Raw genomic sequence first — 225734 nt, 5'->3', positions numbered from 1 at the left:
TCCGGTCGAGGTCGTCGACCGTCCACCCGTCCGTGCGCGGCATCACCGTCATGACGCTCATGGTCCTCCACCTCCGCCGTCGTGTCACTGCCCGTCATGCCACGAGCGTGGCCCGGCGGCCGAGGGTGCGTCCGTGCGCGTCCACAGGTCGCGCGGCAGGGTGGGCCGGCACGGGCCTGTGGGCACAATGGCGTCCGGCCCGCCCCGGGTCCTGCGGGGCCCGGACCGGGAGGAGCTGCGGCGTCGTCGTGCCGAGGGAGGGAGAGCCGGTGTTCGTCAAGATCTGCGGGATGCGCACGGTCGAGGACGTGCGGGAGGCCCGCGGCGCCGGCGCCGACGCGGTCGGCATCGTCGTCAGCTCGACGAGCGTCCGCGCCGTGCCGCCCGAGGACATCCCCGGGCTCGTCCGCGCAGCGGGGGGCACGACCACCGTTCTCGTCGTCCACGACCTGCCGGTCGACGACGCCGTGGCTCTCGCGCGGGACGTCGGCGTCGACGTCCTCCAGCTCCACGGGTACGGCGAGGCCGACAACCTGCGCGGTGCCGCGACCTTCCCGCGCGTGTGGCGGGCCACCTCCGGGGCCGACGGACCGACCGAGGTCCGGGCGCACGACGAGGAGGTCCTCCTCCTGGACTCGGCGACCCCGGGATCCGGGGACACGTGGGACGTCGAGGAGCTGACCTCCCCGCACGGCCGGTGGATGCTCGCCGGCGGGCTCACGCCGGACAACGTGGCCGAGATGATCTCCCGTGTCCACCCGTGGGGCGTCGACGTCTCCAGCGGCGTCGAGGTCACTCGCGGCGTCAAGGACCCCGCGCTCATCCACCGGTTCGTCGCCGCCGCGCGCAGCGTGCACGACCGGTAGTCCCCCCCCACGGCGTCGGGCCGGATCGACCGGGGTGACGATCCGGGCCCCGGCCGATCGTCATCACTGTGCGCGACCATCCTGGTTGCGTGAGACTGACGACGACGGACGGAGACGATCATGCGATTCGCACTGCTGCTGCACAACGGAGAGCCGGACCCGGGGCAGGTGTCGGACGAGGACATGGCGGACATGCAGCGCCTGTTCGGCGAGTACGCCGACGCGCTGACGCGGGCCGGCGTGCTCGTCGGCGCCGACATCCTCACCGCGCCCGGGGACGCGCGCACCGTCACGCGGCGGACGGGGGAGACACAGGTCCAGGACGGGCCGTTCGCCGAGACGAAGGAGGCGCTCGCCGGCGTGTTCGTCGTCGACGTGCCCGACGCGGACGCCGCACTGGCGTGGGCCGAGCGCTGCCCCGCCAGCTCCTACGGGACGATCGAGGTCCGCCCGGCCGCGACGTCGATCGTCGACGGGACATGGACCGCCTGAGCGCCGGCACCACCCAGGACGCGCGCGAGGTCGCGCACGACGCCGCGGCGCGCGCGGCCCGGGACGCCTACGGTCGGGTGGTCGCTCTGCTCGCCGCCGCCGACGGGGACCTCCAGGCCGCCCAGGACGCCGTCGGCGACGCCCTCGAGCGTGCCCTGCGCGCGTGGCCCGAGGGCGGGGTCCCGGACGACCCGGCAGCCTGGCTGCTCACCGTGGCCCGGAACCGGGCGCGCGACCGTTGGCGATCGGCCGAGACCCGCCTGACCGGCCCCCTCGACGACGACGTGGCGCGCCGCCTCGGCGTCGTCGAGGAGGTCGACCCCGACGCGGTCGGCGACCGGCGCCTGGAGCTCATGCTCGCGTGCGCGCACCCGGACATCGACCGGGCGGTTCGCACCCCCCTCATGCTCGACGTCGTCCTGGGGTTCACCGCCGCCCAGGTGGGCCGGGCGTTCGTGGTCCCGGGCCGGACCATGGCCACGCGGCTGACGCGGGCGAAGCGACGGCTCAAGGCCGCCGGCGTCCCGTTCGAGGTCCCCGACCGGCACGCCCTGCCCGAACGGATGGCCGCCGTGCTCGAGGCCGTGTACGGCGCCTACGTCATCGAGTGGTCCACCGGCGAGGAGCCGAGCAGGCTGCCGCCGGAGGCCCGGTACCTCGCCGAGATCGTCGCCGAGCTGGCCCCGACCGATCCCGAGGCGCGCGGGCTCGCCGCTCTCGTCCTGCTCTCCGCCGCGCGCGCGGGAGCGGGCAGCGGACCGGACGGTGAGTACGTCCCCCTCGAGCAGCAGGACCCCGGGCGTTGGGACCGTTCGCTCATCGAGCGCGCGCACGAGCACCTGCGGGCCGCCCACGCACGCGGCGTCGTCGGACGGTTCCAGCTCGAGGCGGCGATCCAGGCGGTCCACTGCGCGCGCACACCGGGCGCGGCGACCGACTGGCCGACGCTCCGACGTCTGCACCGCGCGCTCGACGAGGTCGCACCGTCGCTCGGCGCGACGACGGCGTACGCCGCCGTGCTCGGCACGACGGACGGACCGGACGTGGGACTCGCCGTGCTCGAGCGGATCGCCGACCGGGCCGGCGGGTACCAGCCCGCCTGGGTCGTGCGTGCCCACCTGCTCCGGCTGGCCGGCCGCACCGACGAGGCCGTGGTCGCGTACGAGCGGGCGATCGCGCTCACGCACGCGCCCGCGGAACGCCGCCACCTCCAGCGCCGCCTCGCCACGGCGACAACCTCGGACTGATCCCCTCCCTTCGCCGAGATCGCGTGCGACCTCGTGCGACAGACGGCGGGACTCCTCAGGTGCTCCCTGGGGGCAGGTCCGGGGACACCTGCCCCCCATCCGCTCCGGCCGTCCGTACCCGACGGCAGCTAGCGTGTCGGCCCCGGCCGCCGAGCATCGGCGGCCCGACGGGGGAGGAGATCGAACGTGCGAGTGGAGCTGCAGCCGCGACATCGGTGGATCGGCATGATCGTCTTCGGGGTGATCTTCACGCTCCTGGGTCTGGTCGCGGCCGTCGCGGCGCTGGTGGTGATGAGCGAGACGAGTGATCGGCTCGCCGTCGGATTCATCGCCGTGCTGTTCCTCGTCGTGGGCGTGACCGCACTCGCCTTCGCGCCGCGCGCCAGGCGCGAGATGGGGGCCAAGGGTGCCGGCGACCTCAGGCCGGCGGCCCCGGACCCGGTCGTCCAGGAGCCCGACACGCCGTGGCCGCTCGCCGCGGTCGCTGCCGCGCTGGCCCACGAGCTGCGGGACACCCCGTACGTCGTCGCCCACAACGACGAGGTGATCCACGTGCGCTGGGACCTGCAGGACCGGTCCTGGTGGGTGCTCGCCCAGCGGAACGGGACGAACCGCGTCTTCGAGACCCGCCTGGTCATGGCCGGTCCTGGCAAGGTCACGCGTTCCGACCACTACTACGCCCTCGACTGGCAGGCGGGCGCGCCGGTCGTCGGCGCGCTCAGGGGCAGCAGCGGCGGCGGCCGGGTCTGGCGCTTCGAGAAGCGTGTCGAGCTCGGGACGAGCACCGACGGCGCGCCGACGCCCGTGGACTACACGTTGAACACCGCCGACCTCAACACCCCGCTGCAGGCGGTCCTCGACCGCGCAGGATGGACCAAGCCGAAGCTGGGTGCCGAGGCCAAGGGTGCACTCATCGTCGGCCTGATCGGCGCCTCCGCCGTCGTCATCGTGCCGATCGTGTTCCTCGTCCAGTGGTTGACGGGTCGGTAACCACCTCTGGCCGGTTCGGCGAGCGAGCGGTTCCGCGCCGTCGGGCCCACGCCTGCGGGCACGGCACGGCCGCCGGGCCCGCCCCGGTGGTGTGGATCCCCACCGGGGCTGGCCCGACGCCGTGCGCCGCGCTCGGACGCGAGGGCTGTCGGGTCAGACCTGCCCGAGCCTCCGCATCAGCAGCCCGACGACGATGAGCGCACCGGCGAGCCCGGTCAGCAGGAGCGTCGCTCCGGCGCCGGTCTCCGGCAGCTCGTGCACCGGCGCACCGGCGTCCGTAGGTCCAGGAGCCCCGGCGGGGGCGGGAGCCTGCGGCGCACCGAGCTCGACGACGACGGGCGTGGTGCCGTCGACACCCGGGTCAGTGCCCGGGTCCGTGCCCGGAACCGTCGGGTCCACCGGGTCGGTCGGGTCCACCGGGTCAGTGGGGTCCACCGGGTCAGTGGGGTCCACCGGGTCGGTCGGGTCCACCGGGTCGGTCGGGTCCACCGGCTCAGGCGTCGTGCCCTCGTCGACGATCTCGGTGTCGCCGATGATCGTCACGGTCGGGTCGCCGAGGTCGATCGGCACAGTGACCGGCAGCGTGATGACGTTCCCGGCCAGGATGTCCTCGAGCAGCGATCCGGTGGAGCCCTGCTCGGACGGCGTGGTCACGTCCACCTCGGAGACCGGGGCGGCCGGCGCAGCCGGGGCCTCGGTCCTATCGACGGTCGTGTCACCGATCAGCGTCAGCGTGATGTCGCCGACGTCGACGGGGATGGTCACCGGTGCGGTGACCGTGTTGTCCGCGGCCACGTCCTCGGCGACGCCGTCGCCGAGGAGGTCGCCCAGGAGGCCACCGTCGAGCAGTCCGTCCGAGCCGTCCGTCGGGGCGGTACCGGTCGCTGCGTCGGCCGTGTTCACCGTGGTGGTCGAGGTGGGTGCCTCGGTGGGTGCGGCGTCCTGGGTGGAGTCGATCGTCGTGTCGCCGAGGACGCTGGCGGTGATGTCGCCGACGTCGACGGGGATGGTCACCGGTGCGGTGACCGTGTTGTCCGCGACGACGTCCGTGACGGCCGCGTCGTCGGTCGAGCCCTGCCCGCCCGGGGCGTCCACGGTGGTGGTCGAGGTGGGTGCCTCGGTGGGTGCGGCGTCCTGGGTGGAGTCGATCGTCGTGTCGCCGAGGACGCTGGCGGTGATGTCGCCGACGTCGACGGGGATGGTCACCGGTGCGGTGACCGAGTTGTCCGCCGCCACGTCCTCGGCGACGCCGTCGCCGAGGAGCTCGTCGCCGACGATCTCCTCGACGATCCCGTCGTCACCGGTCGGCTCCTCGGGCGACGGAGCAGTGTCCTCGGCAACCGGGGCCGGGGACTCGGCGGGGGCGGACACCGAGGTCTGCGACGTCGGTGCCGCGACGGCCGTCTCGACGGCCATCGCCTCGTCGACATCGGTCGAGCCGCCGGCCGTGACTGTCGGGTCGCCGGCGGTGACCGGCGCCGTGATCGGCAGCGTGGCTGTGTTGTCCGCGACGACGTCGAGTGCGAGCGGCTCGTCCGGGTCGGCCGGCGGCGGCGAGGGATCGTCCGCGGGCGCCGGCGCAGTCGTGACGTCGACCGTCGAGGTCGGGGCCGGCTCGGGCGCCGGCACCTCCTGCGAGTCGACGTCCGTGTCGCCGAGGACGCTGGCGGTGATGTCGCCGACGTCGACGGGGATGGTCACCGGTGCGGTGACCGTGTTGTCGGCGACGACGTCCTCGACGAGGCCGTCGAGCGAGAGGTCGTCCGTCCGGCTGTCGTCGGCCTGGGCCGCTGCGGCCCCTGCGACGAGCAGCCCGCCCGAGAGCACCGTGGCTCTCAGCGCATGGCGAAGCAATGCATGCATGATGAGTCTCCTTGGGATCTGCCTGGGGTGCGCGGATGCGCGGGATGCGTCTGCCGGCACGCGTGTGCCGACCGGGCACCCCTCAGGCAGGGGAGACCGGGACCTCGTGGTCGACGTCGAGGAGGGCCCGATCGGCAGAGTCGCCGACGGCCCAGGTCAGGGCTGCGGTGTCGAGTACGAAGCGGCCCGCCGGCGCCGCGTCGGCGCCGCCGGCGCGGACCGGAGAGTCGGTGCCCTGCGTGAGGACCGCGAACGAGTGTCCGCCAGAGGCGGCGGCGTCGAGGAGGTGCGGGAGCTCCACCGTCTCCGTGGGCGACTCGTGGGTGTCCCGGTCGGCCGCGGCCCGCTCGGGGGTGATCTCGGTCGCGGTGACGGGAGCGTCCGAACGGGCGGGCTGGGGCGCGTCCGCGATGTCGGGGACGAGCGTGGCGGCCGCGGCGGCGGGCGCGTGGTGGTCGGCGCGGCTGGTCGTACCGACGCCAGGCTCGGCGGCCGGCTCCGCGGTGTCGGCCCCGGACGATCCGGGCTCCGCCGGCGCAGGTGGCACGACCGGTGGCGTGCCGGGCGGGTCGACGGCGGGTTCGTCGACCGTCGGAGCCGTCGGGCCCTCGAGGGAGGGAGCGAGCTCGCCGAGGTCGACGACCTCCTGGACGTCGACGGCAGGACGCACGGTCGACAGGACCTCGTCCACGGTCGGTGCGAGCGGCTCGAGGACAGGGTCGAGGGCCTGGGTGACCGGCGCGGCGACGTCGAGCACCGGCTCCACGACGTCGAGGACCGGTGCGGCGGCCCCGGTCACAGGCTGCACCACGTGGCCGACCGGCTCGAGGACGGGACGCAGCGAGTCGGTGAGCGGACCGGTGGTCTCGAGGACGGGGGTCACGACCTCGTCGACGACGGGGGGCAGGACCGCGTCCGTCACGGGGGTCACGGGCTCGACGACCTGTCCGACCACCTGGCCGAGGGGGGCGGTGAGCTCCTCGAGCGGAGCGGTCGCCTCCTCGAGCACGGCCGCCAGCGGGTCCGTCAGCAGGGCGAGCGGATCGGTGGTCCGGGTGGGGGACTCCGACGGCGGCTGCTCGGCCGGTGCCGGTGCGTCCGTGGCACCGGGCGCGTCGGCCGGGGGCGAGTCGGCCGGAGTCGGTGCCGGTGCCGGGGACTCGCTCGGTTCGGGTGCCTCGGTGGGGATGACCCCGTCGGTGGGCACGGAGTTCTCGGTCGGCACCGGTGCGTCGGTGGGGATGACCCCGTCGGCCGGTGCCGGATCCTCCGTGGTGGCGGGCGCTGCGGTCGGAACCTGTGCCTCGTCGGCCGACACGTCGGTCGCCGGAGGGATGACCGCCGGGTCCTCCGTCAGGACGGGCACCTCTGCGGTGCCCACGTCGTCGCCCGGCGCCCCCTCCTCGGTGCGCGCGGCGTCGTCGGCAGGTACGTCCTCGTCGTCCGGAGCGGCTCGGTCCGCATCCTCGACGTCCGGAGGCGTCGAGACGATCGGCTCGACCACGTGCTCGACGACCGGGTCGACGACGTGCTCGCCGAGACCGTCCAGCACGGATCCGAGGATCGAGTGCTGGTCGTCGACGGGCGTCGACGTGCCGTCCGCCGCAGCGGGCGAGGCCAGCGCGAAACCGAGCACGGCGAGCGCGCCGGTGCCGCCGATCGTCGTCAGGCCACGGGCTGCCCAGCGCGGCAGGCGTCCGCGCCTGCTCTGCACCTGGCCGTCGCCCGGTCCCATGGGCTCGCTCCCGTCGAGAACTATCGCCTGCGTCACAACCTATCGAGGTGTGTCGATCCTGCAACCCGAGCGCGCCCGGGACGGCCCGGTGAGGAGGCCGCGGCCCCTGGTTCGCCGACCGTCCCCGACGCCCACGTCGCGCGCCCCACCGCGGGGCCGGGTCCGTCGGCGCGGTCGGGCCTCGACCGTGGCGTCGCGTGACATCCTCGTGGCCGCACCGCCCACCGCACGAGGAGACCCATGGACCGGATCCCGCGGCTCGCGAGCGAGCTGTTCCGCGTCAACGTGGCGTCCGCCGTCGCGCTGGCCGTCACGATGGTGGCGTTCCTCCCGAGCATGTCGTCCCTGGTGAGGCGGCTCGACGAGTACGAGAGCGCGCGGGAATGGCTGCGGGTCTACTTCGGCGAGCTCACCGTGCCGATCGTCCTGGTGTTCTGGGTGATCTTCGCGATCGTCCACATCGTCCTCACCCACCGGGCGTTCTCCCGCATGACGCCGATCGACCTGCGGCGGGTCGCCGCCGTGCAGGTGCGCTCGCGCGGCCGGTGGTGGCGAGCCATGGTCGGTGACGTGAGCGCGGAGTCCTGGACGGTGCAGGGCGCCCTCGTCGCTGCGGTCGGCGTCCTCGCGATCGCGCAGACCGACCAGTTCCGCTCCTCGACCTGGATGCTGCTGCTCGGGCTCGCCTCGGTCGCCGGCTCCTGGGCGCTCATGATCTACGCGTACGCCACCCGGTACATGCGCCTCGACGTCGGTCGCAGGGTCCTCGAGTTCGACCTGCTCTCGGAGCCCCGTTACCGCGACTACCTCACCCTGTCGGTGCTCACCTCGACGATGCAGGGTGCCGGCGTGCGCTGCCGCACGAGCGAGTCCTGGTCGGTCATGCGGACCCACTCGATGCTCGCGTTCGCGTTCAACACGGTCATCGTCGCCATGACCGTCAGCCTGCTCGTCGGCGGCCTCGGCAGTATCGGGATCTGACGGCGACCGTCCCGCGGGAACCGTCGGCCCCGACCGCCGTGAACATGGCGGTCACGGCCCGCCCGGTGTGCTCATCCGACCGGGAGGGTGGCGGTGATCGCGAATCCGCCCTCCGGCGTCGGACCGATCTCGACGGTCCCGCCGAGCGCGCGGGTGCGGTCCCGGATCCCCGCGAGCCCCAGGCCGGCCCCCGGCCCGGACGGCGTCGCCTCCTCCGCGGCCGGCCCGTTGACGACCGCGACGCCGACCTCGTCCGAGCCGACGGCCACGGTGACGGCCACCTCGGCCCCCGGCGCGTGGCGCAGTGCGTTGCTCAGCCCCTCCTGGACGATCCGGTAGGCCGTCAGCCCGGTGGCCGGCGGCACGGAGGCGGGATCCTCGCCCTGGTGGTCGAACGTGATGGTCGCGCCCGAGCTGCGTGCCCCGTCGACGAGCTCGGGCACGTCGACGAGGGCGGGCTGCGGGGCCAGGTCGGCGTCCTCACGCCCGCGCAGCACGCTGAGCAGCCCGCGCATCTCCGTGAGCGCGGCGCGTGACGACGACGCGATCGACGCGAACTCCGCATCCACCTCGTGCGACGTCCCGTCGAGGCGGAACGGTGCGGTCGTCGCCTGGACGGAGATCACGGACATGGAGTGCGCGACGACGTCGTGCATCTCCTGCGCGATCCGGTTGCGCTCCTGGAGCTCGGTGCGCCGCTCGGACTCCGCGGCCCGGGCCTGCTGCTCGGCCTCCAGGGCGTGCCGGCTGCGCAGGAGGAGCCCCATGCCGCTGCCGGCCGCGAGGAGTCCGGCACCGATGCCCGCGCACACGATCGCGTTGGCGACCGCACCGCCGGTGTCCGGCCGGACCAGGATCGCGACGATCGAGACGAGCGCGCCGCCCGCCCACAGGCCCGAGGCCCATCGCCACCCGTGCTGGAGCGCGAGGACGAGCAGCGTGAGGAGGAACGCGATCATCGTCGGGACCGGCCACGGCCACGGGGCCGCGGTCGAGGCCGCCGCCGCGGTGCCCGCGGCCGTCACGAGGGCGAGCGCGATCGCGACGGCCGGCCACCGCACGGCGAGGACGAGTGCCGTCGAGGTGGCGAACGCGAGGACCATGGCGATCGCGACCTGCACGCCGTGGACGTTTGCGAGGACGGGCCACCCGACGGCGACGAGGATGACGCCCGCGTAGATGCTGCCCAGCCAGGCCCAGCCGGTGCGCGGCGAACGGAGCGCGAGGAGGTCGGCCACGGGGTCGGTGGTGCCGGTGCTCGTCATCGCTGCTGCCCCCCGGTGGCCGTGGTCGCCGGCGGGGCCGCGAGCGCGACGGTGGTCGCGCCCGCGTCCATCAGCGCCATGAGACGCACCACCCACGGCGTGGTGAGGAGGAAGACCAGGCCGGCGAGCCCGGTGAGGATCGCGTCCGCGGCGAAGCTCTCCGCGAACGACTGCGAGACCCATCCGTCGGGCAGCTGGAGCAGCAGCCACTCGACGCCGGTCATTGCGTCGTCCTCGGGGAGGAACAGGCCCCAGAACCAGTAGGTGAGCCCGCCGAGGGCGGTGACCGGCCAGATGATGGCCACGAGCCCGGTGAACAGTCGCAGGGGGAAGGCGAGGAGTCCCTCGTAGAGCAGGTCGAGCCAGCGTCGCGGGTCGGCGAGCAGCCGGAACCAGCCGCCGAGCCCGCCGCGGTGCTCGCGGTAGCGCGGCGTGGTGACGTCGGCGCCCCAGACCCGCAGCCGCGCCCGGGAGATCTGCGCGAACCCGGTCGCGACGACGAGACAGAGCGGGAGGATCACCGCGCCGATCCAGACGACGAACGTGGCGACCCCGGTGACGAACAGCGCGAGCAGGACGGCGAACGCGACGATCGCGAGCACCGTGCCGGGCACGAGGTAGCCGAGGTCCCGGCCGAGCGTGCGCACGGCACGGCCGGCGCGGGAGGTGCGTGGTCCGGCGGCGGAGGCGGTGGTCATGTGGTCACGTCCGTATCTGGTGGGTGGGGACAGTGTGTCGGAGCGGTGGGGGACCGCGGCGGTCGTGTGCATGACAGGGACTGTCGTCCGGTGGTCGGTGCTCCCGCGTCACCCGTGGGTGTGAACCGGGCCCCTACGGCAGAGGGAGCCCCGGGACGGCAGGAGGTCGACCGACGTCGGGGAGGGCCGCCCGACTACGGTGTCCCGGTGAGCATCTCGCCGGGCACCTCGGTCGTGCGCGTGGCAGTCGTCGACGACCAGGCCATGGTGCGCCAGGGCTTCGGCGCGCTGCTGGACGCCCAGGAGGACATGACGGTCGTCGGCAGCGCGTCGGACGGCTCCGAGGTCGTCGACCTCGTGCGCCGCACCCGCCCCGACGTCGTCCTCATGGACATCCGCATGCCGAAGGTCAACGGGCTCGACGCCACGCGGGCCGTGTTCGCCATGCCGGGCGACGAGCACCCGCGGGTCGTCATGCTCACCACCTTCGACGTCGACGAGTACGTCTTCGCCGCGCTGCAGGCCGGTGCGAGCGGCTTCCTGCTCAAGGACGCCACGGCCGACGAGCTCGCCGGCGCCGTCCGCGTGGTGGCGGCCGGGGAGGCGCTCCTCTCGCCGTCGATCACCCGCAAGGTGATCACGGACTACGCGGCCCGTCCCTCGGGACGACCCGACCCCACGGTGCTCTCCCCGCTGACCGAGCGCGAGCTCGAGGTCATGCGCCTCGTCGCCACCGGGCGGTCGAACGGCGAGATCGCCGGCGATCTCTTCCTCGGCGAGCAGACGGTGAAGACCCACGTCTCCCGGATCCTCACCAAGCTCGGCCTGCGCGACCGCACGCAGATCGTCGTGACGGCCTACGAGTCGGGGCTCGTCGCCGTCGGTAGGTGACCGGTGGGCCGGCCGGCCGGCTGGTCGGCCGTCCGGCCGGTCGGTGCGCCGGGCGCGAGGTGCTCGCGGAGCGTTCCGCCCCGGTAGTCGCGACGCAGGCGCCCGCGGCGCTGGAGCTCGGGGACGACCCCGTCGACGAACTCCGTCAGCGAGGACGGGTACAGCGCCGACATGACGACGAAACCGTCGGCGGCCTCGGCGTCGACGATCGCGCACAGCTCGTCCGCGACCGTCGCCGGGGAGCCGGTGGGCTGGGGCTTGAGCTGGCTGATCGCCTGCCGCTGCGCGAGCTCGCGCACGGTGAGGTCCTCCGCCCGGCTCGCGCGCAGCAGCATGTCCTCGAACCCCTCGCTCCCGGTCGCGCCCCGGTGGGCGGTGAGGAGGTCCGCCGCGCGGGCGTGCGGGTCGAGGTCGTCCGCGTGCAGCAGACGTCCGAGCATCGTGAGGATCGCGCGCTCGTCGAGCAGCGCGGCCATCTCCTCCAGGCGGGCACGGGCGGCGTCGTCGGTCGCGGCCACCACGGGCTGGACCGCGGCCAGCACCCGCAGGTCGTCCGGGTCCCGGCCCCACGCGGCGGCGCGGGCGCGCAGGTCGGTGCGCAGCGCGCGCATCGCGACCGCGTCCTCGGCGACGACGAACACCACCTCGGCCCATCGGGCGGCGAAGGTCCGGCCCCGCTCCGAGGCGCCCGCCTGCATGAGCACCGGTCGTCCCTGCGGGCTGCGCGGCAGCGTGACCGGTCCTCGGCTCACGGCGTCCGCGTCCGTACCTGCGCCTGCGCCCGCATCCGGGACCCGGTGCACGTGCGCCGGGTCCGCGAACATCCGGCGTTCCCGGTCGAGCACGAGGGCGTCCGGCCCCCACGAGTCCCACAGGTCCAGGACCGTGCGCACCACGCGGTCGGCCCGGTCGTAGCGGGCCGCCTTGTCGGGCATCGCGGACAGGCCCATGTTGCGGGCCTCGGCGTCGGTGGTCGAGGTGACGATGTTCCACGCCGTCCGACCGCCGGAGAGGTGGTCGAGGCTGAGCATCGTGCGAGCGATGGCGTAGGGCGGCAGGAAGGTGGTCGACATCGTCGCGCCCACGCCCAGGTGCGTCGTGGCCGACGCCGCCACCGTGGCCAGGGTGACGGGGTCGAGGTAGATCGCCCCCTTGCCGCCAGTGCGGACGGTGGTCGCGTAGTCGCCGGCCGCGTCCTCCGGGACGGCGAGGGCGTCCGGGAAGAAGATCATGTCGAACCGGCCGCGCTCGAGCGTGCGGGCGAGGTCGGCGTAGAACGGCGCGCTCAGCCAGTCCCCACGCGAGAGCGGGTGACGCCACGACTCCGCGTACTGGCTGGTGGGGGCGTTGACCAGGGCGACGAGGTGCATGGATCTCTCCGTCGGTGGTGGTGGTTCGTCGGTGGGTGCGGTCGTCCGGCTATCCGAAGAGGGCACCGGGGCCCCGCAGCGTCCCGGCGAGGTGGCTGACGACGAGGACGGCGGTCAGCACCGCGAGCACACCGGCCAGCAGCGCCCAGTCCGCGCCGCGCACCGGGGTGGGCCGCCACGTGGTGCGGGGCGCGAGACCCAGCCCCCGGGACTCCAGGGCCTGAGCCATCCGTTCGCCCTTGCGCAGCGACACCACGAGCAGGGTGAACACCACCCCGGCCAGGTGGCGCGCCCCTCGTGGGGGCCGGCCCCGCACGCCGGGGGAGCGCGCCGCGTGGGCGTGCCGGATCGTCGACCACTCGCGCGGCATCTCCTGCAGCATCCGGTACCCGGCGAGGACGGCGTAGGTCATCCGCGCGCCGAGCCGGGCGTTGTGGTGCAGGCTCGTCATCAGTGCCACGCCGTCGGTGGACAGCAGGAACCCGACGACGCACACCCCGATGACCAGCGAGCGGACGCCGAGCGCGGCGCCCACCTCGGACCCCTCGGCCGTCACGCGCAGCACGCCCCACTGCCACAGCACCTCCCCGGGACGGGTGAGGACGTTGACCGACAGCACCCCCAGGCCGAACACGAGGAACGGGAGCTGCGCCAGCGCCAGCGTGCGCGGCGCGGCCCGGGTGCCCACGGCCACGGCGGCCAGGGCCAGCACGTAGAGCACGAGCGGCGTGAGCGGGTCGAGCACGAACACGACCGCGAGCGAGACCGCGGTGAGCGAGGCGAGCTTGACCGTGGGGTTGCGGCGGCTCAGCGGGGCGTCGTCGAGCGGTGCCCGGGTGAGCGCGGTCATCGGCGCACCCGCTCGTCGAGCCTGCGCAGCACGTGCGCGACCGACGTGCCGGGCACGTGCGCGAGCAGCCAGGACACGAGCGGGGGCAGGCTGAGCCCCGCGCGCCGCACGAGGGCCGCGTCGCCCAGCACCTCGTGCGTCGGACCGTCGGCGATCATCTCGCCCTCGGTGAGCAGGACCACCCGGGTGGCGAGCGTGGCGACCGTGCGCAGGTCGTGGCTGGAGAGCACGATCGCACGTCCCGCGGCCGACTCCGCGCGCAGCGTCTCCATCGTCGCGACCGCGTCGCGCCGGTCGAGCCCGAGGGTGGGCTCGTCCGCGAGGAGGACGGGAGCGTCGTGGGCGAGGACGGCCGCGAGGCTGAGCCGGCGCTTCTCCCCGCCGGAGAGCCGGAACGGGTTCTGCCCGGACAGGTGCTCGAGCCGGTGACGCCGCAGGCGGTCCGCCACCGCGGCCTCGCCCGCCGCGCCGGTGAGCCCGTGCCCGATCTCGGCGGTCACGGTGTGCGTGAGGAACTGGTGCTCGGCGTTCTGGAACACCATGCCCGGAGCTGCCCCCGTGACGGTGCCGGCGAGCGGCGGCAGGAGTCCGGCGAGCGTGAGCAGCAGCGTGGACTTGCCGACCCCGTTGGGGCCGAGGACTGCCACGACCTCCCCGGCTCGGACCGTGAGGTCGATCCCGGTGAGCACCGGGTGGTCCTCGGGGGCCGGGCCGGCCCCCCGTCCGTCGTCCCGCCCACCGCGACGCCCCGCGCGCCGACGTCCGCCGCGCCAGGCCGCACGGCCGGCGCTCAGCCCGCGCGCGGACAGGAGGGGCGGTCCGGCAGTGGTCGGCGCCGACTCGGGCGCCGACACAGGCTCGGGCCCCGGTCCTGGATCGGTCTCCGGCTCGGTCCCCGGGCCCGACCCCGGTGCCACCTCGGCGGCGAGCCCGCGCAGGTAGTCGGTGCAGCGGGCAGACGACAGCCCGCCCGGTCCACCGCAGGCCGCCGCGAGCTCCGCCTCGAGCGGCAGCCAGCAGCCGGCCGCCACGAGCTGTTCGGCGTGCGCGAGCAGGATCTCGACGGTGTCGCCCGCGGCGAGCAGCGTGCCGTCGGGGCCGAGCACAACGGCGCGGGAGGGCAGCCCGGCGATGCCGGCCGGGCCCGCCCACTCGTCGAGCCGGTGCTCGACGAGCACGACCGTCGGGTGGTGGCGCCGCACCGCCGTGCCCAGTGCGTCGCGCACGGCGGCGATGCCGGCCGGGTCGAGCATCGAGGTGGGCTCGTCGAGGACGAGCACCTCCGGCTCCGTGACGAGCGCGGCCGCGAGCGCCACCCGCTGCGACTCGCCGCCGGAGAGGTCGGCGGAGGACCGGTCGCGCAGCGCGCCCGCGCCGACGGCGTCGAGCGCGGTGTCGATGCGGTCGTCGATCGCGGCCGGGTCGGTGCCGTGGTTCTCGAGCGGGAGCGCGAGCTCCTGCTCGACCACCGGCAGGCACACCGCGGCGCCCGGGTCCTGTGCGAGGGCGCCGATGCGGCGGGAGCGCTCGACCACGGGCGTGCCGAGGTCGTGCGCCCCGGCCACCGTCACCTCCCCCGTGACCCGTGCCGTCACCGTGTGGGGCACGACCCCGGTGATCACCTGCAGCACCGTCGACTTGCCCGAGCCCGAGGGCCCCAGGACCACCACGTGCTCGCCGGGCGCGACGCCGAGCGTGACACCGCTCAGCGCCGGCTCCGGCCGGCGCGGGAAGTGCACCGACACGTCGGTCAGCGCGACGGCCGACGCCGCCGCCGTGCCCACGGCCGGACGGTCGTGCCCGGTGGCGGCCCTGTCGTCGGGGGAGGTCCGGGCCGGCCGTGCCGACAGGCCCGTCATGCCTGACCGGCCCGGCCGATGGCGAAGTTGTCCACGACCCCGGTGCGCGCGAGCGCGTCGACGACCACCTTGGCGAGGAGCCCGCCCAGGACGACGCCGGACAGCGCCTGGATCGCCAGGCGCAGCGCGAAGATGTCCTGCCCGTACCAGCCCGAGCGGAACGCGGAGTAGAAGAACACCAGCGTTGCGCCGAGGAGCCCGGCCAGGGCGAAGATGCCCCACCCGAACCTCCGGTAGCGGGTGAGGAAGAACGGGAGCTCGCAGCCGACGCCCTGGAGCAGGGCCGCCACGAGGAGCAGCGGGCCGACCGGTGAACCGAGGAACGCGAACTCGATGGTCGCGGCGAGGACCTCGGCGAGCACGCCGGCGCCGGGACGCCGCACGATGGCCACCGCGATCGGGGCGACGATCAGCCAACCACCGAAGAGGACGTGCTCGGAGAGGTCGCCCGCGGGGCCCATGAGGACGCGCAGCCCGCTCCAGCCCTGGACGAGAGCCCAGTAGGCGAACCCGAAGACCGCGCCGAGCACCACCACGATCACGAGGTCCTTCAGCGCCCACGGGCCGTACCCGTGGCTCTGGTCCGCGCCGCTCATGACGCCACCTGCTCGCTCGGCGAACCCACCGAGACCGTGAGATGGGTGACGACGTGCGGGACGCTCGCGCCGACCCGCGCCCACGCGTCCGTCGCCGTGGCCAGGACCTCGGCGAGGTCGCCGGTGAGCATGGTCGCGTAGTGCGCGGCCTCGCTCGCCACGCCCCGCTCCCGCGCCTCGGCGATGGCCGCCATGATCGGCTCCATGTGCTCGCCGGCGCCGGACGAGCCGTCGAGCAGCGGGTAGAGCGACCACTGCGCTCGCGCGGCGATCCCGGTCGGTGCGAGCTCGACCGGCTCGCCGCCGCCGACGACGGCGCCCGGCTCGCAGGTCACCTCGCCGGGGCAGCCGCGGGAGAGCAGGATGTGGGCGACGACGTGGCCGCCGTCGGTGCGGCGCGAGGCCGCCTCGACCAGCCCGGCCGCGTAGGCGGCCAGGCGCTGCTCGGCCGGGGCACGGCGGGCGCCGACGTACGTGCTGACGGCGTCGGACTCGACGACCAGGCCGTCGAGCAGGCCGCGGTCGGCGACGTCGGCGAGCGAGCCGAGGATGACGTCGACGAAGTCGCTCGTGTGCGGGTGGATGCTCACGCGCATGCCGATCCCGCGCTGCTCGGTGGCGTCGGTCGAGACGGTGTCGGTGGCGATGCTCGTGCCGGTCGAGCGGGTGCCCGGGTCCGTCCGGGTGGTGTCGTGCTGGGTCACGGTGCCTTCCTCGGCCCGCGGGTACATCGAGACCTCCCGGCACGGCGGCCGACAGGCTCCCTGCTTCCTACGCCGGTACGAACCGGATCAGGTCGGCGGGTCTGCGGTCGTTCCGCACTCTCAGCGCCTGCAGGCGCTCCCCGGGGGTTGCCGGCACGCTACCCGGACGGGCCTGAAGCTGTCGAGGCCTGCCCGCAGGGTGGCGACCCAGGTCAGGCGCGCGACCCGAGGGCCGCGATGTGCTCCGGGAGCCGTTCGTGGCTGCCGTACATGAAGTGGTTCTCCATGCGCTCGGAGAACCGGCTCGCCTCCGTGGTCCGCCCGACCGCCTCGGCGACCTCGCGGATGTGGATCGGCGCCGCGCCGCAGCACACGCCCAGGTAGTTCACGCCGAGGTCGAGGGCCTCGCGGGCGAACGCGCCGATCTCGTAGCGGTTGGCGTACAGCGGGTCCAGCGCGGTCGGGAACGTCCGGCCGTGCGGCGCGGGGACGGAGGCGGCGACGTCGGAGAGGTTGAAGAACGTGGGCTCGGCCTCCGTCGTCCGGTAGGGGATCGGCAGGGCGCCCACGTGGCAGGAGACGGCGGCGCGGATCTCGCGCAGCCACGGCAGCATCGTGTCCGGGCCCCGGAAACAGTTGAGCCCGACGACGTCGGCCCCGCCCTGCTCGAGGCGCTGTGCGGTCTCGACGATCCCGAGTCCGTCGGCCATCTCCTGGAAGGCCATCGGCGCGAGGGTGAGCACCACCGGCAGGCCCGAGCCCTTGGCGATCTCGAGGGCGGCCAGCGCCTCTCCCGCGTAGTAGAAGGTCTCCCCGACGATGAGGTCGGCGCCCTCCTCGACGGCCCAGCCGACCATCTCCTCGAACATCGCACGCACCTCGTCCTGGCGCGCGGTGTCGGACGGGTCCCAGATGTTGGAGTTCGAGATGTTGCCGGCCACGAGGTTGCCGGGTACGCGGTCGGCGACCTCGCGCGCGATGCGCAGCGCGGAGCGGTTGAGCGGCTCGAGCAGATCCTCCTTGCCGATCACCCGCATCTTCTCGCGGTGGCCGTTGTACGTGAACGCCTCCACGATGTCCGACCCGGCTCGCTGGAAGTCGACGTGGAGCGCCGTGAGGGCCTCGGGGTGCTCGAGCGCGACCTCGGGCACGAACTCGCCGGCGGTGAGGTAGCCGCGCCGCTCGAGCTCGAAGAGGAATCCCTCGGCGCAGATCACCGGGCCGGCGTCGAGCCGTGCGGTGAAGGTCTGGTGGTCGGTCACGTGCTGCTCCTCGGGGTCGACGAGATGTCCGGCGTAGTGAACCGTGCCGGCCTGGGGTCGTGCGGCGCGGAACCGGCTGAGCCCACCAGGTGGGACGGCGGGGACTCCAGACATGAGCAGGTATGCACATGCTACGGTCTGCGCATGTCATTGCTCGAGCGGCGGCTCCAGGTCCTCGTCGACGCGCAGAGGTACGAGCGGTTGGAGTCCGAGGCGCGTGCCACGGGGCGCTCCGTCGGCGCCCTCGTGCGCTCGGCGATCGACGCCCACTTCGACGACGCGGCAGCGACCTCAGCAGCTGGAGCGGCCGCACGGCGCGTGCTTGAGGCCACCGCCGAACCCGGTGCCGCCGAGCCCGACTGGGCCGACTCGAAGGCGAGCCTTCTTGCGGGCCGCGATCCCGGTCCGGTCCTCGACGCCACGTCCACAGGCGCGGAGTGAGGGAGCGGATCTTCGTCGACACCGCGGTGCTGGCGCTCGCCGTGGGTGGCCACCATCCGCTGCGTGAGCCCTGCCGGGCACTGCTCCACGCCGCCGCGGCCGGTGACGTCGAGCTCAACATCAGCACCGAGGCGATCCAGGAGCTCCTGTTCCATCGCATGCGGCGGGGGGATCGGGGCGTGGCAGTCTCGCTCGTGCGAGACGTGCGGACCATGTGCCGCGTCCACGCGTTCGACGACACGATCGTCTCCCGCATGCTGGATCTCGTCGCCGCCGGCGGCGTGGGCGGTCGCGACGCCGTGCACGCAGCGACCGCACTCGAGCAGGGGTTCGACGCGATCGTCTCGCCGGACCGGGACCTCGACGGCGTACCGGGACTGCGCCGCCTGGACCCCGGCGCTGCTCCCTGACGAGGGCCGATCAGACGGCCGACCCCAACACCCCCGAGGTCCCGCGCCGGTGGCTACCCACCAGGTGCGTGTCGACGATCCCGACGGCCTCCATCAGGGCGAACATCGTCGTCGGGCCGACGTGGCGGAAGCCGGCGGTCTTGAGCGCCCGCGCCAGGGCCACGGACTCCGGCGACGAGCTCGGGACCTCGTCCACCGACCGCGGGGCAGGTGTGGCATCCGGCCGGTGGGACCACACGAGGTCCACCAGCCCGCCGGCCTCGCGCAGGGCCACGGTCGCCCGCGCGTTGTCGATCGTCGAGTCGATCTTGCGTCGGTTGCGGACGATCGCCGCATCCGCCATCAGCCGTTCGACGTCCGTCGCGTCGAACGCCGCCACCGCGTCCGGGTCGAACTGCGCGAACGCGGACCGGAACGCCGCCCGCTTGCGCAGGATCGTCACCCACGCGAGCCCGGACTGGAACACCTCGAGGCTGATCCGCTCGAACAGCCCCCGCTCGTCGGTGACCGGCATGCCCCACTCCGAGTCGTAGTACTCGCGCAGCAGCGGGTCGGTCGCCGCCCATCCCGGCCGGGCGAGACCGTCCTCCCCGACGACGAGGCCGTCCCCGGGTTCGGTCGCGGCGTCGCTGCTCGTCTGCGTCATAGGTGCATCGTGACGTCTCTCGGGCCGGCGGCGCACGCTGCGGCCGACCCGCTGTGGATGGCGAGGTCGCCGCGACACCTGTGGAGACGTCACCCGCACGTGGGTGCACCCGCACCCGCATCCGCGCCGGCGCCACCACCGCACCCTGCGGCACCCCACCCCGGCGGCTACGGTCGAGGACATGGCCGACCAGCATCCCCCGGTGCCCTCCGACGAGGCCCACGTCCCGGGCGTCGTCGCGCGCCTGCGGCGCACGTTCGAGGCCGGGGCCACCCTCCCGCGCGAGTCCCGGCGTGCCCACCTCGCGGACCTGCGGCGCCTCCTGACCGAGGGTGGCGACGAGCTTGGCGACGCCCTGGCCGCCGACCTCGGCCGGCACCCGACCGAGAGCTGGCTCGTCGAGATCGCCTTCACCGTCGGCGAGCTCGACCATGTCGCCCGGAACCTCAGGCGGTGGACCAGCAACCGCCGCGTGCCGGTGCCGGCGACACTCCTGCCGGCGTCGGCGACCGTCGTGCGCGAGCCGCTCGGCGTCGTCGGTGTCATCGCGCCGTGGAACTACCCGGTCCAGCTGGTCCTCGCACCGCTGGTGGGGGCGCTCGCCGCCGGGAACACCGTGGTCCTCAAGCCGAGCGAGGTCGCGCCCGCCACCTCGCGCGCGCTGGCGGGCCTCGCGGCCCGGCACCTCGACCCGGACGTCGTCGGCATCGTGCAGGGCGGGGCGGGGACGACGACCGCGCTGCTGGAGGAGCGCCTCGACCACATCTTCTACACCGGCGGCAGCCGGGTCGCCCGCATCGTCGCGACCGCCGCGGCGCAGAACCTCACCCCGGTCACGCTCGAGCTGGGCGGCTGCAGCCCCGTGTGGGTCGACCCGCGCCAGGACCTGAAGGCGGTCGCCGGTCGGATCGCCTGGGCGAAGTGGCTCAACGCGGGCCAGACCTGCGTGGCCCCCAACCACGTCCTCACCACGCCCGACGCCGCCGGCCCGCTCGCCGACCACCTCGCCGACGCCGTGCGCGCCATGTACGGGGCGGACCCGTCCGCGAGCCCCGACTACGGATGCCTGGTCAGCGAGCAGCACCACGCCCGCGTCGCGGCGCTGCTCGACGACTCCGTCGCCGCCGGAGCCCACCTCCACCACGGGGGACGTCGCGACACCGCCGCCCGCTACCTCGAGCCGACGATCCTCACGGGCGTCCGCCCCCACCACCGGGTGATGAGCGAGGAGATCTTCGGCCCCGTCCTGCCGATCGTCGAGGTCGACTCCCTCGGCTCGGCGATCGACCAGATCCGCGCCGGCGAGCACCCGCTCGCCGCCTACGCCTTTCCCGACGACGACGCCGACCGTCGGCGCCTCGTGCGCGAGGTCCGCGCGGGCGGCATGGCGTTCGGCGCGCCCATGCTCCAGCTCTCCACCCCCGGTCTGCCCTTCGGGGGCGTGGGGGAGTCGGGGACCGGTGCCTACCACGGCGAGGCGTCGGTGCGGCTCTTCAGCCACGAGAAGTCGGTGTTCAGCAAGCCCCTGCGGCCCGACACGCTCGCGCTCGTGCGCGCCCCCTACGGTCGGCGCACCCGCGGCATGGTCCGGGCGATGTTCGGCATCGGCCCCCGGCGCTGAGGCCGCGCAACCGGGTCCGTGCCGGTCAGCCGCCCCAGACCCGCAGCTCCCACGCGGCCTCGGTGAGGTTCCACGCGGTCCACGCGGGGTAGTACCAGGCCGAGACGGCGATCACGGAGACGAGCACGACGCCCAGGGCGATCCACCCCGTGCGCCCCATCGAGGTCGAGGCGTCCTCCGAGACCGCGAGCGCGAGGAGCCCCGGGCGCGCGGCGGGCGGCCGGTCACCGGGGGTCCCGCGTTCGCCGTCGGGCCGGCGTCCGTCGTCGGGCACGTCGCTCCCGGTCCCGGGCCCGGCGGGCACCGCGCCGGAAACGTCCGGCACGGCGGGCCGCTGCGCGAACGGCACGACCCGGGCGAAGTGGCCGCGGAGCCACCGCCACCGCGCGACCTCGCTCTCGCGCGGCTCGCCGCGGGGGACCGGTGCGTCGGTCGGTGGCCGGAGGATCCCCAGCACCCAGCCGAGCGCGTAGGTCAGCGCGAGGACGACGAACGCCACGAACGCGATCGAGTAGAACTGGAAGATCGTGCGGTGCGAGTACAGCACCACCCACGGCAGCCACATCGACAGGTAGCCGGACAGGACCACCCACGCGCGCCAGTCCCGCAGCCGGAACGCCGCGTACAGGACGACCCCCAGGCCGACGACGGCGAGCCACCAGATCAGCGGGTTCCCCATCGAGGTCACGCCGGCGATGCACTGCTCGTCGCCGCACATCCCCAGCGTGGTCCGCTCCTCGCCGCCGGCCCGGTAGAACAGGGTGGGGCGCAGCTGGAGCAGCCACACCAGCGGGTGCCCCTGGGACTCGTGCGGGTTCACCAGCCCGGTGTGGAACTCCATCATCATCGCGTGGTAGTCCCACCAGGACACGAAGGAGTCCGGGAGCCACGACGGGTAACCCGTCGGGATGCCCGCCGCCCGCTGGTCGGCCGCCCACGTCCGGTGGAACGCCGACGACGAGGCGAACCACGACGCCCAGCTGGCCACGTACGCGAGCGCCGCCGTCGGGACGAGCGCGAAGAACGCGGGCGCCCCGCCGCGCCAGACCCCGTCGGAGAGCCAGGCGCGCGCACCCACGGCGCGCCTCGCAGCCGTGTCCCAGACGAAGATCATCAGGCCGAGCACCGCGACGGCGTAGGCGCCGGACCACTTGACCCCGCACGCGGCGCCGAGCACGACGCCGGCGGCCACCAGCCACCACCGCATGCCCACCGACGGGGCGCCGGAGCGGGGGAGCAGCCCCGTGCCGGAGCGGGCGATCGCCTCCGCGGAGCGACGGGCGAGGATCGCGCGCGTCGACTCGCGGTCCTTGACCACGAGCATCGTGCCGACGAGCACGAGGAGGGCGAGGAAGATGTCGAGCAGGCCGATGCGGCTGGCCGTGATACCGACGCCGTCGAGGGCGAGGAGCAGGCCGGCGACGCCGCCGAGCAGCGGCGAGCGGAACAGCCGGGCGCCCAGCCGGGCGACGAGGACGACCATGACGATCCCCGCGAGAGCCGAGGCGATCCGCCAGCTCTCCGGGTTCTCCGGGCCGAGGAGCCGCATCCCGAGGGCGATGATCCACTTCCCCAGCGGGGGGTGCACGACGTAGTCGGGATCGGAGGTCAGCGCGGAGAAGTCGGCGTCCGCGAACAGCGGGTTCGCGTCGTCCCCGACCCAGTCGCCCTCGTACCCGAGGGTGAGCAAGGAGTAGGCCTCCTTGACGTAGTAGGTCTCGTCGAACGCCAGCCGCTCGGGGATGCCGAGCCGGGGCAGGCGGATCACCGCGGCGACGAGCCCCACGAGCAGCGGGACCACCCAGCCGAGGACCCGGGCGCGGGGGTCGAGGACCTCGCCGAGGGGGCGCAGGCCGAGGCGGGCGCGCAGCGTGTGCTCGACCTCGTCGGCGCTCCCGTGCAGCGGACGGGGCGAGTCGTCCCGACGTCGGAGCAGCCCCGTGCGCCGGGACGGCCGCCCGTGCCGGGACGCGCCGGGGCCCGGGGTCGAGGAGGAGGACGAGATCGTCGCTGGGTCCGGTCCGGTCGGCGCGGGTGCGGCGGGGGAGGCCTCGGGGCGCTCGTCCGCGGGGTCGCTCGACGTCACCCGGAGAGTCTAGGTCGGTGCTCCCCGGCAGGCGGGCCGGCCGCCGGTAGCCGCGTTCACGCCTCGTCGGTCAGGGGCAGGCTGGAGCTCGCCGCGAGCCCCTTGGCCGCGGCGGCGACGCGGACCGCGTCGATGACGAGCTCGAGCGACGGGCGCAGCGGCGAGCCCGCCCGGGAGACGATCGAGACGGTGCGCATGACCGGTTCGTCGAGCGCGATGATGTCGACCCCGTCGGGCAGGAGGGTGAGCCCGAGGTCGGAGACGAGGGTGACGCCGAGCCCGCCGGCGACCATGGCCAACGCCGTGGACTGCTCCTCGACCGTGTGGACGATCCGCGGCTCGAACCCGTGCCGCTGACAGGCGATGCGCACGGCCCGGCCGAAGTGCGAGCGGGAGCCCGCCAGGATCCACGGCGAGTCGGCGAGCTGCGCGAGGGAGAGGGTGCCGCCGGGGAGCACGCCCGCCGGCGCGGCCACGTGCAGCCGCTCGACCGCGATCACCGTGCGGACGAGATTGCCCTCCCACGGCATCGGGTAGTCGGAGTAGTCGATGACGAACGAGAAGTCGAGCACGCCGTCGAGCACCGCCTCGGCCGTCGCCTCGGGCGGCAGCTCGGTGGTGCGGACCTCGATGCCCGGGTGGTCCACGGCGAGCCGGGCGAGGGCGGACGGGACGAGCCCGGTGGCCACCGACGCCCACACCCCGCCCGTGAGCCGTGCGCTGATGCCCTCCTGGGCGCCCTCGAGCGCGGCGGTCGCGCGCTCCACCGACGCGAGGATCTCGTCGGCGTGCTCGGAGAGCAGCACGCCGAGCTCGGTGAGCTGCACGCGGCGGCCGTGCCGCTCGACGAGCGGCATGCCGACCTCCCGCTCGAGCTGGACGAGCTGCTGGGAGACGCCGGACGGGCTGTAGTGCAGGGCGGCGGCGACCGCGGTCACGGTGCCGCGCCGATGGAGCTCGCGCAGCATGCGAAGTCGACGTAGCGACAGCTCCATGCGGTCAGCGTAGGGGCGGGACAGCACGCGCGGCCGGGGGCGAGCCGCGCCGCGCCGGTCGCTCGCTGTGCAGGAAACGTGCAGAGCACCGTGCACGAACTGTTGCTGGACGCCGTCATGGAGCCGCTCGCACGCTGGCGGGACACGAAGCATCGACGGAGGTGGTCCCCGTGACGATCATGCACGACCCGCACACCCGCACGACTCTCGCGCCGCCGGAGCACCTCCCGGCCTCCGCGGAGCCGGTGGACGCCCACCGCCTGGAGTGGACCGACCCGGTCACCGGCGTGCGCGGCTTCCTCGTGGTGCACAACCTCGTGGGCGGCCTGGCCACGGGCGGCACGCGGATGCGGGCGGGCTGCACGATCGACGAGGTCGCGGACCTCGCCCGCGGCATGTCGCTCAAGACCGCCGCGTTCGGGCTCCCGGTCGGGGGTGCCAAGGGCGGCATCGACCTCGACCCGCACGACCCGCGTGCGACCGACGTGCTCGAGCGGTTCTGCACGGCGATGCTCCCGTGGCTCGACGAGCACTGGGTGACCGCCGAGGACCTCGGTGTCACCCAGGCGACGATCGACGAGGCCTTCGCCCGCCTCGGGCTCGAGCAGTCCTACCACGCCGCCATCGGGCGCTCCGCTGCGCCGGACCGCGCGCTGCGCCGCGTCCAGGCCGGGCTCGCCGCCCGCACGCCCGACGGCCTGCTGCTCGGGGAGATCATCGGCGGCTACGGCGTGGCCCAGGCCTGCCTCGCGGCGCTGACCGCGGCAGGCACGGAGCCGACCGCAGCCACGGTCGCGGTCCAGGGCGTCGGCACGATGGGCGGCGGCGCCGCCTGGTACCTGCACCTCGCGGGCGCACGCGTCGTGGCCATGGCCGACGCCGCGGGCACGCTCTACCGCGCCGACGGCCTCGACGTCCCCGCCCTGCTCGACCTGCGCGACGACTACGGGGAGATCGACCGGTCGCGGATCCCCGACGACGTCCTGCAGCTCGACCGCGACGTCGTGCTCGACGTGGCCGCCGACGTCCTCGTCCCCGCGGCCGTGTCCTACGCGATCCGCGCCGACAACGCCGACCGGGTCGCGGCCCGCGTGGTGGTGGAGGCCGCCAACGCGGGCCTCACGCCGGACGCCGAGGCGACGCTCACCGCCCGCGGGATCCCGGTGGTGCCCGACTTCGTGGCGAACGCCGGCGCCGCCGCGTGGGCGTGGTGGCTGCTGCAGGGCCAGGTCGGCACCGACCCCGCGGACTCCTTCGACCGCCTCGGCACGGAGATGCGGGCCAAGGTCGGCCAGCTGCTCGAGGAGTGGTTCGGTTCGGGCGTGCCGCCGAGGCGGACGGCCCTGGGGATCGCGGCCGCGAACCGGACGGCGCTCGCCGAGGTCCGGATGGTCATCCCCTAGCGGGACCGCGACGGTGCCGGCTGCTCGTCCCCGCGCTTGGTGACGAGGCGCGCGACGGCGTCGTCGAGGTGGGCGACGAGCAGCGCCTTGACGCTGTCGCCCGGCTGGTCGCGGATCGCCTCGCACAGCTCCTCGTGCTCCCGGACCTGGCCGCCCAGGTCCGGGTAGGTGGTCCCCAGCTCGCCCAGGCACATGCGGGTCTCGACGACGAGGGTCCGCATCGCCCGGATGAGCCGCGGACTGCCGGAGCAGGCGACGAGCACCTCGTGGAACTCCTGGTCCGCGTCCGCCACCGCGTCGGCGTCGTCGCGCGCCGCGGCCGTCCGCATCGCCCGCACGCTGCGCCCCAGCGCGCGGTGCGCCTTCTCGCGCCGCCCGTCCAGCACGATCTCGACGGCCCCGCGCTCGATGACCGACCGGGTGCGGTAGACGTCGATCATCTCGTCCAGCGACAGCTCGTGGACGAACACGCCGCGGTTGACGACGGCGTCGAGGATCCCCTCGGACACCAGGCGCTGCATGGCTTCCCGGAGCGGGCCCCGGGAGACCTCGAACCGCTCGGCGAGCTCCACCTCGCCGAGCTGCGTGCCCGGCGTGAGCCGGCCCGACATGACGGCGGCGCGCAGCTCCTCGGCCACGTGCTCGACCGTGGAGCGGCGCCGCGCGGGCCGGAGCTCATCGATGGTCACGATCCTGCCTCCTGGGTGAACAGCTGTCCGAGATCCGTGGCCGTGGTGCGGGCCCCCGCGAGGCGCAGACCCTGCCAGACGGTCACCTGGTTGGCCGTGAGCACGGGCCGGCCGAGCAGCGACTCGAGCTCGGGCACGAGCGCGATCGTCCGCAGCGCGGTGTCCGGCACGAGGACCGCCCCGGCGTCGGAGCGCTCGTGGGCCAGGACGAGCTCGCGCACCCGGTCCGGCGCGAGCGTGCCCACCTCGGCCGCGGTGGTGATCCCCGCGCTGCGGGCGGCGACGATCTCGATCCCGGCGTCGCCGAGGAGGCCGGCGAACATCGCCGCGACGTCGTCCGGGTAGGTGGCCGCCACCGCGACCCGCGAGACGCCGAGGACCTCGAGCGCGGCGACGAACGCGAGGCTCGTGCTCGACGCCGGCACGCCCGCCGCCCGGGACAGCCGCTCGACCTGTCGCCGTGCGCCCTCGGGACCCCGGACGAAGCCGCCGGAGGTGCACCCCCACATCACCGACCCCGGCCGGTGGGGCGCGAGGCGTTGTGCTCCCTCGGCGAGGCGCTCCGGCGCCCCGAGGTCGAGCAGCTCGTCGGCCGCGTGCAGGTCGGTGCCGTAGACGTGGGCGAGCGGGAGCTGCGCGCCGAGGATCCCGGCGGCCAGGGCGTAGTCGTCCTCCGCCGCGTGCCCGGGGTAGATGATGCCGACGGTCGGTGCGTGCGCGCTCATGTGGCCTCCTCGACGGCGGTGCCGGCGGCGGTCGTGATGCCGGCGTCGTCGAACACGCCGCGCAGCCGGCGCCCCGGACCCACCATCGGCAGGCCCATACGTCCCAGGCAGGCCCAGACGGTGAGCTGGTTGGCCGTGAGGACCGGCTTCCCGAGCCGGTCCTCGAGCGGCGTGATGATGTCGTAGGTCGGCAGGTTCGTGCACGAGACGAACACGGCCTGCGAGCGCGAGTCGTCCGCCGCGAGGACGAGCTCGGCCACCGTGCGGTAGTTGACCTTCCAGATGCCGCCGCCGAGCCCGAGGTGGAGCGAGCGCACCACCTCCACGCCCAGCTCCGCGAGGAACGCGACCAGCCGGTCGGTGAGCGGCTCGTCGTAGGGCGTCATCACCGAGACACGTTCCAGGCCGAGCTCCCTGACCGCCTCGGCCAGGGCTCCGGACGTGGTCACCGCCGCGGGCGCTCCGGCGGTGAGGATCGCGGCGCGCAGCTTCTCCTCGTGGGCGAGGCCGTGGATGAAGCTGCCCGAGCTGCACAGGTAGGCCACGACCTCAGGCTCCACCCCGAGCACGTCCCGCGTGGCCGTGCGCAGGTGCTCGTGCCGGGAGACCAGCTCGGCCATCTCCAGGCTCACCGGCACCGGCTCGTAGGGGGTGCGTGCCAGGTGGAAGCTGACGTCCAGCGGCGCCCAGCGCCACAGCTCCCGCTCGAGGGCGAGGTCGAAGGGCGCGATGACGCCGATGCCGCGCTGGGTCGGCGGGCCGTCGAACTCGGCGCCCGTCAGAGCCATGGCCCCACCTCCGCGCCGCGCCAGATTGCCATATTGTTGACAATCTAGGAACGCCGCTCATACGTTGTCAACGTGCCCGAGAAGCCCGTCGTCGTCGTCCTCCACGACGGCCTCGTCCCGCCCGAGGACGCCCTGCGCCCCGTCGCCGAGCACGCCGAGATCCGTCTCGCCGAGGAGGGCGGCCTGGCCGACGCCCTGCGGGGCGCGGACGTGCTCTTCGCGTACGACTTCCTCTCCGGCGCCGTCCCCGGCGCATGGCACGCCGCCGACCGGCTCGGCTGGCTGCACGTGGCGGCGGCCGGCGTCAACAAGGTGATGACGCCCGAGGTGCGGGGGAGCGACGTGGTCGTCACCAACTCCCGCGGCCTGTACGAGGAGCCGATCGCGGAGTACGTCCTCACCCAGATCCTCTCCTTCGCCAAGGACGTCCCCGGCTCCCTGCGGCTGCAGCGGGACCACCGGTGGGTGCACCGCGAGTCCGAGCGCATCGCCGGGACGCGGGCGCTCGTCGTCGGCACGGGACCGATCGGACGGGCCACCGCCCGGCTGCTGCGGGCGGTCGGGATCGAGGTGACCGTCTCCGGGCGTCGCGCGCGCACGGGGGACCCCGACCTCGGCGACGTCACCGGACCGGACGAGCTGCACGCCGCCCTCGCGCGGGCGGACTGGGTCGTGGCGGTGGCGCCGCTGACCGACCAGACCCACGGCATGTTCGACGCCGCCGCGTTCGACGCGATGCCGGCCCACGCGCGGCTCGTCAACGTCGGCCGCGGCGAGCTCGTCCGCACGGACGACCTCGTGGCCGCGCTGCGCGCCGGGAGCATCGCGGGCGCCGCGCTCGACGTCGTCGACCCCGAGCCGCTGCCGCCGGGCCACGAGCTGTGGGACCTGGAGGGCGTGGTCGTCACCCCCCACAACGCCGGCGACTTCCACGGCTGGCGGGAGGCCCTCACCGACCTGTTCGTCGACAACTACCGGCGGTGGACGTCGGGCGCGGAGCTGCGCAACGTCGTCGACCAGGAGCTGGGATACGTGCCGAGTCCAGGGAGCGAGTCATGAACCCCGTCGAGATGTCCGCGGCCGAGCTCGTGGCGGCCTACGCCTCCGGCGATCTCTCCCCGGTCGAGGTCACCACCGCGGTGCTCGACCGCATCGAGGAGGTCGACGGCGAGCTCGGCGCGTTCTGCCTGCTCGACCGCGAGGCCGCGCTTACGCAGGCGAGGGCGTCCGAGGAGCGGTGGCTCGGCGGCCACGCCGCCGGCCTGCTCGACGGCGTCCCGATCTCCATCAAGGACATCTTCCTCACCAAGGGCTGGCCCACGCTGCGCGGCTCCCGCTCGGTGGACCCGGACCAGGCCTGGGACGTCGACTCGCCGGTCGCGGCGCGGCTGCGGGCCGACGGGATGGTGTTCGTCGGCAAGACCACCACGCCCGAGATCGCCTGGAAGGCGGTGACCGACAGTCCGCTGACCGGCGTCACCCGCAACCCCGTCGACCCCTCGCTCACCGCCGGCGGCTCCTCGGGCGGGGCGTCCGCCGCCGTCGCGGGCGGGATGGCGCCGGTCGCCGTCGGGACCGACGGCGGCGGGAGCATCCGCATCCCCGCCTCCTTCTGCGGGATCGTCGGCCTCAAGCCCACCCACGGGCGCGTCCCGATGTACCCGGCCAGCCCGTTCGGGCCCCTCGCGCACGCCGGCCCCATGACCCGCACCGTCGAGGATGCCGCGCTGCTCATGGACATCCTCGCCCTGCCCGACCACCGCGACCCCACCCAGATGCCGCCCCCGGCCCGGACGTTCCGCGGCGAGCTGGGCCGCAACGTCGAAGGCCTGCACGTCGCCTACTCCCGCGACCTCGGCTACGCCCGGGTCGACCCCGAGGTCGCCCGCGTGGTCGACGCCGCCGTCGCCCGCATCGACGCCGCAGGCCTGCACGTCGACGCCGCCGACCCCGGCTTCACGGACCCGATCGAGGCCTTCGAGCTGCTGTGGGCGAGCGGGGCCGCGACCCTGCTGCGCACCATGCCGGGCGCCCGCGACACGATCGACCCCGGCCTCGGCCGGGTCTGGGACCGCGGCGAGACCTTCTCCGCCGTCGAGTACCTCCAGGCCCGCGCGGTCGCGGCCCAGGTCGGCATCACGATGGGGACCTTCCACGAGCGCCACAACCTGCTGCTCACCCCCGCCGTGGCGGTCCCGCCCTTCGAGGCCGGCCACGAGGTGCCGCCGGGCTCCGGGCTGGAGCGGTGGCCGCAGTGGGCCACCTTCAGCTTCCCGTTCAACCTGTCCCAGCAGCCGGCGATCAGCGTCCCCGTGGGCACCACCGCCGCGGGGCTGCCCGTGGGGCTGCAGATCGTGGGGCCGCGGCACTCCGACGACCTCGTGCTCGCCGTCGCCCGGTTCGTCGAGCAGCTGCAGGACTGAGCGGGCCGCGCCTGCCACCCGGCGGGCCCGGTCGCCCCGGTCCGCGCGGGCGGACGCACGGCGCAGGTCGGCCGTCTCGTCGGCGGGGGCGCGCCCGTCAGTCCGCGCGGGCGAACGCGAGCCGTTCGCCCGCGAACCCGGTGCGCCACACGTCGTTGCACGCCTCGGCCATCTCGGCCAGGCCCTCGACCACCGTGCCGAACACGCTGCCGGGCACCCAGCCGACGTCGCCGTTGACGAGCAGGTTGTTCCGGCCGTAGAAGATCGCCAGGTCCGTCGCCCCGCCGGCCGCGTGGGCGGCCGAGCCCGGCTCGTAGCCGAAGGCGGGGTTGCCGATCTCCCACGGCTCGAAGTCGAACAGGCACAGGTCGCCCGGGATCGGCGTCACCGTCGGGTTCTCGCGCCGCGGCGCATCCGTGATGCGGGGGAGCAGCGTGTAGACCTCGTTGCGCGCGAACTTCGCGTGCATCGCGGCGCCGGACAGGGGCAGCGCCCGCCATACCGCCTCGCTCGTCAGGGGGGCCTCGTCGTCGAGCAGGCGCGCTCGGCACGTGACCCCGCGGGACACGAGCGTGACGGTGAGGTGGCGGGCCACGGTGTCCCTCCCCGGTCCTGCGTCCCCGGCCGCGGTCAGACCGCGGCGAGGACCTCTTCCCAGATGGCCAGGCCGTCGTCGATCTCCTCGGCGGTGACGACGAGCGGCGGGATCATGCGCACCACGTTCATGTGCGCGCCGCAGGTCAGCATGAGCAGGCCGCGGCGCGCGGCCTCCTTCTGCGCGGCCTGGGCGCGGGCGTTGTCCGGCTCGCCGTCCGGGCCGGTGAACTCGCTGCCGACCATGAGGCCCAGCCCGCGGACGTCGCCGACCGCCTCGGTGGCGAGCCGGCGGGCACCGTCGAGGAGCTGCGTGCCGCGCTCGGCCGCGTTGGCGACGAGCCCCTCCTCCTCGATGACGCCGAGCGTGGCGACCGCCGCCGCGCAGGCCACCGCGTTGCCGCCGTAGGTCCCGCCCTGCGAGCCGGGCCAGGCCTTGCCCATGAGCTCGGTGGACGCGGCGATCCCGGAGAGCGGGAACCCCGAGGCGATGCCCTTGGCGATGGTGACGACGTCGGGCCGCACGTCGAAGTGCTCGTGGCCGAACATCCGTCCCGTGCGCCCGAAACCGGTCTGGATCTCGTCCATCACGAGCAGGATGCCGTGGCGGTCGGCGCGCTCGCGCAGGCCCTGGAAGAACCGGGTGTTGCCGGGGACGTACCCGCCCTCGCCGAGCACCGGCTCGACGACGAACGCGGCGACCTCCGCCGGCGAGCAGATCGTGGCGAAGAGGTAGTCCAGCTCGCGCAGCGCGAAGTCGGTCGCCTCCTCCTCGGACCACCCGTACCGGTAGGCCGTGGGGAACGGCGCCACGTGGACGCCGCTCATCAGCGGGCTGAAGCCCGCGGAGAACCGGGTGCCCGACGTCGTCATCGACGCCGCCGCGACCGTGCGGCCGTGGAACCCGCCGTGGAAGACGAGCACGTTCGGCCGGCCGGTCGCCTGGCGCACGAGCCGCAGGGCCGCCTCGACGGCCTCGCTGCCGGAGTTGGCGTAGAACACCGAGTCCAGCCCGGCGGGCAGCACGTCCGTGAGGCGCTCGGTGAGCTCGAGCAGGGGGCCGTGCATGACGGTCGTGTACTGGCCGTGGATCAGCTTCCCGACCTGCTCCTGGGCCGCGGCCACGACCTTGGGGTGGCAGTGCCCCGTGCTCACCACGCCGATGCCGGCGGTGAAGTCGAGGTACCGGCGCCCGTCGACGTCGAACACGTGGCTGCCGCGCGCGTGGTCGACCGTGACCGGCGTCGCCTGCAGGAGTCTGGGGGACAGCGTCGTCATGGAGACCTCCTCGAGTGGTTGTCTGATTGTCGACAATACTTCTACGATGGTCGGGACGGCAAGGGAGGCGGACATGCAGGAGAAGGAAGCGATCGCGACGGTCCCGTCGGGGCTGTTCATCGGCGGACGGTGGACGCCCGCGGCGAGGACGATGCCGGTGGAGGACCCGTCCACCGGCGAGGTGCTGTGCGAGGTGGCCGACGCGGACCCCGCGGAGGCCATGACCGCGCTCGACGCGGCGGCGGCGGCCCAGCCCGCGTGGGCGGCCACGCCGCCGCGCGAGCGCAGCGAGATCCTCACCCGTGCGCACGGCCTGCTCGTCGAGGAGACCGAGCGGCTGGCGCTGATCATGACCCTGGAGATGGGCAAGCCGCTCGCGGAGTCCCGCGGCGAGATCGCCTACGCGGCGGAGTTCTTCCGCTGGTTCGCCGAGGAGGCCGTCCGCATCGACGGCGGCTACATGACCGCCCCCGCGGGCGGCTCGCGGTTCCTCGTCAGCCGCCAGCCGGTGGGACCGAGCATCCTCATCACGCCGTGGAACTTCCCGATGGCGATGGGCACCCGCAAGATCGGACCGGCCATCGCCGCCGGGTGCACCTCGGTCATCAAGCCGGCCGCGCAGACCCCGCTGTCCACGCTCGCGCTCGCGGACATCCTCGTGCGGGCGGGCCTGCCCGACGGCGTCGTCAACGTCGTCACCACCAGCAGGTCCGGCGACGCGATGACGCCGCTCATCCTCGACCCACGCTCCCGCAAGCTCTCCTTCACCGGCTCCACCCCGGTGGGCAAGCACCTGCTCGAGCAGGCCGCGCAGACCGTCATGCGCACGTCCATGGAGCTCGGCGGCAACGCGCCGTTCCTCGTCTTCGACGACGCCGACCTCGACGCCGCCGTGGACGGGGCCATGCAGGCCAAGATGCGCAACATCGGCCAGGCCTGCACCGCGGCGAACCGCATCCTCGTCCACCGACCGCTCGCCGAGGAGTTCGCCGACCGGCTCGCGCGGCGGATGGGCGAGCTCGCGATGGGACGCGGCGTCGAGGACGGCGTCGTCGTCGGCCCGCTCGTCAACCAGGGCGCGGTGGACAAGGTCGACGAGCTCGTCACCGACGCCGTCGGGCGCGGCGCCCGGGCCCGGATCGGTGGGGATCCGGCGGACCGGCCCGGCTACTTCTACCCGGCGACCGTGCTCACCGACGTCCCGGCCGACGCCGAGATCTCCCGCACCGAGATCTTCGGCCCCGTCGCGGCGATCACGGCCTTCGACACCGAGGACGAGGCGGTGACGATGGCCAACGACACCCCGTTCGGCCTCATCTCCTACGTCTACACCCGCGACCTCACCCGGGCGCTGCGCGTGAGCGAGGCGCTCGAGGCCGGGATGGTGGGCCTCAACCAGGGCGTCATCTCCAACCCCGCGGCGCCGTTCGGCGGGATCAAGGAGTCGGGGCTCGGCCGCGAGGGCGGGCTGAGCGGCATCGACGAGTTCCTCGAGACCAAGTACGTCGGGATCTCGATGAAGGGCTGAGCGCGCACGGGGCCTCGCCACGAGCACGGCCCGACGACGGGGGAGACTGGGCGCATGAGCGAGCAGTCCGGCGTCGTCCTCCTGGCCGCCACCCCCATCGGGAACGCCGGGGACGCCTCCCCGCGGCTGCGCGAGGCGCTCGCCTCCGCCGAGATCGTCGCCGCGGAGGACACCCGCCGGCTGCGCGACCTCGCCCGCCGCCTCGAGGTCACCGTGACCGGCCGCGTCGTCAGCCTCTACGAGCACAACGAGGACAGCCGGTCTGCCGAGCTGCTCGCCGCCGTCGAGGAGGGGGCCACCGTCCTCGTGGTGACCGACGCCGGCATGCCCGCCGTCTCCGACCCCGGGTACCGCCTCGTGCGCCACGCGATCGACGCCGGCGCACGCGTCTCCGCGCTGCCCGGCCCGTCGGCCGTCCTCACGGCGCTCGCCCTGTCCGGGCTGCCCACCGACCGCTTCGCGTTCGAGGGCTTCCTCCCCCGCAAGGCGGGTGATCGGGCGCGGGCCCTGGCCGGGGTCGCCGACGAGGCGCGCACGCTCGTGTTCTTCGAGGCGCCCCACCGCCTGCTCGAGACCCTGGGCGCGATGGCGGAGGCGTTCGGCGCGGACCGGCCGGCGGCCGTCGCCCGCGAGCTGACGAAGACCTACGAGGAGGTCCGCCGCGGCACGCTCGCCGAGCTCGCCGCCTGGGAGGGCGAGGTACGAGGCGAGATCTGCGTCGTCGTCGGGGGTGCGCCGCCGACGGTGGCGACGGTGGCCGACCACGTGGACGAGGTGCTCGCCCTCGCCGCGGACGGCTTGCGCCTCAAGGACGCCGCCGGCGAGGTCGCGACTGCCACGGGCCTGAGGAAGAACGACCTCTACGCGGCGGCGCTGGAGGCCCGGTCGGCGCGGTAGCTGCACCCGCAGCGGCCGGTAGTGGGCCCGGGGCCGACCGGCAGCACGGCCCGGCGCAGCTGCGCGCCGTGGTTCTCGAAAGTGCTGGTCAGGGCGCCACGGTCCGATCGGCGACTCCACTGTCGTCCCAGGTAGCCGGATCGCAGGATCTACCTGAGCAGCACCAGGTTGCTCGGAAGCCTCGCCACGCGGAGGATCCGCCGCTAATGTCCGTGCATGACGCCCAGCGCCGAGCTGGCAGCACCCCTGTCCCGGACCATCAACCGGGTCAAGCGCCAGATCCTCACGCAGTTTCCTCCCGCACGGTGGGCCGCAGACGGGAGGCACGAGGAGCGTCGCCGTCACTGGGCGCCGTACCTGCCCGTGCTCGATGCGCAGCAGGCCGCCCTGGTGTCCACCCTGAACCGTGACGCCATCCGGATCGGTCTGCTCGACGATCTCGCGATCCCCCGGACGGCCGAGCTGAAGAACGCACTCGACGCCCTGGTCGGCCGGCTGGCGGCGCAGTCGGCGGACGGCGCCAGCACGCTCCGCCCCTCGCTGGACGAGCTGCTGGACGACATGTCCCTCTGGCACTGGGGGCTCGAGCCCCGGCTGCTGGACGTCGTCGAGAACTACCTCGGGGTCCCGGCCCGGTACTACGGCGCGGACGTCCGCCGCGAGGTGGGCAACGGCCAGGTCGAGGGCGTGCGGCAGTGGCACCTCGATGTCGAGGACCGCAGGACCGTCAAGATCCTCGTCTGGCTCAACGACGTCGACGAACAGGGTGGCCCGTTCGCCTACCTACCCGTGGCGGAGTCCCTCCGGGCCGTCGGCCGGCTTCATTACGTGTCCGGGTTCGTGGCCGACGACCGGTTGGACAGCTTCGTGCCCGCGGACGCGGCCCGGACGGCCACGGGGCCGACCTGGACCACGATCGTGGCGGACAACTGCCGGCTGCTGCACCGCGCGACGCCCCCGGTCGCCCGGGACCGGTACTCCGTCACCTTCACCTGGTCCTCCCGGACGCCGATCAAGACCCAGCCCGCACCCGACTACTCCACCGCCCACCTCGAGCGGATCCGGACGGGTCTGTCAGCACGCCAGCTGGAGTGCCTGCCGCCCAGCATGGCCGGCTGACCTCCCGGGGGAGGCGTTCGGTCTCTCGGGAAGGCGTTCGGCCCGGGCCGCCCGGTCGCTGCACCCGCAGCGTCCGGTGGCGGTACCCGGGCCGCTGTCTCAGCGGACCGCCAGCGCCACCCGCTCGGACTCCACCAGCTCGACCCCGGCGGCCGTGAGCACCTCGTGGGCCATCTCGCCCAGCTCGGGCGAGACCGGAGCCGTCAGGTCGGTGAGCACGCGGACCGGCAGCCCGAGCCGGCGTGCGTCCAGCGCGGTGGCCTTGACGCAGTGCGACTCCGCGAGCCCCACGATGTCGACGCTGCCGATGCACAGCTGGTCGAGGATCTCGGCGAGGGTGCGCCCCTCGGCATCGATCCCGTCGAAGCCCGAGTACGCGGCCTCGTAGGCGCCCTTCTTCACGGCGGCGTCGGTCTCGAGGTCCGTCAGGGCGGGGTGCAGCTCGGCCTCGTCGGTGCCGGCCACGCCGTGCGGCGGCCAGCTGTCGATGAAGTCCGGGGTGTCGGAGAAGTGGTCCCCGGGGTCCACGTGCCAGTCCTGGGTGGTGACGACCGCGGCGTAGTCGTCGCTGTGGGACCCGGCGTAGGCGGCGATCCGACGCGCGATCTCGTTGCCGCCGGGGACCGGAAGTGCACCTCCCTCGCAGAAGGTGGGTTGAACATCGACCACCAGCAGTGCGCGCCGGTTCCGGCGCCTGCGGTCGCCCATCATCACGTTGCTCCGTTCGACTGACCGGTTTCGGGTAAACCCGGTGCCGCGCCATCCTGCCACCGGAAGGTGGCCGTGGCGCAAGGGGAGGTGAGACCTCCGGCACGCGTGGGCGCAACTACCCTGGGCGGTATGACCCACATCCTCTCCGCCGTGGCGTGGCCGTACGCGAACGGCCCCCGGCACATCGGGCACGTCGCCGGCTTCGGCGTGCCCTCCGACGTCTTCAGCAGGTACGCCCGGATGGCGGGTCACGACGTCCTCATGGTGTCCGGCTCCGACGAGCACGGCACGCCGATCCTCATCGCCGCCGACGAGGCCGGCGTGTCCGCCCAGGAGCTCGCCGACACGAACCACCGGCTCATCGCCGAGGACCTCGTCGCGCTCGGGCTGACCTACGACCTCTACACGCGTACGACGGCGGGCAACCACCACAAGGTGGTCCAGGAGATGTTCGAGGGCGTCCACGCCAACGGCTACTTCATCGAGCAGACCACGCACGGCGCGGTGTCGCCGTCGACCGGACGCACCCTGCCGGACCGGTACATCGAGGGCACGTGCCCGATCTGCGGCGCGGGCGGCGCGCGCGGCGACCAGTGCGACACGTGCGGCAACCAGCTCGACCCGGCCGACCTCATCGACCCCGTCTCCCGCATCAACGGCGAGACGCCGGAGTTCGTCGAGACCCAGCACTTCTTCCTCGACCTGCCGGCCCTCGCCGAGGAGCTCGGCCGCTGGCTGGACGAGCGCGAGGCCGCCGGCACGTGGCGGCCCAACGTCATCCGGTTCAGCCAGAACATCCTGGGGGACATCCGGCCGCGCGCGATGACCCGGGACATCGACTGGGGCATCTCCGTCCCGCTCGACGGCTGGCGCGAGAACCCCACGAAGAAGCTCTACGTCTGGTTCGACGCCGTCATCGGCTACCTCTCGGCGTCGGTGGAGTGGGCCCGCCGGTCCGGCGACCCGGACGCGTGGCGCGCCTGGTGGAACGACCCCGAGGCCCTGTCCTTCTACTTCATGGGCAAGGACAACATCACGTTCCACTCCCAGATCTGGCCCGCCGAGCTCCTCGCCTACTCGGGGCGCGGCGCCAGGGGCGGGACCGCCGGGCACCTGGGCGAGCTCAACCTGCCCACCGAGGTCGTCAGCTCGGAGTTCCTCACCATGGAGGGCCGCAAGCTCTCCAGCTCCAAGCGCGTCGTCATCTACGTGCGGGACATGCTTCAGCGGTACCAGGTCGACGCCTTCCGCTACTTCGTCGCGTCCGCCGGTCCCGAGGCCCACGACGTCGACTTCACCTGGGCGGAGTTCGTGCGCCGGACCAACGGCGAGCTCGTGGCCGGCTGGGGCAACCTCGTCAACCGCACGGCGTCGATGATCGCCAAGAACGTCGGCGAGGTGCCGGCGCCCGTCGAGGCCGAGATCACCGACCTCGAGCGCGAGCTGAGCGCCGCGGTGGCGGGCGGCTTCACGACCGTCGGTCAGCTCGTCGGCGCCCACCGCCAGCGCGCGGCGATCGCCGAGGCGATGCGTCTGGTGGGCGTCGCCAACACCTACGTCACGCAGACCGAGCCGTTCCGCCTCAAGAGCGAGGAGCAGCGGCCGCGCCTGCTCACGGTCCTGCACACGCTCGCGCAGGCCGTCTCGGACCTCAACGTCATGCTCTCGCCGTTCCTCCCGCACTCGAGCAACGCCGTCGACGCCGCGATCGGCGGGACGGGCGACATCCAGCCGATGCCCCGGCTCGAGGAGGTCGACGACCTGGAGAACGACCGCCGGTACCCGATCATCACCGGCGACTACTCCGACCCCACGCCGTGGGCCGCACGCCCCGTGCGCGTCGGTGCCCCGGTCGGGAAGCCGTCCCCGATCTTCACCAAGCTCGACGACTCGATCGTCACCGAGGAGCTCGGCCGGCTCGGCGTCGACGGAGCGCCCCCCGCGGCGTCCGCGGGCAGCGACTCGTGAGCGGCGGGAACGGGAAGAAGAAGGAGCGAGGTTTCCCGCCTACCGACGACGCGCTCCCGGGCGCCGTCGTCGACAACCACACCCACCTGCCGCTCCTGCGGGCGGACGGTTCACCGGTCGACCCGCGCGACGCCGGGCTGCCCGGCGGCGTCGACCCCCTCACCACCGAGGAGCAGCTCGCGCGCGCCCGGGAGGTCGGCGTCGTCGGCCTGCTCAGCGTGGCCTGCGACGTCCCCAGCCTGGCCGGCACGGTCGAGCTCGCCCGCTCCGAGCCGTCGATCGGTGCGGCCGTGGGCATCCATCCCAACGAGTCGGCGCTGCACGCCCGCGTGCACGACGTCGCCCCGGACGGCCTCGACCCGGCCGTGCGCGACCACCACGAGCTGACCTACGCGCAGGCCTTCGAGCGCGTCGTGGAGCTCGCGGGCGACGACCGGGTCGTCGCGGTGGGGGAGACCGGCCTCGACTTCTTCCGCACCGCCGCCGGGCGGGGCCACGACGCCCAGGTCGCCGCGTTCCGCGACCACCTCGCGCTCGCCCGCGAGCTCGGCAAGCCGGTCCAGATCCACGACCGCGAGGCCCACGACGAGGTCGCCGAGATCCTCCTGCGCGACGGCGCCCCCGAGCGGACGGTCTTCCACTGCTTCTCCGGCGGCGAGCGGCTCGCCCGCCTGTGCGCCGAGCACGGCTGGTACGTGTCCGTGGCCGGCCCGGTGACCTTCCGGAGCAACGACCAGCTGCGCGAGGCGGTCGCTCTCGTGCCGGACGACCTGCTGCTCGTGGAGACCGACGCGCCCTACCTCACGCCGGTGCCGTTCCGGGGCCGGCCCAACGCGAGCTACGTGCTCACGCGCACCGTGCGGGCGCTCGCCGAGCAGCGCGGGGTCGGCCTGGAGCGGCTGTGCGAGCGGCTCACCGCCACGACCCGCGAGGTCTACGGGGAGTTCTGGTCCGCCTCCGCGTGACCGGGAGGCCCGCGCCGGGTGACTGGTGAGGCTTGCTCCGCGTGACCGGTGGGGCTCGTGCCGCGTGATCGGCGACGGTCCTGGGTCACGGGACGGTCACGTCCCCAGGTCACGGTGCCGCGCGGAGGCCCGGCCGGCCGGGAGGAGACCCGGCGTCGGGAGGGTGCTTGTTAGCACAGGTTGTGGGCCAGGTCGCAGCGCCGTGCGCGCAGGCGTGTCGTGACCTTGACCTCACGCCCGGTCGCAGCCTTGTCGCTAGGTCACAGAACGGTTACGTTCATTGCCGCCCCCCGGACACCTGATGAATGGAACGACGTCCCCGTGACCGACACAGCCACGACCTCCCGCCGCGCCGACCGGTTCCGCCGGCACCAGCGCGCCGTCCTGGCGTCCGTGCTGGCCGGCGGCGCACTCGTCGTCACCGGTGGCGTGATCGCCGCCGACGCCGGCCTCGGTGCCGACTCCGGCACCGCCGCGAGCGCCGCCCTGGTGGAGCCCGTCGACCGCGGCGACGCCGCCGGCCGTTCCACCGCCGAGCGCATCGCCCTCGACACCGCCGAGGTCACCACGAGCTTCACGGTCACCGTCGACGGCGAGACCCTCGACTTCACCACCGCGGCGCAGACCCTCGACGAGGCCCTGCACGAGGCCGGTATCCAGATCGGCGCCGACGACCGCGTGTCCGCCCCGCTCGCCGGGCCCGTCACCGACGTCGAGATCGTCCGCGTGACCTCGGACTCGGTCACCGAGGAGGTCATCGACGAGCACGGCACGTCCGAGGTCGAGACCGACGAGCTCGAGGTCGGCCAGACCCAGGTCCGGACCGAGGGCGTCGACGGCCGCGTCGTCAACACCTACCGCGTGACCTCCGCCGAGGGCGAGGAGGACGAGCGCGAGCTCGTCGCCAGCGTCACGGTGGACGAGCGCGTCGACGAGGTCGTCCTCGTCGGCACGCGCGAGCCGGAGCCGGTCCAGGCCGCCCCCGAGCCGGAGCCCACCGAGGAGGCGCCCGCGGCCGCGCAGGAGTCCGCGCCCGCCGAGGAGGCCGCCCCGGCCGCGGAGACGCCCGCCTACAGCGGCGGTGACCCCCGGGCGATCGCCCAGAGCATGGCCGCCTCGCGCGGCTGGGGCGCCGACCAGTTCTCCTGCCTCAACTCCCTGTGGGAGCGCGAGTCCGGCTGGAACCCGACCGCGCAGAACCCGTCGTCCGGCGCCTACGGCATCCCGCAGTCGCTGCCCGGCTCCAAGATGGCCGCTGCCGGCGCCGACTGGCGCACGAACCCCGCGACGCAGATCGCCTGGGGCCTGGACTACATCGCCGGGCGCTACGGCACCCCGTGCGGCGCGTGGGGCCACTCGGAGAGCGTCGGCTGGTACTGATCCACGCCGCAGGGTCAACGGTTCCTCGCTGACCGCACACGTCTGCGCCGAAACCACCCTTCCGCGCCGAACCCACAGACCGCACGCCGAGCCGGACCACGCCGTGGTCCGGCTCGGCGTCTTCCCTGTGCGCCCGGTGGGATCGTGTGGGGCGGGCGCCGGTACCTCCCGCGTCACGCACGTAGGCTGTCCCCTTGTGAACGAACCGTCCGACGTCTCGCTGCTGGGCGCCTCGGACGTCCGCGCGCTGGCGGACCGGCTCGGCGTGCGGCCCACCAAGATGCTCGGCCAGAACTTCGTCCACGACGCCGGGACGGTCCGCCGCATCGTCCGTGCCGCCGGCGTCCGCCCCGGTGAGCGGGTCCTCGAGATCGGCCCCGGGCTCGGCTCCCTCACGCTCGCGCTGCTCGAGGCCGGGGCCGACGTCGTCGCCGTCGAGATCGACCCCGTCCTCGCCGCCGCCCTGCCGGCCACGGTCGCGGAGCGCGCACCGGCCGCCGCCGACCGGCTCCAGGTCGTGACCGCGGACGCCATGCGGCTCGCCGAGCCGGACCTCCTGCCCGGGACCCCGCCCGCCCGGCTCGTCGCCAACCTCCCGTACAACGTGGCCGTGCCCGTGCTGCTCACCGCGCTCGAGCACCTGCCCTCGGTCACCGACGTCCTCGTCATGGTGCAGGCCGAGGTGGCCGACCGCCTCGCGGCCCCGCCCGGATCGCGGACGTACGGCGTCCCCTCCGCCAAGGCCGCGTGGTGGACGCGGGCGGAGCGGGCCGGGACCATCGGGCGGCAGGTGTTCTGGCCGGTGCCCAACGTCGACTCGGCCCTCGTGCGCCTCGTGCGGCGCACCGAACCGGTCGTGGACGCGGACCGGCGCGAGGTCTTCGCCGTCGTCGACGCCGCGTTCGCCCAGCGGCGCAAGACCCTGCGGTCGGCGCTGGCGGGATGGGCGGGATCGCCCGCCGCCGCCGAGCGGGCCCTGCGCGGTGCCGGCGTCGACCCGTCCGCCCGAGGGGAGACGCTGACGATCACGCAGCTGGCCGCGATCGCCGCCGCCCGCGCCGCCCGCAGTCCCACCCACGACCCGGAGGAGTCCCGATGACGACCGGTCCCACCGCCGCCCCCGTCACCGTCCGGGCGCCCGGCAAGGTCAACCTCTCGCTGCGTGTCGGGCCGCCGCGCGAGGACGGCTTCCACCCGCTGGTCACCGTCTTCCAGGCGCTCGAGCTCGGCGAGCACGTCACCGCCGCCCCGGCACCGCGCGGCAGCACGACGGTCCGGCTCGCCCAGCACGTCGACGGCGTCCCGCTCGGCGCCTCCAACCTCGCCGCCCGCGCGGCCGAGGCGCTGCGCGCGGCGTCCGGCGTCGACGCCGGGGTCGAGCTGACCATCCACAAGAGCGTGCCCGCGGCCAGCGGCATGGCCGGCGGCAGCGCCGACGCGGCGGCCGCCCTGCTCGCGTGCGACGCCCTGTGGGGCACCGACCTCGGCGCCTTCGACCTGCACGCCCTCGCGGCCAACCTCGGGTCCGACGTCTCCTTCCCGCTGTTCGGCGGGAGCGCGCTGGGCACCGGCCGCGGGGAGCGGCTCGTCGTGATGCCGGACGTCGGCGAGTGGCACTGGGTGCTGGCCACCCAGGCCACGGGACTCTCGACGCCCGCCGTGTTCGGGGTCTACGACTCGATGCACGGCCATCCGCGCGGCGGCCCGCCGTCGGTGCCGAGCATGCTGCACGAGCCCTCCGCCCCTGGGACGCCGCATCCCGGCGACGGGAGGCCGACCACCGTGGGGCCGGGCACCGCAGGGCCGGGCAGCGGCGGGCTCGCCCCGGGCGCCCACGAGGCCGCGATCGGCGACGCCCTCGCCGACGGCGATCCCGATGCCCTCGGCCGCCTCCTGCTCAACGACCTGACCGAGCCTGCGCTCGAGCTGCGCCCCGAGCTCGGCGACGTCCTTGCCGCGTTCGAGCGTGCCGGCGCCCTGGGTGCCGTGCTCTCCGGCTCCGGGCCGACCGTGGCCGCCCTCGCGCTGGACGCCCGGCACGCGGCGTCCGTCGCCGCCGTCGTGAGGGGCGCCGAGGTCGCCGACCGGGTCCTCACGACGACGGCACCGGCCCGGGGTGCCCACGTGGTCGAGGCTGCGCCGGAGACCCCGGCGAACCACGGCGCCGGTGGAGCCGCCTGATGGCCCACCTCCTCGGCGCGGAGAACCTCCGACTCATGGCCGGCCCGCGGGTGCTGCTCGACGGCGTCGGGCTCGGTGTGGACGACGGGATGCGCATCGGCGTGCTCGGCCGCAACGGTGCCGGCAAGTCGAGCTTGCTGGCCGCGCTGGCAGGACGGCGCCCGCTCGACGGCGGCCGCGTCACCTCGCCGTCGGGCACGCGGATCGCCGTGCTCGACCAGCAGGACACCCTCCCCCCGGGCGCCCCGATCCTCGACGCGGTCCACGGCGGCCTCGCCGAGCACGAGTGGGCCGGCGACCGCACCGTCCGTGAGCTCCACGAGGGGCTGATCGCCGAGCTCGACCTGGACGCCGACGTCGACACGCTCTCCGGCGGTCAGCGTCGGCGCGTCGCCCTGGCGGCCGTCCTCGCGGCCCCGGCGGAGGTCCTCGTCCTCGACGAGCCGACGAACCACCTCGACGTCGAGGGCGTCGCCTTCCTCGCCGCCCACCTCACGGAGCGCTTCGCGTCCGGCAAGGGTGCGCTCCTCGTCGTCACCCACGACCGCTGGTTCCTCGACGCGGTGTGCACGCGGGTCTGGGACGTGGTCCCCGGGCACGACGGCGCGGGCGGGCGGTCCCCGGTGCCGGGCCACGTCGAGACCTACGACGGCGGGTACGCCGCCTACGTCCTCGCGCGCGCCGAGCGCGAGCGCAGCGCCGCCGTCGCCGCCCAGAAGCGCAACAACCTCCTGCGCAAGGAGCTGGCGTGGCTGCGCCGCGGTGCCCCCGCGCGCACGTCCAAGCCCAAGTTCCGGCTCGACGCCGCCGCCGCGCTCATCGCCGACGAGCCGCCGCCGCGCGACACGCTCGCGCTGACCGACGCCGCCGGCGCACGACTCGGCAAGGACGTCCTCGACCTCGAGGCCGTCACCGTGCAGTACGACGCACCGCCCCCGATCCTCGACGACGTCACCTGGCGGCTCGCGCCGGGCGAGCGCGTGGGGATCGTGGGGGCGAACGGCGCGGGGAAGTCGACCGCCCTGCGGCTGCTGGCCGGCCTGCAGGAACCGACGAGCGGCCGCGTCAAGCGGGGAAAGACGGTCGAGCTCGCGGTGCTCACGCAGGACACCGGCGAGCTCGACGACATCCCGCAGCTGCGGGTCGTCGAGGCCGTCGCCGACGTCGCCGAGCACGTGAGCGTGGGCGGGACGGACCTGTCGGCGAGCCAGCTCGTCGAGCGCCTCGGGTTCGCCCGCGAGCGCGCCTGGACGCGAGTGTCCGAGCTCTCCGGCGGCGAGCGGCGGCGCCTGCAGCTGCTCCGTCTCCTGGTCGCCGGCCCGAACGTGCTGCTCCTGGACGAGCCGACCAACGACCTCGACACCGACACCCTCGCCGCCGTGGAGGACCTGCTCGACTCGTGGCCCGGGACGCTGGTCGTGGTCAGCCACGACCGCTACCTGCTCGAGCGCGTCACCGACCACCAGGTCGCCGTCATCGGCGGCGACATCCGGGACCTGCCCGGCGGCGTCGAGGAGTACCTCGAGCTGCGCCGTGCCCAGCGCGAGTCCGCAGGTGGCGGGCGGACCCCGCTGGCCGCGGCCGGCCCGACTCCGGAGCCCGGCACGGACGGCGCGGTCACCACGGACCCGGCCGGGGGAGGGGCCGGCGCGTCCGGTACCGCGAGGACCCCGGATGCCGCGCGCGAGCGGGAGGCTCGCAAGAATCTTTCTCGCATCGAGCGGCGGATGACGAAGCTGAGCGGCCAGATCGAGCGGCTCGACGCGCAGATGGCCGAGGCGGCCGAGCAGCAGGACGTCGGGCGGATCACGTCGCTCGCCGCGCAGTCGGACCAGCTGCGCGCCGAGTCCGACGAGCTCGAGGAGGAGTGGCTGCACACCGCCGAGGAGCTCGAGGGCTGATCGCTCCGGCACCCCCGGGTGTTCATCGGACGGGTGCGCGCGCGTCGCGCCGGGGTCATCGCAGGTTCATACGCCCCTGCTTGGGTGACCGGCGTCGATCCCACGCACCCACGAGGAGCCCATCAGATGCGCCTGCCACGCCCCGGACGGGCGGCCGCCGCCGCCGTCACGGCGACCCTGCTCGCCACCCTTGCCCCCGCCGCGGCGGTCGCCGACGACGACGAGCGCACCAACGTCATCCTGCTCATCGCCGACGGCATGGGCTACAACCACATCGATGCCGCCAGCCTCTACGAGCACGGCACCGCGGCCTACCAGGACCAGGGCGACAACCCCTACCTCGCGGCGCACGGCTCGGACAGCGTGACGTCGGAGGAGTACCAGGAGTTCGAGACGCGGCTCTCGATGGACACGGGTTATGTCTTCAGCCCGGCCTACTCGACCATCGAGGCGTGGGGGCACCCGCAGAACGCCACCCGCGACCAGCGCGACGGCTCCTGGCTCAACGTCACCGACTCCGGGGCCGCGGCGACCGCCCTGTCGACCGGCGTGCGCACGCGGGGCGGCTACCTGGGCTGGGACCGCGACGAGGAGCCGCTGACCGACATGGTCGACGTCGCGAGCGAGGCTGGCCTGGCGACCGGGGTCGTCACGAGCGGCCAGTTCTGGGGGGACACGCCGGCCGGGTTCGCCGTCCACGCCGACGACGGCGACGAGGACCTCATCATCGACCAGCTGCTGCGCCACGAGGACCTCGACGTCGTCATGGGCGGCGGCCACCCCGCGTTCAGCAACAACGGCGAGCCGCAGGCGCCGGGCTACCACAACATCCCGCGCGCGGACTGGGAGGCGATCGCGGCCGGTGACACGAGCACCGGGCTGGCGCCGTGGACCCTCGTCGAGGAGCGTGCCGACTTCCAGGCGCTCGCCACCGGCGAGACGCCGGACCGCGTGCTCGGCCTGGCCCAGACGAGCGGGGCCCTCACGCACGACCGGCCCGGCGACCGCGAGACCCCGTTCGCCGCGCCGATCGCGGACAACGTGGCCCGCCTCCCGGAGATGGCCGCGGCGACCCTCAACGTGCTCTCGAACGCCAGCGACGAGGGTTTCTTCACCGTGATCGAGCAGGCCAACGTGGACGGCGCCGGCCACCACGGTGAGCTCGGCCGCACGATCGAGAACATGATCGACTTCAACGCCACCGTCGACGCGGTGATCGAGTGGGTCGACTCGGAGTCCAGCTGGGACGAGACCACGGTCATCGTCACCTCCGACCACGAGACGGGGAACCTGTGGGGCTCGGGCACCGTCGTCGACGGCGGGGTCGAGTTCACCGGTGACTTCACGCCCCTGACCGGTAGCGCGGGCGAGCTGCCCGCGGCGGAGTTCACCGACTTCACCGATCTCAAGGAGAACGAGATCGAGGACACCCCGCACTACCACACGCACCAGATCGTGCCGTTCTTCGCCCGCGGCGCCGCCGCGTCCGACTTCGACGCGGTCGCCGACGAGAGTGACCCGGTGCGCGGGGACTACATCGAGAACACCGACGTCGCCGACGTGCTCCACGCGCACATCCGCGACCGCGCGACCGAACCGGAGCCCGAGCCCGAGCCGGAGCCGGAGCCCGAGCCGGGGCCGCCGGCGCACCAGGAGCACGGCTTCTTCCTGAGCAACGACTGGCAGGGCACCACCCACCACGCCTTCCAGTACGGACGGCACGCCGACGAGGTGCTGATCGGGGACTGGGACGGCGACGGGACGGACTCCATCGCGGTCCGCCGCGACAACCTCTACCTCGTCTCCAACGCCCCGCGCGGCGGCAACGCCGACCACGTCCTGTCCTACGGCCGTGCGGGCGACGTGGTGCTGGTCGGCGACTGGGACGGCGACGGTACCGACACCCTCGCCGTCCGCCGAGGGAACCGGTACTTCGTGGCGAACTCTCTGGACGGCGGCAACGCCGACCACGAGCTGAGCTACGGCCGTGCGGGCGACGAGGTGCTGGTCGGCGACTGGGACGGCGACGGCACCGACACCCTGGCCGTCCGCCGCGGTAACGCGTACTTCGTGGCGAACAGCCTCAGCGGGGGCAACGCGGACCGGGCGTTCGAGTACGGGCGCAGCGGTGACGCCGTGCTGGCCGGCGACTGGGACGGCGACGGGATCGACACGTTCGCGGTGCGCCGCGGCAACGCCTACTACGTGAAGAACTCCCTGGCCGGTGGCAACGAGGACGTCCTCGTGCACTTCGGACGAGCAGGTGACGAGGTGCTGGTCGGCGACTGGGACGGCGACGGCACCGACACCCTCGGGGTGCGGCGCACGCCCTGACGGCGCCGCGACGTCCGAACGCCCCGGCGGCCGAGGTGGTGCTGGTCCACCTCCTCGGCCGCCGGGGGTTCACCCCGTCCGCGGACATGCCCGGGACCACGCCCGGGTGGCAAGGGTGACAAACCTGGCTCGGAGGCGTGATCCGCGCGGGCCGGCGTCCAGATGACGCTCGCGCGGTCCGCACATATCTTCGTTAGAGCATCCCGTGCGCCCCGACGCGGTCGGGAGCGGACCCGAGCGGTGCGTGTGTGCCCCGATCGGTCGGGGACACGGCGCGAGGCGACGCCGCGCATGGACGCGCCGATGAGGACCGGGCGCTTCCGCCGGTGCTCGACGCCACCTCGACGCTGCCTGGACAGGTCGTCCGCGCCCACTCGGCGTCCCCCCTCGGCGGCCGGGTCCGGAGCGGACGGATGTCCGCGTCCGGAGACCCTCGGGCGTCGTCCCGGGTTAACGGACGCCGTCGGTGGTCACCGACGGTCAATGTCGCGTTGACACCGGTGGGTCTCGGAGGTTTCCTGTCGATGGCACCTCCGGCTGGTCGGAGTGGTCCGAGGACGATCGTCAGGCTGTCGACGACGACGCTCCCGGCGCCCGCCGTCCCGACGGACGGCGGAGCGACCGGGCGCCCGGCGGGAGCCCCCGGACCGCGAGCTTCCGACCCGTCGGAGGGCAGGATCGTCGGGTTCGGCGGTGGGCGTCCCTCGGGGGCTCGCACCGACCGGTCGTGCCGATGCTGCCGGCCGCGGACTCCCCCACCGCGGGTGCGTGCCTCCCCTCGGAGACGCAAGGAGCACATCGACATGAAGCTTTCATTCCTCCTCGCCCCTGACGTGCCGCCTCTGTCGCAGACCCTGCGGCGGATCGCGAGCCTGACACGTCGGCCGAGAGGCGAGGAGTCATGCCGCTCGCACATGCATGGCTGAATCCTGACTCGGACGGCATCTGGAGCGACGACCCGCGATCCGCGGTGGACGAGGTCCTGCGCGCGGTGCAGGTCGAGCGCGTCGGCGCGGTGCTCGTCGGCACGCCGGAGGACCGTCGGGCGGTGACGCAGGCGGCCGTCGACGAGCTGCGCGCCGAGCGCCCGGTCCATCACCTGCACGGCAGCGCGTTCGTCGCCGACCTGCCGTACGGGGCGCTGTCGATCCTCCAGGCGCGCTCGGGCGTGGGTCCGGAACCGACCTGGTACCGCATGGCCAAGGTGCTCGGCGAGTACCTGGCACCGGTCGGCGAGGAGCCGGCCGTGGTCATCCTCTCCCAGCCCCGCGAGATGGACCCGAGCTCCGTGACGGTGCTCGCTCAGCTGGCGCACCAGCGTCGGGTGGTCCTCCTGGTGCAGTGCGACCGGATGATCGACGTGCCGCCCGACCTCGCGGTCCTCGCGCGCTCGGGCGACCTCGCTCAGGTCGCCGTGCGTCCGCTCACGCCCGCCGGGACGCGGGCGCTGCTCGTGGACCACCTCGGCGGGGAGGTCTCGCGCGTGGCGGCGACCGTGCTGTGGCGCTACGGCGGGGGACATCTCGGCCGGCTGCGCAGCATCGCCGACGACTGCGTCGGGTCCGGCAGGCTCCGGGAGGTCGACGGTCGCTGGGTGCTGACCGACGGTCCGCTCCACGGCGGACGGGGCGTGCCCGGCGAGGACGTCGTCCTCAGGCGGATGCCCGACGAGCGCCGTGCGCTGCTGGAGCTGCTGGCGACGCGCGGCCCGGTCGAGACCGGCGAGCTCATCAGGAACGGTCACGGCTCTGACCTGGACTCGCTGCAGGCGCAGGGCATCGTCACGGTCCGGCGCACGCCCGCCGGGACGGTGGCGGCGGTCGAGCCCGTGTGGCGCGACCGTGTCGTCTCCGCACTGGACCCGGAGAGCAGGTCCCGGCTCGAGCGCGAGGCGTCGGAGCAGGACGGGCCGGCCCGGCTGCTCGAACGGGCCGAGGACCGGCTGGCCTCGGCCGACGCGGCGGGTGCCCTGCGCCTGCTGGACCGGGCACGGGTGCCGGGCCGCCCGCCGGGAGGGGCCGGCACGCCGGAGGGCGCCGGCACGCCGGGGGGAGCCCGCACGCCGGGGTCCGCCGCTGCGGCCGGGCCCGACGACGTGCACGGACACCTGGTCTGGGCCCGGGCGCGGGCGCTCCTGGCCCTCGGGGAGGTCGGCCGCGCGCAGGACGAGGTCGACGCCGCCGCGGACGACGACTCGCCGTGCCTGCTCGTCCTGTCCGCGACGATCGCGGCGCTGGTCGGGGACCGCTCGAGGACCGAGGACCGACTGCGGCGGACCGCGGACCCGCACCCCGGGGTCCGCCTCGATCCCGGTCGCCCGGGCCGCAACCAGGAGTCCGTGCGACTGCGTGGCGAGGCGACCCGCGCCGAGATCCTCTCGCTCACGGACGACCAGGACGGTGCGCGGGCGGCCGCGGCACGGGTCCACGCGGAGCTGTCCACCTACCGTCGCCGCGGGGTCCTCGACAGCGTGATGGGTCCCTACGACCGGGCGGCGATCGCCGCGTCGCTGCTCGAGACCGCGCTGAGGTGCGGCGACCTCGCGACCGCCCGGGGCCTGGCCGACGCGATCCTTCTCGCCCGGCACGGCAACCCCCAGGCGGTCCTCGACGCCGAGCTCGGGCTCGTGGTCCTCGACCTGCTCTCCGGCCGTCCGGACGAGGCCGAGGCGTCGGCCACCGGTCTCGTCGAGCAGGCAGCCGCGGTCCACGACCCGCAGGGCCGGGCGGTGGCCCAGGCCCTGGTCGACTGCTGCCGTTCACTCAACCCGCGCGCGGACCAGGGTCCCGCGCCTCGCCGGCCGGCCGGCCGCGCGACCGAGCCGCCGGACACGCACCGGGCGGTGCCGCTCACCTGGGGCCGGTTCGGCTGGTTCGCCGAGCTCGCGCGCGCGGTGGCGGGTACGCCTGCCCCGGGCGACGACGCCGCGCCCTCCCGTGTCGACGACGTCGCGTCCGCCCGGGTCGACGACGCGCCCGCGCGGCTGGGCCGGCTCGCCGACCGGGCGGGCCACGAGGGTCTCGCCGTGGTCGAGATGTACGCCCTGCTCTCCTCCGCGCTGCTCGGGGACGCCACGGTGGCCGGACGGCTGGGGAGCGCCGTCGCCCGCACCCGGGCGGTGGTGTCCGGTCCCGGCGCCGAGCTCGCCGTGGGGGTCCGCGAGAACGATCCGGGGCGCACCCGCGCCGCCCTGACCGCGATGGCCGCCATCGGGTACCTCGCCTGGAGCTACGGCGCGCCGACGTCGGTGGTCGCCACCCTGCCGGCGGCCGACGCCCGGCGGCTCGCCGAGGTCGTCGCCAGGACCCGCCCGTTTGGCGCCGAGCGCGGCGGGTCCGACGAGCCCGGATGGCTGCGGTCCCTCACGCCGCGCGAGCGCGAGATCGCCGTCATGGTCGTCGACGGGCTGTCGAACGCCTCGATCGCCCGACACCACCGCATCTCGGTCCGGACCGTCGAGGGGCACCTCGGTCAGGTCTACGCCAAGCTGCACGTCCGCGGCCGATGGGGCCTGAGCCGGCTCGCGACGGACCGGCCGGTCCTCGAGGAGGCCGGGGCACAGCGGACATGACGGCACTCGACCACACGCTGTGGGACGCCCACATCGGCGTGCTGCACGAACGGCTGAACGACGTCGACCGGGCCGGCGTCGTCGTCGTCGGCGCGCCCGGGTCCGGGACGACGTCCCTGGTGCAGGTGCTCCTGCGGGACGGGGGCGGACCGACCGCGCTGACCGTGCAGTGCGGTCCCGCGCTCGTGGACGTCCCCTACGGCGCGCTGTCCCCGTACCTCACCGACCTCGAGGTCGTGCAGGGACCGGTCGACGTGCTGGCGGCCGTGCAGCGGCACCTGGACGGGATCGCGTCCCCCGCGCAGGACGGGAGCCGGCTCCGACCCGTCATCGTCGTGGAGGACTGCCAGTTCCTGGACGCGGCCAGCGCGTTCGTCCTCGCGCTCCTGGCCCAGAACCGCGAGGCCGTCCTGCTCGCCACCAGCGTGGGCCTGCGCGGGGAGTCCGGCCTGGGCGCGCTGGTGGACACGGGCCTGCTCGCCGCCGTGACGATGCCCGCCCTGGGGCTCGCGGAGACCAGCGCGCTGTGTGCGTCCGTCGTCGGGGCCCGCCCCACCGGCGGCGCGGCCGCGACGATCCTCGGCATGACGGGCGGGATGCCCGGGTTCGTCGTCGCGTTCCTGGCGTCGGCGGACGAGCAGGGCATCCTCGTGGGTGCCGACGGCGAGACCTGGACGAACGGGGGCCCGGACCGGTGGACGCTGCTCCGACCGGCCCCCTCGGTCGACGAACGGCTCGTCGGCGTCGTCGAGGGGATGCAGTCCGAGCTCACCGACCAGCAGCAGACGGCGGTGACCATGCTGGCGCTCGTCGGACGCATGCCGGCCGCCGAGCTGCGCGCGGCGGTGGGGGACCAGGTCCAGGACCTGTGGGACACGCACGTGGTCCGCGGCACCCCCGAGGGGGACGTGGAGCTGAGCGCGGAGCTGTACGGCGAGGTCATGCGCTCGATCACGCCGCCCGGACGGGGTGCCGAGCTCATGGCGCGGCGGCCGGCCTCGGTCGCGGGGCCCCCGCGACGGCAGCCCGCGCGATCCGTGGCCCGGGCCGTCGAGAGCGGGCTGCCCGTGCCCGACGAGGACCGCGTCGCGGCCGGCTACGAGCTCCTCGCGAGCCGGGACCTCGCCACCGCCTGGTTCCTGGCCGCGCGGCCGGCGGACGCCGCGCACGAGGAGAGCGTGGTGCTGCGTGCGGAGGTCATGCTCGCCGCCGGCCGAGCGATGTCCGGTCGGACCGACCTCGTCGAGGTGGCCGACCGCACGCAGGACGTGCACGTGTTGTCCGAGGTGCTGGCCGCGCTGGCGATGGACCGGGCCCAGGAGGGGGCGTCGACGACCCCGTGGGCCGCGCTGAGCGAGGTCTGGCTCGAGCGGCAGGACCGCGCGCTCCGGGCCGGGCGCACGGCGCCCGCCGCGACCGGCTCGCTCGCGGCGTGGTGGTCGGCGCTGGACCGCGTCGACGTCGCCGACGAGTCGGCCCGGCTTCTCGACCTGAGCTCCGCGGTCGCCACGGACCCTGAGGCCCCGACGGTGATGCGTTGCGTCGCGCACTGGGTACGAGGATGCCTGCTCACGCGGGCGGGGCGCCTCGTCGACGCCGCGGACGACGCCGCGCAGGCCGACGCGCTGGTGGCGGGGGACGCACGGGTGTCGGCGCTCCTGGGCGTGCACGCGGTCGTGCACCTGGTGGAGGCGCTGCTGCTCGTCGGGGACGTCGACGGTGCCGCCCGGGTCGTGGCCGACCGGCGCGGCGGGTCGGCGTACCGGAGCCACGCCTGGGCCGGCACCCTGCAGTCCCTCGACGGGTTCGTCGAGCTCGCTCGCGGCCGCGTGCGGCCGGGTGGCCACGTGCTCCGCGACGCGGCGTCGGACCTCGACCAGTGGGACCCGGTCCGCCTCCGGCCCCTGGTCACCGCCCTCGAGGGAGCCTCCGCCGCCCCGCCCGTCGGCGCACCCGCGGGCGGCACGTCGCTCGTGGACCGCGTCCGGGACGCGGGGCCCCACGGTCGGACCGAGCGCCGGCTGCTCGCGTCCGGCGTCGCCGAGGTCGTCGACGACGCCGGGCGGGAGCACGCGCCCGGGAAACCCCCGGCGTGGGCGCGGATCGTCGCTGACGCGGAGGTCGCCGCGCACCCCGCCGTCGCGCTGGAGATCCTGCTCGTCGCGTCCGCCGTCCGGGACCCCGACACCGCGGACGACGAGCTGGTCGCGGCCATCCACCGGGCGGGCCTCCTGCTCGACGGGCCACGGGCCGACCTCGTCGTGCGTGCCCACGACCCGGCGATCGCCGGGGACCCCGTGCGCCTGTCCCAGGTGGCTGAGCAGGCCATGACCGAGGGCTTCCCGGTGGTCGCGGCGGACGCGTGGGCACGCGTGGTCCGGCTCCACGACCGGGCGAACGACCTGCGGCGGCGCGGCGAGGCGTTGCGGCACCTGCACGGGGTCGTCGGAGAGCTCGGCGGGGTGCCCGGCCGGTACGTGCGGTCGGCGCTGGACCTGGGGGCGCTGACGCCCCGGGAGCTCGAGATCGTCCGGCTCACGCTCGAGGGACGTCGGAGCGGCGAGATCGCCAGGACCCTCGTGGTCTCGCCCCGGACCGTGGAGGGGCACCTCTACCGGGCCTTCGCCAAGCTGGGCATCAGCGACCGCACCGAGCTCCGGGACGTCTGGCCCTGACCCGTCCAGGTGGTCGGTGCGCATCGACCACGTGGTTCCACGTGGTCCCCGGGGGGGCGAGCGAGTACCGCCCACCGATGTACGGGCGACCGGCCGTTCCTAGCGTCGAGGACGGACCGACGGACCCGCCGTCGGAGACCCGGCGCAGCGCCCCCCACGCGCGCCGGTGCTGCCACCCCCCGGAGGCCCCCGTGCACTCGCAGTCGACGACGACCCACGACCGACCGAGGTCGGCGCGCACCGGGACGCTCGGCGCCCTCGGCGCCCGCGTCCTCGAGGTACCCACGCCCGCCACCGTCCCGCACACGGACGCGGGACCCGCGCCCGAGGTCCTGAGCCCGGCCCCTGCGGCCATGAGCCCCCTGCGGCCCGACGTCGCACCGGACCCGCCCGACGTCCACCGCCGCGTCGACTGGTCGCGGCGCTACCGACGACGGGTGCACGCCACCGACCTCGGCGTCATCCTCCTGGCCGTCGCCTGGGGGACGTGGGCATCGGGCGACGTCGCCGCCGGGGCCACGGTCGCCCTCGGAGTCGGGCTCGTCCTGGTCTGGAGCCTGGCCCTGCAGCTGTTCCGCACGCGGTCCCCGCGCCGGATGGCGGTCGGGGCCGAGGAGTACAAGCGCGTCGTCGGTGCGACCGCCGCCACGGCCGGCATCGCCTGCTCGGTCACGGTCCTGCTCGGCGCGGACCTCTCCGCGCACGCGCGCCCGCACCTGACGCTCAGCCTGCCCGTCGGGCTGGCCGCCCTCGTGGTGGGCCGCTGGGTGTGGCGGACGTGGCTGCACCGGCTGCGCCTGCGCGGCGTCGCGCTGTCGGACGTCGTCGTCGTCGGTCAGCCGGCCGACGTGGCGTACGTGACCCGTCAGATCGCCCGCCGCTCCGCCGTCTGCTACCGCGTGGTCGGCGTCGTCCTCGACGTCCCCACCGACCCGCCGGCGGGGCCGGCACCCGAGGACGCCGGGACCGGCGACCCCGACCGGGACGGCCCGCCGGCGCCCCCGACCTTCTACGGCGTCGAGCGCGTCCCGCAGGCGGTGACCGAGCTGGGGGCCGACTCGGTGGTCGTCGCCGGCCCGCTGCGTGCAGGCACGAGCGCCATCCGCACGCTCGGCTGGTCCCTGGAGCGGACCCGGACCGAGCTCGTCCTCGTGTCCTCCCTGGTCAACGTCGCCGGTCCGCGCATCACCATGCGCCCCGTCGAGGGCCTGCCGCTCCTGCACGTGGACCAGCCCCGGTTCGAGGGCGGCCGCCACGTGGTCAAGCGGGGGCTCGACATCCTTGGTGCGGGCGCGGGCCTGCTGATCGCCTCGCCGCTGCTCCTCGCCGTCGCCCTGATGGTCAGGTGGGACTCGCCCGGCGGAGCGTTCTTCTCCCAGACGCGGACCGGCCGGTACGGGCGGCCGTTCCGGATGGGCAAGTTCCGCACCATGGTCGCCACCGCCGAGCAGGACAAGGCGGCGCTCGCGGCCCGGAACGAGGGCGCCGGCCCGCTGTTCAAGCTGAAGGACGACCCCCGGGTCACCCGCGTGGGTGCCGTGCTGCGCCGGCACTCGCTCGACGAGCTCCCGCAGCTGTGGAACGTCCTGCGCGGCGACATGTCGCTCGTCGGCCCCCGCCCCCCGCTGCCGGAGGAGGTGGCCACCTACGAGGGCCACACCGGCCGTCGGCTCTACATCAAGCCGGGCCTCACGGGGCTCTGGCAGATCAACGGCCGGTCGAACCTCGACTGGGAGGAGAGCGTCCGCCTGGACCTTTACTACGTCGAGAACTGGTCGGTCACCGGCGATCTCATGATCATGTGGCGCACCGTCAAGGTCATGGTCAGACCCGACGGCGCGTACTGATGAGCATCTCGGCAGACGGCGTCGGCGGCGACCGTCGGCGCACAGCACAGGGGGAGGGGTTCCGATGGAACAGACGGCGACGACGGTGGACCGGATCGGCGTGACCCGGCCGTGGCTGGGTGCTGAGGAGGTCGCGGCCGTCACCGACGTCCTGGCCTCCGGGTGGCTCGCCCAGGGGCCGCGGACGGCCGACTTCGAGGGCGCGTTCAGCCGGGCGCAGCGCGTGCCGCACGCGGTCGCGACGTCGTCGGGCACCGCGGCCCTGCACCTCGCCCTCACGGTGGCGGACGTGGGACACGGCGACGACGTCGTCGTCCCGTCGTTGTCGTTCATCGCCACCGCGAACGCCCCGACCTACGTGGGGGCCCGGCCGGTCTTCGCCGACGTCGACCCGACGACCGGCAACGTCACCGCGCGGACCGTGGAGGCGGCGCTGACCCCGGCGACGACCGCGGTGATCGTCGCCGACCAGGGCGGCGTCCCGGTCGACCTCGGCCCGCTGCGCGAGCTGTGCGACCGATACTCCCTCGTGCTGGTGGAGGACGCGGCCTGCGGGGCCGGCTCGACCTACGCCGGTGCGCCGGTGGGTGTCGGGGCCGACGTCACCACCTGGTCCTTCCACTCGCGAACGCTCGTCACGACCGGTGAGGGCGGGATGCTCACCACGTCCCATCCCGAGTGGGCGGCGCGGGCGCGCAGGCTGCGCGAGCACGCCATGGACGTCTCGGCCGCCGACCGGCACGCCGGCCGCCGACGCGAGCTATGCCGAGGTCGGCTTCAACTACCGCATGACGGACCTGCAGGCCGCCGTCGGTCTCGTCCAGCTCGAGCGCCTGCCGGAGATGGTGCGACGACGCCGGTCCCTGGCGGCCGACTACCGCAGCGTCCTCGACAGCCTGCCGGACCTGCGCTGCGTGGCCGACCCCCCGTACGGGACCACGAACTACCAGTCCTTCTGGGTCGAGGTGCTGCCCGGCTTCCCGATGGGGCGCGACGACCTGCTGGCATGGCTGGCCGCCGACGGCATCTCGGCCCGGCGCGGTGTCATGGCGACGCACCGCGAGCCGGCGTACGCGAGGCGCACGGTCCCCGCGCCCCCTCTGCCGGTCACGGAGCGGCTGACGGACTCGACCGTGGTCCTGCCGATGTTCCACACCATGACCGCGGGCGAGCTCGGGCGGGTGCTCGACAGCGTGGTGGCGGCGGCCAGGTCGGCGGGCCGGTCGTGGTCACCGGACGACCGGACGAACGGCGCGCTCTGATGTTCCGCGTCACGCGGGTCCGGGCCCTGCTCAGGCCGTGCGACCCTCGTTGGAACCCGATGCGGGGCCGGCGCCCGGGGCCGAGGAGGGGCCGGGTGCGGATCTCGAGTCGGCCGGGTACGACCCGGTGTAGGTCGCCGGTACTCCCGACCACAGGGCCGACCAGCGATAGGCCAGGATGTCGTCGAAGGCGGCTCGGTCGAAGGTTCCTGACGTGCTCGCCCGTCGGTAGCTGACCATGGCCACCCGGAGCGCCAGCAGGCTCCGCCGAATTTCGTCGTCCAGCCGGTTCTGCGCAGTGCCGCCGGGGGCGAGCGCGTGAAGATCGTCGTCCAGGTCTCCGGCGAGGAACCGGTCCAGCACGTGTCCTCTCGCCATGACCACCACCCCGACCGGGTAGTAGAAGACCGGGTCCAGGCGGATCCTGCCCAGGTCGATGAGTACGGGGGTCCGGTCGGACCGGATGATCAGGTTCTTCACGTTGGCATCGGTGGCGGAGGGGACGAGCGGCCAGGCGCGCGACCACGCCTCGATCCTGGATGAGGAGAGCAGCTCGGCCACCTCGCCCGGCGGGCTGCCCCGCGCGACGGCGGCCCGCGTCGTCGCGACGGGGTCACGCGAGTCGCCCTCTCCCTCGTGCGTGCCCAGCTCGGCGTACCGGCGCACCAGGTCGCGGACCACCCCGAGCTGATGGTCGGGCTCGAGATCGAGGAAGTGGTCGCCGTGGACGAACTCCTCGACGAGCAGACGGCCGCCGTCCCGCACCTCGAATGCGGGCGTCACCACGTGCGTCTCGAAGCGGCGTCGGAGGCTGACGTAGTCGTCGTCGATCCGGCGCGACCCGTAGGTGCGCGCGACCCGACCGTGCTCGGGCGCCAGGAGCACCAGGCCCCCGTCGTCGGCCGACACGACGATCGAGAAGCTCCCCCCGCGGCCCCGCCCCACCCGGAGGACAAGGGGCGGGAGGAGGCGGTGGGCCGCGTTGACGATCAGCGCGCGCGGCGTGCCGGAGCGTGCGTCGAGCTTGCTCTGTCGCAGGTGACGAGGCAGGACGGCGCGCCAGTGACGCCAGATGCTCTCACCCGCGCGGAGGTAGAGCCCGGGCCGCAGCAGGTGCTCCGCGGTCCGGGCCAGCTCACGGGTCCGTCGCCGCGCGCCGCGCGTACGAGAGAGCCGTTCCATCCTCGTGGCCCAGCCGGCACGCAGCATCATGGGGGACCCCTTCCTGCGTCTTTGCCCGACGATGGGCAGAGTCTGGCAGCATGGTGACATGAAGGGCCACACCGTCCCGGCCGCCTCGGTGATCGTCCCTGCTCACGACGAGGAACGGTCGATCGGGCGTCTGCTGACCGGGCTGACCGCGTCGGCTGACGGGCGCCGGCTCGAGGTCGTCGTGGTCTGCAACGGGTGCACCGACGCGACGGCGGAGCGGGCGGCTGACTTCCCGGGCGTGACGGTCGTCGAGATCCCGCAGCCGTCGAAGCACCTCGCGATGCGTGCGGGCAGCGAGGTCGCCTCGGTCTACCCCCGCGTCTACGTGGACGCCGACGTCGAGATCGGGGCCGACGCCGTGCTGCGGCTCGCCGACGCGGTACGCACGGGACCGCTCCTGGCGCGCGCCCCCGGGCGGCGCGTCCCTCTCGACGGCGTCGGCCTGCTGGCGCGCTCGTACTACGAGGTCTGGCAGGAGCTGCCCCAGGTACGGGAGGGGCTCTTCGGACGCGGCGTCATCGCGCTGTCCGAGGAGGGGCACCGGCGATATGCGGAGCTCCCGCCCGCGATGTCGGACGACCTCGTCATCTCCGACCTCTTCGCCCCGCACGAGCGTGGGGTGGACGAGTCCGTGACGGTCGTCGTCCGACCGCCCCGGACGTTCCGGGACCTGCTGCGCCGCCGCACCCGGGTGCGCACGGGCAACGCGCAGGCCGACGCCGGTCAGCTCCGACGCACCGACTCACGCACGCGCCCGGCCGAGCTCCTGCGCCTGGTCCGGCGCAGGCCGGCGCTCGCACCCAGGGTGCCGGTCTTCGTGGCCGTCACCGGGCTCGCCGCGTGGCGGGCGCGGGCCGCAGTCCGGCGGGGCGACTTCAGCACCTGGTTGCGGGACGAGAGTAGCCGTGCCTAGCGACTCCCGGTCGGGGAGGACATCGCTGCCCGGAACCGCTCCGCGGGCATGGGCAACGTGTGGCCGCTCTCCACACCGTGGCGCCAGATCGCCCCGGCGACGCCCGTGAGCACGAACGTCATGACCGTCACCTGCTCGAAGCTGAACAGGTCGAAGAACGTGCCGGAGATGGCGATCGCGACGATCGACGCCAGCACGGCCTGGCCCCGCGAGGAGTACTCCGGGTGGGATGCGCGCCGTACGGCGCCCCGCGCACTCGCCATCGCGAGCAGGAAGAAGCCGATGGTGGCGGCCAGCAGGGGGACGCCCCCCTCGACGAGCGCCATCAGGTACTGGTTGTCGAGGAAGAAGTACTCCTCGGGCCGGAAGGTGCCCAGACCGTGGCCGAGGACGGGTTGCTCCCTCCACAGCTCGTTGACGAGGGCGTAGTCCTCTGTCCGGCCGGTGATGCTGTCGTCGGTGGACGCGCCCCCGAAGATCGCCACCACCGTTCCGAGCAGACCGGGCACGGCGGCTCGGAAGACAGCGAGCCCCGCGAGCGCCAGGACGAGCACGGTGAGCCGCTGCCGGGCGTCGAGGCTGACCGCGTAGATCCCGACCGCGAGGATCGCCACGAGTACTCCCGAGCGCGAGACGGACAGCGGGATGCTGATGACGAGCACGGCGACGGCGATCGCCGCGAGCACCCGGGCCTGACGGGTCGCCGCGAACCTGGCCATGTGCATGCCCAGCGGCAGGGCGGCCCCGCTGATGACCCCGAGCTCGATCGCGTGGCCGGCGGCACCGCTGATCCGCGTGAACCCCCCTCGTGATCCGCCGCCGCTGGGATCGTCGCTCTGCAGCGGAGGTACCTGCAGCAGCCCGGCCCAGTCGAAGGGCACCACGAACTGGGCGATCGCGATGAGGCCGCCGATGGTCGCCCCCACCAGGAGCCCGACCAGGAGGAGGTCGGCCCGGCGCGAGTCCGCCAGCGTCGAGATGCCCACGGCGAGGATGGCGAGGGGGAACAGCACCAGCGCGAAGCGCAGCGCCCCGGCCGCCTCCAGCTCGGTCAGGTCCCGGACGAACGCGCCGCCGAGCCCGGCGAGCAGACCGATGATCAGCACCCAGGCGCCGGCCTCGGCGGGTGCGACCCGCCCGGGTGCCAGGGGGCTCCGACGGGGGCGCCGCGCGATCCAGCCGAGGATGACCATGCTCGCGATCCAGAAGACGAGCAGACGAGCCGGCCACCCGTTGGACCTGAGCGGTCCGGCCAGGACGAGCGAGCCCGGGATCACCAGCGCGACGACGGGAAGGGCCAGCAGGGCACCCCACGGTCCTTGTGGGCGCCTCTCACGAGACGACCGCCGGGCGGAGGTCGGCGGCTCCTGGTGGACCGCCACGGTCAGTCCTTGGCGGTGGCGCGTCCCTTGCCGGAGCGCGGCCGCCGCCGAGCTCCGGCCCGGGCGCGGCCGGTGCGCGCTGCGGTGCGCGCTGCGGTGGGCGCTCCGGACCGGGCTCCGGTCCGGGCGCGGCCGGTGCGCGTCTGCTCGTGCGCGTCGTCGTCCCGCAGGTGGTCGCCACCGTCCGGCGCGCCGTCGTTCTCGCCCTGCTCCGTCGCGGCCCGGCGCCGCCGGAGCCGGGCCGCCAGGAGGGCGTCGAGTCCGACGACGACGACGGCGGTGAGCCCGCCCCCGAGGGCGGCGATGGCCCCTGCGCCTCGCAGTCGGCTCGGGGTGACGTCCTCGACCGGGCCCGCCGGCACCGCCGGGGCGATGCGGTACCGGGTGACCTCGGGTGCGCCGGCCTCGGCCTGGAACTCGTCCAGCACGACGGATGCTTCGGCGACGACCGTCTCCAGGAGGTCGTGGACGGCCTCCTCGCTGGGGGCGGTGGCCTCGATGTGGATCATCGGCTGCTCGCTCGAGCTGTTGGCCTCGAACTCCTGCTCCAGGCTCTCGTCCAGGCCGAGGCGCTCCTCGAAGGCGGAGCTGTTGATGTTGCGGGCCAGGACGGCCACGGCGAAGCGTGAGCCGCCCTGTCCGGAGTACGGGTTGTCGGGCTCCGACGGGTCCTCGGTCTCGTCGACCGGCGACCCCACCTCCGGTTCCTCCGGCAGGCTCGGCAGCACCACGACTGACCGGGTGGACATGTAGAGGGGTTCGACCGCCGCGTAGGACCGATAGGCGAAGAAGGCGACGAGGAGCAGCAACGGGATCGTGAGGTACCAGCGTCGGATCATCGCCCCGGCGATCGAGAACAGGTCCATACGAGCGATGCTCCTAAGATGGGTGACTCCGCCGACGGAGGCTCGGTCCCCACACGAGGGGGAGACGGGTGACTCCGCCGGTGGAGCCTCGATCTCCCTACGAGAGGGCCGGGCCGATGCGATCAGACGTCGATGTGCTGATGATTACCTACAATAGCCCGGAGCATGTTCGGCGGACCCTGCCCCATCTGCTCGATACGTGCGACGAGAGTACCCGCGTGTGGCTCTGGCACAACGGGGACCACGAGGAGACGCTCGAGGTGGTGCGGTCGTTCGCCGCCGACCCGCGGGTCCACCGTTTCCACCACAGCCGCGAGAACGTCCGGCTCCGCCCGCCGACCAACTGGCTGTGGCAGGAGAGCGACGGAGCCTTCGTCTCGAAGGTCGACGACGACTGCATGCCCGAGCCGGGGTGGATCCAGCAGCTGCGGGACGCCCATCGTGCCGACCCGCAGTTCGGGGCGATCGGCTGCTGGCGCTTCCGGGACGAGGACTTCGTGCCGGAGCTGGCCGAGCGCAAGATCCAGACGTTCGCTTCAGGTGTCAGCCTGCTGCGCAACCACTGGGTCCAGGGCAGCGGCTACCTGCTGCCCCGTGCGCTCGTCGAGCGGCACGGTCCGATCAGGGACGGCCAGTCCTTCACCCGTTACTGCATCGAGCTCGCGAGGCACGGCGCCGTCAACGGCTGGCTCTACCCCTTCGTCCGGGAGGAGAACCTGGACGACCCCCGCTCGCCGCACACCCTCTTCCCCGACGACGAGAGCTTCCGCCGTCGCATGCCACTGACCGCGCAGGCGCTCGGCATCTCCACGGTGGCGGAGTGGGCCCAGCAGGAGCACGAGTCGGCTGTCGCTGTCCAGGCCGCGTCGCTGGACTTGCGGGAGTACTCGGGGTGGCGGTTCAGGCGGCGCAACCTCGTCAAGCGGGTGCAACGACGGCTGCGGGGCCGGGGGTCGTGGTGACCGGCCAGGCGTAGCCGCGGGGGTGGGCGGCCGCGCCCGTCCGGGCCGGTCGGCTCCGCCGCGGGGCCCGGTCAGCTCTGCCGACCGCCCGACAGCCGGGTCACCTCCTGGTAGAAGGCGCTGCTGGACGCCAGGACCGAGGGCGCGTCCATGCTCTGCAACCGGCCGTCGACGAGGACCATCACCCGGTCGCACATCGACAGTGCCGAGGGGCGGTGGCTGACCAGGATGATCGTCACCGACCCGCGCAGCTGGCTCAGCGAGTCGTTGACCAGGGCCTCGGACCGCACGTCCAGCGCGCTGGTCGCCTCGTCCAGGATCAGCACCTCGGGCGATCCGGCCAGGGCGCGGGCCAGGCACAGCCGCTGACGCTGACCGCCGGAGACGGCGGAGGCGCGCTGGCCCACCACGGTGTCGTAGCCCTGCGGCCAGGACATGATCTCCTCGTGGATGTTGGCCCGTGCGGCGGCCGCCTCGACGTCCTCGGTGGTCAGGTGCGGGCGGAAGAAGCGGATGTTGTCCGCGACCGTCCCCCAGACGAGCTGGGGGGCCTGGGGCACGTAGGCCACCCGCTGCCGCCACTGGTCGCGCCGGAAGTCGCGCACGTCGGTCCCGTTGACCTCGACCCGACCGCCGGTGGGCTCGCGCAGCCGCAGCAGGAGCTGCACGACGGTCGACTTCCCGGCCCCGGAGGGTCCGGCGACGCCGATGGCCTCGCCGCGGCCCGCGGTGAAGCTGAGGTCGGTCAGCGTGGGCCGGTCGGACCGGTAGCTGTGGTGCACCTGGTCGAACCCGATCGTGCGGATCTCGGGCAGGTCGTTCTCGCCGTCCTGCTGGGGGTTCGCCTCGTACCTGTGCAGCGCCCGGGCGAGCCGCTCCATGAAGGGGATGCGTTCGTCGAGGCTGGTGACCGCGGTCTGGACCTGCTGCGCGTAGGTGAGCGTGCGGAACAGGATGAGCACGACGGCCCCGAGGGTGGCGATCTGCCCCACCCCGGTCAGGGAGACGGCGAAAAGCGCCAGGATGAGCAGGAGCAGGGCCGCGCTCTGGAAGACCGCGGGCACCGCCGCGGACAGGAACCGGGTGCGCAGCAGGGGCCGGCGCACGTTGTCGATCGTCTCGTAGACCCCGGACCGGTAGGTGTCCGAGGCGCCGAAGACCTCGGTCTCCTCGGCCACGAGGACGATCTCCTGGACGCCCTTCGAGTACTCGATGTTCTCCCCGCTGAGCGCCTTGGCGTGCCGCCTCAGCCGGCGCGCCAGCGGGCGCAGGGCGAGGAAGAGGACCAGGGAGCTCGCACTGAGGGCGAGGGCCGCGGTCAGGTTGAGGACCAGGGCGGAGACCAGCATCGTGCCGAAGGTGAACAGCGCCGAGAAGCCGTTGCCGATGTTGACGATGGCCAGGCTGGTCGAGGTGATGTGGGCGTTCATCAACGACTGGAAGTGCCCGTCACGCTCCGACGCCTTGATCGGCCAGGCAGCCTGGGTGAACGCGTCGAACAGCCGGCGTCGCAGGTCGGCGGTCGCGTTGGCCCCGAGCCGGGCGGGGATGTAGGCCAGCAGCAGCTGCAGCCCGGCGCGCACCAGCGCCAGCCCCACGCCGGCGAGCAACGTGACCTCGACGCCCGACGAGAGCGTGATCGGCCCGAGGCCGAGCGTGACCTCGGACTCGCCGGTGGACAGCGCCGCCGCCACCGCGGCGATGAGAGCGAGGAGGCCCGCCTCGCTGAGCCCGGCCAGCACCGACACGGCGACCAGGGCCGTGAGCAGGAGCCCGGACCCACGGAAGAAGGGCGACAGCTCACGCCACGCACGTCGGGCGCGCCGCGCCACGACGAGCCGCCCGCCGCCGCCCCGGTCCGAGGGCTGCGCAGGTTGTGGGGGAGAGCTCGTCACGGGGTGCCTCCTGGGGGGACGGAACGCCCATCGGAAGGTGAGCGTAGCCCTCCCGCCACCTCCGGGCGGCCGTCCCGGCCGGACGCTCCCGCCTGACGCCGCGTGAACGCCGCAAGGGCCTCTCGAGGGTGGTCGGCTGTCGTAGAGTGCGTCCGTGACGCTCGAGCGGCTCGTGACGCCGGCGTCCCGGGTGCTGGACGTCGGGGTCCATGACGAAGGAGTCGCGGACGCCCTCGCCGCCGTCGGGGCGCATCGCTACCTCGGACTGGTGCTGCCGCAGGACCAGGCCTTCCTCGACGACGTCCCCGACCGGTACGCCGGTCGCTTCCATCGTGTCGTCGCGCCGGAGCAGGCCTTCCGCCACGACACCGACCTGCTGATCCTGCGGGCACCCGTCGCCCGTGCGGTGTGGGGCCTGAGGGACCTCTCCCACGTGGGTCGGATCGCCGTCGAGCTGACCTCGCCGTCGGCCCGGGTGGAGACCTGGGGTGCGCTCGCCGTTTCGCGGCTCCTGCGCCGGGTGCGCCTGCTGGGGGTCCGCACGTGCGGGGAGAGCCGGTTCCTGGTCTACGAGGCCCAGCCGGTCCGACGGCCCCGACCACGGCACTACCTCTCCGAGGCCGTCGGCGTGCCCGGGCTCATCCGGCGGCTTCAGCAGGAGGGGCTGGACTATGTCGTCCTGCGCTGGTTCGACCAGCTGCCGGACCTGGCCCCGGGCGAGGACCTCGACCTGATGGTCGCGGACCGGCACCTGCACCGGCTGCACGAGATCCTCGCCGAGGAGCCCGGCACCATCCCGGTCGACATCTACAGCGAGACCGGCCTGGAGGGGGCCGACTACCGGGGGATGGCCTACTACCCGCCCCGGCTGGCCACGCGGATGCTGGAACGGGCGGACACGCACGTCAGCGGGGCGAGGGTGCCGTCCGCGGAGGATCACCTCCACTCGCTGGCCTACCACGCGGTCTACCACAAGGGCCCCGCCTCGGGCCTGGCCTCCGCGCTCGTCGCCCAGGAGCCGCGGCCCGACCACGACTACGCGGCGACGCTCGCAGAGGTCGCGGCCTCCCTCGGCCGGGACTTCCCCACGGGGCTGGAGGACGTGGACGCGGTGCTCGAGGAGCAGGGTTGGCGGCCACCGCTGGACACGCTGCGCAGGCTCGCCGAGGACAATCCCTGGGTCCGGCGGCGGTTCTTCCCCACGGCCGACCAGCAGCCGGCGGAGCTGCCGGAGCCGACGGTGTTCTTCGTCCGTGAGCGCACGCTCTCGGTCCTGGACGAGGCCGAGGTGCTCGGTGTGATCGAGTCCCTGGAGTTCGAGATCCTCGCGGTGCGCGAGCTGTCCGGGGCGGCCCGTCAGGCCTCGGTGGAGCTGGTGCGCGGGGGGAACTGGGGGCGCGGGCCCTACCCCCTCAGCGGCGGGGACCCGGTCCTCGTCGTCGTCGCCGTGCACTACGGCCCCCGACCGCCGAACAGCTCGCTGCTGGCGCGGTACCCACGGCTGACCAACGGCGACGTGCTGCAGGTCAAGGTCGACATGCGGGAGCTGGTGGAGGCGCGCGTCGGTGCCGCGCAGTCGTTCAACCCCGTGCACTCCTCGGACGACGAGTTCGAGACCTGGGAGTACCTCTCCCTCGCCCTGCCCGAGGAGACGGCCGAGCTCAGGGCGCAGGTGGCCCGCCGCCGCGACGACTACCGGACTGGCGTGCCGGTGGTGGATGTGCTGCGTCGAGGGCGCCGCGCGAAGGTGGAGGTGGTCGAGCGTGAGGACGGCCGGCGGGTGCTGCGCAAGACCTTCGCCCCGCACGGAGCGCGACACCTGGAGCGCGAGGTCGCGACCATGCGCGAGCTGGGCCCGGTGGTCGCCGCCGTCCCCACCCTGCTGGACGTCGGCCCCAACTGGTTCGAGACCGAGCTGTTCGACAACGGCCTCGCCGACCTGCCGGACCGTCCGGACGGCCGGCTCGTGCCGCTGCGGGTCGCCCACGACATGATGCGGGTGCTCCGCGAGGTCCACGCGCGCGGCTTCGACCTGATCGATGCGAAGCCGCAGAACTTCCTCCTCGAACCCGGCGGCGAGCTGCGGCTCGTCGACTACGAGTTCAGCCACCGCTACGACGGGCAGGCTCCCGACTTCGACCAGATCTACGGCTTCGTCGGACCGCCGCAGGACTTCACCGGTGACGTGCCCGTCGGCGAGATGTCCTACGAAGCCGGCTGGCAGCCGTTCCTCGGCCTGCCCCGGGCCTCCCTGCTGGGCGACCCGACCTGGCGCCAGCACCTGCACCGTGCCACCTTCCGTGCCCGACGTCTGACCCGGCTGCCGGTCAGGGTGGCGTCCACCGGGCTGCGTCGGGGGCGGTCGTGGCTGGGGGCCGGGCGGGCCCGGGCCGGGGCCTCCTACCGCCGGTGGGCCCGCGAGCGGGCCAGGGGCGCGCTGTGAGCGCCCGGCTCGACGTCGTCATCGTCACCTACCGCAGCGCGGACGACATCCGTACCTGCCTGGCGTCGGTCGAGCCCGCCCTGGAGAGGTTCCCGGACGCCCGCATCATCGTCGTGGACAACGGGTCCGACGACGACGTCGCGGACGCCGTCTCCGGGATCTCGGACCGGCTGACCCTGATCCTGCGGGACGACAACGACGGCTTCGCCGTGGGCTGCCACGCCGGGGCCGAGGCGTCGACGGCGTCCGCCCTGCTCTTCCTCAACCCCGACGCGGTCGTGGACGCTTCCGCGATCGACACCCTGGTCCGGACGTCCGACAGCCATCCGGGGGCCGGCATCGTCGGGGGGAGGTCCGTGCTGCCGGACGGCGGGACGGACCACCAGTCCTGGATGGGACGGCCGACGATGTGGTCGGCTCTGTGCTTCGCCTCCGGTGCGTCGAGCGTCTTTCCCGGCTCCCGTGTCCTCGACCCCGAGTCCGGCCGCGACTGGCTGGAGACCTCTCGGGCGGTCCCCGTCGTCAGCGGCGGGATGATGCTCGTGGAGCGCGAGGTGTGGGACGCGCTGGACGGCTTCGACCGGAGCTACTTCCTCTACGGCGAGGACGTCGACCTCTGCCTGCGGGCCCGCCGGGCGGGCTGGTCGCCCCGGGTCACGCGGGAGGCGATCTACAGCCACGAGGTCGGTTCCTCCTCGGCCGGCTCCAACCGCCTCCCCCTCGTCCTGCGCGGACGGGCGACCACCTACCGCCGGCACTACCCCCGCCCCCTCGGGGCGCTGGCCGCACAGCTGCTGGTCGCCGGCACCGGCCTGCGCGCCGTGGGGGCGAGGTTCCGTCCCGCCGGTGGTCGGCGAGCTCATCCCGCGCAGCACTGGCAGGAGAGCTGGCGACGTCGTCGAGAATGGCGAGAGGGCTGGTGAGCATGAGTACGCACCCGACCGTGAGCGTGGTCGTTCCCGTCTACAACGACGTCCCGGCCCTGCGTCGCTGCCTGGCGGCGCTGCAGCGTCAGGACTACCCCGCCGACCGCGTCCAGGTGCTGGTGGTCGACAACGCCTCGAGCGAGGACGTGTCCGCCGCCGTGCCGGAGGACCCCCGGTTCCGGCTGCTCCACGAGGCCCGCCGTGGCTCCTACGCCGCGCGCAACACCGGGGTGCTCGAGGCGACCGGCGAGGTCCTCGCCTTCACCGACAGCGACTGCGTGCCCCGCCCCGACTGGCTGCGTCTCGGCGTCGCAGCGCTGCACGCCGATCCCCGCCCCGACGCGATCGGAGGCGCCATCGAGATCTTCTTCCCGCACGGGCCGCACCGGCGCACCGGTCCGGAGCACTTCGAGGCCCACAACGAGTTCCAGCAGCGCAGGTACGTCGAGGAGTGGTCGTTCGCCGCGACCGCCAACGTGTTCGTCACCCGGGAGGTCTTCGACCGGGTGGGACCCTTCGATGCCGGACTGAAGTCGGGAGGGGACACCGACTGGGGGACCCGCCTGGTCGGCAGCGGTGGCCGCCTGGTGTTCGCACCGCAGGTGGTGGTGGACCATCCTGCCCGGAGCACCTGGCGGGAGCTGGGGCGCAAGTCGGTACGGGTCGCGAACGGCATCGCCGACCGGACCCAGCACCTCGGTCGCGGGGCGCTGGCGCGCCGGGCCTGGCGGGAGGCGCGGGGCGGGATGTCGATCTGGCTGCGCGTCTGGGGCGGGTCCCGACCGGCCCCGACCGACGCCCCGGGCCGGGTGCGGTACGCCGCCGCGTTCAGCTACGTGCGGGCGTTGCGCGTGGGCGTGCACCTGCGGAGGATGGCGCGCCGGCCCGGGCCACCGGCTCAGAGGTAGGGCGCGGATCAGAGGTAGAGCACGCGGTGCCGGACGCTGCCGTCGACCCGACCCGCGGCGCCGGCGGCCTGCTCCACCCACCACCAGCGCAGCCGGGGGGAGAACGGGACCCCGGGGAGCGCGACGGCCAGGCGGGCCCAGCGACCGGCCACCCCGACCAGGCGGGGTTGCGGCATGCCCTGCGGGCCGTAGTCACGGAACAGGCGCCCGCGGGACTGGTTGGCCTTGAAGGCCTTCACCGCCACCGACCGGAGCGTGGAGCGGTGCCGGTAGTGGACCACGGCGTCGGGGGCGTAGCCGAGGCTGAACCCCGCCAGCTGCAGCCGCCAGCAGAACTCGGTGTCGTCCGAGCCGTACGTGTAGTCCTCGGCGAAACCGCCGACCGCCTCGAAGGCGGAGCGACGGACTGCCAGGTTCGCGCTGATCGACCTCGGGAGGAACCCGGCGACGACCGGGAGACGGTCGGGATGCCGGGGCATGTAGCCGGGCCGCTCGCCGTTGAGCAGGTCGTTCTCGATGCCGCCGCCGACCGCGTCGTGCTGGTCCAGGGCGGCGATCATGGCGCTCACCCACCCCGGGGACACCTGGTCGTCCGCGTCGCAGAACAGGAGCAGGTCGGCCGAGGCCTCGGCGGCCCCCCGGTTCCGCGCCGCGCTCGTGCCGGGGCGCTCGGCCGTGACGACCCTCAGCGGGAGGGTGGCGGCGAAGGACTCACAGACCTCGACGGTCTGGTCGGTGGAGCCGTTGTCGACGACGACGACCTCCCAGTCGGCGTCGATCTCCTGGCGGGCGAGCGCACCGAGCTGCGTGCCGATCGTCCCGGCCTCGTTCAGTGCCGGGATGATCACACTGGCCACAGGGTCCACGACGGCGAACGTAGCAGCCTCCGGTCGGCGGACCGTTGACCCCGGACTTGCGGCACGCTTGACTAGGTGGTAGGCCCAGCGCGTCCGGGCCGACCGAGGTCCGACCCCAGGGAGCCGACATGGCTGCTTCGCATCGACGAACGGGTGGGCTTCTGGCCGTCACCACCGCCCTGTTCCTGGCCGCGTGCTCGTCGTCCGACGCGCCGGTGGAGCCGCAGGCCGTGCCCGACTCCGCAGAGGACGTCGCTGTCGACGCCGAGCCGGAGATCCCGCCGCCGACGCGGGCCGACTTCCCCGACGAGACGACGACCGGTGTGCCCGAGGGGATCGAGCTGGAGGAGTCCGGATCACTCACGATCGACGAGGACGGAGCGGTCGTCGAGGGCCTGGAGATCACGGGGACGGTGACGGTCGAGGCCGACGACGTGACGATCCGCAACACCCGGATCCTCAACACCGGACACTTCCCGATCCGGGTCTCCGGCGGCAGCAATCTCGTGGTCGAGGACTCCGAGATCGACGGCCAGGGTCGCGCTGATGCCGCCGTCGCGTTCAGCAGCTACACCCTGCGCCGGGTGCACATCCACAACGTCGCCGAGGGGCCGCGCATCGCCGGCAGCAACGTGACCATCGAGGACTCGCTCATCCACCAGCTGGTCCAGGTCGGCGACAACCATACCGACGTGATTCAGGTCGTCTCCGGTAGCGGCATCGTCATCCGGGGCAATGCGCTCGAGGTCTACAACCCGGAGCAGGACGTGCTCGGCAACGCGGCCTTCATGTACGGGGAGGACGACGGACCGGTGACCGACTGCCTCGTCGAGGGCAACTACCTCAACGGCGGCAACTACACCGTCAACGGGGGAGGGGGCGGGACCGACGGCGCGGCGTGCACCTTCCGCGACAACGTGCTCGGACCGGACCACAACTACGGAGCCGTCGCCAACCTGGGGCCCCAGAGCGACTGGGACGACTCGAACCTCTGGATCGACACCCACGATCCTGTGCGCGGCGGCTGAAGGGCTGCCGCCGGCCGCCCCGGTGCGTCACAATTCCGTATGGGAGTTCACGAGGCGAAGAAGCGCGTGCTCATCATCGTCCAGAACCTGCCGGTCCCGCTGGACCGCAGGGTGTGGCTCGAGTGCCAGGCGCTGCGCGACCACGGCTACACCGTGAGCGTCATCTGCCCGAAGGGGCCGGGGGACCCGGCACGGCACGACGTGGACGGCGTGGCGCTGTACAAGTACCGGCCGGCGCCCGAGGCGAAGGGGGCCGCGGGGTTCGCGTACGAGTTCGCCTACTCCTGGCTCCGGACGGCCTGGCTGAGCCTGCGGGTCCGTCGCGAGCGCGGCTTCGACGTCCTGCAGGCGTGCAACCCGCCGGACACCTACTGGTTGCTCGCCCACCTGTGGAAGATGCGCGGGGTCCGGTTCGTCTTCGACCACCACGACCTGAACCCGGAGCTGTTCCTCTCGCGGTTCGGCAGCCCGAGGTCGGTGGCTGGTCGGATGCAGCTCGCCGCGCTCAGGTGGCTCGAGCGCAGGACGTTCCGCACGGCCGACCACGTGATCTCGACCAACGAGTCCTACGCGGAGATAGCCCGACGTCGCGGCGACGTGCCGCAGGACCGGGTGAGCGTCGTGCGCAGCGGTCCCGACACGACGCGGATGCGGCCGACCGCTCCGACGGTCGACGTGCGCCGCGGCGCGGACCACCTGCTCGTCTACCTCGGGATCATGGGGCCGCAGGACGACGTCGACGTCGTCCTGCACCTCATGGACGAGCTGGTCCACCGCCGAGGTCGGACGACGGTGCGGGCCGCGCTCCTCGGCTTCGGGGACAGCCTCGACGACCTCCGCCGGCTCAGTACGGAGCTCAACCTGGATCCGTACGTGGAGTTCACCGGGCGGGTGGGGCCCGAGGAGATCGGGCAGTACCTCAGCCAGGCCGACGTCGGGATCGGGCCGGACGGGGCGACCCCGCTCAACGAGCTGTCCACGATGAACAAGACGATGGAGTACATGGCCTTCGCCCTGCCCTCGGTCGCCTTCGACCTCAAGGAGACCCGGGTCAGCGGTGCCGACGCGGTGCTCTACGTCCCGGACGGCGACCTCCCTGCGATGGCGGACGCGGTGGAGCGGCTGCTCGACGACGATCGGCTCAGGTCGGAGATGGGCGCGCGTGGCCGCGAGCGGGCCGTCGCGGTGCTGGACTGGCGGCCGCAGCGGGAGTCCTACCTGCGTGCCATCGACCGGGTCGCCGGCCGGGAGCCCTCGACGGTGCCGACCGCCTAGGAGGCTGCCGACCCAGGTGCTGCCCGGGTGAGGGGCGTGGGCACCGCTCGTCACGACCGCCACCCGCTCAGGGGCGGTGCTCCCACGGGTCGACCTGCCCAGCGAGCGAAGGCCGGCCGTCCCCGTCCCACGCCCGGACTGCGGCCCTCGAGATCTCCTCGTCGGTGAGCCAGCGGGCTCCCCTCTCGTCCAGGTGGTAGCCGAGGAACAGGTGCCGTGCCCGCCACGGACGCGCCGCACAGCCGTCGTCGTTCGCCATGACCTCCCGGGGGTCCGAGGCTGCGCTGCCCCAGACCTGCAGGACGGTCGCGCCCGGCTCGAGCAGACCCTCGAGCTGGTCCAGGACGGCCTGCCGGTGGGGCGAGTGCACCCAGACGATCGCGCCCAGGATCGCGCCGGACGCGACGCCTCGGCCGAGCAGCTCGGTACGGATCGCGTCGCCGAGCGCCTCGGGCCGGCGCCAGTCCGCCTCGACGGGAACGTACTCACCGGGGCCGTCCCCGACCGGAGCCCCGCGCGCGGGGCGGCGTGCCACCGCCAGCACCCCGTGCCCGCGCCCGATCAGCTCGTGGCCCGCCCGGCGGAGCATCCCGGTGCCCCCGACGACCAGGACGTACCGGCCGTCCGGGCCGCGTCCGTTCAGCATCTGCTGTCCTCCTCGTCCCCGGTGAGCTCGACCGTAACCGTGGGGCAGGAGCCCTCCGGCCGGGCCGCAGCCTTCCCGCAACCCTGAGACAACCCTCCGTGGCCAGGGTCGATGTCGACCGAGACACCCGAACCAGGAGGAGGCGCTCCATGGCTGTCCAGCTCGACCACGATCAGCACTCCCGCACCCGATCCGCGACGGCGGCGCACACCGATACGACCACGCAGGTCGCCGTCGTCGTCGGCAGCGTCCGCACCGACCGCTTCTGCACGGTGCCTGCCGGCTGGATCACGGAGCACGTACGCAGGCGGGAGGGGCTCGAGGTCGACCTCATCGACCTGGCCGACCACGACCTGCCCGTCGACGTCGGCTCGACGGCCCCGGAGGTGCCCGAGACCGTGGGCCGCCTCGGAGAGAGGCTGGCGCTCGCCGACGCGTTCATCGTCGTGACGCCGGTGTACAACCGCTCCTACCCCGCGTCGCTGAAGAACGCCATCGACCGCTTCTACACCGAGTGGCAGCTCAAGCCCGTCGGCTTCGTCTCGTACGGAGGAATCACGGGCGGCCTGCAGGCCGTCGACGCGCTGCGCGGGGTGTTCACCGAGTTCCATGCCGTGACCCTGCGGGACTCGATCGCCTTCGCGAACTTCTGGGAGGCGTTCGATCACGACGGCTTGCCGCTCGACGCCGCGGGGACCGACCGGCTCGCCGCAGGCCTCCTCGACCAGCTCGCCTGGTGGGCCACCACGCTGCGCGAGGCGCGGACGGCCCGCCCCTACCCGTTCGATACCGCGTGAGGTCGGCACCGGCGGGCACCACGTGGCGGCACTGGGCCGCGCTCGTCATGCTCGGCCTGCCGGTGGTCATGATGGCCACCGACTTCACCGCCCTCTTCCTCGCGCTGCCGGCGGTGAGCGCGGACCTGGCGCCGAGCTCGACGCAGTCGCTGTGGCTGGTGCACATCGGCGAGCTGGTCGCGGCGGGCACGCTCGTCACCATGGGCTGGCTCACCGGCCGCCTCGGCCCCCGCGTGCTCGTGCTGATGGCACTCGGGCTCTACGGCGCGGCGTCGGCGCTGGCCGCCTACGCCCCGACCGTGGAGGTGCTGCTCGTCGCCCGGGCCCTCATCGGGGTGGCGACGGCGGCGACGACCCCCGCGGTGTTCGCCATGGTGCGCTCGATGTTCACCAGCGCCGAGCATCGTGGCATCGCCTTCGCCGTCGTGATGGGCGCCTTCCCCGTGGGCGGAGCACTCGGGCCACCGTTCACCGGCGCGCTCCTGGAGTACTTCTCGTGGGGCTCGGTGTTCCTCGTCAACGTCCCGGTGGCCGTCGTCGCTCTGGTCGGCGGGCTGTGGCTCTTCCCCGGCGGCCACGAGCGGACCACCGACCGGATCGACATCACCAGCGTCGTGATGTCCATGGCTGCAGTCATGCTGGTCGTCTACGGCCTGCAGGAGATCGCCGACCGGGGCGTCACCGCCACCCACGCCGCGGCCGTCGGCGGGGGACTGGTCCTCGGTGCGCTCTTCGTCCGGAGGCAGCGGCGCCTGACCGACCCGCTGCTCGACCTCGGTCTGTTCGCGGTTCGGCTGCTGCGTCGGTTGGCGATCGCCTTCCTGCTCATCCAGGTGGCGTTCTTGACGATCGATCTCGTGCTGGTGCAGCACCTGCAGATCGTGCTCGGGATACCGACCGGCACGCTCGGGCTGATGCTCGCGGCCCCGGGGGTCGCGGCGATCGTCGCGACGGCCGTGACGCCGTTGCTCACCCGCAGGTTCACGCCGTCGGCGGTGATGGTCGCCGGTATCGGCACCGGCCTTGTGGGGCTGGGGTTCATCCTGGTCGCCCTGACCGTGGTTCCGTCGCCCGCGGCGTTCACCGCGGCGCTGTCGATCGTCGCCTTCGGCTCGAGTCCGCCCATGGTGCTGGGGGCACAGCTGATGGTCACGTCCGTGCCGATGCGGAAGTCCGGTCCGGCCGCCGCGCTCCAGGACGTCAGCGCGAGCCTGGGCGCCGCGACCGGGATCGGGGCCCTGGGCAGTCTGGCGCTCGGCATCTTCGGTCGCAGCCTGAGATCCGGGGCGCCCGAGGGCCTGTCCCCGGCGCACCTGGACGCGGCGACCGAGGGCCCCGGTGTTGCGGTCGCCGTCGCCGACGGGATCGGTGGCGCGCTCGGCGGCGACCTGCACGCGGTGACCGAGGACGCCTGGGCCCACGGCACGACGGGGTCGGTGGTGGCGGCACTCGTCGTGGCCGCCGTCCTGCTGGTGCTGGTCGCGCGGGGACTGCGCGGGGTGCGCCTCCCTGCGGAGGACGAGCCCGACGGCCTGCCGGTGGCGCCACCGAGCGAGCGCGGCGATGCCCCGCCGCCGGCCGCGCCGGCCGTCCGATCACCGGTGGCCACGGACGACACGGGTGGCGACTGACGGCGAGGCGGCGCGTCGGCGGGGCGTGGCTGGCTCGGCTCGCCGTCCGCCGGGCACCGTTCGTCGTCCGCCGGGGACCGTTCGTCGTCCGCCGGGCACCGTTCGTCGGGCGTCAGGTCACGTCAGAAGATCGCCGTGAGCTGCCGGCCGGTGTCGATGGTCCGCCCCCGTGCGGCGGCGGCCTCCACCTGGTCCGCGGGAATCTGTTCGACGAGGCGTGCGTGTGTCCGAGACAGGTCCCGCGTCGCCGGCGCGGAGAGGGGTACGCCGCTCCGGTCCCGATGGGCGGCGGCCGTGCCGAGAAGCTCGGCGGCGAACGCGGCGTCGCCGCTCTCGGCGCGCACGGCGGCCGCCAGCTCCAGGACGCCGGCCACCACCGGGACGTCGGTCGAGGGTGGCAGCAGGTCACGCACGGTCGCGAGGTCCTGCTCGGCACGAGCGAGGTCCGCCTGCTGCACCGCGAGGAAGCCGCTCTCGAGATGCGAGCCGACGGCGTGCGTGATGTCGACGCCGCCCCGGGACAGCCAGCGCTCCAACGCGGTACGGGCAGCCGGCAGGTCCCCCTCGTAGCGAGCGAGCATCGCGGCGGCGCCGTCCGCGAAGAGGGAACCGCGCTGGTACACCGTGTCGGCGGCGAACGTCCTGGCCCGGGCGAGGTGTGCGTGTGCCGTGGTCACGTCCCCGGAGCGCAGGGCGGCCGTCGCCGTGGCGCTGAAGTACTCGGACGCCTGGCCCCAGAGTCCGTGGTCGAGGGAGAGGCGCAGCGCCTCGCGGGCGGCCTCACCGGCCCGGACGTGGTCGCCGCGAGCCTCTGCTGCACGGTGGTCGAGGGCCACGACCTGCGACAGCCCGTACCCGTCGCCGAGCTCACGCAGCACGGCCCCGGCATCGCGCCCGTCGGGCAGGCCGCGTGGCTCGTCGAACGAGCTGGCGACGAGGAACCAGTCGCGCTGGCTCGCGGCGACTGCCATGTCCCACTCCTCGCCGGCGTCGGCGAGGACGCCGATGGCCTCGTCGACGTGCCGCTCGCCGTCTGCGCGCAGGCCCAGGGACAGCAGGGTGATGCCGGCGAACCACTGCGCTCGCGCCCGGGCCGGCCCGTGGCCGGAGAAGAGCTCGAGCGCCTCGGCCACCATGCGGGCCTCCTCGCCGGGGTGGCGGCTCAACTGCATGGAGGTCGCGTAGGACATGGCGGCGGCGTAGCCGTCGTCCCGTGGTCCGGGCAGGTCGACGGCCCTGAGCAGGTCGTCGCGCAGGCGGGTGTGACGCCCGGCGAGCCAGTGGTGCCAGAACGTCGCCACGCCGATGGCCACGGCGCTGGCACCGTCGCGACGTCGCGTGGCCTCGTCGAAGGCATGGCGCAGCTGTGTCCTGTCGGCGTCGATCAGGGCGAGCCAGCGCTGCTGGTCCGGGCCCCGGAGCCGGCGGTCGACCTCGCACGCGAGCGTCAGGTAGTGGTCCAGATGGCGACGGGCGACGCCGTCGCGCTCGCCGGCCTCGTCGAGCTTCTCTCCCGCGAAGGCCGAGATGGACTCCAGCAGCCCGTACCGCATGCCCGTGGGTGTCGGCGTCGCTCTGACCATGCTGGAGTCGACCAGGCCGATCAGGACGTCGACGACCTGCGCGACGTCGCCCGACCGGCCGGCCGCCGGGCCGGCGGTCCCGGGGGCGGCACCTCCGCAGATCGACTCGGCCGCCTCGAGCGTGACCGTTCCGGGATGGACGGCGAGCCGGCGCAGCACCGTCCGCTCCGCGTCGTCGAGGAGGGACCAGCTCCAGCCGATCGTCCCGCGCAGCGTCTGCTGCCGCCGGGGCACGCCTCCGCCGGGACGACGCAGGAGCTGGAGCCGGTCGCTGAGCCTCTCGAGCAGCTCGTGCACGGTGATTCCCCGGATCCGGCTCGCGGCCAGCTCCAGCGCGAGCGGGAGGCCGTCGAGGCGACGGCACAGCTCGGTGATGACGACCCCCGCATCCTCGTCCACCACGAGGCCCGGGTCGCCGGCCCGGGCGCGTGCGACGAAGAACCGCGCCGCGTCGCTCAGCACCTCGCCGTCGCCCGGCTCGGTGCTCAGGGTCGCGACGTCGTACCGCCGCTCCGCGGGAAGACCGAGGGGCCGCCGGCTGGTGGTGAGGACCTGCACCTGCGGGGCGCGCGCCAGGATCTCGCCGGCGAATGCGGCGGCCTCGTCCACGACGTGCTCGCAGTTGTCGAGCACCAGCAGCCCGGAGCGCGCCCCGAGTGCGGCCACGACGAGATCGATGGCGCCGCCGCCGGCCTCGCGCCCGGACAGGTCGAGCACGGTCGCTGCCAGCATGGCGAGCCGCTCTCCCGTGGGCGGCTCCCCGTCGCCGGAGCGGGACAGCTCGGTGAGGTCGACGAACCAGGCGTCGCCGTCGGTGTGCGCCTGGTGTCTGCGCGCCCCGTGCAGCGCGAGGCGGGTCTTGCCCACGCCGCCGATCCCGGTCAGGGTGACCAGACGGGCGGTGGCCAGCAGCGAGGCGATCCGACGGGTCTCCTCGCGCCGACCGATGAGAGGCTCCGTCTCGGCGGGCAGGTGCGAACGGGATGCCCGTGGGGCGGCTGCCGCCGGCGACGTCGCCAGCGAAGGGTCGTGGCGCAGGATGCGCTGGTGCAGCGTGCGGATCTGCGGCCCCGGATCCAGGCCGAGCTCGACGCTGAGGTGGTGGCGCAGCGCCTCGAAGGCACCGAGCGCCTCCTCCTGCCTCCCTGCCTGGTACAGCGCGCGCATCAGCGCGGCGACCAGGCGCTCCCGCGCGGGGTGGGTCGCCACGGTGCTCGTCGCCACGTCGATGCCCTGCTCGGGCGTACCGGTCTCGGTCAGCGCCTCCACGAGCAGCTCGACGGCGTCCGCGCGGGTGCTCGAGAGCTCGGCCACCACGGGCGCCAGCCAGAGGTCGTCGGCGAGATCTCCGTACGGTTCGCCGCGCCACAGCGCCAGGGCCTCGCGGACCTCGGCCACCTGACGGCGGGACGGACCCAGGTGGCGGGCGCGCTCGATCGCGCGACGGAACCTGCCGGCGTCGACCGCGTCGGGGTCGAGGTCGAGGACGTAGCCCGCCGGGGTGTGCCGCAGGCGACGGCGGCCGTCGGTCTCGGCCCGGTCCAGTGCGGTACGGAGGCGGGAGAGCTTGGATCGCAGGGCCTTGGGCGGGGCGGCCGGGAGGCGGTCACCCCAGAGCCGGTCGATCAGCGTGTCGGCGGTGATCGGTCGCCCCTCGGAGGCGACCAGCGCCGCGAGGACGGTCCGCAGCTGGCGCTCGGTCAGCTCGACGGCCCGGCCGGCATCGGTGCGGAGCCGAATCGGGCCCAGCACGTCGACCTGCATGTGGCGACTCTACGGGCCCTCAGGCCCTGTGCCGGGCTCAGTGCCAGCCGTCGAGAAGGAAGTAGCAGCCGACGGTCGTCACGACGAAGAAGGCGAACATGACAATGGTCAACCAGGCGTTGACCTCGGGGACGTCGTCCGGGTCGTCGTCGAGATGCTCGAGGTCGTCGAGGTCCGGGTGGTCGACGTCCTCGCGCCGCTCGAGGTCGTCCGGTCGGTCGGGGTCGTCGCGCGGGTCACGGCCGGGCGCCCCGTCGCCGATCTCCTCGGACGTCACGGGGACGGCGTCGTGCCGCCGGCCCGCCTCGCGCCGCGCGCTCATGCCGACACCAGGTGCGAGACGTCGGCGACCAGCCCGACCGCCAGGACGAGGAACACGACGGCGATGAACCACGTGTACATCCACCGCCCCTTGTGGTCCGTCGCCCAGAACCTGCGCAGCGCGGCGATGCCGGAGACGACCGCCACCGCGCACAACGCGATGCCGACCGGTGCCGCGAGGACGCCGGCGATGCTCAGCAGGGGGACGAGCACCGGGATGAGCACGTAGGTGACGACGCAGCGGATCGCCGACACGAACAGTGACAGCCGCAGGCGCCGGTGCGCCGCCGCGTCGAGGTTGCGGTTCGTGCGTCGCACGCGGAGCAGGCGGCGCATGAAGCGGTCCGCCGCGGTCTCGCGGGAGTCCACGGGGTACGCGGGCGTGGTTCCCGACGGCGCAGCGCCCGCGGGCGTGGCCACCGGCGATGACGACGCCGCTCGCGAAGGTCCGACTCCCGACGACGCCGCTCGCGCGGGCCTGGGCAACGGGGCGGTCGCCTGGACGTCCGGCGCGACGGCGGGGGCACCCGTGGCGGTGCCCGCCTCGATCCCGGTGCTCACGCGCTGTCCCCTCTCGACGTCTCGGTGCTGCCCGCCAGCGTACCGCCCGCTCGGGGACCGGTCGGGCGGCGGTGGCCACGGTCGTCCACGCACGTTCGTCCGCCGTCCGCCGTCCGCCGTCCGCCGTCGGTCAGCCGGCCAGGGGCGCGCACCGGCTCGCGAGCCCCCGGCGCAGGTGCTCGACGGCGGCGCGCACGCGCGCCGGTGCACGGCCACCGGCGGCGTGCAGCGCGACGACGTTCGCCTCCGGCGTCGGGACGTCTGCCAGCACCTGGATCAGGGCCCCGCTGCGCACGTGCTCAGCGACGTCCCAGGTGGACCGCATGGCCAACCCGGCGCCGTCGAGGCACCACTGCGTGACGGCGAGCCCGTCGGTGCAGGTGAGCGGCCCGCTCACCGGGACGACCACCTCGCGCCCGTCGAGCTCGAACTCCCAGCCGTCGCGCTCGCCCTCGTGGACCACGAGGCACGCGTGACGGGCGAGGTCGTCGACCGTGGCCGGGGTGCCGTGCGCAGCCAGGTAGTCGGGGGAGGCGACGACGATGCGCCGGTTCGGCAGAAGCGGCGCCAGCTCGAGCGTGGAGTCCGGGACGCGGCCGACCCGGACAGCGAGATCGAAGCCCGGCAGCGAGGCTCCCAGGGGCAGGCTGGACAGCTCGAGGCGGATCTCCAGCCCCGGGTGGAGCGTGTGGAGCTCGCGCAGCAGCGGAGCGAGGTGCGCGCGACCGAGCCCCACGGTGCTGATGACGCGCAGCGGTCCCGCGAGCGTGGCCGTGTCCGGGTGCAGCGACTCCTCGAGGTCGCGGACGGCCTGCAGGAGCTCGGCGCCGCGCTCGGCGTAGCGCCGCCCCTCGGCAGTGGGCTCCAGGCCGCGTGCGCGCCGGTGCGCCAGCGGCGTACCGAGCCGCTCCTCGAGCCCGCGGAGTCGCCGGCTCACGGCCGAGACGGACATGCCCCAGTGGCGGGCCGCCGCGGTCATCGTCCCGGCCGAGGCCAGGACGGCGAAGAACTCGAGATCGTCGACGTCCGCCGCCACGTCCGACCCCTTTGCCTCGTGCGCAAGCACCGTGTGCGGAGACCGCGCTGTCGTATCGCTGGAGGCAACCCTAACCTCGAGGTTGCGGGCGGTGCCCGTGCCGAGTCCACGAGCGAAGGAGCCCCGCGGTGTTCGCCGACTTCTCACCCCTGGACCTCACCCGGGCCCCGACCACGCGGCGTACAGCAATGGGGAGATGGCGCGCGACGCCGTCGAGCTGATGTCCGCGCTCGGGCACAAGCGCTTCGCGGTAGCCGGTCACGACCGCGGCGCACCCGTGGCCGCCCGGCTCGTCGTGGACCACCGGGGACGGGTGAGCGCTGCGATGCTGCTCGACGTCGCGCCTACGCTCGACATGTACGAGGCCACCGACCGCGACCTCGCGAGCGCGTACCGGCACTGGTTCTTCCTCATCCAGCCCGCCCCGATGCCGGAGGCGCTGGTCGGCGCCAACCCCCGCGGCTACGTCGAGGGTGTGATGGGCGCCCGGCACGCCGGCCTCGGGCCGTTCCCGCCGGAGGTCCTCGACGAGTACGTCGCGTGCCTCGACGGCGAGAGCAACGCGTCCGGGCCCGCCAACGACTCCCGCGCGGCGAACGGCATCGACCTCGAGCACGACCGCGCGGACCGGAAGGCCGGGCGCCGGACCTCCGTGCCGCTACGGGTGCTGTGGGCGAGGCACGGGGTCGTCGGGCGGCTCTTCGGCCCGCTCGCCCTGTGGGACCAGGTCGCCGAGTCGATCTCGGGCCGCGCCGTCGACTGCGGGCACTACCTGCCCGAGGTGGCACCGGTGCAGGTCCTCGCCGAGATGCTGGACTTCTTCGGCCGGACCTGACCAGCTGCAGGAGGTCGCCGAGCTGGACCTCAGCACGGTCGAGCTCGAAGCGGCGCGGTCCAGCTCGGCGCCGGTAGTGCCTGCCGGGTCAGCCCTGCGCGACGCGCTCCGCGATCGCTGAGCCGAGCTGCGCGGTCGTGGCCGTGCCTCCGAGGTCCGGGGTGAGTGTCTCCGCCTCGGCGATGACCCCCTCGAACGCCTCGACCACCGCTGTGCCCGCCTCGGTCTCGCCGAGGTGGTCGAGCATCATCGCGGCGCACCAGATCTGTCCGATGGGGTTGGCGAGGCCCTTCCCGGCGATGTCCGGGGCCGATCCGTGGACCGGTTCGAACAGGGACGGGAACGTGCGCTCGGGGTTGATGTTGGCGCTCGGGGCGATGCCGATGGTGCCGGTCGTGGCGGGGCCGAGGTCGGAGAGGATGTCGCCGAACAGGTTCGACGCGACGACGACGTCGAACCAGTCCGGGTGCAGCACCACCTGGGCGGTGAGGATGTCGATGTGGAACTTGTCGACGTCGACGTCGGGGTAGGACCTCGCCATCTCCGCGACCCGCTCGTCCCAGTACGGCATGGTGATGGAGATGCCGTTGGACTTCGTGGCCGATGTGAGGTGCTTCTTCCGCTGCTGCGACAGCTCGAACGCGTAGCGCAGGATCCGGTCGACGCCGGTACGCGTCATCACGGTCTCCTGGACCACGGTCTCGCGGTCGGTGCCCTCGAACATCTTCCCGCCGATCGACGAGTACTCGCCCTCGGTGTTCTCCCGGACCACGAGGTAGTCGACGTCGCCGGGCGCGCGGCCCGCCAGCGGCGAGGGGATGCCCTCGAGCAGCTTGACGGGGCGGAGGCTGACGTACTGGTCGAAGTGCCGGCGGAACTGGAGCAGCGAGCCCCACAGCGAGACGTGGTCGGGGACGATCTCCGGCCAGCCGACGGCGCCGAAGAAGATCGCGTCGAACGTGCGCAGGGTCTCGAACCAGTCGTCCGGGAGCATCTGTCCGTGCTCCTGGTAGTAGGCGGCGCTGGCGAAGCCGAAGTCCTCGAGCTCGAGCGTGAGGCCGAAGCGCTGGGCCGCCGCGCGCAGGACCTTGACGCCCTCGGGGACGACCTCGGTGCCGATGCCGTCGCCGGGGACGACTGCGATCCGGTAGGTGCTCATGGGGTCCTCGTCGCTGCCGGTCCGGCGGGGCCGGGTGCCGCGCCGCTGTGCCGCCCACGGTAGGGGGACGGCGGCGCCGGCGTCGTGACGCGGGAGGAAAGGCCGGGTTGCGCGCGGCGCAATCGCGCGCACGCGGGCCTCTCGTCAGTGCCGCTCGGTCCGGTCGGGCTCGAACTGGGCGGTGAGGGAGCGCAGGAGGTCGGCCAGCGCCTCCGCGTCCCCCGGGGAGGTCTGGGCGAGGAGCCCGCGCTCGGCGTCGAGCAGGTCGGTCATCGTCCGGTCGACGCGGGCCAGTCCCTCCTCGGTGAGGCGGACGTGGACGACCCGCTTGTCGGCGTCGTCCTGGGTGCGCTCGACGAGCCCGGCCGCGACCATCTTGTCGATGCGGTGCGTCATCGTCCCGGACGACACGAGCGTCTCGGCCACGAGCCGCGTGGGCGTGAGCCGGTAGGGGGCGCCGGCGCGGCGCAGCGCGGACAGGACGTCGAACTGCCAGATCTCGAGGTCGGGGCCGGCGAGCGCACGCCGTCGGGCGAGGTCGAGGTGGCGGGCGAGCCGGGTGACGCGGGAGAAGACCTCCAGCGGCGCGACGTCGAGGTCCGGCCGCTCCCGACGCCAGGCCGCCACGATGCGGTCGACCTCGTCGGTGCCCCGTTCCTCCATGGCGAGAGATTACTCGACGTCGAGACAACCCCGCCGTCCCACGGGCGAGCGAGCGCTGTCCGGTCGGACGATGCCGGCGGGGCAGACGCGTTGGGCCGCGCTGTGCTGCGTCGTCGCCGAGTCAATCAGCAATCCACCGAGGCAGTCCCCCGGGTCGACTGACTCGAGAGTTACCCGGCTGACTCGCCGACAGGGACCGGCAAGGGGACGACGAAGGGGGGGGCGGACGAGGGGGCGACGGCGACGGCGGACCAGACGCGGGAACGACGACGGCGGGGGCGGCCGCATCCGCGCCCGCCCCCGCCGTCCTGGGTGCCGTCGGCCCCTCGGGCAGCCCCCAGCCCCTCGGCCGCCCCTCCGTCAGCCCTTGAGGGCCTCGCTCAGCTTGAGTCGCCCACCGGTGTGCAGGATGCCGCGACGGTAGACGCGGCCGGCGATCCAGATGAGGAACGGGATCGTCGCTGCAGCGATCGCCACGGCGATCAGCGCCTCGACCGTGCTGGCTCCGAACCCCTGGCGCATCGGCATGATGAACGGCGAGAGGAACGGGATGTAGCCGAGGATCTGCGTGAGCAGCGAGTCCGGCTGGTTCGGGACCAGGTACATGGCCACGTAGAACGGGACGAACTGGGCGAACATCAGCGGCGTCGTCACGGAGCCGATCTCCTCCTGGCGCGAGACCAGCGCGGCGAAGCCGCCGAAGACCACGGTCCAGATCCCGAACCCGACGAGGAACCACACGAACGCCCACACGGTGACGGTGCCGATCGGGATGCTCAGCGAGGGCAGGAGCCCGGCGATCGCCAGGGCGCCGATCATGCCGCCCACGATCACCACCATGTAGACGAGCGTGTACAGGCCGATGCCGAGCACCTTGCCGGTGAGCAGCTGGGTGGGCTTGATCGTCGCGAGCAGGACCTCCACCACGCGGGAGGTCTTCTCCTCGACGACGCCGGTCGCCACCGTGGCCCCCGCCGTGAGGATGGCGAAGAGCATGAGGGAGATCGTCGCGATCCCGGCGGCGTAGGCCTGCCCGTCGAAGTCGGGACTGTTGAACCCGGTGGCCGCGCCCTCGAGGATCTCCACCTGCGGGGCGCTCGCGGCGATCGCACCCTGCACCTCGGCGGGGTCGCCGCCGAGCTCGGTGATCTGCGTGCTCAGCGCCTCGGTCTGCGCTGCGCCGGCGACGGTCCCGAGGAGCTGCTGGTCGGGGTCGGTGCGGGCGTGGACGGTCAGCGCGTCGCCGTCGCGCGAGACGACGATCTCGGCAGGGTCCTCGTCCCGCTCGAGCTCCTCGGCGAAGGTGCCGTCGGCGGTCTCCTGGATGTCGAGGGGGACGTCCTGCGTGCTCGACGTCGTCTGCAGGTAGGGCACCAGCGAGGCGGCGGACTCCTCGACGGCCACGACCGTGCCCGTGTCCTCGCCCTGGCTCGAGTCCCAGATCTTGTAGCCGACGCCCGCGGCGAGGATGACGACGAGCATGACGATCATCGAGATGATCGACGACTTGGCGAGCAGCCGCGTGCGGAGCTCCCGCTTGATGACCAGACCGACCGCGCTCATCGACGCGCCTCCTTCGTCTTCTTCCTGCCCGAGCCTGCGTCCTCGTGCCCGTCGCGCCCGGCGCTGCCGTCCTTCTCCGCGGCGGAGCTGTCGGAGACCACGTCGCGGAAGAGGTCGGCGAGCGCGGGGCGCACCGGACCGAACTCGACCACGGGGCCGTGGCGCACCGCCTCGGTGATCAGTGCCTGCTCGGCCCCGGCCGATCCCTCGGGGAGCATGACCTGCGCGGCGGACTTGCCGGCCCCCACCTCGATGTTCTCGGCGACGGCGCCGGGGACCGAGCCGGCGATCGGGGCGAGGTCCAGACCCTCGGCGTCGACGACGACCCGCCAGACCGGCTGGCCCACCGTGCGGAGCTCGTCGATCGTGCCGAGCGCGACCATCTTGCCCGCGGCGATGATCCCGACCCGGTGGCACAGGCGCTCGACGAGGTCGAGCTGGTGCGAGGAGAAGATGACGGGGACGCCCGCGGCGGCGCGCTCCTTGAGGACGTCGCTCATCACGTCGACCGCGACGGGGTCGAGGCCGGAGAACGGCTCGTCGAGGACCAGCACCTCGGGCTCGTGGACCAGGGCGGCGGCGAGCTGCACGCGCTGCTGGTTGCCCAGGGAGAGCTTCTCGACGTCGTCGCCCCGCCGGTGGGCCACGCCGAGGCGCTCGGTCCACCTCTCCATCGCGGAGGTCGCCTCCTGCTTCGACATGCCGTGCAGCCGGGCGAGGAAGACGAGCTGCTCGCCGACCTTCATCTTCGGGTAGAGGCCGCGCTCCTCCGGCATGTAGCCGACCCGACGCCGGGCGTCGAGGTCGAGGACGCTGCCGTCGTGCCGGACCTCGCCGGAGTCCGCGGCGAGGACGCCGAGGATGATCCGCATCGCGGTGGTCTTGCCCGCGCCGTTCGATCCGACGAAGCCGAAGATCTCCCCGGCCCGCACGGTGAACGACAGGTCGGTCAGCGCCCGGACGTTGCCGTACGCCTTGCTGAGCCCGTTGAGCTCGAGGTCGCCCACGTGTCCCCCTTCGTCCGCTCTGGCCGACGTCAAGGGGTGCATGTCCCTGCCGGCTGTGGTCGGGGTCAACCGTACGGGGTGTGACCTCGGTGACCGCCTGACGTCCGTCACGAGTCGTCCGTGAGGTTCGTCCTCGCAGCCGCGGGTCCGGCCCGGCCATGCGTGGGGGCGGACCACGGACAGGCGGTCCGTGGAGAGGCGGTCCGTGGCGGCACTCAGCGCCCGGCGTCGTGGATGCGCGGCTCGCGCCGCAACCCCTCGAGGCCGTGCCACGCGAGGTTGACCACGTGCGCGGCGACGTCCTGCTTGCCCGGCGACCGGTTGTCGAGCCACCACTGGCCGGTCAGCGCGATGAGGCCGACCAGCATCTGCGCGTACAGCGGCGCCGCGCTCGTGTCGAAGCCGCGCGCCTTGAACTGCGCGGCGAGCAGGTGCTCGACGTGCGTGGCGACGTCGCCGATGAGCGAGGAGAACGTGCCGGTCGCCTGGGCGACGGGGGAGTCCCGCACGAGGATCCGGAACCCGTCGGTGTGCTCCTCGATGTAGTCCAGCAGCGCGAGCGTGGTGCGCTCGACGATGGTGCGGGGGTGCCCGCCGTCGCGGATGGAGCCGATGAGGACGCTCTCGAGGAGCTGGACCTCGCGGTCGACCACGACGGCGTAGATCCCCTCCTTGCCACCGAAGTGCTCGTAGACCACCGGGCGGGAGACCGCGGCGCGCTGCGCGATCTCCTCGACCGATGTCGAGTCGAAGCCCTTCTCGGCGAACAGGGTGCGGGCGACGGCGACGAGCTGCTCGCGCCGTTGTCCGGCCGTCATCCGGGTGCGCTGCCGTCTCGTCTCGTTCGCCACGCCCGCCATTGTGCCCGCGCGGTCCCGGTCGCCCCGGGCTTTGGCAGGATGGGACAGCGCTCCGACCACCCCGCGGTGGTCGGTGGCGGTCCGCCCTGGTGTAACGGCAGCACGCAGGCCTTTGGTGCCTTGAGGTCCGGGTTCGAGTCCTGGGGGCGGAGCCTCGGCGGTACAGTGGCCGCGCCCCGCGGCGAGTCGCGGCGGCACCCCAAGGACGTCGTACCCGAGGAGAACCCGCGTGACTTCCACCCGTCCGGCTGCCGTCGTCGTGCTCGCTGCCGGGGCGGGGACCAGGATGCGCTCGTCGACCCCGAAGGTCCTGCACGCCGTCGGCGGTCGCACGCTGCTCGGTCACGCGCTCGCGGCCGCCCGCGCGGTCGACCCGGAGCGTCTCGCCGTCGTCGTGCGTCACGAGCGCGAGCGTGTCGCCGCGTTCGTCGGCGAGTCCGACCCGGCCGCCCTCCTCGTCGACCAGGACGAGATCCCCGGCACCGGTCGCGCTGTCCAGTGCGCACTCGAGGCCCTCGACCGGGCCGCTGCGTCGGACGGACCGCTCCTCGTCATGGCGGGGGACACCCCCCTGCTCGACGGCGAGACCCTCGCCGCTCTCCTCGACGCGCACACCGGCGCTGGCAACGCGATCACGGTCCTCACCGCGCGGATCGACGACCCGTTCGGCTACGGCCGGATCCTGCGGGAGGGCGACCGGGTGGTCGGCGTCGTCGAGGAGCGCGACGCGACCGACGCGCAGCGTGAGATCACCGAGATCAACACCTCGACCTACGTCTTCGAGGCGTCCGTGCTGCGCGAGGCGCTCGCCGGCCTCGGCTCCGACAACGACCAGGGCGAGGTCTATCTCACGGACGTCGTCGCGGCCGCCCACGGCCGCGGCCTTCCGGTGCGGGCGCTCACGGTGGACGACCCGGCCACGGTCGAGGGCGTCAACGACCGCGTCCAGCTCGCTGCCATCGCCGCCCGGCTCAACGACCGCCTGCTGGCGCGCTGGATGCGCGCCGGGGTGACGATCGTCGACCCGGGAACCACGTGGATCGACGTCGACGTCGACCTCGGCCGCGACGTGACGATCCTGCCCGGCACGCAGCTGCACGGGACCACGGTGGTCGCTGAGGGCGCGACCGTCGGCCCCGAGACCACCCTCACCGACTGCGAGATCGGTGCGGGCGCGACGGTCGTGCGCACGCACGCCGAGCTTGCGGTGGTCCGCGACGGCGCGAGCGTGGGGCCGTTCGCCTACCTGCGGCCCGGCACGGTCGTCGGCGAGGAGGCGAAGGTCGGCACGTTCGTCGAGCTGAAGAACTCCACGCTCGGGCGCGGAGCGAAGGTCCCGCACCTGAGCTACGTCGGGGACGCGGACATCGGCGAGGGCACGAACATCGGGGCCGCCTCGGTCTTCGTCAACTACGACGGCGTGCACAAGCACCGCTCGCGCATCGGGGCGCACGCTCGCACCGGCGCGGACAACATGTTCGTCGCGCCGGTCAGCGTGGGCGACGGTGCGTACACCGGCGCGGGCACGATCGTCCGCCACGACGTCCCCGCCGGCGCGCTCGCGCTCAACGACTTCGGCCAGAAGGTCCGCGAGGGCTGGGTCGAGGAGCGTCGGCCGGGCACGAAGGCCGCCGAGGCCGCCGCCGCGGCGCGCGCGGGCGCGAGCGGTACCGCCGGTGGCGGGGCGAGCGGTGAGGGCCCGCGCGGTGAGAGCATCGGTGCGGGACCGGAGACCACCGGGACCCAGGACGGCGCATCGGCGCCCGGCGAAGGGAGCGCGCGATGACCGGCATCCACGCGAGCGGTGAGAAGCGACTGGTGTTCGTGGGGGGCCGCGCGCACCCCGAGCTCGCCGACCACGTCGCCCGGGAGCTCGGCATCGACCCGTTGCCGACGACCGCCTACGACTTCGCGAACGGCGAGATCTACGTGCGGTTCGACGAGTCCGTGCGCGGCACCGACGCCTTCGTCCTGCAGTCCCACACCACGCCGATCAACCAGTGGCTCATGGAGCAGCTGATCATGGTCGACACGCTCAAGCGGGCCTCGGCCAAGCGCATCACGGTGGTCGCGCCGTTCTACCCCTACGCCCGGCAGGACAAGAAGCACCGCGGGCGGGAGCCGATCTCGGCGCGTCTGGTCGCCGACCTGTACAAGACCGCCGGCGCCGACCGGCTGATGAGCGTGGACCTGCACGCGTCGCAGACGCAGGGCTTCTTCGACGGACCGGTCGACCACCTCTTCGCCATGCCGATCCTCGTGGACTACGTGCGCGGGCGGATCGACCTCTCCAGCGCCGCCGTCGTGTCGCCGGACGCCGGTCGCATCCGGGTCGCCGAGCAGTGGGCGGAGAAGCTCGGCGGCGTGCCGCTGGCGTTCGTCCACAAGACCCGTGACATCACACGGCCGAACCAGGCCGTGGCGAACCGGGTGGTCGGCGACATCGAGGGGCGCACGGCCGTGCTCGTCGACGACCTCATCGACACGGGCGGCACGATCGCCGAGGCCGTCAAGGTCTGCCTCGCCTCGGGGGCGAAGGACGTCATCGTCGCCGCCACGCACGGTGTGCTGTCCGACCCGGCGACGCAGCGGCTGTCCGACTGCGGCGCGCGCGAGATCGTCGTCACCGACACCCTGCCGATCGCCAAGGACTTCCCGCAGCTCACTGTGCTCCCGATCGCCCCGCTGCTGGCCCGGGCGATCCGTGAGGTGTTCGACGACGGGTCGGTCACCTCGCTGTTCGAGGGACGCTCCTAGGTCGGATCTGCACGTGCGGCTTCCCTGCCGCCCGACCTCGCGGCACACTCCTCGCCGAGCTCGACTGTTGTGGTCCGAGCATGACCTCTGCGCGGTCGATCTGGACCCGTTCCGGTCCAGCTCGACGGGCTGCCGGGGCGGTGCCGCTGGTAGTCCCGGTCAGCTCCGCCCGGCAGCCAAGGTCCCGGCGAGCCAGTCCGTCGTCGTCGCCCACGCGTCGGCCGACGCCCGCGCGTGGTGGAACTCCGGGAGCGGGTTGTCGAACGCGTGCCCGGCGCCGGGATGCCGCACGAGCCGGACGCCGTCGCGCGCCACGGCGGCCTCGATGAGGTCGACCTGCTCCACCGGGATGAAGGTGTCCTCGGTGCCCCAGTGGTGCAAGGACGGCGCGGTGACCTCCGGCGCGCGGTCGAGCAGCGCCGGCAGCGCCGAGCCGTAGTACGCCACGAGGGCGTCGACGGCGTCGACCTCCCGCGACGCGGCGTCGAACGCGACCCCGCCGCCCCAGCAGAACCCGAGCAGCCCGACGGACCCGTCCCCCACGAGCCCGCGCAGGTGCGCGAGCGCCTCCCGGGTGTCCGACACGGCGCCCGCCCAGTCCGTGGCGCCCGCCAGCTCCATCGCCCGCGCCAGCTCGGCCTGCCCGCCGCCCTCGACGACCTCGTCGCCCGAGCGCCAGAACAGGTGCGGCACAAGCACCGTGTAGCCCAGCGCGGCGAGGTCGGCGGCCCGGTCGAGCACGTACCCGGTCACCCCGAAGATCTCCTGCACGACGACGATGCCCGCCCGCGCAGGTCCCGCACCGGGGGAGGGGCGCGACCCGGCGTCGGCCCCGCCCGACCCGGCGTCGGGCCGCAGCAGGTCGGCGGGCATCGGCCCTGCGTCGGTGGTCACGTGCACGCGCTCCGTCGTCGTCATGTCTCCTCCTCGGTACGCCGGGACCCCCGCGGGACCGGGGTGCCCGTGCGCCGGCGCGCCGGGACCCCCGCGGCGCCGACAGGGCCCAGTGTGCCGCAGGCCGCAGCGCGGGGGCCTGTCGCCCGCCCGACGAGCCGCTAGACTCCTGTGGTTGCCTCGGCGAGGGACGACGGACGGGCTGGTGCCCGCATCCGGACCGCTGGTCCGGTCGTCCGTGATTCGACGCGGCGGAGCCACGCGCGTCCGTCCGCCGTCCCGCGCCGAGGCCCGCCGCCCCGTCCCGCCACGAACCCCCTTTGGAGCACGCATGGCCGACAAGACCGTCATCACCGCCGCCGTCCGGACCGAGTTCGGCAAGGGCGCGGCCCGCCGCACCCGCCGCGAGGGCCGCATCCCCGTCGTCCTGTACGGCCACGGCACCGAGCCGCAGCACCTCTCGCTGCCGGCGCACGACACGTTCCTCGCGCTGCGCGGCAACGCCAACGCCCTGCTCACCCTCGACATCGAGGGCAGCGAGCAGCTCGCGCTGACCAAGGACGTCCAGGTGGACCCGGTCAAGCGCTCCATCGAGCACGTCGACCTCCTCATCGTCCGCAAGGGCGAGAAGGTCACCGTCGACATCGCCGTGCACACCGAGGGCGAGACCTTCCCCGGCACGATCCACACCGTCGAGAGCCAGACGCTCACCGTCACGGCCGACGCGACCGCCATCCCGGAGAGCGTCGTCGTCGACATCGAGGGTCTCGAGGACGGGCACACCGTCCGCGTGGAGGACCTCCCGGCGATCCCCGGCGCCACGTTCGAGGACGACCCGGAGACCCCGGTCGTCGTCGTCACGGTGCCGCGCGTCGACGAGTCCGACCTCGAGACCCCGGCCGCCGAGGGCGACGAGGAGACCGAGGGCGAGCAGACCGAGGGCGGCTCCGACGAGTCCGCCGAGGGCGAGTCCTCCTCCGACGGCGAGGACTGACCCCTTTCCGCCCCGGCCCACGCGGGCCGGGGCGGCCCTATCCGTGGGCCGGCGCGCGCCGGCCCCTGCGCAAGGAGATGAGCGCGCGTGGCTGACAGCGACCTGTGGCTCGTCGTCGGGCTCGGCAATCCCGGTCCGCGCTACGCGGGCAACCGGCACAACGTGGGCCAGATGATCGTCGAGCTCCTCGCGCGCCGCGCCGGCGCCGAGCTCACCACCCACAGGTCCCGGGCGAGCGTCGCCGACACGAGGCTGGGTACCGGCCCCGGTGGCGTCCCGGGCCCGCGCGTGATCCTCGCCCGGCCGGGCACGTACATGAACGTCTCGGGCCCGCCGGTCGCCGCGCTCGCGCAGTTCTACTCGATCGAGCCGGGCCGGATCCTCGTGGCGCACGACGAGCTCGACCTCGCCCCCGACTCGCTCCGCCTCAAGGTCGGCGGCGGCGAGGGTGGCCACAACGGCCTGCGCTCGATCACCCGGGCGCTGGGCACCAAGGACTACGCCCGGCTGCGCGTGGGTATCGGCCGCCCCCCGGGCCGGATGGACGCGGCCGACTACGTGCTGCAGAACTTCTCCGCCGCGGAGCGCGGCGAGCTCGGAGTCACGCTGGAGATCGCCGGCGACACGGTCGCCGACGTCGTCGCCGAGGGTCTGCAGAGGACCCAGATGCGGCTGCACACGGCGGACTGACGACGCCGCCGCCCGTCGGCGGTCGCGGGCCCGGACCCCCGGGCGGCCGACGCGGTGCCGGTCGTAGACTGCCTCCCGCTCCCCACTTCCTCGACCGGAGGACACGTGTCCCTCACCGGACTGCTTCCCCTGCTGCGCGAGGACCCGGCGATCGCCGCGCTCGTCGCGGCCGCCTCGGCCCCCGTCCTCGAGCCGCACCGCGCGACCACCGCACCCGTCGGTATCCGCCCCGCGCTGGCGGCGGAGCTCGCCGCCACCGGTCGCCCGGTCGTGCTCGTCACCGCCACCGGCCGCGACGCCGACGACCTCGCCGCCGGTGTGCGCGAGTTCCTCCCCGCCGACGACGTCGCGACCTTCCCGGCCTGGGAGACGCTCCCGCACGAGCGGCTCTCACCGCGCTCGGACACCGTGGCCCGGCGCCTGGCCACGCTGCGCCGACTCGTCCATCCCGGCCCCGAGCCGCGCACCGCCCGGCCCAGCGTGGTCACCGTGCCGGTGCGCGCCCTGCTGCAGCCCGTCGTGCGCGGGCTCGCCGACCTCGAGCCCGTGCGGGTGCAGGTCGGGGACACGGTCGGCCTGGACGACCTCGTGCGCGCCCTCGAGGCCGCCGCCTACACGCGCACCGACATGGTCGAGCGGCGCGGGGAGTACGCCGTGCGCGGCGGCATCGTCGACGTCTTCCCCCCGACCGACCCACACCCGCTGCGCCTCGAGCTCTTCGGCGACGACGTCGAGGAGATCCGCCGCTTCTCGGTGGCGGACCAGCGCAGCCTCGAGGTCGCGGAGGAGGGGCTGTGGGCGCCGCCCTGCCGCGAGCTGCTGCTCACGCCCGAGGTCCGCGAGCGTGCCCGGTCCCTCGTCGCCACCGTCCCGTCGGCCGCGCCGATGCTCGAGCGCATCGCCGAGGGCGTCGCCGTCGAGGGCATGGAGGCGCTGAGCCCGGTGCTCGCGGACGGTCTCGAGCCCCTCCTCGACCTCCTGCCGGAGCGGGCGCTGGTCGTCCTCGTCGACCCCGAGCGGATCCGTCGCCGGGCCGCCGACCTCGCCGCCACCACCGAGGAGTTCCTCGCCGCGGCCTGGACCTCGGCCGCGTCCGGCGCCGAGGTGCCGCTCGACCTGCGGGCCGCGGCGTTCGCGGAGCTCGCCGAGGCCCGCGCGCTCGCCCTGACGAGGGGGCAGGGCTGGTGGAGCGTCAGCTCGCTGCCCACCGACGACGCGCTCGACGACGAGACCCTCGCCGCGCCGGTGCGCCCCGCCGAGGAGACCACCGGCGGCGCTACGGGCTCCGGCGCGGCGACCGTCGCTGACGCCACGGCCGGCCCCGACGACGACACCCGCAGCGTCGCCGCGCGCGAGACCCGGCGCTACCGCGGTGACGTCGCCGGCGCGCTGCAGGACCTCGCCGCGCTCGTCCACGACGAGTGGCGCATCCTGCTGACCACCCAGGGCGCCGGCCCGGCCCGGCGCCTGCGCGACTCGCTCGCCGAGGCCGACGTCCCCGCGCGTCTGGTCGGCGACCTGCCCGAGGCCCCCGAGCCGGGGCTCGTGACGATCACCCACCCGGGACTCGACCGTGGTTTCGTCGTCGAGGCCCGGCGGCTCGCCGTCCTCACCGAGTCCGACCTCACCGGCCGGCCCGGCAGCTCGACGCGCGAGATGCGCAAGATGCCGGCCCGCCGCCGCACCGCGGTCGACCCGCTGTCGCTGCGTCCGGGCGACCTCGTCGTGCACTCCCAGCACGGGGTGGGCCGCTTCGTCGAGCTCGTCTCCCGCACCGTCGGCAAGGGCGAGACCGCGACCACGCGCGAGTACCTCGTCATCGAGTACGCGCCGTCGAAGCGGGGTCAGCCCGGCGACCGGCTCTTCGCCCCGACCGACTCCCTCGACCAGGTCTCCCGGTACGTCGGGGGAGAGGCGCCCGCGCTCAACAAGATGGGCGGCTCGGACTGGGCGGCGGCCAAGCGCAAGGCCCGCAAGGCCGTCCGCGAGATCGCCGGCGAGCTCGTGCGCCTCTACGCCGCGCGGCAGGCGACGGTCGGCCACACCTTCGGTCCGGACACCCCGTGGCAGCGCGAGCTCGAGGACGCCTTCCCGTACACGGAGACCCCCGACCAGCTCGGCGCGATCGACGACGTCAAGGCCGACATGGAGAAGGCCATGCCGATGGACCGCCTCATCTCCGGCGACGTCGGCTACGGCAAGACGGAGATCGCCGTGCGCGCCGCCTTCAAGGCCGTCCAGGACGGCAAGCAGGTGGCGGTCCTCGTCCCCACGACGCTGCTCGTCAACCAGCATCTCGACACGTTCTCCGAGCGGTACGCGGGCTTCCCGGTGCGGGTCGCGGCCCTGTCGCGGTTCCAGAGCGCGGCCGAGGCCAAGGAGGTCCGCGACGGGCTGCTGGCCGGGTCGATCGACGTCGTCATCGGGACCCACACCCTGCTCACCGGCCAGGTGCGGTTCAAGGAGCTCGGACTGGTGGTCATCGACGAGGAGCAGCGCTTCGGCGTCGAGCACAAGGAGACGCTCACCCAGCTGCGGACGAACGTCGACGTGCTGGCGATGTCCGCCACGCCGATCCCGCGCACCCTCGAGATGGCGGTCACCGGCATCCGGGAGATGTCGACCCTCGCCACCCCGCCCGAGGAGCGGCACCCGATCCTCACCTACGTCGGGCCGCAGGAGGACAAGCAGGTCGGCGCCGCGATCCGCCGCGAGCTCCTGCGCGAGGGCCAGGTGTTCTACGTCCACAACAAGGTCCGCTCGATCAACGCGACCGCGCAGCACCTCGCCGAGCTCGTCCCGGAGGCGCGGATCGGGGTCGCGCACGGCCAGATGAACGAGCACCAGCTCGAGGCCGTCATCCAGGACTTCTGGGAGCGGTCCATCGACGTCCTGGTCTGCACGACGATCATCGAGACCGGCCTGGACATCGCCAACGCGAACACCCTGATCGTCGAGCGCGCCGACACGTTCGGCCTCTCCCAGCTCCACCAGCTGCGCGGCCGCGTGGGTCGCGGGCGGGAGCGCGCCTACGGGTACTTCCTCTACGACCCGGACAAGCCGCTGACCGAGACCGCCCACGACCGCCTCGCCACCATCGCCTCGCACACCGAGCTGGGCGCCGGCATCCAGGTGGCGATGAAGGACCTGGAGATCCGCGGGGCCGGGAACCTGCTCGGCTCCGACCAGTCCGGGCACATCGAGGGCGTCGGCTTCGACATGTACGTCCGGATGATCTCGGAGGCCGTGGCCGCCTGGCGCGACGGGAAGGTCGAGCCCGAGCGGGTCGACGTCCGCGTCGAGCTGCCCGTCGACGCCCACGTGCCCACGGACTACGTCGACACCGAGCGCCTGCGACTCGAGGTCTACGCGAAGATCGCCGCCGCCGACGACGACGAGACCCTGGACTCGGTCCGCGCCGAGCTCGTCGACCGGTACGGGCCCGTGCCGCCGAGCGTCGAGCGGCTGTTCGCCGTCGCACGGCTCCGCGCGCACGCCCGCGCGGCCGGCGTGCAGGAGATCACCGCCCAGGGGAAGAACGTGCGGTTCTTCCCGGTCGAGCTCGCCGAGTCGCAGTCCCTGCGGCTCACCCGCGTCCATCGCGGGACCGTCCTCAAGCCTGCCGTGCGCACCGCGCTCGTGCCGTGGCCGCTCACGCAGCCCGTGGGTGGTCGGCCGCTCAGCGACGTCGACCTCCTCGAGTGGGTCGAGCAGGTCGTCGCGCTCATCGGCACGCCGGTCCAGGCCGCCGCCGCAGGAGCATGACCGCCGGACGGTGCGATGCTGGGTCCGTGCGGACCTCCCGTGAGTGCGCCGGTCGCCCGGCTCTCGTCCCGCCCCTGGGCGCCGCCCTGCTGACCGCCGTCCTGCTGGTCGCCGCACCGGCGGGCGACGACGCGGCCGGTGCGGCGCACGCCGCCGGGGCGGGTCCGGTCGCCGCCTCCCCTGCCGCCACCGCGACGAGCGAGCCCGACGGGTCCGGATCGACGAGCGAGCCCGACGAAGCAGCCTCCGACGACGCCGGTTCCGGCGGGTCGGCGCCGGCCGAGGCGGGCAGCGGCGGGCTGCTCGACGGCTCCGCCGCGTCGGACGGCTCGTCGAAGCCGCCCTTCGAGGTCGTCAGCGCCGCCGAGCTGCCGCTGGGCCTGCAACCCTGGCTCGTCCGCGTCGCCACGGTGACCACGCTCGCGCTGGCGGGCATCGGCGTCGTGCTGGCCGCGACGTCGGGGCCGCGCCGACCGCGTCGCCGACGCGGATAGCATGGGGGTCGCCCACGGCCGTGCCGGGGGCGTGGACGATCAGGAGGAACTGTGGCTCGCACCATCCGACCGGCGGTCCTGCCGGCTCTCGCGCTCGGCGCTCTGCTCGCCGGCTGCTCGGCCAATCCCGGTACCGCGGCCGTCATCGACGGCGAGGAGCTGTCGGAGCGGGAGGCCCAGTCCGTCGCGGGCGAGCTCTCGGGAGTGTTCGGGCAGCCCCTGACCACCGTCGACGCGGTCCTCAACTACGCCTACTCCGAGACGTTCGTCCGGGTCGCGGCCGAGAACGGCCTCACGGTCTCCGACGCCGACGTCCAGGACCAGCTCGCGACGCTGACCGAGCAGAGCGGCTACACGCCCGACGGCGAGTACCTGCCCCAGACGCTGGACATCGTCGAGTCCCTCATGGTGGGCGGGCAGCTGCAGAACGACCCCGAGCTGTCCGCGCAGCTCTCCGAGCAGCTGGGCGAGGTCGACATCGAGCTCAACCCTCGGTACGGCACCATCGAGACCGGGCAGTACGCGGCGCCCGCGCACCCGTGGCTGCAGGCCGCGCCGTCGGACGCGGAGATGCCGGTCGCGCCGTGACCGGTCGGGGAGAGCGGCCCTGATCCCGCTGCAGGGCCGGACCTGATCTCGCTGCCCGACGGCTGCCGGCCCGGCCGGTGCGCGGCGCGCATCGGTGACGTTCGTCGCCGGACCCGTGCACCCTCTCCCGCCGGGACGGACGGCCCTGTCCGCGGCGCGCCCGGGTACTAGCGTGGAGCCCGACATCATCCGGGCATCCCCGACACAAGGAGAACCTGTGGCCACCATCCTCGAAGTAGCGGCACGCGAGATCCTCGACTCCCGGGGCAACCCGACGGTCGAGGTCGAGATCGGGCTGGACGACGGAATCGTCGCCCGCGCCGCCGTCCCCTCCGGCGCGTCGACCGGCGCGTTCGAGGCCGTCGAGCTTCGTGACGCCGGCGACAAGCGCTACGGCGGCAAGGGCGTGCAGCAGGCGCGCGACAACGTGCTGGAGATCCTCGCCCCCGAGATCCTCGGCCTCGAGGCCTCCGAGCAGCGCCTCATCGACCAGACCCTCCTCGACCTCGATGGCTCGGCCAACAAGGGCAAGGTCGGCGCCAACGCGATCCTCGGCGTCTCCCTCGCCGTCGCCAAGGCCGCGGCCGAGTCCGCGGGCCTGCCGCTCTACCGCTACATCGGCGGCCCGAACGCGCACCTGCTGCCGGTCCCGATGATGAACATCCTCAACGGTGGTTCCCACGCCGACTCCAACGTGGACATCCAGGAGTTCATGATCGCGCCGATCGGCGCGGGCACGTTCGCTGACGCCCTGCGCCAGGGTGCGGAGGTCTACCACGCGCTGAAGTCCGTGCTCAAGCAGCGCGGGCTGGCCACCGGCCTGGGCGACGAGGGTGGCTTCGCGCCGAACCTCGGCTCCAACCGCGAGGCGCTCGACCTCATCCTCGAGGCCGTCTCCACGACCGGCCTCTCGGCCGGCACGGACATCGCCCTCGCGCTCGACGTCGCCTCCACGGAGTTCTTCTCCGACGGCGCCTACCAGTTCGAGGGGAAGTCGACCTCGAGCGACGAGATGGTGGCCTACTACCAGCAGCTCGTGGCGGACTACCCGCTCGTGTCCATCGAGGACCCGCTGAGCGAGGACGAGTGGGGCGCGTGGAGCAGCCTCGTGGCTGCGGTCGGGGACAAGGTGCAGATCGTCGGCGACGACCTGTTCGTCACCAACCCCGAGCGCCTGGCCCGCGGCATCGCCGAGAAGGCGGCCAACTCGCTGCTCGTCAAGGTCAACCAGATCGGCTCGCTCACCGAGACGCTCGACGCCGTCGCGCTCGCGCAGCGCAGCGGCTTCACGGCGATGGTGTCGCACCGCTCGGGCGAGACCGAGGACGTGACGATCGCCGACCTGTCGGTGGCCGTGAACTCCGGTCAGATCAAGACCGGGGCGCCGGCGCGCGGCGAGCGCGTGGCGAAGTACAACCAGCTGCTCCGCATCGAGGAGGAGCTGGACGAGGCGGCGGAGTACGCCGGCCGCGGCGCCTTCCCCCGCCACCAGGCCTGACCGGACCGTCTCCTCGCCGAGAGTGCGGTCGGGCCGCCCCGACCGCACTCTCGGCAGGTCTCGCCGGCATCGTCGGCGCGTCCTGACCGCACTGTCGGCAGGTCCTTGCAGCACCGTCGAGGGTGCCGACGGCAGGCCGGGTCCGTCCGGTAGCGGGCGACTCGCGACCCGGCGGTCCACCACCTTGCGGGACGCGTGGGGGACGATGACGCGGTGAGTCGTCCGCCCGCAGCACCGCGCAAGCCCGGAGCGCCCCGATCGTCGTCGGCGCGCGGCGCCCGCTCGCGCCCCGGAACGCGCACCGCGTCCGGCACCACGCACGCCGGTCGCCCGGCGACGGGGCGCGGCCGCACCACCACCAACGGGTCCGCAGCGGGCGGCTCGCGCGGTACCTCGCGACCTGCTGCCGTCGGGGCCGGCGGAGGGCCACGCGGCAACCGCCGCCTCGCGATCGCCACCGCCGACGGCGAACGTCCGATCCTCTCCCTGCGCGCCCTCGCCCTCGTGCTCGTGCTGCTGGTCGCCTTCGCCATCGTCGCGCCGACCGCCCGCCACGCCCTCGTGCAGGCCGAGCAGCTGCGCGGCGCGGAGGACGCGCTCGCGCGCGCCGAGGACGAGGAGCAGCGCCTCACGGACGAGCTCGCCCTGTGGGACGACCCCGCCTACGTCCAGTCGCAGGCACGCGCGCGCCTCGGGTACACGATGCCGGGGCAGACGCCGTTCGTCGTCGTCGACCCCGAGTCGGTGACCGGCGGACGATCGCAGGAGGAGGTCGAGGAGGCTGCGCGCGAGGACGCCATCGCCGCGTCGCGCCCCTGGTACCTCAACCTCCAGGAGTCCGTCGAGGAGGCCGGCGCGATCCCTGGCGAGACGCCGGGCGAGGAGGCCGAGCGCGAGGGCGACCTCCCCGAGCCCGACCTGCCGCCGGAGTCGCCGAGCCAGCAGGAGCTGCCGTCCTCGGACCCGCTGGCGGACTGACGTGCCGGACCGTCCCGTGCCGCCGGATGCCGTCGACCAGGCCGATCTCGAGGCGCTGCGCGACCAGCTCGGCCGGGTGCCCCGCGGTGTCGTCTCCATCGCCGCGCGGTGCCGGCACGGACGTCCGACGGTCGTGCGCACCGCGCCCCGGCTCGAGGACGGCACGCCGTTCCCCACCACCTTCTACCTCACGTGCCCGCCCGCGGCCCGGGCAGTCTCCACGCTCGAGGCCGAGCACCTCATGGCGGACATGCAGGCCCGCCTCGCCGACGACGCCGAGCTCGCCTCCGCCTACGCGGCCGCGCACGAGGACTACCTCGCCCGACGCGGCGAGCTCGGCCACGTCGAGGAGATCGCCGGTATCTCCGCCGGCGGCATGCCCGAGCGGGTCAAGTGCCTGCACGCGCTGCTCGCCCACTCGCTCGCGGTCGGCCGGGGCGTCAACCCCTTCGGCGACGAGACGCTCGACGTGCTCGCCGCGCGCGGCATGTGGAGTCCCGCGACCTGCACCTGCTGAGCACGGTGTCGGCGGCGCGTGACAGCATGACCCGGTGACACGAGCGGCAGCGATCGACTGCGGGACCAACTCCATCCGCCTCCTCGTCGCGGACGTACCGGGCGCGGGCGGCGCGGCACTCGACGACGTGGTCCGCGAGATGCGGGTCGTCCGCCTCGGCCAGGGTGTCGACCGGACCGGCCGGCTCTCCGACGAGGCCCTCGCGCGGACGTTCGACGCCGCCCGCGACTACGCGCGGCTGTGCGAGCGGCACGGCGCCGAGCGGATCCGGTTCGTCGCCACCTCCGCGACGCGGGACGCCGAGAACCGACAGGACTTCGTCGACGGGATCCGCGGGATCCTCGGCGTCGAGCCCGAGGTCGTCACCGGCGAGGCCGAGGCGGCGCTGTCGTTCGCGGGTGCGACGTCGGTGCTGCCGGAGGGCACGCCCGGACCGGTCGTGGTGGTCGACATCGGGGGCGGGAGCACCGAGCTCGTCGTCGGCGACCCGCGCTCGCCCGTTCCCGAGGCCTCCGTCTCGCTCGACATGGGGTGCGTCCGTCTCACCGAGCGGCACCTCGCGGGCGACCCGCCGAGCGCCGAGCAGGAGGCAGCCGCCCGCGCCGACGTGCGCCGGCTGCTCGAGTCGGCCGCGCTCCCGCTCGACGACGTCCGCTCGCTCGTCGGGGTCGCCGGGTCCGTCACGACCGTCACCGCCCACGCGCTGGGACTGGACGCCTACGACCCCGCGCGCATCCACGGCTCCGTCCTTCCCGAGGACGCGGTGCTGGCCGCCTGCGACTCGCTGCTGTCCGCGACCCGCGAGGAGCGCGCCGCCATGCCGTTCATGCACCCCGGTCGCATCGACGTCATCGGTGGGGGAGCCCTCGTGTGGAGCGAGGTCGTGCGCTACGTGTCCGAGCGGACCTCGGGGACCGGGACCGCGGGCGTCGTCACCTCCGAGCACGACATCCTCGACGGGATCGCGATCGCCCTCGCCTGACGCGTCGCGCTTCCCGGCGAGTGAGGGGCTTTCTGCCCGACGCGGTGAGCGGGGTTCTGTCCGACGAGTGAGGGTTCTCGGCTAACCTGCCCCGAGCGTCGCGTGCCGGTGGCAGACCGTGCCAGGCATGGAGGCGCCGGACACGAAGGAGGCCGACGATGTCGTCGTCGATCCCTTCGCCCTCACGTGACTGAGGGCGGGACCACCTCTCGCGACGCCGAGGACGAGAAGGCCAGGCTCGTCGCCTGGGGACGCGAGCTGCGAGCGGTGCACGACAGGCTCCGCGAGGCGCTGCGGGTGACCCGGGGGGCCGTCGCCCACGGCGAGGAGGCGGCGCCCGCCACGCGGGAGCTGCTGCTGTTCTGCCACGGCTTCTGCACCGCGCTGACGGGCCACCACGAGGGTGAGGACCGTTCGCTGTTTCCCGCGATCGCCGCCGCCCGGCCCGACCTCCGGGACACGCTGCGGCGGCTGGAGCAGGACCACTCGATGATGGGGTACCTCATCGCCGGTCTGCAGGCAGCGGTGGAGCGCCCCGCGTCGCCCGCCGAGCTGGACCGGCACCTCGAGGGCCTCGCCGCGATCATGGAGTCCCACTTCCGATACGAGGAGCGCCGGCTGCTCCCGGTGCTCGACACGCTCGCGCTGCGGGCGGACCCGCGCGAGGTCCTGGGGCCGCTCTGAGAGGTCGCGGCACCGTCCCGGGACGCGGGCGCGCGTCAGGACGCGGGACGGTCCGGGCGCGCGGCGTCGTCGGTGTCCGTGCCCGGGCCGGCCCCGTGGGTCTCGGCCCGGCGTCCCGTCTCGTCCGCGAGCTCGTCGAAGCTCTTGCGCAGGAGGGGGACACCGGTGAGGTACGCGGAGCGGGCCACGACCATGGTGCCCACCGACGACGTCGCCAGGTGCAGGCCGACGACGAGGATCGCCAGCACGAGGTTGCGCCACGACGGCGCGACGAGCACGCACCCGACCACCACGAGGATGATGCCGAAGCCGCCGGCCGTCCCGACGGCCGAGATCCGGGTGTACACGTCGGGGAACCGGACGATGCCGAGCCCGGCCGTCGCGAAGACGAGCGCCCCGACGACCACCACGACGTTGCCCACCACCGCCGCCATCTCCGTCATCGCTGCCCCCTCGTCAGTGCACGTCCGAGCGAGATCGCGCTGAGGAACGCCACGAGCGCGACGACGAGGAGGAGGTCGAAGGCGTAGGTCATGGCGGTGAGCACCCCGCCGAGCACGACCAGACCGATGACCCCGAAGGTCAGCAGGTCGGCACCGACGGCCCGGTCCGCGTCGCTCGGGCCGACGAGCATCCGATAGGTGGCCACGAGCGCGGTCATCCCGACGATGACGATGGCGATGACGATGCCGGTCACGGAGCCTCCTCCTGACGTCGCACCGCGCGCAGGAGGTGGGACTCCATGTCGCGCAGCTCGACGCACATCTCCTCGGCGGTCGCGCTGTACAGACCGTGCACGTACAGGACACGCGTGTCTCCCGGCCCTGCGCGCTCGGTGCCGATCGTCAGGGTGCCCGGGGTCAGGGTGATGAGCGCGGCGAGCAGCGTGACCTCCAGATCCGTTCGGCACCTGGTGGCGAACCGGGCGATGCCCGGGGTCGAGTCCTGCCCCGGGGTGAGATTGTCCTTGAGCACGGCCACGTTGGACGTGACCAGCTGCCACGCGTACCACAGGGCGAACCACAGGATGCGGAAGGGCCAGGTCAGCCAGCTCATCGACCGAGCACCGCCTCGACGTACGCGGAGGTGTCGAGCAGGCCCTGGGCGGCTGTCTCCGAGAGGTCGAGGAGGACCTCACCACCGAGCCCGAGGGCGACCGTGATGGCAGCGAGGACCACGGCCGGGGCGGCCAGGGCGGCACCGATGCGTCGTCCGTCGTCGGTCGTGGCGGCGTTTCGCGCCTCTGTGGTGGGCGCCTCGGTCGCTGTGCCTGCCGTTGCCGTCGCCGCCCTTGTCCCCGGCGCTGTCACAGTCCCCGGCGTCGAGCGGCCATGGGTGCCCGTGGGCCCGGTGGGGGTCCCGTCCGCCTCCTCGGCGGTGCTTCGCCCGGCGGTGTCGGGTGCTCGGTCCCAGAACACGCCCGACCAGATCTTCAGCATCGACAGCAGCGTGACGAGGCTGACGACGAGCATGACGACGACGGCCCCGATCTGACCGGCACCCACCGATGCGGTGATGAGCGAGAGCTTGGCCACGAACCCGGAGAACGGCGGGATGCCGGCGAGCGAGAGCGCTGCGACGAAGAAGGCGATCGCGAGCACGGGCTCCCGCCGCGCCATCCCGCTCAGCGCGCCGATCCGCCCCGTGCCGTGGCGGACCTCGATCGCTCCGGTCGACAGGAAGAGGGAGGCCTTCACGATCATGTGGTGCAGCAGGTAGAAGATCCCGGCGGTGAGCCCGCCGAGGGTGAACAGGGCGACCCCGAGGAGGATGTAGCCGATCTGGCTGACCATGTGGAAGGCGAGGATGGAGCGCGTGGTCGTCTCGCCCACGGCGCCGAGCACGCCGAGCACCATCGTGGCGGAGAACAGCACCACGCCGATCCACAGGTACTGCGCGTCGCCGTCGAAGAGGACGGCGTAGATCCGGTAGATCGCGTAGATCGCGACCTTCGTGTTGAGTCCGGAGAACAGCGCGGTGACGGCCGGCGAGGTCCCCGGGTACGCCTTGGCGAGCCAGCCGTGCACCGGGACGACGGCGGCCTTGATGCTCAGCGCGAACAGGCACACGGCGCCCGCGGCCGCCACGAAGGGGTTCTCCGAGGCGGCCCCCTGCAGCTCCGCGAGGTTGACGGTGCCGGCCACGCCGTACACGAGGCCGACGCCGGCGACGAAGAGCGTGGACGTGAGCATGTTGACCGTGACGAAGAGGCGGGCGCCGGCGATCTGCCGCCGGGTGGCGGAGCCCGGGCGCGCCAGCACGTACAGGCCGTACGCCGGCAGCACCATGACCTCGATGAAGACGAACATGTTGAACAGGTCGCCCGTGAGCAGGATGCCGTTGACGCCCGCCGTGAGCACGAGGACCAGCGGTCCGAAGAAGCGCGAGCCCGCGCGCCCGGACGCGTGGGCGAAGGCGGTGCACGCGACGGTGAGGATGCCGGTGACGACCAGCATGAGCGCGGAGAACATGTCGGCGACGAACGGGATGGCGATCCCCGTCTCCCACATCCCGACCCCGTGGGCGATCGCCCCGCCGTCGCGGAGTCCCGCCACGAGCGCAACGGCCCCGGCGAGGGACGCCACCAGGACCGTGAAGGTCGTCGCGGCCTGGAGACGTCGGCGGTCGCCGACGATCACGAGCAGCCCGCCGACGAGGAGCGGGACGGCGACGAACAGCGGCAGCGCGGCGGCGTTCACGAGGTCACCGCCCTCTCGTCGTGGGACCGGTCGGACGTCCGGCGTGCGGCGTCGTCCTGCTCCACGGGGCGGGCCGCGACACGGTCCTGGTCCCGGTCGGCGTCGCCGCCGTCGCCCGGGTCCACCGCGCCGACGTGCTCGGGGTCCGTGTCGTCGTCGTCCTGGCCGGCGCCGTCGTCCGTGTCGTCGTCCTCGCCGCCGGCCACGGCCAGGACGAGCATGACGACGGTGATCGAGAAGGCGATGACGATCGCGGTGAGGACGAACGCCTGGGGGAGCGGGTCGGCGGCCGTGGACGGGTCGTCCGGGGTGCCGAACGGCAGGCCCCGGCGTGAGGTCCCGCCCGCCGCGATGAGGACCAGGTTGGCGGCGTGGCCGAGCAGGACGAAGCCCAGGACGACGCGCAGCAGCTCGCGCTGCATCATGAGATAGACGGCGCCGGCGACGAGCACCGCGGCGGTGATGGCGACGGTCATCGTGCGTTCTCCTTCGCTGCATCGGCGGGCTCCGCCGGAGGGCCGTGCGCCGGGCGTCGTGCATCCTCCGAGCCCGGCCGGCCCAGGAGGTTGAAAGAGGCCAGGACTACTCCGAGGACGGCGAGGTAGACGCCGATGTCGAAGATGAGCGACGACATGAGCTTGTACCCGAGGACGTCGACCGACAGCGGGGCCAGGAACGAGCCGTCGAGGTATCCGGCGAGTCCCGAACCTGCGCCGATCACGATGCCGAGGCCCGTGAGCAGCAGGTAGGGCCAGCGGATCGGTGCCGACCGGTCCGAGGGGGCGGCGAGGTAGAGGAGCGCACACCCTGCGCCGCCGACGAGGGCCGCGATGAACCCGCCCCCGGGCTCCTGGTGGCCACGCAGGAGGAGGACGGCGGACAGGACCACGGCGAGCGGGCCGACGAGGCGTGCCACGGTCCGGACGAACACGGTGTTCTCCCGCGCGTCGGCGATCGGGGAGCGGGCGTCGATCGGGGACGGGCGGATGGGCGTGAGGCGACGGGATCTCACCACGACGGCGACCACCAGGCCGGCGACTCCGAGCACCGTGAGCTCGCCGAGGGTGTCGAGGGCACGGAAGTCGACGAGGATCGTGTTGACGATGTTGGCGCCGCCGGTCGTCGCCTCGCCCTCGGTCAGGTAGTAGGTGCTCGCCGTCGACGGCTCGCGGCGACCCGTGAGGACGAAGACCCCGGCGAACGTGGCGAGGCCGGCCCCGACGGCGACGACGGCGGCCGGGACGCGCCGGCGGAGCGGGGACCTGCGGAAGTGCTCGGGCAGCCGGCGGAGCAGGAGCACCATGACGCAGACGGTGAGGATCTCGACGAGCAGCTGGGTCAGGGCGACGTCGGCGGCGCCGAGGACGACGAACCACAGGCTGACGGTGAAGCCGGCGACGCCGGTGACGACGACGGCGGAGACTCGGGAGCGCGCCCGCACCGCCGCCACCACGCCGGCGACGACGAGGGCGACGAGCACCCAGTCCAGCGGCCTGGTGGGGTCGCCCACGAGGGCCGGCAGGCCGTCGGTCCGCAGGAGCATCCAGGCTGCGATCACGGCGAGGGAGGCGGCCGGCAGCGCCAGGTGCCGGCGCGGGCTCATCGGATCGGTGAGGCGACCGATCGCGGTGCCGAGGGCGATGGTGCCGCGCCGCATCGCGTCGACCAGGTCGAGCCCGGAGACCGGGAGGGCGAGCGGGCCGGTCAGCCGGTCGACCCGACGGCGCGCGAGCACGAGGACGGTGCCGAGGGTGAGCACCGCGGCGGACACGCCGAGTGCGGGCGTCAGGCCGTGCCACAGGGCCAGGTGGACGTCGACCTCGGAGCCGACGGCCCCGCTCGCGCCGGCGGTGCCGAGGGTGTCCAGGAGCGCCGGCGCCAGGCCGAGCACGAGAGTCACCAGCGCACCGAGCACGGGAGCGGCGAGGAATGCGGGGTGGCCGTCGTGCACCTGTGCGGGCGGCGTCTGCGGGCTCTGCGTGGTTCGGGTCGGGCGGTGCTCCTCCCGGGCGTCGCGCCCGGTGCCACGCCCCGCGGCGCCCAGCACGAGACGGGCCGAGTAGGCGAACGTGAGGACGGAGGTCGCGGCGGCCGCCGTCGTCACGAGGATCGGGACCCAGCCGGGACCGGGGGCCGCGAGGAACGCGTCGAGCAGCGACTCCTTGGAGACGAACCCCAGCAGGAGCGGCACGCCCGCCATCGATGCCGCCGCGACGGCCGCGGCGCCCACGGTCACCGGCATGCGCACCCGCATCGCCGCGAGCTCGCGGAGATCGCGGGTGCCCGCCTCGTGATCGATGACGCCCACGAGCATGAACAGGGTGGCCTTGAACAGCGCGTGGGCGATCGTGTGCACGACCGCCGCGGTGAGTGCGGCCTCGGTCCCCACGCCGATCGCGGCGACGAGCAGGCCCAGCTGGCTGATCGTCGAGAAGGCGAGCAGCTCCTTGAGGTCGAGCCGGCGCAGCGCGCCCGCCGCTCCGAGGAGCGCCGTGACGAGGCCCGACGTGATGAGCAGCCACGACCAGACCGGCACCTCGGACAGCGCGGGGGAGAAGCGCAGCAGCAGGTAGATGCCGGCCTTGACCATCGCGGCGGCGTGCAGGTAGGTCGAGACGGGCGTGATGGCGACCATCGAGTCCGGCAGCCACGCCTGGAACGGGAACTGCGCGGACTTGGTGAAGGCGGCGACGGCGATCAGCACTGCGACCGTCGTCGTGAAGGTGGCGTCCTCCGTCCACGCCGGGTCGGCCAGGACCTCGCTCAACCTGCTCGTGCCGGTCTGCACGATCATCACGACGACGGCGGCGAGCAGGCTCAGCCCGCCGGCGACCGTGACGAGCAGCGTGCGGATCGCGGGTTCGTGTGCGTGCGGCCCCGAGCGGGAGATGAGGAAGAAGGAGCACAGGGTGGTGATCTCCCAGGCGACGAACAGCACGACGAGGTCGTCCGAGAGCACCAGGAGCGTCATGGCCGCGGCGAACAGCGTCATGAGGAGGTAGAACCGCGAGTGCGTCCCGTGGCCGAGGTAGCGCGCCGAGTAGACCAGGACGGCGGCACCGATGACGAGCACGAGCAGCGTGAACACCAGCGCCAGGCCGTCCAGCCGCAGCGCCAGGTCGATGCCGAGCGTGGGCATCCACGACCACACCTCACCGACCGGCTCGTCGACGCCGTCGTAGGCGGCGACGATCAGACCGGCACCGGCGAGCAGCGGGAGGGCCAGGGGGAGGCCGGCACGGCGACCGAGGACGCGCCCGAGCGGGATCGCGGCCGCGCACGCGAGGAGCGTGGCCAGGAGAGCAAGGGTGAGCAACGGTGCCGCCTAGGTCGTGTGGGGGGACTGGTCTGCCTCCGGCCGAGGTGTGCGCCCGGTGAGGGCGGGTTCGGCCGTCGTCAGCCCGTGGGCGGGATGCCCGCCAGTGCGGCGCCCCAGCTCGAGACCTGCCCGTTGGTCCCCACGTGTACCGGCAGCGTGCAGACCGCAGTCTCGGCTGCGGTGCTGAGTTCGGCGGTGACGAGCATCGGCGGCAGTCTAACCACTCGGCGGCGGCGCTCCGGCCCGTTCGCGGGTCACGTCTCGCAGGGGCCGCTCCGACCGGTTCGGGGGTCACGTCTTGTCGGGGCCGGTCAGGACTGTTCGCGGGTCGCTCGTCGTCGGGGCCGGTCAGGACTGTTCGCGGGTCGCTCGTCGTCGGGGCCGGTCAGGACTGTTCGCGGGTCGCTCGTCGTCGGGGCCGGTCAGGACTGTTCGCGGGTCGCTCGTCGTCGGGGCCGGTCAGAAGTCCACCGGTGCGGCACGATGGTCACCTGCCCCGCGGTCCGGGGGCGCCCCCATAGCCCAAACGGCAGAGGCAGCCGGCTTAAACCCGGCCCAGTGCGGGTTCGAGTCCCGCTGGGGGCACCGGAGGGTTCCGGCGCAACCCCAGTCACGGGGCGCGCGCTCACCGCCGGACCTCCTCCGCCGGCCGGGACTGCTGCGCCGGCCGGGCTTTCTCCGCCCGCCGGACCTTCTCCGCCGGCCGGACCTGCCTTGGTGCGCTGCTCATGAGCTCGACGACAGGGACGAGGGCCAGCTCCGTCCCGTCCGGCACGCGTTCGCGGATGCGGCGGATCGCGACGGACGGCTCGGCGGCCTCCGCGGCGGTGAGGTGGAGGACCTTGTGCCCTGCTCGCTCCAGGTCGCGGTCCCGTCGGCGCTCTCGAACGAGGGCGTCCGACGTCGCTGCGGGATCGGTGCCGTACTTGGTCCGTCCGTCGAACTCGACGACGAGCCACAGCGGCCGGCCGTCGTCCGACGTGCCGATCCTGATGGCGAGGTCGACCCACCAGCGGTGGTGCTCGGTCTCGATCCTGCACTGCTGGACCGCGTCACGCACGCCCCAGGTGAGCACGATCCACCGGAGGCGGGACTCCCACGCCGACTCCGACCACGGTGAGGCCCAGCGGATCAGTCGGATGGCGCGCCGGACGCCGCGAACCCCGGCGAAGTGCTCTCGGAGGCGTCCGATCAGGCGGGCGCGCAGAAGCTCGGCCTCTCGGTCCACCCGCTCACGCTCCCGCCGATCTGCGTGGCAGAGCTTGGCGAACGCGTGATCCAGAGGAACCATCGCGTGCTCCGGGTCGCGCAGCCGGGCGAGATCGATCGCGGTCCGCTCCAGGGTGGTGACGAGGATGCCGGCGATCGACTCGACGTCGTCGGACCGTACCGAGAATCGGTGGATCTCCACGTCGTCGGCGGACTCCCCGCTCGCACGCCCCGGGTACAGCACGGGCACCGTCGTCGGAAACTCCCACAGGTAGAGGCCGTGGAACGCCGCGGCCGACTCGAGAGCCAGCGCCCGCACCGATCGGGACTGCTGCTGCACCGCGACGCTCCTCGCTCGGTAGAGCTCACGCTGCCGATCGGCACCGCGAAGATCGCGCCGCACGACGGCGACAGCGCCGCGTCGAACCTTGACCGCCTCGTTCTCATGGTCGCCCGCGAGCGGATCCAGGCAGTGGCGGACGTCCCCCATCAGCAGGCGTGGCGTCGTCGGTCGGGGAGCCTGAGCTGCGCGCGTCATGCATCGGAGCCTGACCGGTGCCAACGGTGGGGTTGTCGAAACCCGACAGTTCCTGTGGACAGGAACGGACGGGCGGCACCTGTGGGGCTCTGGTGGTGGCGGGTAGGTCGAGTGAGCTGCCGGCGCGAGGTTGGGGGGCTGCCATCGCCGAGGTCGGCCGGTTGCCGCCCGTCGCGTCAGGGCGGTGGCCTCGAGGGCGCGGGTTGTGTGTCGAGGGCGCGGTGGACACGTCGAGTGGACCCCCGCCGTCGGTACTTTCGACACCTCGTCAGGGTCCTCGGTGGCGGACCGCGCTCTCGACGGCTGCACGGGACCTTGGCAGGGTGGTGGCGTCGAAGGTGTGGTGGACGTGTCGAGGGCGCGGGTTGTGTGTCGAGGGCGCGGTGGACACGTCGAGTGGACCCCCGCCGTCGGTACTTTCGACACCTCGTCAGGGTCCTCGGTGGCGGACCGCGCTCTCGACGGCTGCACGGGACCTCGGCGGGACACCGCGTCCTTGGCGATGCCGCCGCCGACCCCGCCGCTCAGGCCGGCTGGACGATCCCGGTCTCGTAGGCGAGGACGACGGCCTGGACCCGGTCGCGGAGGGCGAGCTTGCCCAGCACGGCGCCGACGTGGGTCTTGACCGTGGTCTCCGAGACGACGAGCTCGCCCGCGATCTCCGCGTTGGACAGGCCCTGGGCGAGCAGCGTGAACACCTCGAGCTCGCGGGAGGTGAGGCTGGCGATGCGCGGGTCGCGCTCGGCCGGCGTGCGCTCGCGGCCCGTGGCGGGCAGGCGGGGCCCGAACATCTCGAGCATGCGGCGGGTGATGCGCGGCGTGATGACGGCGTCGCCGCCGGCCACCCGGCGGATCGCCTCGACGAGGTCACCGGGCGGCGTGTCCTTGAGCAGGAACCCCGAGGCCCCGGCGCGCAGCCCGGCGAACGCGTACTCGTCGAAGTCGAAGGTCGTGAGGATGAGGATCCGGGCCTGCGGGTAGGACCGGACGATACGGGCCGTCGCGTCGATCCCGTTGAGCTCCGGCATGCGAACGTCCATGAGGATGACGTCGGGGTGCAGCGCTGCCGCCTGGGCCACCGCCGTGCGGCCGTCCCCGGCCTCGCCGACCACCTCGATGTCGTCCTCGGCGTCGAGCACCATGCGGAAGCCCATGCGCAGCAGGGCCTGGTCGTCCGCCAGCAGGACGGTGATCACGCCGCCGTCGGTACCTGCGTCCATCTCGGTCATGTCGTCCGTGCCTCCGTCGTCCCGGCGCCCACTCGCAGGCGCGCCTCCACCCGCCACCCAGTATCCGTCGGTCCGGCCACGACGTTGCCGTCGAACACGGCGGCGCGCTCGCGGATGCCGATGAGACCTCGGCCCGACCCGCCGGACGCGGGCGGCTCGTCGCCGGAGACGTTCTCCACCGTGATCGTCACCTGCCCGGCCGTGCGCGCCACCGTCACCGTGATCGAGGGCGAGCCGGGCGCGTAGCGCAGCACGTTGGTCAGGCACTCCTGGACGATGCGGTAGACCGTGAGGCTGAGCGTCGTGTCGTCGGGCAGCGGCGGGCCGGTGATGGTGACCGTCACCGGGAGGCCCGCCCCACGGAAGGACTCGACGAGGGTCTCGATGTCCCCGACCACGGGCTGCGGTGCCAGAGGGGCGTGGGCGCCAGGCAGGCCCGACCCGGCCCCGACGGCCGGTCCGGTCCCCGCGTCGTCGCGGAGCATGCCCACCATCCGTCGGGTGTCGCCGAGGGCCTCACGCCCGGTGCCGGCCAGTCGCTCGAGGGCCGCGCGCGCACGAGCGGGGTCGCGGTCCATCGTGCGTACCGCACCGTCGGCGAGCGTGACCATGACGGACAGGGAGTGCGCCAGCACGTCGTGCATCTCGCGCGCGATCCGGGTGCGCTCCGAGCTCACCGCGAGCTGCTCACGCTGGTCCCGCTCGAGCGCGAGGCGGCGGGCCCGGTCGCCGAGCTGTACGACGCGTCGCCGGCGTTCGCGCAGGTTCGAGCCCACGAGCGCGGCGACCGTGACGATGCCGGCGGCCTCGGCCCCGTCGAGGAGCCGGGTGCCCTCCCCACCGAAGGACAGGTTGGCGAGCACCGCGAAGGCGCTCGCGGACACGGCGGCGACGAGCGTGGTCCGGCCGGGCCGGTCGAGGCCGATCGTGAGGATGAGGACCGCGACGGCGACGATCTCGACCGGCGCGATGCGCGGCGTCGACAGGACGTCGAAGACCGGCATCGGGACCGAAGGGTCGTAGGACCAGACGGTGACGACCGCCGGGTCGGGCTCGAGCCCGGAGTCGCCGAGGCGCGCGAGGACGGGGACGACGAGGGCCGTGCCGAGGAGCACGAGCGGTGCGCGGCGGCGCAGGAGGACAGCCGATCCCAGGACGAGGGTCTGGATGATGCCGAGCACGGCGACCGGGGTGTACTGCTCGAGCGCCGCGATGATCGCCAGGCCCAGCATGACGGCGACGTAGGCGGTGGCGAGCGTGAGGTCGAGGACGACCGGGTTGCGGGCGACGGCCCGCCCGAGCGCCCCGAGCGGCACGGGGTCGGCGTCGGTCTCCGACCCGGTCGCGACCCGTGCCTCGAGGTCCGCACGCACCTGGGCGGGAGCCCCGCGGACCGTGCCCGGCGCGACCGGCCGTCCGGCCGGCGCCCCGGGCGGGCCGCCGGGCGTGACCTCGTCGACCGCCACCAGCGCCGTCAGGCGTCCCGGCGGACCAGGACTGCTCCGCCGACGGCGAGGGAGACCGCCGCCCAGGCGGTCGAGACCAACGCGCCGACCCCGTCGGAGTACGCCTTCTCCATCCCGAGCATCCCGACCTCGGGCGCGAGGTAGTCCGCGGCCACGTTGGAGGGCAGCAGGTCACGGATCGTGGCCACCCACTCCCACGGCAGCAGCTCGAGGATGATGGGCACGAGCATGAGCAGCACGAGCACGGCGGAGATGCCCCCCGCCGTGGACCGGAAGATCGCGCCGAAGCCCACCCCGACGATCCCGCAGGTCACGGTGTAGAGGACGAACAGGGCGATGACCTGCCACGTGCCGCTGTCGGTCAGGCTCACGCCCTGCCCCAGGGCGTCGCTGATGTAGGGGTTGCCGACGGCCCACGTCGCGAGGAACGCGACCAGGGTCTGCACCGCGAGGGCGATGACGATGAGGACCGTCTTGGCGGAGAGCACGGCGATGCGGCTCGGCTGCGCGGCGAGCGTGGAGCGGATCATCCCGGTGGAGTACTCCGACGTCATCGTCAGCACGCCGAGGATGGCGGACGTCGTCGCGAGGAGCCCGGCCACCAGCACGAGCAGGTAGACGCCGTCGATGTCCCCCAGCCCCGGGAACCCGGCCTGGTCGATCGAGTCGGTGATGCCCCAGACGGTGGCCCACTGGAACGCCACGTAGAGGACCACGCCGATGCCGAGGACCCACCACGTCGAGCGCAGCGAGAAGAACTTGATGAGCTCGGCCCTCAGCGTGCCGAACCAGGTGACCCTGCCGGTGGGTGCCGGCGGTGCGACGGCGGTGCTCATCGGGCCACCTCGCTGCGTCCGGTCTCGCCCGCGCGGTACTCGACCGAGTCGTGCGTGAGGGTCATGAACGCCTGCTCCAGGCTCGCGCTGCGGGGGCTGAGCTCGTGCAGCGCGACGCCGGCGTGCAGCGCGGCGTCGCCGATCTGCGGCGCGGCGACGTCCTCGACCTCGATCGTCTCGGCGTCGACCCGGCGGATCGTCGCCTGCTCCGGGAGGGTGCCGAGGAGCTGGTCGATCCCGGGGGAGCGGACGACGACGACGGGCCGAACGGACGCGTCGATGACGTCCTTGACGGGCCCCCCGGTGATGATGCGGCCCTTGCCGATGACGAGGAGCTGGTCCGCCGTCATGCTCATCTCGCTCATGAGGTGGGAGGAGATGAAGACGGTGCGGCCCTCCTCCGCGAGCCGGCGGACGAGCGTGCGGACCCACTGCACGCCCTCGGGGTCCAGGCCGTTGACCGGCTCGTCGAGGATGAGGACCTTCGGGTCACCGAGCAGCGCGGCGGCGATGCCGAGGCGCTGCCCCATGCCGAGGGAGAAGCCACCGACCCGCTTCTTCGCGACCCTGCCGATGCCGGCGAGCTCGATGACCTCGTCGACGCGTCGGCGGCCGATGCCGTGCGTGGTTGCCAGCGCCCGCAGGTGCGAGCGCGCGCTGCGACCGGGGTGGACGGCCTTCGCCTCGAGGAGGGCGCCGACCTCGTGCAGCGGCGCCCGCAGGTCCTGGTAGCGCTTCCCGTCGATCGTCACGCTCCCGGCGGTGGGCCGGTCGAGCCCGATCATCATCCGCATCGTCGTCGACTTGCCGGATCCGTTCGGGCCGAGGAAGCCGGTCACGGTCCCCGGGTGGATCTGGAAGCTCACCTGGTCGACGGCGAGCGTGTGCCCGTACCGTTTCGTCAGTCCCTGGGCCTCGATCATCTGGCGTCCCCTCGCGGGTCGGTCCGTCCGCGCGGCCGTTGCCGGCGGTGTGTTGCCCGCCAACCTAGTACGTGGCCCCTGCCGACCGGCACCCAGGACCGCACCGGACGGTGTCCCGGCACGGAGGCGCGGCACGGAGGCGCGGCACGGAGGCGCGGCACGACGCCGGGCACGACGCCGGGCACGGGCGCGTGGCACGACGCGCTACGCCCTGGGGTGAACTCACCCGGACGCACGCTGTCCTCGCGCGCGAGAACCGATACTCTGGGGTGGAGACACGCCGTCGGCGGACGACGTCGGTAGCGACACCCAGAACGCCCCCGTGCCTCAGCGGGTAGGAGGATCCCTTGAGCAACCCATACTTCAACCGGAGCGTGTTCTCCGACGATCCACGCCAGCGCAGTCGTGCCGGTGCCGGCACCAGCACGGTGCAGCAGGGCTACGCGCAGCCGGGCTATGGCCAGCCGGGCCAGGGCTACGGCCAGCAGACCCAGCCGGGCGCGACGCCCATGGGCGGGTTCGAGCAGCAGTACGCCGGTGCCGCGGCCGGACCGGTCGACACCGGTCGTCTGACGATCGACGACGTCATCGTCAAGTCCGGGATCGTCCTCGGCACCGTCATCCTCGTCGGCCTTGCCACCGCGTTCCTCGTGCCGATCGAGTCCGCGATGGCCCCGATGCTCATCGGTGCGATCGGTGGGCTGGTTCTGGGGCTCGTCAACGCCTTCCGGCGCAACCCGAGCCCGGGCCTCATCCTCGCCTACGCGGGGCTCCAGGGCCTGTTCCTCGGTGCCTTCTCCATGGTCATGGAGGGCATGTTCCCGGGCATCGTCATCCAGGCGGTCCTCGCCACGTTCGCGGTCGCCACGGTCACGCTGCTGCTCTACACGTCCCGCGCGGTGCGCGTGACGCCCAAGCTCACGCGCTTCATGCTCATCGGCATGGTCAGCTACGGCCTGTTCTCCCTGGTCAACCTCGGTCTCATGCTCTTCGGCGTCTCGGACGACCCGTGGGGCCTGCGGACCGGCGTCGAGATCATGGGCATCCCGCTCGGCATCCTCGTCGGCGCGTTCGCGGTGCTGCTGGCCTGCTTCAGCCTGCTGCACGACTTCGACTCCATCGAGCGCGGCGTCAAGGCGGGCGTGCCGAGCCGGTACGCGTGGGCCGCGGCCTTCGGTCTGGCCGTCACGCTCATCTGGCTCTACCTCGAGATCCTGCGCATCCTCGCGATCATCCGGGGCGGCGACTGATCCCGCCCACCCGCTGACGACGGCGGCCGGTCACCCTCGGGTGACCGGCCGCCGTCGTTCGTCGTCCGCCCGCTCCCGGGCGGCGACAGCTGTGTCAGTGGCGCTCGACGCCCACGATGTCGATGACGAACACGAGAGTGTCGCCGCCGCCGATGCCGGCCTGCGGGACGCCCCGCTCGCCGTAGCCGTGCTCCGGCGGGATCGACAGCAGCACCCGCGAGCCGACGGTCTTGCCCGGCAGGCCCTCGTCCCAGCCGCCGATGACGACGCCCATCCCGATGGGGAACGAGATCGTCTCGCCGCGCGGGTACGAGCTGTCGAAGACGCCGCCGCCCCACACCTGCCCGTGGTAGTTGACGACGATCGTGTCGCCGGCCTCGACGACCTCGCCGTCGCCGGCGGACAGGACCTCGACCTGGAGGCCCTCGGGTGCGGCGGGGGTCGGGAACGTGAGCGTCGGGCTCTCACCGAAGGAGCCGGACGCGGTGGGCAGCTGCTCGGACATGGACGTCCTCTCGTCTGGGGAGCCGCACGGGGCGGCGGGTGCGTCCACGCTACGTGAGGGGCGGCTCCGGCCGAGCACGGATCCGCGGAGCGCGGAACCGCGACGCGTGGGGCCCACGGCGTACAGGTCCGCGGAGACGTCCCCGCCGTGCACCGCGGCCCGGCGGGGCGAGCCCCACCGTCACCCCGGGTCGACGAAGCCCGAGGTGAACGCCCGCACCACCGCCTGCGTGCGGTCGCGGACGTCGAGCTTGGTCAGCAGCGAGCGGACGTGGGACTTCACGGTCTCGACCCCGAGGAACAGCTCGGCCCCGATCTCGGCGTTGCTCAGCCCCTGGGCGAGCAGTCGCAGGACGTCCTCCTCGCGCGCCGACAGCGCGGGCAGCCGGGACCGCTCGGGGCCCGTGCGGCGCACGAGGTCCTTGATCGACCGGGGCAGGAGGACCCCGTCGCTGGTGGCGACCGTGCGCACGGCGTGGACCAGCTGATCCGCGCCCGCCCGCTTGAGCAGGAACCCGTGCGCGCCGGCCTCGAGCGCGTCGAGCACGTACGAGTCGTGCTCGAACGTCGTGACCACGAGGATGCGCGGTGCGCCGTCGAGCCGCAGCAGCCGCCGGGTGGCCTCGATCCCGTCGATCCCCGGCATGCGCACGTCCATGACGACGACGTCGGGGGCGAGCCGGCGCGTGACCTCGACGGCGGCCGCCCCGTCCTCGGCCTCCCCGACGACGTCGAGGCCCTCGGCCCGCAGGATCGCCGTGAAGCCGGAGCGCACCATCGCGTCGTCGTCGACGACGAGGACCGTGGTCATGCTGCCTCCCCGGTGCGTGCGGGCAGGTGCGCCTCGAGCCGCCAGACCGGGTCGGACCCGGTGTCCGCCGGTCCGACGTCGAGGCTCCCTCCGCAGCCGGCGAGTCGCTCGCGCATGCCGACAAGCCCGCGACCGCCGCGCCGGCGGTCGGCCCCGTGGTCGGCCGCGGGATCGGGGCCACGGTCCGTCTCGCGGTCCGCGGGCAGCCCGTTGACGAGGAGGATCTCGATCCGGCCGTCGACGACCCGCACGTGCCCGGACGTGGCGCCGTCACCGTGCCGCCGGGCGTTGGTCAGGCCCTCCTGGACGATCCGGTAGGCGGTGGCGGCCGGTCCGGGGTCGAGAGCAACGTCGACGTCGACGACGACCGCACCCGTCCCGTCCGGCCCGAGGTCGCCGAGCAGGTCGACCACCCGGCCCAGGTCGCCGGAGGGCCCGCGCACCGCGCCCGACGCCGGGTCGGCCGCCCCCGGACCTGCCCCCGACGGCGTCGTCCGCGACGGCCCGATCCCCGACGCCGACCCGGGCGCGGGTGCCGCGTCCGGCCCGGGGGCGTCGGCCCTGCGCAGCGTCCCCAGGACCTCGTCGAGCTCGGCCACCGCGCGGCGCGTGGTCTCGGCGATCCGCCCGAGCGCCTCGCGCGCGAACGCCGGATCGTCGTCCGCGACCCGTGCCCCGGCCTCCGCCTGGACACCGATGGCGGTCAGCGCGTGCCCCACGGAGTCGTGCAGCTCGCGGGCGAGGTCGTTGGCCCTGACCAGGCGGGCGCGCTCCCGCTCGGCGTGCGCGAGCCGGTCCGCGGGCGTCGGGGAGAGCACCCGCAGGGCCAGGCGCTCGAGCAGCACCACGAGCAGCGGCTGCAGGGCGAGCCCCGCGACGAGGCACACCACCCCGAGCCCCACCAGCACCGCCTGGTGCGCGCCGAGAAGGATGAACGGCAGCGTGCCCGCGCGGGACCCGGGTGCCAGCGCGGCGACGACGAGCACCACCCCCTGCGGAACCGCCCACAGGAGCGCACCGAGGGAGAGGGTCCCGAGGACGATGACGACGAGCGCCCACAGCAGGCCGCGCGTCCGCGCCTCGAGGGACGTGGTGTCGACGGGCTCCGGCAGGTCGACCTTGAGCAGGCCGCGCGCGAGCGCGACCTCGGCCGTGCGGACCGGCGGGGCGAGCAGCAGCGCCCCGATCACCGCCACCGAGGCGAGCACGAGAACGGTCACCGCCACCCGCGCGGGGCCGTCGGAGGAGAGGATCGTGCTCACGAACCCGAACGCGAGCCACCCGACGAGCGCGCCGCAGGCGCCGCCCACCATGAGGTGGAGCAGCCCTCGGATCCAGCGGCCCGCCACCGGTCCATCGTGGCAGCCCTCGCCGCGCACGGGATCCCTCGCGCGAGGGAGCACGTCCACCCGCACGGGGGTGGTGGGGGCGCTCCGGCCGGCGGGACCGTACCGGCATGCACACCACCGACACGCAGAGCCCGCCGACGTACGACGACGAGAACCGCCGTCGCCCGACCCTGACCGACTCCTACCCGCCCGACCGGCACCCGCCCGACCGAGAGCCGGTCGCGGAGCTCCCGACCGTCGGGCCGGTGCAGCGCGCCCTGGCGACGTTCGCCGTCCTCATGACGCTCCCGTACCTCGGGCTGAAGATCGCGTGGCTCACCGGCTCCGACGTCGGGCTCTCCGTGCCCGGCTTCGGGCACAGCCCCGGGATGATCGCCCTCAACGTCGCCACCGCGGGCCTCGACGTCGTCGCGTTCGCGCTCGCCGTCGTGCTGCTGACGCGGCGCGGCTTCCGCGCGCCCGCGTGGCTCGTCGTCCCGCCCCTGTGGATCGGCGCCGGACTGCTCGGCCTCATCCTCGTCTCCCTGCCCGTCCACCTCGTGGCCGGGCTGATCGACCCGCCCGAGCCCACCACCGAGGTCCCGCCGATCGAGGGCTGGGTCTTCGGCATGGTCTACGCCGGGTTCGCGGGCCTCGGTGTCGGCCTCCTCGGCGCGTTCGCCCTCTACGCCTGGAAGCGGTGGGGGAGCCGACCGGTCCCGTCGAGCACCGGGGTGGCGCGGACGTGGCTTGCCGTCGCTGCGGCGGCCGTGCTCGGGTCCAGCGTGGTCCACCTCGTCGTCGCCGACGTCCCCGTGCTGCACCGGGTGGTCGACATCGTCGTCGGGGCGGTGGCGGCCGTCGCGCTGTGGGCGCTGCGCGGCGACCAGGTTTCCCGCGTGGTCGTCGTCCTCGCCTTCGCCGGCACGGGCGCGCTGGCGGCATGGGGCACCTACCTCGGCGTCGTCACGGTCGTGCCCAACAACCTCGTCGTCTATGACGACCTTCCGTGGGGCACCGTCGTGGCCTCCGCGCTGCGGGCGCTCGCCGGGATCGTCGGCGGGCTCGCGCTGCTCGCCCGGCTGCGCGGCCGACCCTGAGTGTGCACCGCCCGACCTGAGCCGTGAACCGCGGCACGATCGCCCGCCGTGGCCCGGACCCGACGTCCACGCACCCCTCGTCCTTGCGACGATGGGCGCGTGGACGTCGACCAGATCTGGCAGGCCGTGGTGGACCGGACCCGGCCCACCGGGACCCCCGAGGTGGGCGACTGGGCGCTGCTCGCCCTCGGGGCGGCGCTCGTCATCGTCCTGGTCCCCGTGCTCTGGCGTGTCGTGCGGCCGGCCGTCACCATCGCCCACGAGCTCGGCCACGCCGGGGTCGGCATCATCGTCGGCCGCCGGTTCACCGGCTTCGTCGTCAGCTCGGACATGTCCGGTCACGCGGTGACCGTCGGGCCGCGGCGCGGGCCCGGACGGGTCGCCACCACGTGGGCCGGCTACCCGGCGCCGGCCCTCATCGGCGCAGCACTGGTCAACGTCGCCCTGCGCGGAGGGGCGGGCGCCGCGCTGCTCGCCGCGCTCGTCGTGCTGCTCGTGTCCCTCGCGTTCTCCCGCTCCGTGCACACGGTGCTGGCGGTGCTCGGCGCGGCGGCCGTCGTCGGGGGCGTGTGGTGGTGGGGCGGCCCGGAGTGGGCCGCCGTGCTCACGCTCGCCGCCGGCGTGGTCCTGCTGCTGGGGGCGTGGCGGCACCTCGCGGCCGTGGCGACGTCGGGCCGACGCGGCGACGACCCCGCCCAGCTCGCCGACCTCACGAGCCTGCCGGCGTGGGTGTGGACCGCGACGTTCGCGGTCGTCTGCGCCGCCTGCACGTGGTGGGCGTGGACCGCACTGTCCCCGGTCCTCCCGGCCGACCTGCCGTTCTGACCGACCGTGCCGCGGGGACCGGCGGAGCTGCCGGGGCCACCGGACCCGATCAGGCTCTCGGAACGGACCGAACTCGCAGCAGGCGTCGCAGCGCGGCCCCGTAGGCGAGGCGGGCGACGACGGCGACCACCGGGTCGAGCAGCCGGGGCACGCCGCGGACCGCGAGCTCGGCGTCCCAGCGCACGATCGCGCCCTGCAGTCGGGCGTCGTTGGCGCCGGCCCGCCCGTGGGCGCCTCGAGGCGGCGGGTCGTCCGGCCGGGCGTCGTCACCGACCCGCGCGAGCACGACGCCCCGCAGCACCCGCCCGGTCTTGACGAACCGGACGGCACCACCGGCGCTGCCCGACCGACCGTCCTCGGTCACGCCGGCACCTTCCACCGCAGCCACACGGAGCCGGTCCACCACCATGGTGTCGTCCATCCGCAGCAGGCCAAGCGCGGTGCGCATCGTGAACTGCTCGCCCAGCCGGAGCGGTCCGCGGCGGTCGCGCCCGCGCAGGGTCGTCAGGGGCACGACGGACGCGTGCAGCTCCGGGTCGAGCACCCGGGCGAGGGCCTGCGCAGGGTCGAGCACGGTGCGGACCACCACCGCGTACCGGGCGCTCACGAGCAGCTCACAGCTCGCGCAGGAGGGTGTCCGCGCCGCCGGCCCCGCCGATCCGGACGAACCCGGCGCGCTCGTACAGGCGCCGCGCGGTGGAGTTGTCGCGCTCGACGCTCAGGCTCACCGCGCGGCGACCGTCGCGCCGCGCGCGCTCGAGGAGCACGGCGAGCAGCGCGGACCCGACGCCACCACCGCGCGCGGGCGGCTCGACGCCCATCGACAGCTCGGGGACGTCCTCGGCGACGAACCCGTACCCAGGCCTCACGGTGGGCATCAGGCGCAGCCAGGCGGCCCCGAGGACCGTTCCGTCGTCGTCCACCGCGACGACCCCGCCCTGGTCCGGGGTCCACCCGTCGACGTAGCGCGCGAGCGCGTCGTCGTCCCGCAGTCCCGCCACCGGCACGTCGCCGCTCCGCCAGCCCGCGGCGTGGGCCAGCGCGCGCCACAGGTGACCGGCGTCGTCGGCGTCGGCGGGCCGGACCGACCACGGCCGGCTGCGCGCGAGGAACACGTGCTCGCGGCCCGGCCGGTCCGGGGCGTCGCGCACGTCCTCGACGTCGAGGCCGACGCCGAGCAGGTCGGCCTCCACCTCGGTCCGGTCGCGGAAGCGCAGCGTCGAGTCGGACGTGATCACCTCCCCGGTCGCGTGGAAGGTGTGGGTGAGGCGGAAGCTCACCAGCGGCAGGGCGACGTCGGTGAGCGAGTACGCCTGCGTCACCTCACCGACCCCGGGGACGTCGAGCGTGGTCGGCGCGTACCGCTGCGCCCAGCTCTCCCACGCCCGGGTCTCGGGCCGCCGCGTCTCGAACGCAAGCAACCCGCCGGGCACGAGCGCGCGCCGCAGGTCCTTCAGCGTCGCCGACCAGTGGTCGTCGGTGAGGAAGACCTGGGCGACGTTCGCCGTCATGACCGCGAGATCCGCCCACCCGGTGGGCGCGTCCTCGGCCGTACCGACCACCCACCGCACGGCGTCGGCACCCGACTTGCCGCGGGCGACGTCGATCGACGCACCGGCAGGATCGATCCCGACGACGTCGCACCCCTCGTCCGCGAGCCGGACCGCGAGCGTGCCCGTGCCGCACCCGAGGTCGAGCACGCGCCGAGCCCCGGAGGTGCGGGCGATCTCGACGTAGGCGTCGAGGTCGGAGCGGTCGGGGTCGAACGGGTCGTACAGCGGGGCGAGTCGGGCGTCTTCGAAGATCGGGTCGGGCACGGACCCAGCCTCGCGCGCGATCGCGGCCCCGCGCCACCGCAATCCAGGCGCCATCGCATGCCCCGCGCCCCAGCGTTCACGGCTGCCACCGCATCGGCCGGGTTCACCGGCGGCACCACGGTTCCGGTGCCGCCGCCCGGCGCCCCCACGGCTCCCGCGCCGCCGTCGGACATCCCGTAGCCTCGGCGCCATGCCCCGCGTCGTCCTCATGTGCGGTCCCGCCGGCTCCGGCAAGTCGACCGTCGCCCGCGGGCTGGAGCGCGACGGGATGGTGCGGCTGTCGATCGACGCCGAGGCGTGGGCGCGCGGGGAACGCTCGATGCCGCTCGACCCGCGGGTGCTCGGCGAGATCGAGAGTGCCCTCCAGGTCCGGCTGCTCGACCTCGTCCGTGCGGGCCGCGACGTCGTCGTCGACCTCTCCTTCTGGTCCCGCGCGATGCGGGAGACGTACCGCGCGCTGCTGAGCGGCACCGGGGTGGTGCCCGAGACGATCTACCTGGCCACGCCGAGGGACGTGTGCCTCGCGCGGCTGCGAGCCCGCTCGGCGGCGCACCCGGACGACTTCGCCCTCGACCCGGAGCTCGCCGGGCAGTACCACGACCACCTCGAGGTGCCGACGCCGGACGAGGGTCCGCTCACGGTCCTGCGGTGAATCTCGCCCCGGCCGTGCCGCGGTGTGCTCACAGCGCGACGACGCCCTGCACCACGACGATCTTGACGACGACGCCGAGCGCGAACAGGGCGGAGTAGCCGGACTCGGCCCGGTCGTCGTCGGCGATCGACGTGACGTGCCCCAGCAGGACGGGTTGACCGATGAACCCGGCCATCGCGCCCGCCGTGCGGGGCGCCGACAGTCCGACGAGCCGCCCGAGTCCCCACAGCAGCGCGAGCACGAGGAGCAGCAGGACGACCGCGGTCCCGGCGACCGCCAGCCCGGTGAGCGTGAACGCGGTCGAGGCGAACGCCTGGCCGCTCGCGAGGCCGACGGTGGCGAGGAAGAACATGAGCCCGAACTGCCGGATCGTGAGGTTCGCCGCGAGCGGCATCGTCCACACGAGCGGTCCCGTGCGCTCGAGCCGGCCGAGCACGAGCCCGACGACGAGGGGCCCCGCCGCGCTCCCGAGCGCGAGGCTCGCCCCACCGCCGAGGGGCAGCGCGAGCAGGCCGACGGCGAGGCCCAGCGCGATCCCGAGGCCGAACGGGAGGAAGTCGACCTCCGTGACCCGGCGCTCGGAGTCGCCGAACAGTGCCCGCAGGTCCTGTAGCCGTTCCCGCGGGAACACGATACGGATGCGGTCGCCGAGCTGGAGGGTCATGTCGTGCTGGGCGAGGAGGTCCTTGTCGCCGCGGCGCACGCGCGTGATGACGCCCCCGAACCGGGCGGGGATCCGCAGGTCGGCCACCGTGCGGCCCGCCACGCCCGGGTCGGAGACGACGAACCGCCGGTAGGTGACGACCGAGTGGTCGTCGGCGAGGTCCGTGGGTGCCGCGGTGCCGAGGGACCGCGCGGCCGTGCGGACGGCGTCGGGCACGCCCACGAGCAGGACCCGGTCGCCCCCGCGCAGGGAGTCCTCCGGGTCCGCGACGGTCACCGCGCCGCCGCGCAGCAGGTAGCTCACGCGCACGCCCGCCGGGTCGCCCGGCAGGAACGCGATGCCGGGGATGTCGGCGATGGGCCGCGGCCGCTCGACGTCGACGGTCACGGTGAGCAGCCCGGCCGCCGAGAGCGGCGCCGGGTCGCGCGTGCCCGGGAGCGGGGTGCGTGCCACGCGCGAGAGCACGAGCAGGGTGACGACGACGGCGATCGGGTAGCTGATCGCGTAGCCCACGGCAGGGTCGGTCGAGCCGCCCAGCGCGTCCGTGGCGGCCGCCATCGCGGGCGTCGCCGTCAGTGCGCCGGAGAAGAGGCCGCCCGTGGTCCCGGCACCGAGGTCGAGGACCGTGCCGGCCACGACGGCGAGCGCGCCGAAGAGGACGACGAGCAGGGTCGCGCCACCCATGAGGGGGGCCTGGCGTCGCAGGTCGCGGAAGAACGAGGGGCCGGCGGCGATGCCGATCGTGTAGACGAACAGGGTGAGTCCGACGGCCTGCACGAGCCCGAGGCTCTCGCCGAGGCGGGGGTCGAGCGCGCCGAGCGCGAGCCCGACGAACAGGGCACCGGCGGCGCCGAACCGGAGCGGGCCGAACGGGACGGCGCCGAGCGCGGTGCCCAGCGCGACGACGACGAAGACCGTGAGGAGAGGGGCCGCCGCCAGGATGTCCAACACTCCGTCACGCTAGCCCGCGGCCCGAGGACCCGGCTGTGAGGTCGGCCGCCCTGCCGCTCAGTCGGTGAGGTGGTCGACCAGCCAGGACCGCACCTCGACCAGGCAGCGAGGCGAGACCCGCCCGAGCGGGGCCGCGAGCCGGTCGCGCGAGACGACGCGTACCTGCTCGGTCATCGCGAAGCTCGTCCGCGGCAGATCGACGTGGCCGCGCACCTCGACGTGGTTCGGCCACCCCCGGTCCGAGCTCGTCAGCGGGACCACCAGGGCGAGGGTGGTGACTGTTGCCAGGTACTCGTGACCCGCGACGACGAGCACGGGGCGCCGGCCACCCTGCTTTCGCCCGATCGTCGGGCGAGGACTCGCCCACCAAACGTCTCCCGGGCTCAGGTCCACGCGTCGCTCTGCCACTCGCGGACCTCGTCCAGGTAGTCCTGGTCCGGGGGGTTCGCGGCCATGGCCTCGCGCACGCGGGCGTATCGCTGGCGGCGCGCCTCCTCCTCCGCGAGTGCGGCGAGGTGCTCACCGAGCGTGCGTCCGCGGGCCGCCGCCTGTGCCTTCAGCGTGTCGCGCAGGTCGCTGGTGACCTTGATCGTCGTGGTCATACTCCGAGTATGACACCGACCCGTGATCGGGCCGCGCAGCTACCCCTTCTTGGCGCGGATGAGGTCCAGGGCGAGGGTCCCGCCGATGATCGCCAGGCGCTCGCGCGGACCGGCGTCGTCCTCGAGCCGGATGACGTAGCGGTCCTTCCCGGAGAAGAAGCCGGCCGGCTGCCTCGAGACCGCTCCCAGCGGGCGTTCGCCGTCGAGGATCTCGAAGTCCTGGTCGAACCCTCGGCCGCCGATCTCGAGCAGGGGGCCGTCCGTCACTGCGATCTCGACCCGCGTGGAGAAGAACGCCATGCGCTGGACGACCTCCGCGAGCGGGGAGCCGTCGGGGTCGGTGAGGGTGTACCGGTCGCTGCCCCAGGCGAGCGTGTCCACCACGTGCATGAGGAGCGTGTCGTCCGCGTCGGCGACCTCGAACGACCGGCTGCCGAACATGCTCGAGCCCGTGGTGCGGACGTGTCCGACCACCTGCTCGTGCTCGTCGAGGATGTCGAAGTCGTTCGACAGGAACGAGGTCACCTGGTGCATGACGACGACGTCCTGCTCGAGCAGAGCGGTGCTCCGGCCGCCGGAGGCCGGTGCCCCGTCGACGTGCGCGTGGTCCACGGGCGAGGCCGCGTCGTCGGGGGTGGTCGTGGGGCCGTGGCCGGCAGCGGCCGCCTCCCAGGTGCCGGCCGTCGCGACGGCGGTGCCGTCCGCCGCGGGTGCGGGATCCACCGTCTCCTCGGGCAGCGGCTCCGGGTCGGTCGACCAGAACGTGAGGGCCTCGGCAACCCGGTCCGGGTGCGGGTGGTCCTCGTTGAGCATCTGCAGGCTGACGACGCTCAGGTGGGGTGCGGATCGGCGGTCAGTCACGAGGAGCACCGGCGTGGGACCGAGCTCGCCGCGCACCTCGGGCGAGCCCAGTGCCGAGCCGAGGGCGGCGAACAGCTGGAACTCCCACTCCTCGCGCTCGGCGTCGGTGACGTTCGTGCGCGCCCAGTGGTCGAGCTCGGTCTCGATGGCGCGCAGCTCGGCCGATGCCGGGGTATCGACGGCCGGCCACCCGGCGGCCCACCAGTGGGCCCGGGCGTCGGTGCTGGAGTGGGCATCGGTGCTGGTGCCGGGGGCGGTGTCGACCGTGGTGTCGGAGCCGGGCGCGGTGGCCGGCGCCAGCACGGGCACCCATGACCTGCCGGACGAGTGCACGACGGCCGCCCCCGGAACGGTCCCGGGCTCCCGGCCGGCGACCAGCTCGTGGAACACGCGGGCGAGGGCCGCGCGCAGTCGGGGGGCGAGGCTCTCGAGGTAGGACTCCACGCCGTCACGGTAGCCAGGCGAGGCGACCGCCGACCCGGTTCACCGGGGGAGCGCTGTCCGCGCTCCGACCTGCCCCCTCGCGTCCGCACCGCCGCACAGCACCCCGGGGCTGCCCGCGTCGGTACGTGCTGGCACGATCGGGGTGTGACGGAACCCGACGACCAGCCGGCCGAGATCCGTGTCCGGGGCGCCGCGGTCCACAACCTCAAGGGCGTCGACGTCGACATCCCGCTGCGGCGCCTCGTCGGCATCGCGGGCGTCTCGGGCTCGGGGAAGTCCTCGCTCGCGATGGGCGTGCTCTACGCCGAGGGCTCCCGCCGCTACCTCGAGGCGCTCTCGACCTACACCCGTCGTCGCCTCGCGCAGGCGCCGCGCGCCGCCGTCGACTCGGTCGAGCACGTGCCGGCGGCCCTCGCCCTGCGGCAGCGGCCCGGCGTGCCCGGCGTCCGCTCGACCTTCGGCACGACCACCGAGCTCCTGAGCGTCCTGCGGCTGATGTTCTCGCGGCTGGCGAGCCACCGCTGCCCGAACGGCCACGCGCACCCACCGACCCTCGACGTCGCCGCCGAGGTCCCCCTGACCTGCCCCCACTGCGGCGTGGTCTTCGACCCGCCGGGCGCCGAGGACCTCTCCTTCAACTCGGCCGGCGCCTGCCCCACGTGCGCGGGCACGTCGGTCGTGCGCGACGTCGACGACGCCACGCTCGTGCCCGATCCCTCCCTGACGATCGACGAGGGGGCCGTGCTGCCCTGGCGGACCTTCAACTTCAACGTCCAGCCCGACATCGTCCGCGAGATGGGTGTGCGCACCGACGTGCCCTACCGCGACCTCACCGACGACGAGCGGGCCGTCGTCCTCGACGGCCCCGAGGAGAAGCGGCACATCACCGTCTCCACCCGCAACGGCGTGCACGAGCTCGACTTCACGTTCCGCAACGCGCGCCTGACCGTGACGAAGGAGCTCGAGCGCGCCACCGACGAGAAGCGGCTCGCCCGAGTCGGCAAGTTCCTGACCGTGGGTGTGTGCCGCGCGTGCGGCGGCACCCGCCTGTCGGAGGCGGCCCGCGCGCCGCGCATCGGGCCGGCCGGCCTGGCCGAGGTCACCGCGTACACCCTCGACGACGCCCTCGACTGGGCCGCGAGTGTCGAGTCCGCCCTGCCCGCCGACATGCGCCCGATGGCCGGCTCGCTGGTGACGAGCTTCCGCGACATGGGCGCCCGTCTCGTCGAGCTCGGCCTCGGCTACCTCTCGCTCGACCGCGCGGGCTCGACGCTCTCTACCGGCGAGCGGCAGCGCGCCCAGCTCGCGCGTGCGGTGCGCAACCGGACGACCGGCGTGCTCTATGTGCTCGACGAGCCGTCCATCGGCCTGCACCCCGCGAACGTCGAGGGGCTGCTGGGGGTCGTCCGCGACCTGCTCGCGGACGGCAACTCGGTGGTGCTCGTCGACCACGACGTCGCGGTGCTCCGCGAGGCGGACCACCTCGTCGAGATCGGACCGGGAGCCGGGGCCGACGGCGGTCGCGTGGTCGCATCGGGCAGCGTCGCCGAGGTCACCGGCGCACGGGCGTCGAGGCTCGGCGGGTTCCTCGACGGCAGCGAGCCGGTGCTCGTCCGCGAGCGGACCCCGGCCGGGGACGTCTTCGCCGACGGCGCGATCCACCTCGCCACCGAGCGGATCCACACGGTCCACCCGCTCACCGTCGACGTGCCGCGCGCCCGGCTCACCGCCGTCACCGGTGCCTCCGGGTCCGGGAAGACCACCCTCGTGCTCGAGGGCCTCGTCCCGGCGCTCGCCGCCGTCGCCGCGGGGGAGCGGCCCCCGGCGCACGTCACCGACGTCGACCCGGCCGGCATCGAGCGCGTCCAGCTCGTCGACGCCACGCCGATCGGCATCAACGTCCGCTCGACCGTGGCCACCTACAGCGGCGCGATGGACGAGCTGCGGCGCACGTTCGCAAAGGCGCCGTCCGCCGTCGAGCAGGGCCTCACGGCGGCTGACCTCTCGCACAACACCGGCTCGCTGCGGTGTCCGCGTTGCGAGGGCACCGGCCAGATCACGCTCGACGTCCAGTTCCTCCCCGACGTCGACATCGCCTGCCCGGACTGCGGCGGCACCCGGTACGCGCCCGACGCGTTCCGGGTCCGACGGCCCGTGCCGGGCGGCGGCGAGATCTCCCTGCCGGAGGTCCTCGCCCTCACCGCCGCCGAGGCGGCCGACGCGCTCGACGACGTGGCACCCGTGGCGCGGCGCCTGCGCACGCTGACGGACCTCGGGCTCGGTTACCTCACGCTCGGCGAGGCCACGCCCGCACTGTCCGGTGGCGAGGCGCAGCGCCTCAAGCTCTCCACCGAGCTCGGCCGACGGCAGGGCGGCACCATGTTCGTCCTCGACGAGCCCAGCGTCGGGCTGCACCCGCTCGACGTCCGCGTCCTCCTCGCCGTCCTGCAGCGGCTGGTCGACCGCGGGGCGACTGTGGTCGTCATCGAGCACGACCTGGACCTCGTCGCGAACGCCGACCACGTCATCGACATGGGGCCGGGCGGGGGCGAGGACGGCGGGCGGATCGTCGTCACCGGGACGCCCGAGCAGGTGGCCGCAGAGCTGGCCAGCCTCACCGGCCGCTACCTCGCTCGCCACCTCGGGCAGGAGTGAGACAAGGGCCGGCAGGCGACGCCGTCACTGCTGCGGGGAGGGCGAGTCGACGTAGCGCACGGTATGGACGACGAGCCCGTCGATCCGAACGACGTCGCGCGGGTTCGCGGTGAACAGGGGAAGCCCTCGGGACATCGCCGTCGCCGCGATCAGGGCGTCGTAGGCGCGCGCCGCCGGCTTCCGACCCTGTGCTCGCAGAGAGGCGGCGACGATCCCGAACGTCCGCGCAGCGGCCGCGTCGAACGGGATCGGTTCGAAGTCCGCCTCGGCCTGCTGCAGGTGTGCCATACGCGCTGCGCGTTCGTCGTCGGTCCGTGCGACGTGGGGCCCCGCCGAGAGCTCGGCGAGAGTGAGTGCTGTGATGCTCGGCTCTGCGGGGAGGCTCTCGGGGTCCAGGAGCGCGAGGTCGATCAGCGCCGACGTGTCGAGCACCCCGTGCTCGCTCGCGTGAGTCACAGGTACGGGTCGATGCGTTCGTCGAGGTCGTCGAGCAGACGAACCGGATCTACCCGCGGCAGGGAGGCGCGGCGTGCGATGAGCTCCTCCACGCGGGAGGCGCGGCGGGGAAGCGGAGACACCGAGGCGACGGGGGAGCCGTCCCGAGTCACGATCAGCGCCTCGCCGCGCTCGACCCGGCGCAGCACCTCTGCGCTGCGGTTCCGTAGGTCTCGCACCGTCACTCCGTCCACAGCCCCAACGTATCACCGGTGATACGTTCGGGATAGGTCCGGCTCGGCGACGACGTGCAGCGGACGGACATCGGCGATCGTTCACGACCGAACCTGCGCGGGTCCCTGCACCTGGCTCGCAGTCGCGCGGACGTGCGCCGGGCGCCGATCGGATAATCTCGACATCGAACCATCCCCGGCACCCGAGGAAGAGGCTGCACGACGATGTCCACGATCATCTTCACGCTCACCGACGAGGCGCCGCGCCTGGCGACCTACTCCTTCAAGCCGATCGTCGAGGCCTACGTGCGCGCCGCGGGCATCGAGGTCGAGTCCCGGGACATCTCCCTGGCGGGGCGCATCCTCGCGGCGTTCAGCGACCGGCTCCCCGCCGACCAGGTCGTCTCCGACGCCCTCGCCGAGCTCGGCGAGCTGGCGCGCCGCCCCGAGGCGAACATCATCAAGCTGCCCAACATCTCGGCCTCCCAGCCCCAGCTCCGCGCCGCGATCGCCGAGCTGCGCGCGCAGGGCGTCGACCTGCCCGACTACCCGGAGTCCGCCGCCACCACCGAGGACGCCGACGTCCGCGCCCGCTACGACGCCGTCAAGGGCTCGGCGGTCAACCCGGTGCTCCGCGAGGGCAACTCCGACCGACGGGCGCCCGCCGCTGTGAAGAACTACGTCAAGGCCCACCCGCACCGCATGGGGGAGTGGTCGGCGGACTCGCGCACGAACGTCGCGACGATGGACGCCGCGGACTTCCGGCACAACGAGCAGTCCGTGGTCGTCCCGGCCCAGGACGACCTCCAGATCCGCCACGTCGCGGCCGACGGCACCGCCACCGTCCTCAAGGAGCGCGTACCGGTGCTGGCCGGCGAGGTCGTCGACTCCTCGTTCCTGTCGGCGGCCGCCCTCGACCTGTTCCTCGCCGAGCAGGTGGTGCGCGCCAAGGCCGAGGGCATCCTGTTCTCCGTCCACCTCAAGGCCACGATGATGAAGGTCTCCGACCCCATCATCTTCGGCCACGTGGTCCGCGCCTTCCTGCCCGAGGTCTTCGATCGCTACGGTGCCGACCTCGCTGCCGCCGGCCTGAGCGCGAACGACGGCCTCGGCGCGATCTACGCCGGCCTGGCCGACGTCCCGAACGGCGACGAGATCCGGAGCGCCATCGACGCCGCGATCGCCGACGGTCCGGACCTCGCGATGGTCGACTCGGACAAGGGCATCACCAACCTGCACGTGCCGTCCGACGTCATCGTCGACGCCTCCATGCCCGCGATGATCCGCACGTCGGGCCACATGTGGGGTCCCGACGGTGACGAGCACGACACGCTCGCCGTCATCCCCGACTCGTCCTACGCCGGCGTCTACCAGGCCGTCATCGAGGACTGCCGCGCGAACGGCGCCTTCGACCCGACCACGATGGGCACCGTCCCCAACGTGGGGCTCATGGCGCAGAAGGCCGAGGAGTACGGCAGCCACGACAAGACGTTCGAGATCCAGGCGCCGGGCACGGTCGAGGTCGTCGACTCGGCCGGGACGGTCCTCATGTCCCACGACGTCGAGGCCGGCGACATCTGGCGGGCCTGCCAGACCAAGGACGCCCCGATCCGCGACTGGGTGCGCCTCGCCGTCACCCGTGCCCGCGCGACCGGCGTGCCCGCGGTGTTCTGGCTCGACGAGGCGCGCGCGCACGACCGCAACCTCATCGGTCTCGTCCGCACCTACCTCGCGGAGCACGACACCGAGGGCCTGACGATCGAGATCATGGACCCGGTCGCCGCGACCCGGTACTCGGTGGAGCGCATCCGCCGCGGCGAGGACACGATCTCCGTGACCGGTAACGTCCTGCGCGACTACAACACCGACCTGTTCCCGATCCTCGAGCTCGGCACGAGCGCGAAGATGCTCTCGGTCGTCCCCCTGATGAACGGCGGCGGCCTGTTCGAGACCGGGGCCGGCGGCTCCGCCCCGAAGCACGTGCAGCAGCTCGTCCAGGAGAACTACCTGCGCTGGGACTCGCTCGGCGAGTTCCTCGCGCTGGCCGAGTCGCTGCGGCACCTCGCGGGCGTCGACGACAACGTCGGCGCCCGGGTCCTCGGTGACGCCCTCGACCGCGCTACCGAGAAGCTCCTCCACGAGGGCCGGTCACCGGCGCGGCGCCTGGGCCAGATCGACAACCGCGGCTCGCACGCCTGGCTGGCGACCTACTGGGCGGCCGAGCTCGCGGCGCAGACCGAGGACCCCACCCTCGCCGAGCGGTTCGGCCCGGTCGCCGCGCAGCTGGCCGAGCAGATCGAGTCGATCGACGCCGAGCTCATCGCCGCCCAGGGCGACCCGGCCGACATCGGCGGCTACTACCGGCCCGACGAGGCCAAGGCGTCCGCCGTCATGCGCCCGTCCGCGACCCTCAACGCGATCATCGACGCGATCTGACGACCGGGCCGTCGGCTGCGGCGGTCCTCCCGCCCCGACGTCGTCGAGGTCGTGCTCGGACCGTCGAGGTCGTGCCTCGGACGCACGACGTCGACGCGCGACGCACGACCTCGATGCCCGGGCCGGCCGCCCTCGTCAGGCGACCCGGCAGGTGAGCCCGTTGGGCCCGTGGTTGCAGTAGCCGGCCGGGTTCTTCTCCAGGTACTGCTGGTGGTAGTCCTCCGCCGCGTAGAACGGTCGGTCGCCGAACGGCTCGACCTCGGTGGTGATCGCCCCGCCGCCGATCTCGTCGATCGCCGCCTGGAACGTCGCGCGGGTGCGCTCGGCGGCCTCGCGCTGCTCCTCCGTGGTCCACCAGATCGCCGAACGGTACTGCGAGCCGACGTCGTTGCCCTGGCGGTCCTTCGTCGTCGGGTCGTGGTTCTCCCAGAAGGCCTTGAACAGCTCGTCGGCCGACACGACCGCAGGGTCGTAGGCCACGAGGGCGGCCTCCGCGTGCCCCGTCATCGCGGTGCACACCTCCTCGTAGGTGGGGTGCGGCGTGTACCCGCCGGTGTAGCCGACCGCGGTGCCGACGACCCCGGGGATGCGCCAGAAGATGCGCTCGACGCCCCAGAAGCAGCCCATGGCGACGTAGAGCTCCCGGGTGCCCTCGGGCCACGGGCCGGTCAGGGGAGCGTCGAGGACGATGTTGCGCGCGGGCGGCGTGTAGGCGGGCGAGGACCGGCCCGGCAGCGCGGTCTCCGGCGAGGTCGGTCGTGGGGTGCGGGCGAACAGGTTCATGAGCCCTCTCCTGGTCGGGCGCCTCACGGCGCTGGGTCCCTCGTGCGGCGGTGCACCCGCCGCGGTCGCGGGCGGATCGTCGCCCGGTCCAACCGGACCGGTGCGGACGATGTTCCCGAACTAGTCTGAAGCACTCACCGACGACGAAGGACGCCCATGGTTCGCCTCCCACGCTCGATCCGCTCCGTGTGGGGGTCGACCTCACGCCGTGCCTACGCCGCCATGACCGCCGCTGCGCGACCGACGCAGCGCGGACGCGACGAGGACGGGCCGCCCGACGAGGGGCGCGAGCCGTACACCCGCACCGCGGCGGGCCTCTCCCCGGGCGACGTCGACTCGGGTGCGGCAGACGCCGACGACGAGCTGCGCGCCGCCCCCGACCGCACGGTGCCGTGGACGATGCGCGCCGTCGCCTCGTGGTCCTGGCGGATCGTCGTCATCACCCTGGCGGCGGCCATCATCGGGTGGCTGCTCGTCCAGCTGCGCACCATCGTCGTCTCCCTCATGGTGGCGATGCTCCTGTCCGTGCTGCTCGCGCCCGTGGCGGCCTTCCTGCGCCGCAGGCTCCGGTTCCCCCGCGCCATCGCGGCGCTGACGGCGCTGCTCGTCCTCGTCGTCCTCGTCGTCGGGCTCCTCGCGCTCGCGGGGCAGTCGATCGCCTCGGGCTTCCAGCGGCTCGCGGACGAGGCCCTCGCGGGCTTCGACCAGCTGGTCTCCTGGCTCGGCACCGGCCCGCTCGGGCTGGACCAGGCGGACATCGACGCGGCGATGGAGCAGGGCGGCCAGACCCTCCAGGACAACTCGGAGTTCCTCGCCACCGGGGTGCTGACGGTGACCTCGTCCGTCGTCGAGGTGCTCGCCGGGTTCTTCATCGCGATCTTCTGCACCTTCTTCTTCCTGTCCGACGGCCGCTCGCTGTGGAGCTGGGCGGTGCGCCTGACGCCCGCTCGCGCGCGTCCGACGATCCACGAGGCCGGCATCCGGGCCTGGTACACGGTCAGCGGGTACACGCGCGGCCAGATCCTCGTCGCCTTCGTCGACGCCGTCGGGATCGGCCTGGCCGCCGCGCTCCTCGGGGTGCCGCTCGCCCTGCCGATCGCGATCCTCGTCTTCCTGGGCGCGTTCATCCCCATCATCGGTGCCCTCGTCTCCGGGACCGTCGCGGTGCTCGTCGCGGTCGTCGACTCCGGCTTCTACATCGCGCTGGCCATGCTCGGCGCGGTCCTGCTCGTGCAGTTCATCGAGAGCCACGTCCTCCAGCCGGTCATCCAGTCGCGCGCCGTCCAGCTCCACCCGATCGCCGTGCTGCTCGCCGTGGCGGGTGGTACCGCCGTGGCCGGGCTCGTCGGGGCGCTGTTCGCCGTGCCGGTGGTGGCGGTCGTCAACTCGGTCGGCCTCTACCTCGCCGGCCGCGACCCGCAGCCCCACCTGGCCGTGGACGTGCGTCGCACGGGCGGGCCGCCGTCCGCGGTGCTGGAGTACGCCCCGACGGCGGACGAGCCCGAGGAGGAGCCCTTCGCGGACGTCTTCGGCGCGGGCTCGGGCCAGTACCCTGACGGGCCCGACCCGACGGACGTGCCGGATGCCGGTCGAGCCGACGACGCCCGATCCTCAGGAGGACGTTGACATGCCTGCCGAGCCCGCCGAGCCGCTCCCCGGGCTGCCCACCCTCGACGAGCTCCACGCGGCCCGGGCGATCGTGCGGCCCGTCGCGCGCGAGACGCCGGTGCTGTCCTTCGGGTCCCTGGCCGAGCACACCGGGGCCCCGGTGCACCTCAAGGCCGAGCACCTGCAGCGCACCGGCTCGTTCAAGATCCGCGGTGCCGCGGTGCGGCTCGGCCGGTTGGACGCGGCCGAGCGCGAGCGGGGCGTCATCGCCGCCTCGGCCGGGAACCACGCCCAGGGCGTGGCGCTGGCCGCCCGGGAGCTGGGTGTACCGGCCCGGATCTACATGCCTGCGGACGCGGCCCTGCCCAAGGTCGAGGCCACCCGGGCCTACGGCGCGGAGGTCGTCCTCACCGGCCGGCACCTCATGGACTGCCTCGCCGAGGCGGAGGACGACTGCGCGGCGTCCGGCCGCACGCTCATCCACCCCTACGACCACATCGACATCGTGCTCGGCGCTGCCAGCGTGGGCCTCGAGATCCTCGAACAGGTCCCGGACGTGGCGACGATCGTCGTCCCCACCGGCGGTGGCGGTCTCCTGGCGGGGATCGCGGCCGCGGCGCACGCCGTGCGTCCCGGGGTCCGCGTGGTCGGTGTCCAGGCGGCGAAGGCGGCCGCCTGGCCGGCCTCGCTCGCCGACGGTCGGCCGGTGCCGCTGACCGAGGTACGCACGATGGCGGACGGGATCGCCGTCGGGACGCCGGGAACCGTGCCCTTCGCGATCGTCCAGGCGGTGGTGGAGGACGTGCGCACGGTGGGGGAGGAGGAGCTCTCACGCGCGCTGCTCCTCATGGTCGAGCGCGCCAAGCTCGTCGTCGAGCCCTCCGGCGCTGCCGGTATCGCCGCCGTCACCGGCCGGCCCCGCGACTTCTCCGACGGACCGACCGTCGTCGTGCTCTCCGGGGGCAACGTCGACCCCTTGCTGCTCCTGCGGGTGGTGCGGCACGGCCTGGCCTCGGCCGGGCGGTTCGTGTCGCTGCGCGTGCGCGTGCCCGACGCCCCGGGCACCCTCGCCGGGATCCTCGCCCTCCTGGGCGACCTGGGGGCGAACGTCGCGTCGGTCGAGCACTCGCGCACCGCCCCGGGCCTCGCGGTCGACGAGGTGGAGATCAGCGTCGAGGTCGAGACCAAGGGGCCCGAGCACGGGGACGAGATCCGCGCCGCGCTCGCCGCCGACGGAACCCGGTTCCTCGGCGGTGGAGTGTCGGGCCTGGTCGCGCGGGGCGACCGGGCCCGACGGGGTGCTCGCGCCCGGACCGGGTCCGGGCGGCGGGGCGGTGCGGGGTCAGGCCGTGAACGGCTTGACGGTCTCGAGGTCGACGGTGATCGTCGCCCCGTTCGGTGCCTCGTAGGAGGTGGTCTCGCCGGCGCTGCGGCCGAGCACGGCCTGGCCCAGCGGTGAGGACTCCGAGAAGACCTCGACGTCCAGCCCGTCGGCGGCCTCGCGCGAGCCGAGCAGGAACGTGCGCTTCTTGCCCGCGATCTTCGCGGTGATGACCATGCCCGGCTCGACGACGCCGTCGTCCGCGGGCGGTTCGCCGACCTGCGCGCTGCGCAGGAGCGCGGTCAGCTGCTGGATGCGGGCCTCCTGCTTGCCCTGCTCCTCGCGCGCCGCGTGGTAGCCGCCGTTCTCCTTGAGGTCACCCTCGGAGCGGGCCTGCTCGATGCGCTCGGCGATCTCCTGCCGACCGGGCCCAGACAGCTCCTCGAGCTCGGCGCTCAGACGGTCGTAGGCCTCCTGGGTCAGCCAGGTGGTCCCGGTCTGCTGGGACATCACGGCTCCTTACGTCGTGTGATGGTGCCCGCCGCGCGGCGACGGACGGAAACCGCCCGGCCCCAGGGTGGGTCCAGGCGGTGAGTGAAACCGTCATTCTAGCACCATGACACCGATCCACGCCCGCATCTGTGGACCGCGTCACCACTGTGGTCAGGGCCGGCGATCAGGCCGGCCGGCACGACTCGGCGTGCCCGGACGCCGCGCTCTCCGAGGTGACGATCGGCTCGACGGCCGCCGTGCGTCGTTCCGCGACGGGACCGATGTGTACCTCGCGGACCCCGACCTCGGTGAAGTCCACGTTGACCGCGCGGAGCGTGCACACCACCTCGGTCCCGGGCTCGGCCACGACGACGAACCGCACCTCGACCTCGTCCGGTCGCGTCACCGTGTACCCGACGTGCTCGACCAGGACGTCCTCCTCCTGGCTCATCGCCAGGCTGATCCCGACCGCGCCCGCGACGAGGACGAGGGCGCCCACGAGTGGGGCGAGCCACTGCGCGCGCCGGGATCCGCCAGGCCGCGCGCTCCCGTAGCGTCGGCGCACCAGGTCGGGGTCGATGGCCGGTACCTCGCGCCCGCGGGTCGTGTCCGGTCCCTCATCGGTGCCGCTGGTCGTCTTCCCGTTCGTCATGCCTACGCTTCCGTCGTGGGTCCGACACCCGAGGGCCGTTCGCACTCCGGGGGTCAGGTGTTGGACCATTGTCCCCGACGGCGGTCCGCCGTCCGGGCCGCGCCCCGCGGATCGCAGCAGACGAGGAGTACCGACGTGACGACCAGCCCGCTCCGGCTGATGGCCGTGCATGCCCATCCCGACGACGAGGCCAGCAAGGGTGCCGCGATGATGGCCCGGTACGCCGCCGAGGGGCACCGGGTCCGGGTCGTCACGGCGACCGGCGGCGAGCGCGGCTCCGTGCTCAACCCCAGGCTCCAGGGCGACCCTGACGTCGAGGCCAACATGTCCGAGCTGCGCGTGCAGGAGATGGCCGCGGCCGCCGCGGCGCTGGGCGTGGAGCACGCGTGGCTCGGCTTCGTCGACTCCGGCCTGCCCGAGGGTGACCCGCTGCCGCCGCTGCCCGAGGGGTGCTTCGCGCTCGAGCCGGAGGAGGTCGTGGTCGGGGCGCTCGTGGCGCAGATCCGCGAGTTCCGCCCCCACGTGATGACGACCTACGACGAGAACGGCGGCTATCCCCACCCCGACCACGTGCGGGTGCACGAGATCTCGATGCTCGCCTTCGACGCCGCCGCGGACCCCGACCGGTTCCCCGAGGCGGGCGAGCCGTGGGCCGTGCAGAAGGTGTACTACGACGTCTCGTTCTCGGGCGGACGCATCCAGGCCGTGCATGACGCCCTCCTAGCTCGCGGTGGGGAGTCGCCGTTCGCCGAGTGGATCGAGCGTCGCGAGGAGCGTGACCGGGACTTGGGGCGCGAGCGGCGCGACGCGACGGCCCGCATCCGGGTGGCCGAACACTTCGCCTCCCGGGACGCGGCCCTGCGCGCGCACGCCACGCAGATCGACCCGGACGGGTTCTTCTTCTCGGTCCCGCGCGAGCTGGAGGCCGAGGTGTGGCCGGTCGAGGAGTTCGAGCTCGTCCTCGCCCGCGTGCAGGTCCCCGACGAGGTCGAGGAGGACCTGTTCGCCGGGGTCGTCCCGGACGGGCTGGCGCAAGGTGCGCCGGTCGTCGTGGTCGGGGCCGACCTCGCCGACGTCGGAACCGACTCCGACGCGGTCGGTACCGGGCACGGGCGCGACCGGACCACGCGGTGAGCCCGGGGGGCGCGCCCGACGCGGCGGGCGCCTGGCGCGCCGGGGCCGAGACACCGTCCGGCGAGCTGCAGCCGTGGGACGTCTCGCCCGGCATCGAGGGCTTCTTCGCCTTCTTCGCGCTGGCCGCGGTTGTCGTCGTGCTCGGCGTGCTCGTGGTGCGCCAGATGCGCACGGTCGACCAGAACGCGCGCGTGCGCGCTGCTCAGGAGGCGGCGGACCGTCGTGACGGGGGCTCGGAGCAGTCCGGCTCCGGCCCGGGGGCGGACGAGAGTGACCCCGCCCCGGGGCCGGCCGGGCCGAGCGACGATGCGTCCGGCTCGGCCGGCGGACTCGAGAGGTAGGCGTCCTCGCCCCCTCGTGCGCTCCGTCGTCGGATGAGGATCAGGGCCAGCGGATGCCGATCTTGCCCGGCTTGCCCTTGCCCGAGTCGGGGGTGGCGTTCGTGTCATCGGCGGCGGCGAGCGGCAGTGCGGCCGGGTCGGTCTCGGGCTCGACCAGGACCGTGAGCTCCGAGTCGCCGGCCGTGCGGGCGGCGCCCGACAGCTCGGTGAGCACGATCTGGGACTGGTCGACCGCGAGGTCGGCGGGCGGGACGTCGGCAACGAACATGGTGTCCTCCTGGGGGCGTGGTGCGCCGGTCGCGCACACGGACATATGCTCTCGTGCCCGCGTCCCCGTGGATAGTCCGAAAGCCGGGTCAACTGACGTGATGGGCCGACATCACATGATCGGGACGCTTCGCCGTGTGACGATCGTTACTTCTTGGCGGCCTTCTTCGTGCTCTTCTTGCCGTCCTTCTTGCCGTCCTTCTTGTCGGACTTCTTCTCGCCCTTCTTGTTGCCCTTCTTCTTCCCGGACTTCTTGTCGTTCTTCTTGTCGTTCTTCCCGTCCGCCTTTTTGCCCGCCCGGCCGTCGGACTCCTTCTCGGGGGTCGGGGTCGTGGCGGGCGTAGCGTCGTCGACGGCGCCCGCGACGGCCTCGGCGAACTCCCGCTCGTCGGCGAGCGAGTCCTCGACGGTCTCGCTGCGTTCGTCGTCCGTGGGCACGCTCTCCGGGTCCATCGTGCGCAGCAGCGCGGCGACCTGCGTGGCGACCCGCCAGCGGGGGCGCGGCCACCGTGGGTCCAGGTCGATGAGCGCCTGGGTGACCAGCTCGGTCACGGCGAGGCGCGCGTACCACTTCTTGTCCGCCGGGATCACGTGCCACGGAGCGATGTCGGTGTTCGTCCGGGCCAGGACGTCGGAGTATGCCTCCTGGTAGTCGTCCCACTTCTTGCGGGTGGCGACGTCGCTGGGGTTGTACTTCCAGTGCTTGTCGGGGCGGTCCAGCCGCTCGAGCAGCCGCAGCCCCTGCTCCTGCTTCGAGACCATGAGGGCGACCTTGACGATGGTCGTGCCCCGGGAGGCCACGGTGCGCTCGAACCGGTTGATCTCGGCGTAGCGGCGGCGCCACACCTCCTCCTCGACGAGCTGGTCGACGCGTGCCACGAGCACGTCCTCGTAGTGCGAGCGGTCGAAGACGCCGATGCGGCCGGCCCGGGGAAGCGCCCGGCGGATCCGCCAGAGGTAGTTGTGGCGCTTCTCCTCCTCGGTCGGGACGCCGAACGAGTGCAGGTCGATCCCCTGCGGGTCGACCATGCCCATGACGTGCCGCACGATCCCGCCCTTGCCCGCGGTGTCGAGCCCCTGGAGGACGAGCAGGACCGAGCGTTCGCCTCCGGAGCGTCCCTCGGCGAACAGCCGCTCCTGGAGCTCGGACATGAGCAGGCCGCGCTCGGCCGTCAGCGCCTTGCCGTCGGCCTTGCCGCCGTCGAACCCAGGGGTCGACGCCCGGTCGAAGGCCGCGAGGTCGAAGTCGGGGCCGGGCCTGAGGAGGTCGGTGGGCGGTGCGGTCCAGGCGGGGTCGTCGGCCACGGTCAGCTCCTTGTCGAGGTGGGCCTCCGACCCTAGTGGGCGCCGGCCGTGGCGAGGGAGGTGAGCGCGACCGAACCCGCGTGGCAGGCCCACCCGATCACCGTGCCGACGTGGAAGATCTCGTGGAACCCGAACACGCGCGGGGCCGGGTCCGGCCGCCGGAGCGCGTAGACCACCGCGCCGGCGGTGTACGCCAGGCCGCCCGCGACGAGGAGGAGGACGACCCCGGGGCCGGCCTCTCGCCAGAAGTCCGGCATGAACCACACCGCGACCCAGCCGAGGGCGACGTACACCGGCGTGTAGACCCAGCGTGGCGCGGACAGCCAGAACATCCGGCTCAGCGTGCCGAGCAGCGCGCCGCCCCAGACGACCGCGAGCAGCAGGGTCGCCGTCCGGGCGGGCAGGAGCATCACCGCGAGCGGCGTGTAGGTACCGGCGATGAGCAGGAAGATGTTGGTGTGGTCGAGGCGGCGGAGGAGTACGCCGAGCCGGTCGTTCCACACCCCCCGGTGGTAGACCGCCGAGGTCGCGAACATCTGGACGGCGGTCAGCGCGAAGACGGCGCAGGCGATGCGGCCGGAGAGCGTAGGAGCGGTGGCGACGAGCGCGAGGCCCACGACGAACGCGAGCGGCGCCGTGGCGAGGTGGATCCATCCGCGGGCGAGCGGCTTGACCGGCAAGGCTGGCGCCGGGCCTGGCGTGCCACGGTCCGCCGGTGCGGGGCCGCCCTGGGCAAGGGTCATGCGGCTTAACCTACAGGACTGTAGGTAGGCGCGGAAGGACGGATCCCGCCGCGTGGACGCGCCGTGCCACGACTCCCTCGCCACGGTCGCTACGCTGCCGGGTATGTCGCACCCTGCGACGATCGGACGGAGGTGGATAGTGCGCTCGAGCGACGTGCTGTACTCGCTGTACGAGCGCCGCCTCCTCGGCGAGATCGACCGGTCGCGGATGCCGAAGCACGTCGGCGTCATGCTCGACGGGAACCGCCGGTGGGCCCGGTCGGTCGGGGCGCAGACCGCCGACGGCCATCGTCGGGGCGCGGACAAGGTCCACGAGCTGCTCGAGTGGTGCGAGGAGGTCGGCGTCGAGGTCGTCACGCTGTGGATGCTCTCCACGGACAACCTGCGGCGCGACCCGGCCGAGGTCGCCGACCTGCTGGAGATCATCGTGGGCTCCGTCGCCTCGATCGGCGCGACAGCCCGGTGGAACGTCCGCCTCGTCGGTTCCCTGGACCTGCTGCCGGCCGACATCGCCGACCGGCTCCGGGCGGCCGCCTCGCCGGTCGGGGACGGACTCGTGGTGAACATCGCCGTGGGGTACGGCGGTCGCGAGGAGATCGCCGACGCCGTGCGCTCGCTCCTCGCGGAGCGTGCCGCGGAGGGGCGTTCGCTGGAGGAGGTGGCCGCGAGCCTCACCGTGGCGGACATCGACGGGCACCTGTACACCTCCGGTCAGCCTGATCCCGACCTGCTCATCCGCACCTCCGGCGAGCAGCGCCTCGGGGGGTTCCTCCTGTGGCAGTCGGTGCACTCCGAGCTGTACTTCTGCGAGGCGTTCTGGCCGGACTTCCGGCGCGTCGATCTCCTACGGGCGCTGCGCGACTTCTCCCACCGCGAGCGCCGGCTCGGCCGCTGACGCGTCTCGACCGTTCGGTGACGTCGACGGGGTGCGCGCGGGGCCGCGTCGGGCACGGAGCGTGTCGCGCATGACACATTCGTGTCGGCCCCGTGAACACTTGTCGAACCCCGGTGCGCCGCGCGCGTGGCGCCCGCACCCCGGCTCGGGCGCGGCGTAGGTTCGTCGATGACGGACGGCACGACCGCCGTCCTCCGGGAGGTCGCCCATGGCGCACACGTTGCGCACGACGGGGGCCGGCCGGCCCCCGTGGGCCGTCCGCCCGCCCCGAGTCCGAGGCCGGCGCATCGCGTGCCCGGCCGAGGGTCCTGACCCGCGCACCTGCGCCGGAGGGAGCACGACGTGAGCACCACCGCTGCCCAGCACACTGCGTCCGAGCCCGTCACCAGCACCGGGAGCGAGGTCGCCGCCGAGCTCGGCGTCCCGGAGCCCCAGGGCACCGCGTTGCGTACCTATGTCCTGGACACGTCGGTCCTGCTGTCGGACCCCCGCGCGATGACGAAGTTCGCCGAGCACGACGTCGTCCTGCCGGTCGTCGTCGTCACCGAGCTCGAGGCCAAGCGCCACCACAGCGAGCTCGGCTACTTCGCCCGCGCCGCCCTGCGCCTGCTCGACGGGATGCGGGTCCGGCACGGCCATCTCGACCGGCCGGTCCCGGTCGGCACCGACGGCGGCACGCTGCGGGTCGAGCTCAACCACTCCAACGACGCGGTCCTGCCGTCGGGGCTGCGCCTGGGCGACAACGACACGCGCATCCTCGCCGTCGCGGCGAACCTCGCCGCTGAGGGCAACGCCGTCACGGTGGTGTCCAAGGATCTGCCCATGCGGGTCAAGGCCTCGGCGGTCGGCCTCGACGCCGAGGAGTACCGCGCGGGCCAGGTCGTCGACACGGGGTACACCGGGATGACGACGGCGGACGTCACCGAGTCGGAGATGTCCGACCTGTGGAGCGCCGAGGCGCTCGAGATCGGCGACCTCGCCACCCCCGGCGACCTTCCCGAGCAGCCCGTCAACACCGGCGTGGTCCTGCACTCCCCGCGTGGCTCCGCCCTTGCGCGGACCTCATCCGGCGGTCGGCTCACGCTCGTGCGCGGCGACCGGGAGATCTTCGGGATGCGCGGTCGTTCGGCCGAGCAGCGCGTGGCGATCGACCACCTCGTCAACCCCGACGTCGGGATCGTCTCCCTGGGGGGCCGGGCGGGCACCGGCAAGTCGGCGCTCGCCCTGTGCGCGGGCCTGGAGGCGGTCCTCGAGCGCGGCGAGCACAAGCGGATCCTCGTGTTCCGTCCGCTGTACGCCGTCGGCGGTCAGGAGCTCGGCTACCTCCCCGGCACCGAGGCAGAGAAGATGAACCCGTGGGCGGACGCCGTCTACGACACGCTCGGCGCCGTCGTCGACTCCCAGGTCGTCGAGGAGGTCATGGGCCGCAACCTCCTCGAGGTCCTGCCGCTGACCCACATCCGCGGACGCTCCCTGCACGACGCGTTCGTCATCGTCGACGAGGCCCAGTCCCTCGAGCGGAACGTGCTGCTGACCGTGCTGTCCCGCATCGGGCAGAACTCCCGGGTGGTCCTCACGCACGACATCGCCCAGCGGGACAACCTCCGGGTGGGGCGGCACGACGGCATCGCGTCCGTGGTCGAGGCGCTCAAGGGGCGCGAGCTCTTCGCGCACGTCACCCTCACCCGGTCCGAGCGGTCCGCGGTCGCCGCCCTGGTCACCGACCTGCTGGAGAACTACGAGGTCTGACGGGCCCGGACGCCGGGCGGGTCAGCCGGCGGCAGCGCCCGTGGCGAGCGGGGCCTCACCGACGTCCCCCACGACGTCGACGAGCATCGCGGTCCCCTCGGCGAGCGTGTACTCCACCCCGACGACGGCGGTCTCGCCGGCAGCGATCGACTGGCGCACGATGGCCGAGTAGTCGACGAGCATCTCCACGGTCGAGCGGACGTGCTGACGGCGCAGGTCGCCCGCCGGCGGCAGCGTGAGCCGGGAGTCGTCGTCGGTCGGCGTCCCCTCGGCGCCGGCCGGGGCCGCCTCGCCGTCGGGGGTCTCGCCCGGCAGGACGGCGCGCGTGACGAGCGAGGGGATCACCCGGTCGACGACGGCGCGCACGAACCCGGTCGGCATCCGGCCGGTGGTCAGCGCCTTGACCGCGGCACCGACCGCCCCGCACGAGTCGTGGCCGAGGACGACCACGAGGGGGATCCCGAGGATGTCGACCCCGTACTCGATCGAACCGATGACGGTCGTGTCGAGGACGTGACCCGCGGTGCGCACGACGAACAGGTCGCCGAGCCCCTGGTCGAACACGAGCTCGGCGGCGACCCGGGAGTCCGAGCACCCCAGGACGACGGCGAACGGGGTCTGGTCGACCGAGACCTCCGTGCGTCGCGCCGCGGACTGGTCCGGGTGCTCCATCGTGTCCGCGACGAACCGGTGGTTTCCCTCCCGCAGGCGCTCCCATGCCGCGGCGGGGGTGGGGCCGGCGCTCACGCGGTCGCGCCCGCCGTCGTGGCGCCGTCGTCGTCCGCGTCGCCATCACCGCGGGCCTCGTCGAGCGCGCGACGGGCGCCGTCGAGCCAGGCCTGGCAGCGGTCGGCGAGGGCCTCGCCGCGCTGCCACAGTGCGAGCGCCTCCTCCAGCGGGAGCTCCCCGGACTCGAGGCGCCGGACGACGCCGACGAGCTCGTCGCGGGCCTGCTCGTAGCTCAGGTCGGCGACTCCCTCGGCGGGGTCGGGCGCGGCGTCGCCGGCCGCGTCCGCGTCGGCGGCGGCCGAGCCGGTGCCGTCCGTGTCGCCGCCGGTCCCGTCCGCGGGGGACTCCGCATCGGGGGAGGTCCGGGACCGACGCTGCGGGTCGAGGGAGTCGGGGTGCTGCATCCTCACGTTCACGCGGTCAGTCAACTACACCTCGCGGGCGGCGACGACCTCGACCCCGAGGCGGCCCGCGTGGAGGATCGCCTCGAGCCGGTCCCCGGAGGCCACCTCGGCCTGGTCCCGCACCACGCGGCCGTCGCGCCTGCGCAGCACCGCGTACCCGCGCGCCAGCGTGGCCGCCGGCGAGAGCGCGAGCAGGCCGCCGTGGGCCCGGGCGAGCTCGGCCGACGCCGCGGCGAGCCGTCCGTCGAGGGCGGAGCGCGCGCGATGCCGGAGCGAGGCGACCTCGGCCGCGGGCCCCTCGAGCATCGTCTCCGGGCGGGCGAGCACCGGCCGGCCGCGCAGTGTCGCGAGCTCGGCGTAGGCCCGGTCGAGCCGGGAGAGGACCGCGCGACGGACCCGCTCGCGCGCGTCGGCCACGCCGGCGCTCTCTCGTGCGAAGTCAGGGACCACCCGGCGGGCGGCGTCCGTCGGCGTCGACGCGCGCACGTCGGCGACGAGGTCGAGCAGGGGTGAGTCCCCCTCGTGGCCGATCGCCGAGACCACCGGCGTCCGGCACGTGGCGACCGCGCGCACGAGCGCCTCGTTGGAGAACGGGAAGAGGTCCTCGACCGACCCGCCGCCGCGAGCCACGACGACGACGTCGACCTCCTCGATCGCGTCGAGCTCGGCGATCGCCGCGCTGACCTCGGGGACCGTGCTCACGCCCTGGACGGCGACCTCCCGGACCTCGAACCGGACGGCCGGCCAGCGCAGGCGCGCGTTGGTGAGGACGTCGTCCTTCGCCTTGGCGTCGCGGCCGCACACCAGGCCCACGACCTCCGGGAGGAACGGCAGCGGCCGCTTGCGGGAGTCGTCGAAGAGGCCCTCGGCGGCGAGGACCTTCCGGAGGGCCTCGATGCGCGCGAGCAGTCCGCCGACGCCGATCGCCCGCAGGTCATCGGCCCAGAGGTTGAAGCTCCCGTTCTTGGTCCAGAAGCTCGGCTTCGCGTGCGCGACGACGTGGGCACCGGGCGCGACCTCGGCCGGAAGTGCCCGGGCGGCGATGGAGATGCGCAGCGACATCTCCGCGTCGGTGTCGCGCATCGTGAGGAACGCCGTGCGGGCGCCCGGGCGGCGGTTGACCTCGACGAGCTGGCCCTCGACCCACAGCGCCGACATGCGGTCGACATAGTCCGCGATCTTCTGCGACAGCAGACGCACCGGCCACGGCGCCTCCGGGGTCGTCGTGGCCGCGGTGGCCGGCAGCGGCGCGCGTTCGCCGGCGTCGTTCGTGTTCACGCGCGGGCGAGGATCGCCTCGGCGTCGGGGTCGAAGTCGTCCGCCAGGGCGGAGAGCCGCTCGACCTCGGGCGTCTCGCCGATCGCTCGCGCCGCCTCGCGCAGCGCGAGCACGGCGAGGATCACGCCGTGGTTGGGTGCGTGGGAGGCCGGGACCGGGCCCTGTCCGCGCCAGCCGCCCTTGCGCAGCGCGTCCAGCCCACGGTGGTAGCCGGTGCGGGCGAACGCGTACGCGACGACGGGGTCGTCAGCGAGCGCCGCGCGGGACAGCGTGGCCCAGGCCAGGGACGAGGCGGGGTTCGCGGCCGCGACCTCGCGGGGGTCGGTGCCGGCCTCGAGCGCGGCGGAGACAGCTGCGTCGGGGCCGTTCTCGGGGAGACGGACGGGGTCGGGCGCGAGAAGGTTGTCTGCCATGGCCCCATCGTCGCACCGAGCCCCGACACGGTGAGGCCTGTCCGCGCCGGGGACTGCCGGGAACGGTCGGGATGCCTACGCTCGACGCCGGACCACAGCGACGACGACCGACGAGGAACCGACATGACGCACCCGCACGACGAGGACGACATCGACCCGACCGTCGCCGTCCCCGGCTCCATGGCCGCGCAGGTGCGCGCCTCGTCGGGCGGGCCGTCGGGGCGTCCTCCGACCGGTGCGGGTGCACGCCCCGTGTCCGAGGATCCGGCGCGGACCGAGGCCATGGCGCCCGTTCCGCCGGAGGCACGGCCCGGCGGAGTCGCCCCGTTCGACTCGGCCGCGACGCCGCAGGATCCGGAGGCTCGTGTGACCACCGCCGAGCTCCCCGCCCTGTCCGAGCCCGCACCGGGACCCGGTTGGGGACCGGCAGCTGCCGTGCCCCCGCCCGGTCCCGGACATGCGCCCGGCTCGCCCTACGCGCCCGGTCCCGGACATGCGCCCGGTTCGGCCTACGGACCCGGAGCGCCCTACGGACCCGGCCGTCCGCCGTCGGGGGCGGTCCCGTACCAGGGGCCGGGGAGCCCCGCGGGGCGCAGGGGGCTTCCACCCGCGAGCGGGGGCGTCGTGGTGATCTCGGTCGTCTGGCGGCTTGCCGTGGCGGCGCTCGCAATCTGGGCCCTGTACGAGCTGCTGGCTCCCGCGCTCGAGATCAGGGACTGGGCGGGCGTGCTCGACCAGCTGACCTTCTTCACCACCATCAGCTCGATCCTCGTCGCTCTCGTGATGACCCTGTCCGTCCTGCGGGTGGTGCTGCCGGGCTCCGCGCGGCACCGGCTCGAGGGACGCCACGGCTGGTTCCGCGGCATGGTGACGACGTACTCGGTGATGACCTCGATCGTCTTCGTCGCCCTGCTCGAGGGCGCGCTCGACGAACGACTCTCGCTCGTGGTGCACCTCGTGCTCCCGGTCGCGATGGTGCTCGACTGGCTGTTCGTGGGGCGCAACCAGGATCGAGTCCCGGGCTTCTGGCCAGTCCTGTGGGTGCTGCCGATGTTCGCCTACCTCGCCCTGTACATGTGGCAGACCGATCGCCTGGGCTACCCGATCTACGCGTTCGTCGACCCCGGCTCCTCCGACTTCGTCTCGACCGTCGCCATGCTGCTGGGCGCCTGGCTCGCGTGCGGGTTCCTCGTATGGGGGATCGGCCGCGTCCGCGGTGCCGTGCTGGGGCGCTGAGAGGTCCCGGGCGGACCGTGCCGCCGCGTGGTGTGAGAGCAGCCTCCTCCCGGCGGGGCCTTGCACCGGCCGCCTATCCTGGAGACGTGACCTCCACCGACACGATCCAGTCCCTGGCCGGCGCGTCGGCGTTCCCGCAGCAGGTCGAGTCCTTCGACTCTCCTGACGGGAAGCGCATCCTCCTGGCCACCCCGCGCGGCTACTGCGCCGGCGTCGACCGGGCCGTCGACGCCGTGGAGAAGGCACTCGAGCTCTACGGCGCGCCCGTGTACGTGCGCAAGGAGATCGTCCACAACAAGTTCGTCGTCGAGACCCTGTCCAGGCGCGGCGCGATCTTCGTCGCCGAGACCGACGAGGTGCCGGAGGGCGCGCGGGTCGTCTTCTCCGCCCACGGTGTCTCCCCGGCCGTCCACGCCCAGGCCGCCGCTCGGAACCTCGCGACCATCGACGCGACGTGCCCGCTCGTGACCAAGGTGCACAAGGAGGCCGTGCGTTTCGCCCGCGACGACTTCGACATCCTCCTCATCGGCCACGACGGCCACGAGGAGGTCGAGGGCACGTACGGCGAGGCGCCCGAGCACATCCAGGTCGTCAACGGCCCCCACGAGGTCGACCAGGTCGAGGTGCGCGACCCGGAGCAGGTCATCTGGCTCTCGCAGACCACGCTCAGCGTCGACGAGACGATGGAGACGGTGAACAAGCTGCGCGAGCGGTTCCCCGCGCTCCAGGACCCGCCGAGCGACGACATCTGCTACGCCACCCAGAACCGGCAGGTCGCGGTGAAGAAGCTCGCGCCCGAGTCGGACGTCGTCATCGTCGTCGGGTCGGCGAACTCGTCGAACTCCGTGCGCCTTGTCGAGGTCGCCCTCGAGGCCGGTGCCGGCGCGGCCTACCGCGTCGACACCGCCGACGAGCTCGACCCGACCTGGCTCGAGGGTGCGACGTCGGTCGGCGTCACCTCGGGCGCCTCGGTTCCGGAGATCCTCGTGCGCAACGTCGTGCTGCGCCTGCAGGAGCTGGGGTTCCTCGGGGTCGAGGAGGTGCGCACGGCCACGGAGGACGTGCTGTTCTCGCTGCCGAAGAACCTGCGGTCCGACCTCAAGGCCTCCGGATTCTCGGTCGACCAGCCGCGCCGGGCTCGCGCCGCTCGCGCCGGCGAGTGACGCGGCCGGCTCGGCCCGACCGGTGACGTCGGGCCCGCGCCGCCCGGTAGCGTCGCGCCCGCCGTGCCCGCCGACGTGGCCGGCTGCGGTCCGCAGCACGCGCCGCGCGGTAGCGAGAATCATTCCGATCAGCGCTGCCGCGCGGTAGAATCACCGTCATTCGCACGCGTGCGACCGTCAGGATCACGTCGAGGTGGCCGACCGCACGCGGCGGTCCGGAGGTGAGGACATGTCCGAGTCCCAGAGGTCCGGTGGGCGGTGGTCCGGCGCGAGCTGGAACCTGCCGCAGTCCGACCACACGTTCGACCCGCGCGGCAAGGCGTTCGCGAACCGGAGCCAGGGTGCCCACAACCAGGCCGTGGCCCCGTTCAACGACCAGCCGCACGCCCAGCGCGGTACCGGCGTCGTCGAGACCACGGTGCGCGCACTGCGCAGGTGGTTGAGCCGGTCGAACGCCTGATCCGCGCGCAGGTCTGACCCGCCCGCGCCGGAACCCGGCCCCGAGCCGGACCGGCCCTGGTGGGGGCGTCGCGAGCCCCCGCCCTGAGGTACCCATCCCTCGGCGGGGGCCGCGCGGCGTGCGCGGATTACGCTCCTGGGAGTGGGCTGCGCCGCGGCGCGGTCGGACCCGGGCACCACCGTCCGGGTCGCCACGTACCGACGGAGCGGAGGTCTCGCGATGAGTGATCAGCAGTACGGGGGTCAGGGCTGGAACCACCCCCAGCAGGGCGGGACGCCCGGCTACGGGGCGCAGCCGGGCTACGGCGCTCAGCCCGGGTACGGCGCCCAGCCCGGGTACGGCGCCCCGTCGCCGTACGAGGCGGGTTCCCCCTACGGCGGCCAGTCGCCGTACGGAGGTCAGTCCCCGTACGGTGCGCCCGGCGGTCAGCAGGGCTTCCACGGTGCCCAGGCCTACGGCGCTCCGCAGGGGTACGGATCCCCGCAGGGCTACGGCGCCGGCACGCGTAAGCGCGTCTCGACACCGATCGCCGGCTGGATCCTCGTGCTCGGCGGCGTCGTCGCGGCGATCGGCTGCTTCCTGCCCTGGCTCGAGGTGTCGATGTTCGGGGTGTCGGAGTCCATCAACGGCATGGAGGACGGCAGGGACGGCGTGCTCATCCTCCCGCTCGCGATCCTCGCCGCGGTCGGCGGCGTGCTCATCGGACTCGGGAAGGGCCGCGCCTGGGTCGGGATCGTCAGCGCGATCCTCGCACTCGTCGTCGCCGGAATCGGCGTGATCGACCTCGTCGACGCGATGAACCAGATCGACGAGCAGGGCTCCCAGGACATGATCGACATCGGGATCGGCCTCTACGCCGTCGTCGCCGGAGGCGTCGTCGCGCTCATCGGCGGGATCTGGGCCATCGCGCAGAAGCGGGACGTCTGAGGGACCACCTCAGCCGACGCTCTCCTCGCGCACCGGGTCGTCCCGAGTCGTCTCTGTGCGCACCAGCTCTGCGTCCGCCTCGGCGAGCTCAGGCGCGGTGAAGGCCCGCACCTGCGCGTCGTCCGGGTCCAGCGGGCGCAGCTCGAGGTCCTGCGTGCCGAGTGACTCCAGCGATCGGGCGGTCACGAGCAGTCGCCCCTCGATGGAGCCGACCGCACTGTTGTAGTGCCCGACGGCGGAGCGCAGCGACGATCCCACCCTGCCAAGGTGCGTGGCGACCGTGGCGAGGCGGTCGGCGAGCGTGCGACCGAGCTCGAGCAGCTCGCCGGCCTCGTCGGCCGCCTTCTCGCCGGTCCACACAGCGGCCACTGCGCGGAGCAGGGCGAGCAGCGACGACGGTGAGGTCGGCGCGACCCCGCGTGCGAGGGCGTGCTCCAGCAGACCGGGGTCGGCCTCCAGCGCCGCACCGAGCAGCGGCTCGGACGGCAGGAACAGCACGACGAGCTCCGGGCTGCCGGGCAGCTCCGCGTGATAGCCGCGGGACGCGAGGGCGTCGACGTGTCCGCGAAGGGCCTTCGCGTGCGCGGCCAGCAGTCGCTCGCGGCGCTCGGCGTCCGCGCCCCTCGCACCGGTGTCGATCGCGCTCGCCTCGAGGTAGGCGTCCATCGGGACCTTGGCGTCGACGGCGAGCGTTCGCCCGCCCGGCAGGTGGACCACGAGATCCGGCCGAGCGCCGGACCGGGAGCCTGAGATGGTGCCCGCGGTGCGCTGGGTGTCGAAGTCGACGTGGGCGAGCATCCCGCTCGCCTCGACGACGCGCCGCAGCGTGACCTCGCCCCACTGCCCGCGCGAGCCGCCCGCCCGCAGCGCGCGGCCCAGCTCGCCGGTCGCGGCGACGAGCTCGGCGTCCGCCCGTCGGGCCGCGGCGAGCTGCTCGTCCAGCGCCGCGGCGCGTGCCGCCCGCTCGCGCTCGAGCCGCTGGACCTGGTGCCCGACGTCGGCCAGGCCGGAGCGCAGCGGGGCGAGGGCCTGCAGGACGTCGGCGTCGGCCGAGGCGCGTTCCCGCAGGTCCGCGACCTGGGCGGCGAGCTCGTCCGCGCGGGCGCGGGCCGCGCCCAGCTCTGCCGCGTCGGTGGTGGCCCGCTCGTGCGTGCCCTGCGCACGCTCCGACTCGCGACGGCCGGTGATCAGGGCGTGCCCGCCCGCGCCGAGCGCTGCTCCCGCAGCCAGGCAGAGCAGGACGACGAGGACGAGCACGGGCGTCGAGAGCGTCATGCCGCCATCGTCACAGGTGCCGCCGACACCGGGCCCCGTCATGCCGAACCGTGCCCCGCCCGGTCGCCTCGCTCCGGCAGACGTGTCGCTCCGGCAGACGCCTCGCTCCGGCGGGCGCCTCGCGGCGCAGTGTGAACGGTGCCACGCTGGCACTCCGGCACGATCGCCGAGGTCGGCGGGCGTGCGCCATGCGTGCAGGCGAAGGCGAACCGTCGTGACCCTCGAGCTCGTCAGCCAGTCGCTCGTGCAGGAGCTTCTCGTCATGGAGATCCCACCGCTGGACAAGATCCTGCGCACGGTGGGCGTCTACCTCGCGGTGGTCCTCGTCGTGCGTGTCGCGGGCAAACGAATGCTGGCTCAGATGAACAGTCTCGACCTGGTGGTGGTCCTGCTGCTGAGCGAGGCCATCCAGAACGCGATCATCGGTGACGACTTCTCGGTGACCGGCGCGGTGCTCGGGATCGTCGTGCTGGTGTCGGTGAACGCCGGGCTGGAACGGTTGGCCGCCCGCTGGGAGTGGGCCAGGGTGCTGCTGGAGGGGCGCTCGACGGTTCTCGTCGAGGACGGCAGGATCGACGACGCGGCGCTGCACCGGCTCGGCATGACCCGTGAGGAGCTCTCGATCGCCCTGCGCATGCAGGGTGCCGACTCCGCCGCCGAGGTGGAGCGGGGGACCATCACCCAGGGCGGTCAGGTCGGTGTCGACATCCGGGACGGCGAGCAGGCGGTGAGCGTCGCCGATCTCGAGCGTGCGGTGGCCGAGCTGCGCGAGCTCATCGAGGCGCGGCGGCCGTGAGGGGCGGACTGCTCGTGCGGGCCTTCGGCGCACCTAGACTCTCCTGGTGGCACTCACCATCGGAATCGCCGGCCTGCCCAACGTCGGCAAGTCGACCCTGTTCAACGCACTGACCCGCGCGACCGTTCTCGCCGCGAACTACCCGTTCGCGACGATCGAGCCGAACGTCGGGGTGGTCCCGCTGCCCGACCCGCGCCTGCAGGTCCTGTCCGACATCTTCGACAGCGAGCGGATCCTGCCGGCGACCGTGTCGTTCGTCGACATCGCGGGCATCGTGAAGGGTGCGAGCGAGGGGGAGGGGCTCGGCAACCAGTTCCTCGCCAACATCCGTGAGGCCGAGGCGATCTGCCAGGTCACGCGGGCGTTCGCCGACCCGGACGTCGTGCACGTGGACGGCGAGGTCGACCCCGCGTCGGACATCGAGACGATCACGACCGAGCTGGTGCTCGCCGACCTCCAGACGCTCGAGAAGGCGATCCCGCGCCTCGAGAAGGAGGCCCGGATCAAGAAGGGGGAGCCCGAGGTGCTCGCCACGGCGAAGGCCGCGGTCGAGATCCTCGAGCGCGGCGAGACGCTGTCGGCGTCCGGTTCGGCCGCCGGCCTCGACGCGGAGATCCTCGCCTCGTTCCAGCTGATGACGACGAAGCCGTTCATCTACGTCTTCAACACCGACGACGACGGGCTCGCCGACGCCGAGATGCAGGCGCGTCTGCGAGAGCTCGTCGCCCCCGCGGAGGCGATCTTCCTCGACGCGAAGTTCGAGTCCGAGCTCGTCGAGCTCGAGCCGGACGAGGCGGCCGAGATGCTCGCGGAGTCCGGGCAGGACGAGGCCGGTCTCGACCAGCTCGCACGGGTCGGCTTCCGCACGCTCGGGCTGCAGACCTACCTCACGGCCGGGCCGAAGGAGGCCCGCGCCTGGACCATCGGGCAGGGCTGGAAGGCCCCGCAGGCCGCCGGGGTCATCCACACGGACTTCGAGAAGGGCTTCATCAAGGCGGAGGTCATCAGCTTCGACGACCTCGTCGACGCCGGGTCGGTGGCCGAGGCGCGTTCCCGCGGCCGGGCGCGCATGGAGGGTAAGGACTACGTCATGCAGGACGGCGACGTGGTCGAGTTCCGTAGCGGATTAACCTCTGGGGGTAGGAAGTGACAGAATCACGCAACCTGCACGACAGGGTCCGCGACTTCATCGACGGAGAGGTCAGCCACATATGGGCGCGTGAGCTGGGAGGTCCTCGATGATCAAATCTGCCAACCAGTATCCGGTGCACACGCTGTTCAGTCACGAAGGCAACGTGCTGTACCGGATCCCGCCCTACCAGCGCGAGTACTCCTGGTATAAGTCCCACTGGGAAGACCTGTTCGAAGATCTCATTGAGGCCGACGGCGCACACTTCCTGGGCACCATCATCACGCTCGACCAGACCACGGACACGCTCGAGGGCAACATCCTGCAGGTCATCGATGGGCAGCAGCGACTGACGACGCTCACCTTGTTGTTGGCCGCCGTCTTTTCGGTACTCAAGGAGCACCTCGACGATCTCGACGACGACACGCGAACGGATGTCGTCAACCTCGGTCGGCAGTTGGTGCGGAAAGCCGACCAGCAGCCGAGGGTGACGCCGCAGAAGCAGGGCCACAATCTCTCCGACTTCCGCAAGGTGCTCGAGGAAGCCGGCCTGCCGGTGGAGGGAGAATGGAAGCCGTACTTCCCCAGCCGCAGGATTGCCAAGTGCTACCGCTACTTCCGCTCCGCGATCCAGAGGCTCGCCGAGACTGAGGAGATCACACAGCCGGAGGCGGCCCTGCGGGTGCATGAGGCGGCCCTGCAGGCGGTGATCGTGAAGATTGAGGTGGCCAACCACGCCGACGCGTTCGTGCTGTTCGAGTCCCTGAACAACCGCGGGATGCCCCTCTCGCCGGTAGACCTGATCAAGAACCACCTTCTCGCCGAGTCGGAGAAGAAGCAGATCATGGACGTCGACGAGGCGTTCAAGCACTGGAACGACATGCTGACCAGCCTCGGTGACAGCTACTCCACCCAGGAGCGCTTCCTCCGCCACTACTACAACGCGTTCAAGTCAGAGTTGCCCGAAGTCTCAAACGCCTCGGTCGCCACGAAGTCCAACCTGATCAGGGTCTACGAGAAGATCCTCGAGCAGGGCCTCAAACGCGTCGTCGATTCGCTGGTGGCGGCGAGCAAGATCTACGGTCGAATCAACTGCGTCGTTGAACTCGACCAGCCGACAACCCTTGACCGGTCGTTCCAGCGCCTGATGCGCGCTCAGGGCGCGCCGTCCTACGTGCTCCTCATGTGGCTGATATCGAAGCAGTCCGATCTGGTTCTGACAGATGCACACATCGAGGCGGTCGTAGACCGCCTCACGAGCTTCTTTGTCCGACGCAACCTCACGGGATACCCGCAGACGTACGCGCTGGCGAAGCTGTTTATGACGACCATCGACGCTGTGGGTGATGCCCGAGGCGACGATGTGGTGGAGATCGTCGGGGAGAAGCTGAGTGCGGCCTCAGTGTCCGACGAGGAGTTCCGCACCCGGCTCCTGGGGCGAATCTACGAGGAGAACAGCGACGTCGCCCGGTTCGTCCTCGCGACGCTGGCCGAGGACGCCATGACCAAGGAGACGCGTGTCGACCTGTGGCGTCAGGAAAAGAACCGTTTCGTCTGGACGATCGAGCACATCCTACCGCAGGGCGAGAACCTTCCGGCTGAGTGGCAGGAGATGCTCGGGGGCGAGGAGGTCGCTGCCCAGGTTCAGGAGCAGCACAAGCATAGGCTCGGCAACCTCACCATTACCGCGTATAACAGCAACCTCGGCAACAAGTCGTTCCCTGAGAAGCGCGACCGCCAGGACGCAAAGGGCAGGCACATCGGCTATCGAAACGGACTGTCACTGAACGCTGACCTGGCCACGAGGGAGTCTTGGACCCCTGACGACATCGAGAACCGCACCGAAGAACTGGCAGCGAGGGTGATAGAACGCTTCCCGCTGGCCATTCTCAAACAAGGTGTTGATGGTGATGCGGTGGAGTTCCGTCTCAACGTGTAACTGCTGATCTGCTCGCGCTTCGCCTCGGTCGTCGTCTGGGACGGCCGAGGCGAAGCGCGTTCTTGGACACTACCGAACGAGCGGCGCCCTCGCTATCATTGGTGATATCACTCGGGAGGTCGTGTAGATGTCGTCCATCATCGTGCGCGGTCTCGATGACTCCGTGAAGGATCGGCTTGTCGCGCAGGCGAAGCGGCACGGGCGGTCGATGGAGGCTGAGGTGCGTGAGATCCTCACCAAAGCTGCACAGCGGCCGAACATCGGTGTCGCGCTGATGCGCGCGGCGCAGAGTGTCGGCGGTGTCGATGAGTTGTCGATCCCTGAGCGCGGCGACGCCGCCCGGGCCGTGGACTTTGAGTGATCGTCCTCGATACGAACATCATCTCGGAGTTGTTCCAGCGGGAACCCGATGCGGGTGTCGTCTCGTGGCTCAAGTCGCTCGATGGCGATGTTGCGATCACAGCGGTCACGCTTGCGGAGCTTCTTGCTGGTGTGCAGCGGCTACCCGAAGGGCGACGGAAGTCCGAGCTGGAAGCAGCGGTAACGGCGGCGGTAGAGCCCTATCGCGGCGGGCATGCTGTGCTGCCGTTCGATGACTCGTGCGCCGCTGCCTACGCCGAAGTCCTCTCTGAGCGCGAGCGAGTGGGGCTTCCGATCGCAACGGCGGATGCGCAGATCGCCGCCATCTGCAGGACTCGGCGCGCGGTCTGCGCAACGCGGAATACGGAGGATTTCGTGAAGACGGGTGTCGAGCTGATCGATCCGTGGAGCCGTGCTGGACTGTGAGCCCCTCCGCTCGTGGTCGGCATATGTCTCTCCGTGCCGGAACTCGGTGGAGTTCCGCGGACTCTTGACGATCGCGGGCGGCGAGAATGCTGTGGGTGAAGGCGATGCTCATGGAGGCATTCAGGGTGGATCGGTCCCCGTGCCGCACCGAGGGCGAGACTGAAACAGCTGTCCCCTTGTGGGGACGTGCGATGTGCGGCATACTTAGCCATATGGCTAAGTATGAGGACACGCTGGACGATGTCTTCGCCGCACTGTCGGACCCGACTCGGCGCGCCGTCGTGCGTCGGCTCGGTGCCGGAGAGGCGAGTGTGGGCGATCTTGCCGCCGACACGTCCATGGCGCTGCCATCGTTCCTGAAGCATGTTCGAGTCCTTGAGCACAGCGGTCTTGTACGCACCTCCAAGTCGGGGAGGGTGCGCATGTGCGCCCTCCAGCGCGACCGGTTCTCGGTGATCGAGGACTGGCTCCTCGTGCAGCGGCGGAACTGGGAAGAGCGTACGGATCGCCTCGATGAGCTCGTCACCGACCTCACCGACCTCGACAAGGAGATCTCATGAACCCCGAGTTGGACCTCACCATCGAACGTGTTATCCGCGCTCCACGGGAGGTGATCTGGAAGGCGTGGACGACGCCCGAGCTCTTTGCGAGATGGTGGATCCCGGAGCCCTACATCTGCCGGGTCGAGTCGTTCGCGCCACACGCGGGCGGTGGATTCGTCACGACGATGAGCGAGGGCGGATCCGCGTTCACGCCTCATATGGATGCGGCATTCCTCGTCGCCGAGGAGGCCGAACGACTCGTGTTCACGAATGCCGTCGACCACACGCTGCGCCCGGCGAACCCGCAGCCGGTCGCGGTCACCGGCGAAGTCACCCTCGCCGACCATCCGGACGGGACTCTCTATCGGGTCGTGGCTCGCCATGGGGATCCGCGCGCTCGTGCCCGTCACGATGAACTCGGCCTCGCCGAGGGATGGGGACTGGTCACCGGACAACTCGCGGGTCTCGCGGAAGGGTGATCTGGAGTCGTGGTGGGTCGGGCAGTCTGCCCGTGCCCTCCTCGGGCGGCCGGTCCAAGTACTCCTCGACCAGTCCGAGGGTGTTCGGATCCGTGGCCCGCGGCACCGCGTCCTCAGGCTCGGACATCGAGCAAGGCGACCTCGACAGCGCGAAGGTCGGCACCATCCGCAGCTACCTGGAGGCCGTCGGTGGTGAGCTCGCCCTCGAGTACGTGATGGGTGACCAGCGCATGCAGGTCGCCTGACGTCAAACGTTATTCGGCTACGAAACGTGGTGGAATTCCGGTTCAACGTCTGACCGGTCTCGCAGATGAGCGAACCGAAGGTGGGACGACACGCGGTGAGCGGGGCGGTTGTATTCGTTCGAGCCCGACGATCCGTGTCGTCGCGCACGACGGCCTGATCCCTGACGAGCAGCGGAGCCCGCGCGCAACGAATCGGACTGGACCCGCTGACTCGAGGGCAGGTACCTTTGCCGCTCGGTGGCATGCCACCGACTGCGCTTCCACGTGAGGACACGTGAATCATCGCGGAGAGGCCTGAGACGCTCAGGACATGTCCGGATGGGGTGCGGCGCACGATGCGCCAACTTCATTCCGCCGATGCGACATCGGCCACGAAAGGACATGACATGTCGTCGAAGGACGAGAAGAACCTGACTCAGGTCATCGACAGGATCTCAAGCATGGAGGAGCGGTCGATCGTGCGGCGTGTGCACGACATCATCGTGACTGCCGCCCCCGATCTCAAGCCGCGGATCTGGTACGGAATGCCCGCTTATGCGATGTCGGCGAGCACTCCCGCACTCGTGACGCTGCGCAACGACGAGCGATTGAACCTCGCGCTCACCGAGAAGGTCGACCACCGGCCGGCGGGAGGCGCCGACGGGACGCTGATGCCGGCCGCCTGGTACTTCGAGGCGGTGGACGCACACACGGAGAAGCGCATTGCGGAGATCATCCGCTCGGTGGTCGGCTGAGGCTGGCACGCCCCTTCTCGGACTCTCCGAGGGAGAGTGTGCGCCCGTGGATCAGATCGCCGCGATGGTGCCTCTGGAGGTGGCGTGAGCAGTAGCCCCGTCGCGGTGGACGACGATCTCATCCGATCCGTACTCGGTCATCTGCGCAGCCAGGACCCCGGCGGCGTGGTCGGCGTGTACCTCTGTGGCTCGGGTGCGACGACCGGGCTGTATCCCGACAGCGATGTCGACCTGCTCGTCCTCACCCGCAGATCGCTGACCACAGCGGAGCGGGCCCCGTTGGTCTCGCTCCTGCTCGACGTCTCGGGGTGGAGTGGGCACGAGGGCGAGTTCCCCGCGGTCGTCGACCGTCGGCCGTTGGAAGTGACCAGCGTGGTCGTGGACGACGTGGTCCCCTTGACTGAGCAGCCGCGTCGCGACTTCCAGTTCGGGGAATGGATGCGCAGCGAGCTCGTCGACGGCGTCGTTCCCGTGCCGGAGCGTGATCCGGATGTGGTGGTCCTCCTGTCCGCAGCGCTGGGTGCGCACCGGGTGCTGCAGGGGGCGTCGCTGCGTGACGTCGTGCCTCGCGTCCCTCCTGCTCTGCTTCGGCAGGCTCAGCTCGATCTTCTCCCCGACGTGCTCGACGGCCTGGTCGGCGACGAGCGCAACGTCCTGCTGACCCTGGCGCGGATGGCCGTGACGGCTGAATCGGGACAGCTGCTTCCGAAGCACGATGCTGCTGAGCGGATTCGCCATCGCCTGGATGAAGCTGGGGCCGGTCTGTTGGCGCTCGCCAGGGAGGAGTACCTCGGGCGGGTCCGGGTGGACTGGTCCCGGGAGCGACACCGGACGCTCGGTGTCGTGCAGACACTTCGACGTCTCGTTCACGACGCCGCGGACGGCCCGGTGCCGGGTACGCCATCGGGCTCCACCTGACAGGTCGTGCATGGAGTCCGGTCTGCTGCACCCGAGGAGGTGCGCACCTTTCGCGCGTAGGTCACCTCAGGACGCTGCCCCCCAGCACCCCGAGCCGCCGTTGCGCTGAACGACATCCCAGGTCGCAGACCCGCGTCCACCGCGTGGTGGGAGCAGCGTCCTCAGTCGGTCATCCGTGACGGGCTCGAGTACGTTGGCGTCATGGCCGAGGTCGTGTTCGCTCGTGGCCGCTGGTTGCCCGACGTGCTGCGCGAGGACGGACGGCTGCGTCTGGAGATCATCGGCGGGGCCGATGCTCTCGGCGACGCTCGGAGGTTCACCATCCCCGTCTCCGAGGCGCACGTCGCGCGGATCCGGGAGGACCTGCCTCGACACGTGCTGCTGCGCGCTGCTCTGCTGCCGCTGTGCTACGCGGCAGGAAGCATGGGTCGTATGGACGAACCAGCGGCGGTCCGACTGCTGGAATCGGTTCTGCACGGCGACGAGGGCGAGGTCGACGCCGTGTTCGAGACCTCCCCCGGGGACAGCACGCACACGCTCATCTCCCACGGCGCGGACCCGGTGCTCCTCGATGCGGGGAAGGCGTATGCCGCGGCGCAGTCGGCAGTGGCATCGACCTCGTGGGACCTCGTCCGCGAGTACGAGGAGCGTCGACGAGGACCCCTGGCCACGCCGCGACCGCGGCATCATCGACAGGCAGGCGAGGGGGCACTGCTCGCCGACATGAGTGCGGAGCAGCGCTGTAGGGTTCGTGGCGATCACGCCTTAAGTCATGGGGGTTGACTCGTGGGACACGCCGTTCGCGACGACCGCATCGACCTCGACGAGCTCGAGAACAGCCTGGCGAGGCAACGTGAGTGGATCGACCGGGACCGTCAGGGAGTCATCGAGTCCCTGGCGCGGATCGATGCGGATCCTGCCTCCGGAGCTGCGGCGCTGAGGGGATCGGTGGGGGATGCGCCCGGTCTGTGCCGTGGTTACGTGACGTACTTCAGCCGGTGCTATGCGGCGGGGGTGCCGGTTCCGGAGCTGGCGGCGGACCTGTGTGACGCATGGCGTGACGACCTGCTGCTCTCGTTGCGGCTGCAGACCCTGATGGCCGGGGCGGATCCGAACCTCCGGGCGGTGTTCCAGGACAGGGACATACACCGGGGGGCGATCGATTGTGCTCTGATCGCGACGAGCCTCGGCCGCGCGGATGTCGCGACGACCGTGCTGTCACATCCCTCGGTGGCGGCGCTGCCTTCGCGCGTCCTCGATGCGCTCGCGGTCATCCAGGGGGTTCCGCGGCCGGTGAGCGAGAACGACACCCTGTCGCGGGCGTACGAGGGGTGGTTGAAGGTCGGAAGCGCGACGCGTGGTCGCCGACAGGTCGCGTTCGAGCGCTATGTGCGACGTTGGCGCGCGGACAACGAGAAGGTCCGCCGGCTGATTCCACCCACCAGTGAGTTCTTCACCGGTGAGTGGGTGTTCGAGGCGGTCGTTCTGGCGCAGGCGTACGGGCTCGACGACGGGCCGGTGCGTGACGTGCCGGAGTACCCCGTCGATCTCGCCGATCACGCGCGTGAGGCGGGGCTCCCGCGTCTGGGTGATGACATCCGGTTGCCCGGTCCGTGGAAGAAGCCCAAGCCGCCGAGAGTCATCGAACCGGAGGTGGCCCGCGAGCCGGTCGAGCTGTCCGGGACCGTGTCGCGCGACGACCTGGCCGCGCTGCTGACGCCGGTCGGCGGTGACCCGCTGGGCGCGACGACCGACCACGCGCTCCTCGATGCCGCGGTCGAGGCGGGGACCGTGCTCGTCATCGACTGGAAGGGCGTGGTGCCCGAGGAGACCGGTGAGCTGCTGAAGTCGGCGTGTCGCGATCTGGGCATCCCGGTTCCGGGTCGCGTGCCGTGGAAGGCCACGATGACCGTGCCCGACGGGGTGCAGAAGTTCGATGAGTGGCTGACCGTCAACGGCGCGCGACTCGTCACGCTCGACCTGGACTCCGACGACCTGATCGTGGCGCCCGTGCTCGTTGCGGATCACGAGAGCTTCGCGGATCGGGCGAGCGACACGATCCGGCTGCGGTCGGTCGAACAGTTCGTCGCCGACCATAGATAGCTGTCGGCGTCGACGATGTCCTGTGGGACGGGCCGATGCGATGGTCTGGCCGCAGACCGCGCACCGTCCGCCGTCGCCCCGGTCGCCCGCCTCATCGGACGTGCCTGAGGCCTCACAGCGGCGGCGCACCGCCGGCGGCGAGGTGGTTGACGAGCGCGACGACGTGCTCCGACCACTTGCGGTCGGCGACCTTGACCGTGAGCGGGTCGCCGCCGTGCCGGTGCACGTGCAGTCGCCAGGAGAGCAGTTTGGGCTCGAGCTCGGCGCCGACCACCTGGGCGGCCGGCACCTCCTCACGCACGTGCCACCAGGCGACCATGCGGTCGACGGTGTGGACGATGCGGCGGTCGGTGACGACCAGGAGTGGCCACGAGTCGCCCTTGAGTGCGCAGAGGAGGTACTCGTAGACGACCTCGTCGGGCTCCAGCACCTTCGTGGCGACGTCGAGCTCATGCTTCCCGCCGCGCTGCGGGTTGCGCAGAGCGGCGTTCATGAAGGTCTCCTGAGCACGTGTCCACGCCATGGGCCGCACCGTACCCAGCGCCACATCGGGGTGTGCCCACGACATCCGCGCCCCTCGTCACCAGTGCGGTCGTGGTCATCTGGTGCTTCGCGGCCTGGCTCGTGCCGGTGCTCGTCGGCTCGGTGATCTGGTGCCGTGCCGTGCGGGTGCTGACGGGTCGGGGCGCGCGTGCGGCGTAGGTGGGACCGCCGCGCGGAGGGCCGGGCATCGACCGCGTTGGCTCCTCGTGTCGAAGCCGTGGCATGGTGGGGACGAGAGCGGGCCGCACCCGACCGCACGCCCCCGAGGAGTCTTCGACGATGAGCTTTTCCGTCTACCTGTCCGGCGAGATCCACACCGGGTGGCGTGATGAGATCCGGCGGGGTGCGGAGGCCGCCGGCCTGGACGTCGCATTCACCGCCCCGGTGACCGACCACCCTGCGAGCGACGCCGCCGGCGACCACCTGGGCCCGACGGACAGCCAGTTCTGGCGCGACCACCAGTCCGCCAAGGTCAACGCCATCCGCACGCGCACCCTCATCGAGCAGAGCGACCTGGCGGTGGTGCGCTTCGGGGACCAGTACAAGCAGTGGAACGCCGCCTTCGACGCCGGCTACTGCGCCGCGCTCGGCAAGCCGTACGTCACCCTCCACGAGGCGGACATCGTCCATGCGCTCAAGGAGGTCGACGCCGCGGCCCAGGCCTGGTGCACGACCACCGACCAGGTGGTGGAGACCCTGCGGTACGTCCTCGAGTCCTGACGGCACGCGTAGACGGTCACGGCGTCGAACCCCTTAGACGGCTCGTTCCCACAGGATGACCTCGAACAGCTCGCCGACCTGGCGCTGCCCTCTGCGGGCGAAGCCGAGGCGCTCGTAGTAGCGGGTCAGGCCCGGGTTGGTGAGCGCGCTGTCCAGACGCAGTCGCGTCGCTCCGCACCGTTCGGCCTGGACGGTCGCCCAGTCCAGGAGTCGAGCGCCCAGGCCGTTCCCGGCCCGGTCCGGATCAACCATCAGGCCGTGGACGTAGGCGGCCGTCCCGTCGTCCGGTCCCCAGAAGTCCGGGTCGGAGCGGAGCAGCCGGAGCGCTGCGACGACCCGTTCGTCACGGACGACGTACCACTCGTCCCGATCGACCTGGGCCTGGATGGTGGACACCGGAATCTCTCCTGGTCTCCATTGGTCGATACCGCGTGAGGAGAGCCAGTCCTCGCGCCGGCGGCGCAACCGCCAGATGGGCGTGACATCGGCTGAAGAAGCGAGGACCGGCTCAGTCATGGATGTGTCCAGCCGCCTGGAGCGGCGTCGATGCGGGAGATGAGGGGAGGGTGTCGAGCAGCGTAGCCGCGCACGAGAGTCGACCTGTTCATCGTGAACCCGACGATATCGCGGCCCAGGTATGCATCGAGGTGGTCGCTGTGATGAACCTGCTCATCAGGGCGCTCGGTGAGGACGCCGTCGGCCGCATGGGTGCTGAGGCTGCTGGCCGACCGTGGCCTCCATCGTGCTCCGCCGATCCCGGCGCGCCCGCCGGTGAGCGGTAGCGTGCGCGCGTGAGCGACCAGCGCTACCACCTGGTGTACCTCGAGGCGACGTCCGAGACCGTCGGGCGACTGTCCGACGAGCTGCGCGAGTGGTTGCGCTCCGAGGGCTGGTCCGTCGAGGCCGAGGGGCTCTCCGACTGGCTCGCGCCACATGACGATGTCGTCCCGGCCGACCGTTACGGGCCACGCCTGGAGCGCCTGGCGCAGAGCGTGGGGGCGGGCCTGGACGAGGACCATGTGACGGTGTACGACTCCTGGCGGATGTACCACGGCTCCGAGGCCGCGGAAGGGATCGGCTGCCCCCGCTGCAACCATCGGTGGAGCTTCGACGACGACGACGGGGCGCTCTACGACGCGGGCGATCAGTGGTGGCGAAGCCGCGTAGCCCCCGAGCTCACCTGCCGTGCCTGCGGCGCGACGACCCCGATGGACCACTGGGACCTGGATGCTGGACTCGCCGTGGGGAGTCTGGCGATCACCACGGAGCTGTGGGACGAGCACGACGAGCTCCGAAACGCGTTGCGACGGCGCTTTCCTGGCCGGTGGGTCGGAATCTACGAGCACATCTAGGCAGATGTGCGACGACGCGCCTCTTACCCGACGCGTGCTTGCGGTAGATCGTCACGGCGGAGGCAACGCGTGGGTGCCGGTCCTCCGCGAGGCGGTCGGCGATCTCGAGCCCGCGCCTGACGTCGGCATCGGACCCCTTCTTGATGAACCACAGCGGGGCGGTGATCGCCGACCGTCGCCTCAGGGGGTCCCGCGATCGCGTGAGGTCCTGAAGGACGGAGAAGGCGGTCGCGCCGACGAGGACCGGCCAGCCGAGCACGCGGGGCGCTGCGCGATCGACCATGTCCCACGTGCTGACGGCATCGTGGTGGTCGAGGTAGAGGCCGGCGAGATCCGCCCGCCCCTCGTCGTCGAGGCGTCGTCGGGCGCGGAAGTCCAGGATGCAGAAGGCGGCGAGGCGAGGCTCGTACGCAGGGTGCGCAAACAGTGCCTCGAGCTCCGTCCGCGGGACGTCGGTGGCCCGCTTCGCGATGTCGAACAGCGTGCCCATCCGGACGCCGATGACCGGTTCGTCGTCGGCCACGCGGGCGCGGATCCGAGAGACCTCACCGGCGTCGGCCGCGCCGTGCAGCGCGTCGACCAGGTCGTCCGCCGTGCTCAGGGAGTCACCCATGCCGAGAGGCTAGCCAGTGTGTCGGGCCGAGCCGTCGTTGCCGGACCGATGACCGGGTGCGATACTCCGTGCGAGAGCGCGTCGGGCGGGGGAACCATGTCGCTGGAGGACCGTGCCTCTCCACGACCTGCGATAGCCGCCGACGGAAAGGTGTACGCGCATGGCACGGAAGCGCAAGACGCTCCCCAAGGACTTCCAGCGGATGCTCACCTCGGCATCGCTGACGGAGCTCGTCGCGGTGTACGACACCTGCGAGCTCGACGCGTACGGCGGGTACCGGAGGTCGACGGCCCTGGGCTTCCGGGACTGTCCCGACGAGCTCATCGTGTGGCTCGTCGAGCAGGGGCTCGACGTCGACTCCCGTGACTCCGCGGGTCGCACGGCCCTGGCCGATCGGGCGCAGTCCGCCATGCCGGGGCATGTCCGGCAGATCGGGCTGCTGCTGTCGCTCGGGGCGGACATCGAGGCGACCGGGACGGACGGCCGCACCCCGTTCCAGAATGCCGTGCTCCTCCTGAGGGCCCGCGCCGCCGAGCTGCTCGCCGAGTACGGGGCGGCGGTCTCCGGCGACGGCTGGGACCCGACGACGCTGCTGGAGCTGGCCCTCGGTCGGGTCGAGAACGCGACCGTCACCGAGGCCGTGCCGATCGCCCGCCTGCTCGTCGCACGAGGGGCGTCGGTCACTGACGGGATGCGGGACCGGGTCGAGCGGATCGGCGCGAGCTTCGAGCACTATCGCGATGTCTTCGCCGCGGACAAGGTCGACGAGACCGACGCGGCCCTGCGTGAGCTGTACGCGATGTTCGACGTCGAACCCGTCGCGAGGCGGGTGATGCACGACGGCTCCTCCCCGATCGTCGTCCCGGCCGGCAGCTGGCGGGAGCAGCACGCCGCGCTGTGGGAGCTCCTCGTGCCCGGGACGGGGGCCGCGGCGACCCGTCAGGGGGAGGTCATCCGCATCACCGGCAAGGTCGCCGACGAGATGTTCCGCAACGGTGGGGCGAACTGGGGCCCCGACTACCGGGCGATGATCGATGCGGTCGTCACCACGATCGGTACTCAGGCACCGCTCTCCCCGGACGCCCTCGCCGAGGCGCGGGACCTCGGCGAGCGGACCCGCACCGGCCGGGGCGCCGACGCCGACCTCGCGCGCCTCACGGAGCTCGCGGTCGATTGGGTGACGCGGAACCCCGAGCCGCTCCCGCTCGGCGACGTGCCGTACGCCCGCTGAGCAGCCCCCGTCAGGGCGTCGGATGCGGCGGACGCCGAACACCGCGCGTGCTGCGCTCGGTGGCGAGCCCGAGCCGACCCACCTCGCAGAGCGACCGCCGCCGGCCGCCAGGAGTGCGAGCGTCGCTGCTCGATGTCGACGCCGCGGCGTATCGTCCCGCCGTGCCGGCGTCCGCCGCGCACCGACCGGAGGGAGTCACGTGAACCCCGAGGCGTCCGTGGTGCGACGCGGGACCGGCATGCCGTTGGTGGCGATCCATGGCAACGGCGTGGATCATCGCCTGCTCCTGCCGCTCGACCCGTGTTTCGACGACGGGTGGGAACGCCTCTACCTCGACCTCCCGGGGTTCGGCGGCGCGCCCGCGCTGACCGGCCACGGCGACCTGCCGGACCTCGCGCGGTGGCTCGTCGACGCGGTCCGCGGGCTCGTCGGGACGGCTCCGTTCGCCCTGCTCGCCAACTCGCTCGGCGGGCTGCTCGCCCGGCACCTCGTTGCGCAGCTGGGCGAGCAGGTGGTCGGGATCGCGCTGATCGCGCCCGTGGTCGACCCGGACCCGGCCCGGCGCACCCTGCCGGACCGTCTCGTGGTGGAACGGGACGACGCGCTCCTCGCGTCGCTGCCCGCTGACGACCGCGCAGAGTTCACCGGGATCGCCGCGCGCCAGACGGCGGAGTCGTGGCTGGCGTTCCGCGACCACGCGCTGCCGGGCATCCGGTCCGCCGACCCGACGGCGATGTCCCGGCTCGCGGCCCGGTACGTCCTCGACGACGTGCCGGAGGCGGTGTCACCCCCGTTCGTCCGCCCCGCTCTCGTCGTCACGGGCCGGCAGGACCACGTGGTCGGGTACCGCGACCAGCTCGGGCTGCTCGACCACTACGCGGCCGCGACCTACGCGACTCTCGACCGGGCCGGGCACAACGTGCACCTCGAACAGCCGGACGTCGTCTCGGCCCTGGTCCGGGAGTGGTCGCGCCGGGTCCGGGGTGCTGCGCGTGGCCCCGGTGTCGCCAGGCAGCGCTAGCCGCACCGACGTCGTGACGATCGGCCCAGCCCACGTGCGGAGACGACCGCGTTGCCGAGGACGATGAGCGCGATACCCGCCCACTCGTTCACCGCGAGCTGCTCACCCAGCAGGACGAGCCCGGCGAGCGCCGCCCAGACCGGGTTGATCGAGGTGAACGTCCCGAACAGCGCCGCCGGGACGCGGCGCAGGGCCTCCAGGTCGGCGACGTAGGGGACGATCGACGACAGCAGCCCGCAGGCGGTCGCGAGCAGCAGCGCGGACGCGGTGGGTGGACGGGCGGCGAACCAGAGCACCGCCACCGGGAGCCACGCCAGCGCGGTCACGGCGGCTGCCACCGCGGTGCCGTGGAGTCCCGGCAGCCGCCGACCCACGGAGCGGTTGAGCAGGATGTAGGACCCCCACGCCACGGCGGCGACGAGAGCGAGCGCGATGCCGAGCACGTCCGTCGTCGGGCCCGGGCTCGTGAGTACGACGACGCCCGCCCCCGCGAGGATCGCGCAGGCGACGTCGAGCGCCCGCCGCGAGCCGGCGATCGCCACGGCCAGGGGTCCGAGGAACTCCAGCGTGACGGCCAGACCCAGACCGATGCGCTCGATGGCCAGGTACAGACTGAGGTTCATCACGCTGAACACGACCGTGAGCCCGAGGACCGGGGACCACTGGGCCCTCGTCAGCCCGCGCAGCGGCGGTCGGACGGTCGGTAGCAGGACCGCCGCCGTGACCAGCTGGCGAACCGCGACGACCCCGACGGGCCCGATCGCAGGGAACGCCGTCGCCCCGAGGGCGGCTCCCGTCTGGTTGGAGGCCGAGCTGCCGAGCATCGTCGCGATCCCCGCCGCACGCCGGCGCGGGCTCGCGGTCGCTGACGAGCGGGCGGGGTCCTGCTGCGCATCTGCGACCGACGACCGACTCATGCCCGTCACGCTAGGAAGGCCGTTCCGATCCACCACATGCATGGAGCGGTCGTGCCATACGCTTTCCTCATGGAGTGGTCGTTGCGCGAGCTGGGGGTGTTCGTCGCCGCGGCCGAGGCGGGGTCGTTCACGGACGCCGCGATCGAGCTGGGCGTGTCCCAGGCCGCCGTCTCCCGGACGATCGCCTCCCTCGAACGGACCGTGGGAACCCGCCTGCTGCGCCGAGTGTCGCGGGGCTGCGAGCCGACCGGGGCCGGCAGCCGGCTCCTCCCACCCGCCCGCCGGGTGCTCGCGGAGGCCGACCGGTTCGAGGAGCTCCTGCGTACGCGGCACGAGCGGCTCCGCCTCGGGTACGCGTGGGCCGCGCTCGGGGCCCACACGGCCACGCTGCAGCGGTCCTGGGTTCGCGAGAACCAAGAGATCGAGCTGGAGCTCGTGCGCCACAGGTCGCCCACGGCGGGACTGGCCGAGGGGCTGTGCGACGTCGCGGTCGTGCGCCGCGACGTCGACGAGAAGCGCTTCGGGTCCGTCGTCGTCGGCCTGGAGCGTCGCCTCGTCGCCTACGCGGACGACGACGCGCGCTGGGCGAGGAGGCGCAGGCTGACCCTGGCCGAGATCGCCGGACGCACGGTGGCCGTCGACCCCCGCGTCGGTACCACGACCCGTGACCTGTGGCCCGACGGAGGGGGCCGCCCCGAGCTCGTCGAGACGTCCGACGTCGACGTCTGGCTCGACACGATCGCCGCCGGGCGCGCCGTCGGCGTCACGGCCGAGGCCACCGCGCACCACCATCCCCGGCCCGGCATCGCCTATCGGCCGGTGACGGACGGGCCCCGAATAGCGGTCCGCCTGGCCTGGTGGCGCGATGCACGTCCGAGCGGTCTCACCGAGCTCGTGGATGCGGTGACCCGGCTCTACGCCGGCGGACGCGTTCCGGCGCCCTGAGTACCCTCGGGCGATCACGACCACCGACGGGGGAGGGGCATGCTGACGGACTACCTGCGCGATCACGCGTTCACGATCGCCTGGTTCGGCCTCATGGCCTTCGTCTGGTTCGGCTGGGGCCAGGAGGACCCGCCCGCGAGCTGGCGGTGGCGCCTCGGCGTCGGGTCCGGGCTCGGCCTCGTGCTGGCCGGCGCCTTCGGCGCGTCCGTCGCCGTGCACTGGGGCGGCGGCTCGGCGCTCGAGGGGCGATACCCGTGGTTCGGGGCGCTCGTCGCCGCCGAGGTGCTCCTCGCGGGCGCCGGATGCCTGTGGCTCTGGCGCGTGCGCCGCACGCGCTGGATGGCCTGGTGGGTGGCGGTCTTCGTCGCCCTGCACTTCATCCCGCTCGCGTTCTTCCTCGGCGACGCCTCGCTCGCCGTCCTCGGCCTCGTCCAGCTGGTGGCGCTCGCCGTCCTCGTCCCGCGGCTCGCCCGGGACTCAGTGGCGACCAGCCGCCTCGTCGGGCCGACGATGGGTGTGACCCTGCTCCTGCTTGCCGCGGTGTCCGCCGTCGTGCTCCTCGTCAGGTACGGCTCGCCCTGGTGACGCGTGCCCACCGGATACCCACTCCCGCCGGTGGGTCGGACGGGTGGCGAGGCCGCCCCGACCCCTGACGCCGTCGGAATTGCGGTGGACCGTGCCGACCCCGGGCCGCACGCTGGGTGCCGTCCGCGCCGTGCCCCACGGCGCTGCCGACCCGGCCGGACCCGACCTGAGGAGACACGCATGGCGAGCCGCCGCACGCTGCTGATCGGAGCCGCCGTCGCGGCCGTCGTCGTCGGGGGAGTCGTGGCTCGCTCGCGGGTCGGGCGGCGGTCGGGTCCGCCGGAGCCTGCCGTGCGGCGGACCTTCACCACTCCGACCGGGATGGACGTCGTCGTCCTCGGCGACGGTCCGCGGACGATGCTCGTCATCCCGGGCGGCCCGGGCAGCGAGATCTCCGACGGCGGCATCGGGCGGATGATGGAGAAGGGCCTGTGGCCGTACGTCGAGGCCGGCTGGACGGTGTGGATGGCGACCCGGCCGCGCCACATGCCGCCCGGGCACACGGTCGCGGACATGGCCGCCGACCACGCGCGTCTCATCGACGACGAGATGGGCCACGCGGACGTCGTCCTCGGGCAGTCGTTCGGCGGGATGATCGCCTTCCACCTCGGGGCGGACCACCCGGGCGTGGCCGATCGATTCGTCGTCGTCGGTGCCGCCGCCACCCTGAGCGACTGGGCGAAGAGCCTGGACCGCCGGCTGCTCGCCGCCGATCGTGCCGGACATCCCCACGAGGCCGACGCGGTGCTGGTGGAGCTCCTCGTCGACCTCCCGGACCTGCCCGGGGTGCGCGCGCTCGCCGGGCGGGCGATGGGCGCGATGCTCGCGCGGGGGCGCACCCCGAGGTCCGACCTTCTCGTCGAGGTCGCCGCGGAGGTCGCCTACGACGCGCGCGAGACGCTCGCCCGCATCGCCACGCCCGTCCTCCTCCTGGGCGGGGGGGCGGACCGCTACTTCCCCGTCGAGGCGCTCACGGCGACAGTCCAGGGCATCCCGGGGGCCGACCACCGGATCTACCCCGGCGTCGGGCACGTCCAGCTCTTCGGCGACCCGCGGGTCCCGCGCGACGTGCTCGACTGGCTGGCCGGTAGCGCCGATTGACCGCCTCTGCTCCGGACCTGGCGCCGGTGCCGGGTCCGGCGCAGGACACCCCGTGCGGCACGTTTCGGCCGCCACGCCGCACGGCCATGCGGCGCACCCTTGATTCATCGGTAACAACCGATGTATTATGCGTGCCATGGGGAGGCCGACGGCACAGCCGGACGTGTTCACGGCGATCGCCCACCCGCGGCGCCGCGAGATCCTCGCGCTGCTCGCCGCCGAGGACCGGGCCGTCCGTGACCTCGTCGAGCCGCTCGGACTGGCGCAGTCCACCGTGTCCGAGCACCTCGGCGAGCTGCGGAAGGTGGGGCTCGTCGTGAGCCGCACGCACGGTCGGGAGCGCGTCTACAGCCTGCAGGTCCGGCCGTTGGGCGAGGTGACCGACTGGCTCGCCTCGCTCGACCGGTTCTGGACGGAGCGGATCAGCCTCCTCGGCCACGTCCTTGACGACCTCGAGACGAAGGACCAGACATGAGTCGCATCCACAAGACCGCGGACTTCGACGTGCCGGCATCGACGCTGTGGCGCGCACTGACCGAGCCCGAGCTGCTGGCCACCTGGCTGATGCCGAACGACTTCAGGCCCGAGGTCGGCCACCGGTTCACCATGACGACCGAGCCGGCGCCGATGTTCGACGGCACCGTCCACCTCGAGGTCCTCGAGATCGAGGCGCCGCACCGCATGCGCTGGTCCTGGCGGGGCGGGCCGATCGACACCATCGTCACGTTCGAGGTGGTCGAGACCGGGCCGGACTCCTGCCGCTTCGAGTTCCTCCAGGAGGGCTTCTCCGGCCTCGGTGCCGAGTTCGCCCGCGTGTTCCTCAGCGGCGGCTGGAAGAAGACGACGCCGCTCCTGCGTGCGGTCGCCCGCACGCTGCGCACGACGGCGGCGAGCCATGACTGACGCCGCCGCGCTCGCGCGCAAGCTGCAGGCCAAGCCGGGCGCCACCGTGTGGACCTGGCCCGAGTCGGACGACCTGCCCGAGGCGCTGCGAGGCGCCCACGAGGTCGTGCCCGGTCCGGTGACGGAGGCCGACGTCGCCGTGCTGCTCACCGAGGACCGCGCGGCGGTCGACACCGTCCTCGCCGACCACCTCGAGGAGCTGACCGACGTCGGCGCGGTGTGGATCGTCTACGCCAAGGGCAACCGGACCGACGTCAACCGCGACACCCTGTGGGTCCAGCTGGCCGAGTACGGATGGCGCGCCGTCTCCCAGGTCTCCTGGTCCGACACCCGATCGGCCCTGCGTGTGCGGCCGCTGCGCGAGGGGGAGGTCCCGCGCACGGCTTAGGAGTAGCCGGCCAGGACGCTGGTGGCGCGCTCTCGGTTCAGCGCGCGCACCCGACGCAGGTGGTCGCCTCCGGCCGGACCGCGAGCCGTGCCGGCGGGATCGGGTTCCCGCAGACCGTGCACCGCCCGCCCTCGCCCCGCTCGCGGCGGGCGAGGGCGTCGTCGATCGCCGCCAGCGCGTCGAGCCGCATCCGTCGCAGGCCCTCGAGCCGCGACCACTGCGCCGACAGGGGTTCGCCCTCCGGGTCGTGCTCGTCGTCGTCGGACCCTGCCCGGCGTGCGCTGCGCAGGGCGTCCAGCTCCTGCTCCACCTCGGCGAGCCGCGCGGCCGCCTCCGCTCGGCGGGCGTCGAGTCCGCCCGCGGTCGGTGCGACCTCGAGCGCGCCGTCCGCGGCCGGCCTGCGCGGTTCGGTGGGTCGCGACGACGATGTCCCGTTCATCGGCCCAGTCTGCCCCGTTGTCGCCCTCTTCCCCTCAGGTCAGCGCTCACTGTATGGTCAGCGCATGCTGACCATTGCTTCGCGGGTGGACGCGATGAACCGGCTCGGTCGGGCCATGGCGGACCCGACCCGGTCCCGCATCCTGCTCGCGCTCCTCGACGGGCCCGGCTACCCGGCTCGCCTCGCCCGCGACCTCGACCTCACGCGTCCGAACGTGTCGAACCACCTGTCCTGCCTGCGCGGCTGCGGCATCGTCGTCGCCGAGCCCGAGGGTCGGCAGACCCGGTACGAGATCGCCGATCCGCACATCGCCGCCGCGCTGACGGCACTGGTCGACGTCACACTCGCCGTCGACGAGAGCGCCCCGTGCGTGGACCCGCAGTGCCCGGTGCCGGGTTGCTGCGAGCCCGAGGCGGCGCAGTGACGGCCACGGCGCTCAGCCCGGGCCGCACCGAGATCCTGCGGCGGCGGATCCGGATCGTCGTCACGATCACGATCACCTGGAACGTCGTCGAGGCCGCCGTCGCCCTTCTCGCCGGCCGGGCAGCCTCGTCGGCCGCGCTCATCGGGTTCGGCCTCGACTCCCTCGTCGAGGTGCTCTCCGCCGCGGCCGTCGCCTGGCAGTTCGCCGTGCCGGACCACGAGAGGCGCGAGAAGATCGCGCTGCGAGTGATCGCCGTGTCCTTCTTCGCCCTGGCCGCCTACGTCGGGGTCGATGCCACGCTGTCGCTGCTCGGGGCGCGCGAGCCGGAGCACTCACCGGTCGGTATCGCGATCGCCGCGCTCAGCCTCGCCGTCATGCCGTTCCTCAGCTGGTTCGAGCGGCGCACCGGACGCGAGCTCGGTTCGGCCTCCGCCGTCGCCGACTCCAAGCAGACGCTGATCTGCACTTACCTGTCGGCGGCGCTCCTGGTGGGACTGCTCCTCAACAGCCTGCTCGGCTGGGCCTGGGCCGACTCCGTGGCCGCGCTCGTCATCGCCGCCTTCGCCGTCCGCGAGGGCGTCGAGGCGTGGCGGGGCAACGCGTGCTGCGCTGCGCCGGCCGCCGTGCTGTCCGGCGAGCAGGAGGCCGACCCGTGCACGGACGGCTGCTGTGCGCACTGACGGGAGTGCCGACGAGGTGCCGGTGACGCCGAAGGGCCGGATGCCGCCCGTCGTGCTCATGATCGGTGCGCTCGGCGCGCAACGGCTGATCGCTCGCAGGCGCGTTGCGACCGGAGCGACGCAGGCCGGGGCTTCGGCTCTGCTGGCGGCATCGGCCTGGCTGATGGGCCGGTCGATCCATGAGTTCCGGCGCCGGCGCACGACAGTCAACCCGGTCGCCATCGGTGCCGGCTCGTTGGTCACGTCGGGCCCGAACCGTCTCACCCGCAATCCCATGTACCTCGGCATGGCTGGAGTCCTTGTCGCTCACGCGCTCAGTCTGAGATCGCCGGTGGCAGTCCTACCGGCCTGTCTGTTCACGGCAGTCATCGACCGCGTCCAGATACCCGCCGAGGAAGCTGCGCTGCGGTCGCTCTTCGGGGACGAGTACGACGCCTACGTCCGGGCGACGCCGCGCTGGCTGATATCTCGTCTCCCGGCGTGACCTGTCCGGCACGGCCTGTCCGGCACGATCACCGACCAGCTGGTGACGACCCTGCGTCAGGGCCCGCTCCTTCTCGTCGAGCGCAGCGTCGAGGCGGTCGAGCGGCGCGGTCGCGGTGCGCCGCGGTGTCGCCGGCCGCCTCGGCCCGCTCACCGGCACGCGGGATCGACAGGAACGCGCAAGGTGCTACGGGTGCTACGGGTGCTACATTTTCCCTGTGGTCACCAACGTCTCGCACCGCGACCTTCGCAACCGCAGCGGCGAGGTCCTGCATGCCGTCGCGGCAGGTGAGTCGTACACCGTGACGAACCGGGGGAAGCCCGTCGCGCGGCTGGTCCCGATCGCCGAGGCCGCCGACTCCCTGCCGCTGCACCGTCCGGCATCGATCCGCGGAGAGTTCTCCCACCTGCCCCGGCACGTGATCGCGACCCCGAGTGCCGACTCGATCGACGACCTTCGGGGCGAGCGTTGACGAGGTTCTATCTCGATACCTCGGCAGCGGCCAAACTGCTGGTCGAGGAGCCCGAGAGCGTCCCGCTTGCAGCGTGGGCCGACGATGCCGAGGTCCGCCTGGTAGCCACGCACCTCCTCGAGACCGAGCTGCGTCGGTTCGCAACCCGACACGACCTGCCGCAGGCCGCAGTGTCATCGATCCTCGACCGGGTCGACCTCCACGATCTGCCGCCGAGCCTCTACCGCGAGGCAGGGCTGCTGGCCGGTGCGACGCTGCGCTCTCTCGACGCCCTGCACCTGGCCGCCGCGATCCGCCTGGACGTCGAAGCCCTGGTCACCTATGACATCCGCCTCGCAGAGGCGGCCGAGGAGCTGGGCATTCGGGTCCGTGCGCCGGCACCCTGATTGCCGCGCCGCACCGGGCCGGGCCGGGCCGGGACCGCGCCGGCTGGCGCACGGCCGCCGACTACGTTGGAGAGATGGTCGTCGTCGCCCAGATCAACCTCATCGTCGCGGACATCGAGGTTAGCCGCGCCTTCTACGCACGACTCGGGGTCGAGTTCCGTAGCCGGAACCGGCACGGGGAGGGCGTTGCCGAAGCATGGGTGGCCACCAACACGGGCGTGACGATGGTGATCCACTCGACCGCGTTCGCCGCATGGTGGGACGAGACGGCGCCACGGCCAGTAGCCGGCGGCCCTCAGATCGATCTGGAGCTCGGGTCCGCGCGGCAGCTCGACGACCTCGTCGCCGAGCCGGACGGCGTCGGTGCCGACGTCATCAAGGTGCCGACCGACATGCCGTGGGGCCAGCGCTTCGCCATCGTGCGTGACCCGGACGGGCATCGTGTCGGCCTCAAGGCGCCGATCGAGCACGAGCGACCAGCCTCGGGGTGGCGCGGGCCGACCGTCTCCGACGACGATCGCGCCGCTCGTCGGTAGGCACGATCGGATCGGGCCCGTACGGTCGGGCGGCCAGGGTGCCGGGTGACGATGCTGGAGGCCGAAGGGAGCCGCAGTGATCGATCAGCTCAACCGCCTCGTCGACGAGATCGAGACGCATCTCGGCGACGGCGTCGACCTCGACGGGTGCGCCCGGGGACTCGGGACCACCGGGTACCACCTGCGCCGGATGTTCTCGTCGTTGGCCGGGATGCCGGTCTCGGAGTACGTCCGGCGCCGGCGCATGACTCTCGCCGCGGCCGACCTGGTCGGTGACGACGACGTCCTGACGATCGCGGTGCGCCACGGCTACGGGTCCACCGAGGCGTTCGGCCGGGCGTTCCGCTCCGTGCACGGCGTGAGCCACAGCGTGGTCCGGCGTGCCGGCGGCCCCCTTCGCAGCCAGGTCCGTCTCAGGTTCCACCTGACCGTCGAAGGGAGCATCCCCATGGACGTCCGCATCGCCGACCGCCCCGCCTTCCGCCTGATCGGGCACGCCGCCCGGGTGCCACTCATCCATGTCGGCGTCAACCCGCACATCCAGGAGCACGTCGCCGCGATCCCCGCCGAGGAGCACGACAGGCTCAAGGCGATGAGCTCGACCGAACCACCGGGGCTGCTCCAGGTCAGCGCCGACGTCGACGTCGACTACACGGAGGGCACCGCGCTGACCTACCTGCACGGCGTGGCGGTCCGGGCCGACGCGCGCGTGCCGGACGACCTCGACGCGATCGAGGTGCCGGCCGGGGCGTGGGCCGTCTTCCGAACCTCGGGCGAGCATCCCTCTGCGCTGCAGGACGTCTGGGCGGCGACCGCCACCGAGTGGTTCCCGTCGAACCCGTGGCGCCTACGGCCGGGACCGTCGATCGTCGCGGTCCTCGAGCGGTCGGACGACTTCCGCACGGCCACCTGCGAGCTGTGGCTGGCTGTCGAGCGCGACTGACCGCGAGCTACGCCGGGTTCCCGGCCGCGCACGCGGGGTCGCGCTGGGCCCCGCGCGGGGCCGTCACGAGAACCTGACGAACGCGCGGACCGGGTGCTCGAGCTCGTGGGCTGCGCGAAATCCCATCGCCTCGTAGAAGGCGCGCTGTCCGGGCTCGTCGTCGGTGATGAGGACTTGCTGCCGCACATGCGCGAACGGGGCGAGGACCCGGCGGAACAGCTCCCCGGCGATGCCCCGGCGCCGGTGGCTGGGGGCGACGAGGATGTCCTGCAGGTAGGCGATCGTGTGCCCGTCGCCGACGACCCTCGCGAGACCGACGAGACGCCCGGAGTCTCGGGCCGTCGCCACGGCGGCGGAGCCGGCGACGGCGGCAGCAAGGCGGTCGGGCTCCCTCGTGTAGGCGGTCCAGCCGACGGCGTCGTACAGCTCGATGAGCTCGGCCCGCGTCGGGGTGTCGTCGAGCTGGTAGGTCGGTGGCATCCAGCAATGGTGTCAGCAGGCGTGACGGACTCCGCGGTCAGGCGTGGTCGACGCTGCAGGACCTGACTGCGGGCCTCGACGGGAGCTCGTCGGGGGCGCGGCCCGCCCATCGGATGTTCGAGGGGGCGGTGCGATGGGCCGACGATGGGTGGGACGCGTGGGTCCGTGCAATCACCCCCGGCGAGGCGGCAATGGTTCTGCCTGACCTGCGAGAGCTGTTCGGCGAGTACCTCGCCCGTGCGCACGAGTGCGTGACCGGCGTGGTGGCGGACGGTCGTGGGTTCGCCTACCTCATCGGCTGATCGGCTCCGTGTCGTGGCGATCGCGTCGAACGGGCTCGGTGCGACGGACTCGGTGCGACGGACTCGTCGCCGCGACGGGTGCGAGCCAACCGAGGACGACCACCACGGCCGTAGCATCTACGGCAACACCAGGAGGTGAGACCGTGGCATCGATCGTCGTTCGTGGGGTCGACGAGCTCCCCGCGCCGGAGCGCACCGACGTTGTGCGGGCAGTGCGCCTGACGTGACCATGCCGGACTACGCCGACGTTCGCCTCCGCCCGCTCGCCGTCGAGGACGCCGAGGTGATGGCGACCGTCCTCTCGCATCCCGACCTCTACCGCTTCACCGGCGGCGAGCCACCGACCGCCGCGGACCTGCTGCGCCGCTACACGGCGCAGGTGCGCGGCGGCCCCGCGGACGGGAGCGAGGAGTGGCTCAACCGGATCGTGCTCGTAGGGCCCGGCGTGGAACCTGCCGGGTACGTCCAGGCCACGATCACGGACGACGGCGCGACCGCCGAGATCGCCTGGGTGATCGGGTGGGCCTGGCAGGGGCGCGGGTACGCCCGACGGGCGGCGGAGCTCCTCCGGGACGAGCTGGTGCTGCGGGGAGTGCGCACCCTGATCGCCCACGTCCACCCCGACCACCGTGCCTCGGCGCGTATCGCCGAGCGCCTCGGCCTGGTCCGCACCGACGTCGCCGTCGACGGCGAGATCCGCTGGGCCGGCGCCGTGGGCGGGAGAGCCTGAGAACTCCTCGCGCCGGGTTGTCGAATCGAGAGGTGCTCGTCCGTCATGCTCATGAGGTCGCGACCGCGGCCCGGCCGGCGGACCGCGCCTGCCGCAAGCAGAGAAGGTGGGAACGATGAGCAAGTTCGTGGTGCTACTGATGGCCGACGGCGACGAGAAGGCGTGGGACGAGCAGTCCCCCGAGGAGCAGGCGGCGCTGATGGAGAAGTTCGGGGCGTTCGGCGCCGCGTGCGAGGCGCGCGAGGGGGTGACGATCCTGGCGGGGGAGGCGCTCGCCGACCGCGACGCCGCCAGCACCGTGCGCACCCGTGGCGGGCGGCTCTCGCACACCGACGGCCCCTACGCCGAGGCCGTCGAGCAGCTCGGCGGCTTCTACCTCATCGAGGCACCCGACCGGGAGACCGTCGTCGACCTCCTCGCCGTCCTCCCGGCCTACGACATGCAGATCAACCCGGTGGTGGAGATGTGACCGTTCGGCTCCCCGGGAGTCGCCCGGTGGTCGACGTCGCGTGACGGCAGCGGAGCTCGAGCGCGTGGTGCGCGAGGAGTGGGGCCGTCTGGTGGCCCTGCTCCTCGCGCGCTACCGGCGTCTCGACCTCGTCGAGGACGCGCTCGGCGACGCCGTCGAGGCCGCCGCGCGCACCTGGCCCGCCGGTGGTGTCCCGGACAACCCCGCCGGCTGGCTCCATCGCGCCGCCGGTCGCCGCATGGTCGACCAGCTGCGGGCCGAGGCGATGCGACAGCGACGGGCGCCGCTCCTCGTGACGGAGGCCGAACGAGGTGCCGAGACAGGAGGCGTGATGGCCGACCCGGGCGACCTCCTCGAGGACGACCTGCTGCGGCTCGTCCTCATGTGCACCCACCCGGCGCTGCGGCCCGAGGCGGCGGCCGCGCTCGCCCTGCGCCTCGTCCTCGGCGTGACCACGCACGACGTCGCGCGGCTCTTCCTCGTGCCCGAGCCCACGATGGCGGCGCGCCTCACGCGCGCGAGGAAGACGATCGTGGCGGCCGGCATCCCGTTCGCGGTGCCCGCGGCGAGCGAGCTGCCCGAACGGATCGACACCGTCGCACGGACCGCCTACCTCGCCTTCACGGCCGGGTACGCCCCCGGCAGCGGGACGGACCTCCTCCGTGCCGACCTCGCGGGAGAGGCGGTCCGCCTCGCGAGGGTGGTCCGCGCGCTGTCTCCGGACGAGCCGGTGCTCACCGCGCTGCTCGCGCTCGTGCTCCTGCAGCACTCGCGCCGCGACGCACGGGTCGGCGGGCGCGGCGAGCTCGTCCTCCTCGCCGACCAGGACCGCGCGCTGTGGCGCCGTGACGAGATCGACGAGGGGCTCGCGCTGATCGGCGAGCTCGCCGGGCCCACGCCGATGACCCCGGCCGCGGCCGGGTACCTCCTGCAGGCGCGGATCGCCGCCGAGCACGCGACCTCGGCGACGCCGGACGACGTCGACTGGCGGCGCATCGTCTCGCACTACGACCTGCTGCTGCGGGTCGCGCCGTCGCCCGCCGCCGAGCTGGCCCGCACGGTCGCGGTCGCGGAGGCGGACGGGCCCGGAACCGGGCTCGCCGCTCTCGACGCGGTGCGCATGCCCGGCAGCCATCGCCCCGCCGCGGTCCGGGCCGACCTCCTCGCCCGGCTCGGCCGGACGGGCGAGGCGCGGGCGGCCTACGCCGAGGCGATCGGACTGTGCCGTAACGAGGGCGAGCTGGCGCACCTGCGCGAGCGTCTCGACCGGCTCGACCCGGCCTGATCCGCAGCCTCAGTCGCTCGGGCGCCGCCTGTTGCGCTTGATCTCCGACCGCTCCCGCTTGGCCTGGAGCCGACGGCGCTGAGAGCCCCGCGTCGGACGGGTCGGCCGGCGCACGGTGGGCGGCATGACTGCGTCGCGCAGGACGGCGGCGAGGCGCAGGCGGGCCGCGGTGCGGTTCCGGTACTGCGACCGGTGCTCGGCCGCGGTGATCGTCAGGACCGTCCCGTCGGCCCGCGCGGCGAGGGCCCGCAGGACGCGCGGGCGCTGGGTGTCGGTGAGCGCCGTCGTCGTGGCGAGGTCCAGGCTCAGCTGGACGCGCGAGTCCGCGGTGTTGACCCCCTGTCCGCCGGGTCCCGACGCGTGCGAGAACTGCTCGACCAGCTCCGCTGCGGGCACGACCAGGCCACGCGGGGCGCCCGGGCCGGGAGGCACGCGCAGATCGTCCATGCCCTCAGCATGACGCACGGCGCTCGGGCCACGTCTGTGCCACCGGGACGGCGGCGCAGACACGCCGCGCGGACGACCGCCGAGAGTTCGCGTCATCGGTCACAGGTGTGGGACTGTTCCGTGCACCACATTATTCGGTCGCGCCCCCGGGCGGCCGAGACAGGACTGACGAAGGAGCGGACGACCGATGCTCGACAAGCTGCACGACCTCCTGCGCCTGCGCACCTCGCCGGGGATCTTCTTCGGGGCGGCCGCGGTCCTCATCGGCTTCGTCATCGTGACGATCGTGTTCACGGGGCCGCTCGACTCCGCCGTCGGGGCGGGTTCCGAGTGGTTGATGACGAACCTCGGCTGGTTCTACATCTTCGGCGTCACGGTCTTCCTCGCCTTCCTGCTGTTCATGGCGGTCGGCCGCTTCGGCCGGGTCAAGCTGGGCCCGGACGACGAGCCGCCCGAGCACTCCGGCGCGTCGTGGTTCGCCATGCTGTTCGCCGCCGGCATCGGCAGCATCCTCATGTTCTGGGGCGTCGCCGAGCCGGTCAGCCACTTCGGGGACCCGCCGCGCGGCCCGTCCGGCATCGAGGCCGAGAGCGTGGCAGCGGCCGCGGACGCCATGAACTTCACCTTCTACCACTTCACGCTGCACACCTGGACGATCTTCACCCTGCCCGCGCTGTGCTTCGCGTACTTCATCCACAAGCGCAACCTTCCGCCGCGCGTGAGCTCGATCTTCCAGCCGCTGCTCGGTGAGCGCATCCACGGACCGATCGGCAGGACCATCGACGTCGTGGCCATCGTCGGCACGGTCTTCGGCATCGCCGTCTCCGTGGGCCTGGGCACCCTCCAGATCAACGGCGGGCTCGCCGAGCTCTTCGGCATCGGCGAGAACGCCTTCTGGCAGCTCGTCATCATCACGGTGGTCTGCGGCGCGGCGCTCATCTCGGTGGCGCTCGGACTGGAGAAGGGCATCAAGGTCCTGTCGAACATCAACATCGTCATGGCCGTGGGTCTGCTGCTGTTCGTCCTGTTCGCCGGCTCCACGCTGTTCGTGCTCAAGGGCACCATCGAGTCGATCGGCACCTACCTCGTCAACCTCCCCGAGCTCGCGTTCTGGAACGACACGTTCGCGAACTCCGGCTGGCAGAACACGTGGACGGTCTTCTACTGGGCGTGGACGATCACCTGGTCGCCGTTCGTCGGCATCTTCATCGCCCGCATCTCCAAGGGACGCACCATCCGGCAGTTCGTCGCCGGTGTCCTCGCCGTGCCCGCCGGCTTCTCGGTGCTGTGGTTCGGGATCTTCGGCTACTCGGCCTTCGACATCGAGCTCAACGGCGACGGCGGGCTCGTCGACCGCGTGGTCGGCGACGAGGACATCCCGGGCGCGTTGTTCGCCTTCCTCGACCACTATCCGGCGGGCTTCCTCGTGTCGGTCATCGCCATCGTGGTCGTGGTGATCTTCTTCGTCACCTCGGTCGACTCGGCCGCGCTCGTCACCGACACCATGGCCAACGGCCACGAGGACTTCAACCCGCTGGGGCAGCGCATCTTCTGGGCGGTGGCGATCGGCGTCATCACCGCCACGCTCCTCGTCTTCTCGGGAACGGGTGGCCTGGAGGCGCTGGAGTCGACGATCATCCTCGTCGGCCTGCCGTTCTTCATCATCGCCTACTTCCAGATGTACGCCCTGCTCAGAGCCCTGCGCGAGGACGCCGGCGAGCTGCCGCCCATGCGCACCCGTCGGTGGAAGAAGGTCCTGCCGCCCGAGGAGCTCGAGCGGCGGCACGGCGAGGACGAGCACGACACGAGCGACGTCGTCGTCGCGCCCGAGGCCGTCGACGAGGTCCCCGAGATGCGCGACCCTTACGTGGACACGGGCACGCGCAAGCGGCGCCGCGAGCGCGGCAGGACCCTGCCCGCGCGCACCGGCAGCACCCCCAAGACCTACGGGAGGGCCAGCGACGTCGACGACCCGCGCTGACGCCACGCACGCCGGCCCTACGCGTGCGGCTCGGCGGGGAGGCCCGGCGGCGCAGCGCGGGGCCCGGGCCGGGAGTCGCGGACGAAGAACGAACCGACGATCCCGAGCGCGGCCACCGCACCCGCCACGGCGAACGCGACGTTCGCTCCGTGGACCGCGCCTGCCTGCCCGTGGACCTGGGGGTCGCGGGCGGCCCCGGCCATGACGGTGACGAGCACGGCGGTGCCCACCGACGCGGAGACCTGGCGCAGGGTGTTGTTCAGCGCCGTCCCGTGCGGGATGAGGCCGGGTGGCAGGACGTTCAGCGCCGCCGTCGTCACCGGCATCATCACCATCGCGGTGCCGAGCATCCGCACCGCGTTGACCGACGCGATGTAGGTGAAGGAGGTGTCGGTCGTCAGCCGGGCCAGCATGAGCGTGGTCGCCGTGAGCAGCACGAACCCGACGATGCTCAGCACCTGTGCGCCGAATCGGTCGAAGATGCGTCCGGTGATCGGAGAGACGATCCCCATGACGGCGGCACCCGGCAGGAGTGCGAGGCCGGACTCCATGGCGGAGTAGTCGCGCATCTCCTGCGTGTAGAGCGGGAGGATGAGCATCCCGCCCACCATCGCCATGAACACGCACATGCCGAGCGCGGTGTTGAGGGTGAACATCGGGTGGCGCAGGACGCGGAGCTCGAGGATCGGCTCCTCGATGGTCAGCTGCCGGTGGACGAACGCCACGAGCGTGACGGTCCCGACGACGAGGGGCACGATGACGTGGGCGCTCGTCCAGCCCGCGTCCCCAGCCGCGCCGAAGCCGAACAGCAGCCCGCCGAACGCGAGGGTCGACAGGACGACCGACGCCACGTCCAGGCGCGGGAACGAGCGTTCGGTGACGTTCTTCAGGATCGCGTACGCGACGATCATGTCGACCACCGCGATCGGCAGCATCATGACGAAGAGCGTCTGCCACGGCAGATGGTCGACGATCCACCCGGACAGGCTCGGTCCGATCGCCGGGGCGAACGCGATGACGAGCCCGAACGTGCCCATCGCGGAGCCCCGCTTCTCCAGCGGGAAGATCGCGAAGAGGATCGTCTGCGCCAACGGCATGATGATCCCGCCGCCGGCGGCCTGGACCACGCGCCCGACGAGTAGCACGGGGTACACGGGAGCCACGGCGCAGACGACGGTCCCCACGGTGAACAGGCCCATGGCGGCGAGGAACAGGGCGCGCGTGGAGAACCTCTGGATGAGGTACGCCGTGACCGGGATCATGATGCCGTTGACCAGCATGAAGATTGTCGTCACCCACTGGACCTCGCTGGCGGTGATCCCGAAGTCCGCCATGAACGCCGGCAGCGCGGTGTTGAGCAGCGTCTGGTTGAGGATGATGACGAACGCGCCCGAGATGAGCACCGTGAGGAGCACGTTGCGGTTGACCGGCGCGGGGGAGCGTCCGTCGTCGCGCGGGACCCGCTCCTCGGGGGAGTCGGGGCCGCGCGCGGAGCCGGTGTCGTCGCCGGTCAGGAGAGCACCTCCGGTGGCGCCGGCACCGGTGGCGCAGCCACGTCCTCCTGCTCGAGCTCGGCGAAGGCCGCGTCGATCTGCTGCTCCAGGGGGTGGCTCGGGTCGACCGTCCACCGACGGATCGAGACGCGCAGGATGCCCACGGCGACGGCCGCGAGCAGGGCGGGCCGCAGGTCGTCGGGCTCGGCGTCGAGCCGCTCGGCGAGCACCTCTGCGAGCCCCTGCTCGAGGCTCACGTACTGCGCCAGCTGGCGCGTGAGCAGCGGGAGGTGCTGGTGGACCAGCCGCTGGCGGGCCTGCAGGCGCTCTCGGTCGAGCCGGACCTCGCCGAGGCGGTAGCAGCGGACGATGCCGGCCCGCAGCGCGCGCACCGGCGGTTCCTCGGGCGGGCGCGCGAGGATCGACCGGCGGAACGCGCTCGTCGCCTCCGACGTCTCGGGGACGAGGGCGTCCTCCTTGCAGGAGAAGTAGTTGAAGAACGTGCGCGGGGAGACACCGGCGGCGTCGGCGATCGCGTCGACGGTCAGCGACTCCATGCCGTGCGCGAGCGCCAGATCCAGGGCGGCGTCCCTGATGGCCCGATGCGTCTCCTGCTTCCGCTGCTCGCGCCGTCCCAGCGGGGCGGGTGCCGTGGTCGCGTCGTCCATCGGAGCGACCGTAGGGCGAAACGTGCAGCGTCTGCAAGTTTTCCTCGGCGGCCGACGGGCGGGCCCGCCCGTACGGCAGCGGCCGGTCGTTCAGCGCACCTCGAACCGTTCGGGCAGGTCGCCGGCCTCGTCGGCCCGGACGGCCCGGACGTCGACGGAGTCGACGCGGGCAGCGCGCGGACCGGTGCGGCACCACTCGAGAAGAGCATCGACGCGCGTACGCGTGCCGGACACGAGCGCCTCGACGCGCCCGTCGTCGGTGTTGCGCACCCAGCCGGAGACGGACCGCTCCCGCGCCGCCGCCCGGCAGGCCGCGCGGAATCCCACGCCCTGCACGCGTCCGCTCACGACCACCCGGACCGTCGTCATCGATGTCCCTCCCGCTCGTCGCGCCGAGACCCCGGGCGGGGACGGCCTCGCGGCCGTGCCCGCCCGGGGGTCCGACCGGTACGCGGACCTCACGGCTACTCGAGGTTCTCCTGCGCGTAGACCGTCATGGCGTCCCGGACGTAGGCCGCGTAGGAGCGGCCCCCGCTCGAGTATGTCTGTCCGAACCTGGGGTCGTCGACGTACATCTGGCCGAGCTGGGCGAACGCCTCGCGGCCGGGCGGCGTGCCGCCCCAGCCGGCTCCCACCCACTCGTGCTGGCGCCGCGCGAGGTCCTGGACCTCGGCGCTGCGGACGTCGAGCCCGCGGGCCGAGGCGTCGCCGAAGCCCTCGGCGACCGCCTGGATCTCGCCCTGGAACGCCTTCTTCTCGTCCTCGCCGAGCGAGCGCCACCAGGCGTCGGAGTCGGCATACGCCCGCCGACCCCATCGCTCCTCGACCTCGCCCCGGTACCGCGTGTGGTCGAACCCGTCGAACATGTCGCGTGCCACGAGCTCGCCTCCCTTCTCGATCATGGTGATGGTGGACCGCACCGACCTCGCGACGGCCCCGAGCCTCGTCCGCTCACGCTCGAGCCGTTCGGCATGGCGGCGGAGCGACTCCGCCACCGGCACGTCCTCCTCGAGGACATCCCGGATGTCGCCCAGTCCGAGACCGAGCTCGCGGAGCACGAGGATCCGCTGCAGGCGCAGCAGCCCGTCGGCGTCGTAGTGACGCGTCCCGCCGGGACCGGTCCGGGACGGCCGGAGCAGCCCGCGCGCCTGGTAGTGCCGCAGGGTCCGGCTCGTCGCGCCGGTGAGCCGGACGACCTCCTGCATCGACCATTCCTGGCGTGGCATGTCGCTCCCTCCGTCCGTGCGTCGCGATCGGTGCACACCTCACTGTGGTCGTTGACGTGGCGTCAACTGCAAGCGCATTCGTCCTCGAGGGGGCGTGACGTGGACAGCGGCCGTCCGGAGTTCATCCGGGTCACCCGTCGACCTCACCTCCGGTTCACCCGCGCGTGACACGGTCCGACCGGCCCGTCGGTGGGCCTGTCCGCGCCTGCCCCCCTGGTGCGGGACGTACTGATCAGGAGTGATGTCGACGATGCGTAGATCACGTCTGCCGGGCTGCGTGGCCTCGGCCGCAGCCCTCGCGGTGGTGGCGGCCACGGTGCCCGCCGTGGCCAGCCCCGACGACGGAGGGGCGATCCCCCTGCCGTCCGCGCCCGGCGCCGCCACGCCGAGCTACGCACCGGTGGAGCCCGACCCCGACCAGGTGGAGGCCGCCGAGCCGACGCTGGGCCTCGACGAGGGCGAGCGGCTCAGCGGGATGCGCACGGTGGTCAGCACGCCCAGCGTCGCGGGCGCGAACCCGACCGCGATCGAGGTCGACGGCACCGCCGACGCCTCCGCCCGGGTCACCCTCGGGGCCGAGGCGCTCGCCGAGACCGACGCGGCCTTCGTCCTCGACGTCACCGCTGCGGTCGAGATCGCCTACAGCAACTACCTCATGGTCAACGGCGAGCGGGTCGGCATCCTCGAGCAGATCGCCAACGTCGACGACCACCCGATCGACGTCCCCGCCGACCTCCTCACGCTCGGGCACAACGAGGTCGTGTTCCACACCGGGACGCGCGCCTCGACCTGCGGCATCAACCACGACGACGTCGTCATCGGCAACTTCCGCCTCCAGATCCCCGGCGGCGAGCAGTTCACCAACCCTGACAACCCCACGACCGGCCCCGCCCCGGGCGCGGACGGCCTGTACAACATCGGCGACGGCAACTGCGGGTCGAGCAACAAGCCCCGCTTCCTCACCACCGAGTTCACGGTCGACGCCGAGCCGAACGAGTACTCGGGGCTCCTCCTCGAGCTCGACACGACCGTGCTGGAGGACGGCGAGCACTCGATCGCGGCCGTGACCGAGGCGGGTGCGCGCACCGAGCGCACCGTCGTCGTCGACAACACCGGACCGGCGCTCGTCTCGTCCTCGATCGCCGACGGCGACCACCTCCTCGGGGAGGTCGCCCTCACCGCGGAGGTCTCCGACGACGCCGGCGTCGACGCCGGCCCCACCCTCACGCTCGACGGCACCCCTGTCGCCCAGGGCACGACGATCTCCTCCGACACGCTCGCCGCCGGCGAGCACGAGCTCGTCGTCGAGTCCACCGACTCGCTCGGCAACACCTCGCGCCACGTCGTCACCTTCACCTCCGCCCCGAACACGCCGGGGATCACGGACCTCGACCCGGCCGACGGCGAGACGGCGCTCGGCCTCGACGCCCCGCTCACGGCGACCGTGACCGACCCGCACGGCGACGACGTCGACGCCACGTTCTACGTGGCCGAGCCCTCGCTGCCCACGGCAGCCGCCCAGGGCACCACGGACGAGCTGCCGCTCGGCCAGCTCGACCTCACCGGTCAGCAGGAGGCCGACGCCACGCTCCTCGCCCCCGGTGACGGCGAGGTGCTGCGCAGCCCGGCGGCCGAGGGCGTGACCTTCCAGCGCTTCGACGTCCCCGTCGAGTCGGACGGCGAGCAGGTCGTGTCCTGGTCCGGCGAGGTCGACCCGGCGCGCGGCGTGCGCCTGTACGTCTGGGACGCCGCCGACCTTGGATGGGACCTCCTGCAGGACGCCCGTGGCACGGCCGACGGCGCGACCGAGCTCGGCGGCGTCGCCGAGGCCGCCCACGTGGACGACGGCGTCGTGCACCTCCTCGTCGAGGGCTACGACCCGTTCGCGGACGACATCGAGGACCCCATCGCCGATGAGTTCCGCGACCCGGACACCTACGACTTCGCGATCGCCCACAACACCGACACCCAGTACCTGTCCGAGGGGGCGGTGGACCAGGAGGGTGCGGCGGCCGACCGCTTCCGGGACGCGTACCTCGACACCACGCGGTGGATCGCGGACAACGCCGAGGAGCGCAGCATCGCCTACGCCCTGCACACCGGTGACCTGGTCAACGACGACACCGTCGTGACCGAGGACCCCGAGTGGCTCGCACACGCGCGGGCCCAGTACGACGTCGCCGACGAGGCGCAGTCGATCCTCGACGACGCCGGCATCCCCAACGGGGTCCTGCCCGGCAACCACGACAACCGGTACGGAAACGACAACAGCCTGTACAACGAGTACTTCGGGCCCGAGCGGTACGAGGCCCTGTCCGAGGGCTGGGAGAACGCGGAGTACGGCGGCCCGTGGCGCGAGGGCGACAACCAGAACCACTACGACCTGTTCACGGCCGGCGGCCTGGACTTCGTCGTCGTGCACCTCGGGTACCTCGCGACCGCGGAGGAGCTGGCCTGGGCGAACGAGATCCTCGCGCAGTACCCGGACCGCAACGCGATCCTCGCCTCGCACGAGTACATCAACGCCTCGACCGCTCCCGATGCCCGTGGCTCGACGCACACCGCGTTCTGGGGCGAGAACCTCTGGAACGACGTCGTCACGCAGAACCCGAACATCTTCCTCGTGCTCTCGGGGCACGTCCACGGCGTGGGCACCAACGTGCGGCACGACGTCGCCGAGCCCGGCCACCACGTGGTCGAGCTGCTCGCCGACTACCAGGAGTACCTCGTCGACGGCGAGAAGACCGCGGGCTTCTTCCGACTGCTGCAGCTCGACGTCGACAGGTCCGAGATGACCGTGGACACGTACTCCCCGCGCCTCGACAACTTCGGCGCGCACGAGTTCGACTCGGCCACCAACCGTGACTACGACGGCACCGAGGACGACTTCACGGTGCCGGTGGACCTCACCTCGCGCACCACGTCGATCGCGACCGACTCGGTCCTCGTCACCGCCTACTCCGAGACCGAGATCGGGACCGACACGGTGGCCTCGGGCGAGACGGCGTCGGTGGAGTGGTCGGGTCTGGAGCCGGGCACGACGTACGGCTGGTACGTGGTGGCGGAGAACGCGACCGGTGGTCGTGGGGTCTCGCCGCTGGCGACGTTCACCACCGTGGGCGACGCCGAGGAGCCTGGCGAGCCCGAGGAGCCGGGTGAGCCCGGTGAGCCGACCGATCCGGCACCGGGAATCGGGTTCTTCCTCAACAACGAGTGGGACACGATCGCGGACACGGTGTTCGAGTTCGGCCGCGTCAGCGATGAGGTGTTCGCGGGGGACTGGGACGGCGACGGCACCGACACCCTCGCGCTGCGGCGGGGGAACGCGATCCACGTGACCAACGACCCCGCCGCGGCGACCGCGGAGCCGGCGTTCACGTACGGGCGTGCGGGTGATGTGCTGCTGGCGGGGGACTTCGACGGCGACGGCACGGACTCCTTCGCCGTGCGGCGGGGGAACGAGTACCTCGTGCTCAACACCCTCGTGTCCGGGGACGCGGACGTCGAGGTGGCCTACGGGCGAGCTGATGACGAGGTGCTGGTCGGTGACTGGGACGGGGACGGCCTGGACACCTTCACCGTGCGGCGGGGCAATGAGTTCTTCGTGGCCAACGAGGTCCGGGACGGGTGGGCCGACCAGGTCATCTCCTACGGCCGTGCGGGTGACACGGTGCTGGTCGGTGACTGGGACGGTGACTCGGTGGACTCGTTCGCGGTGCGTCGTGGGAACGCGTACTTCGTGAAGAACCAGATCGCCAGCGGGAACGCGGACATCGAGCTGACCTACGGTCGCGCCGGTGACCAGGTGCTCGTGGGTGACTGGGACGGCAACGGCACCGACACCCTCGGAGTCCGCCGCTGACCACCTCTCACGAGTGAGGGGAGTTTTCCACGAGTGAGCGGACGTCCTTCTCGCGAGTGAGCATGTCTGGCGAGTGAGTGGATTTCCTCCTCACGAGTGATCGACGTTCGTCGACAGCAGTGGGCGCCGCCCGGACCACCGTCCGGGCGGCGCTCGCGTGTCGGGCGAGAGACAGACCGGCTCGCGCTCACTCGCCGGACCGAGGTCCGCTCACTCGCCGACCGCATCATGCCGCCGCGGCGCGAAAAATCCCCTCACTCGTCAGAATGGGGGGCCGACCGCTAGGAGCTGTGTTGAACGACAGGACCGCGCCGGGTCCCACCGCCTGGCTCGTCGCCACCCTGGCCCTGCTCTCGGCGGTCTCCCCGCTCGCGACGGACATGTACCTGCCGGCGTTCCCGCAGATGCAGGGCGACCTCGAGACGACGGCGGCATCGGTCCAGCTCACGCTCACCACGTTCATGGTGGGGCTCGCGCTCGGCCAGCTCCTCATCGGCCCGCTCTCGGACGCGCTGGGCCGCCGGGGCCCGCTCCTGGTCGGCACGCTCGTGTGCCTGGCCGCGAGCATCGCGTGCGCCCTCGCGCCGAACGTCGCGGTGCTCGTCGCCATGCGGTTCGTCCAGGGCATGAGCGGCGCGGCGGGGATCGTTCTGGCCCGCGCCGTCATCACGGACCTGACCCGCGGGCCGCGGACCGCCCGGCTCATGAGCCTGATGATGGTGCTCGGCGGCCTCATGCCGGCCCTCGCACCGAGCATCGGCGGCGGCATCCTCGAGGTCGGGGACTGGCGCACGATCTTCTGGGTCGTCTGTGCGCTCGTCGCCGTCATGGTGGTGCTCGTCGTGGCGGTCGTGCCCGAGTCGCTCCCGGTCGAGCGCCGCGAGCCCGGCGGTCTGCGCCGCCTCGTGGCGGGGGCCGGTGAGGTCCTGCGCAACCGCACCTACCTGTTCGCCACGGGCGTCTTCACCCTCGGCTTCTCCGCCTTCTTCGGCTACATCTCCGCCTCGCCGTTCGTCCTGCAGAACATCCTCGGCCTCGACGAGCTGCAGTTCGCCGTCGTCTTCGGGGTCAACTCCCTGGGGATCATGGCCACCGGCGCGCTGGCGATCCGGCTCGCGGGGCGCGTACCGATCCTGCCGGTGGTCGGCGTCGGCCTGGCCCTGCTCGCCACCGGCGCCGTCGCGCTGCTCGTCCTCGCGCTCATGGGCCCGACCCTGGTCCCCACCCTCGTCGCGATGTTCGTCACCGCCGCCTCGATCGGCCTGTTCATGGGCAACTCCTCCGCGCTCGTGATGCAGGCCCTGAAGTCCTCCGCCGGCACCGGATCGGCCATCCTCGGCGCCGCACAGTTCCTGCTCGCGGGGCTGATCTCGCCGATCGTCGGCATCAACGGCGAGAACGACGCCGTCCCCATGGGAGCCGTCCTCGTCGTCGGTTCGGCCCTGGCCTGGCTCTCGTACCTCGCGCTGCGCCGCGAGACGGCCAGGAACGATGCCCCGACGGCGGGCTGACCCCGCTCGAGCGGGTCCGCGCGCGGTTGCCTCTTGCGCTCCGGCGTCGAGCCGCCCCAGCCGGTACGTGGCTGCCGGCGCGTTGCCGCGACGCACTCACCCGAGGAGGCCGGCCACGTCGTCCAGGGAGGTGATCCGCCAACGGGCTCCGCCGTCGTCGAGGTCGAGGCCGGGCGTGACGAGGACGGCGCTGTCGATCCCCGCGGCCGAGGCCGCCTCCGCGTCGATCGGCCGGTCGCCGACCGCGAGGCAGGTGTCCGCCTCGAGCCGGTGCCGGCCCAGCATCTCGCGGTACATCGCGGGATCCGGCTTGCGCGGGTGGCCGTCGGGCGCGCACAGCATGTCGTCGACCTCGAGCCCGAGGCTGGTGAGCAGGCCGGTCGCGCTCGCCCGGTCCCGGTGGGTGACGACGAGGTTGAGGCCGCCGAGCGCGCGGGCCGCCGCCATGGCCTCGCGGGCTCCCGTCATCACCGGCGGGGGAGTGCGGACCCAACCCGCCTTGAGGTCGGTCTGGGCGGCCTCGAGGTCGGCGGCAGGGATGCCGAAGCGGTCGGAGAGAGCCTCGACGGCGGCGCCGGTCGACCTGCGGGTCAGCGCCGCGACCTCGCGCTCGGTGATCTCGCCGCCGCGGTCGCGCACCACCCGTGCCAGCGCGGCGTCGACCGCCGGGTAGGTGTCGACGAGCGTGCCGCCCATGTCCCAGACGAGGTGTCGCCGCATCCGGCAAGTGTGCATGCCGAGCGGTCCGCGCGCACAGCCGGGCCCTGGGCAGGCACGGGCACCGGTGGTTGGATGTCGCCATGAGCGCACCCAAGGACGAGAGCCGCGTGGTGACGGCGAGCGCGGAGGTGGTGGCCCCGGCGTCGGAGATCTTCGAGCTCATCGCCGTCCCCGCCAACCAGCCCAGGTGGGACGGCAACGAGAACCTCGTCGCCTCGCACCGCAGCGAGCCTCTGACCGAGGTGGGAGACGTGTTCGAGATGCTCAACACGAGCGGCAGGACTCGCGCCAACACGGTCTCCGAGTTCGAGCAGGACCGCCTCGTCGCCTGGATGCCCGGCGGCGTGGGGGAGGAGCCCGCGGGGCACGTCTGGCGCTGGGAGCTCGAGGAGATCGGCGAGGGGCGCACCCTCGTGACCCACACCTACGACTGGACGCAGCTGCACGACGAGAGTCGCCACGAGCGAGCCCGCTCGACGACGAGCGACAACCTCCTCGCCTCGATCGAGCGGCTCAAGGCACTCGCCGAGAGCTGAGCCGGCACGTCCGGGCGGGCGCGGTCCCGCTGCTCCTGACCGGAAGCCTCGCGGCCCGGTCAGAAGACCGGCTTGCCGCCCGTGACGCCGAGCACCGTGGCGGACACGTAGCTCGCCTCCTCGGGCGAGGCGAGGAAGACGAAGGCGCCCGCCAGCTCGGCCGGCTGACCGGCCCGTCCGAGCGGGGTGTCCCCGCCGAAGCCGGGCATCGAGTCCCCGCCCTTGGTGGCGGGCTGCAGCGGCGTCCAGATCGGGCCGGGGGCGACGGCGTTGACCCGGATCCCGCGCTCGCCGAGCTCCTGGGCCAGGTTGACCGTGATGTTGTTGATGGCCGCCTTCGTCGACGCGTAGTCGATAAGGCTCACCGACGGGTCGTAGGCCTGGATCGAGGCGCAGTTGATGATGGAGGACCCCGCCCGCAGGTGCGGCAGCGCCTCCTGCGTGACCCAGAACAGCGCGTAGAGGTTGACCTTGACGATGGAGTCCATCTGCTCGGTGGTGACGTCCTCGATCCCGTTCTCACGCCGGGCCCACTGGGCGCCGGCGTTGTTGACGAGCACGTCCAGGCCGCCGAGGCCGGCGACGGCGTCGCGCACCATCGCGCGCGCGGTCTGCTCCTCGCGGAGGTCCCCGGGGAGGAGGACGGCCCTGCGGCCGGCCCGTTCCACCCACGCGGCGGTGTCCTCGGCGTCGGTCTGCTCCTCGGGCAGGTAGGAGATCGCGACGTCGGCGCCCTCCCGCGCGTAGGCGATCGCCACGGCACGCCCGATGCCCGAGTCCCCTCCGGTCACCAGCGTCCGGAGCCCCTCGAGGCGCCCGTGGCCGCGCCAGGTCTCCTCGCCGTGGTCGGGTCGCGGGTCCATGGCTCCCGTGAGGCCGGGCGGCGCCTGCTCCTGCGCGGGGAACCCGCCCTGCTCGCCCGCCAGGCGGACCGCATTCTCGCTCACCTGCTGCAGATCGGCGTCGCTCATGACACCAGCGTGACAGGGGACGCGTCGTTCGGCGACCCGGGGGACTCCGGCGGCGCCTCACGACGCAGTGCCGGGTGCCGTCGGACCGGGCCGGCGGCGGGCAGTGGCCGACCGCCGGCCGGGTTCGTCAGCCGGCCGGGTTCGTCAGCTGGCCGGGGCGAGCGTGGCGCGCGCGGCGGGTGTGAGGTCCGGCGAGACCTGCTCGAGGATCGCGCGGTCGACCATCTGGTCCGCCGCCTCCTCGTCGATCTCGAGACCGATCGCGAGCTCGCTGACCAGCGGGAGGAGTGCGTCCCGCATGAGCGTGCGCTCGCCGAAGGAGATCCCGGGCTCCTCCTCGCGGCGACGCAGGTCCCGCACGACCTCGGCCACCTTGAGCAGGTCGCCCGTGGCGACCCGGTCCTGCGCCGACTTCATCCGACGCGACCAGACCTTCTCGAACGGGAGGGACTCGGCCACGAGGACCTCGAAGATCGTCCCGATCCGGTCCAGATCCATCACGTCACGGACGCCGACCTCGTCGAGCATGTCGACCGGGACCGCCACTGTGAGGTCCTGACCGAGGACCTGGAGACGCGCGTAGGACACCTTGGCGCCCTTGACCGTGCGCGTGAAGACCGTGTCGACGGTGCTGGGTCCGTGGTGGGGGTGGACGACGGTCTGACCGGGAACGACGGGCATGAATCTCCTCTGCTCGGGACGACCGATCCGGCCGCCCGCTCGCGCGGCGGTCGTCCCGACGGCGGCACAGGCACTCGGCGCACGTGAGGACATGGGCACGAAAGCCTCGACGAGGCGTCCGAAACCCACGGACCTGGAGACTGATTATCGCACGGATCCGCGGAAAATGCCAGTGTGATGTCGTCCGCTACCCGGTGACGAGGTGCGCGCGCCGGGCACTGGCAGGCTGGGGGCATGGCGGACGCGAAGATGTACATCGTCAACCACGAGTGGGCGGGCGCCGGTCCGGAGCCGTGGGACGAGGCCTCGATCGTCACCCTGAGGGCCGACCTCGCCCCGTCCTCGCGTGACGATGCGGTGTGGTCGGCGATCCGTGACTGGTGGTCCGGCTCGCTGGAGCGCGCCGAGGGCGACTCGCCGGTCGCCTACGAGGGCGGGTGCGTGGTGCCCCGCCCGGTGCGCGACGGGAACGTCGTCACCGTGCACCTGCGCTCGCGCGGGGAGGCGGCGTTCGACGAGATCGCCAGGTTCGCCGCGTGGGTGCACAGGCTCGCGACCGTGGCCGACGCTGAGGTGGGCATCACCTGGACCGAGCTCCCGCACACGAACGCCGGCGGTGAGGAGGCGGCTCTCGCCGTGCTCCACGGGCCCGCCGGTCCGACGGTCTGACCGTGGCGCGGCGCTCCGCCGCCGGGGGCCGGCGTCCGGGCCGGTGCTCGGCCCTCGTGGGTAGGCATGCTCGAACAGCTGGTCGACCGGGTCGGACCGCCTCTCGGCGGGCCGTCCGGCGGGTGCGCATTTGTGTAGAACTCCGGCCGTAACGCCTGTCTTCGTTGTCTCGATCGTCGGGCGCGTGTCTCAAACGGCGCTGCATGTACTTACAGTGTGTGGCATGGCTAGACAGCGCACGTACGACGACACCCTGCGGGACCGCCTGATCGACGAGGCGGCCCAGGTCATCGCCGACCACGGGGTCCAGGCACTGTCCGTGCGCGACGTCGCGATGCGTGCCGGGACGACGACCAATGCCATCTACACGTTCTTCGGGAGCCGCGGCTCCCTGGTGGCCGAGGTCGTGGCCAAGGCCGACGAGTCCTTCGTCCAGGCCCACCGCGAGGCTGCCGGCGAGGGCGCCGACCTGCTCGACCTGTACCGGATCGGCAAGGCCTACGTCACGTGGGCGGTCGAGTTCCCCACGATGTACGTCATCCTCACCGACCGGGCGGGGGCCCGGCTCGACCCGCCGCCGTGGGCGCCGCACATCGAGCACGGCTCCTCGGATGAGGGCGCCCCCATCGTGCGCACCGTCGCCCGGCTCATGGCCGAGGGCGTACTCACGGCGGGCGACCCGGTGCTCGTCAGCACGTACCTGTGGGCCGGCGTGCACGGGTACGTCGAGATCCTGCGCATGCTCGACGGCCAGGAGCCCGCGGGCTACGACCTCGTCGAGTACCTGCACGCGCTCATCGCCCCGTGGGTCGCCCACGACGCCGACGGGCACCCGGTCGTCGATCTCGACGAGGTCGGCCGCGGGGTCTGACGACCTCCCGCGAACCCCGGGCGGACGAGGGCCTCAGGACAGCAGCAGCAGGCTGAGGGCCATCACCGCCATGCCGGCCAGGAGGCCGTAGATCGACCGGTGGTGGTGCCCGTACGCCTCGGCCGTGGGCAGCAGCTCGTCCAGCGAGATGAACACCATGACGCCGGCGACCGCGGCCAGCGCCAGCCCCGTGACCGTGGGCGTGAGGAACGGGGCGAGCAGGAGGTAGCCGAGCACGGCGCCCGCCGGCTCCGCGAGACCGGCGAGGAACGCCCACCGCAGTGCGGTGCGCCGCGAGCCGGTCGCACGTCGGATCGGCACGGCCACGGCGATGCCCTCGGGAACGTTGTGGATGGCGATCGCCACCGCCACTGGGATGCCGATCTCCGGATGCTCGAGCGCGGTGATGAACGTGGCGAATCCCTCGGGGAAGTTGTGCATGCCGATGGCCACGGCGGTCAGCATGCCCATGCGCAGCAGCGCGCGCGCCTCACGGTCGGCCGCGTCACGCTGGGTCGGCGGCACCTCGTGCGGGTTCGCCGGGCCCGGGACGAACCGGTCGATGAGGCCGATGACCGCGATGCCCCCGAAGAATCCGGCCGTCGTCGTCCAGGCCGCCTGCTCCGCACCGAGCACCTCGCCGATCTGCCTGCCCGCCTCGGGCAGGATCTCGACGAACGACACGTAGATCATCACGCCCGCGGAGAAGCCCAGCGCGGTCGACAGGAACCGGTCCGAGACGGGCCGGCGCGACATCGCGACCAGCGCGCCGAGCGTGGTCGAAAGTCCGGCGCCGAGCGTCAGCAGGAAGGCGAGCACCGCACCCTCGGGCACCGTCCACCTCCTTCGGGTCCGTTGCGGCGCCAGTCGTGCCTTCGTCGTGCGGGCGGGCCCCGCCCCGGGGGCGCTCCGGACAGGGTAGGCGCGTGACGAGGCGTGCGACGCCACGGGCGCGCCGCACGCCCCCCCGGCTACGCTCGGGCCTGCACGCCCGGCCGACGAGGAGCAGCGCACATGACCCACGACAACCCGTACGCGCGCCACGACGGCCCCGGCGGGCCGGACCGACCCGGGGCGGCGGGCGGTGGCGGTCCGAGCTCGGACGAGCGGACGTTCGCGATCATCGCGCACCTGTCCGCGCTGGCGGCGATCCTGCTCTCCGTCGGGTGGCTGACCTTCGTCGGTCCGCTCATCGTGTGGTTGGTCCTGCGCGAGCGCGGCCCGCTCGTGCGGGCGGCGTCGGCAGGTGCCTTCAACTTCGCGATCGGCATCACGATCCTCGGCATCATCGCCTGGATCTGCTTCTTCACGATCCTGCTGATCCCCGTGGCGATCGTGCTGTGGATCGTCGCCTTCATCGCGCAGATCTGGTGCTCGATCCGCGGGGCGCTCGCGGCGTCGCGCGGCGAGTACTTCTCCTACCCGTTCCAGGTGCGCATCCTCGGCTGACCCGGTCGGCCACCCCGCAGGGCACGTTCTCGCAAGTCAGCGCGGTTACGAGAAGATAACGAAAGAAACTCAGATGTCCCCGGGATGCGCGCGGGCCGGAGCGGACATGGTTACAGTGCGCCTCAACCGCGGAGAACAACGACCCGTTCGCGCGGACAGACGGCTGGTCAGGCCACCCCCGTGGCGGTGACCACCATCCCGAGGAGGAACATTGAAGATCCGGCGCTTCACCGGGCTCGTCGCGGCTTCCGCCGCCACCGCCCTGGTCCTGGCCGCGTGCGGAGGGTCGTCCGACGAGGACGACAACGGCGGCGACGACGACACCACCCAGACCGACGGAGCGGGCGGCGACGACCCTGACGCCCCCGACGACGACCCGGACGCCGGCGGCGACGCCGCGGGCCTCAACGAGTCGACGCAGATCAGCCTCGGCTGGAACCAGCACTTCTACGAGTACAACGACAACACCTCGACCGGCAACGCCACGGCCAACGCCAACATCCTCTACCTGATGAACGACCGTTTCGCGTACTTCGACGAGAACCTCGAGTTCGTGCGCAACGAGGACTTCGGCACGATGGAGCTCGCCGAGGACGAGGTCACGGTGACCTGGACGATCGCCGACGGCGTGACCTGGTCCGACGGCACGCCCGTCAGCGCGGTCGACGTGCTCCTGCAGTGGGCCGCCACCTCCGGGCACCTCAACACGGTCGAGGAGGAGCTCGACGAGGAGGGTGAGGTCACCAACCAGGAGGAGGTCGACGCCGGCGTCTTCTTCAACGGCACCTCGCCGACGGTCGCCTACTTCCAGCCGACCCCGGAGATCTCGGACGACTACACCACGCTCACCGCGGAGCTGAGCGAGCCCTTCGCCGACTGGGAGTTCCAGCTCGCATCGGGCTTCATCCCCGCCCACGTCGTCGCCATGCGCGCGCTCGACATCGACGACCCGCAGGAGGCGCTCGACACCCTCGTCGAGGCCATCCAGACCAACGACGCCGAGGTGCTCGCCCCGGTCTCGACCTTCTGGAACGAGGGCTTCCAGTTCGACGGGACGCTGCCGGACGACGAGCTGCTCTACCTGTCCAACGGCCCGTACCTGCTCTCGGAGATCAGCGGCGAGGAGTACGTCGTCCTCACCGCCAACCCCGACTACACCGGTGCGAACCAGGCGGCCTTCGAGACCGTGACGGTGCGCTTCAACGGCGACCCGAACGCTCTCGTCGACGCCATGGAGAACCAGGAGATCGCGGTCGTCTCGCCCCAGCCCACCTCCGACCTGCTCACGCGCGTCGAGGGTCTCGGCGAGCCGTACACCTTCAGCCAGGAGGACACGGCGACCTATGAGCACGTGGACCTCGCCCAGAACAACGAGGGCCCGTTCGACCCGGCCACCTACGGGGGCGACGAGGAGACCGCGCGCAACGTCCGTGAGGCGTTCCTGCGCGTCATCCCGCGCCAGGACATCCTCGACCAGCTCGTCATCCCGCTCAACCCTGACGCCCAGATCCGCAACAGCCAGACGCAGGTCCCCGGCTCGCCGAACTACGACGCGATCGTCGAGGCCAACGGGATGACGTCCTACGACGAGCCGGACGTCGAGCTGGCGACCCAGCTCCTCGAGGAGGCCGGCGTCGAGACGCCGATCGAGGTGCGGTTCATGTACGACACCGCGAACACGCGGCGGTCGAACACGTTCCAGCTGCTCGCCTCGGCGTACGAGGAGTCCGGCCTGTTCACGCTCGTCGACGCGGGCTCGACCGACTGGGGCTCGCTCCTGTCCGACACCAACGTCTACGACGCGGCCCTGTTCGGCTGGCAGTCCACCTCGACGGGTGCGACGAACGCCCAGGCGAGCTTCTACACGGACGGCATCAACAACTTCTACGGGTACTCCAACCCCGAGGTCGACGCGCTGTGGGACCAGATCGCCGTCGCGGTCGACACCGACGAGCAGGCCGAGCTGCTCGGCCAGATGGAGGCCCACCTCGTCGAGGACGCCTTCGGCCTGGTGCTCTACCAGCACCCCGGCCTGACGGCGTGGAACAGCGACGTGGTCGAGGAGATCACGCCGATCACCATGTCCCCGACCATCTTCTGGAACTTCTGGGAGTGGACCCCGGGCGGCGCCGCTGCGGCGAGCTGACCTGAGCCGTCACGCCTGACGGGCCGACGAGAGGCGCCGGGACCCCGGTTCCGGCGCCTCTCGCGCGCCCGGAAGACACTCCGACGAACGCCGTTCTCCACCACAGCGCCGCGTGTAGGCTCCCAAGCCACATGCCCCAGCGAGAAGGTCTCACCACATGATCAGGTTCCTGGTTCGGCGGACAGCCACCGGGCTCGTCGTCCTGCTCGTCTCGAGCTTCCTCATGTTCGGCATGCTGTCGGTCTCGATCAACCCGCTGCAGGATCTCGAGGAGTCGACGGCGCCGAACAAGGCCCAGCTCATCGCCCAGCGCATCCAGGAGCTCGAGCTCGACCGGCCGTGGATCGCCCGCTTCTGGGACTGGCTGACGGGCTTGCTCACCGGTGATCTCGGCGTCGCGTGGCGCAGCGGCCGGGCGGTCGAGTCCGTCATGGGCGACGCGCTCATCGACACGCTCCAGCTGGTCACCGCGGCGACCTTCCTCGCCATCGTCCTCGGCGTCGCCATCGGTATCGCCTCGGCGCTGCGCCAGTACTCGACCTTCGACTACGTCATCACGCTCGCCTCGTTCGTGCTGTTCTCCCTCCCGTCGTTCTGGGTGGCGGTGCTGCTCAAGCAGGGCGGGGCGATCTGGTTCAACTCCTTCCTCGCCGAGCCCAACCTCAGCTACACGACGATCATCGTCGTCGGCCTGGTCACGGGCCTGTTCTGGTCCCTCGCCGTGGGCGGCGACGCGCTCCGGCGCCTCGTGGTCGCCGGCGTCGCGGCTGCCGCGTCGATCGCGATGTTCGCCTACCTCCAGGAGAGCGGGTGGTGGAGCGAGCCGCACATCTCGGGCGGCCTGTTCCTGCTCCTCTCGCTCGCCACGGCGATCGTCATCACCCTGCTGACCACGGGGCTGTCGAACCGTCGTGCGCTGCTCACCGGCGTCGCGGTCGTGGTGATCTTCCTGCTCCTCCACGGCTGGATCACCGAGGGCCTGTTCGTCGACCTCACCGACTCGATGACGTGGGGGATCATCGGCCTGTTCGTGCTCGGCGCGATCGCCCTCGGCATGGCGGTCGGTGCGGCGTTCCGGGGTCCCGACTGGGGGCAGTCGATGCGCGTCGGCGGCATGACCGGCGGCATCGTCATGGTCTTCCTCGTGCTCGACCGGTGCATGCAGGCCTGGCCCGCCTACTTCAACGCCAACGCGATCAGCGGCCGGCCCATCGCCACGATGGGCTCGGACACCCCGAACCTGGGCGGCAACTTCTGGATCCAGGCGATCGACATGTACACGCACCTGATCCTGCCGACCCTGGTGCTCATGCTCATCTCGTTCGCCCAGTACACGCGCTACTCGCGCGGATCGATGCTCGAGGTCCTCGGCCAGGACTACATGCGCACCGCCCGCGCCAAGGGCCTCAACGAGCGCACGGTGATCATGCGGCACGGATTCCGCAACACGCTCATCCCGCTCGCGACGATCGCGCCGGTCGATGTCATCACGCTCTTCGGCGGCGCCATCATCACCGAGCAGATCTTCGGGCGTCCCGGGATGGGCCGACTGTTCGTCGACTCCCTCAACGGTGCCGAGATGGACCCGCTCATGGCCTACATCGTGCTCACGGCGGCGCTGGCCGTGCTGGCGAACATCGTGGCCGACATGCTCTACGCCGCCCTCGACCCCCGGATCAGGCTCAGCTGATGACTACTCCCAACCCGTCCGAGGTCCCCGACGAGTCGCGGTCGAGCCGTGAGGAGAACGAGCTCGAGCTCCGCGACGTCGCCGGCCTCACGCAGGGCCAGATCGTCCGACGTCGGTTCTTCCGCCACGTCGGGGCCATGGCCTCGCTGGTCTACCTCGCGCTCGTCACCATCCTCGCCTTCACCTCCGTCGGATTCTTCGGGATCGACGGCTGGTGGAGGTGGGGGGCCAGGGACCGCAATCCGGAGGGCAACGTCAACGAGCTCGGTGCGCCGACCCTCGAGGTGCTGCCCGAGAGCGGCGGCCTCGTCTCGTTCGGCCCCCACCCCTTCGGTCAGAACGAGATCGCCCAGGACCTCTTCGCCCAGGTCATGTACGGCATCCAGACCTCGCTGCTCGTCATGGCCATCATCGGCGTGATCGCCGCGGTGATCGGCGTGCTCGTCGGCGCGCTGGCCGGCTTCTTCCGAGGCTGGCTCGACAACCTGCTCATGCGGATGACGGACCTGGTCATCACGGTGCCGACGGTCGTGCTCGGTGCGGTGCTGGGCACGCTGCTGGGCAACCCGCACACGATGGACAACATCTACGGCATCCCGCTGTTCGGGACCGTGCTCGGGTGGATGTCGTTCCCCGTGCTCTTCGCGATCGTCCTCGGCCTGGTCCTGTGGACCGGCATGGCCCGACTGGTGCGCGGCGACTTCCTCGCCCTGCGCGAGCGTGAGTTCGTCGACGCCGCCCGGGTGGCGGGCGCCTCGAACGCTCGCATCATCTTCAAGCACATCCTGCCCAACGCGATCGGCGTGGTCATCGTCAACGCCACCCTGCTCATGGCGTCCGCCGTGCTGCTCGAGACGGCGCTGGCGTACCTGGGCTTCGGCATCCTCCCGCCGGACTACTCGCTCGGCTGGATCATCTCCGAGTACCAGGGTGCGTTCGCCACCCGGCCGTGGGCCTTCTGGTGGCCGGGCTTCTTCATCATCACCATCGCCCTGTCGATCAACTTCATCGGCGACGGCCTGCGGGACGCGTTCGACCCGCGGCAGCGCAGGAAGCCGTCGGCCGGCGCGATGCGCCGCGCCGCGCAGAAGTCGCAGGCGCGGAAGGACGAGCAGGTCGGCGCCACGAGCGGCGGCGCCGCGGCCGGCGTCACCGCGACCGGTGGTACCGGGTCGGCCGGGACCGGGACGGGTGAGCAGGCATGATCGCCGCGCGGGCCGGATCAGCCGACGACCAGCGCCAGCACCACGAGCCCCGCGAGCGCGGCGAGCGGCGCCACGTTCCAGCTGCTCGTCACCGGGGGCACGGGCGCGTCCTGGCGCAGGTGGCCGTCGCGCCGCAGGGCGTCCCGACGTGCGGCGATGACCGAGGCGACGACCTCGGCGGTGCCGTCGCGCCGCTCGACGGGGGCGGCCCCCGCGTCCCGCACGGGCGTCTCGTCGCCGCCGGACCGGGCGTCGCCTGCCGGGTCGTCGCCGCGCCCGCGGCGCAGCCGACGTGCGGACGGCGACGGGGCGGGAACGGCCCACGAGCCGAATCGCCCGTCGTCGGTCACGACGGTCAGCGACCAGCGCGACTCGACGTCACGCAGGGCCGGCCAGGGCACGTGGACGTCGCGCAGGAGGTCACGCACGCCGACCCCGCCGTCGGAGACCTCCACCGCGGGACGCCACCACACGACGTACAGCACCAGAGCGGCGCATGCCGTCCACGCCAGCGGCGCCGGGCCGACGCCGTCGACGAGGATCATGACGGCCGCCAGGGCGCACACGACCCATCCGGCGACGGCGATCGGGCGGGCCGCGCGCGTACGGAAGACGAGGGTGGGTCGCATCCGTCGATCCTCCCACCCGGGCACGGCACCGCCACCGACCCGCTCGCCGGCACGACCCTGAGGATGAGCACGTGACTGAGACCATCGAGACCACGCCGTCCGCGAGCCGGTTCGCGGACCAGGACCCCATCCTGCGGGTCCGCGACCTGTCGATCGAGTTCCTCGTCGACGACGAGTGGTTCACGGCCGCGGACAGCCTCAGCTACGACGTCCACCCCGGTGAGGTCCTCGCCATCGTCGGCGAGTCCGGCTCCGGCAAGACCCAGTCCTCGATGTCGTTGGTGGGGCTGCTGCCGCCCAACGGCCGCACGACCGGCTCGGCGAAGCTCGGCGACACCGAGCTCGTGGGCCTGCGCGGACAGCGACTGCGCAACGTCCGGGGCGACGAGATCGCGGTGATCTTCCAGGAGCCGATGACCGCGCTCAACCCCGTCTACACGGTCGGCTTCCAGATCGTGGAGACGCTGCGCACGCACCAGTCCCTGCTGCCCGCCGCGGCGAAGAAGCGCGCCATCGAGCTGCTCACGCTCGTCGAGATCCCGGAGCCGGAGCGCCGCTTCGGCTCCTACCCGCACCAGCTCTCCGGCGGTCAGCGGCAGCGGGCGATGATCGCCCAGGCGCTCGCCTGCAACCCCCGGCTGCTCATCGCCGACGAGCCGACGACCGCCCTCGACGTCACCGTCCAGGCGGAGATCCTCAAGCTCATGCGGGACCTGCGCGAGCGGATCGACGCCGGCATCGTCCTCATCACCCACGACATGGGTGTCGTCGCCGACATGGCCGACACGATCCTCGTGATGAAGGACGGCGTGATCGTCGAGCGCGGCGTCGCCGACGAGATCTTCCACCGCCCGCAGCACCCCTACACCCGCCAGCTGCTGTCCTCGGTGCCCCACCTCGGCTCCCACTCGTCGGCGGACGAGTCGTTCGCCCCCGAGGACGAGGTGGGCGGGGCGGCGCGCTGGCCCGACCGACCTCAGGTACGCGACCGCGACGCCGCACCGACGCCGACCGGCGCGCGGGCGGGCGATGCCGAGATCACCCCGGTGATGAGGGCGGAGAACGTCGTCCTCGAGTACCCCAAGCGCGGCCGGCAGAAGGCGTTCGTCGCCGCGGAGGACATCAACCTCCACATCCAGCCGGGTGAGGTCGTCGGCCTGGTGGGGGAGTCCGGCTCCGGCAAGACGACGATCGGCCGCGCCATCGTCGGCCTGCTCCCGGTGAAGTCCGGGTCGCTGGTCGTCGACGGCATCGAGATGCGCGGCGCCGGCCGCGGAGACCTCAAGCCCCTGCGGAGCAGGGTCGGCATGGTCTTCCAGGACCCGGGCTCCTCGCTCAACCCGCGGCTGCCGATCGGCGAGTCGATCGGTGAGCCGCTGCTGCTGCACACGGACCTGTCCAAGACGCAGCGCAACGGACGGGTCGAGGACCTGCTCGACAAGGTCGAGCTCCCGCGCGTCATGCGCAACCGGTACCCCCACGAGCTCTCCGGCGGTCAGCGGCAGCGAGTCGGCATCGCCCGCGCGCTCGCGCTCGAGCCGACGATCCTCGTCGCCGACGAGCCGACCTCCGCGCTCGACGTCTCCGTGCAGGCGCGCGTGCTCGAGCTGTTCAGCGAGCTCCAGCGGGAGACGGGCTTCGCCTGCCTCTTCATCAGCCACGACCTGGCCGTCGTCGAGATGCTCTCCTCGCGCATCGCCGTCATGCACAAGGGTCACCTCGTCGAGACCGGCCACTCCGGCCAGGTCGTCAACGACCCGCAGCACCCGTACACCCAGCGGCTCATCGCCGCCGTCCCGGTGCCCGACCCGGACGCGCAGGCCAAGCGGCGCAAGACCCGCGACGCCGTCCTCGAGGCCTACGCGAGGTCCGGCGGCGAGGACGGGGAGCCGGCCGTGGACTCACCGGCCGACCGGGAGGAGGAGGTCCGCCGCTCGGAGGAGCGCGAGAGCGTGGCGGCCCTCGACCGGCTGGACAACGAGGGCCACGACCCGCAGGACCCCGGCACGTCGGAGCGCAAGAACTGACCGGTCACGGGGACCGACCCGGTCGGTGAGCGGGCCCGCGTCGGGGGGATCACCCCCGCGGGGCGGGACGGCGGTGCGCCCACGCGCGTAGGATCGCGGTTCGGGGCGCGTGACGTGACCTGCGAGCCGGCGCCCCTGCCGATCGGTATGCGCGTGCGCGTGGACGCCGGAGGTAGACACCGGACCCGAAGGAAGCCCTCTCATGCCCCAGCGCCAGGACCTGCGCAACGTCGCGATCGTCGCCCACGTCGACCATGGCAAGACCACGCTCGTCGACGCCATGCTCTGGCAGTCCGGAGCGTTCGGGGAGCACGACCACGTCGACGAGCGGGCCATGGACTCCGGCGACCTCGAGCGCGAGAAGGGCATCACGATCCTCGCGAAGAACACGACGGTCGCCTACCGGGGGCCGTCGGCCGCTGTCGCGGGCGCGCCCGAGGGCGTGACGATCAACGTCATCGACACCCCCGGTCACGCCGACTTCGGCGGCGAGGTCGAGCGCGGCCTGTCGATGGTCGACGGCGTGGTCCTCCTCGTCGACTCCTCCGAGGGCCCGCTCCCGCAGACCCGGTTCGTCCTGCGCAAGGCGCTCGCCGCCAAGCTGCCCGTCATCCTCGTGGTCAACAAGGTCGACCGCGGCGACGCCCGGATCGCCGAGGTCGTCGAGGAGGCCACCGACCTGCTGCTCGGGCTGGCCTCCGACCTCGCCGACGAGGTTCCCGACCTCGATCTCGACGCCGTTCTCGACGTCCCGGTCGTCTACGCCTCGGCGCGCGCCCGCCGCGCCTCGCTGGAGCGCCCGCAGGACGGCGAGATGCCGGACTCCGAGGACCTCGAGCCCCTGTTCGCCACCATCCTGTCGACGATCCCCGGCCCGCGCTACGAGGAGGGTGCGCCGCTCCAGGCGCACGTGACGAACCTCGACGCCTCGCCGTTCCTCGGCCGGCTCGCCCTCCTGCGCATCCACAACGGCTCGATCCGCAAGGGCCAGACCGTGGGGTGGGCGCGTCAGGACGGGACCGTGGCGAACGTGCGTATCTCGGAGCTGCTGCGCACCGAGGCGCTCTCCCGGGTCCCCACCGAGTCCGCGACCGCCGGCGACATCGTCGCCGTCGCCGGGTTCCCGGACATCACGATCGGCGAGTCGCTCGTCGACGCCGACGACCCGCGTCCGCTGCCGCTCATCACGGTCGACGACCCCGCGATCTCGATGACGATCGGTATCAACACGTCGCCGCTGGCCGGACGCGTCAAGGGCCACAAGCTCACCGCGCGCCTGGTCAAGGAGCGGCTCGACCGCGAGCTCGTCGGGAACGTCTCGCTCAAGGTCCTGCCCACCGAGCGCCCGGACGCCTGGGAGGTCCAGGGGCGCGGCGAGCTCGCGCTGGCCATCCTCGTGGAGCAGATGCGTCGCGAGGGCTTCGAGCTGACCGTCGGCAAGCCGCAGGTCGTCACCAAGGAGGTCGACGGCAAGCGGCACGAGCCGATGGACCGCATGACGATCGACGTGCCCGAGGAGTACCTCGGCGCCGTCACCCAGCTCCTCGCCGCGCGCAAGGGCCGGATGGACTCGATGGTCAACCACGGCACCGGCTGGGTGCGCATGGAGTTCCTCGTCCCCTCCCGCGGCCTCATCGGCTTCCGCACGCGCTTCATGACCGAGACCCGGGGCACCGGCATCGCCTTCTCCATCGCCGAGGGCCACGAGCCGTGGCACGGCCCCATCGAGCACCGCAGCACCGGCTCGCTGGTCGCCGACCGGCCGGGTGCCGTCACCCCCTTCGCGATGATCAACCTCCAGGAGCGCGGCTCGTTCTTCGTCGAGCCCACCGCGGAGGTCTACGAGGGCCAGATCGTCGGTGAGAACTCGCGCAACGAGGACATGGACGTCAACATCACCAAGGAGAAGAAGCTGACGAACATGCGGTCGGCGACGGCCGACTCGTTCGAGAGCCTCGTGCCGCCGCGCCGGCTCACCCTGGAGGAGTCCCTCGAGTTCGCCGCCGACGACGAGTGCGTCGAGGTCACCCCCGAGATCATCCGCATCCGCAAGGTCCTCCTCGGCAGCACGGAGCGCGCCCGGGCCGCCGCGCGGGCGAAGCGGCAGGGCGCCTGATGACGGGCGCCGAGGGGGCGGACCTCAGCGCCGGGGCGAGCACCCCCGGCGCCACGCCCGCCACCCCCGCGGCGCCCGCCCGCAGCCCGGGGGAGCGGCTGCTCGAGGCCGTCGTCACGGTGCTCCTCGCGGTACTCGTCGCCGTGGCCGGCACCGTCGTCCACCGCATGGAGCACGACGGGCTGCCGCTCGGCGTGCTGCTCGGGATAGCGCTCGCGCTGACCGCCGCCGTGCTCGTGCGGGCGGTCGCCGGCACCGTCGCCCTCATCGTCTACGGGGCGTGCGGCATCGGCGTCGTCCTGCTGATGACCTACTGGGGGCCGGGCGAGGACGTGCTCGTCACCTCCACACCGCGCGCGATGCTGTGGATCCTCACGATGCCGCTGGCCGCCGCGCTCGGCTGGGCCGCGCCGCGGTCGTGGTTCTCCGCCGACCGCGTCCGCATCCGCCCCCGGCGCTCCGCGGGCTCCCGTGGGGTCGCGACGACCGACCGGGCGGGTGGCACCGGCTCGACCGGTCAGGCCGCCACGGTCGACGGCGGCGACCGCGAGGAGTCGGCCGGGACGCGGCCGTGAGCGTCGACGAGCTCGAGGAGGGGTTCCGGGCGGCCCTCGCCCGCAGGCCCGTGGGGGTCGCCGTGCTCGGTGTCCGCGCGGGCGGGCACGCCCTGCTCGTGCCGCTGACGGACGTCGCCTCCGCCTCGCTGCGTCCGCCGATGATCACCGTGTCCGTGCACGCCGACTCCCGTGCGTCGGAGGCGCTCGAGGAGGCCGAGGAGTGGGGGATCACGGTGCTCGACGACTCGGCCGGGGCCGCCGCGGCGCTCGCCCGGGTGTCCGAGCCCGGTCGTCCGCTGGTCGGCCAGGACGTCGGCATCTCGCTCGTCTCGCGGCCCGGGGACGCGGTCCTGCTCGAGGACGCGAGCGCACACCTCGTGCTCCGCACCGCCTGGGCGCGGCCGGCCGGCGACCACCTCGTCGTCGCCGCCGACGTGCTCGAGGCACGCGCGACCGGCCGGGCCGGCGCCCAGGTCCACGCCCTGGGCCGCGTGCGTCCCTGGTCGCCGGGCGGTCCCACGGGTGCCCGGCGCACGGCCGGGGACCGCCCGGTACGGGGACAGGGCTGACGTCCCCATCCCGGGGCCCGCGCGGCGCCTGCCCGAACCGGTGATATTCCCTACGATGGACCGGGCCGCAGCGAGGACGGCCCCACATCACGGAACGAGGAACGCATGACCCGCCACGCGCGCGACGCAGGGCACGACAACGGTCGGGGACGCCGGCGTGGACGCGGCTGGCTCATCGGCCTGGGCATCACCGTCGTGGTGCTCGCGGGCGCCTACTTCGGCATCGCGTGGTTCGTGGGGGACAAGGTGCCGAGCGGCACCGTCGTCGCCGGTGTGCAGATCGGCGGCCTGGAGGCCGACGAGGCGGTCGAGGAGCTGCGCGACGGGCTGGGCGAGGAGCTCGACGCCCCGGTCCGGCTCACGCTCGACGACAACGAGGCGGAGATCAGCTCGGCCGAGGCCGGGCTCACGTTCGACGCCCAGGGCACGGTCGACGGGCTCACGGGCTTCGCGCTCGACCCGCGCGTGCTCCTCGGCCACTTCACCGGCATGGGCGCCTACGACCCGGTCCGCAGCGTCGACGAGCCCGCCCTCCTGGCCGCGATCGAGGCCGTCGAGGACGATCTCGTCACCGCCCCGGTCGACGGCGCCATCGAGTTCTCCGGGTCCACGCCGCGGGTGACCGATCCCGTGGTCGGCACCGAGCTCGACATCGAGGCCACCAGTGAGCTCGTCGTCGAGGACTGGCTCGTGTCGACCTCCCCGGTCGAGGCCGTCGCGACCGAGGTCGCGCCCGAGATCGACGACGAGGCGGTGGCCACCGCGCAGTCCGAGATCGTCGCCCCGCTGACCTCCGGACCGGTCACCGTCCAGGTCGGCGAGGACGAGGTGCCCCTCGAGGTCGCACAGCTCACCGAGGCCGCCACGATCGAGCCCGTCGACGGGGCGCTCGCCCTGACCATGGACGGCGAGCTGCTCGCCGACCAGGTCCGCGAGTCCGGTGGCGACATCGGCTCCGAGCCCGTCGACGCCCAGGTCACGCTGCGGGACGGCGCGCCGTACATCGTGGGCAGCGAGGCGGGCGCGGTCCTGGACCCCGAGGGCCTGGACGCGGCCGTGTCGGCCGCCGCGACCTCGACCGACGACCGCGTGGCCGTCGCGGAGGTCGTCGAGGAGGAGGCCGAGTTCACCACGGAGGACGCCCAGGAGCTCGGCGTCGAGGAGGTCGTCTCCGAGATCAGCACCCCGCTGACGTCGGACGACGTGCGCACCCAGAACCTCGTCAACGGCACCGCGCTCGTCACGGGCACGCTCGTCCTGCCCGGGGAGCAGTTCGACCTCGCCGAGGAGCTGGGCCCGATCACCGAGGAGAACGGTTTCGTCTCCTCCGGCGTGGTGGAGAACGGCTTCAACGCCACCGCCCTGGGCGGCGGCGTCTCCCAGCTCTCGACCAACATGTTCAACGTCGGCTGGGAGGCCGGGCTGGACGACATCGAGCACCGCCCCCACAGCAAGTACTTCGACCGCTACCCGATGGGCCAGGAGGCGACCCTCTGGGTGGACGAGGACAACCCCGAGAACTCGATCAACATGATCTGGGAGAACAACACGCCCTACGGCGTGCTCGTCGAGGCCTGGGTCGCCGACGGCCAGGTCCACACCCGCCTGTGGTCGACCGAGTACTGGGACGTGACCACCGAGACGGTCGGCCCCTACAACGTCACCCCGCCCCAGGACGTCGTCAACGACTCGCCGTCCTGCGTCCCGGAGTACGGCGGGGTCAACGGCTTCTCGGTGACCGTCTCGCGCGAGCGCAGCCACGGCGACGAGGTGCTGCCGCGCGAGGAGTACGAGTGGACCTACTCCCCGCACCACCGGGTCACCTGCGGCTGACCGGTCGACCGGCCGACCCCGGCTCAGCCCGTCTCGGGCCGCCGGCCTCGCCCGTCGGGGGGCGGGGGGACGCGCCGACCGGACAGGATCGCCGACGTCGGGACCACCACGTGGCCGCGGCGCGTGTCCACCGTGAGCTCCGCCTCTCCGGCCCCGACCAGGTGACCGAGCGCGTCGCGGGCGCGGTCACCGTCGCGGAACCGCACGGAGACCCGCTCTCCGACCCGCCACGAGCGCCAGGCGACGCCGTCGGGTCCGGGGTAGCCGGCGAACGCGTGGGCCATGGTCCGACCCTCCCACACCTGCCGGGCGCGTCCGGTTCGTCCGGCCCGCGCACGTCGGGCGTGACGGACCGGGCGAGATCGGCTGCCCGCCGTGGCCCGGTCGTGGGACGATGGGGGCATGACGTACGTGATCGCTCAGCCCTGCATCGACATCCTCGACCGCGCCTGCGTCGACGAGTGCCCGGTCGACTGCATCTACGAGGGCGACCGCATGCTCTACATCCACCCCGACGAGTGTGTCGACTGCGGTGCGTGCGAGCCGGTATGCCCGGTCGAGGCCATCTACTACGAGGACGACACCCCGGCCGTGTGGTCGGAGTACTACGACGTCAACGTCAACTTCTTCTCCGACGTCATGCCCGGTCAGAAGGAGCCCGTGGGCTCCCCGGGCGGTGCCGCGCGCACCGGGCGGCTCGGCTTCGACCACCCGATCGTGGCCGCGGCTCCCTCCCAGGCGTGACGTGACCCTGCACGGCGAGACGCTGCCGGACTTCCCCTGGGACTCGCTCGCCGGCGCGCGTGAGCGGGCGGCCGCCCACCCGGGCGGGATCGTCGACCTCTCCGTGGGCACGCCGGTCGACCCGACCCCGGCCGTCGTCCAGGAGGCGCTCCGCGCCGCGGCCGACCGCCCCGGCTACCCGACCACGATCGGCACCGACGAGCTGCGCCGCGCGATGGTGGGGTGGTTCGGCCGTCGGCGCGGCGTCACCCTCACCGAGCGGGCGGTGCTGCCGACGATCGGCTCCAAGGAGGCGGTCGCGCTCGTGCCCGCGATGCTGGGCATCGGCGCGGGCGATCGCGTCCTCCACCCGGCGGTGGCGTACCCCACCTACGACGTCGGGGCACGCCTGGCCGGCGCGGAGCCCGTCGCCGTCGACCCGACCCGCCCGCAGGACTGGCCGCGCGAGGGAGTGCGGCTGGTCTGGCTCAACTCCCCGGCCAACCCGCACGGGCACGTGCTGGGCGTCGAGCAGCTCGCCGCCGCCGTGGCGTGGGCGCGCGAGGTGGGCGCCGTCGTCGTGGCCGACGAGTGCTACGCGGAGCTCGCGTGGGACGAGCCGTGGGCGATCTCCGGCGTGCCCAGCCTCCTCGACCCGCGGGTGACCGGCGGGGACCACTCCGGCCTGCTCGTCGCGTACTCGCTGTCCAAGCAGTCCTCCATGGCCGGCTACCGGGCGGCGCTGCTCGGCGGCGACGAGCAGCTGATCGGGAGGCTGCGGGAGATCCGTAAGCACGCCGGGATGATGCTGCCCGGCCCCGTGCAGGCGGCGATGGCGGCAGCCCTCGACGACGACGCCCACGTGGCGGTCCAGCGCGAGCGGTACGGGCGCCGGCGCAGGGACCTGCTGGCGGCCGTCCGGTCGCACGGCCTCAGCCCCGACCCGGCCTCCGTGGCCGGCCTGTACCTGTGGCTCGGCCGGGAGGGCGTGCGCGGGCGCGAGCTCGTCGACGAGCTCGCGGGCCTCGGCGTCCTCGTGGCGCCCGGCGAGTTCTACGGTCCCGCCGGCGCGGGGCGGGTACGGATGGCGCTGACGGGCAGCGACGAGCGCGTCGCCGCCGCGGTCGCCCGCCTCGACGGCTGAGCCCGCCCGGTCTCCGGCCGTCGTCGTCCAGGGGTGACGGGCGGGCGTCGCCGATCGGCGCGCGGCGGTATCTTGGACGAAGGACGACCTCCGACGGGGGCGGTGCTCCGCCCCGATCGCGCCCACGAGGCGCCCACCATCCACGAAGGGGACCAGCATGACCGAAGACGCCACGCTCACCGTCGACGACAAGACCCTCTCGCTGCCCAGGGTGCGCGCGACCGACGGCAGCGACGGCCTGACCATCGGCAAGCTCCTCGGCGAGACCGGCACCGTCACGCTGGACTACGGGTTCACGAACACGGCGTCGACCGAGTCGGCCATCACCTACATCGACGGCGACGCGGGCGTCCTGCGGTATCGCGGATATCCCATCGAGCAGCTGGCGGAGCGGTCGACCTTCCTCGAGACCGCCTACCTGCTCATCTACGGCGAGCTGCCCGACGCCGAGACGCTCGAGGCCGTCACCCGGCGCATCAAGCGCCACCGGGTGCTGCACGAGGACTTCAAGGGCTTCTTCACGGCGTTCCCGCCGAACGGCCACCCGATGTCCATGCTCCAGGCCGGCATCGCGGGCCTCGGCACCTACTACCCGCACACGCTGGACCCGCACGACGAGTACCAGAAGGAGCTCTCCACGGTGCTCCTCATGGCCAAGCTGCCGACGATGATCGGGTACATCGCCAAGCGGGCGTCGGGCCTGCCGCTGCTGTACCCGGACGCCTCCTACAGCTACACCGCCGACTTCATGCGGATGACGTTCGACCTGCCCTACCAGCACCGCGAGGTGGACCCGGAGGTGATTCGCGCCCTCGATCTGCTGCTCATCCTGCACGCGGACCACGAGCAGAACTGCTCGACGTCGACCGTGCGGATGGTCGGCTCGTCCGACGCGAGCATCTACGCCTCGATCTCGGCCGGCGTCGGCGCGCTGTCCGGCCCCAAGCACGGCGGGGCGAACGAGGCCGTCCTCGCGATGCTGTCGCGCATCCAGGAGAGCGACGACTCGGTCGAGACGTTCATGCGGCGGGCGAAGGACAAGAACGACAACGTGCGGCTCATGGGCTTCGGCCACCGGGTCTACAAGAACTACGACCCGCGGGCCGCGATCGTGAAGAAGGTGGCGCACGACGTGCTGGCCAAGCTCGGTCAGGACGACGAGCTCCTCGACATCGCGATGAACCTCGAGGAGATCGCGCTGAGCGACGACTACTTCGTGGAGCGCAGGCTCTACCCCAACGTCGACTTCTACACGGGGCTGATCTACAAGGCGATGGGCTTCCCCACGCAGATGTTCACCCCGCTCTTCGCCCTGGGGCGTCTGCCCGGCTGGATCGCCCAGTACCGCGAGATGATCGAGGACAAGAACACGAAGATCGGCCGCCCGCGGCAGGTCTACACCGGCGCCACCGAGCGGGACTACGTCCCGATCGAGGAGCGCTGAGCCCGGACCCCGCGCGACGACGGCGGCCCCACCCGAGCGGGTGGGGCCGCCGTCGTCCGTCCGGGCCCCGTGGGCGCGGCCGGTCTCGTGGGCTCGGCCGGCCCTGTGGGCCCGGCCGGGTCAGCGCGCGCGCTCCGGGATGAACTCCTCGACGTCGATCTCGGACTCGACGACGCCGCCCTCCCACGCGAGGTCGGCGAGGATCTGCAGGGGCTCGGGGTCGAGCTGGGTGTCGAACTCCTCGATGAGCACCTGGTCGGCGAGCTCGGGATCCATCTCCAGCAGGGTCGGCAGTACGGCCCGCACGCCCTCCTCGTCCTCCTGGGCGGTGGTGAGCACCTCCTCGAGCGCCACGTGGAAGTCCTCGACGAGCTGCTCGTCCTGGTCCTCGGCGGCGATGACGACCATCGTCTGCAGCCCGGGGGCCACGAGCTGGTAGTTGTAGCCGACGAGCTCGGCCCCCTCGCCGAGCAGGATGGTGCCGAACGGCTCGGCGACCCAGGCGGCGTCGATGTTGCCGGCGTCCAGGGCCGCCGGCATGTCCGGGAAGCCGATCTCGACGAACTCGATGGCGTCCGGGTCGCCGCCGTCCTGGCGGACCATCTCCCGGATCGTCACGTCGCCCTGGGTGTTGAGGTTGTTCACCGCCACGGTGCGCCCCGAGAGGTCGGCCGGTGCGGCGATCCCCGAGTCCGGCATCGCGTATACGCCGGTGATGTCGTCGCCCTCCTCGCGGGCGTGCACGAACCCGGAGGTGACCTGGATAGCCAGTCCGGTCGACTGGGCCACCATCACCGAGAGCGGGTTGGACGTGGCGAAGTCGATGTCGCCCGAGACGAGGCCCGGGATCAGGGCGGCACCGCCCTGACCGGTCTCGAGGGTGACCTCGAAGCCGTGCTCCTCGAAGATCCCCTCGTCGATGCCGTACTGGAGCCCCGCGGTCGGGACGATCGGCAGCGCGCCGAGGGTGATCGGTGTCAGCTCGCCCTCGCCGGAGTCGGACGTGCCGCCGTCGCCGTCGTCGTCACCGCCGCAGGCGGCGAGTACGAGCAGGGTGGCGCCGGCCAGGGCGGCGGTGCTGATGGTGCGCAGTCGCATGATGGTCCTCTCGGTGGTGGTGTCGGCCGCGGCGGCTCTGCCGCGGTGGACGGGTGCGTCGGAGGTCGGATCTGCGGGCCGCGGCGTCAGCCGCGGTCCGTGAGGCGTGCGAGGAGATCGACCAGGGTGTCGCGCTCCGTCGAGGTCAGCGGGGCGAGGGCGCCGTCGACAGCGCGCTCGCTGGCCTCCCGCGCGACCACGGCGGAGGCCCGTCCGTGGTCGGTGGGGGTGATGAGGCGGACGCGCCGGTCGGCAGGGTCGGGCAGCCGTTCCACCATGCCCGCGGCGACGAGCGTGTCGACGAGGGCGACGATGCGGCTCGGGTCGAGGTCGAGCATCTCGGCGAGCTCCCGCTGGGAGCGGGGGCTGTCGAGGAGGTGTTCCAGGACGGTGTAGCTGCGGGGCGTCATGCCCAGCGGCCGCAGCGCCTCGGACGCTGCTCGGAAGGTGCGCGCGGACGAGAGGGCCAGCAGGAGGCCGACCCCGCCCCGGACCTGGCGTCCGACCTCCATGTCTGCCTCCTCGTGATGAGCCCCGGGGGACTCGTGACGGTGCTGCGCCGGACGCCGTCGTCGGCGCCGGGGTGCGAACGTAGCGAAGAATAGGTGATGGCGTCAATGGTTGACACCTTCAACGGTTTGGCGGGACGATGGTGGCGAGCGTGCGCACGGAGGCGCCGCGCGGGTACCGGCGCCGATCGGTTCGGTCGCCGCCCGACCACCGACGTCAGGAGCGCAGCATGAGCCTCACCGGCAAGGTCGCCATCGTCACCGGCAGCGGGCGGGGCCTGGGCCTCGCGTACGCCCAGGAGCTCGCCCGCCTCGGCGCCGCGGTCGTCGTCAACGACGTCGACGAGCAGGTCGCCGACGACGCCGCCCGGTCGATCACCGACGCCGGGGGGCGTGCCGTCGCCGTCGTCGCCCCGGTCGGCCCGAGCGAGACGGCCGACCGGCTCGTCTCCGCCGCGGTCGAGACGTTCGGCCGCCTCGACGTCCTCGTGACCAACGCCGGGGTCCTGCGCGACGCGGTGCTGTGGAAGATGACCGACGAGGACTTCGACACCGTCATCGACGTCCACCTGCGCGGCACCTTCACGTGCGTGCGGGCCGCCGCCACCCACATGCGGTCCGCCGGTGAGGGCGGCCGGATCATCGCGATCGGCTCGCCCACCGGCCAGCGCGGCAACTTCGGCCAGACGAACTACGCGGCGGCCAAGGCCGGCATCGTCGGCATGGTCCGCACGTGGGCGATGGAGCTGAAGCGGGCGGAGATCACCGTCAACGCCGTCGTGCCCGTCGCCGCGACCGCGATGACCGAGACCGTGCCCTTCTTCAAGGAGTTCGTCGATGCCGCGCAGGCCGGCGAGCCCATGCCGCCCTTCGCCCGCCAGGTCCTCGGCTTCGGCACGGCCGCGGACGTCGCCGGTGTCGTCGCCTACCTCGCCTCCGACGCCGCGGCCGGCGTGACCGGGCAGGCCGTCGGCGTCGGCGGCGACCGGCTCGCACTGTGGACGCACCCGACCGAGTCGGTCGTCGCCCTCACCGAGGGCGGCTGGAGCTACGAGCACCTCGCCGAGACCGCCGAGGCCCTGCTCGGACAGTCCTGGCAGAGCGTGGGCCAGGAGATGCCCCAGCCTCCCTCCCGACCGGATGCGGAGCAGCGGTGAGCACCCGCTACGAGTCGGCGCTCGACGTCGCCGCGCTCGACGCCATCGACGTCCACGTGCACGTCGAGAAGGACCACGCCGAGCACAAGTCGCTGCCCGAGGAGGTCCTCGACGCCGCCACCCGGTACTTCCGCGCCCCGACCGAGCGGGAGCTCGTCGAGGAGACGGCCGCGGCCTACCGCGGGCGGAACATGGCCGCGGTCGTCTTCACCGTCGACGCGAGCACGAACCTCGGGCACCCGCCCAACTCGGTCGACGACCTCGTGGCCGGCGCCGCGGACAACGCCGACGTGCTCCTCCCGTTCGGCTCGGTCGACCCGCTCCAGGACGGCGCGCTCGACGAGGCCCGCCGCCAGATCGAGGACCTCGGCGTCCGGGGCTTCAAGTTCCACCCCACCCTCCAGGGTTTCGACCCGTCCGACGAGCGGTACTTCCCGATCTACCACGCGATCGACGAGGCCGGCCTGGTCGCCCTGTTCCACACGGGCCAGACCGGGATCGGCGCGCGCATGCCCGGCGGCCACGGGCTGCGGCTCGGTCTGTCGAATCCCATCCTGCTCGACGACGTCGCCGCCGCCTTCCCGGACCTCACCGTGATCATGGCCCACCCCTCGGTGCCGTGGCAGGACGAGGCGATCTCCGTGGCCACGCACAAGGGGAACGCCTACATCGACCTCTCGGGCTGGTCGCCGACGTACTTCCCGCCGCAGCTCGTCCACCAGGCCGGGCGCATGCTCCAGGACAAGGTGCTGTTCGGCTCGGACCACCCGCTGCTCTCCCCGGAGCGCTGGATGCGCGACGCCGCCGGGCTCGGCTGGTCCGACGAGGTCATGGCCAAGGTCGTCAAGGACAACGCCGTGCGTGTGCTCGGGCTGGGTGGCGAGGATGCGTGACCAGGGCATCGGGTCCTGGCCGCGCCGCCGCCTGAAGTCGACCGCCGACAAGGTCGCGGTGACCTTCGAGGGCCGGTCCTTCACGTACGCCGACGTCGAGGAGCGCTCGCGACGCCTCGCGGGCGCGCTGCGCGACGCCGGCGTCGCGCGCGGGGACCGCGTGGCCTACGTGGGCTTCAACCACCCCACCCTGCTCGAGACCTTCTTCGCCACCGCGCAGCTCGGGGCCGTCTGGGTCATCGTCAACGCCCGCCTCGCGGCACCCGAGGTGGAGTTCATCCTCGCCGACTCGGGCGCGAAGGTCGTCGTCGTCGGCCGGGACCACCACGAGCACGCCCGCCGGCTCGCCCACGCGGGCCAGGTGGTGACCTGGCTGCAGGTCGACGCGGGGGAGGAGGTGCTACACCTGGAGGGCGCCGACGTGCGCGGGTACGAGGAGGTGCTTGCCTCGGCCCGCACGCACGTCATCGACGAGCCCGTCACCTGGGACGACCCGGCGATGATCATGTACACCTCGGGAACCACGGGCCGTCCCAAGGGGGCGACCCACACGCACGGCTCCCTGAGCATGCAGTACTACAACTCGCTGGTCGACATGGACATCGCCTCGACCGACGTCACGCTCTCGATGGCACCGCTGTTCCACGTGGCCGGGCTCAACATGCTGACGATGCCGACCTTCCTCAAGGGCGGGACGATCGTCGTGCAGGCGGGCTTCGACGCCGCAGCCGTGCTGTCCACGATCGAGTCCGAGCGGGTGACGTCGATGTTCGCCGTCCCCGCGATGATGGACGTTCTCGCCGCACGCCCGGAGTTCGCGAGCGCCGACCTGTCCTCGCTGACCACCGTCGTCTGCGGCGGGTCGCCGCTGCCGGACCGGATGCTGCGCACCTGGGGCGCGCGCGGGGTGCAGGTGCAGCAGGGCTTCGGCATGACGGAGACCGCGCCGGGCATCTACATGCTGCGCGCCGGGGACGCACTCGCGCGCCCCGGGTCCGCCGGTACCGAGCACTTCTGGACCGAGGCGCGGATCGTCGACCCCACCGGGAGAGACGTCGGCGTGGGCGAGGTCGGCGAGGTGATCGCGCAGGGGCCCAACGTCATGCGCGGCTACTGGAACCGGCCGGACGCCACCGCGGAGGTGCTGCAGGACGGCTGGTACCACACCGGCGACCTCGGCTCGTTCGACGCCGACCGCTTCCTCACCGTGCGCGACCGGCTCAAGGACATGTACATCTCCGGCGGTGAGAACATCTACCCGGCCGAGGTGGAGAACGCCCTGCTCGACCTCCCCGGCGTCGCGGACGCCGCCGTCATCGGTGTCCCGGACGAGCGCTGGGGCGAGGTCGGCCACGCCTACGTCGTCGCCGGTGAGGGCGCGGGCGACGGCGGGCTCGACCCGGGCCTGGTCAAGGGCGAGCTGGGCGAACGGCTCGCCCGCTACAAGGTGCCCAAGGAGATCGTCGTCGTCGACGAGCTGCCCCGCACCGCCACCGGCAAGCTGCAGAAGCACATCATCCGCAAGAGATTCGAGGACTAGATGACCACCACCGTCTCCTTCGACGACGCCCTCTCGCTGGCCGGGACCGACCTGGGCGCCTCCGCCTGGCGCGAGGTCACCCAGGAGCAGGTGAACACCTTCGCCGACGCGACCGACGACCACCAGTGGATCCACACCGACCCCGAACGCGCCAAGGACGGCCCGTTCGGCGGCCCGGTCGCGCACGGCTACCTCACCCTGTCCCTGGTCATCCCGATGTGGGGCGAGCTGCTCGACGTCACCGGCGTGACGACCAAGGTCAACTACGGGCTGAACAAGGTGCGCTTCCCCGCGCCCGTGCTCGTGGGGTCGAAGATCCGCATGGTCGCCACCGTGGCCGAGGTCGAGGAGGTCGGCGGCGGGCTGCAGGTCACCGTCGACGGCGCGATCGAGATCGAGGGCGGCGCCAAGCCCGCCGTCGTCCTCCAGGGCCTGTACCGCTTCTACCGCTGACCCCACGTCCGGCGAGTGAGCGCGCTTCCGCTTCACGAGTGAGCGGACTTCCGTCGGGCGCGTGTCCGTCCGACACTGGACGACGTCCGCCGGCCGGCCCGGCGCCACCACCTGAGAGGACGGGGACGATGGAGACTCTGTATCCGGACAGCGACCTGTACCGGTACGCCGACCTGCTCACCGAGCCCGAGCGCGCCGAGCTCCTGCGGCTGCGTGCGGCGCTCACGGAGCACGTGCCGGCCGCGGTGATCGACGACCACTGGGACCGGGCCGCCTTCCCGGGCGACGCCGTCGAGCCGATCGCGAGGGGCGGGTTCCTCGCCCCGGAGGCCTTCGGGGCGGAGCCGGAGCGGTGGCTGTACCAGGGCTTCCGCTCCTTCGAACTGGCCCGCCACGATGCGTCGATCGCTACCTGGTTCAACGGCCAGGCCGCACTGTTCCGCACGAACATCGAGGTGGGCGGCTCACCCGAGCAGGTCGCGCGCTGGCAGCCCAACGTCCTGGACTTCACCGCACGCGGCGTGTTCGCCATGACCGAGCCGGACCACGGCTCGGACGTGGCGGGCGGGCTGGCGACCACCGCCCGACGCGACGGGGACGACTGGGTCATCGACGGCGCGAAGCGCTGGATCGGGTCCGCCGCGTTCGCCGACCACATCTGCGTCATCGCCCGCGAGCCCGACCGCGGACCTGTGCGTGCCTTCATCGTGCCCAGGGCGGCGGACGGCGTCACGCTGACCACGATCGAGCGCAAGACGTCGCTGCGGATCGTCAACAACGCGGTGATCGAGCTCGACTCCGTGCGCGTGCCCGACGAGCTGCGCCTCGCGCGGGTCGAGTCGTTCGCCGACGTGGGGGAGATGCTGCGGCGGATGCGTGCCTGCGTGGCCTGGCACGCCGCCGGCGTGCAGGCCGGGGCGTTCGAGGCCGCCCGCCGCTACGTCCTGGCCCGCGAGCAGTTCGGGCGCCCGATCGGCGGGTTCCAGCTCGTCCAGGAGAAGCTTGCGCGGATGCTCGGCAACCTCACGAGCACGCTCGGGATCGTCGTGCGGCTCTCGCAGCGCCAGGACGAGGGCGTCTTCGACGAGGTGGAGTCCTCGCTGGCCAAGCGCCAGACGTGCCTGCACATGCGTCAGACCGTGGCCCTGGCCCGCGAGGTGTGCGGCGGCAACGGCATCACGCTGGACACCGGCGTCGCACGCTTCCACGCCGACGCCGAGGGGATCTACACCTACGAGGGCACCGACGACATCAACGCGCTCGTCGTGGGCCGGGCGATCACGGGCCTGTCAGCCTTCACCCGCTGACCGGTGAACGGGCCTCTGCTCGACGAGTGAGGGGATTCTTGGCTCGACGTCGAGCCAAGAATCCCCTCACTCGTCCTGGTGGGGCTCGGACCGTGGACCAGAACGCGGGTCAGGCCGTGCGCATCTGCCCGGCGAGCGGGCAGGCCCAGATGTCCGCACCCCCGCGGCCGACCTTGTGGATGTGCGTGGTCACTGCCTTGTAGGACTGGAACAGCGTGGTCTCCGTGTAGCGCACCCCGAGCTGACGGCAGTGCTCGCGCACCATGGGGGCGACCTTGCGCAGGTTCGGGCGCGCCATCGAGGGGAAGAGGTGGTGCTCGACCTGGAAGTTCAGCCCGCCCATGAACGTGTCGACCCACCGGCCGCCGGTGATGTTGCGGCTCATGAGGACCTGGCGCTGGAGGAAGTCGATCTTCATCCCCCGGGGCGCGATCGGCATGCCGACGTGGTTGGGTGCGAACGAGAGCCCGAGGTAGGCGCCGAACAGGCCCATCTGGATGGCGATGAAGGCGGCGGCCTTGCCCGGCGGCAGGATGATGAACACCAGTGCGACGTAGGTGCCGAGTCGGAACGCGATGAACGCGGCCTCGACCCAGCGGTGCTCCAGCTTGTTGCGCGAGAACAGGCGCGCGACGCCCTGGACGTGCAGGTTCAGACCCTCGAACGCGAGCAGGGGGTAGAACATGTAGGCCTGGATCTTCGCGAACCACCGGCCCGTGCGCGTCGTGCGCGTCTCCAACGCCTCGCTCGTCCAGATGACCGGTCCGGGCCCGATGTCCGGGTCCTTGCCGAGCTGGTTCGGCGCGGCGTGATGCTTGTTGTGCTTCTTGTTCCACCAGCCGTGGCCCATGCCGGTGACGAGATTGATCATCACGAGACTCGCCCAGGTGTTCCACTTGCCGGACCTGAAGATCTGGCGGTGCGCGGCGTCGTGCCCCATGAAGGCGGTCTGCGTCATGAGCAGGCCGAGCGCCGCGGCGATGCCCATCTGCCACCAGGAGTTCCCGATGAAGATGAAGGCGACCACGAGGCCGGCCCCGATCACCATGAGGATCGCGAACTTGGTCCAGTAGTAGCCGTAGGCCCGCTGCATGAGGCCCGAGTCCTTCACGGACTTCGTCAGCGTGGTGAACGAGCTGACGTACCGCTCGCCGGCGCCGCGGGCCGGGCGTTCGGGGCGGGGCTGGGGGGACGGGGCGAGGTCGGTCACCGTCACGGTGGGCCTACTTCCGGGTGGCTCTGAGCGAAGCAGGAGCGCCTCGGTCCCTACCGACCGTACTGGGTCGAGCGGCGCCCCGCTCACCGGTCCGTCGGTCGCACCGCCCACCCGAGGCTCAGCCGATCGCCACCTGGCCGGGCTCGAGGGTCGCGGCCGCGTCGATCACCGCCTGTTCGACGGCCGACCGGCCCGAGCCGGCCTCCTCGACGGCGACCCATCCGGCGTCGTCGCCCTCGGACCGCAGCCAGACCTGCCCATCGGTGGCGACCGCCACCGCGCCCGTCTCCGTCGCGGTCGCCACGCCCCAGTGGGCGACTCCCCAGCCGGCCGCCGTCCCGCCGTCGTCGGCGGAGGCGCCGTCGGGCAGCCCGCCCGCATCCACGACGACGACGCCGGCGTCCCGCCCCTCTGCGGTCAGCCCGAGGTCCCGGCTCGCGAGGTCGGTGACGTAGGTGGTGGCGAGGGACGTGCTCGTGTCCTCGGCGCCGTCCGGCATCGACAGCCGGCAGGTGAGTCCGCCCTCGACCTGCCCCACGAGGTTCGCGGCGAAGGCGCGCGCCATCGTCTCGTGCTGGGCGTACGCCTCGGGGTAGCCGGAGCGCTGGACGGCCTGTGCGGCGTCGTTGACCGACATGTCCGCCCAGCCGTCGATCGTCACGAGCTCGTCGTAGAACCGGCCCGTGGAGTAGACGGGGTCCATGATCTGCTCGACCTCGCCCCAGCCCTGGGAGGGGCGCTGCTGGAAGAGCCCCACCGAGTCGCGGTCGCCGTAGTCGATGTTGCGCAGCTTCGACTCCTGCATGGCGGTGGAGATGGCGACCGTCGTGGCGCGGATCGGCAGGTCGCGCTGCTGGGCCAGCCCGACCATGAGAGCGGCGTTCGCGGCCTGGTCGCCGTCGAGGGTGGCGCCGAGGTCGCCGCCCGCCTCGGCGCGGCACGTCCCGGACTCGGGCGAGCGCACCACGTGGGTGAGGATGGCGACGACGCCGCCGACCGCGACCGCGAGCACGACCGCGACGACGGCGAGGCCGCCGAGGCAGGACAGGCCGGAGCGCGGACGCGACCCGCCGTTCACGCGCGGGGTGGGGTCATGCGTGCAGGGCGTCGTTGAGCGCGACGCCGTGCCCCTCGCGGGCCAGGACCTGGACGGCGCCGGTGACCGAGTGGCGGCGGAACAGCAGACCGTCCACGCCGGACAGCTCGCGGGCCGCGACGACCTTCTCCTCGGGCAGGACCGTGACCTTCGTGCCGGCCGTGACGTAGAGCCCGGCCTCGACCACGCAGTCGTCGCCCAGGGAGATGCCGACGCCGGCGTTCGCGCCGAGCAGGCAGCGCTCCCCGATGGTCACCTGCTCGGTGCCGCCGCCGGAGAGCGTGCCCATGATGGACGCGCCGCCGCCGACGTCGGAGCCGTCGCCCACGACCACGCCCTGGGAGATGCGGCCCTCGACCATCGAGCGGCCGAGCGTCCCGGCGTTGTAGTTGACGAAGCCCTCGTGCATGACGGTCGTGCCCTCGGCGAGGTGCGCGCCCAGGCGGACGCGGTCGGCGTCGCCGATGCGGACGCCCGAGGGGACGACGAAGTCGACCATGCGCGGGAACTTGTCGAGGAGCTGGACCACGACGTGCTGACCCGCCGCGGCCGCGCGCACCCGCACGGCGGGCAGGTCCGCGGGCAGGACGGCGCCGAGGGTCGTCCACGCGACGATCGGCAGGCGTCCGAAGATCCCTTCGAGGTTGACCGTGCGCGGCCGGACCAGGCGGTGGGAGAGCAGGTGCAGGCGCAGGTAGGCGTCGGCGACGTCGACGGGGGCGACGTCGAGGTCGATCGTGGTCGTGACGACCTCCACGACGACGCCGCGCACCTCGTCCGTGCGTGCGCCGGCGGAGATCCTCTCCAGGGCCTCGGCGTCGTGGCCGGCGGGCGGCGCGCCGAGCGCGGGGGAGGGGTACCAGACGTCGAGCGTCTCGCCGGACTCTGTGCGGGTGGCCAGGCCGTGGCCCCAGGCGTGCGAGGAGGTCATGCGACCAGGGTAGTTCGGGCCACTGCCGCGTCGGCGAGCCGTCCGCGTGAGGCTGGTCCCGTCACCGCCGGCTCAGAGCAGCTCGATCCGACACCGCGGGCCGGGGGTAGGCGTGGTCGTCCGTCTCAGTCCTCCGCGCCGATCCGCGCGTCGCGCATCGGCGAGAGCGCCACCACCGACGCCGCGACGGCGAAAACCGCCGCGACCGTGACGAACGTCCACCGGTACCCGACCGCCCCCGCCAGCACGCCGCCGAGGAGCGCGCCGACCACGGCGACGGTGCGGTTCGCCGACCGCCTGCTCGCGTTGACCCGCCCGAGCATCGCGCGCGGGGTGCGCAGCTGCCACCACCCCATCTCCGGGGCGTCCTCGACGCCCATGCCGAAGCCGTGGACGAGCTGCACCGCCACGAGCCAGAGGACCGGGACCCAGGTGGCGGCGTCGGCGGGGGTCAGGGCGCCCGCCACCCAGGCGGGCACCATGAGGGCCCGGCCGAGCACGACCGTCCGGCCGTCGCCGAGCCGCGCCGCGACGCGGGTGGAGACCAGGGTGCCGGCGAGCGCGCCGACGCCCGCCGCGGTGAGGACCAGACCGTATGCGGCGACGGACAGGTCGAGGTCGCGCAGCACGAACAGCCCGAGGACGGTGGTCACCGCGCTGTTGGCGAGGAACCACACGTGCGTGGAGATCGCCAGCGGTCCGAGCGTGCGATGCCGGTAGACGAGGCGCAGGCCCTCACCGATGCCGCGCCACAGGCGGGGCCGCTCGGGGGCCGGCGGGGGCTCGACCTCGCGGATGCCCGCCACGAGCAGGGCGGAGCCGAGCCGCGCGAGGGCCGTGAGGGCCAGCGCGAACGGGGCGGTGAGCAGGGCGACGACCAGGCCACCGAAAGCCGGTCCCGAGGTCTGGGCGACGGTCGCCGCCTGGCCGATCCGCGCGTTAGCCGCCACGAGCGCACCCCGGGGGACGAGGTCCGGGAGGTAGGACTGCTCGGCCGCTGCCACGATCACCCCGCACGCCGCGACGCCGAAGAGCGTGAGGGCGGTCGCCGGCACGGTCAGTGCCCCGGCCAGGTGGAGCGCGGGGATCACCAGCAGGAGGACGGCCTGGGCGAGGTTGGCGCCGACGAGCGTGGGCCGTCGCCGCCACCGGTCGACGTAGGCGCCCGCCACGAGGCCGATGAGCAGGTACGGGAGGAACTGGGCCGCCCGGACGATCCCGACCTGGGTCTCCGAGGCGTGCAGGACGTCGATGACGAGGACGTCGACGGCGAGCACCGAGACGGCCGCCCCGACCTGACCGACGGACGTCGACAGCCACAGGCCGCGGAACCCGGGCAGGCGGAGCGGCTCGACGCGGCGCGGCGGTCCGGCCCCCGCCGCCGCGCCGTCGCTCATGCGCGTAAGGAGCGGGGGCGGACGACCGAGGGGCCCACGACGACGGCGCCCACCGCGCGGCACCGCCCGGCCAGCGCGCGGTCGGCCGTCGCGACGACGACACGCGTGAAGCCCTGCGCCGGTGCGCCGGGAGCGTCGCCCGCGAGGGAGGCGGCGAGCCCGACGATCTCGTCGTCCCCCTCGCCGGGCGCGTCGTGGACGGTGACGGCCGTGGTCGAACCGACCCCGCGCGCCGCCCCCTCGGCGACGAGATGGACCTCGGGGTACCAGCGGTCACCGGGCAGCCCGACCTCGGCCGCCGGCAGCCCTGCTGCGGCGAGGTCCGCGAGCGAGTCACGCAGCCGGACCGTGGCGCCCGCGCGGTCCCGCCACCAGCCGTCCGGGACGGAGCCGACGACGTTGGCGGAGTCGACGACGAGGACCACCCGTCCGAGCATCCGGCCCAGCTCGTCCAGGGAGTCGGCGAACGCCGGCAGGAGCGGGCGGTCCCCTCCGCGCAGCTCGGCCAGTCGGACCCAGCGGACCTCGAGGGACTCGATGTCGGCGGCCCGGACGGTCGCCTCGTCGGCGGCGCGGGCGAGCACGGTCGTGTAGGACCAGTCCGGGTGGGTGAGCGCGCGCGTGGCGTGCACCGTGAGGTGGTCCGTCTCGATGCCCGACTCCTCGGCCGCCTCCCGCAGCGCCCCGGTCAGGGCGCTCTCGCCGTCGGCGACCGCGCCCCCGGGGATGCCCCACGTGCCGCCGTGGTGGGACCACTCGGCGCGGTGCTGGAGCGCGACCTCGACGTCGCCGCCCGCGGGTCGCCAGGCGAGGAGACCGGCGGCGCCGTTGAGGCCCCAGTGCCGTGCGCCGCACGCGCACTCGACCCAGCCGTCCCCCGGCATGCGCCGCAGGCGGGCGACGGACGGGGGAGGGCCGGAGGTGGTCACGGGGTGGGCGGCAGCGGGACCGGCGACGGCGTGGTCCCGGGCGTGTCCCCGCCCGCGGCGGCGTCGCCCCCGGCGGTCGGCGCGGCGTCGTCGGGCCCGGGGTCGACGATCGTGCAGATGACGGTCCCGGCGGAGACGGTGGCGCCGGCGGAGCCGGACAGCCCTGTCACGCGGCCGGCGCGGTGGGCGGCCAGCGGCTGCTCCATCTTCATGGCCTCGAGGACCACCACCGTCTGGCCGGCCTCGACCAGGTCGCCCTCGGCCACGGCGAACGTGACGATCGTGCCCTGCATCGGTGCGGTGAGGGTGTCGCCGCCCGAACCGGAGGAGCCGTTGCCCCGGGCGGCGCCGGAGCGGCGCAGGGGCCGGCGGACCGGGCCGCGGCCGAAGCGGTTCTGGGAGATGCCCAGGCCCGCGGGGATGACGACCTCGAGCCGCTTGCCTCCTACCTCGACGACGACCCGCTCGGTGGGCGCCGGCTCGGGCGCGGGGTCGTCGGCGGGCGGCGCCTCGGGGCGGGTGCTCGGCAGGCCGCTGAGCTCGTCGGCGTAGTCGTTCTCGATCCACGTGGTGTGGACGCGGAAGCCGTCGGCGCCGTCGGAGGCGACGAAGTCGGGGTGGGCGAGGACGGAGGCGTGGAAGGGCAGCACCGTCGGGACGCCGGCCACCCGGGTCTCGCGCAGGGCGCGGCGCGCGCGCTCGATCGCCTGGGTGCGGGTGGCGCCGGTGACGATGATCTTGGCGAGCATCGAGTCGAACGCACCGGAGATCTCGTCGCCGGCGACGACCCCGGAGTCCACGCGCACCCCCGGGCCCGAGGGCCAGGCGAGCTCGGTGATCGTGCCGGGCGCCGGCATGAATCCCGAGGCGGGGTCCTCGCCGTTGATCCGCAGCTCGATGGAGTGGCCGCGCAGGAGGACCTCGTCGTAGCCGAGGGGCTCGCCGGCCGCGAGGCGCAGCTGCTCGCGCACGAGGTCCAGGCCGCTGACCTCCTCGGTCACGGGGTGCTCGACCTGGAGGCGGGTGTTGACCTCGAGGAAGGAGATCGTGCCGTCCACGCCGAGGAGGAACTCACAGGTCCCTGCGCCCACGTACCCGGCCGCCGAGAGGATGGCCCTCGACGCCTCGACGAGGCGCGCGTTCTGGTCCTCGGTGAGGAACGGCGCGGGGGCCTCCTCGACGAGCTTCTGGTGGCGGCGCTGCAGCGAGCAGTCGCGGGTGGAGACCACGACGACGTTGCCGTGCGCGTCCGCCAGGCACTGGGTCTCCACGTGCCGGGGCCGGTCGAGGAACCGCTCGACGAAGCACTCGCCGCGGCCGAACGCCGCGAGGGCCTCCCGCACGGCGGAGTCGTACTGGGCGGTGACCTCCTCGGCGCTGCGGGCCACCCGCAGGCCGCGGCCGCCGCCGCCGAAGGCGGCCTTGATGGCCAGGGGGTAGCCGTGCTCGGTGCCGAACGAGACGACCTCGTCCGCGCCGGAGACCGGGTCTTTCGTGCCGGGCACCAGCGGGGCGCCTACGGACTGGGCGATGCGCCGGGCGGTCACCTTGTCCCCGAGGGACTCGATCGCCTCCGGCGGCGGGCCGACCCACAGGATCCCGGCGTCGGTGACGGCGCGCGCGAAGGCGGCGTCCTCGGACAGGAAGCCGTAGCCGGGGTGTACGGCGTCCGCGCCGGAGCGGCGCGCGGCGTCGAGAACCTTGGCGGCGTCGAGGTAGGTCTCCGCGGCGCGGGTGCCGGACAGTGCGTAGGCCTCGTCGGCGAGCAGGACGTGCTGGGCCTCCCGGTCCTGGTCGGCGTACACGGCGACGGTGGCGATGCCCGCGTCGCGGCAGGCGCGCACCACCCGGACGGCGATCTCGCCGCGGTTGGCCACGAGCACCTTGCGCGGCAGCGGGTAGGGACCCTCGTTCGCCATACCTCTCCTCGCTGCCGTTCGGGGCGCGGACGCCGATGTGCGCGCGCGTTGCCCCGCTACGTTAGCCGGACGTCGCGCCGCGGCCCAACGAGGGCCGGTGTGACGTTGTGCGCCGGGTCGCCGTGCGCGCCCGGCGCCCGCGTGTGCCCGGCCCCGGCGTCGAGGTCGTGCCTCACCCGGCGAGGTCGTGCGTGGGCGGTAGTTGTCAACCTGTGTGAGACAGGGTGGTGGTGGGTTCTCCGTTGATGTGTGCGTGTGGGGGTAGGCGTGGTGGTCGGGGTCGGTGGGTGAATCGTTCGGGGTGCGTGCGGTAGGCGGTGTCCAGGGCGTGCTGCCTGATCTGATCGATGCGGGTGGTGCGCGCGTGGTGGACATCGAACGGGGTGTGGAATCCGATCCCGGAATGACGGTGGGTGGTGTTGTAAGCGGTGAAGAACTGCTCGCAGTACCGGGTCGCGGTCTCGATCGAGTCGAACTCGATGGGAAAGGCGAGGTCGTACTTCACGGTCTTGAACAAGGCCTCGGAGTAGGGGTTGTCGTTGGAGACCTTCGGGCGGGAGAACGACAGATCGACCCCGAGCAGACGGGCCAGGCCGGACACCGGCGTGGAGACCATCGGGTGACCGTTGTCGGAGTGAAGGAAGTCCGGCGGGCCGCCGTTGTCCTGGCAGGCCTTCTGGATGAGGTCTCGTGCCAGGTCCCCGCTCTCGACGGGGTGGATCGACCAGCCGGTGACGTACCGGGAGTAGATGTCGACGATGACGTAGAGGTTCCACCACTGCCCCCGGCGGGGTCCTTTGAGCTTGGTGATGTCCCAGGACCAGACCTGACCGACCGCGCTCGCGCTCAGCTCAGGGATCGTCTTCGGGTTGGCCCGGGCGACCCGGCGCCGGTCCCCGACCAGAGCATGATCCCGCGCGATCCGGTACCACGACGAACGTGAGGCGATGTAGCGGCCGGTATCGAGGTGGCGGTAGAACACCTGGGAGACCGACAGGTCCGCGTACTCCTGGCTGCCCAGGACCTCTCGCACCTGGTCGCGTTCGTCCTCGCTGAGCGCTGCGGGCTGGGGCCGGTCACGCTGCGGGATGCGTGCCCGCATCGGCCGCGGCGGGCTGATGTGGTGCCGGTAGTACGACGCCCTGGGGTATCCCGCGAGATAGCAGGCCCGGTTGATCTTCACCTTGATCTTGCGCAGCTCGGCGACCAGATCGGTTCTTATGCGTTGTACCGCTGCTGCGAATCCGTCTCCTCCTGCTTGGGCTCCTGGCTCGGTGGCTGGGCGCTGTCCACGTTCCCCGGTGCCGCGCTCTTGGCCAGGGACTCCAAGAGCGCGGATGCTTTTCCCAGGACCTCGACCGTGTTCTCGGCCTGCTCGAGATCAGCTTTGAGCTGGGCGTTCTCCTGCTGCAGACGGATCAGTTCCGCCCGGTCGTTACGCGTCATATAGAGCCTGCTCGCCTTCTTCTCGCTGTTGGGCTCCAGCAGGCCAGCATTA

At 73.1% G+C, this 225734-nt stretch carries 216 protein-coding genes, 2 tRNA genes, 1 pseudogene and 1 riboswitch (1 of these 220 running past the window's edge); of the genes and pseudogenes, 122 read left to right on the top strand and 97 right to left on the bottom strand.

Annotated features, from left to right (window positions below; translation table 11 throughout):
* Positions 1 to 61, bottom strand: partial view of a Uma2 family endonuclease gene (locus ACZLKG_RS09330; RefSeq protein ID WP_425709289.1) — the 5' portion only. It extends 497 nt beyond the left edge of the window; 61 of the gene's 558 nt are visible here — the first part of the coding sequence; its start codon is at positions 59 to 61; the stop codon falls past the left edge of the window.
* Between the two features lie 208 nt (positions 62 to 269).
* Here ACZLKG_RS09330 and ACZLKG_RS09325 point away from each other — a divergent pair, with 208 nt between their 5' ends.
* From ACZLKG_RS09325 to ACZLKG_RS09310, 4 genes are all read left to right on the top strand, one after another.
* Positions 270 to 866, top strand: a complete 597-nt coding sequence (locus ACZLKG_RS09325; RefSeq protein WP_425714681.1) for a phosphoribosylanthranilate isomerase — start codon at positions 270 to 272, stop codon at positions 864 to 866.
* 120 nt (positions 867 to 986) lie between these two features.
* Positions 987 to 1358 carry a YciI family protein gene (locus tag ACZLKG_RS09320; RefSeq protein WP_425709291.1) on the top strand — a complete coding sequence of 124 codons (372 nt, stop codon included), beginning with the start codon at positions 987 to 989 and terminating at the stop codon, positions 1356 to 1358.
* Positions 1346 to 2605, top strand: coding sequence for an RNA polymerase sigma factor (locus tag ACZLKG_RS09315; protein ID WP_463648574.1), 1260 nt, complete (start codon positions 1346 to 1348; stop codon positions 2603 to 2605). The genes ACZLKG_RS09320 and ACZLKG_RS09315 overlap by 13 nt, the downstream gene beginning before the upstream one ends.
* A 225-nt stretch (positions 2606 to 2830) precedes the next feature.
* Positions 2831 to 3595, top strand: coding sequence for a hypothetical protein (locus ACZLKG_RS09310; protein ID WP_463648573.1), 765 nt, complete (start codon positions 2831 to 2833; stop codon positions 3593 to 3595).
* A 153-nt stretch (positions 3596 to 3748) separates the two neighbouring features.
* Here the strand turns inward: ACZLKG_RS09310 and ACZLKG_RS09305 are convergent, their stop codons facing one another.
* Positions 3749 to 5458, bottom strand: coding sequence for a hypothetical protein (locus ACZLKG_RS09305; RefSeq protein ID WP_425709294.1), 1710 nt, complete (start codon positions 5456 to 5458; stop codon positions 3749 to 3751).
* Positions 5459 to 5540: 82 nt separating this feature from the next.
* Positions 5541 to 7193, bottom strand: a complete 1653-nt coding sequence (locus ACZLKG_RS09300) for a hypothetical protein (protein WP_463648572.1) — start codon at positions 7191 to 7193, stop codon at positions 5541 to 5543.
* Between the two features lie 240 nt (positions 7194 to 7433).
* On the opposite strand from ACZLKG_RS09300, the gene ACZLKG_RS09295 reads away from it, so the two are divergent.
* Positions 7434 to 8174: a DUF1345 domain-containing protein gene (locus ACZLKG_RS09295; RefSeq protein ID WP_425709296.1), complete on the top strand. Its 741-nt coding sequence runs from the start codon at positions 7434 to 7436 to the stop codon at positions 8172 to 8174.
* A gap of 71 nt (positions 8175 to 8245) precedes the next feature.
* On the opposite strand, the gene ACZLKG_RS09290 is transcribed toward ACZLKG_RS09295, so the two are convergent.
* Positions 8246 to 9439 carry a sensor histidine kinase gene (locus tag ACZLKG_RS09290; protein ID WP_425709297.1) on the bottom strand — a complete coding sequence of 398 codons (1194 nt, stop codon included), beginning with the start codon at positions 9437 to 9439 and terminating at the stop codon, positions 8246 to 8248.
* The gene (locus tag ACZLKG_RS09285) at positions 9436 to 10137 is read right to left on the bottom strand and encodes a sensor domain-containing protein (protein ID WP_425709298.1); all 702 of its coding nucleotides are present in this window, start codon (positions 10135 to 10137) and stop codon (positions 9436 to 9438) included. Before ACZLKG_RS09285 ends, ACZLKG_RS09290 begins: the two co-directional genes overlap by 4 nt.
* Before the next feature lie 207 nt (positions 10138 to 10344).
* Between ACZLKG_RS09285 and ACZLKG_RS09280 the strand changes: the two genes are divergently transcribed.
* A complete protein-coding gene (locus ACZLKG_RS09280; RefSeq protein ID WP_425709299.1) occupies positions 10345 to 11028 on the top strand; it encodes a response regulator in 684 nt (227 codons plus the stop codon).
* Here the strand turns inward: ACZLKG_RS09280 and ACZLKG_RS09275 are convergent.
* The 6 genes from ACZLKG_RS09275 to ACZLKG_RS09250 all read right to left on the bottom strand — a co-directional run bounded on the left by ACZLKG_RS09275 (position 10995) and on the right by ACZLKG_RS09250 (position 17783).
* Positions 10995 to 12398, bottom strand: a complete 1404-nt coding sequence (locus ACZLKG_RS09275; RefSeq protein WP_425709300.1) for an NtaA/DmoA family FMN-dependent monooxygenase — start codon at positions 12396 to 12398, stop codon at positions 10995 to 10997. The two genes, ACZLKG_RS09280 and ACZLKG_RS09275, sit on opposite strands and share 34 nt — an antisense overlap.
* 49 nt (positions 12399 to 12447) lie before the next feature.
* The gene (locus tag ACZLKG_RS09270) at positions 12448 to 13248 is read right to left on the bottom strand and encodes an energy-coupling factor transporter transmembrane component T family protein (RefSeq protein ID WP_463648571.1); all 801 of its coding nucleotides are present in this window, start codon (positions 13246 to 13248) and stop codon (positions 12448 to 12450) included.
* On the bottom strand, positions 13245 to 15032 hold the full coding sequence (locus ACZLKG_RS09265; RefSeq protein WP_463648570.1) for an ABC transporter ATP-binding protein: 1788 nt from the start codon (positions 15030 to 15032) through the stop codon (positions 13245 to 13247). Before ACZLKG_RS09265 ends, ACZLKG_RS09270 begins: the two co-directional genes overlap by 4 nt.
* Positions 15033 to 15103: 71 nt before the next feature.
* Positions 15104 to 15703, bottom strand: a complete 600-nt coding sequence (locus tag ACZLKG_RS09260; RefSeq protein WP_425709303.1) for an ECF transporter S component — start codon at positions 15701 to 15703, stop codon at positions 15104 to 15106.
* Positions 15700 to 16407 carry a YkoF family thiamine/hydroxymethylpyrimidine-binding protein gene (locus ACZLKG_RS09255; RefSeq protein WP_425709304.1) on the bottom strand — a complete coding sequence of 236 codons (708 nt, stop codon included), beginning with the start codon at positions 16405 to 16407 and terminating at the stop codon, positions 15700 to 15702. Before ACZLKG_RS09255 ends, ACZLKG_RS09260 begins: the two co-directional genes overlap by 4 nt.
* A 45-nt stretch (positions 16408 to 16452) precedes the next feature.
* Positions 16453 to 16560, bottom strand: a riboswitch (TPP riboswitch).
* Between the two features lie 59 nt (positions 16561 to 16619).
* The gene (locus tag ACZLKG_RS09250) at positions 16620 to 17783 is read right to left on the bottom strand and encodes a homocysteine S-methyltransferase family protein (protein WP_463648569.1); all 1164 of its coding nucleotides are present in this window, start codon (positions 17781 to 17783) and stop codon (positions 16620 to 16622) included.
* Positions 17784 to 17813: 30 nt separating this feature from the next.
* On the opposite strand from ACZLKG_RS09250, the gene ACZLKG_RS09245 reads away from it, so the two are divergent.
* Positions 17814 to 18110, top strand: coding sequence for a ribbon-helix-helix protein, CopG family (locus ACZLKG_RS09245; protein WP_425709306.1), 297 nt, complete (start codon positions 17814 to 17816; stop codon positions 18108 to 18110).
* Positions 18107 to 18520 (top strand): type II toxin-antitoxin system VapC family toxin, encoded by a 414-nt coding sequence (locus tag ACZLKG_RS09240; RefSeq protein ID WP_425709307.1) that lies wholly within the window; start codon positions 18107 to 18109, stop codon positions 18518 to 18520. Before ACZLKG_RS09245 ends, ACZLKG_RS09240 begins: the two co-directional genes overlap by 4 nt.
* Before the next feature lie 10 nt (positions 18521 to 18530).
* Here the strand turns inward: ACZLKG_RS09240 and ACZLKG_RS09235 are convergent, their stop codons facing one another.
* A complete protein-coding gene (locus ACZLKG_RS09235) occupies positions 18531 to 19166 on the bottom strand; it encodes a DNA-3-methyladenine glycosylase I (protein ID WP_463648568.1) in 636 nt (211 codons plus the stop codon).
* 181 nt (positions 19167 to 19347) lie between these two features.
* Here ACZLKG_RS09235 and ACZLKG_RS09230 point away from each other — a divergent pair, with 181 nt between their 5' ends.
* Entirely contained in the window at positions 19348 to 20787 is a 1440-nt protein-coding gene (locus ACZLKG_RS09230) for an aldehyde dehydrogenase family protein (protein ID WP_463648567.1), read from the top strand.
* 25 nt (positions 20788 to 20812) lie between these two features.
* Here the strand turns inward: ACZLKG_RS09230 and ACZLKG_RS09225 are convergent, their stop codons facing one another.
* Positions 20813 to 22873: a dolichyl-phosphate-mannose--protein mannosyltransferase gene (locus ACZLKG_RS09225; RefSeq protein ID WP_425709310.1), complete on the bottom strand. Its 2061-nt coding sequence runs from the start codon at positions 22871 to 22873 to the stop codon at positions 20813 to 20815.
* Positions 22874 to 22929: 56 nt separating this feature from the next.
* Complete coding sequence (locus ACZLKG_RS09220) at positions 22930 to 23868, bottom strand: LysR family transcriptional regulator (RefSeq protein WP_425709311.1); 939 nt, start codon at positions 23866 to 23868, stop codon at positions 22930 to 22932.
* Positions 23869 to 24047: 179 nt separating this feature from the next.
* On the opposite strand from ACZLKG_RS09220, the gene ACZLKG_RS09215 reads away from it, so the two are divergent.
* Positions 24048 to 25271 carry a Glu/Leu/Phe/Val dehydrogenase dimerization domain-containing protein gene (locus tag ACZLKG_RS09215; protein WP_425709420.1) on the top strand — a complete coding sequence of 408 codons (1224 nt, stop codon included), beginning with the start codon at positions 24048 to 24050 and terminating at the stop codon, positions 25269 to 25271.
* Here the strand turns inward: ACZLKG_RS09215 and ACZLKG_RS09210 are convergent.
* Genes ACZLKG_RS09210 through ACZLKG_RS09200 form a run of 3 tightly spaced genes read right to left on the bottom strand, consistent with a single transcriptional unit; the run spans position 25268 to position 27473 of the window.
* Positions 25268 to 25960 carry a GntR family transcriptional regulator gene (locus ACZLKG_RS09210; RefSeq protein ID WP_425709312.1) on the bottom strand — a complete coding sequence of 231 codons (693 nt, stop codon included), beginning with the start codon at positions 25958 to 25960 and terminating at the stop codon, positions 25268 to 25270. The genes ACZLKG_RS09215 and ACZLKG_RS09210 overlap by 4 nt on opposite strands.
* The gene (locus ACZLKG_RS09205; RefSeq protein ID WP_463648566.1) at positions 25957 to 26685 is read right to left on the bottom strand and encodes a maleate cis-trans isomerase family protein; all 729 of its coding nucleotides are present in this window, start codon (positions 26683 to 26685) and stop codon (positions 25957 to 25959) included. Before ACZLKG_RS09205 ends, ACZLKG_RS09210 begins: the two co-directional genes overlap by 4 nt.
* Positions 26682 to 27473 (bottom strand): maleate cis-trans isomerase family protein, encoded by a 792-nt coding sequence (locus ACZLKG_RS09200; protein ID WP_463648565.1) that lies wholly within the window; start codon positions 27471 to 27473, stop codon positions 26682 to 26684. Before ACZLKG_RS09200 ends, ACZLKG_RS09205 begins: the two co-directional genes overlap by 4 nt.
* A 72-nt stretch (positions 27474 to 27545) precedes the next feature.
* On the opposite strand from ACZLKG_RS09200, the gene ACZLKG_RS09195 reads away from it, so the two are divergent.
* Both ACZLKG_RS09195 and ACZLKG_RS09190 read left to right on the top strand, forming a co-directional pair.
* On the top strand, positions 27546 to 28532 hold the full coding sequence (locus ACZLKG_RS09195) for a D-2-hydroxyacid dehydrogenase (RefSeq protein ID WP_463648564.1): 987 nt from the start codon (positions 27546 to 27548) through the stop codon (positions 28530 to 28532).
* Positions 28529 to 29896 (top strand): amidase, encoded by a 1368-nt coding sequence (locus ACZLKG_RS09190; RefSeq protein WP_463648563.1) that lies wholly within the window; start codon positions 28529 to 28531, stop codon positions 29894 to 29896. The genes ACZLKG_RS09195 and ACZLKG_RS09190 overlap by 4 nt, the downstream gene beginning before the upstream one ends.
* 97 nt (positions 29897 to 29993) lie before the next feature.
* Here the strand turns inward: ACZLKG_RS09190 and ACZLKG_RS09185 are convergent, their stop codons facing one another.
* Both ACZLKG_RS09185 and ACZLKG_RS09180 read right to left on the bottom strand, forming a co-directional pair.
* Entirely contained in the window at positions 29994 to 30491 is a 498-nt protein-coding gene (locus ACZLKG_RS09185) for a DUF3830 family protein (protein WP_425709317.1), read from the bottom strand.
* Positions 30492 to 30526: 35 nt separating this feature from the next.
* Entirely contained in the window at positions 30527 to 31768 is a 1242-nt protein-coding gene (locus ACZLKG_RS09180) for an aspartate aminotransferase family protein (protein WP_425709318.1), read from the bottom strand.
* Positions 31769 to 31841: 73 nt separating this feature from the next.
* Here ACZLKG_RS09180 and ACZLKG_RS09175 point away from each other — a divergent pair, with 73 nt between their 5' ends.
* The 3 genes from ACZLKG_RS09175 to ACZLKG_RS09165 all read left to right on the top strand — a co-directional run bounded on the left by ACZLKG_RS09175 (position 31842) and on the right by ACZLKG_RS09165 (position 35312).
* Positions 31842 to 33296 carry an NAD-dependent succinate-semialdehyde dehydrogenase gene (locus tag ACZLKG_RS09175; protein ID WP_463648562.1) on the top strand — a complete coding sequence of 485 codons (1455 nt, stop codon included), beginning with the start codon at positions 31842 to 31844 and terminating at the stop codon, positions 33294 to 33296.
* A 54-nt stretch (positions 33297 to 33350) separates the two neighbouring features.
* Positions 33351 to 34193, top strand: coding sequence for a 16S rRNA (cytidine(1402)-2'-O)-methyltransferase (gene rsmI, locus ACZLKG_RS09170; RefSeq protein WP_463648560.1), 843 nt, complete (start codon positions 33351 to 33353; stop codon positions 34191 to 34193).
* Positions 34194 to 34409: 216 nt separating this feature from the next.
* Positions 34410 to 35312, top strand: coding sequence for a phytanoyl-CoA dioxygenase family protein (locus ACZLKG_RS09165; protein ID WP_463648559.1), 903 nt, complete (start codon positions 34410 to 34412; stop codon positions 35310 to 35312).
* A 99-nt stretch (positions 35313 to 35411) separates the two neighbouring features.
* Here the strand turns inward: ACZLKG_RS09165 and ACZLKG_RS09160 are convergent, their stop codons facing one another.
* On the bottom strand, positions 35412 to 36023 hold the full coding sequence (locus tag ACZLKG_RS09160) for an isochorismatase family protein (protein WP_463648558.1): 612 nt from the start codon (positions 36021 to 36023) through the stop codon (positions 35412 to 35414).
* 129 nt (positions 36024 to 36152) lie between these two features.
* Between ACZLKG_RS09160 and metG the strand changes: the two genes are divergently transcribed.
* The 11 genes and pseudogenes from metG to ACZLKG_RS09105 all read left to right on the top strand — a co-directional run bounded on the left by metG (position 36153) and on the right by ACZLKG_RS09105 (position 56107).
* Entirely contained in the window at positions 36153 to 37991 is a 1839-nt protein-coding gene (gene metG / locus ACZLKG_RS09155) for a methionine--tRNA ligase (RefSeq protein ID WP_425709322.1), read from the top strand.
* Positions 37988 to 38956 (top strand): TatD family hydrolase, encoded by a 969-nt coding sequence (locus ACZLKG_RS09150; protein ID WP_425709323.1) that lies wholly within the window; start codon positions 37988 to 37990, stop codon positions 38954 to 38956. Before metG ends, ACZLKG_RS09150 begins: the two co-directional genes overlap by 4 nt.
* Before the next feature lie 321 nt (positions 38957 to 39277).
* Positions 39278 to 40336, top strand: coding sequence for an aggregation-promoting factor C-terminal-like domain-containing protein (locus ACZLKG_RS09145; protein ID WP_425709324.1), 1059 nt, complete (start codon positions 39278 to 39280; stop codon positions 40334 to 40336).
* 196 nt (positions 40337 to 40532) lie between these two features.
* Positions 40533 to 41435 carry a 16S rRNA (adenine(1518)-N(6)/adenine(1519)-N(6))-dimethyltransferase RsmA gene (gene rsmA, locus ACZLKG_RS09140; protein ID WP_425709325.1) on the top strand — a complete coding sequence of 301 codons (903 nt, stop codon included), beginning with the start codon at positions 40533 to 40535 and terminating at the stop codon, positions 41433 to 41435.
* Positions 41432 to 42517 carry a GHMP family kinase ATP-binding protein gene (locus ACZLKG_RS09135; RefSeq protein WP_425709326.1) on the top strand — a complete coding sequence of 362 codons (1086 nt, stop codon included), beginning with the start codon at positions 41432 to 41434 and terminating at the stop codon, positions 42515 to 42517. The genes rsmA and ACZLKG_RS09135 overlap by 4 nt, the downstream gene beginning before the upstream one ends.
* Positions 42517 to 44418, top strand: coding sequence for an ABC-F family ATP-binding cassette domain-containing protein (locus tag ACZLKG_RS09130; protein ID WP_425709327.1), 1902 nt, complete (start codon positions 42517 to 42519; stop codon positions 44416 to 44418). Before ACZLKG_RS09135 ends, ACZLKG_RS09130 begins: the two co-directional genes overlap by 1 nt.
* Positions 44419 to 44544: 126 nt before the next feature.
* On the top strand, positions 44545 to 46752 hold the full coding sequence (locus ACZLKG_RS09125; protein ID WP_463648557.1) for an alkaline phosphatase: 2208 nt from the start codon (positions 44545 to 44547) through the stop codon (positions 46750 to 46752).
* Between the two features lie 901 nt (positions 46753 to 47653).
* Positions 47654 to 50323 carry a helix-turn-helix transcriptional regulator gene (locus ACZLKG_RS09120; RefSeq protein ID WP_425709329.1) on the top strand — a complete coding sequence of 890 codons (2670 nt, stop codon included), beginning with the start codon at positions 47654 to 47656 and terminating at the stop codon, positions 50321 to 50323.
* Positions 50320 to 52998 carry a LuxR C-terminal-related transcriptional regulator gene (locus ACZLKG_RS09115; RefSeq protein WP_463648556.1) on the top strand — a complete coding sequence of 893 codons (2679 nt, stop codon included), beginning with the start codon at positions 50320 to 50322 and terminating at the stop codon, positions 52996 to 52998. Before ACZLKG_RS09120 ends, ACZLKG_RS09115 begins: the two co-directional genes overlap by 4 nt.
* Positions 52999 to 53189: 191 nt before the next feature.
* On the top strand, positions 53190 to 54845 hold the full coding sequence (locus ACZLKG_RS09110; protein ID WP_425709331.1) for a sugar transferase: 1656 nt from the start codon (positions 53190 to 53192) through the stop codon (positions 54843 to 54845).
* 64 nt (positions 54846 to 54909) lie between these two features.
* Positions 54910 to 56107, top strand: a pseudogene (locus ACZLKG_RS09105) (DegT/DnrJ/EryC1/StrS family aminotransferase).
* Positions 56108 to 56137: 30 nt separating this feature from the next.
* Here the strand turns inward: ACZLKG_RS09105 and ACZLKG_RS09100 are convergent.
* On the bottom strand, positions 56138 to 57319 hold the full coding sequence (locus tag ACZLKG_RS09100; RefSeq protein WP_425709333.1) for a hypothetical protein: 1182 nt from the start codon (positions 57317 to 57319) through the stop codon (positions 56138 to 56140).
* 58 nt (positions 57320 to 57377) lie between these two features.
* On the opposite strand from ACZLKG_RS09100, the gene ACZLKG_RS09095 reads away from it, so the two are divergent.
* A complete protein-coding gene (locus ACZLKG_RS09095) occupies positions 57378 to 58232 on the top strand; it encodes a glycosyltransferase (protein ID WP_463648555.1) in 855 nt (284 codons plus the stop codon).
* Here the strand turns inward: ACZLKG_RS09095 and ACZLKG_RS09090 are convergent.
* Together ACZLKG_RS09090 and ACZLKG_RS09085 are read right to left on the bottom strand one after the other, a co-directional pair.
* Positions 58229 to 59614, bottom strand: a complete 1386-nt coding sequence (locus ACZLKG_RS09090; protein ID WP_463648554.1) for an O-antigen ligase family protein — start codon at positions 59612 to 59614, stop codon at positions 58229 to 58231. The two genes, ACZLKG_RS09095 and ACZLKG_RS09090, sit on opposite strands and share 4 nt — an antisense overlap.
* A 2-nt stretch (positions 59615 to 59616) precedes the next feature.
* The gene (locus ACZLKG_RS09085; protein ID WP_463648553.1) at positions 59617 to 60480 is read right to left on the bottom strand and encodes a hypothetical protein; all 864 of its coding nucleotides are present in this window, start codon (positions 60478 to 60480) and stop codon (positions 59617 to 59619) included.
* 116 nt (positions 60481 to 60596) lie between these two features.
* Between ACZLKG_RS09085 and ACZLKG_RS09080 the strand changes: the two genes are divergently transcribed.
* The gene (locus ACZLKG_RS09080) at positions 60597 to 61442 is read left to right on the top strand and encodes a glycosyltransferase family A protein (RefSeq protein WP_463648552.1); all 846 of its coding nucleotides are present in this window, start codon (positions 60597 to 60599) and stop codon (positions 61440 to 61442) included.
* A gap of 71 nt (positions 61443 to 61513) precedes the next feature.
* On the opposite strand, the gene ACZLKG_RS09075 is transcribed toward ACZLKG_RS09080, so the two are convergent.
* Positions 61514 to 63337, bottom strand: a complete 1824-nt coding sequence (locus ACZLKG_RS09075) for an ABC transporter ATP-binding protein (protein ID WP_425709338.1) — start codon at positions 63335 to 63337, stop codon at positions 61514 to 61516.
* Between the two features lie 154 nt (positions 63338 to 63491).
* Between ACZLKG_RS09075 and ACZLKG_RS09070 the strand changes: the two genes are divergently transcribed.
* Genes ACZLKG_RS09070 through ACZLKG_RS09060 form a run of 3 tightly spaced genes read left to right on the top strand, consistent with a single transcriptional unit; the run spans position 63492 to position 67614 of the window.
* Positions 63492 to 65780, top strand: coding sequence for a hypothetical protein (locus ACZLKG_RS09070; RefSeq protein WP_425709339.1), 2289 nt, complete (start codon positions 63492 to 63494; stop codon positions 65778 to 65780).
* Positions 65777 to 66703 carry a glycosyltransferase family 2 protein gene (locus ACZLKG_RS09065; protein ID WP_425709340.1) on the top strand — a complete coding sequence of 309 codons (927 nt, stop codon included), beginning with the start codon at positions 65777 to 65779 and terminating at the stop codon, positions 66701 to 66703. The genes ACZLKG_RS09070 and ACZLKG_RS09065 overlap by 4 nt, the downstream gene beginning before the upstream one ends.
* 2 nt (positions 66704 to 66705) lie before the next feature.
* Positions 66706 to 67614 carry a glycosyltransferase family 2 protein gene (locus ACZLKG_RS09060; RefSeq protein ID WP_463648551.1) on the top strand — a complete coding sequence of 303 codons (909 nt, stop codon included), beginning with the start codon at positions 66706 to 66708 and terminating at the stop codon, positions 67612 to 67614.
* A gap of 8 nt (positions 67615 to 67622) precedes the next feature.
* On the opposite strand, the gene ACZLKG_RS09055 is transcribed toward ACZLKG_RS09060, so the two are convergent.
* On the bottom strand, positions 67623 to 68480 hold the full coding sequence (locus ACZLKG_RS09055; protein WP_425709342.1) for a glycosyltransferase family 2 protein: 858 nt from the start codon (positions 68478 to 68480) through the stop codon (positions 67623 to 67625).
* A 119-nt stretch (positions 68481 to 68599) separates the two neighbouring features.
* Here ACZLKG_RS09055 and ACZLKG_RS09050 point away from each other — a divergent pair, with 119 nt between their 5' ends.
* The gene (locus ACZLKG_RS09050) at positions 68600 to 69499 is read left to right on the top strand and encodes a right-handed parallel beta-helix repeat-containing protein (protein ID WP_463648550.1); all 900 of its coding nucleotides are present in this window, start codon (positions 68600 to 68602) and stop codon (positions 69497 to 69499) included.
* Positions 69500 to 69538: 39 nt separating this feature from the next.
* On the top strand, positions 69539 to 70774 hold the full coding sequence (locus ACZLKG_RS09045; RefSeq protein WP_425709344.1) for a glycosyltransferase family 4 protein: 1236 nt from the start codon (positions 69539 to 69541) through the stop codon (positions 70772 to 70774).
* A gap of 67 nt (positions 70775 to 70841) precedes the next feature.
* Here the strand turns inward: ACZLKG_RS09045 and ACZLKG_RS09040 are convergent, their stop codons facing one another.
* On the bottom strand, positions 70842 to 71420 hold the full coding sequence (locus ACZLKG_RS09040; protein ID WP_425709345.1) for a Rossmann-fold NAD(P)-binding domain-containing protein: 579 nt from the start codon (positions 71418 to 71420) through the stop codon (positions 70842 to 70844).
* A gap of 149 nt (positions 71421 to 71569) precedes the next feature.
* Between ACZLKG_RS09040 and ACZLKG_RS09035 the strand changes: the two genes are divergently transcribed.
* The gene (locus ACZLKG_RS09035; protein WP_425709346.1) at positions 71570 to 72217 is read left to right on the top strand and encodes an NADPH-dependent FMN reductase; all 648 of its coding nucleotides are present in this window, start codon (positions 71570 to 71572) and stop codon (positions 72215 to 72217) included.
* The gene (locus ACZLKG_RS09030) at positions 72214 to 73848 is read left to right on the top strand and encodes an MFS transporter (protein WP_425709347.1); all 1635 of its coding nucleotides are present in this window, start codon (positions 72214 to 72216) and stop codon (positions 73846 to 73848) included. Before ACZLKG_RS09035 ends, ACZLKG_RS09030 begins: the two co-directional genes overlap by 4 nt.
* A gap of 122 nt (positions 73849 to 73970) precedes the next feature.
* On the opposite strand, the gene ACZLKG_RS09025 is transcribed toward ACZLKG_RS09030, so the two are convergent.
* From ACZLKG_RS09025 to ACZLKG_RS09010, 4 genes are all read right to left on the bottom strand, one after another.
* Positions 73971 to 77195, bottom strand: a complete 3225-nt coding sequence (locus ACZLKG_RS09025) for an AfsR/SARP family transcriptional regulator (RefSeq protein ID WP_425709348.1) — start codon at positions 77193 to 77195, stop codon at positions 73971 to 73973.
* 37 nt (positions 77196 to 77232) lie between these two features.
* Positions 77233 to 77517: a hypothetical protein gene (locus ACZLKG_RS09020; protein ID WP_425709349.1), complete on the bottom strand. Its 285-nt coding sequence runs from the start codon at positions 77515 to 77517 to the stop codon at positions 77233 to 77235.
* Entirely contained in the window at positions 77514 to 78077 is a 564-nt protein-coding gene (locus ACZLKG_RS09015) for a hypothetical protein (protein ID WP_425709350.1), read from the bottom strand. Before ACZLKG_RS09015 ends, ACZLKG_RS09020 begins: the two co-directional genes overlap by 4 nt.
* 130 nt (positions 78078 to 78207) lie before the next feature.
* Complete coding sequence (locus ACZLKG_RS09010; RefSeq protein WP_425709351.1) at positions 78208 to 79113, bottom strand: LysR family transcriptional regulator; 906 nt, start codon at positions 79111 to 79113, stop codon at positions 78208 to 78210.
* On the opposite strand from ACZLKG_RS09010, the gene ACZLKG_RS09005 reads away from it, so the two are divergent.
* Positions 79028 to 79948: an alpha/beta fold hydrolase gene (locus tag ACZLKG_RS09005; protein WP_425709352.1), complete on the top strand. Its 921-nt coding sequence runs from the start codon at positions 79028 to 79030 to the stop codon at positions 79946 to 79948. The two genes, ACZLKG_RS09010 and ACZLKG_RS09005, sit on opposite strands and share 86 nt — an antisense overlap.
* 88 nt (positions 79949 to 80036) lie before the next feature.
* On the opposite strand, the gene ACZLKG_RS09000 is transcribed toward ACZLKG_RS09005, so the two are convergent.
* From ACZLKG_RS09000 to ACZLKG_RS08980, 5 genes are all read right to left on the bottom strand, one after another.
* Positions 80037 to 81107 (bottom strand): tartrate dehydrogenase, encoded by a 1071-nt coding sequence (locus ACZLKG_RS09000; protein WP_425709353.1) that lies wholly within the window; start codon positions 81105 to 81107, stop codon positions 80037 to 80039.
* 144 nt (positions 81108 to 81251) lie between these two features.
* Positions 81252 to 81770 carry a MarR family winged helix-turn-helix transcriptional regulator gene (locus tag ACZLKG_RS08995; RefSeq protein ID WP_463648549.1) on the bottom strand — a complete coding sequence of 173 codons (519 nt, stop codon included), beginning with the start codon at positions 81768 to 81770 and terminating at the stop codon, positions 81252 to 81254.
* A 360-nt stretch (positions 81771 to 82130) separates the two neighbouring features.
* A complete protein-coding gene (locus ACZLKG_RS08990) occupies positions 82131 to 83333 on the bottom strand; it encodes an ABC transporter permease (RefSeq protein WP_425709355.1) in 1203 nt (400 codons plus the stop codon).
* Positions 83330 to 84382, bottom strand: a complete 1053-nt coding sequence (locus tag ACZLKG_RS08985) for an ABC transporter ATP-binding protein (RefSeq protein WP_463648583.1) — start codon at positions 84380 to 84382, stop codon at positions 83330 to 83332. The genes ACZLKG_RS08990 and ACZLKG_RS08985 overlap by 4 nt, the downstream gene beginning before the upstream one ends.
* Before the next feature lie 173 nt (positions 84383 to 84555).
* The gene (locus ACZLKG_RS08980) at positions 84556 to 85200 is read right to left on the bottom strand and encodes a TetR/AcrR family transcriptional regulator (protein ID WP_463648548.1); all 645 of its coding nucleotides are present in this window, start codon (positions 85198 to 85200) and stop codon (positions 84556 to 84558) included.
* Positions 85201 to 85280: 80 nt separating this feature from the next.
* Here ACZLKG_RS08980 and ACZLKG_RS08975 point away from each other — a divergent pair.
* From ACZLKG_RS08975 to ACZLKG_RS08965, 3 genes are all read left to right on the top strand, one after another.
* Positions 85281 to 85352, top strand: a tRNA-Gln gene (locus ACZLKG_RS08975).
* Positions 85353 to 85429: 77 nt separating this feature from the next.
* Positions 85430 to 86986, top strand: coding sequence for a bifunctional UDP-N-acetylglucosamine diphosphorylase/glucosamine-1-phosphate N-acetyltransferase GlmU (gene glmU / locus ACZLKG_RS08970; protein ID WP_425709357.1), 1557 nt, complete (start codon positions 85430 to 85432; stop codon positions 86984 to 86986).
* On the top strand, positions 86983 to 87957 hold the full coding sequence (locus ACZLKG_RS08965) for a ribose-phosphate diphosphokinase (protein ID WP_425709358.1): 975 nt from the start codon (positions 86983 to 86985) through the stop codon (positions 87955 to 87957). The genes glmU and ACZLKG_RS08965 overlap by 4 nt, the downstream gene beginning before the upstream one ends.
* Before the next feature lie 159 nt (positions 87958 to 88116).
* Here the strand turns inward: ACZLKG_RS08965 and ACZLKG_RS08960 are convergent, their stop codons facing one another.
* On the bottom strand, positions 88117 to 88875 hold the full coding sequence (locus tag ACZLKG_RS08960; RefSeq protein ID WP_425709359.1) for a dienelactone hydrolase family protein: 759 nt from the start codon (positions 88873 to 88875) through the stop codon (positions 88117 to 88119).
* A gap of 307 nt (positions 88876 to 89182) precedes the next feature.
* Here ACZLKG_RS08960 and ACZLKG_RS08955 point away from each other — a divergent pair, with 307 nt between their 5' ends.
* From ACZLKG_RS08955 to ACZLKG_RS08910, 10 genes are all read left to right on the top strand, one after another.
* Positions 89183 to 89845, top strand: a complete 663-nt coding sequence (locus ACZLKG_RS08955; RefSeq protein ID WP_425709360.1) for a 50S ribosomal protein L25/general stress protein Ctc — start codon at positions 89183 to 89185, stop codon at positions 89843 to 89845.
* 87 nt (positions 89846 to 89932) lie between these two features.
* Positions 89933 to 90535, top strand: a complete 603-nt coding sequence (gene pth / locus ACZLKG_RS08950; protein WP_463648547.1) for an aminoacyl-tRNA hydrolase — start codon at positions 89933 to 89935, stop codon at positions 90533 to 90535.
* Positions 90536 to 90640: 105 nt separating this feature from the next.
* Complete coding sequence (gene mfd, locus ACZLKG_RS08945) at positions 90641 to 94300, top strand: transcription-repair coupling factor (RefSeq protein ID WP_425709362.1); 3660 nt, start codon at positions 90641 to 90643, stop codon at positions 94298 to 94300.
* Positions 94301 to 94326: 26 nt separating this feature from the next.
* On the top strand, positions 94327 to 94794 hold the full coding sequence (locus tag ACZLKG_RS08940; RefSeq protein ID WP_425709363.1) for a hypothetical protein: 468 nt from the start codon (positions 94327 to 94329) through the stop codon (positions 94792 to 94794).
* A gap of 51 nt (positions 94795 to 94845) precedes the next feature.
* Positions 94846 to 95382 carry a hypothetical protein gene (locus ACZLKG_RS08935; protein WP_425709364.1) on the top strand — a complete coding sequence of 179 codons (537 nt, stop codon included), beginning with the start codon at positions 94846 to 94848 and terminating at the stop codon, positions 95380 to 95382.
* A 217-nt stretch (positions 95383 to 95599) separates the two neighbouring features.
* Positions 95600 to 96880, top strand: a complete 1281-nt coding sequence (gene eno / locus ACZLKG_RS08930) for a phosphopyruvate hydratase (protein WP_425709365.1) — start codon at positions 95600 to 95602, stop codon at positions 96878 to 96880.
* A 213-nt stretch (positions 96881 to 97093) separates the two neighbouring features.
* Positions 97094 to 97858, top strand: coding sequence for an FtsB family cell division protein (locus ACZLKG_RS08925; protein WP_463648546.1), 765 nt, complete (start codon positions 97094 to 97096; stop codon positions 97856 to 97858).
* Position 97859: 1 nt separating this feature from the next.
* Complete coding sequence (locus tag ACZLKG_RS08920) at positions 97860 to 98375, top strand: DUF501 domain-containing protein (protein ID WP_463648545.1); 516 nt, start codon at positions 97860 to 97862, stop codon at positions 98373 to 98375.
* A gap of 34 nt (positions 98376 to 98409) precedes the next feature.
* On the top strand, positions 98410 to 99357 hold the full coding sequence (locus ACZLKG_RS08915) for a Ppx/GppA phosphatase family protein (protein WP_463648544.1): 948 nt from the start codon (positions 98410 to 98412) through the stop codon (positions 99355 to 99357).
* A 186-nt stretch (positions 99358 to 99543) separates the two neighbouring features.
* The gene (locus ACZLKG_RS08910; RefSeq protein ID WP_425709369.1) at positions 99544 to 100041 is read left to right on the top strand and encodes a hemerythrin domain-containing protein; all 498 of its coding nucleotides are present in this window, start codon (positions 99544 to 99546) and stop codon (positions 100039 to 100041) included.
* Positions 100042 to 100076: 35 nt separating this feature from the next.
* Here the strand turns inward: ACZLKG_RS08910 and ACZLKG_RS08905 are convergent, their stop codons facing one another.
* The 7 genes from ACZLKG_RS08905 to ACZLKG_RS08875 form a co-directional block, all read right to left on the bottom strand.
* Positions 100077 to 100484 carry a cation:proton antiporter gene (locus tag ACZLKG_RS08905; RefSeq protein WP_425709370.1) on the bottom strand — a complete coding sequence of 136 codons (408 nt, stop codon included), beginning with the start codon at positions 100482 to 100484 and terminating at the stop codon, positions 100077 to 100079.
* Positions 100481 to 100738 (bottom strand): monovalent cation/H+ antiporter complex subunit F, encoded by a 258-nt coding sequence (locus ACZLKG_RS08900; protein WP_463648543.1) that lies wholly within the window; start codon positions 100736 to 100738, stop codon positions 100481 to 100483. Before ACZLKG_RS08900 ends, ACZLKG_RS08905 begins: the two co-directional genes overlap by 4 nt.
* Positions 100735 to 101097 (bottom strand): Na+/H+ antiporter subunit E, encoded by a 363-nt coding sequence (locus ACZLKG_RS08895; protein WP_425709372.1) that lies wholly within the window; start codon positions 101095 to 101097, stop codon positions 100735 to 100737. Before ACZLKG_RS08895 ends, ACZLKG_RS08900 begins: the two co-directional genes overlap by 4 nt.
* Positions 101094 to 102740 (bottom strand): monovalent cation/H+ antiporter subunit D family protein, encoded by a 1647-nt coding sequence (locus ACZLKG_RS08890; RefSeq protein WP_463648542.1) that lies wholly within the window; start codon positions 102738 to 102740, stop codon positions 101094 to 101096. Before ACZLKG_RS08890 ends, ACZLKG_RS08895 begins: the two co-directional genes overlap by 4 nt.
* Positions 102737 to 103216, bottom strand: coding sequence for a cation:proton antiporter subunit C (locus ACZLKG_RS08885; RefSeq protein WP_463648541.1), 480 nt, complete (start codon positions 103214 to 103216; stop codon positions 102737 to 102739). Before ACZLKG_RS08885 ends, ACZLKG_RS08890 begins: the two co-directional genes overlap by 4 nt.
* Entirely contained in the window at positions 103213 to 106056 is a 2844-nt protein-coding gene (locus tag ACZLKG_RS08880; RefSeq protein ID WP_463648540.1) for a DUF4040 family protein, read from the bottom strand. Before ACZLKG_RS08880 ends, ACZLKG_RS08885 begins: the two co-directional genes overlap by 4 nt.
* Positions 106057 to 106136: 80 nt before the next feature.
* Positions 106137 to 106265: a hypothetical protein gene (locus ACZLKG_RS08875; RefSeq protein ID WP_425709376.1), complete on the bottom strand. Its 129-nt coding sequence runs from the start codon at positions 106263 to 106265 to the stop codon at positions 106137 to 106139.
* 305 nt (positions 106266 to 106570) lie between these two features.
* Here ACZLKG_RS08875 and ACZLKG_RS08870 point away from each other — a divergent pair.
* Positions 106571 to 106644, top strand: a tRNA-Leu gene (locus tag ACZLKG_RS08870).
* Positions 106645 to 106684: 40 nt separating this feature from the next.
* Here ACZLKG_RS08870 and ACZLKG_RS08865 read toward each other — a convergent pair.
* From ACZLKG_RS08865 to ACZLKG_RS08845, 5 genes are all read right to left on the bottom strand, one after another.
* Positions 106685 to 107806 carry a hypothetical protein gene (locus tag ACZLKG_RS08865; RefSeq protein ID WP_425709377.1) on the bottom strand — a complete coding sequence of 374 codons (1122 nt, stop codon included), beginning with the start codon at positions 107804 to 107806 and terminating at the stop codon, positions 106685 to 106687.
* 524 nt (positions 107807 to 108330) lie between these two features.
* On the bottom strand, positions 108331 to 109035 hold the full coding sequence (locus tag ACZLKG_RS08860) for a response regulator (RefSeq protein ID WP_425709378.1): 705 nt from the start codon (positions 109033 to 109035) through the stop codon (positions 108331 to 108333).
* Entirely contained in the window at positions 109032 to 110501 is a 1470-nt protein-coding gene (locus ACZLKG_RS08855; RefSeq protein WP_463648539.1) for a sensor histidine kinase, read from the bottom strand. The genes ACZLKG_RS08860 and ACZLKG_RS08855 overlap by 4 nt, the downstream gene beginning before the upstream one ends.
* 8 nt (positions 110502 to 110509) lie before the next feature.
* Entirely contained in the window at positions 110510 to 111337 is an 828-nt protein-coding gene (locus ACZLKG_RS08850; RefSeq protein WP_425709380.1) for an ABC transporter permease subunit, read from the bottom strand.
* A complete protein-coding gene (locus ACZLKG_RS08845) occupies positions 111334 to 112260 on the bottom strand; it encodes an ABC transporter ATP-binding protein (RefSeq protein ID WP_463648538.1) in 927 nt (308 codons plus the stop codon). Before ACZLKG_RS08845 ends, ACZLKG_RS08850 begins: the two co-directional genes overlap by 4 nt.
* Before the next feature lie 347 nt (positions 112261 to 112607).
* On the opposite strand from ACZLKG_RS08845, the gene ACZLKG_RS08840 reads away from it, so the two are divergent.
* On the top strand, positions 112608 to 113510 hold the full coding sequence (locus ACZLKG_RS08840) for a Bax inhibitor-1/YccA family protein (RefSeq protein ID WP_425709382.1): 903 nt from the start codon (positions 112608 to 112610) through the stop codon (positions 113508 to 113510).
* Between the two features lie 94 nt (positions 113511 to 113604).
* Here ACZLKG_RS08840 and ACZLKG_RS08835 read toward each other — a convergent pair whose 3' ends face one another.
* From ACZLKG_RS08835 to ACZLKG_RS08825, 3 genes are all read right to left on the bottom strand, one after another.
* A complete protein-coding gene (locus ACZLKG_RS08835; RefSeq protein WP_425709383.1) occupies positions 113605 to 114015 on the bottom strand; it encodes an FKBP-type peptidyl-prolyl cis-trans isomerase in 411 nt (136 codons plus the stop codon).
* Positions 114016 to 114195: 180 nt separating this feature from the next.
* Positions 114196 to 114825, bottom strand: coding sequence for a response regulator transcription factor (locus ACZLKG_RS08830; RefSeq protein ID WP_425709384.1), 630 nt, complete (start codon positions 114823 to 114825; stop codon positions 114196 to 114198).
* Positions 114822 to 116174 carry a sensor histidine kinase gene (locus tag ACZLKG_RS08825; RefSeq protein WP_425709385.1) on the bottom strand — a complete coding sequence of 451 codons (1353 nt, stop codon included), beginning with the start codon at positions 116172 to 116174 and terminating at the stop codon, positions 114822 to 114824. Before ACZLKG_RS08825 ends, ACZLKG_RS08830 begins: the two co-directional genes overlap by 4 nt.
* A 107-nt stretch (positions 116175 to 116281) precedes the next feature.
* Here ACZLKG_RS08825 and ACZLKG_RS08820 point away from each other — a divergent pair, with 107 nt between their 5' ends.
* Both ACZLKG_RS08820 and ACZLKG_RS08815 read left to right on the top strand, forming a co-directional pair.
* On the top strand, positions 116282 to 117253 hold the full coding sequence (locus tag ACZLKG_RS08820) for a hypothetical protein (RefSeq protein ID WP_425709386.1): 972 nt from the start codon (positions 116282 to 116284) through the stop codon (positions 117251 to 117253).
* A gap of 99 nt (positions 117254 to 117352) precedes the next feature.
* Positions 117353 to 118078 (top strand): M50 family metallopeptidase, encoded by a 726-nt coding sequence (locus ACZLKG_RS08815; protein ID WP_425709387.1) that lies wholly within the window; start codon positions 117353 to 117355, stop codon positions 118076 to 118078.
* A gap of 49 nt (positions 118079 to 118127) precedes the next feature.
* On the opposite strand, the gene ACZLKG_RS08810 is transcribed toward ACZLKG_RS08815, so the two are convergent.
* Positions 118128 to 118685, bottom strand: coding sequence for a hypothetical protein (locus tag ACZLKG_RS08810; protein ID WP_425709388.1), 558 nt, complete (start codon positions 118683 to 118685; stop codon positions 118128 to 118130).
* A gap of 7 nt (positions 118686 to 118692) precedes the next feature.
* The gene (locus tag ACZLKG_RS08805; RefSeq protein WP_463648537.1) at positions 118693 to 119895 is read right to left on the bottom strand and encodes a GNAT family N-acetyltransferase; all 1203 of its coding nucleotides are present in this window, start codon (positions 119893 to 119895) and stop codon (positions 118693 to 118695) included.
* Positions 119896 to 120085: 190 nt separating this feature from the next.
* Here ACZLKG_RS08805 and ACZLKG_RS08800 point away from each other — a divergent pair, with 190 nt between their 5' ends.
* A complete protein-coding gene (locus ACZLKG_RS08800) occupies positions 120086 to 120547 on the top strand; it encodes a P-loop nucleotide/nucleoside kinase family protein (protein WP_425709390.1) in 462 nt (153 codons plus the stop codon).
* A gap of 28 nt (positions 120548 to 120575) precedes the next feature.
* Here ACZLKG_RS08800 and ACZLKG_RS08795 read toward each other — a convergent pair whose 3' ends face one another.
* Genes ACZLKG_RS08795 through ACZLKG_RS08780 form a run of 4 tightly spaced genes read right to left on the bottom strand, consistent with a single transcriptional unit; the run spans position 120576 to position 124069 of the window.
* Positions 120576 to 122162 carry an aspartate:alanine exchanger family transporter gene (locus ACZLKG_RS08795; RefSeq protein ID WP_425709391.1) on the bottom strand — a complete coding sequence of 529 codons (1587 nt, stop codon included), beginning with the start codon at positions 122160 to 122162 and terminating at the stop codon, positions 120576 to 120578.
* Positions 122163 to 122219: 57 nt separating this feature from the next.
* Positions 122220 to 122555, bottom strand: a complete 336-nt coding sequence (locus tag ACZLKG_RS08790; protein WP_463648582.1) for a type II toxin-antitoxin system PemK/MazF family toxin — start codon at positions 122553 to 122555, stop codon at positions 122220 to 122222.
* Complete coding sequence (locus ACZLKG_RS08785; RefSeq protein WP_425709393.1) at positions 122546 to 122764, bottom strand: hypothetical protein; 219 nt, start codon at positions 122762 to 122764, stop codon at positions 122546 to 122548. The genes ACZLKG_RS08790 and ACZLKG_RS08785 overlap by 10 nt, the downstream gene beginning before the upstream one ends.
* A 39-nt stretch (positions 122765 to 122803) precedes the next feature.
* Positions 122804 to 124069: an LURP-one-related/scramblase family protein gene (locus tag ACZLKG_RS08780; protein WP_463648536.1), complete on the bottom strand. Its 1266-nt coding sequence runs from the start codon at positions 124067 to 124069 to the stop codon at positions 122804 to 122806.
* Positions 124070 to 124213: 144 nt separating this feature from the next.
* Between ACZLKG_RS08780 and ACZLKG_RS08775 the strand changes: the two genes are divergently transcribed.
* A complete protein-coding gene (locus tag ACZLKG_RS08775) occupies positions 124214 to 126724 on the top strand; it encodes an excinuclease ABC subunit UvrA (protein WP_463648535.1) in 2511 nt (836 codons plus the stop codon).
* A 24-nt stretch (positions 126725 to 126748) separates the two neighbouring features.
* Here ACZLKG_RS08775 and ACZLKG_RS08770 read toward each other — a convergent pair whose 3' ends face one another.
* Together ACZLKG_RS08770 and ACZLKG_RS08765 are read right to left on the bottom strand one after the other, a co-directional pair.
* Complete coding sequence (locus ACZLKG_RS08770) at positions 126749 to 127180, bottom strand: PIN domain-containing protein (protein ID WP_463648534.1); 432 nt, start codon at positions 127178 to 127180, stop codon at positions 126749 to 126751.
* Positions 127177 to 127398, bottom strand: coding sequence for a type II toxin-antitoxin system Phd/YefM family antitoxin (locus ACZLKG_RS08765; RefSeq protein WP_463648533.1), 222 nt, complete (start codon positions 127396 to 127398; stop codon positions 127177 to 127179). The genes ACZLKG_RS08770 and ACZLKG_RS08765 overlap by 4 nt, the downstream gene beginning before the upstream one ends.
* Positions 127399 to 127617: 219 nt before the next feature.
* Between ACZLKG_RS08765 and ACZLKG_RS08760 the strand changes: the two genes are divergently transcribed.
* Positions 127618 to 129828, top strand: a complete 2211-nt coding sequence (locus ACZLKG_RS08760; protein WP_463648532.1) for an NADP-dependent isocitrate dehydrogenase — start codon at positions 127618 to 127620, stop codon at positions 129826 to 129828.
* Between the two features lie 135 nt (positions 129829 to 129963).
* Here the strand turns inward: ACZLKG_RS08760 and msrA are convergent, their stop codons facing one another.
* Positions 129964 to 130611 carry a peptide-methionine (S)-S-oxide reductase MsrA gene (gene msrA, locus ACZLKG_RS08755; protein WP_463648531.1) on the bottom strand — a complete coding sequence of 216 codons (648 nt, stop codon included), beginning with the start codon at positions 130609 to 130611 and terminating at the stop codon, positions 129964 to 129966.
* 156 nt (positions 130612 to 130767) lie between these two features.
* Between msrA and ACZLKG_RS08750 the strand changes: the two genes are divergently transcribed.
* Both ACZLKG_RS08750 and ilvA read left to right on the top strand, forming a co-directional pair.
* Positions 130768 to 132237: an AI-2E family transporter gene (locus ACZLKG_RS08750; protein ID WP_463648530.1), complete on the top strand. Its 1470-nt coding sequence runs from the start codon at positions 130768 to 130770 to the stop codon at positions 132235 to 132237.
* A 1-nt stretch (position 132238) separates the two neighbouring features.
* Positions 132239 to 133678, top strand: a complete 1440-nt coding sequence (gene ilvA / locus ACZLKG_RS08745) for a threonine ammonia-lyase (protein WP_463648529.1) — start codon at positions 132239 to 132241, stop codon at positions 133676 to 133678.
* Here the strand turns inward: ilvA and greA are convergent.
* On the bottom strand, positions 133562 to 134050 hold the full coding sequence (greA, locus tag ACZLKG_RS08740) for a transcription elongation factor GreA (protein WP_463648528.1): 489 nt from the start codon (positions 134048 to 134050) through the stop codon (positions 133562 to 133564). The genes ilvA and greA overlap by 117 nt on opposite strands.
* 166 nt (positions 134051 to 134216) lie before the next feature.
* Positions 134217 to 134684, bottom strand: coding sequence for a DUF4307 domain-containing protein (locus ACZLKG_RS08735; protein WP_463648527.1), 468 nt, complete (start codon positions 134682 to 134684; stop codon positions 134217 to 134219).
* 159 nt (positions 134685 to 134843) lie between these two features.
* Between ACZLKG_RS08735 and mca the strand changes: the two genes are divergently transcribed.
* Both mca and ACZLKG_RS08725 read left to right on the top strand, forming a co-directional pair.
* The gene (mca, locus tag ACZLKG_RS08730; RefSeq protein WP_463648581.1) at positions 134844 to 135818 is read left to right on the top strand and encodes a mycothiol conjugate amidase Mca; all 975 of its coding nucleotides are present in this window, start codon (positions 134844 to 134846) and stop codon (positions 135816 to 135818) included.
* On the top strand, positions 135815 to 136159 hold the full coding sequence (locus ACZLKG_RS08725) for a hypothetical protein (RefSeq protein ID WP_463648526.1): 345 nt from the start codon (positions 135815 to 135817) through the stop codon (positions 136157 to 136159). Before mca ends, ACZLKG_RS08725 begins: the two co-directional genes overlap by 4 nt.
* Positions 136160 to 136199: 40 nt before the next feature.
* On the opposite strand, the gene ACZLKG_RS08720 is transcribed toward ACZLKG_RS08725, so the two are convergent.
* From ACZLKG_RS08720 to trhA, 3 genes are all read right to left on the bottom strand, one after another.
* Positions 136200 to 136427, bottom strand: a complete 228-nt coding sequence (locus ACZLKG_RS08720; protein ID WP_463648525.1) for a hypothetical protein — start codon at positions 136425 to 136427, stop codon at positions 136200 to 136202.
* Between the two features lie 146 nt (positions 136428 to 136573).
* Complete coding sequence (locus ACZLKG_RS08715; protein ID WP_463648524.1) at positions 136574 to 137731, bottom strand: PPK2 family polyphosphate kinase; 1158 nt, start codon at positions 137729 to 137731, stop codon at positions 136574 to 136576.
* Between the two features lie 32 nt (positions 137732 to 137763).
* Complete coding sequence (trhA, locus tag ACZLKG_RS08710) at positions 137764 to 138474, bottom strand: PAQR family membrane homeostasis protein TrhA (protein WP_463648523.1); 711 nt, start codon at positions 138472 to 138474, stop codon at positions 137764 to 137766.
* A gap of 139 nt (positions 138475 to 138613) precedes the next feature.
* On the opposite strand from trhA, the gene ACZLKG_RS08705 reads away from it, so the two are divergent.
* Together ACZLKG_RS08705 and ACZLKG_RS08700 are read left to right on the top strand one after the other, a co-directional pair.
* Positions 138614 to 139369: an isoprenyl transferase gene (locus ACZLKG_RS08705; protein WP_463648522.1), complete on the top strand. Its 756-nt coding sequence runs from the start codon at positions 138614 to 138616 to the stop codon at positions 139367 to 139369.
* 495 nt (positions 139370 to 139864) lie between these two features.
* A complete protein-coding gene (locus ACZLKG_RS08700; RefSeq protein ID WP_463648580.1) occupies positions 139865 to 141118 on the top strand; it encodes a PhoH family protein in 1254 nt (417 codons plus the stop codon).
* A 21-nt stretch (positions 141119 to 141139) separates the two neighbouring features.
* Here ACZLKG_RS08700 and ACZLKG_RS08695 read toward each other — a convergent pair whose 3' ends face one another.
* The 4 genes from ACZLKG_RS08695 to ACZLKG_RS08680 are packed head-to-tail and all read right to left on the bottom strand — an operon-like array spanning position 141140 to position 143942.
* The gene (locus ACZLKG_RS08695; protein ID WP_463648521.1) at positions 141140 to 141865 is read right to left on the bottom strand and encodes a carbonic anhydrase; all 726 of its coding nucleotides are present in this window, start codon (positions 141863 to 141865) and stop codon (positions 141140 to 141142) included.
* Entirely contained in the window at positions 141862 to 142263 is a 402-nt protein-coding gene (locus ACZLKG_RS08690) for an exodeoxyribonuclease VII small subunit (protein WP_463648520.1), read from the bottom strand. Before ACZLKG_RS08690 ends, ACZLKG_RS08695 begins: the two co-directional genes overlap by 4 nt.
* A 12-nt stretch (positions 142264 to 142275) precedes the next feature.
* On the bottom strand, positions 142276 to 143529 hold the full coding sequence (gene xseA, locus ACZLKG_RS08685) for an exodeoxyribonuclease VII large subunit (protein ID WP_463648519.1): 1254 nt from the start codon (positions 143527 to 143529) through the stop codon (positions 142276 to 142278).
* Positions 143526 to 143942 carry a DUF3151 domain-containing protein gene (locus ACZLKG_RS08680; protein WP_463648518.1) on the bottom strand — a complete coding sequence of 139 codons (417 nt, stop codon included), beginning with the start codon at positions 143940 to 143942 and terminating at the stop codon, positions 143526 to 143528. Before ACZLKG_RS08680 ends, xseA begins: the two co-directional genes overlap by 4 nt.
* 123 nt (positions 143943 to 144065) lie before the next feature.
* Here ACZLKG_RS08680 and ACZLKG_RS08675 point away from each other — a divergent pair, with 123 nt between their 5' ends.
* The 4 genes from ACZLKG_RS08675 to ACZLKG_RS08660 all read left to right on the top strand — a co-directional run bounded on the left by ACZLKG_RS08675 (position 144066) and on the right by ACZLKG_RS08660 (position 147728).
* On the top strand, positions 144066 to 145178 hold the full coding sequence (locus ACZLKG_RS08675) for a Pr6Pr family membrane protein (protein WP_463648517.1): 1113 nt from the start codon (positions 144066 to 144068) through the stop codon (positions 145176 to 145178).
* A gap of 113 nt (positions 145179 to 145291) precedes the next feature.
* Entirely contained in the window at positions 145292 to 146341 is a 1050-nt protein-coding gene (locus tag ACZLKG_RS08670; RefSeq protein WP_425709427.1) for a 4-hydroxy-3-methylbut-2-enyl diphosphate reductase, read from the top strand.
* A 229-nt stretch (positions 146342 to 146570) separates the two neighbouring features.
* Positions 146571 to 146801 (top strand): hypothetical protein, encoded by a 231-nt coding sequence (locus tag ACZLKG_RS08665; protein WP_425709413.1) that lies wholly within the window; start codon positions 146571 to 146573, stop codon positions 146799 to 146801.
* Positions 146802 to 147020: 219 nt separating this feature from the next.
* On the top strand, positions 147021 to 147728 hold the full coding sequence (locus ACZLKG_RS08660) for a hypothetical protein (protein ID WP_463648516.1): 708 nt from the start codon (positions 147021 to 147023) through the stop codon (positions 147726 to 147728).
* 9 nt (positions 147729 to 147737) lie between these two features.
* Here ACZLKG_RS08660 and ACZLKG_RS08655 read toward each other — a convergent pair whose 3' ends face one another.
* Entirely contained in the window at positions 147738 to 149003 is a 1266-nt protein-coding gene (locus ACZLKG_RS08655) for a DNA recombination protein RmuC (RefSeq protein ID WP_463648515.1), read from the bottom strand.
* 214 nt (positions 149004 to 149217) lie between these two features.
* Here ACZLKG_RS08655 and ACZLKG_RS08650 point away from each other — a divergent pair, with 214 nt between their 5' ends.
* From ACZLKG_RS08650 to ACZLKG_RS08595, 12 genes are all read left to right on the top strand, one after another.
* Entirely contained in the window at positions 149218 to 149799 is a 582-nt protein-coding gene (locus tag ACZLKG_RS08650) for a DUF421 domain-containing protein (protein WP_463648514.1), read from the top strand.
* A 46-nt stretch (positions 149800 to 149845) separates the two neighbouring features.
* Complete coding sequence (gene ychF, locus ACZLKG_RS08645) at positions 149846 to 150949, top strand: redox-regulated ATPase YchF (protein WP_463648513.1); 1104 nt, start codon at positions 149846 to 149848, stop codon at positions 150947 to 150949.
* A gap of 88 nt (positions 150950 to 151037) precedes the next feature.
* Positions 151038 to 152867 carry a DUF262 domain-containing protein gene (locus ACZLKG_RS08640; protein ID WP_463648512.1) on the top strand — a complete coding sequence of 610 codons (1830 nt, stop codon included), beginning with the start codon at positions 151038 to 151040 and terminating at the stop codon, positions 152865 to 152867.
* Positions 152868 to 152994: 127 nt separating this feature from the next.
* A complete protein-coding gene (locus tag ACZLKG_RS08635; RefSeq protein ID WP_463648511.1) occupies positions 152995 to 153228 on the top strand; it encodes a FitA-like ribbon-helix-helix domain-containing protein in 234 nt (77 codons plus the stop codon).
* A complete protein-coding gene (locus tag ACZLKG_RS08630; RefSeq protein ID WP_463648510.1) occupies positions 153225 to 153653 on the top strand; it encodes a PIN domain-containing protein in 429 nt (142 codons plus the stop codon). The genes ACZLKG_RS08635 and ACZLKG_RS08630 overlap by 4 nt, the downstream gene beginning before the upstream one ends.
* A 212-nt stretch (positions 153654 to 153865) precedes the next feature.
* Positions 153866 to 154213 carry an ArsR/SmtB family transcription factor gene (locus ACZLKG_RS08625; RefSeq protein ID WP_463648509.1) on the top strand — a complete coding sequence of 116 codons (348 nt, stop codon included), beginning with the start codon at positions 153866 to 153868 and terminating at the stop codon, positions 154211 to 154213.
* Entirely contained in the window at positions 154210 to 154674 is a 465-nt protein-coding gene (locus tag ACZLKG_RS08620) for an SRPBCC domain-containing protein (protein WP_463648508.1), read from the top strand. The genes ACZLKG_RS08625 and ACZLKG_RS08620 overlap by 4 nt, the downstream gene beginning before the upstream one ends.
* A 92-nt stretch (positions 154675 to 154766) precedes the next feature.
* Positions 154767 to 154919: a hypothetical protein gene (locus ACZLKG_RS08615; protein ID WP_463648507.1), complete on the top strand. Its 153-nt coding sequence runs from the start codon at positions 154767 to 154769 to the stop codon at positions 154917 to 154919.
* Between the two features lie 386 nt (positions 154920 to 155305).
* Positions 155306 to 155653 carry a DUF1801 domain-containing protein gene (locus ACZLKG_RS08610; protein WP_425709735.1) on the top strand — a complete coding sequence of 116 codons (348 nt, stop codon included), beginning with the start codon at positions 155306 to 155308 and terminating at the stop codon, positions 155651 to 155653.
* Positions 155654 to 155758: 105 nt separating this feature from the next.
* The gene (locus tag ACZLKG_RS08605; RefSeq protein ID WP_463648506.1) at positions 155759 to 156571 is read left to right on the top strand and encodes an aminoglycoside adenylyltransferase domain-containing protein; all 813 of its coding nucleotides are present in this window, start codon (positions 155759 to 155761) and stop codon (positions 156569 to 156571) included.
* Positions 156572 to 156772: 201 nt separating this feature from the next.
* On the top strand, positions 156773 to 157354 hold the full coding sequence (locus ACZLKG_RS08600; RefSeq protein WP_463648504.1) for a DUF6357 family protein: 582 nt from the start codon (positions 156773 to 156775) through the stop codon (positions 157352 to 157354).
* A 3-nt stretch (positions 157355 to 157357) separates the two neighbouring features.
* A complete protein-coding gene (locus ACZLKG_RS08595; RefSeq protein WP_463648503.1) occupies positions 157358 to 158674 on the top strand; it encodes a DUF6630 family protein in 1317 nt (438 codons plus the stop codon).
* Between the two features lie 112 nt (positions 158675 to 158786).
* Here ACZLKG_RS08595 and ACZLKG_RS08590 read toward each other — a convergent pair whose 3' ends face one another.
* A complete protein-coding gene (locus ACZLKG_RS08590; RefSeq protein ID WP_463648502.1) occupies positions 158787 to 159197 on the bottom strand; it encodes a hypothetical protein in 411 nt (136 codons plus the stop codon).
* A gap of 32 nt (positions 159198 to 159229) precedes the next feature.
* Between ACZLKG_RS08590 and ACZLKG_RS08585 the strand changes: the two genes are divergently transcribed.
* On the top strand, positions 159230 to 159376 hold the full coding sequence (locus ACZLKG_RS08585; protein ID WP_425709740.1) for a hypothetical protein: 147 nt from the start codon (positions 159230 to 159232) through the stop codon (positions 159374 to 159376).
* A 120-nt stretch (positions 159377 to 159496) separates the two neighbouring features.
* Positions 159497 to 159937, top strand: coding sequence for a YtoQ family protein (locus ACZLKG_RS08580; RefSeq protein ID WP_463648501.1), 441 nt, complete (start codon positions 159497 to 159499; stop codon positions 159935 to 159937).
* Positions 159938 to 159970: 33 nt separating this feature from the next.
* Here ACZLKG_RS08580 and ACZLKG_RS08575 read toward each other — a convergent pair whose 3' ends face one another.
* On the bottom strand, positions 159971 to 160453 hold the full coding sequence (locus ACZLKG_RS08575) for a GNAT family N-acetyltransferase (RefSeq protein WP_463648500.1): 483 nt from the start codon (positions 160451 to 160453) through the stop codon (positions 159971 to 159973).
* Positions 160454 to 160728: 275 nt separating this feature from the next.
* Between ACZLKG_RS08575 and ACZLKG_RS08570 the strand changes: the two genes are divergently transcribed.
* On the top strand, positions 160729 to 161289 hold the full coding sequence (locus tag ACZLKG_RS08570; RefSeq protein WP_463648499.1) for a hypothetical protein: 561 nt from the start codon (positions 160729 to 160731) through the stop codon (positions 161287 to 161289).
* Here the strand turns inward: ACZLKG_RS08570 and ACZLKG_RS08565 are convergent.
* On the bottom strand, positions 161195 to 161902 hold the full coding sequence (locus tag ACZLKG_RS08565) for a DNA alkylation repair protein (protein WP_463648498.1): 708 nt from the start codon (positions 161900 to 161902) through the stop codon (positions 161195 to 161197). The two genes, ACZLKG_RS08570 and ACZLKG_RS08565, sit on opposite strands and share 95 nt — an antisense overlap.
* 160 nt (positions 161903 to 162062) lie before the next feature.
* Between ACZLKG_RS08565 and ACZLKG_RS08560 the strand changes: the two genes are divergently transcribed.
* Positions 162063 to 163133 (top strand): ankyrin repeat domain-containing protein, encoded by a 1071-nt coding sequence (locus ACZLKG_RS08560; protein ID WP_425709743.1) that lies wholly within the window; start codon positions 162063 to 162065, stop codon positions 163131 to 163133.
* Between the two features lie 199 nt (positions 163134 to 163332).
* Entirely contained in the window at positions 163333 to 164154 is an 822-nt protein-coding gene (locus ACZLKG_RS08555; protein WP_425709744.1) for an alpha/beta fold hydrolase, read from the top strand.
* Here ACZLKG_RS08555 and ACZLKG_RS08550 read toward each other — a convergent pair.
* A complete protein-coding gene (locus ACZLKG_RS08550) occupies positions 164151 to 165071 on the bottom strand; it encodes an EamA family transporter (RefSeq protein ID WP_425709745.1) in 921 nt (306 codons plus the stop codon). The genes ACZLKG_RS08555 and ACZLKG_RS08550 overlap by 4 nt on opposite strands.
* Before the next feature lie 69 nt (positions 165072 to 165140).
* Here ACZLKG_RS08550 and ACZLKG_RS08545 point away from each other — a divergent pair, with 69 nt between their 5' ends.
* From ACZLKG_RS08545 to ACZLKG_RS08520, 6 genes are all read left to right on the top strand, one after another.
* The gene (locus ACZLKG_RS08545) at positions 165141 to 166016 is read left to right on the top strand and encodes a LysR family transcriptional regulator (RefSeq protein ID WP_463648579.1); all 876 of its coding nucleotides are present in this window, start codon (positions 165141 to 165143) and stop codon (positions 166014 to 166016) included.
* A gap of 39 nt (positions 166017 to 166055) precedes the next feature.
* On the top strand, positions 166056 to 166601 hold the full coding sequence (locus ACZLKG_RS08540; RefSeq protein ID WP_425709747.1) for a hypothetical protein: 546 nt from the start codon (positions 166056 to 166058) through the stop codon (positions 166599 to 166601).
* A gap of 180 nt (positions 166602 to 166781) precedes the next feature.
* Positions 166782 to 167702: an alpha/beta fold hydrolase gene (locus tag ACZLKG_RS08535; protein ID WP_425709748.1), complete on the top strand. Its 921-nt coding sequence runs from the start codon at positions 166782 to 166784 to the stop codon at positions 167700 to 167702.
* 136 nt (positions 167703 to 167838) lie between these two features.
* On the top strand, positions 167839 to 168177 hold the full coding sequence (locus tag ACZLKG_RS08530) for an ArsR/SmtB family transcription factor (protein ID WP_425709749.1): 339 nt from the start codon (positions 167839 to 167841) through the stop codon (positions 168175 to 168177).
* On the top strand, positions 168174 to 168605 hold the full coding sequence (locus ACZLKG_RS08525) for an SRPBCC family protein (RefSeq protein WP_425709750.1): 432 nt from the start codon (positions 168174 to 168176) through the stop codon (positions 168603 to 168605). Before ACZLKG_RS08530 ends, ACZLKG_RS08525 begins: the two co-directional genes overlap by 4 nt.
* The gene (locus tag ACZLKG_RS08520) at positions 168598 to 168993 is read left to right on the top strand and encodes a hypothetical protein (protein ID WP_425709751.1); all 396 of its coding nucleotides are present in this window, start codon (positions 168598 to 168600) and stop codon (positions 168991 to 168993) included. Before ACZLKG_RS08525 ends, ACZLKG_RS08520 begins: the two co-directional genes overlap by 8 nt.
* A 37-nt stretch (positions 168994 to 169030) precedes the next feature.
* Here ACZLKG_RS08520 and ACZLKG_RS08515 read toward each other — a convergent pair whose 3' ends face one another.
* Positions 169031 to 169432 (bottom strand): TraR/DksA family transcriptional regulator, encoded by a 402-nt coding sequence (locus ACZLKG_RS08515; RefSeq protein ID WP_463648496.1) that lies wholly within the window; start codon positions 169430 to 169432, stop codon positions 169031 to 169033.
* A gap of 64 nt (positions 169433 to 169496) precedes the next feature.
* Here ACZLKG_RS08515 and cmtR point away from each other — a divergent pair, with 64 nt between their 5' ends.
* The 7 genes from cmtR to ACZLKG_RS08480 all read left to right on the top strand — a co-directional run bounded on the left by cmtR (position 169497) and on the right by ACZLKG_RS08480 (position 173357).
* Positions 169497 to 169856 carry a Cd(II)/Pb(II)-sensing metalloregulatory transcriptional regulator CmtR gene (cmtR, locus tag ACZLKG_RS08510; RefSeq protein ID WP_463648495.1) on the top strand — a complete coding sequence of 120 codons (360 nt, stop codon included), beginning with the start codon at positions 169497 to 169499 and terminating at the stop codon, positions 169854 to 169856.
* The gene (locus tag ACZLKG_RS08505; RefSeq protein WP_463648494.1) at positions 169853 to 170536 is read left to right on the top strand and encodes a cation diffusion facilitator family transporter; all 684 of its coding nucleotides are present in this window, start codon (positions 169853 to 169855) and stop codon (positions 170534 to 170536) included. The genes cmtR and ACZLKG_RS08505 overlap by 4 nt, the downstream gene beginning before the upstream one ends.
* Before the next feature lie 22 nt (positions 170537 to 170558).
* Positions 170559 to 171020 (top strand): methyltransferase family protein, encoded by a 462-nt coding sequence (locus ACZLKG_RS08500; RefSeq protein WP_463648493.1) that lies wholly within the window; start codon positions 170559 to 170561, stop codon positions 171018 to 171020.
* 217 nt (positions 171021 to 171237) lie between these two features.
* Positions 171238 to 171492: a type II toxin-antitoxin system Phd/YefM family antitoxin gene (locus tag ACZLKG_RS08495; protein ID WP_425709756.1), complete on the top strand. Its 255-nt coding sequence runs from the start codon at positions 171238 to 171240 to the stop codon at positions 171490 to 171492.
* Positions 171489 to 171878, top strand: a complete 390-nt coding sequence (locus ACZLKG_RS08490) for a type II toxin-antitoxin system VapC family toxin (RefSeq protein WP_425709757.1) — start codon at positions 171489 to 171491, stop codon at positions 171876 to 171878. The genes ACZLKG_RS08495 and ACZLKG_RS08490 overlap by 4 nt, the downstream gene beginning before the upstream one ends.
* Positions 171879 to 171952: 74 nt before the next feature.
* Positions 171953 to 172414 (top strand): VOC family protein, encoded by a 462-nt coding sequence (locus tag ACZLKG_RS08485; RefSeq protein ID WP_425709758.1) that lies wholly within the window; start codon positions 171953 to 171955, stop codon positions 172412 to 172414.
* Between the two features lie 76 nt (positions 172415 to 172490).
* Positions 172491 to 173357, top strand: a complete 867-nt coding sequence (locus ACZLKG_RS08480; RefSeq protein ID WP_463648492.1) for an AraC family transcriptional regulator — start codon at positions 172491 to 172493, stop codon at positions 173355 to 173357.
* Positions 173358 to 173420: 63 nt separating this feature from the next.
* On the opposite strand, the gene ACZLKG_RS08475 is transcribed toward ACZLKG_RS08480, so the two are convergent.
* The gene (locus ACZLKG_RS08475; protein ID WP_425709760.1) at positions 173421 to 173837 is read right to left on the bottom strand and encodes a GNAT family N-acetyltransferase; all 417 of its coding nucleotides are present in this window, start codon (positions 173835 to 173837) and stop codon (positions 173421 to 173423) included.
* A gap of 531 nt (positions 173838 to 174368) precedes the next feature.
* Between ACZLKG_RS08475 and ACZLKG_RS08470 the strand changes: the two genes are divergently transcribed.
* The 3 genes from ACZLKG_RS08470 (at position 174369) to ACZLKG_RS08460 (ending at position 176623) form a co-directional block, all read left to right on the top strand.
* Positions 174369 to 174869 carry a GNAT family N-acetyltransferase gene (locus tag ACZLKG_RS08470; protein WP_425709808.1) on the top strand — a complete coding sequence of 167 codons (501 nt, stop codon included), beginning with the start codon at positions 174369 to 174371 and terminating at the stop codon, positions 174867 to 174869.
* 115 nt (positions 174870 to 174984) lie between these two features.
* Positions 174985 to 175338, top strand: a complete 354-nt coding sequence (locus tag ACZLKG_RS08465) for a YciI family protein (RefSeq protein WP_425709761.1) — start codon at positions 174985 to 174987, stop codon at positions 175336 to 175338.
* A 40-nt stretch (positions 175339 to 175378) separates the two neighbouring features.
* Positions 175379 to 176623 (top strand): RNA polymerase sigma factor, encoded by a 1245-nt coding sequence (locus ACZLKG_RS08460; RefSeq protein WP_463648491.1) that lies wholly within the window; start codon positions 175379 to 175381, stop codon positions 176621 to 176623.
* Positions 176624 to 176632: 9 nt separating this feature from the next.
* On the opposite strand, the gene arfB is transcribed toward ACZLKG_RS08460, so the two are convergent.
* Positions 176633 to 177070, bottom strand: coding sequence for an alternative ribosome rescue aminoacyl-tRNA hydrolase ArfB (arfB, locus tag ACZLKG_RS08455; RefSeq protein WP_425709763.1), 438 nt, complete (start codon positions 177068 to 177070; stop codon positions 176633 to 176635).
* A 187-nt stretch (positions 177071 to 177257) separates the two neighbouring features.
* Here arfB and ACZLKG_RS08450 point away from each other — a divergent pair, with 187 nt between their 5' ends.
* Positions 177258 to 179051 carry a BCCT family transporter gene (locus tag ACZLKG_RS08450; RefSeq protein WP_425709764.1) on the top strand — a complete coding sequence of 598 codons (1794 nt, stop codon included), beginning with the start codon at positions 177258 to 177260 and terminating at the stop codon, positions 179049 to 179051.
* A 17-nt stretch (positions 179052 to 179068) separates the two neighbouring features.
* On the opposite strand, the gene ACZLKG_RS08445 is transcribed toward ACZLKG_RS08450, so the two are convergent.
* The 4 genes from ACZLKG_RS08445 to ACZLKG_RS08430 all read right to left on the bottom strand — a co-directional run bounded on the left by ACZLKG_RS08445 (position 179069) and on the right by ACZLKG_RS08430 (position 182438).
* The gene (locus tag ACZLKG_RS08445; protein WP_463648490.1) at positions 179069 to 180466 is read right to left on the bottom strand and encodes a DHA2 family efflux MFS transporter permease subunit; all 1398 of its coding nucleotides are present in this window, start codon (positions 180464 to 180466) and stop codon (positions 179069 to 179071) included.
* A gap of 95 nt (positions 180467 to 180561) precedes the next feature.
* Complete coding sequence (locus ACZLKG_RS08440) at positions 180562 to 181212, bottom strand: TetR/AcrR family transcriptional regulator (protein WP_425709766.1); 651 nt, start codon at positions 181210 to 181212, stop codon at positions 180562 to 180564.
* A gap of 90 nt (positions 181213 to 181302) precedes the next feature.
* Complete coding sequence (locus ACZLKG_RS08435) at positions 181303 to 181581, bottom strand: acylphosphatase (RefSeq protein WP_425709767.1); 279 nt, start codon at positions 181579 to 181581, stop codon at positions 181303 to 181305.
* A gap of 95 nt (positions 181582 to 181676) precedes the next feature.
* Positions 181677 to 182438 (bottom strand): MerR family transcriptional regulator, encoded by a 762-nt coding sequence (locus ACZLKG_RS08430; RefSeq protein ID WP_425709768.1) that lies wholly within the window; start codon positions 182436 to 182438, stop codon positions 181677 to 181679.
* 250 nt (positions 182439 to 182688) lie between these two features.
* Here ACZLKG_RS08430 and ACZLKG_RS08425 point away from each other — a divergent pair, with 250 nt between their 5' ends.
* Both ACZLKG_RS08425 and ACZLKG_RS08420 read left to right on the top strand, forming a co-directional pair.
* Positions 182689 to 186300 carry a metallophosphoesterase gene (locus ACZLKG_RS08425; protein ID WP_463648489.1) on the top strand — a complete coding sequence of 1204 codons (3612 nt, stop codon included), beginning with the start codon at positions 182689 to 182691 and terminating at the stop codon, positions 186298 to 186300.
* Between the two features lie 293 nt (positions 186301 to 186593).
* Positions 186594 to 187811 carry a multidrug effflux MFS transporter gene (locus tag ACZLKG_RS08420; RefSeq protein WP_463648488.1) on the top strand — a complete coding sequence of 406 codons (1218 nt, stop codon included), beginning with the start codon at positions 186594 to 186596 and terminating at the stop codon, positions 187809 to 187811.
* A gap of 96 nt (positions 187812 to 187907) precedes the next feature.
* Here the strand turns inward: ACZLKG_RS08420 and ACZLKG_RS08415 are convergent, their stop codons facing one another.
* On the bottom strand, positions 187908 to 188531 hold the full coding sequence (locus ACZLKG_RS08415; RefSeq protein WP_425709771.1) for an HAD-IA family hydrolase: 624 nt from the start codon (positions 188529 to 188531) through the stop codon (positions 187908 to 187910).
* A gap of 80 nt (positions 188532 to 188611) precedes the next feature.
* On the opposite strand from ACZLKG_RS08415, the gene ACZLKG_RS08410 reads away from it, so the two are divergent.
* Positions 188612 to 189067: an SRPBCC family protein gene (locus ACZLKG_RS08410; RefSeq protein ID WP_425709772.1), complete on the top strand. Its 456-nt coding sequence runs from the start codon at positions 188612 to 188614 to the stop codon at positions 189065 to 189067.
* A gap of 59 nt (positions 189068 to 189126) precedes the next feature.
* Here ACZLKG_RS08410 and ACZLKG_RS08405 read toward each other — a convergent pair whose 3' ends face one another.
* Together ACZLKG_RS08405 and ACZLKG_RS08400 are read right to left on the bottom strand one after the other, a co-directional pair.
* The gene (locus ACZLKG_RS08405; RefSeq protein WP_425709773.1) at positions 189127 to 190038 is read right to left on the bottom strand and encodes an SDR family oxidoreductase; all 912 of its coding nucleotides are present in this window, start codon (positions 190036 to 190038) and stop codon (positions 189127 to 189129) included.
* 144 nt (positions 190039 to 190182) lie between these two features.
* Complete coding sequence (locus tag ACZLKG_RS08400) at positions 190183 to 190719, bottom strand: CarD family transcriptional regulator (protein ID WP_425709774.1); 537 nt, start codon at positions 190717 to 190719, stop codon at positions 190183 to 190185.
* Between the two features lie 234 nt (positions 190720 to 190953).
* Here ACZLKG_RS08400 and ACZLKG_RS08395 point away from each other — a divergent pair, with 234 nt between their 5' ends.
* Both ACZLKG_RS08395 and ACZLKG_RS08390 read left to right on the top strand, forming a co-directional pair.
* On the top strand, positions 190954 to 191388 hold the full coding sequence (locus tag ACZLKG_RS08395) for a hypothetical protein (RefSeq protein WP_463648487.1): 435 nt from the start codon (positions 190954 to 190956) through the stop codon (positions 191386 to 191388).
* Between the two features lie 223 nt (positions 191389 to 191611).
* Complete coding sequence (locus ACZLKG_RS08390) at positions 191612 to 192259, top strand: TetR/AcrR family transcriptional regulator (protein ID WP_463648486.1); 648 nt, start codon at positions 191612 to 191614, stop codon at positions 192257 to 192259.
* Between the two features lie 33 nt (positions 192260 to 192292).
* Here ACZLKG_RS08390 and zupT read toward each other — a convergent pair whose 3' ends face one another.
* Positions 192293 to 193093 carry a zinc transporter ZupT gene (zupT, locus tag ACZLKG_RS08385; RefSeq protein ID WP_425709777.1) on the bottom strand — a complete coding sequence of 267 codons (801 nt, stop codon included), beginning with the start codon at positions 193091 to 193093 and terminating at the stop codon, positions 192293 to 192295.
* Positions 193094 to 193273: 180 nt separating this feature from the next.
* On the opposite strand from zupT, the gene ACZLKG_RS08380 reads away from it, so the two are divergent.
* The 4 genes from ACZLKG_RS08380 (at position 193274) to ACZLKG_RS08365 (ending at position 198749) form a co-directional block, all read left to right on the top strand.
* Positions 193274 to 193708, top strand: coding sequence for a DUF4870 domain-containing protein (locus ACZLKG_RS08380; RefSeq protein ID WP_463648485.1), 435 nt, complete (start codon positions 193274 to 193276; stop codon positions 193706 to 193708).
* Positions 193709 to 193919: 211 nt separating this feature from the next.
* On the top strand, positions 193920 to 195854 hold the full coding sequence (locus ACZLKG_RS08375) for an ABC transporter family substrate-binding protein (protein WP_425709779.1): 1935 nt from the start codon (positions 193920 to 193922) through the stop codon (positions 195852 to 195854).
* 157 nt (positions 195855 to 196011) lie between these two features.
* Positions 196012 to 197544, top strand: a complete 1533-nt coding sequence (locus ACZLKG_RS08370; RefSeq protein ID WP_425709780.1) for an ABC transporter permease — start codon at positions 196012 to 196014, stop codon at positions 197542 to 197544.
* Entirely contained in the window at positions 197544 to 198749 is a 1206-nt protein-coding gene (locus ACZLKG_RS08365) for an ABC transporter permease (protein WP_425709781.1), read from the top strand. Before ACZLKG_RS08370 ends, ACZLKG_RS08365 begins: the two co-directional genes overlap by 1 nt.
* Before the next feature lie 17 nt (positions 198750 to 198766).
* Here ACZLKG_RS08365 and ACZLKG_RS08360 read toward each other — a convergent pair whose 3' ends face one another.
* Positions 198767 to 199378: a PH domain-containing protein gene (locus ACZLKG_RS08360; RefSeq protein ID WP_463648484.1), complete on the bottom strand. Its 612-nt coding sequence runs from the start codon at positions 199376 to 199378 to the stop codon at positions 198767 to 198769.
* Between the two features lie 71 nt (positions 199379 to 199449).
* Here ACZLKG_RS08360 and ACZLKG_RS08355 point away from each other — a divergent pair, with 71 nt between their 5' ends.
* The 5 genes from ACZLKG_RS08355 (at position 199450) to ACZLKG_RS08335 (ending at position 206480) form a co-directional block, all read left to right on the top strand.
* Positions 199450 to 201405 (top strand): ABC transporter ATP-binding protein, encoded by a 1956-nt coding sequence (locus ACZLKG_RS08355; protein ID WP_425709783.1) that lies wholly within the window; start codon positions 199450 to 199452, stop codon positions 201403 to 201405.
* A 202-nt stretch (positions 201406 to 201607) separates the two neighbouring features.
* On the top strand, positions 201608 to 203521 hold the full coding sequence (gene typA / locus ACZLKG_RS08350; protein WP_425709784.1) for a translational GTPase TypA: 1914 nt from the start codon (positions 201608 to 201610) through the stop codon (positions 203519 to 203521).
* Positions 203521 to 204096 (top strand): hypothetical protein, encoded by a 576-nt coding sequence (locus ACZLKG_RS08345; RefSeq protein WP_425709785.1) that lies wholly within the window; start codon positions 203521 to 203523, stop codon positions 204094 to 204096. Before typA ends, ACZLKG_RS08345 begins: the two co-directional genes overlap by 1 nt.
* The gene (locus ACZLKG_RS08340) at positions 204093 to 204647 is read left to right on the top strand and encodes a flavin reductase (RefSeq protein ID WP_463648483.1); all 555 of its coding nucleotides are present in this window, start codon (positions 204093 to 204095) and stop codon (positions 204645 to 204647) included. Before ACZLKG_RS08345 ends, ACZLKG_RS08340 begins: the two co-directional genes overlap by 4 nt.
* Positions 204648 to 204752: 105 nt before the next feature.
* A complete protein-coding gene (locus ACZLKG_RS08335) occupies positions 204753 to 206480 on the top strand; it encodes a VanW family protein (RefSeq protein ID WP_425709787.1) in 1728 nt (575 codons plus the stop codon).
* Positions 206481 to 206503: 23 nt separating this feature from the next.
* Here the strand turns inward: ACZLKG_RS08335 and ACZLKG_RS08330 are convergent, their stop codons facing one another.
* On the bottom strand, positions 206504 to 206764 hold the full coding sequence (locus ACZLKG_RS08330) for a hypothetical protein (RefSeq protein WP_425709788.1): 261 nt from the start codon (positions 206762 to 206764) through the stop codon (positions 206504 to 206506).
* A 118-nt stretch (positions 206765 to 206882) separates the two neighbouring features.
* Here ACZLKG_RS08330 and fdxA point away from each other — a divergent pair, with 118 nt between their 5' ends.
* The 3 genes from fdxA (at position 206883) to ACZLKG_RS08315 (ending at position 209791) form a co-directional block, all read left to right on the top strand.
* Positions 206883 to 207224 (top strand): ferredoxin, encoded by a 342-nt coding sequence (gene fdxA / locus ACZLKG_RS08325; protein WP_463648482.1) that lies wholly within the window; start codon positions 206883 to 206885, stop codon positions 207222 to 207224.
* A gap of 1 nt (position 207225) precedes the next feature.
* The gene (gene dapC / locus ACZLKG_RS08320) at positions 207226 to 208347 is read left to right on the top strand and encodes a succinyldiaminopimelate transaminase (protein WP_425709790.1); all 1122 of its coding nucleotides are present in this window, start codon (positions 207226 to 207228) and stop codon (positions 208345 to 208347) included.
* Between the two features lie 157 nt (positions 208348 to 208504).
* Complete coding sequence (locus ACZLKG_RS08315; RefSeq protein ID WP_425709791.1) at positions 208505 to 209791, top strand: citrate synthase; 1287 nt, start codon at positions 208505 to 208507, stop codon at positions 209789 to 209791.
* Positions 209792 to 209911: 120 nt separating this feature from the next.
* Here the strand turns inward: ACZLKG_RS08315 and ACZLKG_RS08310 are convergent, their stop codons facing one another.
* Together ACZLKG_RS08310 and ACZLKG_RS08305 are read right to left on the bottom strand one after the other, a co-directional pair.
* Positions 209912 to 210889, bottom strand: a complete 978-nt coding sequence (locus ACZLKG_RS08310) for an ABC transporter substrate-binding protein (protein ID WP_425709792.1) — start codon at positions 210887 to 210889, stop codon at positions 209912 to 209914.
* A gap of 86 nt (positions 210890 to 210975) precedes the next feature.
* Positions 210976 to 211401, bottom strand: a complete 426-nt coding sequence (locus tag ACZLKG_RS08305) for a MarR family winged helix-turn-helix transcriptional regulator (protein WP_425709793.1) — start codon at positions 211399 to 211401, stop codon at positions 210976 to 210978.
* 227 nt (positions 211402 to 211628) lie between these two features.
* Here ACZLKG_RS08305 and ACZLKG_RS08300 point away from each other — a divergent pair, with 227 nt between their 5' ends.
* The 5 genes from ACZLKG_RS08300 (at position 211629) to ACZLKG_RS08280 (ending at position 216748) form a co-directional block, all read left to right on the top strand.
* Positions 211629 to 212555, top strand: coding sequence for an SDR family oxidoreductase (locus ACZLKG_RS08300; protein ID WP_425709794.1), 927 nt, complete (start codon positions 211629 to 211631; stop codon positions 212553 to 212555).
* Positions 212552 to 213448, top strand: a complete 897-nt coding sequence (locus ACZLKG_RS08295) for an amidohydrolase family protein (protein ID WP_425709795.1) — start codon at positions 212552 to 212554, stop codon at positions 213446 to 213448. The genes ACZLKG_RS08300 and ACZLKG_RS08295 overlap by 4 nt, the downstream gene beginning before the upstream one ends.
* Entirely contained in the window at positions 213441 to 214988 is a 1548-nt protein-coding gene (locus tag ACZLKG_RS08290) for an acyl-CoA synthetase (protein WP_463648481.1), read from the top strand. The genes ACZLKG_RS08295 and ACZLKG_RS08290 overlap by 8 nt, the downstream gene beginning before the upstream one ends.
* Positions 214989 to 215441 carry a MaoC family dehydratase gene (locus ACZLKG_RS08285; RefSeq protein WP_463648480.1) on the top strand — a complete coding sequence of 151 codons (453 nt, stop codon included), beginning with the start codon at positions 214989 to 214991 and terminating at the stop codon, positions 215439 to 215441.
* Positions 215442 to 215569: 128 nt separating this feature from the next.
* A complete protein-coding gene (locus ACZLKG_RS08280) occupies positions 215570 to 216748 on the top strand; it encodes an acyl-CoA dehydrogenase family protein (protein WP_463648479.1) in 1179 nt (392 codons plus the stop codon).
* Positions 216749 to 216857: 109 nt separating this feature from the next.
* Here ACZLKG_RS08280 and ACZLKG_RS08275 read toward each other — a convergent pair whose 3' ends face one another.
* From ACZLKG_RS08275 to ACZLKG_RS08240, 8 genes are all read right to left on the bottom strand, one after another.
* On the bottom strand, positions 216858 to 217964 hold the full coding sequence (locus ACZLKG_RS08275; protein WP_463648478.1) for a fatty acid desaturase family protein: 1107 nt from the start codon (positions 217962 to 217964) through the stop codon (positions 216858 to 216860).
* 118 nt (positions 217965 to 218082) lie between these two features.
* The gene (locus tag ACZLKG_RS08270) at positions 218083 to 219042 is read right to left on the bottom strand and encodes a hypothetical protein (RefSeq protein WP_463648477.1); all 960 of its coding nucleotides are present in this window, start codon (positions 219040 to 219042) and stop codon (positions 218083 to 218085) included.
* A 13-nt stretch (positions 219043 to 219055) separates the two neighbouring features.
* Entirely contained in the window at positions 219056 to 219991 is a 936-nt protein-coding gene (dapD, locus tag ACZLKG_RS08265) for a 2,3,4,5-tetrahydropyridine-2,6-dicarboxylate N-succinyltransferase (protein WP_425709801.1), read from the bottom strand.
* A gap of 125 nt (positions 219992 to 220116) precedes the next feature.
* Positions 220117 to 221388 (bottom strand): MFS transporter, encoded by a 1272-nt coding sequence (locus ACZLKG_RS08260; RefSeq protein ID WP_425709802.1) that lies wholly within the window; start codon positions 221386 to 221388, stop codon positions 220117 to 220119.
* Complete coding sequence (locus ACZLKG_RS08255) at positions 221385 to 222317, bottom strand: NUDIX hydrolase (RefSeq protein WP_463648476.1); 933 nt, start codon at positions 222315 to 222317, stop codon at positions 221385 to 221387. The genes ACZLKG_RS08260 and ACZLKG_RS08255 overlap by 4 nt, the downstream gene beginning before the upstream one ends.
* On the bottom strand, positions 222314 to 224236 hold the full coding sequence (locus ACZLKG_RS08250) for an acetyl/propionyl/methylcrotonyl-CoA carboxylase subunit alpha (RefSeq protein ID WP_425709804.1): 1923 nt from the start codon (positions 224234 to 224236) through the stop codon (positions 222314 to 222316). The genes ACZLKG_RS08255 and ACZLKG_RS08250 overlap by 4 nt, the downstream gene beginning before the upstream one ends.
* Positions 224237 to 224441: 205 nt before the next feature.
* The gene (locus ACZLKG_RS08245) at positions 224442 to 225419 is read right to left on the bottom strand and encodes a transposase (RefSeq protein ID WP_463648475.1); all 978 of its coding nucleotides are present in this window, start codon (positions 225417 to 225419) and stop codon (positions 224442 to 224444) included.
* A 35-nt stretch (positions 225420 to 225454) separates the two neighbouring features.
* Positions 225455 to 225682, bottom strand: a complete 228-nt coding sequence (locus tag ACZLKG_RS08240) for a hypothetical protein (protein ID WP_463648474.1) — start codon at positions 225680 to 225682, stop codon at positions 225455 to 225457.
* Positions 225683 to 225734: the final 52 nt, after the last annotated feature.

This window comes from Georgenia sp. Z2081 (assembly GCF_055326445.1).
Note: the sequence above shows the minus strand (reverse complement) of the source record. Positions and strands in the feature narration are given on the sequence as shown.

Coding starts and splice junctions, on each gene's coding strand:
- ACZLKG_RS09215 (WP_425709420.1), top strand. CDS start 24,048: ATGCACGACCCGCACACCCGCACGACTCTCGCGCCGCCGGAGCACCTC.
- ACZLKG_RS08655 (WP_463648515.1), bottom strand. CDS start 149,003: ATGACGCTCTCGACGCCCGTGCTCGTCCTCGTCGTCCTGCTCTGCCTG.
- ACZLKG_RS08640 (WP_463648512.1), top strand. CDS start 151,038: ATGATCAAATCTGCCAACCAGTATCCGGTGCACACGCTGTTCAGTCAC.
- ACZLKG_RS08335 (WP_425709787.1), top strand. CDS start 204,753: ATGACCCGCCACGCGCGCGACGCAGGGCACGACAACGGTCGGGGACGC.
- ACZLKG_RS08980 (WP_463648548.1), bottom strand. CDS start 85,200: ATGGCGGGCGTGGCGAACGAGACGAGACGGCAGCGCACCCGGATGACG.
- ACZLKG_RS09135 (WP_425709326.1), top strand. CDS start 41,432: ATGACGACCGGTCCCACCGCCGCCCCCGTCACCGTCCGGGCGCCCGGC.
- ACZLKG_RS08860 (WP_425709378.1), bottom strand. CDS start 109,035: ATGACCGAGATGGACGCAGGTACCGACGGCGGCGTGATCACCGTCCTG.
- ACZLKG_RS08380 (WP_463648485.1), top strand. CDS start 193,274: ATGACCCACGACAACCCGTACGCGCGCCACGACGGCCCCGGCGGGCCG.
- ACZLKG_RS08280 (WP_463648479.1), top strand. CDS start 215,570: ATGGAGACTCTGTATCCGGACAGCGACCTGTACCGGTACGCCGACCTG.
- ACZLKG_RS08735 (WP_463648527.1), bottom strand. CDS start 134,684: ATGACGAACGGGAAGACGACCAGCGGCACCGATGAGGGACCGGACACG.
- ACZLKG_RS08760 (WP_463648532.1), top strand. CDS start 127,618: ATGTCCACGATCATCTTCACGCTCACCGACGAGGCGCCGCGCCTGGCG.
- ACZLKG_RS08415 (WP_425709771.1), bottom strand. CDS start 188,531: ATGCGGCGACACCTCGTCTGGGACATGGGCGGCACGCTCGTCGACACC.
- ACZLKG_RS08625 (WP_463648509.1), top strand. CDS start 153,866: ATGGCTAAGTATGAGGACACGCTGGACGATGTCTTCGCCGCACTGTCG.
- ACZLKG_RS08370 (WP_425709780.1), top strand. CDS start 196,012: ATGATCAGGTTCCTGGTTCGGCGGACAGCCACCGGGCTCGTCGTCCTG.
- ACZLKG_RS08545 (WP_463648579.1), top strand. CDS start 165,141: ATGGAGTGGTCGTTGCGCGAGCTGGGGGTGTTCGTCGCCGCGGCCGAG.
- ACZLKG_RS09115 (WP_463648556.1), top strand. CDS start 50,320: ATGACGGCACTCGACCACACGCTGTGGGACGCCCACATCGGCGTGCTG.
- ACZLKG_RS08515 (WP_463648496.1), bottom strand. CDS start 169,432: ATGAACGGGACATCGTCGTCGCGACCCACCGAACCGCGCAGGCCGGCC.
- ACZLKG_RS09245 (WP_425709306.1), top strand. CDS start 17,814: ATGTCATTGCTCGAGCGGCGGCTCCAGGTCCTCGTCGACGCGCAGAGG.
- ACZLKG_RS08700 (WP_463648580.1), top strand. CDS start 139,865: ATGACGAAGTTCGCCGAGCACGACGTCGTCCTGCCGGTCGTCGTCGTC.
- ACZLKG_RS08965 (WP_425709358.1), top strand. CDS start 86,983: ATGACCGGCATCCACGCGAGCGGTGAGAAGCGACTGGTGTTCGTGGGG.
- ACZLKG_RS08465 (WP_425709761.1), top strand. CDS start 174,985: ATGAGCAAGTTCGTGGTGCTACTGATGGCCGACGGCGACGAGAAGGCG.
- ACZLKG_RS08895 (WP_425709372.1), bottom strand. CDS start 101,097: ATGAGCTGGCTGACCTGGCCCTTCCGCATCCTGTGGTTCGCCCTGTGG.
- ACZLKG_RS09200 (WP_463648565.1), bottom strand. CDS start 27,473: ATGGCTCTGACGGGCGCCGAGTTCGACGGCCCGCCGACCCAGCGCGGC.
- ACZLKG_RS08520 (WP_425709751.1), top strand. CDS start 168,598: ATGACTGACGCCGCCGCGCTCGCGCGCAAGCTGCAGGCCAAGCCGGGC.
- ACZLKG_RS09125 (WP_463648557.1), top strand. CDS start 44,545: ATGCGCCTGCCACGCCCCGGACGGGCGGCCGCCGCCGCCGTCACGGCG.
- ACZLKG_RS08250 (WP_425709804.1), bottom strand. CDS start 224,236: ATGGCGAACGAGGGTCCCTACCCGCTGCCGCGCAAGGTGCTCGTGGCC.
- ACZLKG_RS08400 (WP_425709774.1), bottom strand. CDS start 190,719: ATGCCCGTCGTTCCCGGTCAGACCGTCGTCCACCCCCACCACGGACCC.
- msrA (WP_463648531.1), bottom strand. CDS start 130,611: ATGAACCTGTTCGCCCGCACCCCACGACCGACCTCGCCGGAGACCGCG.
- ACZLKG_RS08960 (WP_425709359.1), bottom strand. CDS start 88,875: ATGACGACGACGGAGCGCGTGCACGTGACCACCGACGCAGGGCCGATG.
- ACZLKG_RS08875 (WP_425709376.1), bottom strand. CDS start 106,265: ATGCTCGTCACCGCCGAACTCAGCACCGCAGCCGAGACTGCGGTCTGC.
- ACZLKG_RS09220 (WP_425709311.1), bottom strand. CDS start 23,868: ATGGAGCTGTCGCTACGTCGACTTCGCATGCTGCGCGAGCTCCATCGG.
- ACZLKG_RS08845 (WP_463648538.1), bottom strand. CDS start 112,260: ATGATCGAGGCCCAGGGACTGACGAAACGGTACGGGCACACGCTCGCC.
- mca (WP_463648581.1), top strand. CDS start 134,844: ATGGCCGTGCATGCCCATCCCGACGACGAGGCCAGCAAGGGTGCCGCG.
- ACZLKG_RS09260 (WP_425709303.1), bottom strand. CDS start 15,703: ATGAGCGGCGCGGACCAGAGCCACGGGTACGGCCCGTGGGCGCTGAAG.
- ACZLKG_RS09305 (WP_425709294.1), bottom strand. CDS start 5,458: ATGCATGCATTGCTTCGCCATGCGCTGAGAGCCACGGTGCTCTCGGGC.
- ACZLKG_RS09025 (WP_425709348.1), bottom strand. CDS start 77,195: ATGCAGGTCGACGTGCTGGGCCCGATTCGGCTCCGCACCGATGCCGGC.
- ACZLKG_RS08260 (WP_425709802.1), bottom strand. CDS start 221,388: ATGAGCGACGGCGCGGCGGCGGGGGCCGGACCGCCGCGCCGCGTCGAG.
- ACZLKG_RS08330 (WP_425709788.1), bottom strand. CDS start 206,764: ATGGCCCACGCGTTCGCCGGCTACCCCGGACCCGACGGCGTCGCCTGG.
- ACZLKG_RS08620 (WP_463648508.1), top strand. CDS start 154,210: ATGAACCCCGAGTTGGACCTCACCATCGAACGTGTTATCCGCGCTCCA.
- ACZLKG_RS08635 (WP_463648511.1), top strand. CDS start 152,995: ATGTCGTCCATCATCGTGCGCGGTCTCGATGACTCCGTGAAGGATCGG.
- ACZLKG_RS08865 (WP_425709377.1), bottom strand. CDS start 107,806: ATGACGCGCGCAGCTCAGGCTCCCCGACCGACGACGCCACGCCTGCTG.
- ACZLKG_RS09165 (WP_463648559.1), top strand. CDS start 34,410: ATGACGCCCAGCGCCGAGCTGGCAGCACCCCTGTCCCGGACCATCAAC.
- ACZLKG_RS08610 (WP_425709735.1), top strand. CDS start 155,306: ATGTCGTCGAAGGACGAGAAGAACCTGACTCAGGTCATCGACAGGATC.
- ACZLKG_RS08425 (WP_463648489.1), top strand. CDS start 182,689: ATGCGTAGATCACGTCTGCCGGGCTGCGTGGCCTCGGCCGCAGCCCTC.
- ACZLKG_RS08485 (WP_425709758.1), top strand. CDS start 171,953: ATGGTCGTCGTCGCCCAGATCAACCTCATCGTCGCGGACATCGAGGTT.
- ACZLKG_RS08590 (WP_463648502.1), bottom strand. CDS start 159,197: ATGGCGTGGACACGTGCTCAGGAGACCTTCATGAACGCCGCTCTGCGC.
- ACZLKG_RS08580 (WP_463648501.1), top strand. CDS start 159,497: ATGAGCTTTTCCGTCTACCTGTCCGGCGAGATCCACACCGGGTGGCGT.
- ACZLKG_RS09295 (WP_425709296.1), top strand. CDS start 7,434: ATGGACCGGATCCCGCGGCTCGCGAGCGAGCTGTTCCGCGTCAACGTG.
- ACZLKG_RS08885 (WP_463648541.1), bottom strand. CDS start 103,216: ATGACCGTCGCCATCACCGCCGCGGTGCTCGTCGCCGGCGCCGTCTAT.
- greA (WP_463648528.1), bottom strand. CDS start 134,050: ATGTCCCAGCAGACCGGGACCACCTGGCTGACCCAGGAGGCCTACGAC.
- ACZLKG_RS09120 (WP_425709329.1), top strand. CDS start 47,654: ATGCCGCTCGCACATGCATGGCTGAATCCTGACTCGGACGGCATCTGG.
- ACZLKG_RS08905 (WP_425709370.1), bottom strand. CDS start 100,484: ATGACGGAGATGGCGGCGGTGGTGGGCAACGTCGTGGTGGTCGTCGGG.
- ACZLKG_RS08365 (WP_425709781.1), top strand. CDS start 197,544: ATGACTACTCCCAACCCGTCCGAGGTCCCCGACGAGTCGCGGTCGAGC.
- ACZLKG_RS09180 (WP_425709318.1), bottom strand. CDS start 31,768: ATGACGACGCTGTCCCCCAGACTCCTGCAGGCGACGCCGGTCACGGTC.
- ACZLKG_RS08315 (WP_425709791.1), top strand. CDS start 208,505: ATGACCGAAGACGCCACGCTCACCGTCGACGACAAGACCCTCTCGCTG.
- ACZLKG_RS08600 (WP_463648504.1), top strand. CDS start 156,773: ATGGCCGAGGTCGTGTTCGCTCGTGGCCGCTGGTTGCCCGACGTGCTG.
- ACZLKG_RS08560 (WP_425709743.1), top strand. CDS start 162,063: ATGGCACGGAAGCGCAAGACGCTCCCCAAGGACTTCCAGCGGATGCTC.
- dapD (WP_425709801.1), bottom strand. CDS start 219,991: ATGACCTCCTCGCACGCCTGGGGCCACGGCCTGGCCACCCGCACAGAG.
- ACZLKG_RS09085 (WP_463648553.1), bottom strand. CDS start 60,480: ATGGACCTGTTCTCGATCGCCGGGGCGATGATCCGACGCTGGTACCTC.
- ACZLKG_RS08835 (WP_425709383.1), bottom strand. CDS start 114,015: ATGTCCGAGCAGCTGCCCACCGCGTCCGGCTCCTTCGGTGAGAGCCCG.
- ACZLKG_RS09270 (WP_463648571.1), bottom strand. CDS start 13,248: ATGACCGCGCTCACCCGGGCACCGCTCGACGACGCCCCGCTGAGCCGC.
- ACZLKG_RS08470 (WP_425709808.1), top strand. CDS start 174,369: ATGCCGGACTACGCCGACGTTCGCCTCCGCCCGCTCGCCGTCGAGGAC.
- ACZLKG_RS08800 (WP_425709390.1), top strand. CDS start 120,086: ATGCCCCGCGTCGTCCTCATGTGCGGTCCCGCCGGCTCCGGCAAGTCG.
- ACZLKG_RS09020 (WP_425709349.1), bottom strand. CDS start 77,517: ATGAGCGCGCGGCGCGAGGCGGGCCGGCGGCACGACGCCGTCCCCGTG.
- ACZLKG_RS08985 (WP_463648583.1), bottom strand. CDS start 84,382: ATGCACCCCTTGACGTCGGCCAGAGCGGACGAAGGGGGACACGTGGGC.
- ACZLKG_RS08405 (WP_425709773.1), bottom strand. CDS start 190,038: ATGAGCGACGCCGATCTGCAGCAGGTGAGCGAGAATGCGGTCCGCCTG.
- ACZLKG_RS08440 (WP_425709766.1), bottom strand. CDS start 181,212: ATGGACGACGCGACCACGGCACCCGCCCCGCTGGGACGGCGCGAGCAG.
- ACZLKG_RS09100 (WP_425709333.1), bottom strand. CDS start 57,319: ATGATGCTGCGTGCCGGCTGGGCCACGAGGATGGAACGGCTCTCTCGT.
- ACZLKG_RS08435 (WP_425709767.1), bottom strand. CDS start 181,581: ATGACGACGGTCCGGGTGGTCGTGAGCGGACGCGTGCAGGGCGTGGGA.
- ACZLKG_RS09235 (WP_463648568.1), bottom strand. CDS start 19,166: ATGACGCAGACGAGCAGCGACGCCGCGACCGAACCCGGGGACGGCCTC.
- ACZLKG_RS08820 (WP_425709386.1), top strand. CDS start 116,282: ATGCACACCACCGACACGCAGAGCCCGCCGACGTACGACGACGAGAAC.
- ACZLKG_RS08395 (WP_463648487.1), top strand. CDS start 190,954: ATGGCGGACGCGAAGATGTACATCGTCAACCACGAGTGGGCGGGCGCC.
- ACZLKG_RS09095 (WP_463648555.1), top strand. CDS start 57,378: ATGAAGGGCCACACCGTCCCGGCCGCCTCGGTGATCGTCCCTGCTCAC.
- ACZLKG_RS08955 (WP_425709360.1), top strand. CDS start 89,183: ATGGCCGACAAGACCGTCATCACCGCCGCCGTCCGGACCGAGTTCGGC.
- ACZLKG_RS08535 (WP_425709748.1), top strand. CDS start 166,782: ATGGCGAGCCGCCGCACGCTGCTGATCGGAGCCGCCGTCGCGGCCGTC.
- ACZLKG_RS08430 (WP_425709768.1), bottom strand. CDS start 182,438: ATGCCACGCCAGGAATGGTCGATGCAGGAGGTCGTCCGGCTCACCGGC.
- ACZLKG_RS08530 (WP_425709749.1), top strand. CDS start 167,839: ATGGGGAGGCCGACGGCACAGCCGGACGTGTTCACGGCGATCGCCCAC.
- ACZLKG_RS08540 (WP_425709747.1), top strand. CDS start 166,056: ATGCTGACGGACTACCTGCGCGATCACGCGTTCACGATCGCCTGGTTC.
- ACZLKG_RS08390 (WP_463648486.1), top strand. CDS start 191,612: ATGGCTAGACAGCGCACGTACGACGACACCCTGCGGGACCGCCTGATC.
- ACZLKG_RS09005 (WP_425709352.1), top strand. CDS start 79,028: ATGCCCCAGTGGCGGGCCGCCGCGGTCATCGTCCCGGCCGAGGCCAGG.
- ACZLKG_RS08990 (WP_425709355.1), bottom strand. CDS start 83,333: ATGAGCGCGGTCGGTCTGGTCATCAAGCGGGAGCTCCGCACGCGGCTG.
- ACZLKG_RS08475 (WP_425709760.1), bottom strand. CDS start 173,837: ATGCCACCGACCTACCAGCTCGACGACACCCCGACGCGGGCCGAGCTC.
- ACZLKG_RS09290 (WP_425709297.1), bottom strand. CDS start 9,439: ATGACGAGCACCGGCACCACCGACCCCGTGGCCGACCTCCTCGCGCTC.
- ACZLKG_RS09310 (WP_463648573.1), top strand. CDS start 2,831: ATGATCGTCTTCGGGGTGATCTTCACGCTCCTGGGTCTGGTCGCGGCC.
- ACZLKG_RS08310 (WP_425709792.1), bottom strand. CDS start 210,889: ATGCGACTGCGCACCATCAGCACCGCCGCCCTGGCCGGCGCCACCCTG.
- ACZLKG_RS09205 (WP_463648566.1), bottom strand. CDS start 26,685: ATGAGCGCGCACGCACCGACCGTCGGCATCATCTACCCCGGGCACGCG.
- ACZLKG_RS08660 (WP_463648516.1), top strand. CDS start 147,021: ATGAGTGATCAGCAGTACGGGGGTCAGGGCTGGAACCACCCCCAGCAG.
- ACZLKG_RS08300 (WP_425709794.1), top strand. CDS start 211,629: ATGAGCCTCACCGGCAAGGTCGCCATCGTCACCGGCAGCGGGCGGGGC.
- ACZLKG_RS08830 (WP_425709384.1), bottom strand. CDS start 114,825: ATGACCACGGTCCTCGTCGTCGACGACGACGCGATGGTGCGCTCCGGC.
- ACZLKG_RS08995 (WP_463648549.1), bottom strand. CDS start 81,770: ATGGAGGAACGGGGCACCGACGAGGTCGACCGCATCGTGGCGGCCTGG.
- ACZLKG_RS09250 (WP_463648569.1), bottom strand. CDS start 17,783: ATGTCTGGAGTCCCCGCCGTCCCACCTGGTGGGCTCAGCCGGTTCCGC.
- fdxA (WP_463648482.1), top strand. CDS start 206,883: ATGACGTACGTGATCGCTCAGCCCTGCATCGACATCCTCGACCGCGCC.
- ACZLKG_RS08665 (WP_425709413.1), top strand. CDS start 146,571: ATGTCCGAGTCCCAGAGGTCCGGTGGGCGGTGGTCCGGCGCGAGCTGG.
- ACZLKG_RS08450 (WP_425709764.1), top strand. CDS start 177,258: ATGCTCGACAAGCTGCACGACCTCCTGCGCCTGCGCACCTCGCCGGGG.
- ACZLKG_RS09300 (WP_463648572.1), bottom strand. CDS start 7,193: ATGGGACCGGGCGACGGCCAGGTGCAGAGCAGGCGCGGACGCCTGCCG.
- ACZLKG_RS08525 (WP_425709750.1), top strand. CDS start 168,174: ATGAGTCGCATCCACAAGACCGCGGACTTCGACGTGCCGGCATCGACG.
- ACZLKG_RS08720 (WP_463648525.1), bottom strand. CDS start 136,427: ATGTTCGTTGCCGACGTCCCGCCCGCCGACCTCGCGGTCGACCAGTCC.
- ACZLKG_RS08410 (WP_425709772.1), top strand. CDS start 188,612: ATGAGCGCACCCAAGGACGAGAGCCGCGTGGTGACGGCGAGCGCGGAG.
- ACZLKG_RS09175 (WP_463648562.1), top strand. CDS start 31,842: ATGCAGGAGAAGGAAGCGATCGCGACGGTCCCGTCGGGGCTGTTCATC.
- ACZLKG_RS09275 (WP_425709300.1), bottom strand. CDS start 12,398: ATGCACCTCGTCGCCCTGGTCAACGCCCCCACCAGCCAGTACGCGGAG.
- ACZLKG_RS09000 (WP_425709353.1), bottom strand. CDS start 81,107: ATGAGCACCTACCGGATCGCAGTCGTCCCCGGCGACGGCATCGGCACC.
- ACZLKG_RS09050 (WP_463648550.1), top strand. CDS start 68,600: ATGGCTGCTTCGCATCGACGAACGGGTGGGCTTCTGGCCGTCACCACC.
- ACZLKG_RS08345 (WP_425709785.1), top strand. CDS start 203,521: ATGACGGGCGCCGAGGGGGCGGACCTCAGCGCCGGGGCGAGCACCCCC.
- metG (WP_425709322.1), top strand. CDS start 36,153: ATGACCCACATCCTCTCCGCCGTGGCGTGGCCGTACGCGAACGGCCCC.
- ACZLKG_RS09190 (WP_463648563.1), top strand. CDS start 28,529: ATGAACCCCGTCGAGATGTCCGCGGCCGAGCTCGTGGCGGCCTACGCC.
- ACZLKG_RS08290 (WP_463648481.1), top strand. CDS start 213,441: ATGCGTGACCAGGGCATCGGGTCCTGGCCGCGCCGCCGCCTGAAGTCG.
- ACZLKG_RS09160 (WP_463648558.1), bottom strand. CDS start 36,023: ATGATGGGCGACCGCAGGCGCCGGAACCGGCGCGCACTGCTGGTGGTC.
- ACZLKG_RS08550 (WP_425709745.1), bottom strand. CDS start 165,071: ATGAGTCGGTCGTCGGTCGCAGATGCGCAGCAGGACCCCGCCCGCTCG.
- ACZLKG_RS09035 (WP_425709346.1), top strand. CDS start 71,570: ATGGCTGTCCAGCTCGACCACGATCAGCACTCCCGCACCCGATCCGCG.
- ACZLKG_RS09040 (WP_425709345.1), bottom strand. CDS start 71,420: ATGCTGAACGGACGCGGCCCGGACGGCCGGTACGTCCTGGTCGTCGGG.
- ilvA (WP_463648529.1), top strand. CDS start 132,239: ATGCCTGCCGAGCCCGCCGAGCCGCTCCCCGGGCTGCCCACCCTCGAC.
- ACZLKG_RS08680 (WP_463648518.1), bottom strand. CDS start 143,942: ATGGCAGACAACCTTCTCGCGCCCGACCCCGTCCGTCTCCCCGAGAAC.
- ACZLKG_RS08285 (WP_463648480.1), top strand. CDS start 214,989: ATGACCACCACCGTCTCCTTCGACGACGCCCTCTCGCTGGCCGGGACC.
- arfB (WP_425709763.1), bottom strand. CDS start 177,070: ATGGACGATCTGCGCGTGCCTCCCGGCCCGGGCGCCCCGCGTGGCCTG.
- ACZLKG_RS08750 (WP_463648530.1), top strand. CDS start 130,768: ATGGTTCGCCTCCCACGCTCGATCCGCTCCGTGTGGGGGTCGACCTCA.
- ACZLKG_RS08360 (WP_463648484.1), bottom strand. CDS start 199,378: ATGCGACCCACCCTCGTCTTCCGTACGCGCGCGGCCCGCCCGATCGCC.
- ACZLKG_RS08575 (WP_463648500.1), bottom strand. CDS start 160,453: ATGACTGAGCCGGTCCTCGCTTCTTCAGCCGATGTCACGCCCATCTGG.
- trhA (WP_463648523.1), bottom strand. CDS start 138,474: ATGACCCTTGCCCAGGGCGGCCCCGCACCGGCGGACCGTGGCACGCCA.
- ACZLKG_RS09285 (WP_425709298.1), bottom strand. CDS start 10,137: ATGACCACCGCCTCCGCCGCCGGACCACGCACCTCCCGCGCCGGCCGT.
- rsmI (WP_463648560.1), top strand. CDS start 33,351: ATGAGCGAGCAGTCCGGCGTCGTCCTCCTGGCCGCCACCCCCATCGGG.
- ACZLKG_RS09130 (WP_425709327.1), top strand. CDS start 42,517: ATGGCCCACCTCCTCGGCGCGGAGAACCTCCGACTCATGGCCGGCCCG.
- ACZLKG_RS08850 (WP_425709380.1), bottom strand. CDS start 111,337: ATGAGCACCGCCGTCGCACCGCCGGCACCCACCGGCAGGGTCACCTGG.
- ACZLKG_RS09230 (WP_463648567.1), top strand. CDS start 19,348: ATGGCCGACCAGCATCCCCCGGTGCCCTCCGACGAGGCCCACGTCCCG.
- ACZLKG_RS09045 (WP_425709344.1), top strand. CDS start 69,539: ATGGGAGTTCACGAGGCGAAGAAGCGCGTGCTCATCATCGTCCAGAAC.
- ACZLKG_RS09080 (WP_463648552.1), top strand. CDS start 60,597: ATGCGATCAGACGTCGATGTGCTGATGATTACCTACAATAGCCCGGAG.
- ACZLKG_RS09060 (WP_463648551.1), top strand. CDS start 66,706: ATGAGTACGCACCCGACCGTGAGCGTGGTCGTTCCCGTCTACAACGAC.
- ACZLKG_RS08565 (WP_463648498.1), bottom strand. CDS start 161,902: ATGGGTGACTCCCTGAGCACGGCGGACGACCTGGTCGACGCGCTGCAC.
- ACZLKG_RS08785 (WP_425709393.1), bottom strand. CDS start 122,764: ATGACCACGACGATCAAGGTCACCAGCGACCTGCGCGACACGCTGAAG.
- ACZLKG_RS09320 (WP_425709291.1), top strand. CDS start 987: ATGCGATTCGCACTGCTGCTGCACAACGGAGAGCCGGACCCGGGGCAG.
- typA (WP_425709784.1), top strand. CDS start 201,608: ATGCCCCAGCGCCAGGACCTGCGCAACGTCGCGATCGTCGCCCACGTC.
- ACZLKG_RS08675 (WP_463648517.1), top strand. CDS start 144,066: ATGACGCACCCGCACGACGAGGACGACATCGACCCGACCGTCGCCGTC.
- ACZLKG_RS08240 (WP_463648474.1), bottom strand. CDS start 225,682: ATGACGCGTAACGACCGGGCGGAACTGATCCGTCTGCAGCAGGAGAAC.
- cmtR (WP_463648495.1), top strand. CDS start 169,497: ATGCTGACCATTGCTTCGCGGGTGGACGCGATGAACCGGCTCGGTCGG.
- ACZLKG_RS08305 (WP_425709793.1), bottom strand. CDS start 211,401: ATGGAGGTCGGACGCCAGGTCCGGGGCGGGGTCGGCCTCCTGCTGGCC.
- ACZLKG_RS09315 (WP_463648574.1), top strand. CDS start 1,346: ATGGACCGCCTGAGCGCCGGCACCACCCAGGACGCGCGCGAGGTCGCG.